The organism is Mobiluncus sp., assembly GCF_034180645.1.
Lineage (GTDB): Bacteria > Actinomycetota > Actinomycetes > Actinomycetales > Actinomycetaceae > Mobiluncus.
Genome location: NZ_JAXFNY010000003.1, coordinates 1 through 161,833 on the forward strand (window position 1 = coordinate 1; position 161,833 = coordinate 161,833).

General features: G+C 58.7%; 122 protein-coding genes, 7 tRNA genes and 2 pseudogenes. 91 read left to right on the forward strand and 40 right to left on the reverse strand.

The genetic code is table 11. The features are described from left to right. On the reverse strand, positions 1-116 hold a 116-nt coding region (locus SPI05_RS00420; RefSeq protein WP_321075342.1), incomplete at its 3' end, for an NAD-dependent epimerase/dehydratase family protein. A 204-nt stretch (positions 117-320) separates the two neighbouring features. On the opposite strand from SPI05_RS00420, the gene rfbB reads away from it, so the two are divergent. Continuing rightward, positions 321-1,313 carry a dTDP-glucose 4,6-dehydratase gene (gene rfbB / locus SPI05_RS00425; RefSeq protein WP_321075120.1) on the forward strand — a complete coding sequence of 331 codons (993 nt, stop codon included), beginning with the start codon at positions 321-323 and terminating at the stop codon, positions 1,311-1,313. A gap of 98 nt (positions 1,314-1,411) precedes the next feature. Here rfbB and rfbA read toward each other — a convergent pair whose 3' ends face one another. After that, positions 1,412-2,275, reverse strand: a complete 864-nt coding sequence (gene rfbA, locus SPI05_RS00430; RefSeq protein WP_321075121.1) for a glucose-1-phosphate thymidylyltransferase RfbA — start codon at positions 2,273-2,275, stop codon at positions 1,412-1,414. Between the two features lie 95 nt (positions 2,276-2,370). Here rfbA and manA point away from each other — a divergent pair, with 95 nt between their 5' ends. From manA to SPI05_RS00450, 4 genes are all read left to right on the forward strand, one after another. Next, positions 2,371-3,582 carry a mannose-6-phosphate isomerase, class I gene (gene manA, locus SPI05_RS00435; RefSeq protein ID WP_321075122.1) on the forward strand — a complete coding sequence of 404 codons (1,212 nt, stop codon included), beginning with the start codon at positions 2,371-2,373 and terminating at the stop codon, positions 3,580-3,582. Between the two features lie 256 nt (positions 3,583-3,838). Beyond that, positions 3,839-4,132: a WhiB family transcriptional regulator gene (locus SPI05_RS00440; protein ID WP_321075124.1), complete on the forward strand. Its 294-nt coding sequence runs from the start codon at positions 3,839-3,841 to the stop codon at positions 4,130-4,132. A gap of 30 nt (positions 4,133-4,162) precedes the next feature. After that, positions 4,163-7,495: a glycosyltransferase family 2 protein gene (locus SPI05_RS00445; protein WP_321075125.1), complete on the forward strand. Its 3,333-nt coding sequence runs from the start codon at positions 4,163-4,165 to the stop codon at positions 7,493-7,495. Next, the gene (locus SPI05_RS00450; protein WP_321075126.1) at positions 7,492-9,147 is read left to right on the forward strand and encodes a DUF5719 family protein; all 1,656 of its coding nucleotides are present in this window, start codon (positions 7,492-7,494) and stop codon (positions 9,145-9,147) included. Before SPI05_RS00445 ends, SPI05_RS00450 begins: the two co-directional genes overlap by 4 nt. A gap of 84 nt (positions 9,148-9,231) precedes the next feature. On the opposite strand, the gene SPI05_RS00455 is transcribed toward SPI05_RS00450, so the two are convergent. Beyond that, positions 9,232-10,089 carry an RDD family protein gene (locus SPI05_RS00455; protein WP_321075128.1) on the reverse strand — a complete coding sequence of 286 codons (858 nt, stop codon included), beginning with the start codon at positions 10,087-10,089 and terminating at the stop codon, positions 9,232-9,234. Positions 10,090-10,107: 18 nt separating this feature from the next. Between SPI05_RS00455 and SPI05_RS00460 the strand changes: the two genes are divergently transcribed. Then, positions 10,108-11,091: a stage II sporulation protein M gene (locus tag SPI05_RS00460; protein WP_321075130.1), complete on the forward strand. Its 984-nt coding sequence runs from the start codon at positions 10,108-10,110 to the stop codon at positions 11,089-11,091. Here the strand turns inward: SPI05_RS00460 and SPI05_RS00465 are convergent. Continuing rightward, positions 11,088-12,077 (reverse strand): L,D-transpeptidase, encoded by a 990-nt coding sequence (locus SPI05_RS00465; RefSeq protein WP_321075132.1) that lies wholly within the window; start codon positions 12,075-12,077, stop codon positions 11,088-11,090. The two genes, SPI05_RS00460 and SPI05_RS00465, sit on opposite strands and share 4 nt — an antisense overlap. A gap of 20 nt (positions 12,078-12,097) precedes the next feature. Further along, positions 12,098-13,576 carry a L,D-transpeptidase gene (locus SPI05_RS00470; protein WP_321075134.1) on the reverse strand — a complete coding sequence of 493 codons (1,479 nt, stop codon included), beginning with the start codon at positions 13,574-13,576 and terminating at the stop codon, positions 12,098-12,100. A gap of 1,429 nt (positions 13,577-15,005) precedes the next feature. Between SPI05_RS00470 and rpmE the strand changes: the two are divergent. The 29 genes and pseudogenes from rpmE to nucS all read left to right on the forward strand — a co-directional run. Then, positions 15,006-15,206, forward strand: a pseudogene (rpmE, locus tag SPI05_RS08970) (50S ribosomal protein L31); the annotation flags it as partial. Between the two features lie 215 nt (positions 15,207-15,421). After that, positions 15,422-16,525 (forward strand): peptide chain release factor 1, encoded by a 1,104-nt coding sequence (prfA, locus tag SPI05_RS00480; RefSeq protein WP_321075138.1) that lies wholly within the window; start codon positions 15,422-15,424, stop codon positions 16,523-16,525. Positions 16,526-16,563: 38 nt separating this feature from the next. Next, positions 16,564-17,436: a peptide chain release factor N(5)-glutamine methyltransferase gene (locus SPI05_RS00485; protein ID WP_321075140.1), complete on the forward strand. Its 873-nt coding sequence runs from the start codon at positions 16,564-16,566 to the stop codon at positions 17,434-17,436. Between the two features lie 278 nt (positions 17,437-17,714). Further along, positions 17,715-19,802 (forward strand): biotin/lipoyl-binding protein, encoded by a 2,088-nt coding sequence (locus SPI05_RS00490; RefSeq protein ID WP_321075141.1) that lies wholly within the window; start codon positions 17,715-17,717, stop codon positions 19,800-19,802. 1 nt (position 19,803) lies between these two features. Beyond that, positions 19,804-20,610, forward strand: coding sequence for an ABC transporter ATP-binding protein (locus tag SPI05_RS00495; RefSeq protein WP_414601943.1), 807 nt, complete (start codon positions 19,804-19,806; stop codon positions 20,608-20,610). Further along, entirely contained in the window at positions 20,607-21,977 is a 1,371-nt protein-coding gene (locus SPI05_RS00500; protein ID WP_321075145.1) for an ABC transporter permease, read from the forward strand. The genes SPI05_RS00495 and SPI05_RS00500 overlap by 4 nt, the downstream gene beginning before the upstream one ends. Positions 21,978-22,124: 147 nt before the next feature. Further along, positions 22,125-23,663, forward strand: coding sequence for an ATP-binding protein (locus tag SPI05_RS00505; protein ID WP_321075147.1), 1,539 nt, complete (start codon positions 22,125-22,127; stop codon positions 23,661-23,663). 127 nt (positions 23,664-23,790) lie between these two features. Further along, complete coding sequence (locus tag SPI05_RS00510; RefSeq protein WP_308534913.1) at positions 23,791-24,279, forward strand: response regulator; 489 nt, start codon at positions 23,791-23,793, stop codon at positions 24,277-24,279. Between the two features lie 180 nt (positions 24,280-24,459). Continuing rightward, positions 24,460-25,911: an SLC13 family permease gene (locus SPI05_RS00515; RefSeq protein ID WP_414601944.1), complete on the forward strand. Its 1,452-nt coding sequence runs from the start codon at positions 24,460-24,462 to the stop codon at positions 25,909-25,911. A gap of 123 nt (positions 25,912-26,034) precedes the next feature. Further along, entirely contained in the window at positions 26,035-26,682 is a 648-nt protein-coding gene (locus SPI05_RS00520; RefSeq protein ID WP_321075152.1) for an L-threonylcarbamoyladenylate synthase, read from the forward strand. Between the two features lie 128 nt (positions 26,683-26,810). Further along, positions 26,811-28,007 (forward strand): MraY family glycosyltransferase, encoded by a 1,197-nt coding sequence (locus SPI05_RS00525; protein WP_321075153.1) that lies wholly within the window; start codon positions 26,811-26,813, stop codon positions 28,005-28,007. A gap of 110 nt (positions 28,008-28,117) precedes the next feature. Beyond that, positions 28,118-28,621, forward strand: coding sequence for a cytochrome c nitrite reductase small subunit (nrfH, locus tag SPI05_RS00530; RefSeq protein WP_321075154.1), 504 nt, complete (start codon positions 28,118-28,120; stop codon positions 28,619-28,621). Between the two features lie 6 nt (positions 28,622-28,627). Further along, positions 28,628-30,124 (forward strand): ammonia-forming cytochrome c nitrite reductase subunit c552, encoded by a 1,497-nt coding sequence (locus SPI05_RS00535; protein WP_321075156.1) that lies wholly within the window; start codon positions 28,628-28,630, stop codon positions 30,122-30,124. A gap of 33 nt (positions 30,125-30,157) precedes the next feature. After that, a complete protein-coding gene (locus SPI05_RS00540; protein ID WP_321075158.1) occupies positions 30,158-30,952 on the forward strand; it encodes a tetratricopeptide repeat protein in 795 nt (264 codons plus the stop codon). Positions 30,953-30,957: 5 nt separating this feature from the next. Continuing rightward, entirely contained in the window at positions 30,958-31,698 is a 741-nt protein-coding gene (locus tag SPI05_RS00545) for a cytochrome c biogenesis CcdA family protein (protein WP_321075343.1), read from the forward strand. A 61-nt stretch (positions 31,699-31,759) separates the two neighbouring features. Then, positions 31,760-33,253: a cytochrome c biogenesis protein ResB gene (locus SPI05_RS00550; RefSeq protein ID WP_321075160.1), complete on the forward strand. Its 1,494-nt coding sequence runs from the start codon at positions 31,760-31,762 to the stop codon at positions 33,251-33,253. 1 nt (position 33,254) lies between these two features. Then, positions 33,255-34,187 carry a c-type cytochrome biogenesis protein CcsB gene (gene ccsB / locus SPI05_RS00555; RefSeq protein WP_321075162.1) on the forward strand — a complete coding sequence of 311 codons (933 nt, stop codon included), beginning with the start codon at positions 33,255-33,257 and terminating at the stop codon, positions 34,185-34,187. Next, the gene (locus SPI05_RS00560) at positions 34,180-34,854 is read left to right on the forward strand and encodes a TlpA disulfide reductase family protein (RefSeq protein ID WP_321075164.1); all 675 of its coding nucleotides are present in this window, start codon (positions 34,180-34,182) and stop codon (positions 34,852-34,854) included. Before ccsB ends, SPI05_RS00560 begins: the two co-directional genes overlap by 8 nt. A gap of 70 nt (positions 34,855-34,924) precedes the next feature. After that, positions 34,925-35,410 (forward strand): hypothetical protein, encoded by a 486-nt coding sequence (locus SPI05_RS00565; protein ID WP_321075166.1) that lies wholly within the window; start codon positions 34,925-34,927, stop codon positions 35,408-35,410. A gap of 110 nt (positions 35,411-35,520) precedes the next feature. Continuing rightward, entirely contained in the window at positions 35,521-36,345 is an 825-nt protein-coding gene (gene atpB / locus SPI05_RS00570; protein WP_321075169.1) for a F0F1 ATP synthase subunit A, read from the forward strand. A gap of 61 nt (positions 36,346-36,406) precedes the next feature. Next, positions 36,407-36,622: an ATP synthase F0 subunit C gene (gene atpE, locus SPI05_RS00575; RefSeq protein ID WP_004007339.1), complete on the forward strand. Its 216-nt coding sequence runs from the start codon at positions 36,407-36,409 to the stop codon at positions 36,620-36,622. 9 nt (positions 36,623-36,631) lie between these two features. Then, entirely contained in the window at positions 36,632-37,180 is a 549-nt protein-coding gene (locus SPI05_RS00580) for a F0F1 ATP synthase subunit B (RefSeq protein WP_321075177.1), read from the forward strand. 24 nt (positions 37,181-37,204) lie between these two features. Next, positions 37,205-38,026 carry a F0F1 ATP synthase subunit delta gene (locus SPI05_RS00585; protein WP_321075179.1) on the forward strand — a complete coding sequence of 274 codons (822 nt, stop codon included), beginning with the start codon at positions 37,205-37,207 and terminating at the stop codon, positions 38,024-38,026. 62 nt (positions 38,027-38,088) lie between these two features. Continuing rightward, positions 38,089-39,711, forward strand: a complete 1,623-nt coding sequence (gene atpA, locus SPI05_RS00590) for a F0F1 ATP synthase subunit alpha (RefSeq protein ID WP_321075181.1) — start codon at positions 38,089-38,091, stop codon at positions 39,709-39,711. 67 nt (positions 39,712-39,778) lie between these two features. Continuing rightward, on the forward strand, positions 39,779-40,711 hold the full coding sequence (locus SPI05_RS00595; protein WP_321075183.1) for a F0F1 ATP synthase subunit gamma: 933 nt from the start codon (positions 39,779-39,781) through the stop codon (positions 40,709-40,711). A 33-nt stretch (positions 40,712-40,744) separates the two neighbouring features. Beyond that, on the forward strand, positions 40,745-42,190 hold the full coding sequence (gene atpD / locus SPI05_RS00600; protein ID WP_282921119.1) for a F0F1 ATP synthase subunit beta: 1,446 nt from the start codon (positions 40,745-40,747) through the stop codon (positions 42,188-42,190). 6 nt (positions 42,191-42,196) lie between these two features. Then, on the forward strand, positions 42,197-42,505 hold the full coding sequence (locus SPI05_RS00605; RefSeq protein ID WP_321075185.1) for a F0F1 ATP synthase subunit epsilon: 309 nt from the start codon (positions 42,197-42,199) through the stop codon (positions 42,503-42,505). Positions 42,506-42,684: 179 nt separating this feature from the next. Continuing rightward, on the forward strand, positions 42,685-43,128 hold the full coding sequence (locus tag SPI05_RS00610; protein WP_321075187.1) for a DUF2550 domain-containing protein: 444 nt from the start codon (positions 42,685-42,687) through the stop codon (positions 43,126-43,128). A gap of 36 nt (positions 43,129-43,164) precedes the next feature. Next, positions 43,165-43,857 carry an endonuclease NucS gene (gene nucS, locus SPI05_RS00615; RefSeq protein ID WP_321075189.1) on the forward strand — a complete coding sequence of 231 codons (693 nt, stop codon included), beginning with the start codon at positions 43,165-43,167 and terminating at the stop codon, positions 43,855-43,857. Positions 43,858-43,974: 117 nt separating this feature from the next. Here nucS and SPI05_RS00620 read toward each other — a convergent pair whose 3' ends face one another. Together SPI05_RS00620 and SPI05_RS00625 are read right to left on the reverse strand one after the other, a co-directional pair. Beyond that, positions 43,975-44,277, reverse strand: coding sequence for an ATP/GTP-binding protein (locus tag SPI05_RS00620; RefSeq protein WP_321075191.1), 303 nt, complete (start codon positions 44,275-44,277; stop codon positions 43,975-43,977). Between the two features lie 3 nt (positions 44,278-44,280). Next, positions 44,281-45,576 (reverse strand): N-acetylglucosamine-6-phosphate deacetylase, encoded by a 1,296-nt coding sequence (locus SPI05_RS00625; protein ID WP_321075193.1) that lies wholly within the window; start codon positions 45,574-45,576, stop codon positions 44,281-44,283. Between the two features lie 186 nt (positions 45,577-45,762). On the opposite strand from SPI05_RS00625, the gene SPI05_RS00630 reads away from it, so the two are divergent. After that, a complete protein-coding gene (locus SPI05_RS00630) occupies positions 45,763-46,539 on the forward strand; it encodes an alpha/beta hydrolase (RefSeq protein WP_321075196.1) in 777 nt (258 codons plus the stop codon). Positions 46,540-46,620: 81 nt separating this feature from the next. On the opposite strand, the gene SPI05_RS00635 is transcribed toward SPI05_RS00630, so the two are convergent. Together SPI05_RS00635 and SPI05_RS00640 are read right to left on the reverse strand one after the other, a co-directional pair. Continuing rightward, positions 46,621-47,607 carry a hypothetical protein gene (locus tag SPI05_RS00635; protein WP_321075198.1) on the reverse strand — a complete coding sequence of 329 codons (987 nt, stop codon included), beginning with the start codon at positions 47,605-47,607 and terminating at the stop codon, positions 46,621-46,623. Further along, on the reverse strand, positions 47,597-48,538 hold the full coding sequence (locus tag SPI05_RS00640) for a hypothetical protein (RefSeq protein WP_321075200.1): 942 nt from the start codon (positions 48,536-48,538) through the stop codon (positions 47,597-47,599). The genes SPI05_RS00635 and SPI05_RS00640 overlap by 11 nt, the downstream gene beginning before the upstream one ends. Positions 48,539-48,738: 200 nt before the next feature. Here SPI05_RS00640 and SPI05_RS00645 point away from each other — a divergent pair, with 200 nt between their 5' ends. The 3 genes from SPI05_RS00645 to SPI05_RS00655 all read left to right on the forward strand — a co-directional run bounded on the left by SPI05_RS00645 (position 48,739) and on the right by SPI05_RS00655 (position 53,947). Next, entirely contained in the window at positions 48,739-50,070 is a 1,332-nt protein-coding gene (locus SPI05_RS00645) for a DivIVA domain-containing protein (protein ID WP_321075202.1), read from the forward strand. 106 nt (positions 50,071-50,176) lie between these two features. Then, positions 50,177-52,798, forward strand: a complete 2,622-nt coding sequence (glgP, locus tag SPI05_RS00650) for an alpha-glucan family phosphorylase (RefSeq protein ID WP_321075205.1) — start codon at positions 50,177-50,179, stop codon at positions 52,796-52,798. A gap of 447 nt (positions 52,799-53,245) precedes the next feature. Continuing rightward, the gene (locus tag SPI05_RS00655) at positions 53,246-53,947 is read left to right on the forward strand and encodes a TetR/AcrR family transcriptional regulator (protein WP_321075207.1); all 702 of its coding nucleotides are present in this window, start codon (positions 53,246-53,248) and stop codon (positions 53,945-53,947) included. Here the strand turns inward: SPI05_RS00655 and SPI05_RS00660 are convergent. Further along, the gene (locus tag SPI05_RS00660; protein ID WP_321075208.1) at positions 53,931-54,908 is read right to left on the reverse strand and encodes a tetratricopeptide repeat protein; all 978 of its coding nucleotides are present in this window, start codon (positions 54,906-54,908) and stop codon (positions 53,931-53,933) included. The genes SPI05_RS00655 and SPI05_RS00660 overlap by 17 nt on opposite strands. Positions 54,909-55,336: 428 nt before the next feature. Here SPI05_RS00660 and SPI05_RS00665 point away from each other — a divergent pair, with 428 nt between their 5' ends. The 3 genes from SPI05_RS00665 to glgB all read left to right on the forward strand — a co-directional run bounded on the left by SPI05_RS00665 (position 55,337) and on the right by glgB (position 61,081). Next, positions 55,337-56,119, forward strand: a complete 783-nt coding sequence (locus SPI05_RS00665) for a VIT family protein (RefSeq protein ID WP_321075211.1) — start codon at positions 55,337-55,339, stop codon at positions 56,117-56,119. Between the two features lie 224 nt (positions 56,120-56,343). Further along, positions 56,344-58,818, forward strand: coding sequence for a maltotransferase domain-containing protein (locus SPI05_RS00670; RefSeq protein ID WP_321075212.1), 2,475 nt, complete (start codon positions 56,344-56,346; stop codon positions 58,816-58,818). Positions 58,819-58,858: 40 nt separating this feature from the next. Then, positions 58,859-61,081 carry a 1,4-alpha-glucan branching protein GlgB gene (glgB, locus tag SPI05_RS00675; RefSeq protein ID WP_321075214.1) on the forward strand — a complete coding sequence of 741 codons (2,223 nt, stop codon included), beginning with the start codon at positions 58,859-58,861 and terminating at the stop codon, positions 61,079-61,081. 134 nt (positions 61,082-61,215) lie between these two features. Here glgB and SPI05_RS00680 read toward each other — a convergent pair whose 3' ends face one another. Beyond that, positions 61,216-61,854 carry an NYN domain-containing protein gene (locus SPI05_RS00680; protein WP_321075216.1) on the reverse strand — a complete coding sequence of 213 codons (639 nt, stop codon included), beginning with the start codon at positions 61,852-61,854 and terminating at the stop codon, positions 61,216-61,218. A gap of 567 nt (positions 61,855-62,421) precedes the next feature. Between SPI05_RS00680 and SPI05_RS00685 the strand changes: the two genes are divergently transcribed. Further along, positions 62,422-63,321, forward strand: a complete 900-nt coding sequence (locus tag SPI05_RS00685; RefSeq protein WP_321075217.1) for a hypothetical protein — start codon at positions 62,422-62,424, stop codon at positions 63,319-63,321. A gap of 455 nt (positions 63,322-63,776) precedes the next feature. Continuing rightward, positions 63,777-65,888 carry a cell wall-binding repeat-containing protein gene (locus SPI05_RS00690; RefSeq protein ID WP_321075345.1) on the forward strand — a complete coding sequence of 704 codons (2,112 nt, stop codon included), beginning with the start codon at positions 63,777-63,779 and terminating at the stop codon, positions 65,886-65,888. Positions 65,889-65,993: 105 nt separating this feature from the next. Here SPI05_RS00690 and SPI05_RS00695 read toward each other — a convergent pair whose 3' ends face one another. Both SPI05_RS00695 and SPI05_RS00700 read right to left on the reverse strand, forming a co-directional pair. Continuing rightward, complete coding sequence (locus SPI05_RS00695) at positions 65,994-68,375, reverse strand: cell wall-binding repeat-containing protein (RefSeq protein ID WP_321075346.1); 2,382 nt, start codon at positions 68,373-68,375, stop codon at positions 65,994-65,996. A gap of 833 nt (positions 68,376-69,208) precedes the next feature. Next, the gene (locus SPI05_RS00700) at positions 69,209-70,024 is read right to left on the reverse strand and encodes a hypothetical protein (protein WP_321075219.1); all 816 of its coding nucleotides are present in this window, start codon (positions 70,022-70,024) and stop codon (positions 69,209-69,211) included. A 294-nt stretch (positions 70,025-70,318) separates the two neighbouring features. On the opposite strand from SPI05_RS00700, the gene SPI05_RS00705 reads away from it, so the two are divergent. The 3 genes from SPI05_RS00705 (at position 70,319) to SPI05_RS00715 (ending at position 79,186) form a co-directional block, all read left to right on the forward strand. Then, positions 70,319-71,152, forward strand: coding sequence for a hypothetical protein (locus SPI05_RS00705; protein WP_321075222.1), 834 nt, complete (start codon positions 70,319-70,321; stop codon positions 71,150-71,152). Between the two features lie 174 nt (positions 71,153-71,326). Further along, complete coding sequence (locus SPI05_RS00710; RefSeq protein WP_321075228.1) at positions 71,327-76,357, forward strand: 2-oxoacid:acceptor oxidoreductase family protein; 5,031 nt, start codon at positions 71,327-71,329, stop codon at positions 76,355-76,357. Between the two features lie 18 nt (positions 76,358-76,375). Next, the gene (locus tag SPI05_RS00715; RefSeq protein WP_321075230.1) at positions 76,376-79,186 is read left to right on the forward strand and encodes a sulfide/dihydroorotate dehydrogenase-like FAD/NAD-binding protein; all 2,811 of its coding nucleotides are present in this window, start codon (positions 76,376-76,378) and stop codon (positions 79,184-79,186) included. A 551-nt stretch (positions 79,187-79,737) separates the two neighbouring features. Here SPI05_RS00715 and SPI05_RS00720 read toward each other — a convergent pair. Further along, positions 79,738-79,818: transfer RNA gene (locus SPI05_RS00720), tRNA-Leu, on the reverse strand. Positions 79,819-80,591: 773 nt separating this feature from the next. Between SPI05_RS00720 and SPI05_RS00725 the strand changes: the two genes are divergently transcribed. Further along, positions 80,592-81,086, forward strand: a complete 495-nt coding sequence (locus tag SPI05_RS00725) for a hypothetical protein (RefSeq protein WP_321075232.1) — start codon at positions 80,592-80,594, stop codon at positions 81,084-81,086. A 128-nt stretch (positions 81,087-81,214) separates the two neighbouring features. Here the strand turns inward: SPI05_RS00725 and SPI05_RS00730 are convergent, their stop codons facing one another. Both SPI05_RS00730 and SPI05_RS00735 read right to left on the reverse strand, forming a co-directional pair. Next, entirely contained in the window at positions 81,215-81,829 is a 615-nt protein-coding gene (locus SPI05_RS00730; RefSeq protein WP_321075237.1) for a hypothetical protein, read from the reverse strand. 15 nt (positions 81,830-81,844) lie between these two features. Beyond that, positions 81,845-82,582 (reverse strand): vitamin K epoxide reductase family protein, encoded by a 738-nt coding sequence (locus SPI05_RS00735; RefSeq protein WP_321075238.1) that lies wholly within the window; start codon positions 82,580-82,582, stop codon positions 81,845-81,847. Between the two features lie 288 nt (positions 82,583-82,870). Between SPI05_RS00735 and SPI05_RS00740 the strand changes: the two genes are divergently transcribed. The 3 genes from SPI05_RS00740 (at position 82,871) to rpmG (ending at position 83,278) form a co-directional block, all read left to right on the forward strand. Next, positions 82,871-82,943, forward strand: a tRNA-Thr gene (locus SPI05_RS00740). Between the two features lie 37 nt (positions 82,944-82,980). Continuing rightward, positions 82,981-83,054: transfer RNA gene (locus tag SPI05_RS00745), tRNA-Met, on the forward strand. Positions 83,055-83,107: 53 nt separating this feature from the next. Then, the gene (gene rpmG / locus SPI05_RS00750; RefSeq protein WP_295028487.1) at positions 83,108-83,278 is read left to right on the forward strand and encodes a 50S ribosomal protein L33; all 171 of its coding nucleotides are present in this window, start codon (positions 83,108-83,110) and stop codon (positions 83,276-83,278) included. Positions 83,279-83,518: 240 nt separating this feature from the next. On the opposite strand, the gene SPI05_RS00755 is transcribed toward rpmG, so the two are convergent. Then, positions 83,519-85,171 carry a cell wall-binding repeat-containing protein gene (locus tag SPI05_RS00755; RefSeq protein ID WP_321075240.1) on the reverse strand — a complete coding sequence of 551 codons (1,653 nt, stop codon included), beginning with the start codon at positions 85,169-85,171 and terminating at the stop codon, positions 83,519-83,521. A gap of 195 nt (positions 85,172-85,366) precedes the next feature. Between SPI05_RS00755 and trpS the strand changes: the two genes are divergently transcribed. Both trpS and SPI05_RS00765 read left to right on the forward strand, forming a co-directional pair. Beyond that, the gene (gene trpS, locus SPI05_RS00760; protein WP_321075241.1) at positions 85,367-86,506 is read left to right on the forward strand and encodes a tryptophan--tRNA ligase; all 1,140 of its coding nucleotides are present in this window, start codon (positions 85,367-85,369) and stop codon (positions 86,504-86,506) included. Then, entirely contained in the window at positions 86,506-86,835 is a 330-nt protein-coding gene (locus tag SPI05_RS00765) for an isocitrate dehydrogenase (RefSeq protein ID WP_321075242.1), read from the forward strand. Before trpS ends, SPI05_RS00765 begins: the two co-directional genes overlap by 1 nt. Positions 86,836-86,906: 71 nt before the next feature. Here SPI05_RS00765 and SPI05_RS00770 read toward each other — a convergent pair whose 3' ends face one another. Next, the gene (locus SPI05_RS00770; protein ID WP_321075244.1) at positions 86,907-89,495 is read right to left on the reverse strand and encodes a glycogen debranching protein; all 2,589 of its coding nucleotides are present in this window, start codon (positions 89,493-89,495) and stop codon (positions 86,907-86,909) included. Between the two features lie 150 nt (positions 89,496-89,645). Then, positions 89,646-90,875 carry a tRNA 2-thiouridine(34) synthase MnmA gene (mnmA, locus tag SPI05_RS00775; RefSeq protein WP_321075348.1) on the reverse strand — a complete coding sequence of 410 codons (1,230 nt, stop codon included), beginning with the start codon at positions 90,873-90,875 and terminating at the stop codon, positions 89,646-89,648. A gap of 85 nt (positions 90,876-90,960) precedes the next feature. On the opposite strand from mnmA, the gene SPI05_RS00780 reads away from it, so the two are divergent. The 6 genes from SPI05_RS00780 to nusG all read left to right on the forward strand — a co-directional run bounded on the left by SPI05_RS00780 (position 90,961) and on the right by nusG (position 95,663). Beyond that, positions 90,961-92,106, forward strand: coding sequence for a site-specific integrase (locus SPI05_RS00780; protein WP_321075246.1), 1,146 nt, complete (start codon positions 90,961-90,963; stop codon positions 92,104-92,106). Between the two features lie 306 nt (positions 92,107-92,412). Beyond that, complete coding sequence (locus SPI05_RS00785) at positions 92,413-92,739, forward strand: hypothetical protein (protein ID WP_321075248.1); 327 nt, start codon at positions 92,413-92,415, stop codon at positions 92,737-92,739. A gap of 93 nt (positions 92,740-92,832) precedes the next feature. Further along, a complete protein-coding gene (locus SPI05_RS00790; RefSeq protein WP_295028498.1) occupies positions 92,833-94,038 on the forward strand; it encodes a pyridoxal phosphate-dependent aminotransferase in 1,206 nt (401 codons plus the stop codon). Positions 94,039-94,196: 158 nt separating this feature from the next. Continuing rightward, positions 94,197-94,272: transfer RNA gene (locus SPI05_RS00795), tRNA-Trp, on the forward strand. Positions 94,273-94,521: 249 nt separating this feature from the next. Beyond that, positions 94,522-94,782 carry a preprotein translocase subunit SecE gene (secE, locus tag SPI05_RS00800; RefSeq protein ID WP_321075249.1) on the forward strand — a complete coding sequence of 87 codons (261 nt, stop codon included), beginning with the start codon at positions 94,522-94,524 and terminating at the stop codon, positions 94,780-94,782. A gap of 47 nt (positions 94,783-94,829) precedes the next feature. Further along, positions 94,830-95,663, forward strand: coding sequence for a transcription termination/antitermination protein NusG (nusG, locus tag SPI05_RS00805; protein ID WP_321075251.1), 834 nt, complete (start codon positions 94,830-94,832; stop codon positions 95,661-95,663). Between the two features lie 150 nt (positions 95,664-95,813). Here the strand turns inward: nusG and SPI05_RS00810 are convergent, their stop codons facing one another. From SPI05_RS00810 to SPI05_RS00820, 3 genes are all read right to left on the reverse strand, one after another. Then, on the reverse strand, positions 95,814-96,677 hold the full coding sequence (locus SPI05_RS00810) for an SDR family oxidoreductase (RefSeq protein WP_321075253.1): 864 nt from the start codon (positions 96,675-96,677) through the stop codon (positions 95,814-95,816). A gap of 178 nt (positions 96,678-96,855) precedes the next feature. Then, positions 96,856-96,928 (reverse strand) — tRNA-Lys (locus SPI05_RS00815). A 131-nt stretch (positions 96,929-97,059) separates the two neighbouring features. Continuing rightward, positions 97,060-97,500: an HIT family protein gene (locus tag SPI05_RS00820; RefSeq protein ID WP_321075255.1), complete on the reverse strand. Its 441-nt coding sequence runs from the start codon at positions 97,498-97,500 to the stop codon at positions 97,060-97,062. Positions 97,501-97,647: 147 nt separating this feature from the next. On the opposite strand from SPI05_RS00820, the gene holA reads away from it, so the two are divergent. After that, positions 97,648-98,736, forward strand: coding sequence for a DNA polymerase III subunit delta (holA, locus tag SPI05_RS00825; protein WP_321075257.1), 1,089 nt, complete (start codon positions 97,648-97,650; stop codon positions 98,734-98,736). A gap of 43 nt (positions 98,737-98,779) precedes the next feature. Here holA and SPI05_RS00830 read toward each other — a convergent pair. Beyond that, positions 98,780-100,387 (reverse strand): annotated as a pseudogene (locus SPI05_RS00830) (ComEC/Rec2 family competence protein); the annotation flags it as partial. Between the two features lie 9 nt (positions 100,388-100,396). Beyond that, positions 100,397-101,404 (reverse strand): ComEA family DNA-binding protein, encoded by a 1,008-nt coding sequence (locus SPI05_RS00835; protein WP_321075259.1) that lies wholly within the window; start codon positions 101,402-101,404, stop codon positions 100,397-100,399. A 180-nt stretch (positions 101,405-101,584) separates the two neighbouring features. On the opposite strand from SPI05_RS00835, the gene SPI05_RS00840 reads away from it, so the two are divergent. After that, positions 101,585-103,060: a hypothetical protein gene (locus SPI05_RS00840; RefSeq protein WP_321075261.1), complete on the forward strand. Its 1,476-nt coding sequence runs from the start codon at positions 101,585-101,587 to the stop codon at positions 103,058-103,060. 9 nt (positions 103,061-103,069) lie between these two features. Here SPI05_RS00840 and SPI05_RS00845 read toward each other — a convergent pair whose 3' ends face one another. The 5 genes from SPI05_RS00845 to SPI05_RS00865 form a co-directional block, all read right to left on the reverse strand. Next, positions 103,070-103,963: a metal ABC transporter permease gene (locus SPI05_RS00845; protein ID WP_321075263.1), complete on the reverse strand. Its 894-nt coding sequence runs from the start codon at positions 103,961-103,963 to the stop codon at positions 103,070-103,072. Further along, positions 103,960-104,766, reverse strand: a complete 807-nt coding sequence (locus tag SPI05_RS00850; RefSeq protein ID WP_321075264.1) for a metal ABC transporter ATP-binding protein — start codon at positions 104,764-104,766, stop codon at positions 103,960-103,962. Before SPI05_RS00850 ends, SPI05_RS00845 begins: the two co-directional genes overlap by 4 nt. Beyond that, positions 104,763-105,701 carry a metal ABC transporter substrate-binding protein gene (locus SPI05_RS00855; protein WP_321075266.1) on the reverse strand — a complete coding sequence of 313 codons (939 nt, stop codon included), beginning with the start codon at positions 105,699-105,701 and terminating at the stop codon, positions 104,763-104,765. The genes SPI05_RS00850 and SPI05_RS00855 overlap by 4 nt, the downstream gene beginning before the upstream one ends. A gap of 204 nt (positions 105,702-105,905) precedes the next feature. Beyond that, a complete protein-coding gene (locus tag SPI05_RS00860; RefSeq protein WP_321075268.1) occupies positions 105,906-106,151 on the reverse strand; it encodes a hypothetical protein in 246 nt (81 codons plus the stop codon). A 24-nt stretch (positions 106,152-106,175) separates the two neighbouring features. Next, on the reverse strand, positions 106,176-106,595 hold the full coding sequence (locus tag SPI05_RS00865) for a hypothetical protein (protein ID WP_321075270.1): 420 nt from the start codon (positions 106,593-106,595) through the stop codon (positions 106,176-106,178). Positions 106,596-107,347: 752 nt separating this feature from the next. On the opposite strand from SPI05_RS00865, the gene SPI05_RS00870 reads away from it, so the two are divergent. Both SPI05_RS00870 and SPI05_RS00875 read left to right on the forward strand, forming a co-directional pair. Beyond that, positions 107,348-107,581 (forward strand): response regulator transcription factor, encoded by a 234-nt coding sequence (locus SPI05_RS00870; RefSeq protein WP_321075272.1) that lies wholly within the window; start codon positions 107,348-107,350, stop codon positions 107,579-107,581. 194 nt (positions 107,582-107,775) lie between these two features. Further along, complete coding sequence (locus SPI05_RS00875) at positions 107,776-108,027, forward strand: hypothetical protein (RefSeq protein WP_321075274.1); 252 nt, start codon at positions 107,776-107,778, stop codon at positions 108,025-108,027. Positions 108,028-108,277: 250 nt separating this feature from the next. Here the strand turns inward: SPI05_RS00875 and SPI05_RS00880 are convergent, their stop codons facing one another. Next, complete coding sequence (locus SPI05_RS00880; RefSeq protein ID WP_321075276.1) at positions 108,278-111,199, reverse strand: leucine--tRNA ligase; 2,922 nt, start codon at positions 111,197-111,199, stop codon at positions 108,278-108,280. Between the two features lie 306 nt (positions 111,200-111,505). Continuing rightward, positions 111,506-111,769: a 30S ribosomal protein S20 gene (rpsT, locus tag SPI05_RS00885; RefSeq protein ID WP_321075278.1), complete on the reverse strand. Its 264-nt coding sequence runs from the start codon at positions 111,767-111,769 to the stop codon at positions 111,506-111,508. 236 nt (positions 111,770-112,005) lie between these two features. Between rpsT and lepA the strand changes: the two genes are divergently transcribed. The 4 genes from lepA (at position 112,006) to SPI05_RS00905 (ending at position 121,330) form a co-directional block, all read left to right on the forward strand. Next, positions 112,006-113,856, forward strand: a complete 1,851-nt coding sequence (gene lepA, locus SPI05_RS00890) for a translation elongation factor 4 (protein WP_321075280.1) — start codon at positions 112,006-112,008, stop codon at positions 113,854-113,856. After that, the gene (trmB, locus tag SPI05_RS00895; protein ID WP_321075281.1) at positions 113,856-114,803 is read left to right on the forward strand and encodes a tRNA (guanosine(46)-N7)-methyltransferase TrmB; all 948 of its coding nucleotides are present in this window, start codon (positions 113,856-113,858) and stop codon (positions 114,801-114,803) included. The genes lepA and trmB overlap by 1 nt, the downstream gene beginning before the upstream one ends. After that, positions 114,803-116,230 (forward strand): radical SAM family heme chaperone HemW, encoded by a 1,428-nt coding sequence (hemW, locus tag SPI05_RS00900; RefSeq protein ID WP_321075282.1) that lies wholly within the window; start codon positions 114,803-114,805, stop codon positions 116,228-116,230. The genes trmB and hemW overlap by 1 nt, the downstream gene beginning before the upstream one ends. 555 nt (positions 116,231-116,785) lie before the next feature. Next, positions 116,786-121,330 (forward strand): cell wall-binding repeat-containing protein, encoded by a 4,545-nt coding sequence (locus tag SPI05_RS00905; protein WP_321075284.1) that lies wholly within the window; start codon positions 116,786-116,788, stop codon positions 121,328-121,330. A gap of 157 nt (positions 121,331-121,487) precedes the next feature. Here the strand turns inward: SPI05_RS00905 and SPI05_RS00910 are convergent, their stop codons facing one another. Together SPI05_RS00910 and SPI05_RS00915 are read right to left on the reverse strand one after the other, a co-directional pair. Further along, the gene (locus SPI05_RS00910; protein ID WP_321075286.1) at positions 121,488-122,639 is read right to left on the reverse strand and encodes a hypothetical protein; all 1,152 of its coding nucleotides are present in this window, start codon (positions 122,637-122,639) and stop codon (positions 121,488-121,490) included. Further along, a complete protein-coding gene (locus tag SPI05_RS00915; protein ID WP_321075288.1) occupies positions 122,636-123,541 on the reverse strand; it encodes a hypothetical protein in 906 nt (301 codons plus the stop codon). Before SPI05_RS00915 ends, SPI05_RS00910 begins: the two co-directional genes overlap by 4 nt. A 201-nt stretch (positions 123,542-123,742) precedes the next feature. Here SPI05_RS00915 and hrcA point away from each other — a divergent pair, with 201 nt between their 5' ends. The 7 genes from hrcA (at position 123,743) to era (ending at position 130,669) form a co-directional block, all read left to right on the forward strand. Continuing rightward, the gene (gene hrcA / locus SPI05_RS00920; protein ID WP_321075290.1) at positions 123,743-124,780 is read left to right on the forward strand and encodes a heat-inducible transcriptional repressor HrcA; all 1,038 of its coding nucleotides are present in this window, start codon (positions 123,743-123,745) and stop codon (positions 124,778-124,780) included. A 70-nt stretch (positions 124,781-124,850) separates the two neighbouring features. Next, a complete protein-coding gene (gene dnaJ / locus SPI05_RS00925) occupies positions 124,851-125,972 on the forward strand; it encodes a molecular chaperone DnaJ (protein ID WP_321075291.1) in 1,122 nt (373 codons plus the stop codon). Next, on the forward strand, positions 125,969-126,865 hold the full coding sequence (locus tag SPI05_RS00930; protein WP_321075293.1) for an RsmE family RNA methyltransferase: 897 nt from the start codon (positions 125,969-125,971) through the stop codon (positions 126,863-126,865). Before dnaJ ends, SPI05_RS00930 begins: the two co-directional genes overlap by 4 nt. A gap of 2 nt (positions 126,866-126,867) precedes the next feature. Next, positions 126,868-127,878, forward strand: coding sequence for a PhoH family protein (locus tag SPI05_RS00935; protein ID WP_321075295.1), 1,011 nt, complete (start codon positions 126,868-126,870; stop codon positions 127,876-127,878). Between the two features lie 2 nt (positions 127,879-127,880). Continuing rightward, the gene (gene ybeY / locus SPI05_RS00940; protein ID WP_321075297.1) at positions 127,881-128,333 is read left to right on the forward strand and encodes an rRNA maturation RNase YbeY; all 453 of its coding nucleotides are present in this window, start codon (positions 127,881-127,883) and stop codon (positions 128,331-128,333) included. 8 nt (positions 128,334-128,341) lie between these two features. Continuing rightward, entirely contained in the window at positions 128,342-129,622 is a 1,281-nt protein-coding gene (locus tag SPI05_RS00945; protein WP_321075298.1) for a hemolysin family protein, read from the forward strand. Between the two features lie 42 nt (positions 129,623-129,664). Then, positions 129,665-130,669 (forward strand): GTPase Era, encoded by a 1,005-nt coding sequence (gene era, locus SPI05_RS00950; protein ID WP_321075300.1) that lies wholly within the window; start codon positions 129,665-129,667, stop codon positions 130,667-130,669. Positions 130,670-131,103: 434 nt separating this feature from the next. Here era and SPI05_RS00955 read toward each other — a convergent pair whose 3' ends face one another. Then, positions 131,104-132,882, reverse strand: a complete 1,779-nt coding sequence (locus SPI05_RS00955) for a methyl-accepting chemotaxis protein (protein ID WP_321075302.1) — start codon at positions 132,880-132,882, stop codon at positions 131,104-131,106. Continuing rightward, on the reverse strand, positions 132,879-134,447 hold the full coding sequence (locus SPI05_RS00960; RefSeq protein WP_321075351.1) for a methyl-accepting chemotaxis protein: 1,569 nt from the start codon (positions 134,445-134,447) through the stop codon (positions 132,879-132,881). Before SPI05_RS00960 ends, SPI05_RS00955 begins: the two co-directional genes overlap by 4 nt. 318 nt (positions 134,448-134,765) lie before the next feature. Here SPI05_RS00960 and ilvD point away from each other — a divergent pair, with 318 nt between their 5' ends. Continuing rightward, positions 134,766-136,646: a dihydroxy-acid dehydratase gene (gene ilvD / locus SPI05_RS00965; protein ID WP_321075304.1), complete on the forward strand. Its 1,881-nt coding sequence runs from the start codon at positions 134,766-134,768 to the stop codon at positions 136,644-136,646. A gap of 22 nt (positions 136,647-136,668) precedes the next feature. On the opposite strand, the gene SPI05_RS00970 is transcribed toward ilvD, so the two are convergent. Together SPI05_RS00970 and SPI05_RS00975 are read right to left on the reverse strand one after the other, a co-directional pair. Further along, entirely contained in the window at positions 136,669-137,733 is a 1,065-nt protein-coding gene (locus tag SPI05_RS00970; protein ID WP_321075306.1) for a hypothetical protein, read from the reverse strand. Between the two features lie 15 nt (positions 137,734-137,748). Then, on the reverse strand, positions 137,749-140,583 hold the full coding sequence (locus SPI05_RS00975) for a DivIVA domain-containing protein (RefSeq protein ID WP_321075308.1): 2,835 nt from the start codon (positions 140,581-140,583) through the stop codon (positions 137,749-137,751). Positions 140,584-140,821: 238 nt separating this feature from the next. On the opposite strand from SPI05_RS00975, the gene SPI05_RS00980 reads away from it, so the two are divergent. Next, entirely contained in the window at positions 140,822-141,271 is a 450-nt protein-coding gene (locus SPI05_RS00980; protein WP_321075310.1) for a ribose-5-phosphate isomerase, read from the forward strand. An 81-nt stretch (positions 141,272-141,352) separates the two neighbouring features. On the opposite strand, the gene SPI05_RS00985 is transcribed toward SPI05_RS00980, so the two are convergent. Together SPI05_RS00985 and SPI05_RS00990 are read right to left on the reverse strand one after the other, a co-directional pair. Continuing rightward, on the reverse strand, positions 141,353-144,142 hold the full coding sequence (locus SPI05_RS00985) for a DEAD/DEAH box helicase (protein WP_321075312.1): 2,790 nt from the start codon (positions 144,140-144,142) through the stop codon (positions 141,353-141,355). Next, positions 144,142-144,924 carry a fumarylacetoacetate hydrolase family protein gene (locus SPI05_RS00990; protein WP_321075314.1) on the reverse strand — a complete coding sequence of 261 codons (783 nt, stop codon included), beginning with the start codon at positions 144,922-144,924 and terminating at the stop codon, positions 144,142-144,144. Before SPI05_RS00990 ends, SPI05_RS00985 begins: the two co-directional genes overlap by 1 nt. 322 nt (positions 144,925-145,246) lie before the next feature. Here SPI05_RS00990 and gltX point away from each other — a divergent pair, with 322 nt between their 5' ends. The 5 genes from gltX (at position 145,247) to SPI05_RS01015 (ending at position 150,496) form a co-directional block, all read left to right on the forward strand. Continuing rightward, the gene (gene gltX / locus SPI05_RS00995) at positions 145,247-146,800 is read left to right on the forward strand and encodes a glutamate--tRNA ligase (RefSeq protein ID WP_321075316.1); all 1,554 of its coding nucleotides are present in this window, start codon (positions 145,247-145,249) and stop codon (positions 146,798-146,800) included. A gap of 111 nt (positions 146,801-146,911) precedes the next feature. Further along, positions 146,912-148,537, forward strand: coding sequence for a methyl-accepting chemotaxis protein (locus SPI05_RS01000; protein WP_321075318.1), 1,626 nt, complete (start codon positions 146,912-146,914; stop codon positions 148,535-148,537). A gap of 62 nt (positions 148,538-148,599) precedes the next feature. Beyond that, positions 148,600-150,285, forward strand: a complete 1,686-nt coding sequence (locus SPI05_RS01005) for a methyl-accepting chemotaxis protein (protein ID WP_321075319.1) — start codon at positions 148,600-148,602, stop codon at positions 150,283-150,285. Positions 150,286-150,348: 63 nt separating this feature from the next. Next, positions 150,349-150,419: transfer RNA gene (locus SPI05_RS01010), tRNA-Gln, on the forward strand. 1 nt (position 150,420) lies between these two features. Beyond that, a tRNA-Glu gene (locus tag SPI05_RS01015) sits at positions 150,421-150,496 on the forward strand. Positions 150,497-150,707: 211 nt separating this feature from the next. On the opposite strand, the gene SPI05_RS01020 is transcribed toward SPI05_RS01015, so the two are convergent. Beyond that, the gene (locus SPI05_RS01020; RefSeq protein WP_321075320.1) at positions 150,708-151,436 is read right to left on the reverse strand and encodes an IclR family transcriptional regulator; all 729 of its coding nucleotides are present in this window, start codon (positions 151,434-151,436) and stop codon (positions 150,708-150,710) included. A 143-nt stretch (positions 151,437-151,579) separates the two neighbouring features. Between SPI05_RS01020 and leuC the strand changes: the two genes are divergently transcribed. The 10 genes from leuC to dhaM form a co-directional block, all read left to right on the forward strand. Then, positions 151,580-152,980 carry a 3-isopropylmalate dehydratase large subunit gene (gene leuC, locus SPI05_RS01025; RefSeq protein ID WP_321075321.1) on the forward strand — a complete coding sequence of 467 codons (1,401 nt, stop codon included), beginning with the start codon at positions 151,580-151,582 and terminating at the stop codon, positions 152,978-152,980. 25 nt (positions 152,981-153,005) lie between these two features. Beyond that, on the forward strand, positions 153,006-153,644 hold the full coding sequence (leuD, locus tag SPI05_RS01030; RefSeq protein ID WP_321075322.1) for a 3-isopropylmalate dehydratase small subunit: 639 nt from the start codon (positions 153,006-153,008) through the stop codon (positions 153,642-153,644). A gap of 83 nt (positions 153,645-153,727) precedes the next feature. Next, positions 153,728-155,047: a UDP-N-acetylglucosamine 1-carboxyvinyltransferase gene (gene murA, locus SPI05_RS01035; protein WP_321075325.1), complete on the forward strand. Its 1,320-nt coding sequence runs from the start codon at positions 153,728-153,730 to the stop codon at positions 155,045-155,047. Beyond that, positions 155,044-155,874 (forward strand): lysophospholipid acyltransferase family protein, encoded by an 831-nt coding sequence (locus tag SPI05_RS01040; protein ID WP_321075328.1) that lies wholly within the window; start codon positions 155,044-155,046, stop codon positions 155,872-155,874. The genes murA and SPI05_RS01040 overlap by 4 nt, the downstream gene beginning before the upstream one ends. Positions 155,875-155,910: 36 nt before the next feature. Further along, positions 155,911-156,411: a DUF732 domain-containing protein gene (locus SPI05_RS01045; protein WP_321075332.1), complete on the forward strand. Its 501-nt coding sequence runs from the start codon at positions 155,911-155,913 to the stop codon at positions 156,409-156,411. A 42-nt stretch (positions 156,412-156,453) separates the two neighbouring features. Further along, positions 156,454-157,581: a D-alanine--D-alanine ligase family protein gene (locus tag SPI05_RS01050; protein WP_321075334.1), complete on the forward strand. Its 1,128-nt coding sequence runs from the start codon at positions 156,454-156,456 to the stop codon at positions 157,579-157,581. A gap of 83 nt (positions 157,582-157,664) precedes the next feature. Further along, positions 157,665-158,573 carry a glutathione synthetase gene (locus SPI05_RS01055; protein ID WP_321075336.1) on the forward strand — a complete coding sequence of 303 codons (909 nt, stop codon included), beginning with the start codon at positions 157,665-157,667 and terminating at the stop codon, positions 158,571-158,573. A 206-nt stretch (positions 158,574-158,779) separates the two neighbouring features. Next, positions 158,780-159,766, forward strand: a complete 987-nt coding sequence (gene dhaK / locus SPI05_RS01060; protein WP_321075338.1) for a dihydroxyacetone kinase subunit DhaK — start codon at positions 158,780-158,782, stop codon at positions 159,764-159,766. Then, positions 159,766-160,383 carry a dihydroxyacetone kinase subunit DhaL gene (gene dhaL, locus SPI05_RS01065; RefSeq protein WP_321075340.1) on the forward strand — a complete coding sequence of 206 codons (618 nt, stop codon included), beginning with the start codon at positions 159,766-159,768 and terminating at the stop codon, positions 160,381-160,383. The genes dhaK and dhaL overlap by 1 nt, the downstream gene beginning before the upstream one ends. 89 nt (positions 160,384-160,472) lie before the next feature. After that, positions 160,473-161,833: dihydroxyacetone kinase phosphoryl donor subunit DhaM (gene dhaM / locus SPI05_RS01070; RefSeq protein ID WP_321075341.1), on the forward strand; the 1,361-nt coding region annotated here is incomplete at its 3' end.

Here is a 161,833-nt window from a genome sequence, read left to right on the forward strand (position 1 = left end):
ACCTGAGGCTGGAGGTTGTCCAGGGCAACCACGCGGTCAAAACGTTCAGCGAGCGGCCGGGATAGTGCGCACCCGATAAACCCCGCTCCGCCCGTGACCAGGCAACCATTCGACATAACTATTTTCCCCTTGAATTTTTGAACCCACTCAGTCTAGCAAGTCATACTCCAGGCCGAGAACTTTGCGGGCTGACCCCCTCGGTAAACCGGCTAGAGATGCGCCAGAGATAACCGGGGGCGGTAGACTTTTGCACAGAGATGGTTTTAAAACCCACCCTGGCCAAGGTAGGCTGGAAAGCGTCGAAATAAAGGAGGAACTTCATGCACGTTTTGGTCACCGGCGGAGCCGGTTTCATTGGCGCTAACTTTGTCCACACGACTGTGGAGGATTACCCGGATGCCACCGTGACGGCGTTGGATAAGCTGGGCTATGCCGGTAACCCGGACTCGATTGCGGGGCTGGATTGGGTGAACCTGGTGGTCGGTGACCTGGCCGACCGCGACCTGGTGGACTCCCTTGTGAAGGACGCTGACCTGGTGGTTCATTTTGCTGCCGAGTCTCACAATGACAACTCGCTGGTCGATCCTTCGCCGTTTATTTATTCCAACCTGGTGGGCACCTTTCATATCCTCGAGGCCTGTCGGCGCCACCACGTGCGTCTCCACCACATCTCGACCGATGAAGTCTACGGCGACCTGGCGCTAGACGACCCCCACAAGTTCACTCCCGAAACGCCCTACTGGCCCTCCTCACCCTACTCGGCTTCAAAAGCAGGGTCCGATATGCTGGTGCGCGCCTGGGTGCGTTCCTTTGGGGTGGAAGCGACCATTTCAAACTGTTCAAACAACTATGGCCCTTATCAGCACGTGGAAAAGTTCATTCCCCGCATGATCACAAACCGCATCGACGGGGTGCGTCCGCGCCTGTACGGCGATGGCTTGAATGTGCGCGACTGGATTCATGTGCATGACCACAACACTGCTGTGTGGGCCATTATTGAGAAAGGCCGCTTGGGCGAAACCTACCTGATTGGCGCCAACGGTGAGAAAAACAACCTGGAAGTCGTGCAAACTCTGAACCGGATGATGGGATTCCCCGAGGACGACTTCGACCATGTTAAGGACCGTCCTGGCCATGACCGGCGCTACGCGATTGACAACACGAAGCTGTGTCAGGAAACTGGCTGGACACCGCAGTTTACCTCGTTTGAGGAGGGGCTGCGTGACACTATCGACTGGTACACCGTCCACGAGGACTGGTGGCGGTCAGCCAAGGCCGAAACTGAGGCGAAATACGCCAAACAGGGCCACTAGACGGAGCCGCTGTAGCTATTTTGCGATTAAATCGGGGTTGCTGGTCATATAGACCAGCAACCCCGATTTAATCCCCGATTTCTGACAACGCGGGGGCGCTAGGCTTCCAGCAGACCCAGCAGGTAGTCCCCGTAGCCGGATTTCCGCAGCGGCTCGGCGCGTTTGGCCAGCTCTGCGTCACTCAAAAATCCGCGGCGCCAAGCGGCCTCTTCGGGGCAGCCAACTTTCAGGTCTTGGCGTTTTTCTACGGTTCGCACGAAAGCGGTCGCGTCTGCCAGGGAATCAAAAGTCCCGGTGTCCAGCCAGGCCGTGCCGCGTGGCAGGACCTCGACCTGCAGTTTCCCGGCTTCGAGGTAAACCCGGTTGACGTCCGTAATCTCGTATTCCCCGCGGGCGCTGGGTTTCAAATCTCGGGCAATCCCTACCACGTCATTGTCATAGAAATACAGACCCGGCACGGCATAGTTTGACTTGGGCTGCGCGGGTTTTTCCTCAATGGAAATGGCGCGGAAGTTCTCATCGAATTCCACGACGCCGTAAGCCTTGGGGTTGTGGACGTGGTAGGCGAACACGGCTCCGCCATCTATGCCCTTAAATCGCTGCAGCTGGTCGCCCATGCCCGGACCATAGAAAATGTTGTCGCCCAGCACCAGGGCGGCTTCTTCCGAACCGATGAAGTCCGCCCCCAGCACGAACGCCTGGGCTAGGCCGTTGGGGACCTCTTGCACCTGATATTCCAGGTGAATCCCGAACTGGGAGCCGTCGCCGAGCAGACGGTGAAAAGACGGGGCATCGTGCGGGGTGGTGATGACCAGGACGTCTTGAATCCCGGCCAGAATCAAGGTCGTTAAGGGGTAGTACACCATCGGCTTGTCATAGACCGGAACCAGCTGTTTCGAGGTGCCCAAAGTAATGGGATGCAAACGAGTGCCGGATCCGCCGGCCAAAATAATTCCACGCATGAAACCAAGCCTACCAACCAAACCCCCCCGAAAGTACTAATGAACGGCGAAAACCTCCCTAAAATTAATCCCAAGCAAACGAAAGGGGAAACGCCGTGGAGCGCATCGGAGGGATTGAGAAACGTTACGCCTGGGGCTCGGATACGGCTATTCAGGAGCGCTTTGGCATCGGTACGCCCGGTCAGACGCTGGCAGAAGTGTGGTTCGGCGCCCACCAGCTGTCGCCCTCGGTCCTGCTCGACGAGTCGGGGCAGCCTGAGGAGGACCCCTTGACTTTGGGGGACTGGATTGCGGCTGACCCCGTGGGCACTCTGGGGGCTTCGGTGGTGGAGCGTTTTGGACCGCGCTTGCCCTACCTGATGAAGTTCATCGCCCCGAAACGCCCGCTGTCCCTGCAGGTCCACCCGGACCGGGAGCGTGCCGAAGCCCGCTACAAAGCTGAGGAATTGGCGGGTATCCCGCTGGATTCCCCGCAGCGGCTCTACAAGGACCCCAACTATAAACCCGAACTCATCTATGCGATTACGAAGTTCGAGGCGCTGGCGGGGTTTCGGGCGCCTCGGCGCATCATCGAGATTTTCGCTGATTTGGATACGGAGCTAGCGGTGCAAATCGTGTCTATGCTGCGGGATAATACGTCCCCTGAGGGTATCCGCACGGTGGTGGATCGGCTCTTGTCTCCGCATACGACACCACAAGCGGCCCAGGTCGAGGCCACGGTGGCGGCGATGACGGACCGTCTGCAGGCGGGGACTTCGCCGTCCGTGCGGGTGGACCGTACCGTGATGGGTTTGGCGCGTTCCTATCCTGGGGATGCCGGAGCGGTGGTGGCAGCGATGCTGAACCCAGTGACCCTGCGACCGGGGGAAGTGCTGTTTACGCCTCCCGGCGGGATTCACGCCTATCTGTCCGGGCTCGGGGTGGAGGTGATGGCCAGCTCGGATAACGTGCTGCGGGCAGGGCTGACTGAGAAGCACGTGGATTGCCAGGAGCTATTGAACTGCCTGGATTATGTCGCCGCCCCGCCGGTACGCATAGCCCCGGAGTGGGTGACGGAATCGACCCAGGTATTCTATGCCCCAGTGGACGATTTCGAGTTTTCCGTGACCCGCCTGGACGGGCGGGAACTGGCGCTGCCCGGCCACGGCGGACGGCTGATTCTGGGCCTCGAAGGCACTCCGACCTTGCGTGACGGAGCGACTGCCAGTTTGGTGCTGCACCCGGGAGAAGTCGTGTTTGTTCGGGCAGATAAGGTGCCGGTCTGCGCTGCCGGAACCGGGGTCGTGCTCCAGACCGACATCCCCTGAGACGAGCCAGCAATTAGTCCCAAACCCGTTTTTGTGGCAAACGTTCCACGGGCGTGTCGAGCCTATGTGACATATCTCACATTTGCGCTCGAACTGTGCAATTGGTGGATTTTCGCATACTTGAGCCAAACTCGGCGCCTGAAACCACTTGAACTATTGAATCACACGCGTGTAACTTAGAGGTAACGTTTTTGGTGTCCCTGAGACGCGGCGCCAAATTTACAAAAGTTGTCAGAGCGAATGAGGTGAAGGGTCCTTGTGGAATCTGTTTGGTGAAGGCGGTCTCGATTTCGCTGATGCAACCCCAGAGATAGGCGAAATTCTCAATGGACCGCTGGCCTGGCAGGCTCAGGCACTGTGTGCGCAAACCGACCCGGAGGCTTTTTTCCCGGAAAAGGGCGGTTCGACCCGTGAAGCGAAAAACGTTTGCTCTCGCTGCCCGGTTAAGGCCGAGTGTCTTCAATATGCGCTGGAAAACGACGAACGCTTTGGAATCTGGGGCGGTCTGTCCGAGCGGGAACGCCGTCGTTTGAAGCGTCGCGCGTCCTGACCTCAATAGGGACGTAATATCCTTAACTCTGTGCACACTGCAGTTACCGCCCTCATCGTCACTTCCGGGGAGACACCCTACCTGGCGGCGACCCTTTTGGCGGTGTCTCGGCAGACCCTGGCGCCACGGCAGGTGTTCGTCATCGACGTTTCCAGTTCCGGAGTGGTTCATCGCTCCGGCACGAAAGTACTGAAAACTCCCGGCGCCCCCAACTTGGGCGAGGCGCTGCGCCAAGCCAAAGCTCAGCCCGATTTCCCCACGCCCGCTCCGGGTAAACCTCACGCCCTGTGGATTTTGCATGACGACTCCGCCCCGGCTCCCTCCTGCCTGGCCGAACAGCTGAAAGTCCTAGAATCTGGCTCATCCATCAAAGTCGTCGGCGCGAAACAACGATTGTGGGACAAAGCCAATCAAATCGTGGAGGTCGGCATTCGCGCTACCATCTCCGGACGGCGCTTGCAAGAAATGGACACCGGCGAGGTCGACCAGGGTCAATATGACGGTCGCAAGGACGTGCTAGGCGTGGGCACGGCGGGAATGCTGGTGGACTGGGAAACGTTTTGCCGCCTGGACGGTTTTGACCCGCACCTGGGCCCTTTCGGCGATGGCCTGGAGTTTTCCCGGCGTGTACACCTGGCCGGGTATCGGGTCGTGGTGGCGCCGCGCGCTGTGGTGTATCACAAGATGGCGGGCTACTTTGGGCTGCGCGGTCCCGATGGGGGACGTCCCGCCCGTTCCGCCCGCAGCTTCGACCCCACCGGGCGCGACGTGGAAGCCAACGGCAAGCTGGAGTCCGATGCGAAGCGTTCCTTTACCGCCCGGCGTACCGCTCAGCTGCACAACTGGATGGTGGCGGCACCCTGGTGGCTGTTTATCTTCCTCCCGCTGATTGTTCTGGTACTCGGGCTACTGCGGTTTTTCTGGCGTATCCTCACGAAAGAGCCCAAGCTCGCGGCCGGAGAACTGCAATCCACCCTGGTGACGGTGTTCCGGCCTTTTGCCGCGTGGCAATCCCGGCTGCGGCGGGTGCGCCAAAGCAAGTTGAGTCCCCGCACTTTGCGGCCTCTTCAGGTGAAATCTTCCCAGATTCGCCAAGCCAAAACCACGGCCCGGCGTGTCGCCAAAGACCAGCGCCGCCCGCAAATCGCGGACGCGGCAGCGCGGCGCAGCTTTTATACCGAAAAGGCCGTGGATCGCACTCTCGTGTGGGTCGTTGCTGCTGCCCTAACCCTGATAGGGCTGTTGGGCTGGCGTTTTGCCATCGGCGGGGTGTCCGGCGGAGCGCTGGCGAACCTGCCGGTGAACAACCAGGATTTTTGGGCCGACCTCATTTCCGGGTGGATTCCCGCCGGTCTGGGCTACGGCTCGGCGGTCGGGGCGGTGGACCCCCTGGGTCTGGAGGTGGCGAGCCTGGGGCAAATCGCGGGTTTCGTCGGGGTAAAAGGGTCGGTGGTGCTGGCGGTTTTGCTCTTCGCAACCCTGCCGCTGGCCTGGCTTAGCGCGTGGTGGGCTGCCGGGGTTCTCACTGATTCCCGCACGCTGCGTGCCCTGGTTGCCCTCTCCTGGGCCTTTAGCCCGAACCTGCTGGTTAGTATGGGTTTGGGGCAGTTGCCGGTGTGGGTTTTAGCGGTGAGCGTGCCCCTTTTTGCCGGTTCTCTAGCCCGTGGTACCGGGATGCCGGTGTCCCGCACCGTGATGGGAGAAATCGAACCGGTCACGGTCAACGTGCATTCCGCTGCGATTATCCAGGTCGGCATCGCCGCCCTCACCGGTTTCCTGACGGTTAGTGCGTCCGTGATTATGGTCATCCCGGTGGTACTCCTGGTGGGAATGGCGATGCTGAAAGGGATCGCTAACCCGCTTTTTGCCGAGGCGCAAACTGAGGCGCCAGACCCGGGCTGGAGCCCAATTCCGGCCCGTCTGCGGCTGAAAGCCGTCCATGCCCTGATTGTGCTGGCTCCGGCTGTTTTGTTGGCGGTGCCCACGGTGGTGCGCACAGTCGGTACTCCCGCCCAATGGCCCCTGTGGCTGTCCAGTCTTTCTGTGCCGCTACCCACCCCGAGGCCGAACTGGTGGGATTTACTCGCAGCCTGGCCGGTGGACGTGGTGGCGACGTCTCTGCCTATTGCCCTGCCCGGCTGGCAACTCCTTGCTTTCCTGCCCCTGGCTTTGCTGCTGTTGACCGTGGTGGCCGGGGTGATTATTCCGGGCCATTCCACCGGGGCTCACTGGAGTCTGCTGTTCGCGTTGGGCGGCTTGGTGACGGCGTGGTTGGCGAGTTCCACCCCGGTTTCCGTCTCTGGAGCCAACGCCGTGTGCGCCTGGGGTGGGCCGGGATTGGCATTGTTTCACGCGGGATTGATTACTTCCGCCCTGTTCTCGGTGGGGCGTCTGCAGCTGACGGTGCCGGCGGAGATAGCTAACTGGAGTAACCGCAGTGTCCAGGCCGTGGTGGCTGTGGCGGTGCTGATCCCGGTTTTGGGGGCCACTCCGATGCTGGTGAACCAGATGGTTGCTCCCAGCGCGTCCGATTTCAACGCGCTGGCAACTTTTCGGGATGTGAGCCTCCCCGCCACGGTCGCCCAAGGTCAGTCCTCCCCACGCCACCTGCGGGCCCTAAACCTGGAGGTCTCCAGCGCCCCTAACCAATCCACCCTGGTGATGGCCGGTTTATGGCGGGACTGGCGCGACACGACTTTTGAGGCGTCCCCCTACCTGAAACTGAAAAACTACCGCAACGTGACCGGTTCGCGTACCCCCGATGCGGCTGACGCGGTGCTGCAGGCTACGGTGGCGTCGGTGCTGGGAGGCTCCACCCCGAAGCTGGGAGAGCAGCTCGCCCAGCTGGATGTGAACTTCATCATCGTGCCCCACAGCAAGGACGCGGCGACCACCACCCTGATTAACACGTTGGACTCGGCCGCGCCGCTGGAAAGGATTACCACCACGGAGGCCGGCACGGTGTGGCGCCTGGTCGATTCTGCTGCAGTCAGCGTGGCCCGGGTCGCCCCGGCCCAGTGGAAGGGGGGGCATCCCTCCTGGCCGACCGGCGAAGTAACGGCGCAAGCGCTCAACGTGCGGGGTGGAAAGACCCACGTCGAGGCGGGTCCGGCCGGGCGGCTGCTGGCGTTCAGCGAACGCGCTGATAGCAGCTTTACGGTGCGATTCAACGGCAAAATCATTGAACCGGTAGATTCGGGTCAGTGGAATGCGCTCTACCAGTTGCCTCCCAATCCTGGCACCGTGACCATCACCTATGCTTATCTTCCTTACCAGTTATGGGGTGCGGTGCTGCTGCTGTCCCTGCTGATTGCCCTGGCTGCGGCCATACCGCTGCGTCGGGTGTCGGAGGTGAGATTGTGAAACTGGAAACCATCGAGGATTCTCTGCCAGAGATGGAGCCTCCAGAGGTGGGGGCGGCTGGTTCTCGTTACGTGGCGGTCAGTCGCTGGGACGGGGTGCGTTGGTTCCTGGCCACCCTGCTGGTCGTTGCCGTGACGGGCCTGGTGGTCGCCGTTGGATTGACCCGACCGGCAGCCGTCCAGAAGCCTCGCTATGGTGAGCCCGTGCCGGTGCCTCCCGGCCAGATTACCCTGGCTTGTCCCCAGGTGCCGCCCACAGTTAACCCCGCGGCGGTCGATGGAGCCGGCAATCCGTTAGCCCCGCCCAAAATTGCGGGATCGATGACTTCCACTGTGCTGGCGCGCACTGACCGAGTCCCGGAAAAGGCGGTGTACCAGCCTTTGGGTTCGTTAGGCCCCGCCCCGCAGCCCGCCGCTGCGACACCGGAGGAAACGGCCTCGAGCAAAACGCATCGTGCCGGAGGGATGCACTTAGCGGCGGACGACGCCGAAGAAGTGGCGCCGCCTCCGGAAAATCCCCGCAACGACCTGGACTTGACCCCGAAATCGGCAATGCTTTACGGCAGTTTTTCCACTCCGGTCAGCGGTTTCCTCACCGCCCAGCCGTGGGATGGCAAGGTGGCCCTAGCTGGGGCGGATATCGAACAGTCAGTTTCCTCAGGAGACTACCGCGGCCTGGCCAGTGCGTCCTGCCAGCCGGCTCAGCTGGAATCTTGGCTGGTCGGCGGGTCGACCGAGGTCGGGGAATCGAGCGTCCTGCAGTTGATGAACCCCTCGGCCAATACGGTTGACGCCAAGGTAGAAGTGTGGGGCGACACCGGGAAACTCGATTTCCCCCGCGGAGACAAAATCAGCGTCCCTGCCCACCAGCTGCAGGCCATTCCTTTGGAATCCCAGGTGGGAGGAACCCAGCGCCTGGTAGTGCGGGTCACTGCGAACGGAGCTGGTCTGGCATCTTCACTGATGACACATAGTTTGCTGGGTTTGACTGCGGGGGGTGTCTCGCTGGTGCACGCCTCGACCCTGCCTCACACCACCCAGGTCATTCCTGGCGTGGCGATGGACGGGAGTCTCGGGGCGGTACGCCTGTTGAATCCCGGTGCGGATTCGGCGCGAGCCACCATTGAAGTCGTGAATGAGAACGGCCGTTTCCCGCTGCCGGGGGGCAAAGACCTGGATTTGGATCCTGGCGCAGTGCTCGATTTCACGCTGGGTGGCCTGCAGCCGGGCAACTACGCAGTCATCGTCAACGCCACCCAGCCCGTGGCGGCAGGGGCGGTGGTCTATCGGCAAGGCTCGGTTTCCGCCACCGACCCGGATAAATTCGTGCGTGACCTGGCGTGGTTGCCCGCTCTGACTACCGGAGGAGGAGTGGTGATGGGACCCGCCGCGACACAGCGCCAGTTGCTGGTGACGAACCTTAACGCCGAAAATATGGAATACCGGGTTGCCGGAGCCACTCACGTCGTCAACGCCATGACGACTGTGGTCGTGCCCCTCCAAGAGGAGCTCCCGCAACTGGTGGAGGCTCCCGACCTGTATGTAACTCAGCTGGTCACCACTAATCTGGGGGATGGCGACGGGATTGATGCCCTGGAACCGATTCCAGACCTGTCCGTATCCAGCCAAATCTACGTCCACCTCACCAGCTAACCACGCTGCTGATGGGGGGCAGGAAACCGGAAGCGACCCCGCTAAGCCAGGGCAAACGCCGCGGAAATACCGGTCAGTCCGGCTCTAAATCCCGTACCGGGAACCGGATACTGCGGAAAGTTTTTTCTCCAGTCGGGCCTGGATAGCCTTGTTCGTGCGGTATTCGGCGTCCCGGCGCAACACCAGGACCGCCGCAATGAACCGCTCCGGGTCTGTGCCGGGGGGAGGCGGCGGATACACCTGGTTCAAAAGGGCGGTGGCCAGCGTTTGCGCCGCCTGCTGTCGGTGGAGCGGGTCTATCTTGGTGGCGCTTTGCAGGAACCGGCGCGCAGTCACGGTGGTAACCCCGTCCAGCTCGCCGACATTGGCCTCGCTGGCCCACTGAGCAAGTTCCGGAGCCAGCAGCAGCGGTCGGCGGGTCAGCCCGGAAGTCTCGGAAACGGCGTAGGTTCCAGCGAAAATATCCCCGATACGTTTGCCTCTGCGGTTCGTCCACGCCGCGATAATGGCCCCGGCGCCCATCGTCGCCCACAGTTCGCCCAAACCAATCAAGGTACGCACGAACGCGTGGCGCAACGTGATAGGACCGCCGTCATCACGGACTATGCGCGTCCCCACGATGAAACGCCCTAGTGACTTTCCGCGACTCAAAGTTTCTACCGTCATCGGCACCAGGAACAGCCACAGCGCCGTGACTATCGAAACCAACGCGGCGGCATGTGCCTCATTGGAAAAATACATGAAGTCGTCACTTTCCCCGCTCAGACTCAGTATCAGGAACAGCACCTCGTAGGTGATAATCATCCCTAAAATGATGGCGATGGCATCAATAATGGCCGAAACGACACGCAAAAATAACGAAGCCGGCTGCACCAGCAAGGCGATAGCTTCGCCGGTGATGACCACGTCGGGCCGGATTTTCGTTCCGCTAAATTGTTCCATTAAGTATAAATTAGCAGCATGGACATCGATGCGTATACCGCAGGGCGAGCTGAGGACTGGTCGCGCCTGGCTCAACTGAACCGGAAACGCCGTCTGAGCGGGGCGGAAATCGATGAATTGATGGGCTTGTATCATCGAGCCAGCGCGGACTTGGCGACCATTACTTCCGTGCCGACCGACCCGGATGTCGTGCTGGATCTGACGAACCTGGTGTCCATGGCACGAGGGCGTATCGGGGGGACGCGCCGAACGTTTCGGGAGTCTGTTGGCGGGTTCTTTACCGTGACTCTGCCCCTGGCGCTGTACCGTATCGGGTCGGTTTTCCTGGTGCTCACGGCTCTGTCACTCATTACCGCCGTGTTCACCGGTTTTTGGGTCTACACCCACCCGGAGACTCTGCTGGCCCAGCAATCTGAGATGGAACTGCGCCAATACGCCGAAGATTCTTTCAAAGCCTATTATTCAAACTATCCGGCTCCGGATTTTGCCGCCCAGGTGTGGACGAACAACGCGACGATTGCCGTGCTGATGGTGGCCCTGTTCTTTACCGGCGCCTATCCGGTCTACCTGTTGCTGACGAACTTCGCCAATGTGGGAGTCGCCGGGGCCATCATGGCCAAGTACGGTGACCTAGGGATTTTCTTTGGGTTGATTACCCCCCACGGGCTGCTCGAGCTGTCCTGCATTGTCTTGGCTTGCGCCGCGGCCTTGCGGCTGTTCTGGGCGCTGTTTGTGCCCGGTGAGAATCCGCGCATGGTGTCCCTAGCGCGTGCGGGCCGCCAGTTCGGGCCGGTAGCGGTAGGTTTGATTATCCTGTTGGGGATTTCGGGCCTGGAAGAAGCGTTCTTGACGCCCTCGGCGTTGCTGACCCCCGTAAAGATTGCGGTCGCGGTAGTGGTCTATGTGGCCCTGGTAGCATGGGTGGTGTTTTTCGGTCGGCGGGCGCTGCGGGCGGGCCTGAGCGGGGACCTGGAGGAATCGGTCGCCGGCTACGTGGACTAAGTGTGAGACACGACAGTAGTGCCGATGGTTATCAGGTCATAAATCGCTTTGGCATCCGTCACGCTCAGGTTCACGCAACCGTGAGAGCCTTTTTCAGGGATATAGACGAAAGTGGAGCGCCACGGTGCCCCGTGCAGCGCAAAATCTCCCGAAAAGTATGAAATCCACGGGGCTGTCTCACTGTAGGGTCCGTCAAATCCCACCCCGGTCATGGTTTGCATTTCCAGCTTGGCGTACACTTTGTAAACCCCTTGCACCGTGGGGGCTTGGGCGTGGCCGTCCACCGCGGCCACCGGCCCGTAAATGACTTTCGTCCCGTCATAGACGGCAGTAGTGTGGTTCGTCAGGTTCACATCGACCCACCGTTCTTGTGGCTGGGGCGCGTAGGGCATCGCCGGAGCCGGAACGACGGTGTCGTCAAAACCGCCTCGGCGGGCAGACAACTTCGTGGCGACTTCTACGTTACCTGTTATTTTGTCCAGGGCCGTGGTGATGCGTGAAACCAGACTGTCCGGTTTGTCCACGACCGCACCGTCAACTGGGTCTTTGAGTAAACGTACCAGGTGGCCGGCACTGTCCACCTGCCGCTTTCCGTTCACGGCGGGTTTATCGACTTGGGCGATGCAGGAACTCACCCACTGAGTGATTGCGTCAGTGCTAAAGCGGGGTGGGGGCAGGGGTTGCGAGCTGAGCTGCTTGACCGGTTGGGGAACCGGATGTAGCCAGGAGCAAACCTGGTCAGGCTTTGCCAAAAAGCTGCTGTCGCCGAGGCGTAAAGTGACGCTGCGCTGGCATGCCGAGTCCCGCGCCGCGCTGATTTGGGCGGACTGGTCCTCATTCCAAAACGGCGTGTAGCCAAATGCGAGCCAGCCGCCCCCGGCCACCACCAGCAACGTGGCCGCAGCCGCGAGCCATCTGGGGTTGGTCGCCAACGACCGACGCCGATGTTGCGGCGTCAGATGCGTGGGGCGATAGAGGAAGCTCATTCGTAAAACCTTTCAAAAACCTAGATAACCCCAGCTCGGTGGATGACTACCGGGGTTCCTACCCGAGCCCAGTCGAACAGCTCCTTGGCTTTCGCAGGCTTCAGGTTCACACAGCCGTGCGACCCGCCGTAGTTCGTTTGCACCCAGTTCCAGCGTGTATAGGTGCCGTGTACGGCGTAGTCGCCGTGGTAGTACATGGTCCATGGGCTCCAGGTGTCGTAGGGTCCGTCCCAGGCATTATCGCTTTTCATATGGGCGTTGACCAGCTTGGTTTGGACACGAAAAATGCCCGGATAGGTCGGGGAAGGTAGCGAACCGTGCACCGCCTCGACCGGTCCCCACACGACCTTGTCCCCAGCCCATGCTGCGACAGTGTGGTTGGTCAGGTCGACGCTGATGAACTTCTCCCCAGGTTTGGCGTTGTAGGGAGGGCGGGGAAGGTTTTGGTCCACCACGGTGTCGTTGAACTTGCCTTCCTGGACTTCCATCTCAAAGACCCCGCGGTAGTTTTGTCCGGCGTTCAGCGCCGTGGTGATTTCGGCGGCAATGGTGTCATTGTTCGAGACTTTCTTTGAGTCCAGAGCCATTTTCGTCATGGTCAAGAGGTAGCCGTCTTTCGACATGGTGCGTTCGCCCGGACCGTTGTTCACGTCAATTTTTTCGTCGGTGAATGTCTTGAGCCAAGCCAATACTTTCTTTTCGCTGATGACCGGTCCGTCCTCAGTGACTTCGACCCACTGGGCTTTGTCCGCGGGGGAAATGATGTGCCCAACGCGGCGGCCAATCAGGTTCACTTTCGGGGCGATGAGCGTGTTGGCTCGCTGCGCCCAGGTTTCCAGCTGCGGATCCGCTTCGCTCGGCGTAACTTCGGTCAGTTTCACCGGGACGGATTGTTTCGTCTGAGTTTCCCAAGTTTTTTCGGCGGCCGCGATGAGGACTGTCGGGTCAACGCCTTGCCCGGCGCTGCCCGGCTGCACCGCAAAGGAGCCTTGTTCGCTGTTGAACCCCAGCTGCGGGTCGACGACGGTGTCAGGTCGCTTCGCGGTCAAAGCCCGGGCTGCCTGGGTGGCGGTGGTTTTGTCGAGGGTGAAAAGGGGGGTGACTTTGCGTTCTCTGACGGTGGAGGCCAGGACTTCGCTGAGGTTTTCATTCGCTTTCATTACGGCAGCGGCGGTGCCGGGAACGTCGCAGTCCAAACCCATCTGGCCCAGACTTAACGAGGTTTCAGGGACGTCACCGCTAAATGTGGCTTTCAGAGTCTGGCAGCGATCCGTCAAACCGCGTTTCAGTTCATCGGGAGTCTGGCCTCCGACATCGTGGTTTCCCACCATCGTGTGGGGCAGCGCCAAGTTGGAATAGTGCGTGGCGTAAGCCCAGCCGCTGCCCCCAAGGGCGAGGGCGAGAACCCCCACACTGATGCCAGTAACGATGGGCCAGCGGCGTTTTTGCTTGACGACACCACGAATCTCTAAAGTGGGGTTCAAATTGTCTGCTGTCATTGCCACCTCTCGATCCTCGTTAATCATAGCTGAAACCTGTTGTTTCCCAAGTGAATGATTGTCTGAGCATCCTGACTTTTCAAGTGGATGATTTGCGCTATTTATTTCGCTGGGATTGTTTACAGTCTGTCATCTGACTGACTGTAAGTGGATGGTCGCTGGGCATACTTAATCAAAAAATTTACCCTAGTTTTCAACGGAGAATCGCGATACAATGAAATAGCGCTGGAGGTCGGCGGCGTGTCTCGTTCAGCGCGTTATTTCTGTAACCAATTTCTTAGGTGGAAATTTGATGAAATCCCTGATTTATGTAGTGGTGAGCATTTTAGCTTTGGGCTCAGCAGCCGCTTTGCCAGCGCAAGCGGCTGAGTACCGCGAGGTCACGGATTCCCTTACGGGAGCAACCCTGAAAAATTGGAATGAGGGTAATTGCGAGTCTTTCCGTGTCAATGAGGTGGTTCGAAACGATAGAGCTCCCAGATACGCCAACGCTACCGCACCATTATCCTGGAACCATGTTGTGAATAATGCACGTTTTACCTCGATTGGAGACACTGTTGGTAGGAACGCGCGAATTAGTGCAGTTGCGGATTTTAAAACTGACTTTGTTACCTGCAGGGGTAAACCTACAACATGAGCAATTCGGCTACTTCTAATCCCAACGGCAGTTATTCAGCTGGATTTTCGCATGATTTGCGAGGCTGCATAGTTGATACGGTACACCCAGATACGAGTTATTATGCGCGCTAGAACTGCTTTTGCTCTGGTTGGGCTGGCGCTAATTGTTTGCAGTGTCATTCCCACCCCGTTTTTCTCGAACGCTTCACTGCCCTCAGTTTTCGCACATTCAGGGCTTTCCCTAGTGTATTTGTTAGGAATAGTTTTGGTCTTGCCTTTCGTTTGGCGTGTTCCGTCTTCACCCTTTCGGGGTGCAGTTCCGGTATTTGTACTCACGACGATGGTAGGACTTTACCTGATTGCTTGCGGAATCATGCTGGCAAATTTTCAAATACGTCCTGACATAGAGTTTCTACCGGCTACAGTAGTTACTCTCAGCAGTTTATTGGCAGTTTTTGTCCTGCTACTGGTGATGCTAGTGCGTTTTCGTGATCAATTGGCCAAATGGATTGTGGATTCATTTGCCTCCTCTGTTCGGCAGGGACAAACCTAGAGATGTTCACTGGATGGGTAATCACACTGCTTGCTGTCGTGGTTTTCCTGACCCAATTGGCTCACTATTGGCATACTGTCCGACGTGTTCCTCCAATTACGGTCAACGACACTATCTAGGGATTCTGGCTAACCAGCGGACTATCATCCCCACTTTTGGTGAAACGCGGTGGTTTGTGCCAGAATAGACCCTTGGTCTGTCCGGTTCACCCAAAGCCTCCGCTGCGGGACCCGGGGCCCTCGAACCCAAGGAGTAATCATGAAACAGGGAATTCACCCCGAATATGTTTTGACCGAGGTCACCTGCACCTGCGGAAATCGCTTTACGACTCGCTCCACCCTGACTTCCGGTCAGATGCGCGTGGACGTGTGCTCGGCTTGCCACCCGTTCTATACCGGCAAGCAAAAGATTCTTGACACCGGCGGTCGAGTGGCTCGTTTCGAGGCTCGCTACGCCAAGTTCAACGACGCCAAGAAGAAAGCTGCTGATAAAGCTAAGAAGGACGCCGAAAAGGCTGCCAAGCAGGCCGCAAAAGCTGAGGAAGCTAAGGCTCCCGCCGCCGCGGAATAGCGAAACTTTGACACCGGTCGGTACACGTTACCGACCGGTGTCTTTTATTTCCCAGGGTTTGCCTGGTGAACACCCAGATTTGCACATGAAATGAAAGGTCAGAAATGAGTGACTTCCCTGAAGAATTTGCCGGCGTGGAAGCCCTGCTGGAGGAGTTCCACCAGGTCGAGGCACAGATGAGCGACCCGGATTTACACTCCAACCAGGCTCATGCCCGCAAGGTTGGCCGCCGCTATGCGGAACTGAGCCGCATCAACACCGTGGTGCAAAGCTGGTTGCAGGCGCGTGACGACTTGGAAGTCGGGCGCGAAATGGCTGGTGAGGACCCGGACTTTGCCGCGGAAATCCCCGGGCTTGAGGCCGCTTTCGACCAGGCCAACGCCGATTTGATTGAGGCGCTAACTCCGCGCGACCCCGATGATGCCCGCGATGTCATCATGGAAATCAAAGCCGGCGAGGGCGGCGAGGAATCCGCCCTGTTCGCTGGCGATTTGCTGCGAATGTATCAGCATTACGCCGAAAAGATGGGCTGGACGGTGCAGGTCCTGGGCTTGACCGAATCGGACCTCGGCGGCGTCAAGGACGCCTCGATTGCATTCAAAGCGAAAGGTAACCCCACCCCGGAGGAAGGCGTGTGGGCCCACCTGAAATACGAGGGTGGGGTGCACCGGGTGCAGCGCGTTCCGGTCACCGAGTCACAAGGGCGGATCCACACTTCGGCGGCAGGCGTGCTGGTTATGCCGGAGGCTGAGGAAACCGGGGACATCGAGATTGACCCTAATGACCTGCGCATTGACGTGTACCGGTCCTCGGGGCCGGGAGGTCAGTCCGTGAACACCACCGACTCGGCGGTGCGTATCACCCACGTGCCTACGGGAATCGTGGTGTCGATGCAAAACGAAAAGTCCCAGCTACAAAACAAAGAGGCCGGTATGCGGGTGTTGCGTTCGCGCCTGATGCAGCTGGAGGCGGAAAAGCGCGAGGCGGAAGCGGCTGAGGCGCGTGCCTCCCAGGTCCGCACCGTGGACCGCTCCGAGCGAATCCGTACCTACAACTTCCCGGAAAACCGTATCGCCGATCACCGCACCGGATACAAGGCTTACAACCTGGACCAGGTGCTAAACGGCGACCTGGCCCCGGTCATCCAGTCCGCTATTGATGCCGATGAAGCCGCCCGTTTGGCGGCGGTGGGCAAGTCCGCCCACTAGTCCACATGCGTGTCGCCCGGGACGGCGGAAGGACTCCGATGCAGATACCCCAGCAAGCGGCAGCTCGCTCGGCGCTCAATGACGCGGCGTTCGTGTTGAGCGAGGCCGGAATCAACAACGCCCCCGGTGAGGCGCGTCTGCTGCTGGAGCACGTGTTGGGTCACCAGCCCGGCTACGGCGAGCGTCTGGACGGGCCGACCTGGCAGCGGTTCTTTGAGCTGGTCGGACAGCGCGCCACCCGGGTCCCGTTGCAGCACGTCATGGGGGTCATGTACTTTCGCCACCTGACCTTGCACGCCCGCCCCGGAGTGTTTGTGGTGCGTCCCGAGACGGAGTGGGTCGCACAAGGGGCCATTGACGCGGCTGCGGATTGGGTGCGGCGAGGGGTCTCTCCGCGGGTGCTGGATCTCGGCTGCGGTTCGGGGGCGCTGGGGTTGTCTATCGCCTCCGAAGTTCCCGAGTCTGTTCTGACCTGCGTGGACGTGTCAGAAGCGGCGATGGACCTGACGGCGGAAAACGCCCGGTTTACCGGGGTAGCGGCGCGAATCCTGCTCGCTGACGCTACCGACCCGCAAACGCTGCGCAACGCCCTTGTGCGCGCCGAAATCCCGCCAAAGTTCCACGTCATCGCCACCAACCCGCCTTATGTGGTCGATCCGGTGACCCAGCCTGAAGCGTCCCAGGACCCGCAGTTGGCGCTCTATGGAGGGGGCGACGATGGTTTAGAGCGCCCGCGGGCATTTTTGGCTGCCGCCGCCGCGGTCGCAGCCCCCGGTGCCACCATCGTGATGGAACACGCCGAGACTCAAGGTGCCGCCCTGGTGAAAGCGGCCCAAGCGCTGGGGCTGAGGGACGCGCAAACCCGATGCGACCTGGCCGGTCGCCCCCGATTCTTACAAGCTCTAGCCTGACCGTCGCCGGCCTGTCGAAATAGCACCGGCCTGGCGACTCCGGGGGGATGCCGCGGGGCTCGTCAGGGTTAAATCAGGGGTAACCCTGATGGCGGCTGGGTGGGGAGGCAAGATAATCTGGGACTGTCTCCTCCTGAAGGGTGAGAGCGGCATGTCCGGGGCGTGACGAAGCCTCCTACTTCGGACTGATTCTCCTGGATTTTCCGCTCTCAACAGGGTAAAAGCACCTTCGGGAGTTTATAGTTTTTCAAGTGCGTTTTTGAAATAAGGAGTAATTTGTGAGCGACGAACCTGTGTTCACTCCCCTCGAGGACCCGACCGTCACCCCCGCCGCGGCTGGGGACAGTGCGGAAAAGCCTGCCAAAGGACTGAAGTCCCCGAAAGAACGATGGAAAGCAAAGAAAAAACCGCAGTTGGGAAACAAAAAGTCCGGGCGTAAATGGGGACGTAAAAAGAAAGTCATCATTGGAGTGAGCGCGGTAGCTGTCTTGGCTCTCGCCGGGTTTGGTATTCCCGCAGTGATGGGCCTGGGGGCTCCCAAGTACGACCCCACTGCCGTCTATCGCGGGGACGTCACCACCGTCGTCAGGGAGGACGTCACCAAAACCATTAGCATGACCGGCACGCTAAAAAGCGCCAAGACCATGACCTTGTTCTCCTCGCTGAACTCGAAAGTACAGGCTCTCAACGTGAAGGCGGGGGACCGGGTGAACCAGGGTCAGCTGCTGGCACAGTTGGACAGTTCCGAGGCAAATTCGCAACTGGCTAGCCAGCAGGCGCAGCTGAACGAAAGCCGCGTCACCCAGCAAAACAGCATTGATGAGGCTGCCCAAAACTATCAAAATGCGAAAAGCGCCCTGGATCAGGGCATGAACCAGGAAATCCGCGGAGCCCAAACCTCGTTGCGGGAAGCCGAAACAGAATACGTGAAATCTTCACGGGCCTACGAACAAATGAAGCAGGAGAGAGACAACCGCACTTTGCAAGCCTTGCTGGAACAGGAAAATGCCCTGCGCTCGGCTTATCAAGAGGTGGAAAACGCCAGGATGGAAGCGGGCCGGGCCGGAGCCGCGGTTTCCGAAGCGAACCTGCAGCGCGACATCGCCATCATTGAGCGGAATTCGGCCGCAGCGGATTTGGACCTGGCCAAGAAGGAACTGTCCCGGCTGCGGGTCGACACGGCCCTAGACCCCGCGCGTCGCGCGGAACTCATCAAGGCCACCAACCAGCGTATCGCGGAGCTGGAAGCGCAGGTCGCCACCTTGGATCAAAATGTTGATGATGGTAGCAAGGGTGCCAGGTCGGCCTGGTCCCAGCAGGCTCAGGCCAATATTTCCGTGGGCCACGCGAACGAAAACTTGGGGATGGCGCGGCGCCAATTCCAGGCTGCGTTACGCCAGATTGACACCCAGATAGCCGAGGCCGGCGAGGCGGTCGCGAAGGCGCAAGGCGCTTTGTCTGACGCCAAAATCAGCTTGGAATACGCCAAAATCCACGCAGCTCAGGAAGTGAGTTCGAATCTGCGGGCGTTGCGGGCCGCGCAAGCCTCGGCGGGTTCAGGCATGGCGGAAGGGCAAAGCGCCATCCAAAAGCTGCGGGCTGACATCAGCTCGGCGCACGTAACTTCCCCGATGTCAGGCATTGTGACCTCCGTAACCGCCAAGGTTGGCGCCACACCGGAAGGCGCCTTGATGACGGTGGAAGATGACCAAAATATGGTCATCGAAACCCAGATTAAAGAATCCGGGGTCTCCAAGCTCAGCGTGGGTAACCAGGTCACTTTCACCACTCCGGCCACCGGGGATAAGGAATTTACGGGCGTGGTGTCCTTTATTTCTCCGGCTGCGCTCGACCAGACTTCCACGCAGCCCGGACAGGGCGGCGAACAGGGTGGGGGCGGCAACGCCTCGGTCATGTTTCCGGTGCAAATCACGGTGACGGGCGATTTGCAGGGCTTGCGTCTGGGGTCTACCGCCAAAGTAAAGGCGATTGTTGCCGGTGAAAAGAACGCTCTGACCGTGCCGAAGGGTGCTTTGGTTGATGCGATGATTCCGCTTGACGACAACGACAAAGATTCGCAATCCGTGGCGGCTCCCGCTCCGGGGGACATGTCCGGGCCGGAAGTCTCTCGGGAAGATGGCCCGAAGTCCGTACTGGTGATAGACAACCCCGACTCGGAAAAGCCGAAGATTCGCGAAGTCCAGGTGGAAGTCCTGGTAGAAGGCAACGGCATGGCCGCAATCAAGGGTAAAGGCATCAAAGAAGGCACGACCGTGCTGGATAACGCCATGAACTATGTCGGCTTGTCCGGGGAAACCGGTCACTATGTCGATACTCCGCCGGTGATGGAGGGGACTGTTGAGTGACATCATGAGCCTGCCGGGGGTCTTTTCTGAGGGTCGGGCGCATTCACAAGCGTCCCCTCCCGCGCCCACCGGGCAGGGTAGCGAACAGCCGGGGGCGGCGAAGGGACAGCCGGTCATCGAGCTGAGCGACATCTATAAGGGATTCTTCCTGGGCACCGACCACGAGTTGACCGTGCTGAAAGGCGTGAACCTGGCGATTTATCCGGGAGAATTCGTGTCCATCGTAGGGTCCTCCGGTTCGGGCAAATCCACCCTGATGAACATCATCGGCTTGCTGGACCGGCCCACCTCGGGCAGTTACCTGCTGGGGGACGTGGACATTTCCGAAGCTGACGACAACGAGGCGGCGTTGATTCGCTCGCTTTCCATCGGGTTCGTGTTCCAAAACTTCAACCTGGTGGGGCGTACCGACGCGTTAAAAAACGTGGAGCTGCCCATGATGTACGCCGGCATCGGGCGTGCTCAGCGCCGGGAACGGGCACTGAAACTGTTGGAACTGGTCGAAATGAGCGAACGAATCCACCATCAGCCCAGCGAGTTGTCTGGCGGGCAAAAGCAGCGGGTGGCGATTGCGCGGGCGATGGCCAATGACCCGGACATTATTTTGGCTGACGAGCCGACCGGCGCTTTGGACACTGCCACCGGACACATGGTCATGGACCTGTTCCATCGGCTGCACCGCGAGCAGGGCAAAACCATCGTTCTGATTACCCACAACCCGGAGTTGGCTCAGCAAACCCAGCGCATCTTCACCATGGTTGACGGTGTGTTGGGCGAGGGTGTGTCGACCAAAGGAGGCGCCCAATGACTTTCGGAGAAAACGTGCGCCTGGCCCTGGCGGGATTGTGGGCGAACAAACTGCGCGCCATTTTGACCCTGCTGGGCATCATCATCGGTATCGCCTCCGTGGTGACGATTCTCACCATTTCCCGCGGTGTGACCAGCGCGGTCACCGACTCGCTCGGTTCCTTAGGGGGGCAGGATATGTACCTCTCGGTGGATACCAAGGACAATATTGCCAAAGCAAAGTCTCGCCAAGCACAGTCCGGCTCGGACGACCCCACTGATGTGGTTGGGGATTCCGAGAGTACCGAGGACGAGGACATGTCTGGGGATAGCGGGTCTGGCTCGGCTTTCGCGGACAGTAACGGGGATGACCAATACCTGACTCCGGAAATCCTGGATCAGATTCGTGAGGAATTTTCCGACCAGGTTAAAGGTATCAGCGTGCAAGGTATGGGCAGTTTCGGCACCGCTAAGGGCACGGCCGGAGATGTGGACGCGGATGTGCAAACCACCAACCAGGATTTCCTGATTGGGTCCAATATGGAAATGGTCGCCGGCCGCGGTTTTGATGCCGGTGAAATCGAAAGCGCCGACACGGTGGCGGTTATCACCGATATCCTGGCGAAAAAATTGTTCGGGGGAGCGGCACAAAACGCCGTGGGTCAGAGCTTCGAGTTTGACAGTGACGAATCCCAAATGACTTTTCAAGTCATCGGGGTTGCCCGGCAGGTGCAAATGAAAGGGGCTGCCAACGCTCTCATCAGTGGCGGCGGGCCGAGCGGGGACAGTTTCTATATCCCCTACACTTTGGAAGAGGAGATTAGCGGGGTTAAGGATCCGGGGTTCAACTGGGCGACGCTGCGCCCGATTCCCGGCACCGATGCCAAGGCTTTGAAACACGATTTGCAGGAGTTCTTGGATAAAGCCTGGGCTGACTCGGATTACGGGGTCGAGATTGATTCCATGGACTCGATGATGGATGAGATTAAGAATGTCTTTTCCACTATCTCCTTGGGACTGTCGGTCATTGCGGGACTGAGCTTGCTGGTCGGCGGCATCGGGGTGATGAACATCATGCTGGTGTCGGTCACCGAACGTACCCGAGAGATAGGTATTCGCAAGGCTCTGGGGGCGACCCAGTGGAATATCCGGATGCAGTTCCTGGTCGAGGCCATGATGGTGTGTCTGCTGGGAGGGATTCTCGGCGTGGCCCTGGGGGGCCTGGCCGGATACTTGGGGTCCAACGCGATGGGCAATCCTGCTATCCCGCCCTTGGGTGGGGTGCTGTTCTCGCTGGCGTTCTCGCTGGGTATCGGGATTTTCTTCGGCTACTATCCAGCGTCCAAAGCCGCCAAACTCGACCCCATCGAGGCACTGCGCTACGAGTAGCCCGGGGTTCCCTATCTAAAAACTATTTTTACGCCTCGGTGTGCCATATATGGCACACCGAGGCAAATTAATAGGATTAACGCCGGAAAATTATCCTCGGTTCGCAAACGTACCCGTCCACCAGCAAAATTCCGGCATGATAGTGGCATGTACGAAAGACGCTTTGTTTTTGACCTCGAACAGGACGATGAAGAAATCATCGCCGAAATCGTGTGTCGCGCCGAGGCTATCTTGGGACCCCAGGAACGGATTACCTTCCCGGTGGGAGCGCACCTAACCGAGGAAGGCCAGCCGGTTCGCAGCATTATTCTGGCGCTATCCGGCAGTATCGCGCTGGAACGCTCCTCAGAGAGCGGGGATCTGCTGATGCACCATGCTTCGACCGGGCGCATCATCGGCATGCTGTCCTCGGGGGAGGAAATCGGCGCGTTCTTTACCGCCGTGGTGACTGAAGAGGTCGTGGGGGTCAGCCTCACCCTCGACGAAATGAACATGATTATTGCCGGGGACTCCCGAGTATCGCTGCTGGTGGCAGCCTTGTTTATGCGCACTTATGATCGCCGGTTGCGTCGCGCGGAGAATCTGCACCTAGAGTCGGCGGTCCTGGCCGATCAACTGGCGCTGCAGCGGGCGAACTTGGCGAAAGCCCTGGACAAACTGCGCGAGACTCGGGAGGAAATGGCTGCACAAGCCCGGTTTGCCTCGCTCGGTGAGCTGGCGGCGGGTGTGGCCCACGAACTCAATAATCCGGTGGCGGCGATTCGCCGTGCTGCGGATTACATTCACGAGGATATGCGCATGCTGCTGTCGACCTGCCCCGACGAAACGTGGCGGAACCTGGCTCTGGAATCCCTGGAAAATGCCGAGGAGGCCCCGTTCTTGTCCACCAAGGAAACACGGGCGCGCAAACGTGAACTGTTGGAAATCCTGGGAGACGCGACCTTGGTGGAACGCCTGTCCGTGGCGGGAGTCTACAGCACCGACCTGGCCCGCAACCTCGCCAGGGACATGAAAGCCAACCCGGACACGGATCTGGGGGCCTTGGAACAGGCGGCCGCCATCGGCACCAGTCTGCGCAACCTGCGTACCGCCTCGGGACGCATCATCGACCTGGTGGCGTCCCTGCGCTCTTATGCGCGTCCCGATGGGGATCCGGTACAAAACGTCGACGTCAACACGGGCCTGCAAGACACGCTGCGCCTGTTGTCTCACCGCTTGGACAAAATCGACCTCGACGTGCATTATGGCGAACTACCGCGGATTTCTTGCCACCCCGGCCAGCTTGACGAAGTGTGGACAAACCTGATTACGAACGCGGTGGAAGCCATGTCCGGCGAGGCTTCCGCTGCCAGCGACGCGGTCGGCAAGCGCCCCACCGACCGAGACGAACTGGCGGGAATGATTGGGCAGCTAACCATTAAAACGGAAGCCTGCGGCGACCAAATCGTGGTGACGTTCCGCGATACCGGACCAGGCATTGCCCCCGATGTCATCGAACACATTTTCCAGCCGCATTTCTCTACCAAAGGCGGCGAAGTGAGGTTCGGTATGGGTATCGGCCTGGGGCTGTGTCGTTCGATTGTGGAAAACCACGGCGGAACCATCCGGCTGGAAAACGTATCCAATCCGACGGGCACCTTGGCCACCGTGGAACTACCGACCACCGGAATTCCGGTCTCGCTTTAGGGTCACAAGCCCGGTCGGGCGGTTTCGCGCGGACTGCTGGTTCTCGTTTTCTGACGTTTTCCGGCAAATTGGTCCAAATCCCGCGACAGAATGAAAGAATAGAAAAGTCCCCAATGAAGGAGAAACCATGAAACTCGCCATCCTAATCCTTGAAGACGAACCGGAAGTTCGTGCCGCTGTGACCCGTGACCTGCTGGGATTTGCGGACACTTTACGCATCGAACCGGCGGAGGATGTGCCTGACGCGTGGGAGGTCATCGATGAGATTTCAAACGATGGCGACGCCCTGGCTCTGGCACTGTGCGACCATCGGCTACCCGGCACGACCGGCATCGAGTTCATGGGCCAGATGATGTCCGACGAACGCACCCAGCTGACCCGCAAAGTCCTGGTGACCGGTCAGGCTGACCTGGCTGACACCGTGCGTGCGGTGAACGAAGCCGGGCTCGATCAGTACGTGGCGAAACCCTGGAAACCCGAAGAACTCCAAGACGTGGTGCGCACCATGTTGACCGATTATGTGGAACTGGCCGGGATTGATCCGGTGCCCTATCTCTCGGCGCTGGATCCGGCGCGGGCGATGGAGCTGACCAAAGGGCTCAGCCGCCCGGACTGACCGGTTGTCGGCACGCAGCATCGAACAGCGAGGAACAAAGGGGCAGGATCAGTGAGTAATCCAGATAATCCGCAATCCGAAAACGCTATCGAACCATCAGGTGCGGGCCGGGAAGGAAACGAACCGGCGGCAGCTCCGCCCCAGTCTCGTGCTGCCACCCCGAAACCCGCAAAACGTCCCATCCGCACTTTGCGGCCCAAACCCCCTTCTAACGTTAAGAAAACCGCCCCGCTAGGCTTGAAAGAAAAGATTGGCCTGGTGCTGGGGGCTATCGCGTTTTTCGTCCCCCTGCTGGTCGACATCCCGAATCTGGGCGTGCCTGGCGAACGCATGCTGGCGATTTTCCTGCTGGCTATCGTGTTTTGGATTACCGAGCCGATTCCCCTGACCGCCACCGCGGTGCTGGTCATCGGCCTGGAGGTCATGCTGGTGTCCACCGGGTCGCCGTTTGACCCCACCGGCGGCGACCCGTCGCAAGCCGAACACGTCGCCAAGTATTCAGAATACTTCGCGACCCTGGCAAACCCGACAATCATCCTGTTCATGGGTGGTTTTATGATTGCGGAAGGCGCTGAAAAGTTTTCGCTGGACCGCAACCTGGCGGCGGTGTTGCTCAAACCTTTCCCGGAAAAGGCGCGTCTGACGACCTTGGGACTGATGCTGATTACCGCTCTGCTGTCCATGTTTATGTCCAACACCGCCACGACCGCCACCATGTTTACCGTGGTCATCCCCATTTTGGCGGCCCTGCCAAAGGGGCGGGCGCGAGCCGGCGTGGCGCTGTCGATTCCCTTGGCCGCCAACGTGGGCGGTATCGGTACCCCGGTCGGCACCCCGCCCAATGCCATTGCGGTCGGCGCCCTGGCCGCCCAGGGCATTCACGTGTCCTTCGGGCAGTGGATGATGATGGCGGTGCCGTTTATGCTGGTGGTGCTGTTTTTGTCGTGGCTGTTCCTCAGCGCCGTGTTTATCCCGCGCGATGCCGTGATTCACATTGAAATGACTTCCCAGTGGAACAAAACCCCGAAAGCCGTGCTGTTCTACATCATCGCCGGATCCACGATTCTGTTGTGGATGACCGAGAGTCTGCACGGGATTTCCTCCAACGTGGTCGGGTTCCTGCCCGTTGTGGCGCTGCTGTGTCTCAAGGTCATGAAGGGCGAGGACATTAAGAGCATCGACTGGCCGGTTCTGTGGCTGGTGGCAGGCGGTATCGCGATGGGCGAGGGCATCGGGAACACCGGCCTGGACAAGTTCCTGGTCGACTCCGTGCCGTGGGATTCCCTGGGTGCGGTGCTGATTGTGGCGCTGCTCGGTTTTGTCGGTTTCGCTATCGCCAACGTCATCTCCCACTCGGCTTCCGCGAATCTGCTGGTGCCCCTGGCCGTGTCCCTGGCGGTATCCCTGGGTGATTCGGTCGATACGGTCACGGTCGCTTGTGCCGTAGCCATCGCCTGCTCGCTGGGCATGTCGCTGCCTATCTCGACCCCGCCGAACGCCATTGCCTATGCCACTGGGGAAATCTCGGTGAAACAGATGGCTTTGCTGGGTTTGGTGGTCGGGACCGCCGCCACTGTGGCACTGGTGTTCGCGCTGCCGCGGATGTGGGCGCTGATGGGGTTTGTCAGCTGAGACGCTGTCCGGCGTGCCTGTTTTTGGGAGCACGGTCACAAGCGCGGTGGGTCCGGGGACGCCGGTTGAGTTGGTTTATCCGGTTTATCCGGTTTAGCTGGCGTGGGGACTAAAATCAGCTCTATGAAGATTGTTGATGCCCTGACCGGGCCGATTACCCTGTCTGACCTGGCGGCGATTGACGCGGCGGTGAAACGCGATGAGCTGCTGGTCATGCCTACCGATACGGTTTATGGAATAGCCTCGGTGCCGTTTGCCCCCGCGGCGGTTGCGCGTTTGCAGCAGGCCAAAGGCCGGGGGGAGGACTTTCCCCCGCCGGTGCTGGTTTCCGGTCCGGCGGCGTTGGAGGAATTGATGGCCCCGGAACCGCAGGCTAGCGCGAGTCAGCGGCGCGCCGCCCGCGTACTTGCTGAGCGCTTTTGGCCCGGGGCCCTGACTATTATCGTGACCGCCAATCCGGCTCTGGGCTGGGATTTGGGGCAAACCCACGGGACGATTGCGCTGCGTCAGCCCAATCACCCGGTGGCGTTGGAAATCCTGGGCCACACCGGCCCGCTGGCCGTCACGTCCGCCAACCTGCACACTCGGCCTCCTGCCACCGACATTGCCGCCGCCACCCAATATTTTGGTGAGCAGGTCAGTGTTTACGTGGACGCTGGCCCTTCGCCCTCCGGGCATCCGTCCACCATCATCAGCTTGGTGGAGGGCACCCCGCGCTTGATTCGACAGGGCGATATTCCTCTGTCCGATATCCTGGCAGCTCTGGCTTGAGGCCTCGTGCGGTTATACCGGGAGATATGCCGGGTAGCTGCCAATAATGGCAGCTACCCGGCATATCTCCCCCTATATTCACATCGGAGCAAAATAACTCGCCTCTAACCGGATAAACTAAAGCCCGTATGAAGTTTTACCTGTTGATATTCCTGGTTGCGGCCGCGGTCACGTTCCTCACGGTTCCGCTGGTGCGTCAGTTTGCCCTGGCGACAGGGACTTTAGCGCCGGTGCGGGAACGTGATGTCCACGAATTTCCGACCCCGCGTCTGGGCGGAGTAGCGATGGGCGTGGGTTTCCTCGTGGCGCTGGCCATCGCCTCGCACACGCCATTTTTGGCTGATGCCGCCAGCTTTGAACACGTCAAGGGTTTGGCAGTGGGCGTCATCCTGATTGTGATTCTGGGGGTCATCGATGACATCTGGGACTTGGATTGGTACACGAAACTGGCAGGCCAAATCCTGGTGGCAGGATTGATGTCCTGGCTGGGTATCCAGCTGACATCATTCCCGATTTTCGGCCTTACCATCGGCTCATCTCGCCTGTCCTTGCTGGTCACAGTGCTGGTAGTGGTGGCTGCCATCAACGCGGTGAACTTCGTGGACGGCTTGGATGGTTTAGCTTCCGGCATGATGGCCATCAGCGCTACCGGCCTGTTCATCTATTCCTACACGCTGTCGCGCACGCTGGGTGCCGCGTCCTACGCCTCTTTGGCCTCAACGGTGGCGGCGGCTCTGGCCGGAATCTGCCTGGGATTCTTGGCACACAACTTTTCTCCCGCCTCCATTTTTATGGGCGATACCGGAGCCATGCTGCTGGGTTTACTGACGGTGGCCGCCGCCATCATTGTCACCGGTCAAATCGACCCGGCTGTGGTCTATTTCCGCCAGGCTTTTCCGTCTTTCCTGCCTATCGTTTTGCCCCTGGCGGTGCTGGCTATCCCCATTTTTGACATGGTCGCCTCCGTGATTCGCCGGCTGTATCATCACCAGTCTCCTTTCCAAGCCGATGCCGGTCACCTGCACCATCGCCTCTCCCATGCCGGACGTTCTCGGGTGCGCGCCGTGCTGGTCATGTACCTGTGGACGGCGGTGTTTTCCCTGGGGGCGGCCTCGCTGACTTTGCTGCGGATGCGCTACGTGTTGGTGTTGATGCTGGTAGCCTCCCTGCTGGCAATGGTGGCGACCATCGAGATTCTGCCCGCCTGGCGCGAAGGGGTGCGCCGCTGGTTCAACCCGGGATATCGCCAGCCCCACGGCCCGGAACACGCCCTGTACCACTCCCCCTCCCTGCCGGTCACCCCATCTGATAACTTGAGCTTGTGACGCTTTCTCAACCTGCACAACCGGTCCAGCTATAGTAATAAAACAGGACCTAATTCCCATGTGAGGCTGCGTTAATACAGATAGAATTGCCTCAACACGAGGAGGTTGCGATGGCGAAGCGTGGGTGTCTGCACCGACTCATTGCTTGGTGTTCGCGAACTTTTTCGGATGCTTTGGGTTTATGCGCCGCGGCTGCGATTGGCATCGTCGGTGGTCTGGGGATATACACTCTGGGTTATTCCGGCTTTACTAATTATCTGGGCAACGATCCCACTACCTGCGCCCAATGTCACGCCATGACAGAGCAATACGACGGGTGGCTTCGTGGAAGCCATAAAAACGTGGCTACCTGCAACGACTGCCATGCTCCGCACGACAATATCATCAGTAAGTATGCCAACAAAGCCGAGAATGGCTTTATGCATTCCCTAAAGTTCACGCTGGGTAACTATCCCGAAAACATCCAAATTCGACCACACAATCGTCAGGTGACCGAGGCAGCGTGCCTGTACTGCCATGCCGACTTGACCGACCAGATTCGCAACGATGCGAACCATCGCGGCGAAAACCTATCCTGTATAAAGTGCCATGACGGCGTAGGACACAAGAGGTGATCAGTCATGAACAGTGACAAAGAAACTTCCGACAAAGCGAAGGGGCTCCAGTCAGATTCTTCCGGCGAGACCGCCAAGAAGCGCAACCTGGCTCCCCTAGTGGTGCTTCTGGTAGCGGCGCTGGTAGCGCTGGGACTGGCATGGTTCCTCACTACGATTACCTCTCACAAGCAAGAATCCTCTCAGCCTTTCACCGCAGTAACTGAGATTACCGAGAAAACCTACGATCCGGCAGTCTGGGGTCAGAACTTCCCCCTCCAGTACGAGGGCTACAAGGCTACCTCAGAGATGCAACCTGAGGACGTGGTCCAAAATACTGAACCTAATGTCCCCGCCGACACTCGCGCTACGAAAACACACTCTAAGCTCGCCATAGAGCCGAGGCTGGTGTCCATCTGGAAAGGCTATGCCTTCTCAGTGGAGTATAACGAACCGCGCGGACACGAATATATGCTCACTGACCAGGAGTTTGTCAAGCGCATGACAGACTTCAAACAGCCCGGAGCCTGCTTGAATTGCCACGCCTCCCTGCCTCAGGTGATGGATGAACTCGGCAACGGGGATCAGGCAGCAGGCTGGGCGACCATGAACAAACTTCCCTACAAAGAAGTCGCTAAACACGCTCACGGTCCGGTAGCGTGCATAGACTGCCACACTCCAGGAACCATGAAACTGCGGGTGGTTCGCCCCGCCTTCATCGAAGGCATAAAAGCTTACAAAGCTTCTGTGGGAGTTAAAGACTTCGATGTCAACAAGGATGCCACCACCCAAGAGATGCGTACCTATGTGTGCGCCCAATGCCACGTAGAGTATTACTTCAAGGGCGATGCCAAGACCTTGACCTTCCCCTGGACTAAGGGTCTGACCGTTGATGATGCCATCGCCTACTATGACGAAGCCGGATTCAGCGACTTCACCCATAAGGACACGGGTGCGGAGGTCATCAAGGCACAGCACCCAGACTTTGAAACCTGGTCCCAGGGCATCCACGCTCAAAATGGCGTGACTTGCGCAGACTGCCACATGGCGTATAACCGTGACGGAGCCGCCAAGGTGTCGGACCACCAGGTGCGTTCCCCGATGATTAACGAAAAAACCATTAACGCTTCCTGCCTGACCTGCCACCACTCCACCGCCACTGAGATGAAAAACCGAGTGGACACGATTCAGAACCGTTACCTCGAGGCCAAGAACACGGCCTTCACCGCAGTACAGGCTCTGATTGACGATATCGTGGCCGCGAAAGCCGCCGGGAATGTTCCCGAAGAGAATTTCCAGCAGGCTTACCAGTTCCAGCGCAAGGCGCAGTTCATCGTGGACTACTCTTTCTCTGAGAACTCTCTGGGTTTCCACGCCCCGCAGTATTCCGTGAAGATTCTCAACGAGGCCACCGACTACGCCCGTTCGGGACAACTTGCCCTGCGAGGAGTGAAGGTAGAAAACCAGCGCACTCCCGACAGCTACAACATTAAACCGGTGCCGCGTCCCGGAGTGCTGGAGTAACCAGAACCCGAGCGTTTCATATAATAAGGGACTATGGATAACTCCGAAAACATCCCCGTCGGAATAGAAGCCTTCGAGGAAGAGAATGAGACTGCCGTTTCATCGGGGCCGGGAAACCAGTCGGATGGTGGTGCGGCGAGCAAAACCAGTACCGAGACGGCTGGAAAAGCACCCAAATCTGAGGGGTTCTTTACTCGCCACGCCAAGAAACTGAACCTGGTGCTGGTAGCCGCATTGGCCGTCTCGGTGACGGTGATTATTCAACAACAGGGAGCGATTCACTCGAAATCCGGGATGGAGATGCCGAAAAATCACCCTGATGTCTCCCAAATGATGTCCCCGGGGGGGCGCACGAATCCCGAAGCGGACGCATCCGAGATTCAAAAGCTTCGCAAACAGATGTCACAAAGGCCTCAAGATCCCGCCCCGGCAAAACAGTTAGGGAAGCTCTTTTTTGACCAAGGCTACTATTCTGACGCGGCTTCTACCTTTCGAGAGGCAGCTAAACGTGACAGCCGCGATATTGAAATCCAAATGATGCTGGGAGCCTCACTCTACGGCATGAGCGACTACACAGCTGCCAAACAGGCCTGGGAACAAGCCACCAACTTGGATCCAACTAAGGCAGAACCCTGGTATAACTTGGGTTTTGTCTACCTCATGAGCGAGCCTCCAGACTACGACAACACTCGCCGTGTGTGGAACAAGGTGCAGGAACTCGCTCCAGATTCGGACATGGCTCAAGAGGTTCAGCGACAGCTGGAAAATATTGGCAAACTTCCAGGTAAGCCGGCCCCGAGCACCTCTACGCAGCAGGGTGCCCGCTAGTGGAGGTGACACTTCCGCTAGCGTTCCTGGGCGGTTTGCTGTCCTTCTTTTCCCCCTGCTTTCTGCCGATAGTGCCTGCTTTTATAGGACAGCTGGTGGGAGAGCCCCGTTTCGAGGGCAAGACTCCGCGCATTAATCGCTGGATAGCAGCGGGAAACGCTCTGGGCTTTATTGCGGGATTCAGTGTGGTGTTTATGGCTCTATGGGCGACGGTCGCTTTCATGGGGAATTTCGTGGGTCAATACTCGGCGATTTTCCGCACTGTCGCGGGAATCATATTGATGTTGATGGGTCTGCACGTCGCTGGGATTATCACTATCGCCCCTCTGAACTGGATGTGGCGTGTACCGCTGCCGGGGCGGAAACACCACGACGAGCCACGCAGTTTACCTGACTCGAAACCGACTGGGCCGGGATGGGGTCGTTCTGCTCTGATGGGAGTGGTATTTGCTTCCGGGTGGACCCCCTGTATCGGACCTATCCTCAGCGGAATTTTGGCACTCACTACAGTCAGCACCACCAGTTTGCAAGGTATATCGTTGATGGCCGTCTACTGCTTGGGTTTAGGGCTGCCGATATTTCTGTTGGCAATAGGAGTCGTTGCTTCGCAAGAACACTTTGGTTGGTTTCGTCGCCATCACGTGGCAGTATCGCTGGTGAGCGGAGGTTTCTTGGTTATAATAGGTTTCATGATGGTAGCGAATCTGTGGGGTAAACTCGCTGGCGTTATCCCAGCTGCAGGTTGATGACAGGAAAACACTTTCAACAGAGCTGCAGAGCTGTAATCGTAGAGAAAGGGCGGGCATTTTGAGCGAAATCCAGCGAAAGGATGATGTCACGTACTCTGAGGCGGAGGACAGCGAGACGGCTCCAGCTCTTGAACTTGGCAAAACGGACGGTCATGAGAGTGAACACATCACCTGGAAGCGAGCTTTCGGGAGTGCCTACGCACTGTTCTACAACAAAAAGGTCGGATTGGCTCTGATTCTTGCCGCCGGATTGTTGGCGCTGCTGGGAATCATCTTTCCGCAGGCTCCAGGTGGGGTTTTCGACAATCCTGACTCTAGGTCGGCCTGGCTGGAAGGACCGCGTGAAATCTACGGGGGCTGGACTGGCATCCTCGCATTCCTCGGTTTCTTTAATATGTTCTCTTCGCCGTTGTTCCTGACGGTGTTGATATTACTGGCTTTGAGTATCTTGGCTTGTACTACCCACCGCCTACCACTACTGTGGCGCAAGGCATTTCATCCCCACGTATCCGTCACCGATGCCTTCTTTGAGCAAGCACGTTATCGAACCACCGTAGAAACTGTCCTGGATCCAGATGCAGCGTATGCTCGGGTTCAACAGACCTTGCGAAACCGACATTGGCGGGTGTTACCCAACGAGAGCTCTCCTCACAGCGCTTACGTTGACCGTTTTTACTATGGTCCGTTTGGCACCGTTTTTGCACACCTGGCATTCATCCTGATTATGGCAGGATTCCTGGTCAGCGGATTTTTCGGTTTTCGTAACGATGCCTTCAACCTGACGGTGGGTTATCCGCAACCCGTCGGCTTCGATACCGGATTGAGCGCCGAAGCCAAGTCCTTCACGGATTCGTACTACCCCGACGGTTCCCCCAAAGATTACGTCACGGACCTGGTGTTGAGCCGGGACGGCAAGACCGTCGCACGGCAACAAATTCGAGTCAACAGTCCGTTGACCTTGGATGGCATCATGTTTCATCAGGCCAGCTTCGGAGTTTCCGGGGTGGTTGCGGTGCGCGACGACTCTGGAAAGACCGTGTTTAGTGGCGGCGTCCCGATGCTCTACGAGCTCCCGGAGCAAGGCTGCGTTTATGGCATCGTGACGTTACCGGGCCAAAACCTGGAACTTTTCGTGATGATGCCCGCCTCCGGGCAAAAACCTTCGGGTATAGCGCCAGGTCAAGCCCGTTTAGAGGTCTATCCTGCGGGGAAGCAAGATATTCTCGGGGTAAAAGTACTCAACCAGGGCGAAAACGGAAAGATAGGCGACCTCACTTATGTTTTCGAACGTGAAGCGCAGTACACGGGCGTATTAGTTAAGAAAGACCCGGGGACAGTCATTGTGTGGGTGGGTTCGGGTTTCCTCATTGTCGGGACATTCATGACGATGCTGTTGCGTCACCGACGCTTCTGGCTGCGCGTGGAGAACCAGGACGGGAAAACTTTGATACGTCTAGCGTCACACGATAAATTGGAAACAACATACGAGCGACAGTTCGCCGCTGTGGCGCGCTATATTGACAGCGAACTCAATACCCCAAAGAAGGGATAATATGCTTGGTTTTTCTCAAGGCCTGCTATTCGCAGCGACTGTTCTCGTAGCCCTCGCCTGGGGCTTATATACGCTGGCGTTTATTGCCTCCTATAACGCGAAAAAGGTGCGACGAGAAATGGTCTCGGTAGCAGCGAGCCAGTCAGAATACGGTTCCGCACCCTCTCGTGTTTTGCCTAATAGTAGTGGGGATGGCGACAACGAGGCGCGTCCCGGGACGTCTCGCGGCGGGATTATCACGGTGGCGAGCGGACTGTCGTGGATGGTGCTGTTAGCTTTAACCGCTTCTGCGGTATTGCGATGGATTGGAACAGGTCATCCACCGATGGCTAACCACTACGAGTTTGCGGTGGCGTTCTGTTGGGGGATGACTTTGTTCCACTGCTACTTCCAATGGCGCTATCAGCTGCGCACCTTAGCGGTCTTTGTCCTCCCTGTTATTCTCGGAATGCTGGCCTATGCCACTACTTTGTCGTATCAGGCAAAGCCCCTCATGCCTGCCCTGCAGAACAGCCCACTGCTCACGCTACACGTGTTCACCGCAGCTCTCGCCTATGGGGCAGCGGTGGTGTCTTTTGGTGCCGCGGTGATGTACCTGCTTTCGCCTTATGTGAAGTGGCCGGGCTGGCCAAAGCCTGAAATGCTTGACGAGGTGGGTTACAAAGCCGTGTTCTTCACCTTCCCCCTGCTCACTATCATGATTGTGCTCGGAGCTATCTGGGCCAACATCGCCTGGGGTCAATACTGGAGCTGGGATCCCAAAGAAACCGCAGCGCTGGTAACCTGGCTGATTTACGGCGGCTATCTGCACGCACGTGTCATGCGTGGATGGAACGGGAATCGCGCAGCCTGGTTGTTGGTCTTAGGGTTCGTAGCGATAGTCTTTACGTATTTCGGAAATCTTTGGTTTGGGGGTATGCACGCCTATGCCTGATGCTGGCGAGTCTTCCACCAGCGCGAATTTGGCAGTGCCTGCAACTTCCACCCCTCGGCTGGAACCGAAGTGGCGCACCAAACTGAGAGAGAGCCGCTGGGCAACGCTGGGAATCTTGGGAGTTACTGCCATGGCGGTAGCTCTGGGCCTCTGGATTGCAAAACCCACACTACCGGGTAGCGCCAATCCCGATGCGAGATCCGCAACAGAAGGAAAGATTACAGCGGTAAACATCGGTGCTGCGGCGGCGCCGCAGTTGGGCCAGGCTCCTCCGGATTTTCGCCTTAACCAGGCCGCCGGTCAGCCTGTTGGTGTCGAATTCTTTTCGCAGTTGCGAGGTAAACCAGTATGGGTGGTTTTTGCCGCCACATGGTGCTCGGAGTGTCGAGTCGAGATGCCGGATATCGCTGCCGCTGCTCGCGAAGAGAACCTGCAGGTAGTGGTGGTGTATTTAGGTGAGAATGCCGAGGATGTCAATGCCTTCCAGGAACGCACCGGGCTGGATTTAGCTGCGGTGGCAGACACGGATTCCCACATCGGCGCCAGCTGGGGAGTCATGGGGATTCCCGCGCATTTCTTTCTTGACAGTGATGGCGTGCTCAAATCCACTCAAGTCGGACTCTTGAGTCCCGAAGCCATCGCCAAGAACCTAGCCAAGATTCGCTGACACGCTTTGCTCGAGACCGTTCAAAAATATCTGGGCCGAAAATACCTTCCGAGATGATAGCTTTATTACCATGCGTAGTTTGGACACTTCTGCTTTGTCGGCTCCTTTGGGTCCCCGGACTCGCCGGGCGGTGAAGTTTTCTCTGACCGCGATTTCCCTAGCGGTGGTGGTGGTGCTGTTGGTCTCGACCGGGTTAGCAGCATGGCTGGTAGGGACGGCGGGGCTGCGTTCCGTAGGTTTATGCGCCGCAGTGGGGGCGGGCTTGGTGGCGGTGACGTTTGCCACGCACCTGTTTACCTTGAATCATCACGACTTGATGATGGCGGGCATGGGTGCGGATTTCGTCCTGAAAATCATCGTCATTTTGCTGGCTCTGGGGGTGGCGCGTGCGTTGCCGGGTCTGGACGCAAAAACAATTTTTTTCACCCTGCTGGCCATGATTTTGGTGCAAGCCATCGTCTTTCCGGTGGCGTTGGCAAAAGCGCAAGTGCCCTTGTTAGACCCGGTCTCGCCCCCGACACAGCCGGAAACCGAAGGGGAAAATCCGACCCCGTAGTGAAATTTTGCATTTTTTCACCCACGCTAGTTTTTACCCGTGCAAATCCCGTTTGAAATTCATGATAACGTTGTTAGGCGAACTCATGATTTAGGACTCAAAGGAGAACAATGGGAGTGCAGTTGACGCTCATGTCGGCATTGATGCCGAATTTGGTTCCCGCTACAGATGACTCGTTCCATGCCCCCACCATTATGGACTTGTTCCCCCCGGTCGTTGCTTTCGCCGGAACTCCTTTCGCTATCGACCGTGTCATGATGATTCGTCTCATCATGACGATGCTGCTGGTGCTGTGTCTGGTGCTGTACGCCACGCGGGCCAAGCTCATCCCGGGACGCGCCCAGTACGTGATGGAGTTCGGGTTCAAATTCTGCCAGGAAAACATTGCTGAGGAAGTCATCGGCAAGGAAATCGGGCGCAAATACACGCCCATCGTGACTTCCGTATTCTTCTCGGTCTTGTTCATGAACATTGCGGGTATCATTCCGGGCTTCAACCTGGCTGGTTCCGCAAAACCGGGCTTCCCGCTGTTGTTAGCGGTGTTTGCCTGGTTCGTTTTCATTTACGCCGGAATTCGAGAGACCGGCGTGGGCCAGTTCTTTAAGTCCTCCCTGTTCCCGCCGGGGGTGCCGTGGCCGCTGTACATTCTGCTGACCCCCATTGAGGCGATTTCCACTTTTATCATTCGCCCGTTTACCCTGTTCGTCCGTTTGTTGGCCAACATGATTGCCGGTCACTTCTTGCTGGCTTTGACTCTGAGCGCCACGAACTATTTCCTCTTTGCGCATCTCTCGGCGCTGTCCCCGATAGGGATTCTGACTTTTGCGGCAGCTTTCGCGTTTACCCTGTTCGAAATCCTGGTGGCTTTCCTGCAGGCGTACATTTTCGCGATTCTGACCGCGGTGTATGTGAACCTCTCCGTACACGCACATTAGAAAAACAATAGGCTTCTCACGCCAACCGGCGTGAGAATAACAACAAATAAGGAAAGAAAACATGACTGGAAGTGCACTTGTTCTCGCAACCATCGGCTATGGTCTGGCCGCTATTGGACCTGGCATTGGCTTGGGCATTCTGATTGGTCACACTCAGGACGCTATTGCCCGCCAGCCGGAACTGTCCGGAAAGCTCACCACTAACATGTTCATCGGTATCGCCTTCGTCGAAGCCTTGGCTTTGATTGGTTTGGTAACGGGCTTCCTGTTCCGGTAAGGAGCACGTATGTTAGGCACTTTAGTATCACTAGTAGCTAAGGCGGGCGATACCCCGAACCCTATGCTGCCAGCGACTTACGACATCGTTTGGTCGGCAGTAATCTTCGTGGTCATCTTGGTGGTGGTTGTGAAGGTCGCTCTGCCGAAGTACAACGGACTGGTGCAGGAGCGTGCCGACAAGCTCCAAGAGGGCTTGAACGCCACAGCAAAGGCACAGGCGGACTCGGCGGCCGCGGCGCAGCGGATTGAATCCGAACTGCGTGACGCGAAGGAAGAAGCCGCGCAAATCCGCAACAAAGCCAACGCCCAAGCGGAGGACATCGTCTCCCGTGCCACCGAACGCGCTGATCAAGAAGCTAAGCGCATTATCGAGCAAGCTCAGCGCCAGATTGCCGCTGAGCGGGCCGCGGCAGAAGCCTCCCTGCGTCAGGATGTGGGCGATTTGGCTACCCAGCTCGCGGAAAAGATTGTGGGCGAACAGCTGAAGGATGAAGCCCTGAGCTCGCGCGTCGTGGATCGTTTCCTCGACGAACTCGAAGCTCAGCCGGTGGCTTAAAGATAGAGAAGGTAAGGGAAGTCAATGAGAGCCTCGTCGGTAAGGACCTTGGCCGCTATGGTCATGGCCGTCGATAAGACCCTGGGGAAAGACACGATGAAGACTGGCCCCGCGGTCGCCGAGGAATACTTTGCCCTGTCTGAACTGCTGGAAAACAACATCCGTCTGGCCCGCAACCTGTCCGACCCGGCGCGTACCGCCCCTGACAAGCAAGAACTGGCTCGCACCATCTTGGGTTCTAAACTTTCTGAACCGGCCCTGGCGGGAGTACTGGAACTCGCCGCCGGCCGTTGGTCCAGCGAGCTTGACCTGCAGGAAGCCTGCCGGTTGCTGGCAAACCACGTGTTGCTGAAAACCGCCCAGGACAACGGCCAGCTAGAAGACGTCGAACGTGACATCTTTGCCATGAGCCAGGTCGTCGCCAAGAACCGCGATTTGCGCAACTTCCTGACTGACAATCATCGCGCCCCCCTGGACCAGCGTCTGGAGACGTTCAACTCTCTGGTTGGTTCCGGGGTCAAGCCCCTGGCGTTGCGCCTGGTGAATGCTGTGATTGCCAAAGCGGCGCCCGGTCGTCTCGCGTCAGACCTGCGGGCTTTGCTGGATTCGGCCGCGCGGTTACGGCAGCGAGGGATGGCGACGGTTTACACCGCTACGCCTTTGAGCGACACCCAAAAGTCCCGGCTCATTCAGTTGCTGTCTGACCGCAGCGGCGAACAGGTTGAGGTCAACGTAGTCATTGACCCGAACCTGGTGGGCGGCATAAAGATTGTGCAGGGCGACACAGTGATGGATGGCGCGGTCAAGTCCCGCGCCGAGCAGTTCCGGCGCAAGCTGGCAAGCTAATACGAAACGAAAATATGACCGATAGGGCTAGGCCCTATGGAACGACAACAGAAGGAATGCTGATGGCTGAGCTATCAATAAGTCCCCAGGACATTAAGAGCGCCCTGGACAAGTTTGTGGATGCGTACGAACCATCCGCCGCGACTGCGGAGGAAATCGGCTACGTGACCGAAACTGCTGACGGCATTGCCCACATCGAGGGCTTGCCCGGCACTATGGCCAACGAGCTGCTGCGCTTCCAAGACGGTACCCTGGGTCTGGCAATGAACCTGGACGAGCGCGAGATCGGCGCTATCGTCTTGGGTGATTTCACGGGGATTGAGGAAGGTCAAGAGGTCTACCGCACGGGTGACGTGCTCTCCGTGCCGGTGGGTGATGGTTACCTGGGCCGCGTGGTTGACCCGCTGGGCAACCCGATTGACGGCCTGGGCGAAATCAAGGACTTGGGCGAGCGTCGTGCTCTGGAATTACAGGCTCCTGGCGTGATGATGCGCCGTTCCGTGTTCGAGCCGCTCCAGACCGGGCTGAAAGCCATCGACTCGATGATTCCGATTGGTCGCGGCCAGCGTGAGCTGATTATTGGTGACCGTCAGACCGGCAAGACCGCTATCGCCATTGACACGATTTTGAACCAGCGCGACAACTGGAAGTCCGGTGACCCCAACAAGCAGGTACGCTGCATCTACGTGGCGGTCGGACAAAAGGGCTCCACGATTGCCTCGGTAAAGGGTGCGTTGGAAGACGCCGGTGCGATGGAGTTCACCACCATCGTGGCTTCCCCGGCTTCGGACGCGGCCGGGTTCAAGTACCTGGCTCCCTACACCGGTTCGGCCATCGGTCAGCACTGGATGTACCAGGGCAAGCACGTGTTGATTGTGTTTGATGACCTGTCCAAGCAGGCCGAGGCCTACCGTGCGGTGTCGCTGTTGCTGCGCCGTCCGCCGGGGCGTGAAGCCTACCCTGGTGACGTGTTCTACCTGCACTCTCGCTTGCTGGAACGCTGCGCGAAACTGTCCGATGATTTGGGCGGCGGTTCGATGACCGGCTTGCCGATTATCGAAACGAAGGCAAATGACGTGTCGGCCTACATTCCGACCAACGTCATCTCCATCACGGACGGCCAAATCTTCCTCCAGTCCGACCTGTTCAACGCGAACCAGCGTCCGGCCGTGGACGTGGGCATTTCGGTGTCTCGTGTGGGTGGCGACGCTCAGATTAAGGCCATGAAGAAGGTTGCCGGTACGTTGAAGCTGACGTTGGCGCAGTACCGTTCGATGGCGGCTTTCGCCATGCTGGCTTCTGACCTGGACGCCACGACCCGCAGGCAGCTGACCCGCGGCGAGAGGCTGATGGAACTGTTGAAACAGCCCCAGTACACGCCTTACCCCGTGGAGGAACAGGTGTGCTCCATCTGGGCTGGCACGAACGGCTACCTGGACGACATCCCGACCGACAAGGTACTGCAGTTTGAAAAGGACTGGTTGGATTACCTGCGTAACGAGGGCACGATTCTCAACGAAATCAAGGAAAAGGGCGCTTGGCCCGATGAACTGGTGGCCCGTTTGGAAACTGCCGTCAAGGATTTCCGCAAGTCTTACGACTTGGTCCCTCAGGCTAACTTAGATGCCATTCAGGGCGAAGCCGAGGCTGAGCAGTCCGAGGAACAAATCGTTAAGCAGCGCTGAGGCGCTCGTGCCAGCGCTGTTGGCCAGCACCGAAAGTAACCGAACAGAAACGTAAGGGAAGGGCAAAGTGTCAGGTTCGCAAAGGGCTCTCAAGCAGAGAATCAAGTCTACTGAGACTCTGCAAAAGATTTTCCGTGCCATGGAGATGATTGCGGCCTCCCGGGTCGGCAAGGCTCGCGCCGGGGCGGAATCCATCACCACCTATGACTCGGCCATCGCGGCGGCAGTCGCGGCCGTGTCCGCCCACGCCAAACTCGATCATCCGCTGATTACGGAACGCACCGACACCAACCGCGTGGCGGTTTTGGCGGTCACCTCTGACCGCGGCATGGCCGGTGCTTATTCCGCTTCCATCTTGCGGGAAACCGAGCGTTTGCTGGAGCGTCTGCGTGACGAAGGCAAAGACCCGGTGGTGTACGTTTCGGGTCGCCGCGGCCTGTCCTACTTCAACTTCCGTGGTATGGAAGTGCGTCGGGCGTGGACCGGGGATTCGGACAAACCCAGCGAGGAACGCACCATGGAAATCGCCAAGGCGCTCTTGGCAGCGTTCCTGAAGTCGCCCGAAGATGGCGGGGTGTGCGAGCTGTACATGGTTTACACCAAGTTCCGTTCGATGGTGTCCCAAGTGCCCCAGGTGCGCAAGATGCTGCCGATTAAGGTCATTGACCCCGACGAACCGGTCCAGATTGACGGGATGGGTTTGGGCGAAGCGGACGACAAGTCCGTCATGCCGCTGTATGACTTTGAACCCAGCGCTGAGGAAGTGCTCGAGACCGTCATGCCGCTGTATGTCGAGTCGCGGATTCGCACCGCCCTGCTGCACGCGGCTGCCGCCGAGCTGGCCAGCCGTCAAAACGCCATGCACGCCGCTACCGATAACGCGTCCAACTTGATTAACACCTTGACTTTGGACATGAACAAGGCTCGTCAGGCCGACATCACCACCGAGATTACGGAAATCGTGTCCGGTGCTGACGCGCTCCAAGATTCTAAGAAATAACCGATTACCAAACGCCGATTAGAGGAAACGAAAATGAGTGAGAAAACCCCAGGAACCGGTCGTATCTCCCGGGTTATTGGCCCGGTCGTGGACGTGGAGTTCCCCCCGGATCAACTGCCTGAGATGTACAACGCTTTGACCGTGGAATACACGGGCATGGGCAGCACTGAAGCCGGTCAGACCCAGACCATGACGATGGAGGTGGCTCAGCACTTGGGCGACAACATTGTCCGGTCCATCGCCCTGAAGCCTACTGACGGTTTGGTGCGCGGAGCCAAGGTGGTCGATACCGGCTCCCCGATTTCGGTACCGGTGGGCGACATCACCAAGGGTCACGTCTTTAACGTGATTGGCGACTGCCTGAACTTGAAAGAAGGCGAAACCTTGGACGTCAAGGAGCGTTGGTCCATCCACCGCACCCCTCCGGCCTTCGACAAGCTGGAATCCAAGACTCAGATGTTCGAGACCGGCATTAAGGTCATCGACTTGCTGACCCCCTACGTGCAGGGCGGCAAGATTGGCCTGTTCGGCGGTGCCGGTGTGGGCAAGACCGTGTTGATTCAAGAGATGATTCAGCGTGTGGCTCAGGACCACGGCGGCGTGTCCGTGTTCGCCGGGGTGGGCGAACGCACTCGTGAGGGCAACGACCTGATTCACGAGATGGCTGACGCGGGAGTGTTGGACAAGACCGCGATGGTGTTCGGCCAGATGGACGAGCCGCCGGGGACGCGTCTGCGCGTGGCTCTGTCCGGTTTGACGATGGCGGAATACTTCCGTGACGTGCAAAACCAGGACGTGCTGCTGTTCATCGACAACATATTCCGTTTCACCCAGGCCGGCTCGGAGGTGTCCACCCTGCTGGGTCGGATGCCCTCCGCCGTGGGCTACCAGCCGAACCTGGCTGACGAAATGGGCCAGCTCCAGGAGCGCATTACTTCCGCGGGCGGCCACTCCATTACCTCCCTGCAGGCCATCTACGTGCCGGCGGACGACTACACCGACCCAGCTCCTGCCACGACCTTCGCGCACCTGGACGCAACCACGAACCTGTCTCGTGACATCGCGTCCCGCGGCCTGTACCCGGCGGTGGATCCGTTGGCCTCCACCTCGCGTATCCTCGACCCGCGCTATGTCGGCAAGGAACACTACGAGGTCGCGACACAGGTCAAACAGATTCTGCAAAAGAACAAGGAACTGCAGGACATCATCGCCATCCTCGGTGTGGACGAACTGTCGGAAGAGGACAAGGTCACGGTGGCGCGCGCGCGTCGTATCGAACAGTTCCTGTCCCAAAACACCTACATGGCGGAAAAGTTCACGGGCGTACCCGGCTCGACCGTGCCGATGAGTGAAACCATCGAAGCGTTCAAGCGGATTTGCGAAGGAAAGTACGACCACATTCCCGAACAGGCGTTCTTTAACATTGGCGGTATCGAGGACCTCGAAGCGGCCTGGGCGAAACTGCAAAAGGAAATGTGATAACCCATGGCAGACACGCTGAAAGTTGCGGTGGTAGACCGCTCGCGCACCCTGTATCAGGGAGAAGCGTCCCAGGTCATCATGCCTGCCGCAGACGGCGACCTGGGGGTCTTGCCGGGTCACCAGCCGTTACTGGTCGTGCTGCGGGCCGGCCAGGTGCGCGTCGACGCGCCGGGCTCGACCGGAAAAGCGGATTCGCATAACTTCCCGGTCGAAGCCGGTTTCGCTTCGGTGGATAATAACACCGTGACCGTAGTGCTGGATCGCTACTTGGCTGCCAGCTCTGCGAATCAGGCTTCCGCATCGGCAAACTAAAATAAACAACTTCCGCGAATCAGTCCGATTGGGATATGATTGCCCATAAGGCTCTTCGGTTTTTCTCCAAGGCAACTTGGGGATAGCAGTGGCGGGGTCATTGAGATGCCCGACACTTTGGGCATTGTCCCCAGAGCCGGGCTTCAATGTAGCGGCTCTAGGGAGTGAGAAGGAACATCATGGGTACGGCAACCAGTGTGATGTTTACCAGTCTGCTCCTGGTGCTGTTCCTCGTTTGCGCGCTGGCGATTTACTTCCTGGCGCGCTTGCGGTTTAAGGCCCAAAATGATGGTTCTTTCAACGTGGCGTGGCGGGCCAATACTACCGATCCGTGGCGGGCCGGGGTATGCCATTATTCCGAGGATTTTCTGAAGTGGTATCGGGTCATTTCTCTGCGTTGGGGCTCGAATCGCCGTTGGGAACGGGCGGATTTTGAGATTTTGGAATCGGCGGTAGATACCGAGCCGGGGTCGGACTATACCCTGGCTATTTTGCATTGCCGCGCGCCGCGTCAGGGTTTTTCTGAGCCGGACGATTTTTGGTTGGCGATGGATGAACATGATTATTCCGGCTTGGTCAGCTGGAAAGAGTCCTCTCCGCCACGCTCTCAGATGGTTTACTGAGTTTCTTGCCTCGCGCGGTTCGGCTAGGCTAGCAGTATGCGCCTGGTCATAGCGGATTGTGAAGTCAATTATTCGGGACGTTTGGATGCGCATTTGGCCGCGGCGAAACGCCTGTTGATGGTGAAAGCCGATGGCTCGGTGCTGATTCACAGCGATGGCGGTTCCTACAAGCCCCTGAACTGGATGAGCCCGCCCTGCCAGCTGCACATTGAGCTGGAAGATTCCGACTCCCCGCAAGGCCCGCAAACGTGGCGGGTACAGGCCAAATCCGGGGATGCCCTGCTGATTAACATCACTGCGGTCTATGAAGATGTCGTGTGTGATTTGGGGGTCGATCCGGGACTGGAAAAGGACGGGGTGGAGGCGCATCTGCAAAAGCTGCTGGCGGAACAGGTCGCACTACGGCTGGGAGAGGGCTGGACTTTGGTGCGCCGGGAATGGCCCACTCCCATTGGTCCGGTTGACCTGCTGGTTCGTGATGCACAAGGGCGTCCGGTGGCGGTGGAGGTGAAACGTCGCGGCGAAATTGACGGGGTTGAGCAGTTGACTCGCTACCTGGATTTGCTGGGTCGGCAAGCCGACCTGGAGGGCATTACCGGGATTTTTGCCGCCCAAGAGATTAAACCCCAGGCCCGCACGCTGGCGACAGACCGCGGGATTCGCTGCGTCGTGCTGGATTACGATGAAATGCGCGGCTTGGATTTCGATGCCGAAAATCGGCTGTTCTAAACCCCGTAAAACCTTTCCTGAAGCATGGTTTTACCCCGAAAGAAGGCCCGGAAAACGCCACGCACCCCGCTTGTGCCACGCATAACCTGTTCGGACTAGGGCGTCACAGAATCGGCTCTAATAGCCCCCGGTAGTGCCGGACTCCCAGCAATAGTTGTGCCAGTGGCGGCGAGCCCTCACCCCGGTGTCCACTCCAAAGGGCGCGTTCAGCGGCCAAGCCACGATATGCGGGGTATTCGCTTCGACAGCGTGCCCGCAACCGGGGCAGACGTAAGATTTCTGGCCGGCGCTGCCGGTCAGACTCTGGACGTGATATTCCTGCCCGCCACGCGTCACGACCCGCGGGACACTGGCGAGGCGCTGCATATCCAAGGGGCGATAGGGTTGACCGCGCCGTTTGGACTTTCGCTGACTGGGCACGGGCTAATCCGAAAAATTCTTTGGTACGGATGCCACCAGGGTGCCGTAGCGATACACCGAAAGCGGATAGAGATTCTCATCTGTGACCAGCAAATCCGCGCGTTTGCCCGTTGCAATTTCGCCGATGTTGGTCTGACCCAAAATACGGGCGCCCTGTACCGAGGCGCAGTACACCGCGTCAGTCAGTGGAATTCCCGCGCCTTTCCAGGCGCGGCGCACGATGTCTACCAGGTGCAAGTTTGGATCTTCCTGGACGGAGTTCGGTTCGCTCAAGGGCATGCCCGTGGCGGCGGTCGCGTTGCTGACAAACACTACTGAATCGCGTCCGACCAACTCAAACACGTTGCGCACGGCACTGAGGTCCACGTGCTCCCCGTCCGCAATCAGCTCCAGAATACAGCCGCCTCCGGCCGCGTCCGCCAGCAGCTCTAACATCGGGCCGGGGTGGCGATGGTGGAAGGGCTGCATCCCGTTAAAGAAGTGGGTCACCACGTAGCGGGGGCAACGCAGCTTTTCCGAGGGGGTCAGCCCCAGCTTTTCCCGCGTCCAGGCCGCGGCTCCACGCATAAATTCGGCGGAGGCGACCGTGTGTCCAAAGGCGGGAACCGCCCCGTTTTCAATCAAAACTTCCGCCACGGAACCGGAACCGATAGCGCGTTTGCCTTCCGGAGCCAGCGTCATCGATACCGTATGCCCGCGGGTAGTAATCATGAGTTCGCGGGTCAGGGCCGGGTTTGGCGGCTGGACTTGTGCAAAATCTTGGGACCCTAGGACGGCACGAGCCTGTTCCTCGCGTTCCTTGGCGCTGAGCCCTTCGGTCGGGAGGGAATCAGCGGGGGAGTCTCCGGGGAGCATCCCGGTCACACCCAACCGTCCCGACGCCAGGAACGGCCCTTCAAAGTGAATCCCGTCCAGTTCGCCTGCGTCACACAAATCTGCCATCATTTGGCCCTGTCGGCGCAGGTCCTCCGGGGAAGCTGTCGAGAGTGAACCGACCAGGGTGGTGGTGCCGTGTACCCGGTGCTCCCACACCGCGGTCATCATGGCTTCCACTGTGGCGGCGGTGGGGAAAGAGCTGCCCCCGCCTCCGTGGCAGTGGGTGTCGACCAGGCCCGGCAAAATGTAGCGCCCGTCAGTCGGGGAAGGTGCGGCCACGACTTCGGTACCGTAACCTGCCGCCTGCGCTTGGGGTGCTTCTCCCATCCACACTATGGAGTCCCCGTCAACAATGACAGCTCCATCAACGATTATGGAAGACGGCGTGACGATGCGCCCGCGTACTGCAAAAGGTTCACTCATGTTCCGATTATCGCATTTTTGCGCTGTTTCAAAGTAATTTTTTCGCTCCCTAGTCGTGTCGAGCATCTGCCGGGTGGCGACCGGTTCGGGCGGCTGACGCCGTGGACGCGATGCCGGCAGTGCCGGGTTGGGGGTAAAACTGTTCGGGTTTACCCGGTATTAGACGAAATCCTTTAAGATAAAACCATGCTGAACATGATTGCCCGCGACATTATCCCCGGACCGATTGGTCCTACGATGGTGCTGCTTCACGCTTTCCCGATGGATCACCGGATGTGGCTGCCTACCGCGGACCGCTTGGGTGGGGTGCCGCTGCTGATGGTGGATGCGCCCGGATTTGGCCAGACTCCGCCGATGATGGACACCCCCTCGCTGGACGCGTTTGCGGATGAAATCGTGGCAAACCTGGGCAAGTTCGGCATCGAACGCATTATTCCGGTAGGTAACTCGCTGGGCGGCTACGTGGCGCTCACCATTTTGGAACGTCACCCGGATGTCGTGGCCGGTCTGGGGCTGATTGGGACCCGGGCGGACGCGGATACGGTCAGCGAAAAAGCCGACCGGTTTGAAAACCTCATCACCATGCTGGCTGGGGACCGCGCGAGCCTGCTGACTCCTCAGATTGAATCCCAGTTCACCGCCTCGACCCGCCGGGCGCGCCCGGAAGTCGTGTCCGAGGCCGTGCAATGGTCCGAGGAAGCCTCCAACGAAGGAATTTCCTGGGCACAACGGGCTATGGCGGCGCGCCCGGACCAGATGGCGCTGCTGGAAAGTTTTGGCAAACCCGTCCTGGTCATGCGCGGTGAAGAGGACCCGGTCATTTCCCCCGAGCGTGCCGCCGCGATGGCTCAGGCCGCCCATACCGAGGTCGTGGAGGTCCACGAAACTTCGCACCTGGTGCCGATTGAAAATCCCGGTGCCGTCTCGCGCCGCCTGATGGCGCTGTACCCCCAGTGCATGTAAGCCGCGCGAAACCCCTCCAACCTGCGGCAACGCCCTTGTGAACGCTATCGGTAGCGTAACTCGAAACGCGACCGCAACGCCCTAGTCCGCGCTCATCGCCGTGACGGCATCGGAGGCGCCCAAGACCGAAATCTTTTGGTTTTGGCTGGGTTTGTTCGGCAGGTTAAATAGCACCACGACCGTGTGCGTTTCGGTCAAGGTCGAGGCCGCAGCCGTTTTCCCGGTGTAAGCCTGAGCCAGGGGGGAGAGCTGGAGTTTCCGGGGAGACTTCATGGTCAAGTCGTAGTTCAGAGCGGCCATGACCAGGGCTCCGCCGTCCGTAGTGCCCAGGGCGATACAGCCGTCAGCGCCCGGCCGCGCGGTCATAGTGACTTCCAAACCGCGGTTTTGCTGGGCGAGGGCGGAATAGTCCGTGCGCCGCTGGGCGAAAGTTGCGGCAAAAGAATCAATCGCGGTGTCAAAAACGTCCTTGGCGTTGTTGGGGTCGTTGAGGAAGTCCGCGTAAGTTTTCGCCAAGGCTCCCGGCGAAACCACAAAGTCTTTGGAATCTGCCCGGGGCGTGGGCGAGCCGACTTCGGGCTTGAAAGTCGCGGGGAAGTTGGCTTTGGGGAACAGTTTCGCGTAGCCCCACACCGCGTAGTTAGCGCGCGGCGAGGACTGGACAAAACCGAACACGTAGAGCGGCTGGCCTTCGACTGTGGGGGAAACCGTGTAGGCGTAGCGCGGCCAATCCGTAGCCTGCTGCACGACTGTGACCTGCGGATTCGCCAGTGGAAGCGCCCCCAGGTTGGCGCCGCGAGTCGTGTTCGTCATCAGGTATTCTCCGTTGCGCATACCCAGGGCCGGGTTCGTAAAACGGCTGGTCAGCTGTTGCCAGTCGCGAACGCCGTCCCCGGTTTGGGCCACGGCGTTGGCTTCGGCGGTGATTGCGGTGAAGCGTTGCTGGTCGATAGCGGGCGGTTCGTTGCCGCCGTTGGGGGAGGTCACGAGGGTGGGGGTGTAGGCGCAAGCGCTCAGGGCCAGGGCGGTCGCTCCGGCCGCAAGGAGGGTCGTCAGCTTATTCGTCATGGGAGGCCTCCGTTTCTGGGTCTGTTGCGTCGTCGCTCTCCGGTTGGTGCCGCCATTTTTTGCCACGTTTAGGCTGGTCAGATGCTTCTTCAGCCATGCGCAATGAGCGGCGTGTGGGGTGGACTGCCGGAATGACGCCGGTGTCCGTGGGGGCATCGCCGGTGACCGCGGAAGTGACCTGACTGGCGAGCTGGCGTGCCTGATCCTTTTCCAACGTATCCAAACGTTTGGCGCGCGAACGCCGTTCGGACAGCACCAGCAAGGCCAGGTAAGTCCCGATAGCTCCAGCGGCGATAATCCCCACGATGGTCATGAGGATAGCCGAGATGCTGGAGGGCTCATTTTTCAGTTTCCACTTCAGTTCCAACTGTGGTCCCGCCGCTTTGTCCGGGGGGTTGACCACGAAAGCGACCGCGCTCCATCGGTTATCGCTCAGTTGCCAGTTCAGAGAGGCGTGACCGGTGCCGCGAGCGCTTTGTTTCCAAATGTCTAAGGACGTTAGATCTGCCGCGTCGTTTTGGGCGGGGGACGCCAACTGTTGCAAACCACCCGGCAAAGTTTGTTCGCCAGGAGCAGAATTAGTTTTTTTCGCCTCGACGCTGCGGGAGGTGAGCAGATTATCGGCTTTGAAACCGGTCAGTTCCAAGTGATTGACCGATTTGGCAAAATCCATTGCATCTGTGGTCAGGGCGATTCCTAAAAAAACTTCCTGTTTTGCCGGCCCGGTAGCGCGAATCGTGACCTTTTCCCCGGTGGATTCCAACAGATTCTCTCCCGTCAGGACGATTGCCGACTTGGTCGGTTCGCTGTGAAACTCCACGTTGGCACTGGGACGCAGGAAAGTCAGGCGAGATATTCCAACAAAGGCCACCAAAAGTGAGACAATCAGCAGGGCAATGCTGAGATAGCGGGTGGTGCGATTCGATGACATGGGTCTCCTTGAGAATTTTGGAACCGGCTACCATTTACTTTAGCGAGATTGGCGGTTCACAGCGACTTAGCCATGTCATAAAGGTTCGTGTAAATGGTTAATCAGAGATTTTTTCGTTATAGACTTAGGGTATCGTTATACTAAGTTTGGCGGGGCAGGTTAATTTGCCCGTTGGTTGACGTCTTTAGGAGGACTCACAAGTGACCGAAGAGCAGACAGATTTTCCAATCGTGATGCGCGGGTACGACCGCGTTCAGGTTGACCTGCAGATTCAAACTTTAATGACGGCTTTGGCCGAGGCACGTCGTGAGGTAGAGACCCTTGACGCGCGTAACGCAACCCTGGCAGGGGATTTGGGTGAAGCTCAGCGCCGTCTAAAGGAAAGCGACAAGTCGAGTTATACCGGTCTGGGCGAACGCATCGAACAGTTGCTGCGTTCCGCTGAGGAACAGTCCACCACCGTTATTAATAAGGCGAACGCTGACGCGGAATCCTTGCTGGAAAAGACCCGTTCTAACACGCAGCGCCTGACTCAGCGCGCCGAAGCCGAAGCGGCTTCCATGCTGGCTGAGGCTCGCCGCGAAGCTGAGGAACGCACCACCCAGGCGGAAACCGAAGCGGAAACCGTGCTCACCAACGCGCAGCACCGCGCTGATGAACTGGTAGCCGCGGCGGAACGCGAAGCGGCCTCGCTGCGCGCCGAAGTGAACACTCAGGTCAACGACCTGCGCGCCACTGCTGACCGCGAAACCGAACTGCAGCGCGCCCAAGCCGAAAAGGATTACGTAGAAGCCCGGGTTAAGGCTGAACAGGAAACCACGGCTCTGCGCAACGAAGCGGCGACCGAGATTCAGGAACTGCGCGAAACCGCGACTGCCGAAGCCACCCAGGTGCGCGAACAGGCTCAGCAAATGGCTGAGAAGCTGCTGGTGGAAACCCGCGCCGAAGCCGACAAGATTATCTCCAACGCTCGCGCCGAAGCCGAGCGTCTGCGTGCCGAGTCCGAACAGGCTCGCCAAGACACCGAAACTGAGATTGCTTCCGCGCGTGCGGCCGCTCGTGAAGCCGACGCACAGGCTCACGAACAGGCTCGGGCCGAAACCTCCGCGATGGTTGCCACCGCGAAGGCGCAGGTCGCTGACGCTGAGAAGCACCTCGGCGAGACCTTGCAGCGTGCCGAGCGCCTGCTGACCGATACCGATGCCGTGGTGCGTCGCCGTCAAGAGGATGCCCGCCGTACTGCTGAGGCCACCATCTCGGCTGCGGAAGTCGAAGCGCAACAGCTGCGCGAAGCTGCTCGTGCCGAAGCTCAAGCCGAACGTGCCGCCGCCCAGCGCACGGTCGAAAAGCTGGAACGTCAGCGCGAATCCGTGGCGGCCTACCTCGACGAAATGCGTGGCCTGCTGGGGTCGCGTGCCGCCGATGCCATCTCAGGCTTGCAGGCTTTGGAAGAGGACGAAGAAACCCGCGAACCGGTAGAGTTGCCGGCCGATGTGGACGCTTACGCCCTGCCGGAAGAAGCCAGCGAATAACCTTTTTCATGACACCCCCAAGTTTTGGCGGTCCTGCGGGGCCGCCAAAACTACATTTTGCGCACATTTTTACCTAAATGCCACGACCACCACGTAGGATGGTACTGTGAAAGCAATACGACGATTTACTGTTCGCTCCGTCCTTCCCGAAAATTTGAAGCCAATTGGTACTTTGGCTCAAAATCTGCGCTGGTCCTGGCACCGGCCCTCCCGCGATTTCTTCGCGTCCTTAGATCCGCAAGTCTGGGAGGAAGTCGGCCACGACCCGGCGGCTTTCCTCGGTTCGGTTTCCGTCCAGAAACTGGACGAGCTCTCGGCAAACCAGGACATTGTGAACCAGGCTGCGGCTTTGGAACGCGACCTGGGCGATTACCTGGAAAAGCCGCAGTGGTTCCAGTCCCAGTTCAACAATGCCGACAAGCCCAGCGCGATTGGGTATTTCTCGGCTGAATTCGGCGTGACGGCCGTTTTGCCGCAGTACTCCGGCGGCCTGGGGATTTTGGCTGGCGACCACCTGAAGTCCGCCTCTGACCTGGGCGTTCCTATTATCGGCGTGGGCCTGCTCTACCAGGCTGGCTACTTCCGTCAATCCCTGACCCGCGAAGGCTGGCAGCGCGAATCCTACCCGGTCATCGACCCGGATAACATGCCGCTGACTCTGTTGCGCGAAGACGACGGCACCCCCGCGCTGGTGGAAGTGCCTTTGCCCGACCACCGCACCCTGTATGCCCAAGTGTGGGTCGCAAAAGTCGGCCGCATCGCCCTGCTGATGATGGACTCTGACGTGGCCAAGAACGATGAGGCCGCCCGCCTGGTGACCGACCGCCTTTACGGCGGGTCGAAAGATCATCGGATGGAACAGGAACTGTTGCTCGGTGTGGGCGGGGTGAAGGCCCTGCGCGCCTACAGCCGTTTGACCGGCGCGCCGACCCCCGAGGTCTATCACTGCAACGAAGGCCACGCCGGATTCATGGCGGTGGAACGTATCCGCGAGCTGATGACCGGCGAGGAACACCTCGACTTCGGCACGGCTATCGAAGCGGTGCGTTCCGGCACGCTGTTCACCACCCACACGCCGGTTCCCGCCGGTATCGACCGTTTCGACCGGTCCTTGGTGCAACGTTACCTGGCGCCAATCGAGATTCCCGGTGTGACGACCGACCAGCTGCTGGCTCTGGGTGCGGAAACGTACGAGGGTGGGGATCCCAACGTATTCAACATGGCGGTTTTGGGTTTGCGCATGGCGCGGATGGCCAACGGCGTGGCCCAGCTGCACGGCAACGTTTCGCGCGGCATGTTCCACCAGCTATGGCCTGGATTTGATGTCTCCGAGGTGCCCATCACCTCTATCACCAACGGTGTACATGGCCCGACCTGGACTGATGGTCGTTTGGCGCAGTTGGCTCGCGGTCACCAGGATCCTGGCGAGCACGTCAACACCTACCGGTGGGTGCGTCCGCCCGAGGAAGGCGGCGTCAGCGATGAGGAACTCTGGGAACTGCGCCGTGAACTGCGCGAACAGCTGGTTCTCGATGCTCGCCGGCGGGTGCGCGAATCCTGGCTGGAACGCGGGGCATCCCCGGCTGAGCTGGATTGGACGAATAAAATCCTCGACCCTGACGTCTTGACCATTGGTTTTGCCCGCCGCGTGCCGACTTACAAGCGTCTGACGCTGATGATTAATAACCCGGAGCGGATGGCGGCCATTTTGACGAATAAAGAACGTCCGGTGCAAATCATCGTGGCTGGGAAATCCCACCCGGACGATGAACAGGGCGTCAGCCTGATTCAGCGCCTGGTGGCTTTCGCTGACCAGTACGATGTGCGCGACCGCATCGCTTTCCTGCCCAACTACGACATGGACATGGCCCAAACCCTGATGCCCGGCGTGGACGTGTGGCTGAACAACCCGCTGCGTCCCTTGGAGGCCTCCGGGACTTCCGGCATGAAGTGCGCCATCAACGGCGCTTTAAACCTGTCCATCCTGGACGGCTGGTGGGACGAAATGTATGACGGCCGCAATGGCTGGGCCATCCCCACTGCTGACGGAGTCGACGACCCGGAGCGCCGCGACGCTATCGAGGCCGAAGGCCTGTACAACCTCATCGAGAACACGGTCGCCCCGCGCTTCTACGATCGAGACGCGAACGGAATTCCGCGCAACTGGATGGAAATGGTGCGCCACACGCTGGCGACCTTGGGTCCGCGTGTGCAGGCGCAGCGCATGGTTAGCGAGTACGTAGAAAACCTCTACACCCCGATTGCTGCTTCCAGCCGGGTGCTGAACAGCGCTGGTCATCAAGAGGCTCGTGAACTGGCGGCTTACAAGGCGCGGGTACGTTCGGGCTGGAATCAGGTCGCGGTGAAGCATGTCGTCTCCAAGGTTGGTGACGTGGCGACCGTGGGGGATAGCGCCTCATTCTTTGCTGATGTCCAGCTGGGGAACCTGCGTCCCGAGGATGTTGAGGTACAGCTGCTGCTGGGCCGTGTCACGACCAACGACGACCTGTCCGGCTTTGAGGTCCTGGCGATGCAGGCAGAACGCGAAGAAAACGGCGTGGTGTCCTACCGCTTGGAGACGCACCTGAACAACGCCGGTCCGCTGGGTTACCAAGTTCGCGTGGTGCCGAACCATCCGCTGATGGCCGGTTACACCGAACTGGGCCTGGTCACCAACGCCGAGCGTGCCGCCGATAACCCGGAGACGCACTACTTCTTCGGCAGCTAAGTTCGCCGGGTTTTGCCCGCTTTTTGCCCGGTCGGCTGGGATTCCCAGCCGACCGGGCTTTCTCTATGGCTGCGGGCGTTTGCGCCGCTGTTTGTTGGCGGGCTACTCGCCGGGTTGCGCCTAAAGGTGGAGAATAGCCGGGTAGCTGCCAATAATGGCAGCTACCCGGCTATTCTCCCCTTTTAATCCACTCGCGCCCCGAAACCCGGTAACAAACAGCCCCGAAATTCCTCGGATAACCCGCAATAAACCCTATTTAAACGGCTCGGTGTGCCATATATGGCACACCGAGCCAAATTAATAGGATTAACGCTCAGATTCCGGGGAATTGCGGCCAGGTGCGGGATTTTTCGCGAAAACCGGGCCAGTCGGCGCGGCAATGGAACGAACGGTCAAAAATTCGCCATACTGTCAGTTAGATGGATTGATTCGCGGAAAGGACCGGCGGTGGGGAAACCAAATCGCGTGGAAATAGTAGGGAAACTGGCGGAGCTGTTTCAGGCCCGGGGCTACACCGGCGCTGGCATGGCCGAGATTTCAGCGACGACCGGATTGGGGCGCGGCTCGCTGTACCACCTCTTTCCCGATGGTAAAGCTCAGATGATGCGCGAAGTCCTGGCGGCCGTGGAACACGACTTTCAAGCCGCCGTGGTCGCGCCGCTGGAATCGGGTGACATTGCCGGGATGTTCGCCGGAATCCTGACGTTCTTTGACCACGGCGAGAAACAGAGCATCTGGGGCAAGCTGGTCCATGATGCCGCGGCCCGCGACTTTGCCCCCGAGGTGCAGGAGCATTTCAACACGTGGCGAGCAGCACTGACGAAAGCCCTGCTCAGCCTGGGAGTGGATCGCGGCTTGGCAGCTTCTCTGTCCGAACGCACTCTGTCCGGGGTAGAGGGGACGCTCACCTTGGCGGCCGGTTTTGATGATGCGGGCGCGCTTTCCCGCGGCCTGCGCACTATGTCGGCTGAGGTCACGAATGCCATCTCTGCAGCTAGCGGGTCTGCAACCGGTTCAGCGGGGCGTCTGGCGCGCTCCCAGAAACCCACTGGGAAACCCGCCGCTGAGTCGACCGCTAAACCCGCGAACCGAGCCCCGCGAAAATCTGCCGCGAAATCTGCGTCAAAGAAGGCTAGTAAAGCAAAGTAGCCAGCTTCGAGCGCATCGCCGGAACTAGCGGATCGTCGCCCAAAATCGAGAAATATTCCACTAAACGTGTCCGGGCCGCGTCGCGGTCCTCGCCACTGGTTTCCGCCACGACACCCAGCAGCCGAGACATCGCCCCGGCGGCATCTCCCGCATTCATCTGGGCATCAGCGGCCTCGAGCTGCGCGGCTATCTCGCCGGTAGCAGCCTGAGCGCCCTGTCCAGCCTGGTCACCGGCAGGCTCCGCCGCTGAGCGTGCCTGCAACCGAACTTTCGCCAGCAGTTGCTCCACTTTGCTGGATTCGCCGGGGTTGGCTTTGAGGTAGTTCTCCAAAGTCTCGATGGCCTGGTCGTATTCGCCTTTGGCCTGAAGTTTCACCGCGGTTTCGATTTCCTCGGCTACCGCGGGCGGCGCGTCTGGGGCAGGCGTACCGGCCGCACCGGCTGCTCCGTCAGCAGCCCCAGCAGCCCCGGCCTCATCGGTCTGCACGCGACCCGTCACGCCTTCCTGCTCAGCTAACTCGATAACCTTGCTGATGACTTCCTGCACAGCCGAAGCGGGCAGAGCGCCGTTAAACAAAGGCGCGGGTTGCCCGTTCATCAGCAAGAACACGGCGGGAATGCTTTGGACTCGAAACGCTTGGCCGATGGCGGGGTTTTCGTCTATGTTGACCTTTGCTAAAGCCACTCGCCCGCCCGCCTTCGCTACGGCATTTTCCAGGACGGGACCGAGCTGGCGGCACGGGCCGCACCAGGGCGCCCACATGTCCAAAATGAACGGGACAGTCTGGGAAAGCTCCAGGAGCTGGGCAAACGTGTCGTCAGTGACGTCGCGCACCAGCGGCCCCGGAATAGTTTGCGCGGCAGCCGTCCCGCCCGCATCTGCGCCTCCAGCGAAACCGCCCGCACCAGCTTCGCTCCCTTGACCAGCGGGAATATCGTGCAGTTCTTCGGGAGCTATCATGGTGATGCCTCATCTTTCCTAAATCCGAGCGGTGCCAACAATGGCCGTATGCTGTTATTTAACCTGTTAAGTCTGGACTGTATCAAATCCAAGCGGGGAAAAATCGCCCAGCGCTTAAAACCGCCCCCGGCGCTGGCTGTGACAATTGGGGTTTGCGCGTCTGTGCCCCAGAGCCGCGACATTTGTCACAAGTGAGGGGCTTTGGTTGGGTTCGCCGCCGCGCCTGACCGGTGTGGCCCGCCTCGTCCGCTCGGCCCGGGGTCGCCCTGCCCGGCATTCCCCGTAGCCCTCGGCGCGTCCCCTCGAACCCTCCTAGACATAGCCGCGCCTAACCAAGGCAAGCCTTAGATTCGTTGAAATATAGCCGAAAACCTCGTAACTTGAAACAGTAAACTCAGCACCGAACGGGACAAGGGAGGCGACGCACCTTGAGCGAACAGTCGAGCCAAAACCCGGGCCAAGACCCAATCGAAGACCCAATCGATAACCCGATTGATAACCCGAACGAACCGGACGCAAAACACGACAAGTCGGCGGCGACTTCCTCGCGCCTAAACTGGCTTCGAGCTGCAGTCTTAGGCGCCAATGACGGCATTGTTTCGACCGCGGGCGTGGTTGTGGGCGTGGCGGCGGCGAACCCGGAAAACACGACCGCCATCGCGACCGCCGGCATCGCGGCCGTGGTCGCGGGGGCGCTGTCGATGGCGGCGGGCGAATATGTCTCGGTCTCCACCCAGCGCGACACGGAAAAAGCAGTGGTGGAAAAGGAACGCCGCCTGATTGCCGAGGACCCGGAAAAAGAATTCCAGGGCCTGGTGGAAAACTACATCGAAAAGGGCCTGACCCGCCAGACCGCAACCCTGGTCGCCCAGGAATACTCCGCCCACGATCCGGTAGAGGCCCACGTCCAGGCCCATTACGGCCTGAGTTCCGAGGAGTTCACTTCCCCCTGGGCGGCGGCGTTTTCCTCGGCGGTGTCCTTCACGGTCGGCGCGCTGGTGCCGCTGCTGGCGATTCTGCTGTTCAGCGGCTCGTGGAAAATCCAAGCCACATTCGTCATGGTGATGGTCGCGTTAGCGCTGGTCGGCTGGCTTTCGGCGTGGCGCGGCGAGGCCCCGCGGCTGCGCGCGGTCATCCGGGTCATGGTCGGGGGCGCCCTGGCGATGATTATCACCGGCGGGGTCGGCCACTTCTTGGGAGTCACTGTTTAGGGTCACAAGGGAGTGGCGGTGGGATTTTCGGTTAGCTCATGAAGTCGGTGAGTTGGGTTTTCGCCGGGTTCACAAGCGTGTTGCGCCGGGTTTCCCGGGTGATTCAGTCTCTTTGGGTGCCGGTGCGCTGGTTCGACCCGAGTGCTACCTTGGGCTTTACTAAAGCTGTAAATGCCCCACATTCAATGAATATAAATTCTGTGGTTATGCTTTAAGATTTAGACGTGAGCGAAACGACGAACTCTACGGGCAATTCCGACGCCAAGAAACCCGGGCGTCATTCCACTGCTAACACTCGTCCGGCCACGAAGCCGGCGGCGAAGCCCCCGGCTGACAAGCCGAGTAAGCCGACTGCCGCCCGCAAGACCCGGACTTCTGGCACAAAACCCGCGGCAAAGTCCTCGGGAAGCTCCGCGAAATCAACGAAGAAACCGGCTCCCGCGGCGGCCGCTAAAACCCCCGAAACCCCAGCCGCCGCAGCCAAAACTCCGGCAACCCCGGCAACCCTCGCGAACCTCTACCACCTGCCTGCGGACGCGGAACTAAACCGCGTGTCAGTCACCGAACTGCGTCCCACCGTAGAGGACGGGCTATTCCCGGCAAAAGCCGCGGTCGGCGAGCTGTTCCCAGTCCACGCCACCGTGTTTGTCGACGGGCATTCCCACTTCGGCGCCGACGCGGTGCTGCTGCGCCCCACCGACCCGAAACGCCGCGGCGAAGGGGGCTATGACCTCTATGCTCCGGCGGGCAGCCCCGAGGGCGCTCCCGACCCGGGGGATCCGGCCGCTTGGGAAGTCGTGGACCGCGCCCGGATGTATGAAATCGGCACTGGTGAAAACCAGTTTGAAGCCTGGCTCCAACCCGGCACCGTGGGACGTTACGCGTTTGCGGTCGAGTCTTGGATTGACCCTTATGGAACCTGGGTGCATGACGCCAACGTGAAAATCTCGGCGGGCATTGACGTGGAACTGACCCTGGAGGAAGGCGCCCGCCTGCTCGAACGTGCGATTGCGGGTGAGGCGAAACCGGCCTACGGTTCGGCTCGTGACACGGCCGCTCCCGCCGCCCCGCTGCCCGCGGCTGACGCGGCGGTGCTACAGGGTGCGATTGCGGGCTTGCGCGAGAAAAAGCGCCGTCCCAAGGTGCGTCTGTCGGCCGCCACAAATGAGCTGGTCGCAAACATTTTGGCGGAAAATCCGCTGCGGGATTTGGTGACGCGCACGAAACTGTGCCCGCTGCGGGTGGACCGGGCGCGTTCGGTGGCCGGAGCGTGGTACGAAATCTTCCCACGTTCCATCGGGTCCTATTACGGGTCGGACGGCCAGATCGTGCCGGGGACTTTGCGCACGGCCGCCGAGATTCTGCCCGAGGTTGCCGCTGACGGTTTCGATGTCATTTACCTCACTCCCGTCCACCCGATTGGGCATGCTTTCCGCAAAGGGCGCAACAACGCCCTTGAGGCCGGACCAAACGATCCCGGCTCGCCTTGGGCGATTGGTAACGAGGACGGCGGGCATGACGCGGTCGACCCGGCTTTGGGCGGGATTGAGGCGTTTGACGAGTTTGCGGCGGAGGCGAAACGTAATCACCTGGAGATTGCCTTGGACTTCGCCCTGCAGTGTTCCCCGGATCACCCGTGGGTAAAGTCGCACCCCGAGTGGTTTTCGGCCCGGGCTGACGGCTCGATTGCCTACGCCGAGAACCCGCCAAAGAAATACCAGGACATTTATCCCCTGAACTTTGATTACGACCCGGACGGGCTGTATACCGAAATCCGGCGGGTGATCGAGTTTTGGATTGACCACGGGGTCACGATTTTCCGCATGGATAACCCGCACACGAAGCCGGTGCGGTTCTGGCAGCGCTTGGCGGCTGACCTGCACCAAACCCATCCCGAAGTGGTCATGCTCTCCGAGGCGTTCACCGCTCCGGCGGTGATGCGCGGGCTGGCAAAAGCGGGGTTCCACCTGTCTTACACGTACTTTACGTGGCGCAACTCCAAGACCGAGCTGACCAAATACTTTGAGGAACTCGCTTATGAAACGGCCCACGTGTTGCGCCCGGCGCTGTTCCCCATGACCCCAGACATTTTGACCGACTACATGACGGCCGGGGTAGGGGCGTTCAAAGCCCGCGCCCTGCTGGCGGCCACGGCCGCTCCGACCTGGGGAATCCTCGGGGGTAGCTACGAGTTTTGCGAACACGTGCAGCGTCCCGGGGTCGAGGAAGTCATCGACAACCCGAAGTACGAGGTGAAAGTCTATGACTGGGCGGCGCGTGACAAGTACGGCATCGCCTCCCTGCTGCGCACCTTGAACGCGGCTCGATCCTCTCACCCGGCGCTGCTGCAGCTGCGCAACATCAAGTTCCACGCTGTTGAAAACGATGCCATCATCGCTTTTTCCAAGCATATTGATGCCGCGCATTCCCCGACCGGCCGGGCGGATACGGTGCTGGTCATCGTGAACCTCGACCCGCATAACACCCAAACCGGCTGGGTGCACCTGGATTTGCCGTCACTAGGGTTGTGCCCGGAGGAGTTCCCGGAGCTGGCCGCGCCCAGCGAGGGGCAGCGCCTGTTCGTGGTGCGCGATGAACTGACCGGCGGGGAATATACCTGGGGACGGGATAATTTTGTCCAGCTCAATCCCTATACCGGCCCCGGACATATTCTCAGCTTCAGCCCCATTCCCGACTGAACCCAAAACATCGCCTAGCAAAATATGAAAGAATTACCCCATGGCTAAAATCACCGTTTCCCCGGAACTTTTGAACCAGGTCGCCTACGCGAATTACTACTCCCCGCACTCGGTGCTGGGACCGCACTCGGACGGTGAGGACGTCACCATCCGCACCGTGCGTCACATGGCGCAAAGCGTCACCATCGTCACCGAGCACGGCGAATTCCCTGCTGAACACGAACAGGACGGGGTGTGGGTGGCCGTCATCCCGCACGCCGAAGTCGAAGACTACCGTGTGAAAGTGACCTACGGCGACCAAGAAGTGCTGGGGGACGACCCCTACCGCTTCCTGCCGACCTTGGGCGAAATGGACACCTACCTCATCTCCGAAGGCCGTCACGAGCGTCTGTGGGACGTTTTGGGTGCACATATTAAGGAGTACGAGGGTCCGCTCGGGGTCGTAAAGGGCGTGGCGTTCGCGGTGTGGGCGCCGAACGCACAAGCGGTGAAGGTCGTGGGGGACTTCAACTTTTGGGACGGGTCGGGGTGCGCGATGCGCAGCCTCGGCGCGTCAGGTGTGTGGGAGCTGTTCATTCCCGGTGTCGAGATTGGGGCGCGCTACAAGTACGACATCAAAGGCCCGGACGGGAACTGGCGGCAAAAGGCCGACCCGATGGCTCGCGCTACTGAAATCCCCCCCGCTACCGCCTCGGTCGTTACCGACAAATTCCACACCTGGAGCGACGACGAATGGATGGAACAGCGCGCCGCCAACGTGGAGGAACACCCGATTCACGCCCAGCCGATGAGTATCTACGAATGCCATGTCGGGTCTTGGAAAGAGGGCTACGGCTACCGTGACCTGGCCGAACACCTGGTGCCTTACGTTAAGGAAATGGGCTTTACCCACGTGGAGTTCATGCCCGTGGCGGAACACCCGTTCGGACCGTCCTGGGGGTATCAGTGCACGTCATACTTCGCTCCGACCGCCCGCTTCGGCACGCCTGACGACTTCCGCTACCTGGTCGATGTGCTGCACCAGAACGGGATTGGCGTCATTTTGGACTGGGTTCCGGCGCACTTCCCCAAGGACGACTGGGCGCTGGCCGGGTTTGATGGCACGGCCCTGTATGAGGATCCCGATCCGCAGCGCGGCCAGCACCCCGACTGGGGGACGCTGGTGTTCAACTACGGTCGGCGCGAAGTGAAGAACTTCCTGGTCGCCAACGCCCTGTACTGGATGGAGGAGTTCCATATCGACGGCCTGCGGGTGGACGCGGTGGCGTCGATGCTCTACCTGGATTATTCACGCAAAGAGGGCCAGTGGCACCCGAACCAGTATGGCGGGCGGGAAAACCTCGAGGCCATCAGCCTGCTGCAAGAAGTGACCGCGACCTGCTATCGGGTTTGCCCAGGTACCGTCATGATTGCCGAGGAATCGACCGCGTGGCCCGGCGTCACCCAGCCGACTTCCGAGGGCGGCCTGGGCTTTGGTTTCAAGTGGAACATGGGCTGGATGAACGACACTCTGCGCTACTTGGCGGAGGACCCGGTCAACCGCAAGTGGCACCACAACGAGCTGACGTTTAGCCTGGTCTACGCGTTTTCAGAAAACTTTGTCCTGCCGCTGTCCCACGATGAGGTCGTGCATGGCAAAGGCTCCCTGCTGTCAAAGATGCCCGGCGATTACTGGCGCCAGCTGGCCGGATTGCGCCTGCTGTTTGCTTACCAGTGGACGCATCCGGGCAAGCAGCTCATCTTCATGGGCTCCGAGTTTGGCCAGGGCGCGGAATGGAATTCGGGGGCGTCCCTGGATTGGTGGCACTTGGACATTCCCGAGCATCAGGGGATTCGCCAGCTGGTCACCGATTTGAACCACCTGTATGTGTCCAACCCGGCGCTGTGGTGTGATGATTATCGCGGGTTCGAGTGGATTGAGCCCAGCGATGCCGACCACAATTTGATTACCTATCTGCGCCGCTCCGTGGCGGAATCGGACCCCTCGGGGATTGATTCGGGCCATCTGTTGGCGGTAGTGGCGAACTTTAGCGGCAACCCCCACGATCCGTTCCGGGTCGGCCTGCCGTTTGCCGGCAAGTGGGACGAGGTGCTAAACACGGACGCCGAAGTTTACGGCGGTTCCGGCGTGGGCAACTTGGGCCAGGTCACGGCCGAAGAGATTCCCTGGAACAACCGGCCCTGTTCTGTGTCTTTGCGCATTCCCCCGCTGGGGGTCGTGATTCTGCGCCCCGCCGAGGATAACCCGTACCGCCCGCGCTAGGGGTTCAGTTCACAAGGGCGTTGCGGCGACCATCGTGGGAGCCGAATGATTGGAATTCCGCTCGCCCGCGGTAGGTTTTCGTTTCACGAGAGTGTTGCGCCGGGAAACTCCGTGTACACCAATGAGCGGTGTGGCTATTGATACGTCCGTGTATCGAGGGAAGCCCGGAAGTCATCTTCATTCATAGAGGTGGTCCAAATCCGGTGTTCGGTGCGGATTGACCCCTGTGTCCATTTGACTGTAGGTGAAAACCATTTGACGGTTTCTATCTTTGCCATCCCATAAGAGTACGCTTCGTCAACCGCCGGAGCTAGGTCTGTATCTCGTGAAGCGAGCACGACCACATCGTAGTTGCCGCTTCGTGCCAGTCGGCAAAGCGTGAGAGCGCACAGCACGTCTACACCTTTTTCTTGTGCTGAACTCCATATTGGCCGCTTCTTACCGTCAATGTACTCATTCTTGTATTTCAGTGGCCTTAAGGTCACTTGAACGATTCCGTTACCCTCTTGCTCCCAGTAATATTTTTGTGCCTGGTTGCGCCGATAGCCCTCTTTGGGATCTTCCCTTAGGGGCAGACCACGAAACACGTCTACACGCGCTAGTCTGACATGATCATTAGGGTCTTGCAGTGAAGCGTTTTTGACCGCAGCGAGTCGTTGTCCAAATTTCAAAGGTGAAATCAGCGCGTCCTCTTTTGGACTATTGGGAAGAAAAACATCAGCGGCCGTCATGTGGACGTTTTGGTAATCAATTACTACGGCCATAGATTTCATCTGATTCCCCTGCGATAAGAGTAAACCCCGCCAGTCCGAAGACGACGGGGAACTATACAACAAGGCTATATCAAAGTGTCAGATCCGTCAATAAAATTGGGACTTTTTGTTGAAATATGAGCGATAGCGGCGGGCCGGCGTTGTGCGTGCGCAGTGGTTGTGGGGTACTACCAGTGCGTTTGGAGCAACGTGTAAAGAATTTCCGAATTTCTTTACACGTTTTTCTGACGTGTAAAACTGTTTTACACGTCGGGCCTCCCGTTCGGTTCTCCGGGGAATGTGAAGCCTCGATTCTCGAGGTAGGTGCACGAATGACCGATTTCGCTGGGAAATTTCGATGATTGCCCGCGTGGGTTTCACCAAAGTCGCAGTTAGTAGCGATTTGCGGTCCGGGAGCCAGGTCACGAGGGCGGTGAAATCGGTCGTTTGTGCAAGCAACAGTGCAAATCGGGCGTTGCTTGCCATTGAAAGCTGCGAGGAAATCGCTAATCTGCCCATAATATAAGTTATCCACAAGTAGCAAAAACTTACTTGCATAATCTAACAATATGTACCATCATCAAATGCATGAGTGACACGGTGCAGGATTATTTGAAAGACCAGGGTGGGGTAACCACGATGGGTGCAGCAATCAAAGCCACCAGCAGGCAGAAAGTCAAACGTGCGTTAGAGTCGGAACTGGTTCTGCGCCAAGGACGCAGCACGCTATTTCTACCGTCTGTTGATTCTCGAGTCGTTGCGGCATTTGTTCATGGAGGCTGTCTGACTTGTGTGAGCGCCTTAGAAATAATGGGGGTTGGTCTTTGGGAGCATCCTGAGCATATTCACTTGGCAGTGAGTAAGGACTACCACAGTCGCCATTCCAGCAAGGTCGTGTTGCATCGCGAGAAATGGCTGAATTCCCCGCAAAGTAGATACTGGCAGGTCTTGCCGGCGGACTGCCGAGAACCCCATGCGGAAGATTGTTATTCCAGCCCGTATTTATCGAGCCCGATTCACGCGACTCTCCGAGCTTTACAATGTGTGCAAACCCATCTGGAGAGAGTGGTGCTACTGGATTCGGTTTTAAACAAACGCCTGGTAAATCGCGAGATTCTGGAAAATGCCGCCGCTCACCTTCGTCGCTCAGCGATTCAGGCAGCCCTAAAGGATTGCGATGCCGCAGCCCGGTCGCCACTGGAAACAGTCGGCCGTTTACAGTTGCGGGAGCGGCTCGACGCGGAAGTTAAAACGGGGGTGACGTTAAAAGGCATAGGTGAGGTGGATTTTTTAATCGGGAACCTAATCGTGGAATTTGATGGCTACGAATACCACTGCGGTCGTGCCGAGTTTGACAAAGATCGCGCTCGATCCCGAGAAGCATTGCTGCGCGGTTTCAACACCATGCGTTTTACGTATAACGACGTGATAAGCGGTCGGTTCTTGGAACCAATACAGCGTTACTTAGTCAGGGGGTTGCACGAATGACCGATTTCGCCTGGGATTTCGGGTGATTGCCCGCAGGGGTTTCGACAAAGTCGCAGGTAGCGGCGTTTTTCGGTCCGGGAGCCAGGTCACGTAGGCGGTGAAATTGGTCACTCGTGTCGGGTAGCCCTGCTCTGAACCCACATATGTGACCTAAATCACACTCGATTTTCGAGGTTTCGTGTAAGATTGCTCGAAGCCTTTACATATACAGGGTGTTAGCAAGGTGCCAACGTGGCTCGAGACAAACAGTCATGAGGTGCGGATGGTTCCTTGGTTCCGGGAAATCCCGGAAGCGTGAGGCTCGAAAGTGGCGTAAAAACGCGACTCAAGGCCTCTCGCATTATTGACAGAACACTTGGGTGGTGTAAACTTTTCCCGGGTGCTTCCGTCCTGGATCACCTGGGTGGTTTAAAAAATTCCACCCTTTATTACCCAGAAGAAGGGTTTTTTTGAAGATGAATTTGAAGAAGAAGTTTGTGATTGGTGCTGCTTCGGTGGCGCTGGTTGCTGGCATGGGTGGCGTAGCTGCTCCGGCGGCTGTGGCTGATACCTCTTTGCCGGGTTCCATCATGAAGTTGGAGCGTCTCGGTGGTTTGGATCGTGTTCAGACTTCGTTGAAGGTTGCTAAGGCTGAGTTTGGCACGAAGGCTCCGGAACGTTTGTACATTGTTTCCGCTGCTGATGGGAACATGGTTGACGCGGCTACGGCTGGTATGTTGACTGATGGCCCGATTGTGTTTGTTTACAATAACTCTTACGTGGCTACTGCTGTTGGTAAGGACGTCGCGGCGAATATTGCTGGGATTAAAGAGGTTGTGGCTATTGGCGGCGATGGTGTTATCTCGGATAGCACTTTGAACGCGGTCAAGGACGCGATGAAGGTTAAGAAGACTTCTCGTTTGGCTGGTAAGGATCGTTACGAGACTTCCGTGGCGATTGCTGACTACATTTACACCCAGTCCATCAAGGGTGATAAGAGCTTCGCTGACCGTACCTCTGGTTCTGGTAACTTCTTGATGAATGCTTACCTGGCTAACGGCGCTAACGAGCACGTGGTTGACTCGATGGTGGCTGGCACTCTGGACGATGGCGCTATCCTGCTGGTTCAGCCTGATGGTAAGATTCCTGAGGTCGTGGCTGAGTTCATTAAGAAGGCTTTGCCGACTCAGTTCTCTGCTCTGGGTGGTACCGGTGCTGTGAGTGACGCGACCGTGAACGAGGCCTGGGTTATCAAGGCTTTGGGTAACAAGTGGGAGACCTCTTACAGCATTCCTAACTTGCGTGAAAAGATTGACGAGCTGAACTTCCTGATTGATGGCGTGAAGGATCAGACCGGCACTAACCTGTCTGATAAGGCTACTTTCGGTGGTTTGAAGCACGTAGTTGAGGCTGCTTCGGCTAACTACGATTCTTGGGCTAACGCAGTTTCTAATGAGAAACAGCAGATTTCTAACTGGTTTGTGAACAACACGGGTAAAACCCCTGCGGAGGCTTACGCCGGAATCCAGACTAACCTGGAGAACTTGTACGGTACCGGTGTCGTTACAGATGACCCGAAGTTCTATAACCTTGATGCTAATAAGAAGGCTAAGAGCGTGAACTACGAGGCTATCGAGGCGACCCAGACTTACAAGGATGCTGTCAAGAAGGCTACCGATGAGCTGGACAAGGTTTGGGCTGATGAGAAGCATCAGGGCACTATCGCCGATGCGATTGCGGTAGCTTCCCAAAAGCACAAGACGGCTGCCTCGGGTGTGACTAATCAGTTTGCTCAGATTGCGGAAGTTGCTAAGTACACTTTGGACAATGACAAGAAGTGGTTGGACACGGTAGAAAAGCAGCGTGCGTCTCTGAAGGCTGAATGGCGTACCGAGTTCGATAAGATTGCCCCGAAGACCGTGCAGCGTTTCGGTGGTGCGGATCGTTTCGAGACCGCTCAGCTGATTGCTAACTGGTTCTCTAAGTACCATGTGGTCGAGGCGGCTTACGTGGCTAACGGTACTCGTCTGGCTGACTCCCTCGCGGCTGGTCAGCTGACTGGTGGCCCGATCCTTCTGGTGCGTAACGACACCAAGATTCCTGAGTTCACCACTAACGTGGCTACCCACCTGCTGTGCTGGAACGGTAAACCGATCAAGGTTTCCGCTATCGGTGGTGAAGGCGTAGTCTCCGACGACGTCCTGTCCACCATGGTCGACCTCATCGGCACCAAGTCCGTATGCAAGGTCAAGACCCCTGATGCTAAGACCATCGTGGGTGGTACCTGGACGGCTCAGGCTGAGGTTGCTGATTCCGCAGCATTCAGCACTGCGAATATTCAGTTCGCTGCTCCGACCGATCCGACCTCCGGCGTTACCTACGCCTTGGTCTCTAATACCCCGTCTTACACCGGTAGTGCCACTGCTGCTAACGTGACCGCCGCCATTGATAGCAATGCTGGCACGATTACTCTGACCGGCGGCAACGGCGCTGGTGCGGCTAACGCTGGTACTTACACCTGGAAGGTTAAGATGAGCGCGCCCGGTTACGCCGATAAGACCGTCGACGTTACCGTGAAGGCTAACTAACCTAACTGAAACCTTTACGGTTTCAAAGATAACTTCATAAAAGTCTGGCCCCGGTAGTTACCTACCGGGGCCAGACTTTTATGAAGTTTTACCTAACGAAACCTGTTAGGGCTTGGTAACGTCAACCTCGACCTGCTGAGTGGTCGTGCCGGAAATGGTTCCAGCCTTAGACGCGACTACAGTCACAGTCACTGCACCCTTGATTACTGCACCGGTAGTCGGAGTGGCAGGATCGCCAGTTCCTTCGGCAGCAGTAACAGTGATGGTGTCGCCGGTCTGAGCCACGGTGAAGGTCAACCCTTCGGTAGCGTGAGTACCCGTCGCATTCAAGGAAGCCGGGTACACGGTGACCGTGTAGTTTACGTCAGCATCGTAGTTATCAATCTTGATCTTCGCGGTATCCGTGGTGCCAGTCGTGATGTCCGCATCAGCGGTATCGAGACTCAGTTTGGCAGCAGTGGTAGCAATCTTGCTATCTTTGCCGACAGCGCAGTTAGCGCCGGTCACAGCCTGATCCACGATGGAGGTAAGGGCAGCGTCAGTTAGCACACCGGTGCCGCCGATACCGTACACGGACAGGTTGTGGGTCTTGTCAGACCAGCAAACCAGGTTAGAAGCCACAGCCTTGGTGAAGTCCGGCAGATCCTTGGCAGAAGCCTCGTTACCACGCACCAACAAGATCGGGCCCTGAGTCAACTGGCCAGCGGCCAGGGAGTCAGCCAGGCGAGTACCGTTAGCTACGTATGCTTCAAAGAAACGCCAATCCTTGACCTTATTTGTAGTGCCGACCCGGCTGTACAGCTGAGCGCCGTAGTTCTTGGCCCACTTGTTCGCGATCAGTTGAGCGGTCTCGAAACGATCCTTACCACCCAGACGCAGTTCGGTCTTCGGAGCAATCTTGTCCAACTCATTGTTCAACTTGCCCTGCAGTTCAGCCAACTGAGCCTGAGACTGCTTGAGCCATTCCATATCAGTGTCATAAGTGAACTTAGCCAGTTCAGCCACCATAGCCAACGGAACGGCCTTGTAAACATCTGCATCCTCGACAGAGGTAGCGTTGTCAGGACCAGCCGGATCAGACGGGGAAACCTGGGAAGCGATAGCCGCCTTGTTAGTCAACTGTGCGTGCAAGGTGGGATCCTGCTTGATAGTAGTCCACAAATCAACCAGGTCCTTCTTGGCAGGCTTCAACAGATTCTGGTAAGCCGTCGAGTTAGCAATGGCCGCCCAGTTTACATCCGTGAATTTACCGTTCGACTCGTTGTCAGCCTTTAAGAAGCCTTCCAAGTCCGCGTCAGAAATTCCATCGGGAATCACAGTCTTGCCGTAAACCTTCTGCAGATTCTGCAGCTGATCGTGCTTGAAATCAGCAGAAGTGAAAGAGTAACCCTTAGCAGCCATCCAGGTCTTAATCGGAGCCTGCGCGTTGGACAGATGCAGATTCCACTGGGCAGTCTGGGTCGAAGCCATCTTTACCACAAAGTTCAAACCGCCGAAGTTCACCTTGTCGTCCATGTCAATGGTCGGGCTCGTCTTTGCATTATCACCACCATTAACCAGCCAGTCCAGCTTCTTAACCTTCTCGTCCAGGTTAGGAATCGTAGAAGACGAATCCCACTTGTTAGCCAGAGCCTTAATCACCCAAGCGTCCTGAATGGCCTTATCCGGAACCGTGGCAGCCCCACCCAAAGCAGAGAACTGAGCCGGCAAAGTCTTCTTAATGAACTCCGCCACGACCTCAGGGATAGTCCCATCAGCATTTACCAGCACGATAACACCATCATCCAGGGTGCCAGCCACCATGGAATCAACCACGTGGTCATTCGCGCCGTTAGCGATGTACATGGTACCCAGAACACCACTGTCAGATGCGCGGTTCATGTAAACCGGGTTCTTCTTCACGACATCCTGATTGTAAATATAGTCGGCGATAGCCACGGAAGTCTCGTAACGATCCTTGCCACCCAAGCGGGAAGTCGTGGTCACCGTAGGAATCTGATCCTTTACAGCCTTCAGTGTGTTATCGCTGATAACACCCTCGCCACCGATAGCCACAACCTCCTCAATAGCATTGAAACCATTGTTCTCATGCTTCGGGTTGCTAAAGAACTGGCCAACCGCGGAAGCCACGTAAGAGTTGTTGTACACGAAAGCAATCGGGCCATCATTCAACATACCAGCCGCAGCCGCGTCAACCATGTTCGCATCCGCCGCAGACACAATGTACAAACGGGTAGGACGCTTATCATCATAGAAACGCATGGTAGACACGTCGCCAGAGTTAATCTTGCCATCACGCTTGCCGAACTCGTGCGCCGCAACTTCCAGGGAGGTAGACACACGATCCATGCCCGCCAAACGACCCAGCACGGAAATCGAGCCAGGCAAAGACGGAGCAGCCACAGCCGCCGGAGCAGCCACGCCACCCATGCCAGCAACCAGCGCCACCGAAGCAGCACCAATCACAAACTTCTTCTTCAAATTCATCTTCAAAAAAACCCTTCTTCTGGGTAATAAAGGGTGGAATTTTGGTCAGATGAGTTGAAAAGTGCCGCTGGGGCACGTTGAAAAACCTCGCAGATTCAACGATTGCGGGGCAGTATGGCGGCGTCAGTTTCAATTCTACTCGGGGCTCATTGGACGTTTTGAGGGCTCTGGGAGCAGCTTCGCGAGGGGTGTGGCCGGGACTTAAACGCGGGTATTGACCATCAGGTATGTGCCTAAAGGGGGAGAATAGCCGGGTAGCTGCCAATAATGGCAGCTACCCGGCTATTCTCCCCATATAATCCCAGATTAAAACCGTGCGTTATTGTAAATGGGTATTCTGCGGGTGATTTTTGGCCATTTTTCTAAATCTCGACGCTTCGAAACGCTGTTCCGAGGACCGGTATGACTGAAAAAATGTGGCGTATTTCCAAGGGTTGTGGCACTGTGCCGCCGCGGACGAGTAGGGCTGGAATCGAGAATTCCAGCCGCGATACCCCAAATGTCCAAAATTACACTTGTGAAGTTTCGGCTGGCACCGCTGTAAAACCCCTGGATTCCAGCTTTTTTGAAGGCTTTGCATCCTAGGGAATCCAGCGACATCGAGAAATCCCAGCTAACTTTATCGGACACCTGGTATTCCAGCTCGACCGCGCCGACTCCAGCTCGACCGCGCCTACTCGAGCGCCGATTACAGCACCGGCTCCATTGTCAACCCCACCGCCAACTCCAGAACTGACTCAGACTCCGCTCCTAGCTCCTTTGCCAGCATCAACCCAGTTGCAAGCGGTATTGCAACCCTTCGACACATTCACCTGCCAATCGCCGGGATGCCCTTAAACCTTGGGTGGAACGCGGTGTCGGCGCCTGTGCAAAATAGCGCTCAGCCTCTGTCTCGTGCTCTCCCATTCGTGCCAAATCTGGTGGTAGCTCAGCCTGGTAGTCAGATATCCAGCGGCGGTGTTCGACAAATCCCGTTCGCGGTCAACCTCAAATGCGTTGGGTTTGTCATGAAACTCCCTCCCGTCGCATTCCACTATCCACGAGTTGCCGACCAGCAAGTCTACCCATCCGGGCGCAGTCCGGTTCTGGGTATGCACGCTGACTCCGCGGCGCTGGAAAAATAACCTGACCCGAGTTTCGCTGCCAGACTGTGCCCCGCGGTCGAGGAACCGGTAGGTCGCCATTTTGTCCTTTTGTACTCGCGATGCCAGATGTTTCGCCTGGTCGTAGCCGATATGCCCCAGCTGCAGAGCCGATTCCAGCACAATCAACCCCGTTTCGGCATCGTGATGGCGCATGGCTTGGTACAGGCAGTCTTCCAAGTCAAACACGGGGGAGTGCGGGTGAGTGGCGCAGCGGTGGAATTCGGTGAATTCCGCGGCGGGCAGAGTGGCGTTGCCCGGCAAGATTACGTGTGTTTTGGCTTGGTAGGGAACCCAGAGGCCATACTTTGCGCACCCGGATAGACATCCCAGCCTACCTCCGAGTTCCAGCGCGCGGACGACATCCGGGTCGGCATCCGGCCCGGCATACCAGCCGCGCATAATTCGCCGCAGGTTTCCGGCCTTAACCAAAGCCTTAATTTGCCGCTTCGTGTACCCTGTGAGCAGCTGTTTTGCCGTGTAAACCCCATAGTTTTTCGTTTTCATAACCCCACCTTGCGGTGCGGCTGGGAACGAAATCAACGCCGATTCAGATTACCTGTGGAAAACCCTGTTTCCCACAACCCTGTGCCTAAAGGGGGAGAATAGCCGGGTAGCTGCCAGTATTGGCAGCTACCCGGCGATTCTCCCCGTATAAATCCAATTAAAAATTTACCTTGGCAAAATACTTGGCAAATCCCACCTCGTTTTCCTGTCCTTCCCTAAATCCCCAGGCCGATGCCGCCAGTCCCTCGGGGCACCGGCTTGGAAACCTCGTTTCCCGCGCGGTAGCTTGGAAAAGTGAGGCGGAAACAAAAGATTGCACTGGCATTTGTACTGGCGACCCCCATTTTTGGGGTCACCACGGCAGAGGCGCTCACCGGGGATTTCAGCGGGGTTGGAAGCATTATCACCGGGATTCTCACGTCGACGAGTTCCCCCAGCACCGGTACCGACTCGAGCGCAACAGGCTCCGATTCTTCCGGCCAAACCAGATCCACCAGTTCTCACAGTTCATCGTATTCTTACGGTTCTGACTCTTACGCTTATTCCTCCCCGAAGCCCACTTACAACATTGTCGACATGGAAACCAAGTATGACCCGGAGTTCAGCACGTTGACGGTGACGGATCCGAAAACAAAAAAAGTCGTGGATACGATTTATTTCGACGACCTGGACTTTTTGAGCAATGCCACCGCGGCCATTGACCAAGAAACCCTGACCGAATCAATCCAGGAAAAAATCGAGCCTCCGACTCCGGCGATGGAGCCGCCTTCGGCCAACGTGGCTGTGGGCAAGGATGTCTACGCCCATGTCGAGGTCGACCCCCAACAGTTCCAGGAAAACGTAGCGGGCCAGGATGTCAATATCTCAGTTGAACCCGCGAGCTTCGAGTGGGATTGGGGTGACGGCGAAACCACGGATTCCGGCGCAGATGCGGGCGCGCCCTGGCCGAACGGCACGGTCACCCACAAATATCAACATGTCGGCCGCTATGCGATTACCTGCCGGATTCACTGGCGGGGCACCTGGGCTATTGGGAAAGGCGCGCCTCAGGAAATTCCCGGCGACATCGTCACCGAAAGTACCTCCCCCGAGTTCTTTGTGAAATACCTGGTTTCCTACCTTTCCTAAATGCCAATTCACGTCAACCCTTGCATTCCGAACACTTCCGGGGCCACGGGCAAAAAATCTCTCCCCCCGAGTCGCCTCGCGGGTAAAGAGATGTTACTAAAATCGGGGTAGGATTCGAATCACTGGGCCACGGCCACGCAATCCCTAAATCACCCCATCGGAGAGGAATCTGTAATGGTAGACCAGCCGAAATATCCCGGCAAAGTGGAAGTTATCAACGGCAATGGTGCGGTTGCCCGCGTAATGAACATGGTGTGCGGGGGTGTCATCGGCTATCCCATCACGCCTTCAACGGAAATCTCAGAGACCTTCGAAGCCGCGGTGGCGGCAGGTCAAAAGAACGTGTGGGGCCAGCACCCCTTCTTCTTTGAGCCGGAGGGCGAGCACTCCGCCCAGTCCGGGGCGATGGGTGCGGCCCTGACCGGCGGTAAGTTCATCTCGAACGCCTCCAGCTCGCAAGGTATCCTCTATGGCTTGGAGTCACATTATGTCACTGTCGGCAAGCGCATCGGCGGTTTCGTGCTGCAGGTCGCGGCGCGCGTTGTCTCCCGCCACTCGCTGAACGTGATGGGCGGCCACGACGACGTATATGCCCTGCTCCCAGCCGGTTACACGGTCCTGTTTGGGGCGAACCCGGAGGAGGCCGCGAACCTGGCGCTGATTTCTTACCGCGCCTCGTCGCTGTCCTTGATTCCCGTGGCGAACTGCATGGACGGTTTCGCGACTTCCCACATGATGAGCGAAGCGCGCCTGCCGGAAGCCGACCTGGTTAAGGAATACTTGGGCGACCCCAAGGGCTACATTCCCTGCCCCACTGCCGCTCAGGAAATCTTGTTTGGTGCCAAAGGTCGGGTTTTCCAGTTTGGTCAGTTCCTGGAGAGCAAAAGGTCGGTGCTGGCGCCTGCCTCCCTCGAGGCGCTGCGGTCGTTCCTGAACTGCGCCGATAACGCCGACGCCATCGAAAATGACTGCTGCGGGGAGCTATTTGACCGAGAAATCGCGGGGCATCTGCCCGCGGCGGAAGTCGCCAAGTGGCGCCGCCAGTGGGTCAACGCTCCGGCGCGAGGCACCCGCAAACTTATCCCCTCCCTGGTGGATGTGGACAATCCGGGCTTGACCGGGCCGGTGCAAAACCAGCCGGATTTCCAAGCCGGGGTGGCCGACCACCGCACCCACTTTGTGGCGGACGTGCCGCGCCTAGTGCGTCAGGCGATGGACGAATATAACGCCCTGACCGGCAGCGATTACGCCCCGGTGAAAACCTTTAACTGCGAGGACGCCGACTTCATCATGGTCGGTGTCGGCTCGATTTGCGAGGACGTGCGGGCGGTACTGCCGTACTTGCGGGAACGGGGTCTCAAGGTCGGTCTGGTCCAGATTGTCATGTTGCAGCCGTTCCCGGAGGCCGAGTTGGTGGCGGCTCTCAAGGGCGCGAAAGCCGTGACGGTGTTGGAGCGTTCCGACCAGGCGGCCTTGACTAAGTTCGTCAACGGCGCCCTGGTGAAAGCCGGGCAAAACGCGGGGGCCGCCAAGCGTGACCTGCCCGCGCGCTACCCCAATATTCCGGCGGTGAAAACCGGGGAAATGCCCCAGCTGTCCACCGGATTCTTTGGCTTGGGTGGCCACGATGTCCAGCCGCGCCACCTCATCGCCACGTTCAAAGCGATGCAGGCCGGCGATCTGGCTCCCGAGTTCTATATCGGCTCGACCTTCTTTGCCGATGACGCAACCGGGGAACAAAAGGCGATGCAGGACCGGCTGCGCGAAGCCTACCCGGAAACCGCCAAAATGGCCCTTCACCTGGAAGAAAACCCGAAAGACCTGCTGCCCAAGGAAGCGATGCGGATTCGATTCCACTCGGTGGGCGGCTACGGCACGATTGCGACCGGCAAACTGCTGGCCGACATTTTGGCTGAAATGCTGCACTTGCACAGCAAAGCCGCCCCGAAGTACGGTTCGGAAAAATCGGGGGCGGCCACGAACTACTACATCACGTTGAGCCCGGAAACCATCAGGATTACGAACGCCGAGCTGGAGGACGTAGAGATTGTGGTCAGCCCGGATCATATGGTGTTTGCCCACACGAACCCGTTGAAGGGTCTGGCCGAGGGCGGGACGTTCATCTTGCAGTCTGACAAAACTCCCGCCGAGCTGTGGGCGAGCCTGCCGCGCCGGGCGAAACAAATCATTCGGGATCGGCACATTAACCTGTTTATCCTCGACGCGTTCGGGGTCGCGCTGAAGCACGCCCCGGATCCGGGCCTGCAAACCCGCATGATGGGCGTGGCTTTCATCGGGGCTATCGCCACCAAGGTCGACCGGATTGCTTCCGGGGCCAGCGAAGCGGATATGTTGGCCAAGATTCGCGAACAGATTGAGCACAAGTTCGGGGCGAAAGGCCCGGCGATTGTGGAAGCGAATATGGCGGTGGTCAAGGACGGGGCGGCCGCGACGCAAAAGGTCGATTGGGAACAGCTCGACGCCGACCCGGGTGTGTCTGGTGACGCGGGCGCGGCTCAGGGCGGCGAATCTGCCCAGGCTCGCCCAGTTTTGGACGCCTCCCTGTCAGCCATGATGTGCCAGCGTGGCTCCACCGGTTGCGCGCTGACTGCCGGGCTGTTTGACCGGGATTATTTCCACCGGGTCGTGGCGGAACCATTTGCCCAGGGCACCATCAGCGAAGCTCCGGTTTACCCCGGCACCGGCTACTTCCTGCCCCCGGCGTCCTCGGCTACAAAGGACAAGGGTCTGTTCCGCCGGACCATCCCGGTGTTCGAGGCGAGCTTGTGTACCGGCTGTATGGAATGTGCCCTGGCCTGCCCTGACGGGGCGATCCCTAACACGGTGTTTGGTATCGACACCTTGCTTCAGACGGCGATAGATCAGTCGGGCGAGGCCGGTGCCAGCCTGAAATCGCAGGTGGACGCCATTGCCGGGGCGATGCGTGCCGCGTTGCTGGACACGAAGGACCGCCCGGAAATCGCTGACGTCTTTACCGCGGCTGCGACCTCGCAAAACGCCGACCCCGCGGCGGTGGCGGCGGTGGCCGACACATTACGGACCTTCCCGGTGTCGCGCACCCGACCGTTCTTTGACTCCACCGAAAAACGCCAACCCGGCGCGGGAGTCCTGTTTAGCGCGACCGTAGACCCGTGGAAGTGTACCGGCTGTTTGGAATGCGTGGCGGTGTGCGGCCCGAACGCCCTGATTGGCACCGACCAGGACGACGAGGTGCTGGACAAGGCCCAGCAGCGGTTCGCATTCCTGACAAAACTGCCGAATTCTCCCGCTGAATTCAGCGACCCGAACGGCGGGCCCAGCCTGGATTTGAAGCGCATTTTCTTGGACCGCGACAACTATTACGCGACCATCGGCGGGCACGGGGCGTGCCGCGGGTGTGGCGAAGTCACGGCCGTGCGCCAAACTATGGCTTTGGCCAACGATATTAATAACGGCCGGGTTTCGCGCCACCGCCAGGAACTCGAGGAATTGGTGGCGGCCCTGGAGGAAAAGCGCCAAACCGTCACTGATGCTGAGCTGGGTGCCCTGATTGACCAGGTGCGCGGGCGTTTGGAGCAGCGTCTGTACCGTTACGAAGGGCCGGCAGGAGGGCGGGGCCCGGCGGCCGCGGTGGTCGCAAACTCGACCGGGTGTTCCTCGGTTTATGCCTCGACCGCGCCGTTCAATCCTTACCAGCAGCCGTGGGTTAACGGCCTGTTCCAAGACGCGCAGCCCCTGGCGAAAGGCATTTACGAGGGTCTGGCGGCCGATTTGTCGATGGACGTTTTGGCGCTGCGGCAAGCCCGGGCCATTTTGGCTGGCGCGACCGGCGCGGCCATTCCGAATGATGCTCCAGAATGGAAACAGTTCACGGATGAGGAACTCGCGTTGATGCCCGCGGTCATGTCCATCGGCGGCGACGGTGCGTCCTATGACATCGGCTTCGGGGCGATGAGCCGTATCCTGGCATCCGGCACCCCGGTGAAGATGCTGGTGTTGAACACGGGAGCCTACTCCAACACGGGCGGCCAAGCCTCCACGGCCTCCCTGGAAGGCCAGGACGCGGACCTGTCCCGCTACGGCAAATACTTGAAAGGCAAGTCTGAGCAGCGCAAAGAGCTGGGCCTGCTGGCGGCCATGCACCCCAACGTCCTGGTGGTGTCCACCTCCACGGCTTACCAGGGACACTTCCTTAAGAACGTGTCGCACGCCCTGGCCCAGGTCGACTACCCGGCGCTGATAGACGTGTACACGCCCTGCCAGCCCGAACACGGTATCGGGGACGACATGGCTAGTGAACACAGCCGCTTGGCGGTGAAATCGCGTGTCAGCCCGCTGTTTGTCCACGAACCGGCACACGGCGAGTTCAGCGACCGCTTCATCATTGACGGAAACCCGGATGTGAAAAAGCTGTGGTCGAGCTACAAGCTCAGCTACCATGACGCGGACGGCAACGCCCAGCTGATGGATCTGCCCTACACGCCGGCAGATTTTGCCTACTCTGAGCTGCGGTTTAAGAAACACTTTAGGCCGCTGCCGGACAGCGCCGAAAACCCGACGACGGTGGCGGACTATGTAGAGATGGACGCGGCCGCTCGTGAAACCGCTACACCGTTTATCTATACCACCGGCGCGGACGGAGGCTTGGCGAAAATCCAAGTGTCGCCCTCCATCGTGAAACTGACCGAGCAGTGCCGGGAACACTGGACTTTCCTGCAATACCTGGCCGGACAAGACCTGGCGGAGGCCCGCAAGGCGCACACCGACCTGGAAAAGGAGCTGACCGAAGCTCGTGACGCCGCCGCGAAGTCGCAGGAAGAAACCATTGAACTCATCGCGAAAGCGATGGCAGAAGTCGCCGCGACCGGCACGACCACGACGCCGCTACCGTTCTTGGGCGGATTCGGCGGGGGAGCGAGCACGGCAGGGGGCACCTCCGGGGCAACCGCGACTGATGCCGCCCCGGCAGACTCGGGCGCGCCCTTTCGCTACGACATAGCGACAATCGCCCAGTGCACGGACTGCAAGACCTGCTACCAAGAGATTCCTGAGTACTTCGAGGCGTCCACGGAAATCATTGACGGCAAACCCACCCCGGTGGCGCGGCTCATTCCCGGCTCGCTGGAAAGCGTGGAAGTGACTGACGAACTGCGCGCCCGGATTGCGAAAGTTGTCGCGAACTGTGACGCGGAAATCATCTTGTAACCAGGGAGGGGGAAAACGATGCTTGACACGACGAACACGGTCCAGCTAAACATTTTGGAACGCCGGTTTAACGCCGACCCGAAACTGTTTCAATCCATGTTTGTGGCCGAGGGCCTGGCTCAGTTGCACGCGGCTTTTGACGCCGGGGAACTGCCCGAGGCCATGACCTTGAAAATTTGGGAGCTGCTGGAACGCGAGGACACGGTGGGGCGCATCATGATGCGTTTCTTGTGGAATCTGCCGCTGGGCAAGAAACGGGTGTTTATCCGCGCGATTGACACCTGGCTGTCCGAGCGCTACCCGATGTTTGCGGGGCTGAGCGAAAACTGGCCCGCCGCTAACCATGTCGCCCCCTACGTGCGGCCGGCCTCCCAGCGGGTACACGACTTTGACCTGGTCACGCAAGGGTATTTGGGGTATCTGAACCAGGGCTATTCCCAGCGCGAGGTCGATTTGTTTGTCTGGCTCGAGGCCGTGCGCGACAAGCACTGCGCCGACCGGCCGTGCGAGCTGGGCGAGTTCCTGAAGAACAAGAAGGTCGGCGGCTGCCCGGTTCAGATCCACATCCCCGACGTCATGCAGGCCATCGCGGAGGGCGATTTTGACCGGGCGCTGCGCATCGTAGAGGAGTCGAACCCGCTGCCGAACGTGACCGGGCGGGTTTGTCCCCAGGAGCTGCAGTGTCAAGGGGTGTGTGTGCACAAGGCGCGCCCGATCGAGATTGGTCAGTTGGAGTGGTTTTTGCCCCAGCGAGAGAAAATCGTGCATGGCAACGAGGCGATTCTCAAGCGTTTCGAGGGCCGTCCCGACCCGTGGCAGACCGCGGAAAAGCCCCCGATTGCTATCGTCGGTTCGGGTCCTTCCGGGTTGATTAACGCGTTCTTGCTGGCGAACCAGGGTTTCCCGGTCACCGTGTTCGAGGCGTTCCACACCCTGGGCGGGGTGTTGAAGTACGGGATTCCCGAGTTCCGCCTGCCCAACGAGCTGGTCGACGACGTGGTGGACAAGATTCGCCTGCTGGGAGGGCGTTTCGTGACGAACTTTGTGGTGGGCAAGACCGCGACCTTAGACGACCTGAAAGCGGCCGGTTTTTGGCGTATTTTCGTCGGTACGGGCGCGGGGCTGCCGAAGTTCATGAACGTGCCCGGCGAGCACCTCAACGGGGTCATGAGCGCCAACGAGTTCCTGACCCGCGTAAACCTGATGCACGCGAACCTGCCCGACTATGACACGCCCCTACCCGAAGTCGCCGGGAAAGAAATCCTGGTCATTGGCGGAGGAAACACGGCGATGGACGCGGCACGCACCGCCCGGCGCTTGGGCGGTCACGTCACTATCGTGTACCGGCGCACCAAGGCCGAGATGCCGGCCCGTGTGGAGGAACTGCATCACGCTTTGGAAGAGGGCATTGTCGTGGCTGAGCTGCGCTCGCCCACCGAGTTCCACGAGGACGAAAACCACCATGTCGCGGGAGCGAGCGTGGGGGTGATGGAGCTGGGGGAGCCTGACGAGTCCGGGCGGCGCCGGCCTCAGCCGACCGGGGAAATCCTGGAAATGGACGCTGACCTGGTGATTATGGCGCTCGGTAACAGTTCCAACCCGATTATTCGTGATTCGCAGCCTGACCTAGCGGTGCAGCAGTGGGGCGCTATCAAGGTCGGGAAAGAGGCTGCCGGCGGTGCTGGTACGGACGCGTCTGGAGCGGATGGTGGTGATGGGGCGGGCGAAACCCCCTCGCAAGCCACTAATCTGGAGGGGATTTACTCCGGCGGAGACGCTTCTCGTGGTGGCTCGACCGCGATTAAGGCAGCCGGAGACGGCCAAGCGGCCGCCCGCCAGATGGGGGACCTGGCCGTGCACCTGGAACCGGAGGAAGTCCGCCAGCGGGTGCAACGCGCTTTGGAATACACGCAAAGCGCCGCCTCGGCCTACCGAATCTTGGAGAAACGCCAACTGTCGGAACGGACTTGGGAAATGAAACTGCACGCCCCGGCGGTCGCCCGCGCGGTGCAGCCCGGACAGTTCGCCCGGTTCATGACCCACGAAAAAGGCGAGCTGATTCCCCTGACCGTAGCCGATTTCGACCGGGAGCAAGGCTGGATTTCTATAGTGGTGCAAGCGGTGGGCAAATCGACCCAGATTATGTGCGCGATGGAAGTTGGCCAGGCGTTTTACGGGATTGCCGGGCCGCTGGGCTTGGCGTCAAAGATGGAACATTTCGACCCGGCCACCCAAAGCGTGTGCTTCGTGGCTGGTGGAGTCGGATTAGCGCCCGCCTATCCGATTGTGCGTAAGCACTTGGAGCTTGGTAATCACGTGACTCTGGTGCTGGGGGCGCGTAATCGCGACCTGCTGTTCTGGACTGACCCGGACGGGGACCCGACCGGGGATAGCCCGGAGCGGGTCGAAGTGCTGCGTCGCCAGTACCCGGATTTGCTAGATGTGGTGCTGACCTCGGACGATGGGTCGTTTGGGCGTCAGGGCGTGGTGACGTTGCCGCTGGAAGAGATGCTGCGGGACGGCCGCGGCGACGGGCGCCAGATTGCGGAAATCACCACTATCGGCCCGCCGATTATGATGAAGTTTGTCTGCCTGCTGACCGCGAAGTACGGCGTGCCCACCGTGGCGTCGCTGAACTCGATTATGGTTGATGCGACCGGGATGTGCGGAGCCTGCATGGTGCCTTTCAACGACCCGGAAACCGGCAAGCTGGTGCGCAAACACGCCTGTATTGACGGCCCCGAGCTGGACGGACACGCCATCGATTGGGATAAATTCTTGCCCCGATTCAATCAGTTCAAGACCCAAGAAAAAGCCGCCCTCAGGTAAGCATTTCCCTGCGGGTATCTGGCGGGTATCGCGTCGTGCGTGGATTATATTATCCGCACCCCAGCGTGTAGCCCAGTATCCTTTCGTCCGTCTGTTCCCGGATTTTGCCGGCATTTACGTACTTGCTCAGATACGCGAGGGCGGTGGAGGGCTTTGAAGGAGCATATGGGTACTTGCAATCTCTGCGAGATTGCGTCCCTTGGCTCGCTCGTCCTGATACGCGAGCAAGCTCGCTTGCGCCGCCAAAGTCCAGAAAGCGGTACAGCGCAGCATTCCAAGTATTTCTGCGACTCAGAGCCCCCGAACGCCGCCAGACCTCGCGGGCATCCCGGATGTCACAAAAGCGGCAGGTAACAAACAGTAGTGGGCGAGAGGGGACTCCGCGTTTTTGCGGTGCAAAACCGCGTCACGCTCGCATCGTAGATGCTCGCGCTAGGGCTGAAAACGCTCGCGCGTTTTCTTAACGCCCTAGCCCTCACGGGGTTCGAGTCGCTCTGCTGACTGTATGTTTACGCATGGGCGCCACTTGGGCGCCCCTGCGAAAACAAAAGTGGGCGAGAGGGGACTCGAACCCCCACGTCAAAGACACAGGAACCTAAATCCTGCGCGTCTACCAATTCCGCCACTCGCCCAGGCGCCTATCTAGTGTAACGGATTTTCTATCCGGCTTAGATATCGATAGTAATGCGTCATCTCGATACGACAGAAAAACCCTTGTCCCTCGGAAAAACGCGTGGTAGGATTAAATGTACCGATAGCACTGTCAAAGGAGACATCATGTCATCACATTCCACCTAGCTACTGGCCGCGGCTGTCACGTCCCTAGCTCTTAGTGTTACTTTCAATCCGGCATATGCTGATGAGACCAGCCTTGACTCAACCCAGCCTCTCTCATGTGCAACTCTCGGATTGAATGATTGCCTGGAAATTGTTAATTATAATCCCGAGCCAATAGTGGTAAACGGGAAAGTATTCACAGTTCAGGATGGTTTGGAAAAGCACCGGGTTTCAGGGTATTTCAGTCATGTTATTTCCCAGCCTCAACTGCAAGGGTGGATGCCATATTATGATACGTATGTTAATTGGGGCATCAGCTGGGTGAGAAATCAAGAAATCGGTTACTTACACTACAGAGGCACGACTCAGGCAGGCGGAAACGTCTATAATGGAAAGCGTATTATCCAAACATCTCTTACGTATAAGAGAGATACCAACGTACAAACTGCAGTTTCTAATGCGGTGTTTAAGAATAATACGTGGAAACCTGGAGAAGTCGGTACAGTCTGGATGACAGATACTCCCAATCCGAGTGCCCCAAAAACGCAGTTCACTTACGATTATTACAGCGTTGATCCCGGTCTGGTCGGATAACCGGAGATAATTCTTACAACGATGGAGAAAAACCATGAGCAAGATTCAAAAAGCGTTGATTGTTTTCAGTGTTTTGTCCATTCCGGGATTGCTTGTCTCGATGTTGACATTGTGGGTCAGCGTCAGCGATATGTATGACCGCTGGGGTGAGGGTCTGCATTACAAGTCGGTGCTGGCTTTAGCTATGGCGGCCCAGCCTGCTCCGCTTATCGCCGTGCTGATTGGAGTGATAGTTTTCGTATTAAAACGCAATTTAGATGGGTTATTGCGCTTCGCATTCATCACTGCATGGGTTCAAGCCGGGTTTTGCCTGGCTATACCGGTGTTGCTCGCGGTACTCGAAAACGAGTTGAATTTTCCCACTATTGTCCTGCCAAGTATGTGTGCCTGTATTGCTGGTGCTTTCGCCTGCTTCTGTGCATTGATACGAGAAAAAATCGCGACATCGCCATCCGCACCTGATGTGTCTCATGCAGCAGCGTCCGCCTCAGAAGTGCCGGTAGAGACAAAGTCTGCCTCCGCGCTTTGAATGATGCCGAGGCGTGTCGGCGTTACCTAAACGAGTCGGCGCCACTTCCTAGAGAGAGCAAATCACCAGTCACTGCGGTTTTCAGCGGTTCCGCCACTCGCCCGGGCGCCCCTATAGTGCAGCGGATTTCAAGCTAAATCCGTGAGTGCGATATCAGTTAGGCGCGGGGTCGGCAAGGCTTGGGGGAAATCCGGGGTCGCCTTCTTGGCGGCAGAAATCAAATCCTCCAGCGGTTTGTCGTTACGAATCCAACCCTCGGGCGAGGGCGAATCGGCTTGCGGACCGGGCTGATCCGAACCAGCCGCAGCCTTTGCCAACAGCGCGTTCGGCGCGAAACACCACTTGGCCCGGTCAAAATCATTCAAGCCGCGCGACTCCAAAATATCCAAAATCGGCGGTAGCATCCGCACGCAGTTCGCGTAAGCCTGGGGCGAGGAAAACTGCCAGGTCGGGTAAACCCACTTCCGGTCCAAAGTCCGAAACCCCAACAAGCGCCCGTCCCGCACCGCTTTCATAATCGCTTGGCGAGACACCCCCAGCCAGTCGCAAACGTTACCGGTCCGACAAACGGGTCCCACCAGCGTGTTTAGCGACGTCGGTGCCGCCAGGAAAGCCTGGGCAAAACGCGCCAGCCGATGCATATTTTCCCTGCTGGCATCGGCGGATGCGCGCGGCCGCGCCAAGAGCATCGTGCGGATGGTCTCTAGAAATTGTTCCTCTTCGTCGGTCAGTTCTCTCCGCACCGCTTCGCCTTTCGGTCAGAATAAGTAAACAAGTTTGTCTGATAGCGTCACTGCTACCATCAAGACTATCAAAAGCAAGATAATCGCGGTAATAAGCCAGCGCTGCGCCGCCCAAATGTGGGCAAATCCGGTGTCGGGAAACAGCCATCCGAGCCGCATTAGCGTTGCCCCGAGCTGCACCCACAGGACAATCGTGCACGTCCAGACGATAAAACAGAACGGGCACAGCTTCGTGAACTCGAAAATGGATTGGTGCAGGAAAAACACAATCAGCACCATCCCTGCGGTCAGACCCGCCTCAATCAGCAGTACCAGCCAGCGCGACACCCGCCCGCCGCACCAAGCCAGGAACACGCCGGCCAAACCGGCGAACAAACCGACTCCGACCAGCGCGTTCGGGATGCCAAACAGCAGGTGAGCCTGCCAGGTCGTCAGCGAAGTCGAACAGCCAATCAGCGGGTTCAAATCGCATCCGAGATGCGCCGTGGGCTGTTTCAGTGTCTGAATTTCGGACAGTACCAGCTCCGCGCTCGCCGCCATCGCGATGGCCGCCAGCACAATCAGCAGCACGAGGGTGGGGACGCCGGGACGGGTGTCGCGGGCTTCCGGGGTTTCCAAATCGGCCGGGGTTTCCGGGTCTGCCGAGGTCACAAGGGAGGTCGGGGTCGCCGCGCCTGCCGGTTCTAGCTGTTCTGCTGGGCTCGGCGAGCGGGGGGAATCCGGGGACGTCGCCTCATCGGGTTCTTGCTTCATGAGGATTATTCTAACTTTTATGTCCGCTCACCGGACCTAGTGTTCCTGAACAGCGCTGAAATAGGGCAGCAACAATGGCGCCTACAACACCGCCCGGGAAATGTCGCGGCCCTAACCACACACCTGGAACCGCCACAAAAGCGCCGAAACTCCCACAACTCACTTGTGCGCCCGAACCCAACGAACTCATGACGGGTTTAGCCGACAACCCCACCAAAATCCGGGTCGAGACGTTTGCCGAGTTCAGTTTGTCACGGGCGCCAGAATCCTGTAAACTAAACTTTCGTTGCCCCGGTAGCTCAGTCGGCAGAGCGTCTCCATGGTAAGGAGAAGGTCCAGAGTTCGATTCTCTGCCGGGGCTCGCTTCACGCTTGACGGTTCGCGCCGCTGAGCAGCGAGGCGGGGTAGCTCAGTTGGTGAGAGCGCACGACTCATAATCGTGAGGTCGAGGGTTCGAATCCCTCCCCCGCTACGAACCCGAAACGGGTAACCGCAGGGGATAAGCGATTAGAAAGAAGTAAAACAGTGGCTGCAAAATCGAAAGACATTCGCCCGAAGATTACGTTGGCGTGCTCTGAATGTAAGGAGCGCAACTACATCACCAAGAAGAACCGGCGCAACACCCCGGATCGCTTGGAGCTGAACAAGTACTGCCCGCGTTGCAAGAAATCCACGTCGCATAAGGAAACCCGCTAAGCGGTTTTTCATAGGTTTCCCGGCGTCGCCATTACGGTGACGCCGGTTTTTCGTGTCTCACGAGCGGGGTCACGAGCCTGGGACGTTGCTATTTGGCGTTTAAATCGGGGTTGGTGGTTATATGGGCCAGCTACCCCGATTAAATCGCGGATTTCGATTGCTTTGGGAGCCATCGAGGTTCGAGACGGGGATAAAAAGGGGGGGGCGGCCGCAGCCGCCCCCCAAACTTCTCAGAAGAACTTACTTCAGCAAGTCCTTGAATTGGTCAACCAGGGAATCAGAGACTACGCCGAAGCCGCCCAGTCCCTTGAACTTGCCTGCCAGAGCCGCATTCGCAGCGCGAGCCGCCTTGGCATAATCGGTCACTGCCGCGGGAGCGGAACCGGCCTGAACCAGCAGAACCGGGCCAGCCAACTCGGCCTTGTTGTCGAGGAAACCAGCCACGGTGGCATCAGCGGAGGCCGTGCCGTTAGCGGCGTAGAGAGCCTTAGCTTTAGCGCCGTTCGGGTACTGCGCCTTGGCGATTTCCAGGGCGGTCTGGTAGCGATCCGCACCAGCGATACGGGAGGCCTTGGCGCCCGCTCCACCCAAGTAAGTCTGGATGGCAGCATCGGTCGGACCAGCATTGAGGAGGTTTTGAGCCTTAACCAAATCCGCGTTGAGCTGAGCAAGCATTTCATTAACCTTAGCCTCGGTTAGGGTCAGACCATCCATGGCTTTGGTGGCATCATCAACGGCGGTTTTCGCAGCAGTCTTTTGTGCCTCAGTAGCGTCCGCTGGCAGGTCCTTTTGATCCTTAACTTTAGCGTCCCGGGTGCTAGCCAGGCCCTGCACTGCGGTCAAACCTTTGTAGGTCATCACGAGCTTGCCGTCGGTGCCGGTTTCGATGGCCTTGGCTTTCGCATCAGCTGCAGCCTTGTTAGACGGGGTATTTTCACCATCAACCTTCAGCAGGTTGCAGGCATTATCAGACAAAACCTCGTCGGGTAGCACGCGCGGGAATGTGGCGCTCATAGCTGCTTTTTTGGCGGCTCTTTTCGCATCGTCTGCGGGAAGAGCAACCCCACACTTGTTGGCTGCATTCAAGAAATCATCCAAGGTCTTACCGTCAGCAACGGTGTACCAGCCGTGTTGCTTCATCTCAATGTCGCGCACAGCTTTATCCAAATCCGCCTGAGCCTTAGCCTTCGCCTGATCCGGGGTTAATCCAGAGCCGCCGCCAGCACCGTTGGCGCTAGCCGCCGCGCTCAATTCTGCGGGCAGAACAGCACCTTCGCCACCCAGAGCAACGACCTCGGAGGGCTTCAACCGCTTGATTTCTCTTAGGGTCGCGGCGGGCAGGGTACCGGAACCGTCGGTCAACAGAATCGGAGCGCCATCGGTCATGGTGCCACCGACCAGGGCATCAACCAAGGTCATGCCGTTAGCCAGGTACACCTTGGCGCTGGTCTTGCCCGAGGGGAACAAGTTCTTGGAAATTTCTGCTGCCGTCTCGAAACGGTTTGCGCCCGCTAGACGAGTGACCAGGGCATTGCCAGCTACCGCCTTTACCGCCGCATCGCTGACCGCGCCGGTGCCACCCAACACCACGACCTTGGTGGCCTTCAACTTGGTGATAGCTTCGGCAACGTTCTTTTGCACAGTGGGCGAATCGTTGACCAGCAACAGGGGACCGCCGGGCAGTTTACCGCCGGCGACCGCGTCAGCTTGGGAGTCGCCGCGGGAGAGGTAAACCACGTCAGAGGTGCCAAAAGCGCTGGCCACCGAAATGGCGGTGTTATAGCGATCCGAACCGGCGTAACGGTCAGCTTCCGTCGCCGCCACCGCGCTCATCGGCACGGTCATGGCAAAAGCAGCCGCGGCCGCGCTCAGAGTCAAAACAGACTTCTTCATGTTTGTATTTCCTAACTTGTTGGTCGGATGAATTCCGTACTCATCCTATTGATAACTTCGATATCTCGCAGGGGATGGTAAGCCTCCCACACCCTTTAGACGTTTCAGAATCCCAGTTTCTGACAGGCGTCATTAACGGTATCACGTCTGGTTTTTGAAACAGGTCAACCGGCTGCGGTGGGTTAGACTTAAACGGTGAGTGAAGAAACGACGAAAGACGAAAACCTGGCAGCCGGCGAGACGGAAATCCGCGCCACCTTGAAAGCTGCTCAGGAAACCTCGAAAGCGATTGAGGCCGACATCGCGGCGGGAAACGTAGGAAAGTACCGCATTCTGACGGGGGACCGGCCCACCGGATTCTTGCACATCGGGCACTATTTCGGCACCTTGAAAACCCGGGTGGACCTGCAAAACCTCGGCATTGACACGACCGTGCTCATCGCGGACTATCAGGTCATCACCGACCGGGACAACCTCGGCAACGTGCGCGAATACGTATTAAACCTGGTGGCGGATTACTTGGCGGCGGGGATTGACCCCGAAAAATCCACGATTTTCTGCCATTCTCAGATTCCGGCCATTCACGAAATGTTGGTCATTTTCCTGTCCCTGGTGACCGAAGCGGAGCTGCACCGCAATCCAACCGTGAAGGCCGAGCTGGAAGCCGCCGCGCGTCCCATGTCCGGGCTGCTGCTGACCTACCCGGTGCATCAGGCCGCGGATATCCTGTGTGCCAAGGCGAATCTGGTGCCCGTCGGTCAAGACCAGCTGCCGCACCTGGAGCAAACCCGCGTGGTGGCCAAGCGGTTCAACAAACGTTATCCCCAGCGCGACCCCCAGACCGGCAAAAAGACCGGGCGCGGCGTGCTGCCGATGGCGCAGGGCCTGCTGGGGCAGGGCGCAATGATCCTCGGCACTGATGGCCAAAAGATGAGCAAGTCGCGGCACAACACGGTGGAGCTGCGCGCCAGCGAGGACGACACCGCAAAAATCCTGAAAAAGGCCGTGACCGATTCGGATCGCCAGATTACTTTCGATCCCGTGCACCGTCCCGAAGTGTCGAACCTGCTGCTCATTGCCTCGCTTTGTACCGGGCAGGCGCCCGAGGACATCGCCGCGGAAATCGGAGCGGGCGGCGGCGGGGCGCTGAAATCCCTGGTGACTCAGGCGCTGAACGAACACTTGCGCCCGCTGCGCCAGCGGCGCGCCGAACTGATGCAAGACGAAGGCTACTTGTGGAGCGTGTTGGCTCGCGGTAACGAAAAAGTCCGCGACGAAGCCAGCGATGTGCTGCGCGAAATGAAGGCCGCTATGGGAATGAACTACGGGGTGTGATGGAACAGGACGACAAGAAGCCAGAGGATTTGATTCGGCGCCGCGACCATGCTCAGGCCGTGGCGGATCGGATGGTGGAACGTGCCCTGTGGATTATCAACTTGGATAATCAAGACGCGTCAGTGAGCCCGGAAACCCGCGATGAGCTGGTGGATGAGACGACGGATATGCTGCTGGAATGGGCTTATGAGGTCGGGGAAGATTCTTTCCGCGCCGGGGAGTTCAAAGGGCGTCCCGGGGCGGCAGGGGAGAACAAGCCCTATCCGTCCTCGCCCGCGAAGGCCAATCCCAAAAGTCTGGGGCGCCGCGACTATTTGTTAGACGAGTAGGCGCGTTCACTAGCGCGGGTCGCGAGCGCGTTCGGCGGCTTGCCGTACACGCCACACCCCGACGCAACGCCCTAGTGCTTTTGGACTTTGCGCAAGGTGTTCAGCAAATCGATTTTCTCGTCCCCGGAGGGATTGTCCGGCACTTCGGCAAAGAAAATCCGCATCGAGAACGGCGCCATCTTGGACCTCATGCCGCGCACCGTCACGGGCATCTCGGAAATGACTTCCGCCAAACGGATTCCCGAACCGGGGGTGACCCCGACTTCCTCGGCAAACTGCGCGACCGGGTCGTTCGTGTCTTGATGCCGGGCAGAGGGTGTAGCGGAGTTTAAACCGGTCAACAGCTGCAGCTTTTCCCCCGCGCTGCCTTCGCGAGCGCTCGGATCGGGCCAGGTGGAGTCCCACACCAGCCGAAACACGCGGGAACGCGCCCGTGGGGGGTTAATTTGGACTTCGTCATTGGTCCCGTTAATCATGACCAGCAAATCCACGTCGTCCCAGGGCGCTCCGGAACGTAGCATCTGGAGCACGCGGTTGGCGGGATCGTGCCAGGCTCCGGGGGTCAAATGTTCGCCTTCGCGGTTGTACCACGACAGGTCTTGGAGTTTATCCCCGGCCTGGGGCATCCCGGAGGCGAATTCATCGGGGCGCATGACCGGGTGTTCGGCGCGCAGATGCAGCAGGTAGCGGGCAGTTTCAAACAGTCCCTTTTGCCAGGGTTGCCAGCGCCAATCCAACCAGGAAATCGGCCCGTCCTGACAATAGGCGTTATTGTTGCCGTTCTGTGAGTTCCCGAACTCGTCCCCCGCCAAGATCATGGGGGTGCCGGAGCTAATCGCCAGGGTTCCCCACAAGTTTCGCAAGGTTTTCAGCCGGTTTGTGGCGACTTTGACCATCTTGGTGCGGTTCAGCGGGTCGCCGTGGAAAGGCGTGGTGGGATCCATGCGGCTAAACCGGCGGGAGAAACCTTCACCAGACTGCGGGTCGGGGCCGATTTCCGCGGCAGCGCTGGGTAGGTCCTCGTCCCCCAGTGCCTTGCCGCTCAGCACGTGGCCTTCGTGACCGTGATTCCACGAGTTATTGTTATTCGTCCCGTCCCGGTTGCCTTCCAGGTTTGCTTCGTTGTGTTTGTGGTCGAAAGTTACCAGGTCAGCCAGGGTAAAGCCGTCGTGGGCCGCGACAAAGTTGATGGACGCTCCCGGACCGCGGTTGTATTCGGCGATGTTGGAACCGTACAGGTCAGCCGACCCGGAGACGCGTGTCGCCAGCTCGTGCGGGCCGTGGGCGTGACGACCGTGGGCCAGCGCCGCCGCATCGGTGAGCCAAAAACCCCTGATGCCGTCGCGGTAGCGGTCGTTCCAGTCCGCAAAAGGCGAGGGGAAGTTCCCGGTTTGCCACCCGTTCGGACCCATGTCCCACGGCTCGGCAATGAGTTTGCAGCCAGCCAGAACCGGGTCGGTCGCCATGCCCACAAAAGAAGGATGGCGCAGGGCGTACTGTTCCCGGTTGCGCCCCAGCGTTACCCCCAAGTCGAAACGGAAACCGTCCACCCCGACTTCTCCGGCCCAATACCGTAAGGAATCCAACAGCAGCGCCACCGACTCGGTAGACGTGAAATCGACCGTGTTACCACAGCCGGTATAGTCCACCATTTCGTTGGGGTAGTTATGATTCCAAACGTAGTAGCGTTGCGGATCCAAGCCGCGCAAACTGAGGGAGGGCCCCAGGGTGCCGCCTTCGGCGGTATGGTTATAAACCACGTCCAACAGAATCTCGATACCGGCTTGGTGCAGCAGCGAAACCATGCCGCGGACCTCATCCAGGACGGCCTGGGGACCTTGGCGCTGAGCAGCTTCGGTTGCGTAGGTCGGTTCGGGGGCGAAATAGCTCAGAGTCGAGTAGCCCCAATAGTTGTTCAGGTTTCGTTCCGCCAGGAATGGTTCGGGCATCTTGGCGTGAATCGGCAGCAGCTCGATAGCGGTCACGCCCAAGTTTTTCAGGTAATCAATGGTGACCGGGTTTGCCAAGCCGGCGTAGGTACCCTGCAATTCCGGGGGAATTCCGGGCAGTTGCCGGGTCAAACCTTTGACATGCGCTTCATAAATGACGGTGCGTCGCCAAGACGTGCGCGGCCGATCCGCCACCGGGAAAGAATGCGTGTTCACCACGACCGACAGCGCGTTGTAGTCCGCGGAATCCAGCGGATCCATAGTGAGTTCGCGGGTCACGGGCTTCAGCTCAGCATCGACCTGATGGGCGTAAAGCTGCGGGCTGAGAACGGGGGGCTGCGTAATCGCTTTCGCGTAGGGGTCGAGCAGAACCTTTTGCGGGTTATAGAACACTCCCGCGTCAGGATCCCACGGCCCATAAACCCGATAACCGTACACTTGGCCGGGGCGTACGCCGCGAATGTTGCCGTGCCAAATCCCGCGGAACGGTCCGCGCAGCCGAATTCGCCGTTCGGACTGGTAGCGCCCGTTTTCGTCCGGAGAGTCGAACAGGCACACCTCTACCGCCGTGGCTTGGTGGGAATAAACGGAAAAGGCGACCCCGGATTCTGTAATAGTGGGTCCCAAGTGGTGTGGGTCGAGTTTTGGTTCCTCCGCGACCACGTCAGTGGGGGCAAATGTCGGTGTCGTCCCCTTCTTCTCGACAGTCATAGGTTCGACATTAGCGGGAAAACGTCTCGCGCGGGGGGCTTTGTGAGCTTGGCCTAACTTGTGGCGGGTAATTCTGGCTTTTTCCGGTCGCGAGTTCTCCGCCGTCGCCCGATTTCAGTCACTGAGGTTTTTCGTAAATGAGTTCCGGGGTCACAAGTGTGGTCCGCTGTCTGTAGCGGTGATGGTCGCTTGGGCGATGACGCGGTTCCCCGGGGGACTGTCCTGGTAAAGCACCAGGGATTGACCTGGCGCTACTCCGGTAACCCCATCGGCGGGCTGTAGCGCCACCCGCAGTTCGATTCCGCCATCCCCGGTTTCCAGATACACCCCCTGCGGGGTGACGGGTTTGCCGTGGGCACGGAACTGGATAGTCAACCCGGCCGGGTCCAACTCGCCCTCACCCGTTGCGCCGAGCCCCAGGCTGGTGGGGTCCACCAGCCAGTTCACCGCCGGCCCGGCGTGAATTTCCGTGACCGTGAGCGCCTGGCGGGGAGCTACGAACACCGTGTTCGTTTCCGGATCCGTACCCTGTACGTAGCGGGGAGCGCCGTCTGCGTGAGGCCGGGGAATGTGCAGGCCACGGCGCTGCCCAACCGTGTATTGGAAAGCGCCGTCATGCGAGCCCACCACCGCTCCGTCCTCGTCCACAATGGGACCCGGCGCCGCCCCGATACAGCCCCGCAAAAAGCCGCGCGTATCCCCGTCCGGGAGGAAACAAATGTCGAAAGAATCCCGCTTGCCCGCCACCGGAATCCCCAGTGCCTGAGCTTCAGCGCGGGTGGCGGCCTTGTCCGTCACGTCCCCCAGCGGGAACACGGCTCGTGCCAACGCTGCGGCTCGTGCCCCTGCCAAAACGTAACTTTGGTCCTTGCCCATTGCCGACCCGCGTAGCAGGGCGAAGTCCGGGAACGCGCCGTGAGCACCGGGCTGGGGAACTTCGGCCGGAATCAACCCTGCCTGACCGGGCCGCCACAGTCGGGCATAGTGGCCGGTCGCGACATAATCGAAACCTTCCCGCAGGGCGCGTTCGACGACGTAACCGAACTTGATGAAACGATTGCAATGCACGCATGGATTGGGGGTCAGCCCCTCGCGATAAGCCCGCACAAACGAATCCATCACGACCCGGTTGAACCGCTCGGCCAAGTCCCACACCTGCAGTTCAATCCCCAGGAAATCCGCGACTCGGCGCGCATCAGCCAGGGCATCCACCGGCTCGCCAGAAGCGACAGGACGCGACCACGGGCGGGAGGGGGACTCCAACTGCATAAAGAACCCTGAAACTTCGTGACCGGCTGCTTGCAAGCGTGCGGTCGCCACGGCCGAATCCACCCCGCCGGATAATCCCACTAATATTTTCGCCAAGTTATTCCTCCTCAGTGACCTCACATTCTACCGTTTCCCATTGTGCTGGCTCACGCCAGCCCCGAGACCTCGGGAATTTGCCTACTTGAAAGGAAACACAATGGAAGAACTGACAACCACCGACTCACGCGCTGACTTCGGACCGCGGACTTTCGCCGATTTTGGCCGGATTTGGCTGGAAAGCCGGGTCGACCTCAAGCCGACCACTCGGGCAAGTTATCGTTCGATGCTTAACACGGTCAACCTGGAATTTGGGGGTCAGGATCCGAAACAGGTCAGTTATCTGCAGGTCGTCTCCTGGGTCGCGAAACTCGCGGAACGGGGCGTCAGTTCCACCGGAGTGCGTCAGGCCTATCAAATCGTGGGGCAGGTACTGGCGTTGGCCAACCGGTTGGGGGCGATAGAGAGCAACGTTGCGGCCGGGGTGCCGCTGCCGACTGTGTGCCACACCGGACGCCACCGCTACTTGACTGTGCTGCAGCTGGAATCCCTGGCTTTAGAGATTGGGTGGTGGCGGTTGACCCGCGAACCCTCGGGGGTTATTTTGCCCAGCGGTTTGGGACAGAATGTGGTGTTTTTGCGCAAGAAAGGTCGCGGCGGGTACCTGACTCGGCGCAAGTCCCGGGCGGGGTCGATAGACGCGGGGTTGGCCTCGCTGGCTCGGGCGCGCGGTGGGCAAGCCCCTGCGCCGGACGGCAACCAACTGGAAATTTTGGTGCGTTTGCTGGGGTACACCGGTTTACGCATCGGGGAAGCCCTGGCGTTGACCCCCGCTGTGGTCGACTTGGAACGCCGCGTGATTCGGATTGAACGGGCGGTGTCGGAGGTGTCGGGGCGGCAAGTATTCGGTACTCCCAAGAACGGGCGCACCCGGGTCGTGCCGATACCGGATTTCTTGCGCCGCGACTTGCGGGTATTGACTCGGGCGGCGTGCGGAGGCGACGATTTCCTGTTCGCCACGAAACACGGCACCCCCCTGCGAGCCTCCAACCTGCGCTTACACTTCGACATGGCGGCGCTCGCGGTCGGACAGGCCGGACTGCACATACACGACCTGCGCCACACCGCCGCCACTTTGGCTGTGTCGGCGGGGGCTAACGTGAAAGCGGTGCAGCGCATGCTGGGGCATTCCTCGGCTTCGCTGACCCTTGATGTCTATGCGGACTTGTTTGAACCGGACTTGGGCGATGTCGCCGGGGCGTTGAGCCGGATGCGGCAAACGACTCTGCGCCGGGCTGCCGCCTAGTGCGAACGAGTTATACACATGCCCTGTGGAAAAAATGTGGATGAAGGAGTTTCCGGCGGAAAAGTGCAGGTAAACTCCAGGTTAATAAAGGGGTGAAAAAATGGCGTAATATCAGGTGAATTGCTGCAAATACCCAGTTCAGAACCCTGAAGGCGGTGACGGGTTTGTTAATACAAACCGATGCGCGATTTCCCCAGTAAACTCTGCAAAACTGTCCCCAACACCTGTGGATAACTTGTGGAAACTGTGCGCAGGGGGACGGGTTTTCGTCCCGTTTACCTAGGCTGGCTTTGATAGGCTGAAGACATGAACGAACCTTTGGCGGGCACCAGCGGGCTGCCTGATGATCAGCCGGTGACCGGAGAGTGTCCCGAGCATGGCGCGGGTAGCCCGCCGGGGCGGCCCTCTACCAGCAGTGAAGAATACAACCGTGTCGTTTTCCTGGCGCGGGTCGTGTTGGGATTCACGGTAGTGGCGGCGGCGACGCTGATAGTCATTGCTCTCACGGCGCACCGGGACTATCCCTCCATCGTGGTCAGCATCGTGATGGTGGCGGCGGCTGTGTTCTATTACGTCAGGACGACCCGAGCGGTGAAGCGGGATCTCGATGCCGGCCCTGAACCGGGGGAATAGGGTTTTTCGCGGTCGCGGCCGTCCCATGGCTCACCTAGGCTGGACCCCGCGAAAACGGTGCGCTGCCCTGGCGAAAAGTGCAAGAATGGGGGTATGAGTAAAAATCGTGTTTCTGCGCGCCTTGCCGCCATTGCCCCGTCCGCGACCCTCGCTGTCGATAGTAAAGCGAAAGAACTGAAAGCTGCCGGAAAGCCTGTCATCGGCTTCGGCGCTGGTGAACCGGATTTCCCGACCCCCGATTACATAGTGGAAGCCGCCGTGGCGGCCTGTAAAGACCCCGCGAACCACCACTACACCCAAGGCAAAGGGATGCTGGTCACCCGCGAAGCCATCGCCGCCAAGACCTTGCGCGACTCCGGCTACGAAATCGACCCGAACAACGTCATCGTCACCAACGGCGGGAAACAATCCGTGTTCCAGGCTTTTGCCGCCACCGTCGACCCCGGCGACGAAGTGCTGCTGCCCGCGCCCTATTGGACTACCTACCCCGAGGCGATTCGCCTGGCTGGCGGCGTTCCGGTGGAAGTTTTCGCCGGTGCTGACCGGGACTACAAAGTCACCCCGGAGGACTTGGAAGCGAAACGCAGCGAGCGGACCAAAGTCCTGCTGATGTGTTCGCCGTCCAACCCGACCGGCACGGTCTACACCCCCGAGGAGCTGACCGCCATCGGCCAGTGGGCTGTGGAAAAGGGCGTGTGGGTCATCAGTGATGAAATCTATGAACACCTGCTTTACGACGATGCTAAGCCTGCCCACATTTTGAAGCTGGTTCCGGAACTGGCGGATACCTGCGTCATTGTCAACGGCGTGGCGAAGTCCTACGCCATGACCGGGTGGCGTTTGGGCTGGATGAACGGACCGACTGACGTCATCAAGGCCGCCACGAACTTCCAGTCCCACCTGACTTCCAACGTGTGCAACATTGCCCAGCGGGCCGCCATCGCGGCTTTGAACGGGCCGTTGGACGCGGTGGAACAGATGCGTCAAGCCTTTGACCAGCGCCGTCAGACCATCGTGCGGATGTTGCGTGAGATTGACGGTTTGCAGGTACCGGTGCCACGCGGCGCGTTCTATGTATATCCCGACGTCACGGGCTTGTTTGGGCGTAGCTTGGACGGGGAGCGCATCGAGTCCTCCTCCCAGCTGGCGGCCATGATTTTGGATAAGGCCGAAGTCGCGGTCGTTCCCGGCGAAGCCTTCGGTCCCAGCGGCTTTATCCGCATGTCCTACGCCCTGTCCGATGCTGACCTGGTCGAAGGAGTTAGCCGGGTGCAGGATTTGCTGGCAAAAGTGAAGTAGATTTTGGATTTCACCGGGGGCGGCGCGTGGGTGCGTTGCCCCCGGTGAAATGTTTTGATTCGGCTCGGTATTAGCGCGCTTGAAAGTTATGGCGGATTTGCCTTATCATTGAGGACGCTGCGTTTTTCGTTTCCGCCCGGCGGGGCGTGCGCAAAACTAGGGAAGTGGCGCAATTGGTAGCGCAACGGTCTCCAAAACCGTAGGTTGCAGGTTCGAGTCCTGTCTTCCCTGCCAGTGGATAAACCGAGTCGATTCAGTCGATAATCCGAGTTGCGCCAACTCATCCCCCTATATAAATCCCCAGAGCTGTACGGGATGCCTGATTCGCGAGTCTCGGTGGGTGGTGAACACGTGATGAGCCACAGTTCTCGATTGGATATAGGCTCCCGTTTAGGCTATGATTTGACACATCCCCCCGTTAATTTGTTTAGGGTGAAGTGTGCCCGCGGCGGGGAAATAAATTGCCTACAGGAGGAACAAATAATGGCAGAAACCGAAGGTGCCATTCAGCCGGCGAAAAAAGCCGAAGCTACCCCTAGCGCTGATCAAGACCTTGGCTTTTTCGCGCGTATCGCGCAGTTTTTCCGCCAAGTCGTGGATGAGATGAAAAAAGTCGTCTATCCCACCAGAGAAGAACTGTGGCGCTACTTCTTGGTCGTGATTGTTTTCGTTGCTATCATCATGACCGCGGTCGGGTTGATGGATTTGGGCTTCGGAGCCCTGACCGACCTTATCTTTAGCTAGACCTGTTTGGTCTTTTCAACATCATTGCCCCACGAGGAATATCAGTAATGTCAGACGAGAACGAATTGCAAGAAAACGCTGCTGTGGCTGAGGAAGCCCAGCTGGAGCCTAACCAAGCCGCCGAGGCCGCCCAGCCCGCCGAGGACGCTTCTACGGCTGAACCGGACCTAGAGGAAATCCCCGCGAACGTGGACCCCGCAACTGGTGAAATCATCGAGGACACCGCGGATGCTGCGGAAACCGAGACTGAGGAACTCGACCCGAAGCAGGCCCTCGAAGTCGAGCTGCGCGCGTTGCCAGGCCGGTGGTACGTGGTACACACGTACTCTTCTTACGAAAAACGTGTGAAACAGAACATTGAACAGCGCGTGGCGAATAATCCCGGCATGGAAGATTATGTCTACCAGGTCGAGATTCCGATGGAAGAACATGTCGAAGTCAAGGCCAAGAGCCGCAAGGTCGTGCAGCGTCCGCGCATTCCCGGGTATGTCTTGGTACGCATGGACATGGATGAGAACTCGTGGCGTCTGGTTAAGGACACCCCGGCCGTGACTGGTTTTGTGGGCAACCAGCAGGATCCCGTGCCGCTGACGTTGGCAGAAGTGGTCAATATGCTGGCCCCGACCGCCAAGGAGGCCGCGAAAGTGGCGGTGGAAGACGGTCAAGTCGAGATTTTACAAGCGACACAGCGGACTGCTCCGGTGGCGACGGATTTCGAGGTGGGTCAGTCGGTGACTATTACCTCCGGTCCTTTTGAGACGCTTTCCGCGACGATTGCCGAGGTCAATGCCGAAACTCAGAAGCTGACCGTTTTGGTCACGATCTTTGAGCGCGAGACCCCGGTCGAGTTGAACTTTAACCAAGTCACCAAAATCGACTGATTTTTCAGGCTTGATTGCGGGCGCGGAACTTTGATTCCGCGCCCGCTTTCGTTTCTAGCCTTCGTGCTCCTCGTGACCACCCTGCCCATCCTGACCCAGATGGTGGTCAGGACGTGTGAGACTGACCGCGATAATCAGGGGTTGAGGCAGCTACTTTCCGTCTCTTTGCCGACGGAATTCTTGGTACTCCTGGTAGCGCTCTTGGTAATGAGCCATCTGTTCGGGAGCTAGCGGCAGCGGGAAATCGTTAGCTCGGAACCAGGCATCCGTGCCGCCATCCATGAAGATAACCGATCCGCATAAAAAGTTTGCTGCTGGTGAGAGCATGAACAATACCCATTGAGCGATATCTGCCGGGTCGCCGAATCCTCCCAAAGGTACGGGGTAGGATTTGATTTTTTCGGCGTATTCGGGGATATCTAACTGTTTTTGAATCATGGGGGTGCGAATGGCTCCGGGAGCGATGGCATTCATGCGAATACCGGCGCCTGCCCAGTCTAGAGACGTTGCAGTTTGGCGAACCCAGTGAGCCAGTGAAGTTTTTGAACCGGCATAAACTGACGTGGCTGGAGCCTCGCTCTGGTTGGCAATCTCTAGAACCGTGTCGATATCGCGATCCCAAAAAGCTTTCACAATCTCGGGGGTAACGCCTGGGGCGGTAGTGGTGGAGTTGGAGGAAAAGATAACGACTTTGGACTCGTTTCCATTGGCCAGCAAATCACGAACGCCTTCGGCGAGCTCTACAGTTCCTAAATAGTTGACTTTGGCGATGAGCTCCTCTTTGCCGGGAACTGGCCCCAGTCCGGCAGCGAAAACTGCGCCCTCCAGACGACCGCCACTTTGCTCATGGACTTCGTCAATAGCCTTTTGCCGTCCCTCTACAGTGGACAAATCAGCGCAGATGTCAGCGTGGTGAATGTCGATACCAATGACCCTATGACCGCGCCAGCGCAGTTCATTAGCCGTGGCCTTTCCCATACCGGAAGCGACGCCTGTGACAACATAAACACCCATTAGATAATCCTCCTCGATATGATTGGTGCTAATACTTTTACCCTAACACAATTCGTTGTGGTAAAATATCGGCTCAATTCCAGCAACATCGGGGAACTATCCACTCATAATCGGGACAGGGACGGGAGCGTATCTAGGCTGATTGCCTGCTCTAATGGTTTCCTTCGGGATTTATCAGTACACCACCAGGGACTCGAACCCTGAACCCACTGATTAAGAGTCAGTTGCTCTGCCAATTGAGCTAGTGGTGCATGCGCTCTAGGCGCGGTTAACTATGCTAACGCTATGGGCGGAGATTGACAAATTGAATGTGTCCCAACCCGGGGTTTAGCTTACACAGATTTGGCGCGCTGACGCCAGTCCGCTTTCCCGTGCGGCCCGACTATCCCAGGGAGTCCAAAGATTCCGGGACGTTCGCGCCAAAGCCTAGTTCAATCAGAGCGCCGCGCAGTTTGTCGCAGCTGGCTTTGATAGTGTCCGCAGAGCCCGCCGTTTTGGCATCGGGATGCAGCACCCGCATGGAATCGGTCGGAATGACATGAATATGCAGGTGGGGCACATCAAAACCGGCGACGACAATCAAGGCACGCGACACATTGAACGCATCGCGCCCGGCTTGTCCAATAATCTGAGCCACCTGGGACAGGTGCGCAATCAAAGCCGGGTCGGCGTCCAGATAGTTGTCGACTTCCTCACGCGGCACCACCAGCATATGACCGTCACTGCGTGGTTCGATGGTGGCGAAAACGACACACTGCTCATCTTGCCAGACAAAGTTTCCGGGGATTTCGCCGTTGATAATTTTCGTAAATACGCTGGCCATGAGGTGTTCCTTTCGTTCGCAGAAGTCCGGTCGGGCGGATTTTGTGTTGAGTGAGCGCATCAGGTGGGGGCGGATAACCCTCCCGGTGTCGCTCCGCTTTTATAGTAGGGGAATTTTTGTCTCTCCGGGGGCATGTAGAGTTAAAGCGTGGCAACAAAGAAGAATGCTCAGAGAGGCTCCCGGGCTGGTTTCGAGCCGTGGTCGCGCGCGGAGCTGGCTCCGGTGGTGCTGCTGCTGGGTAAACAACGGGTTTTCGCCCAGCGCGCCATAGCCAGCTTGCGCGCTGCGGCCCTGGACGCGGCAGAAAAAGCCGGGGCGATGGAACCCCCGGAAATCACCGAGGTCAACGCCCGGACTTATGAATCGTCCAGCCTGAGCCAACTGACTTCCCCCTCCCTTTTCGGGGGAATGCCGCTGGTCATCGTTCCCGGACTGGAACAGGCTAACGCCGAGTTGCTCCAGGATTTGGAAACCTACCTGGTAAACCCTTCCTCGGACGCCTACCTGGTGCTGTGGCATGCGGGGGGAAACCACGGGAAAAAGGTCTTGGACCTGTGCAAGGGGGGAACCGCAAAGGTTTATGCCTGCGATGAGCTGCGCTGGCCGGATGAGAAAGCCCAGTTCCTTCAGGCCGAGGCTGGCCGGTTAGGGCGTCCTATCAGCCAGGACGCAGTAGCGGCGCTGGTGGCGGCGCTGGGCGACGAATTCGAGGAATTACTCTCTGTGACGATCCAGCTGTTGCAAACTGTAGGGGATCCCGCTCAGCCGTTGAGCTTGGCTGAGGTCGATCAGTACCTGCAAGGGCGGGTGGAGGCCACTGGGTTTAATGTCGCCGATGCGGCTGTGACCGGCAACGTTGGCGAAGCGTTGCGCCTGTTGCGCCACGCTTTGGCCACCGGGGTAGCGCCGGTGTTGATTGTTTCGGCGATGGCCACGAAACTCCGCCAGATTTTGACCTCGTTTTCCCCCCAGTTACCCCCCGCGGTGGCGCAGATGGATCTGGTGGACCCGCCTAAGCCTCTGTTCGGACGGATTGCCCAGGGAATCCGCGCCGTTGCGCCGCGCTGGGACGATGAGCGGCTGGGCTTAGCCATCCTGGCGGTTGCCCGCGCGGACGAAGCGGTAAAAGGGGCTTCGCGGGATCCCGAATACGCCCTGGAAGCCATGGTTTTGGACGTGTGCCGATACGCCAGCGGCGTGCGCAAGCCAGTTGGGAGGCCACCCACGCGAAACTGAGCGCAACAATCAAAAGCCCGGTCACGCCCGCCGCTGGGTTTTCCAACCAGTCGACTTCCGCTCCCGGTCGACTAGCAAAGAACCTGGCCACGCCGGCAATCCACGCGGCAGCCCACCCGGTGACGTGCGCCGTGCCCTGTTCCAATAACCGCACCGGCATCGCAATAGCGGCAAATGATGCCACCGGGAGCCTCGCCACGGCCGCTAGTGCGACCAGCCCCAGACCTCCCACGGTCACTATGGAGGACACCGCCCCGGTCAACAGGTTCGCCGGCAGGGAGTAAACTTGCAACTTCCCCCGCATGACCAGCATTAACGGCGCACAAGCCAGCTGCGCACTGAGGGAAACAGCCAGCGGCAGAGCAATCAGGCGCGGCAAAAATCGCGCACACCAGGCAGCCAAGTATGGCCCGCCGGTCACGATGGCGCCGGTCGCTACTACCGACAGGGCAAAGCCCCAGGAAGTCGCCTGGAATGGCTGCACCAGCAGCATTCCGATGATGGCCGCGGACAGGGAGGACACCGAGCGGGAGGGGCGGGCTATCCCCAGCCCTACCAGCGTCAACGCCCCCATTGCCGCCGCGCGGGTGACGGAGGCGGAGCCTTCCAGCATGGCCAGGAAAATCCCCATAATCCCCGCCGCCGCCATGACTTGCACCCCGCGGCGTTTCCGAGCGGTCAGTCCCAGCGCCACGGCCAGTACAACGCTGAGATGCATTCCAGACACGGCAGTCAGGTGTGATAGTCCCGCCACCTGCATAGATTCGCGGTCCAGGGGGTCTTGGACGGCAGTCAGCCCCAGGCTCATCGCCATAATCATTCCCGCCGTTGATTCCGAAAGCTCCGCCGTGGCCTCGCGCAGGCGCTGGCGCACCGCATTGACAAACACAAAACGCCCGGTCGGAGGCCCAATAATTTCAGGAGCGGTCGGAGATTTCGCATAGCCCAGGTATTGAGTGGACAGGTCCCGACTGGCCAGGCCACTGCGCAGACGTACCCACGAACCGAGGGGGATACCTTCCCAGCCAGCCCCCTTGACCTGCAACAGGGCGCGAGTGGGGTAGGTTGAGCCGTGCCAAGTCAGGCGGGTCGCTCTCAAGTCAACGCGGTAACTGTCCCCCCAGCTCTGTTTCGGAGTCGAGACGACCTGGGCTTTCACGTCGAAGCGGGCGGTTGGGTGAGCGCCAATCACGGCCAGAGCATCGCGCGAACCGAGTTCCAGACGTAGCGCCAGCGTCCCAAAAACGATGGCAATGACCAGGGCGGTAATCAGCAGCGTAGCCAGCCCGGATCCACGCGGAAACAGACGATGGCGTCGGCGGGCGGGCATTTCCGGGTAGCGATTTAGCGCGCAACCAGGCATTTCAACGTCGCGTTTCCCCACGTGGACGGGCGTGAGCGTGCTACGCCTGTCCCCACGGGCTTGTGACCGGTACAACCACCCCAGCACTCCCCCCGCTACGGCCGCGACCAGGGCGAACCCGACGCACACCACCAGCGCGACACGCTCCCCGCGGCTTCCCGCCACCAACAGCGCCCCCCACAGACTCACCGCCGGAATCGCCAAGCGCAAATCCAGCGGGGCGGGGCGATAGTCCCGGTCGGTACGCAGCCGCCGGACAATGAACGCTGTTTCGCCCTGTGCAGTCATCACGAATCCTCACACGCACACGTGGTCGCGCAGGCGCGCCATCAGCGCCGGGCCAATCCCGCTAACTTCGTCCAGCTGATCCACCGAAGCGAAACGCCCGTTGGACTCGCGGTAATCCACAATGCGTTGGGCCAGGGCCGGGCCGATGCCGGACAAGGTCTGTAGAGTTCCCAAGTCCGCGGTGTTCAGGTTCACTTTTTCGCCATCAGTTCCCGCTGACTTTGTGCCCAAGCCCGGTGCGTTGCCAGTGCTTCCACCCGCGCTCGGCGGGGGAGTTTCCCCGGGTCGAGCCACATAAATCATTTCTCCGTCCGTGAGAGGACGGGCTAGGTTCAGGGTGCTCAGATCCCCCTCGGGAAGGGCTCCGCCCGCCGCCTCCAAAGCGTCGGCCACGCGAGACGGGTCCGCCAGGTGAACCACTCCGGGGTGGCTCACCGCTCCGGCCACGTGAACTATGACTTCGGCGCCGTTTGCACCGGGCAGAAACAGGCGCGGGGCGGCATCCGGCGAGGGCGAAGCACCGGCCTGACCCGCCGCGGTATTGCCGGCTTTCCCCTCAGCGGCTGCCAGCGCGGCACCCGGACCTGCGGAACTGCCCGTTTTGGAATCCGTTTTCCCCGTGGCGTCTCCGGACAGCACCCCGTCTGGAGGTGGTGTGGGTGGGGCGGCAAACACCTGCCAACCCACCACCAAAAGCCCGCTCACCAGCATGAACGCCGCAATTAGAGTCGCTACCCGCGGGCTGGGCGCCAGGCGCAACCGCTGCTCGCGCTCGGCGACGGGCCTGACCTGGAGACTGCTTTCAAAGCCCTGAACCAGGTCCTCAGCCCGCCCAGCCAGGTTACCGCGAGTCGGCGGGTTCCCATCCGCGCCAAAATCGGGGGGCAGCGCAGGATGGCGCGCGGTTCGGTAATCCGGCTCGGCATCGTCCAGATAGCCCACCCCCGCGGCTCTGGCCCGCTCAAAAACACTGGCAGTGAGCCGGTCGTGGTCCGTTTGTCCAAACTTATTTAGCATCCTAGCTGCCTCCTCTATCGTGCCGGGAACTGTCCTCCCCCTGCTTGTGAAACTAATCGCGACCCACCGGTGCGGAAAGTCGAAAATGTTTTACCTGTGGAAAACCCGGAATTGCCCTCCCCTGTGGAAAACTTCTCGAAAGGCAGTTTTTCGTTGCTATAGCCGGGATAAACTGAAGCAGTGAAAAAACAGAAACCGGTTTTAAGCGATTCTGCGGCCGCGGTGCGCCAACCCCGCTTGGTCGAACGCATCATTGGCGCCATCATTCTGGCCCTGGCGGTGGTGGTGTTGGCGACTGCCACGACACAGTGGGTTGGTGATACCGCCCGGATTCGCAGCAACGCGGAAGTGAAGAAAATCACCACGGTCGCCCCGTTGAAAGAAGCCTGGACCCTGGCAATGCCCGCGAAGATGAAGGATCCGCGCACGGTGCAGGTGTGGGATTACGCCGATTCCCAAGACTCTTTGGCGGCCCAGGACGCCGCTACCGGCGTGACCGCTAAACTGGCCGAAAACGAGCAGCTCGTGCTGGTCAAAGGCACTGATGGCAAGGCTCAAACCCAGGCTATTGCGCTGATAGACGAAACGACTGGCACCGAGAAATGGTCGAAAACCTACGATGACCTGCCCCTGGACTATTGCCTGAAACAGCTGTGGCAGAGCTCGATTACCTGCGAATCGGATGCCGCGAAAAAGGTGGTGCGGATCGATCCCAGCGGCAATGTTGCGGTGGGGGACTTGCCGCAGGGTATTTGGGATTTAGCGACCGGCGAGCACGTTTTGGGAGCCATTTTTGACCAGTTCCTGGTGGTTCCTATCGCGGTTGCGGAAGGAAATTCGGCTGGAGTACAGGCGGTGTACGTCACGCCGGACTTTGCGTGGAAAGGCAAGTTTCCGCTCATGGTGCCAAACGCCCAGGCTGCCCAGCCTCTATCGGTGCAAACTCGGGGGTCAGTGACTTTGCTGGGAGTGACGACTTCCAATCAAGACGGGTCTAACCGGCAAAATACCTGGAGCTATTCCCAAATTATCAACATGAAAATCGGTTCTCTCGACACCTCGAAACTGGGGTCTGCCCCCCAGATTTCCATGTTGGAAGCCGGTTTTTTTGCTTCCGCTGACTCGCAGAGCGCCGCTGAGGTTCATTGGCAAATTCACGGTTCTGACGGTGGTGTAGTGGGGGAGGGCCAGTGTCCCTCGCTAGCCGCCCAAGCTCTGCACGACCAACTGCGCGCCGGGCTGCGGCTGGATACTGACAGTGCTCTGGCCGCCTTGAAATCCGGGAAAGTTCCCGTGATTATGCCCGACCGGACGTATTTCCTGGGTGCGACCGGGGAAACCTGTGCGTCCTGGCCTGGTTGTGCGGCCAAAACTTGGACTACCGGGGAGGGCGTCACCATCAATCTGAAAGCTCCGGGGGCTCCGCTGGCCTCTGACGGGACAAAAGCCGTGTTCACCGAGGGTAACGGCGGGCTTTTGAGCTACGGAGTCGTCGACGGAAAATTCCTCTGGGAAGGCGTCGCCCCACCCTTGAAAGACGCTACCACCAGCGGGGATATGTTTGTTTTTGGGTCTGGGTTGGGTCAGTTGGCACAGCTGGGCGACCTCGACAAGGGCAGCGCCAAGGCCGTGTTGCGTTACCTCACTCTACCGTAGGGGGTTGCCTCAAGAAGCAACCTGTTGAGGTTCCGGGTCGGGGCCGGGGGTGACAGACTGCGCGCCGTGATAGCGCTGCAGACGCTGTTGCCGAAGAAAATCCACCAGCCAAACGATCAGGAACAATACGCCTTCAAGCAGCACGACCGTGGCTCCTGACGCTGTATCGAACCAGTAGGAAATATAGGCTCCCAGCACGACGCAGAATACGGAAAACAAAGGAGCTATCCATAGCATAGCGTTGAACCGGTTTGTGAGCAGCCGAGCGGTTGCGCCAGGGGTAATCACCAGTGCCACGATGAGGATTGCGCCCACTGCCTGCATCGCCACCACGACTGTCAAAGAGAGAGCTACCAGCAACAGAGTCGCCAACCAGGTTGTAGAGATGCCGATAGTGTGGGCATGAGTCTTGTCGAAGGCATACAGCACCAAATCCCGCTTTTTGTATAACAACAGCACCAGAGCGAGTGGGCTCAATATCAAGACCTGCCACATATCGGCTCTGGTGATACCGAGCATGTCGCCAAACAAAATATGGTGCAAATCGATATGACTGGGGAACAGGCTGATTAAGACCAGACCGGAGGCAAACATTGTCGTGAATACCACGCCAATAGCTGTGTCTTCTTTGACCCGTCCGCGCCCCCGCACTGCGCCAATCAATCCCACCACCAGCAAAGCTGCCACGAGGGCTCCTATTGCGAAGGGCGTTCCCAAAAGGTAGGACACGACGATTCCGGGAAGAATTGCGTGGGACAGGGCATCGCCTAACAATGACCAGCCAATTAAAACCAGCCAGCAGGACAACACGGCACAAACTGCCGCCGCGACTCCGGTGACGATGATGCCGCGGAGCATAAACTGCTGTGTCCACATTTCGATGAAGGCTTCATAAAAATTCACTTTCCACCTCCTGACGCGGCGGGATTTAATCCAAACGCTTTCGCGAGGTTCTGCGGGTCTAAGGCGCCAGCGGGATTACCTTGATAAACTACGCGGCGATACAGCAAAACTACTTCATCGCAGAGCTTTTCCAAAGAAGCCAAATCGTGGGTTGAAACCACCACCGTGGTGCCTTTTGCCGAGATTTTGCGCAGCAAATCGACGATATTGGTTTCGGAGTATTTGTCTACTCCGGCAAACGGTTCATCGAGGAGCAGGAGCGGTGCACCTTGGGCAATCGCGCGGGCGATAAACACCCTTTTCTTTTGGCCGCCACTCAACGCCCCAACTTGGCGCTGCTGCAAATCTTGCAATTCCACCATTTCTAACGCGGCTTGCACTGCTGCCACGTCTGCAGATTTGGGATGACGGGTAGGTCCCATGAATCCATACCGCCCCATCATGACGACTTGGTTTACGTTAACCGGGAAGTCCCAATCGATTTCCTCGTTTTGTGCAACGTAACCAATCAGTCGCTGTTTCCGGGCTTGATTCGCGTCAATTCCGGCAACTTTAATGCTGCCCTTTTGATACGAAACGCTGTTGGTGATGGATTTGAACAGCGTTGTTTTTCCCGATCCGTTCATCCCTACCAGACCACATATTTGACCGCGCGGCACGGTTAAACTGGCACCTTCCAGTGCCACATTAGCTCCGTAACGAACATGCAAATCTGAGACTTCTAATATAGGCGGGGCTGAATTTGGGCTGGGTTCAGCTTCAACCCCGCCTGGCTCTATGCGGTTGTCGAGAGCATCACTCATTTCTGAGTCAATCCTCGGGTAATCAAATCTGCGTCGTAGCGCAACAGATCCAGATAGGTTGGAACGTCTCCATCTGCGTCTGTCAAGGAATCAACATACAATTCCCCACCAAATTTCGCCCCTGTGGCTTCCACAACGGGTCGCATTTTGTCTCCCACGGTGGATTCGCAGAAAACTGCGGGAACGTGGTTTTGCTTCACGTAGTCTTCCACTTCCGCTACGCGAGAGGGAGTGAGGGCTCCTTCGGCATTTACGCCCCACAGGAATTTCTCGTTGAGGTTATAGTCACGAGTCAGATACGAGAATGCTCCCTCACAGCTGACCAAAGTACGTTGTGACGGGTCGAGCTGAGAAAGTGTGGAAGTGATGTCCTCGCCGACTTTTTCAATCTTGGCGCCATACTGTTTGGCATTTTCCTGGTACTCGGAGCAGTTCTTTGCATCTAAATCGCAGAAGGCTTTTGCCATATTTTTCACGTAGAGGGCGCCATTTTTCGGGCTCATCCAAGCGTGGGGATTGGGCTTACTCTTGTAGTCACCTTCGGTAATCGGAATAGGCTCTACGCCCTGCGAAACATTGACCTTTTTGGCATCCAGATTGGCGGTAAACTTCGTGAACCAGCGTTCCAAATCTAGCCCGTTATTTAAAAACAGTTTCGCTTTCTGCGCCGACTTTAAGTCCGAGGGTGTGGGTTGGTAATCGTGAATTTCCGCCCCAGGTTTGGTGATAGAGCGGACTTCCAGGTGGTCTCCGGCGACGTTTTGAGCCATGTCCTGCAACACGGTAAATGTGGTGAGGACCAGGGGCTTGCCTGGTGCGGCTGAATCCGAGCTGGAGCTGGGAGTCCCGCTGCACGCGCTGAGAGAGGCTCCCAGGCACAAAAGCGCAGCTACGGTCAAGGTTTCTTTAATTTGCTTGTTTTTAACTCTCTTCATGGATATATCCTAAGTTAGGCATACCTAAGTTTGCAAGCCCGAAACCGTTGAAATCCCGTAATTTAGCGAATTTTTTGTACTGACAAATCCTACAAAACCAAGGACACGAGCTTTGGAGCGCGTACGATAATCCGTTTCGGCTCGCGTCGCCGCTAGCTGTGAATCAGAGCTATCCGGAGGGGAAGGCTCCAAGGCAGAGATACGCTACTTCACTGTACCAGAAACTAAGTCGATGGTCTGGTCAGATTTTTCGAGAACAACTTTCGTTGCATCAGTTGCATCCCGATTTACCTTCATCAGGTTTCCCTGTTTGTCAACGGCCCAGTAGCCCAAATCTGGGGTCAAAAGCGTGAAAGTGTCGTTAGGTTGCTCGCTAAGAACCAAGATGAAGGCCTTTGTATTGGTGTCCTCGATTACTTCTGGTACTGAAGCGGTGTCGGATTCTAGCATTATTATTCCGTCTGAGCTTTTTCCTCAGGTCTGAGAAAGAACAAATGAATCACCGGCTTTGAGGTTGCCTTTGAACGTTTGCGTAACCGACATGGTAGACAAGGTGACGGGTACGCCAGCAGCTTCCAACGATTCCTTGCTGACTTCCGTTCCTGAAAGTGGATTAGTTGTGTCACCGGGAACTGGGGACTCAGGAAGGAGTAAGGAGTCCTTCGATGATTCAAAAGTGGCCTCAACAACTAAATCAGCCTTGTCTACTAGGGTCCCGAGACTTGGATAACTTGGATAATCGGCCTTGAAAAGGCGGACTTTTTTTACATCGTTGCTGCCTGTAGAGGGTAACTCCGAGGCGGATTTGGCATCATTGCCGGTGCTCGCAGAGCAGGCTGTAAGTGCGATGGAGAGGGCAGCTAGTGTGGCTGTTAATCGGAATTTCTTATTCATGATTGTTCCCTATATTTTATTTGTTTATTTGTTTATTTGTTTAGTAACAATATCGTACATTAGCAACATCATAAGATTGCGGTCTGAAAACTTGAGATCTGTTTCGAGACCAATCCATCAAGGTCAGGAATGAAACTTGATTTTTATCTGTTAGACGGAGGGCGTGACCAAGTTCATGTGTCGCTGTGCTTTTAGCCCATGTCCAAAACTGGCCTGAAGGAGCGTTACTGCTGAGCAGCTGACCATTTATCTTAATGTTGAAAGAGCTGATAGCGGGATTCCAGGTGTAAAGTCCGTACCAATTTGTGTTGTAATTTCCGGCTTCCATTACCGCGCTAGATCCTGGCGTAGTTCCAATTGAGGTTCCAGCGCCTGAGGCGTTCCAGTAGCTGCGGGCTGAGTCCATGACGTTTGTCCATTGCGGGCTCAATGAGGCATATCGGACATTGAACTGGCGCGTTGGCCTGGCGTCGTATTGACACTCATAAGCATTCGCAACTCCAATTGTGCCAAGCGTGAGGACCAAAGAAGTGACTATTGCGGAGAAAATTGTACGTTTAACATGCATGTTAACTTCCTTTTTAGATGCTGTAGAACCCCTCAACCTCAAATTATCATTGAGAGCGAAGGTATAGAAGACCCTATTTTTAGGGGGTTCCACAGATGCAATGATGCGGATAGACTATGCAAATTGTAGCGGCTGGGATTTTTATGTGTACATCAGTTTCACCACTGAAGGGGGAGGAGGCGATGTGGGTGATGCCCAAACCAAGGTTCGCGTAATCCTTGCTGATGACGATGCTGTGTATTTGAATGCTATGGCGGATTTGCTAGGTCGGCTAGGAACTATCGAAGTGGTTGGGACGGCAACAAGAGGCTTGGAAGTTATCGAAATGGTGCAACAAGTTGGGCATGATGTTTTACTTTTAGATGTGCAGATGCCCGGCCTTGACAGTATCGATACGATAAAGGCAGTCCTGAAGTAAATCCCGATGAAAAAATTGTCGTACTAACTGCATTTGAACAACCAACCAGCCTGCGTGATTCGCTGTCTGCTGGAGCAAAAGGTTTCCTGACCAAGGAAACGGATTTCCGTGAAGTTGCTAGCGCGATTCAGAATGTACACGAGGGCCGCAATGCTCTTGACGATAAACTTTTATCCATGGTTATGGATTCTTTTGTGACCAAGAATGAGGATTCTGGAGACAAACAACGGGCGGCAGAGATTGCTGCCTTGCCTCCTCATCTGCGTCAAATTGTTAACTATATCGGCATGGCCTACTCGAACAAGGAGATTGTAGCTGCAAGTGGGCTGAAGCCCCATACCGTAAACTCCTATATTAAAGAAGCTTTGAATTTGTTAGGCCACCGGCGTGGAGAGCTTCTGATGGAAATGGTTAAGCTTGGCCTTGCCGACGGCAACGTGGAGTGAATCCCAGAAAGCCGAAGAAACCGCAGAAAGTTTTTGCTAGCCAAGCGGAAACGTAAGCATATCGAAAACGTAACCAGGGAAACTATTGAAGGGAATCACAGAACCAGCGAAACTAGCTTGGGTGCGCGGGCGGTAGCGCGAAGCGTGTGAGCTGCCTCGACAGACGGCGAAGCCGATTATGTGACAGCAACGATTTGCTGTCGCGACGTAGCGCCTCTAGGGCGCTTACGCCCCGAAAAAGTTGGACCGATTACAAAACCAGGGACACGAGCTTTGGGGCGCGCACGATAATCCGCTTCGGTTCGCGCCCGTCCAGCAACTTCACCACGGCCGGTTCCGCCAGGACTTTCGCCTGCAAATCCGCCTCGGAAATCTCGGGGTCCACCGAAACTTTCGCGCGCACCTTACCCGCCACCTGCACCACGCAAGTGACCTCCTCAGCCGCCAACAGCGACTCATCGGTCACGACCGGGAACGCGGCCCGGGCGATACCACCCTGGTGACCTAAACGTTCCCACAGTTCCTCCGCAATGTGCGGAGCGATGGGGGCGACCATCACGACCAGCGCTTCTGCGGCCTCACGCGGCACCTGGGGCAACCCGGTCAAGTGATTATTCAGCACAATCATCTTGGCGATAGCCGTGTTCACGCGCAGATTGTCATACTCCACGGTGACATCGTGAATGGTGCGAGCCAGCACTTTTGCGGTCGCCAAGTCCGGGGCATCGTCGCTGACGGTGAGCTTACCAGTGTTTTCATCGACGATATTGCGCCACAGCCGCTGCAGGAAACGCTGAGAGCCGACCACCGCGCGAGTGTCCCACGGACGGGACATATCCAGCGGCCCCATTGACATTTCGTAGACCCGGAATGTGTCCGCGCCGTAATCTGCACACATCTGATCAGGGGTGACGATGTTCTTTAGCGACTTGCCCATCTTGCCGAACTCGCGGTTGACGGGCTGGCCCTGCCAGGTAAAGCCGTCATCTTCGCTACCCTCCACCTCGTCAGCCGGAACGTATTGCCCGCGCGAATCCGTGTAGGCGTAGGCCTCAATCATGCCCTGGTTGAACAGGCGATGGAACGGCTCGGAACTGGACACATATCCCAAGTCATAGAGCACCTTGTGCCAAAAACGCGCGTACAGCAGGTGCAGCACCGCGTGTTCCACGCCGCCCACGTACAAATCCGTGCCGCCGCTGAGGTTGCCCGCTTCGGGACGTGGGCCCATCCAGTAGGCTTCGTTGTCGGGGCTGGCAAAAGCCGTGGGGTTGTCCGGGTCCGTGTAGCGCAGCTCGTACCAGCACGAGCCCGCCCAGTTCGGCATGGTGTTTTGGTCACGAGTGTAGGTCTGCTTGCCTTCGCCCAGGTCCAGCTCGACGGTCATCCAGTCCGTAGCGCGGCCCAGCGGGGACTCCGGGGTGGAGTGGCCGTCGTCGGGGTCAAAAGTCCGGGGCCGGAAGTCCGACACTTCGGGCAGTTCCAGGGGCAGCATCTCTTCCGGCAGGGCGTGAACCCGCCCGTCAGAGCCGTAAACCACGGGGAAAGGCTCGCCCCAGTAGCGTTGCCGGGAAAACAGCCAGTCACGCAGGCGGTAGGTCACGGTCTTTTCGCCCCGCCCGGTCTGAGCCAGCCAGTCGCTGATTTTCGCGATAGCCTCGGCTTTGCCCAGGCCGTTCAGGCTGATTTCACTGTTGGCGGAGTTTTCGATGACACCGTCGCCGGTCCAAGGTTCCGTCTGTACATCCAGGCCGTCCGGGCCGGAAATAGTTTGGATAATATCCAGGTTGAACTTCCGAGCAAAGGCGTGATCGCGCTCGTCGTGGGCGGGCACAGCCATAATCGCGCCGGTGCCGTACCCCATCAAAACGTAATCCGCCACGAAAATCGGCACCAGGGAACTATTGACCGGATTCGTCCCAAAAATGCCGGTAAACACGCCGGTCTTTTCGGTGAAGTCGGTTTCCGCAGTCCGTTCGCTGTCGCTCTTTGCGCTGGCTTGCGCCCGGTAGGCCGCCACCGCTGCGCGCGGGGTCGCGTAACCGCCGGTCCACTCCGGGCGGGTCCCCTCCGGCCAAGCGTCCGGCACCTGCAACTCCGCGTCCGCACAGTCCTCGGCACCCACCAGCGGATGCTCCGGGGAAATGACCATGAAAGTCGCGCCGAATAGGGTGTCGGGCCGGGTCGTGAAGACCTGCAAAGTTTGCGGCTGTGGCCCTTGACCGGCCTCGACCTGGAAGTTTACGGTGGCGCCAAAGGACTTGCCAATCCAGTTGTGCTGCATGGTGCGGACCTTATCGGGCCAGTCAATCGTGGCCAGGTCCGCGTCCAGCCGGTCCGCGTAGCGGGTGATGCGCATCATCCACTGGCGCAGTTTCGTCTTAAACACGGGGAAGTTGCCGCGTTCGGAACGTCCCTCGGCGGTGACTTCTTCATCCGCCAGCACCGTGCCTAAGCCCGGTGCCCAGTTCACCGGCGCGTATGCCACGTAAGCCAGGCGCTCGGCATCAATGAGTTCCGCCTGTTCCACTGCGGAAAGTTCGGCCCAAGCCCGCCCGTCCGGAGTGGGGCGGGTGCCGTCCTCGTACTGCTTCACAAGGGTGGTAATCGGCCGGGCCGCGCCCTTTCCGGAGCCGTCGCGGCGCGGAGCTTCGGGGTCATACCAGGAGTTGAAAATTTGCAGGAAAATCCACTGGGTCCACTTGAAATAGTCCGGGTCGGTCGTGGCGAAAGAGCGCCGCCGGTCGTGGGACAAGCCAATGCGGGCCAGCTGTTTGCTCATGTTGGCGATATTGTCGTGCGTGGTGATGGCCGGATGCTGGCCGGTTTGCAGGGCGTATTGCTCGGCGGGCAGGCCAAACGCATCGTAACCCATGGTGTAGAGCACGTTTTTGCCCTGGGCGCGCTGGTAGCGGGCCACTACGTCGGTGGCGATATAGCCCAGCGGGTGTCCCACGTGCAGACCTTTGCCGGAGGGGTAGGGGAACATGTCGAGGATGAAGTATTTTTCGTGTTTTGCCAGGTCACCAGCCAGGGAGCCGCTGGGGTTATCAGCGTTAAATGCGCCGGTTTCGTCCCAAATCCGTTGCCACTTCGCTTCCAGGTCCCCCGCCATCTCAGCCGTGTAGCGGTATTGCGGGGTGTCTGGGGTTTCCGGGGTGTTTTCAGCCATTATTCCTCTTCTTTCCGACAATCAATGTACCTAGTTTAGACCAGAATGATATACGCGACTTAAACCGATTAGTTTGCGCGCTGTGTTGGGTGCGAACTAACGCGTTTGCAGCATTTTTGTGGCGGGGTTCCGGGGCGCGCGTGGATTATAAGGGGAGAAGAGCCGGGTAGCTGCCATTATGGGCAGCTACCCGGCTATTCTCCCCCGTTATTTGCAACCCAGCGGGTATCCCCTGACTTGTGGGAGCGGGCAAAAAGAAAACGTCCACCAAAAGGTGGACGTTTTCAAATAGCTTAGAGAAACCGATTACTGCATAGCAGCAACGCGGGTGGCCAGCTTGGACTTGCGCTGAGCCGCCTGGTTCTTGTGGATGACACCCTTGGAAGCTGCCACGTCGAGGCGGCGGGTGGCCACCTTCAAGTTGGCCTCGGCCGCGGCCTTATCCCCGGCCTCGATAGCCTCGCGGGTCTTGCGCACCAGGGTCTTTAGCTCGGAGCGCACGGCCAAGTTGCGCTGGCGCGCCTTTTCGTTGGTGCGAATCCGCTTTATCTGAGACTTAATATTTGCCAATGTTCTTCCCTCAAAAGTATTGATTTTCGCCGGTTTTGGCGACACACAAGGAAATATCCTACGCCATTTTGCGCCTCATCCGCAAATCGGCGGTTGCAGCGTCAGCATTACGGACACCTCACCCCAGCCGGCAGCCTTGAGCCTAACAGGCTTGGCACCATGAGTAATAAAGTAGATTGGGCAAACGGGGGAAAAATGACAAAATGGAATGTCTAGCGAGAGAAATAAGGAAGTCCATGCCCATTCCTGATGATGCCCTGTTACAGTCGATTGCGCCCGCCGCCACCGACCCGTCCCTGATTCGTAACTTTTCGATTATCGCCCACATCGACCACGGCAAGTCGACGCTGGCGGATCGAATGCTGCAGCTAACCGGGGTCGTCTCGGACCGTGAGATGCGTGCCCAATACCTGGACCGGATGGACATTGAACGCGAACGCGGCATCACCATTAAATCCCAAGCCGTGCGGATGCCCTGGCAGGTTGGCGACAAAGCCTACGCTCTGAACATGATTGACACCCCTGGTCACGTGGACTTCACCTATGAAGTCTCACGTTCCCTGGCGGCTTGTGAAGGGGCGGTCCTGCTGGTGGACGCCTCCCAAGGCATCGAGGCGCAAACCCTGGCGAACCTCTACCTCGCCTTGGAGGGGGACTTGACCATTATCCCGGTGCTGAACAAGATTGACCTGCCCGGCGCGATGCCGGAAAAGCACGCTGAAGAACTGGCGAACCTCATCGGGTGCCAGCCCGAGGACTGCTTGCGAGTTTCAGGCAAGACCGGTCAGGGCGTACAGGCCCTGCTGGATGAAATCGTCTCCCAGGTGCCGCCGCCCTCCGGACAGCCCGACGCCCCGACCCGCGCACTTATTTTTGACTCGGTTTATGACACGTATCGCGGGGTCGTGACCTACGTGCGCGTCATGGACGGAACGCTCAATGCCCGCCAGCGAATCAACATGATGTCCACCGGCACTACCCACGAACTTCTGGAACTCGGTGTCATCAGCCCCGAACCGAACCCCACGAAAGGTATCGGGGCGGGCGAAGTCGGCTACCTCATTACCGGGGTGAAGGACGTGCGCCAATCCCGCGTGGGCGATACCGTCACTTCTGCGGAAAAGGGCGCTCGCGAACCTTTGCCGGGCTACCGCGACCCGATGCCGATGGTGTTTTCGGGACTGTACCCGATTGACGGGACCGATTTTCCGGTGTTGCGTGACGCGCTGGACAAGCTGAAGCTCAATGATGCGTCACTGACTTTTGAACCGGAATCGTCAGCCGCCCTGGGGTCGGGTTTCCGTTGCGGTTTCTTGGGTTTGCTGCACCTCGAGATTATTCGCGAGCGTCTGGAGCGCGAGTTTGACCTGGTGCTGATTTCCACTGCCCCGAACGTGGAATACGTGGTGATGGCGGAGGACGGCACGGAAACTCACGTCATGAACCCTTCTGAGTTCCCCGATGGCAAGGTCAAGGAAGTGCGCGAGCCGGTAGTGGCCGCGACCATCCTGACCCCCTCGGACTTTGTCGGTCCGGTTATGGAGCTGTGCCAGAATCGGCGCGGCGCCATGAAGAACATGGAGTACCTGAGCTCGGACCGGGTAGAACTGCACTACACCCTGCCCTTGGGCGAGATCGTTTACGACTTCTTTGATCAGCTGAAGTCCCGCACCAAAGGCTACGCCTCGCTGGACTACCACCTGGACGGGATGGCTCCGGCCGACCTGGTGCGGGTGGACATTTTGCTGAACGGGGAACAGGTTGACGCGTTTTCCGCCATCGTTCACAAGGACAATGCCTACAGTTACGGGACGGCGATGGCGACGAAGCTGCGCAAACTCATTCCGCGCCAACAGTTCGAGGTGCCTATCCAGGCCGCTATTGGCACTCGCATCATCGCCCGGGAAAATATCCGGGCGCTGCGCAAGGATATGCTCGCCAAGTGCTACGGCGGCGACATCAGCCGGAAACGCAAACTGCTGGAAAAGCAAAAGGCCGGCAAGAAACGCATGAAAGCCATCGGGCGCGTTGAGGTTCCCCAGGAGGCTTTCATCGCCGCGCTTTCCAACGAGGAGCCGAAAAAGTAATGGGCAAAACGATTCGAGCCGACGCCCAGTCCGGCGGGGACGATGAAACCCCTGACCGCCAGCGCCCTTACCCGCGGGTCAGAACTTTTGCCCGGCGCGGGGACCGCATGGGCCAAACTCTGGAAAAGACGTTTGAAAAGTACAAAGACGCCTACCTGTTGGACGTGAAACGCGGGGCGGGGCCGACGATGGCGGCCGAGGGGGAGCGCTTGGACCCCCGCGTCGTGTTTGGCCGCGAGGCTCCGCTCATTGTCGAGGTTGGCTGCGGTAACGGCGAGCAAATCACTCACGCTGCCGCGCTGCACCCGGAAAATAATTACTTGGGATTTGAAGTGTGGCTGCCGGGGGTGGCGAAAATCGTGTCCTCCGCCGTGCGTAACTACGACGGCTTGCCCAACCTGAAAGTCGCGGACGTCGACGCCCTGCAAGCCCTACCCATTCTGCTCGGTGAGGCGACGGTACACGAGATGTGGACGTTTTTCGCTGATCCATGGCCGAAAACTCGCCATCACAAGCGGCGTCTGGTGGCGCCGGAGTTTGCGGCCATTGTCGCCCGGCTGCTGGAAGACGGGGGGCGGTGGCGCCTGGCGACCGATTGGGACGACTACGCTTGGCAGCAACGTGACGTGGTTGAGTCCACCCTCGGATTGTCTAACCCGCACGTTGGCCAGCGTCCCGATGTCAACGATCCACAAGGGCAGCGCGGCGGTTTTGCGCCGCGTTTCGACGGTCGGGTGGTGACGGCGTTCGAGCGTCGGGCCGCCCGAGAAGGCCGTGACGTCCATGATTTGTGCGCGGTGCGCCTGGCGCGCGGGTCGTCAGAAGAACGTGAACAGGCGGCGTCGTTCCAGGTAACGGCCCGTTTAGGGCGGGTTAGCGCCACCGAGAAGCCCGCCGAGTCCGGGTTTACGCCCAGCGAGCCGTGGTACGGGGCGGGCGAAGCCTGATGGGTTCGCCGCGCACGCTCTGTGCTTACGTGCATGTGCCGTACTGCCTGCGGCGTTGCGGCTACTGCGATTTCAATACGTACTCGAATTTGTTGCTGGGGCCCGGCGTGGGGGGATACGCGGCGGCGTTACTCCAGGAAGTCGGCCTGTATGCGCCGGTTTTTTCCGGCGCTGATGCGGCGTGCCAGGGCGGCGGTCACAAGGTCGGTGCTGTTCACGAGGGCGGTGCCGGTGGCGTTGGTGCTGGTCATGCTGGTGCTGGTTGCCAGGACTGTCGCGCCTTGGCCAGCGTGTTCTTTGGCGGGGGAACCCCGACAGTCTTACCGGCGGCCGATTTGGTGCGAGTCTTGCGCGGCCTGAGCGAAACTTTCGGGCTGGTGCCGGGCGCGGAAGTAACGACCGAGGCAAACCCCGACACAGTGACGCCGCAGTATTTGGAAGCCCTGGCGGCGGGCGGTTTTACGCGGGTGTCCTTTGGAATGCAGTCGGCCATTCCCGCCGTGTTAGCGACTTTGGACCGGACGCATCAGCAAAAGCACCTGGTGGCAGGCGTGCGGGCAGCGCGCGCGCAGGGACTGGAGGTCAGCGTGGACCTCATCTATGGCACGCCGACAGAGAGCTTGGCGGATTGGCGGTCCTCCCTGAATGCCGCGCTGGAACTTGGGGTAGACCACGTGTCCTGCTACGCCCTGGTCATCGAGCCGGGCACCGCGCTGGGACGCGCCCTCGCGCAGGGTGAAATCCCCCCGGTGGATCCCGACGACCAGGCGGATAAATACGAGCTGGCTGATGAGACGCTCAGCGCGGCGGGTCTGGAATGGTACGAGATTTCCAACTGGGCGCGCCCGGGCCACGAATGCCGTCACAACCTGGCCTATTGGCAAAACCAAGATTGGTACGGTTTCGGGCCTGGCGCCCACTCTCACCTGGGCAGCACGCGCTATTGGAACCTGCGCCACCCCGCGAAGTGGGCGCAGTCCCTGCAGGCGGGCCACCGGCCTGTTGACGACCAGGAATTCATCACCGGTGAAAGCGCCCGCCTGGAAAAACTCCTGCTGAATCTGCGTCTGCGTCAGGGTTTGGATTTGGGTGAATATGCCCGAGAGTTCGGGGTTGACGCGGCGGCTTTGCTTTGTGAGGCGCACGAGTTGGCTGGGGAGGGCTTGCTGGACGGCGCGCTGCTACCCGGTGGTGACTCGCTGCCGGACTGCGAGTTGATGCAAAAGGGCGGTTCACTGCCGGTCGGACAGCTTTCACAGGTGGGCGAGCTGCCGCAGGCGGACGGGCTGCCCCGGGGGGACGAGCTTTTGCATCAGGACGGGTCGGCACCCGACGCTCTGACCAGCGGCGCGGGTCGAGCGGTGCTGACCCGGCGCGGACGCCTGCTGGCTGACACGGTCATTCAACGCCTGGCGGGGGTGTCATAGAAGTGTCCGGGCTGCGAACGTTCGCGACACACCGCAGCCGAACTTCCCACCTACTTCCCACTTAACTTCCCCAAGTGTTAAGTTAAGTGGGAAGTTCGGGTTAAGTACCAGGCGCAAAGGGGCGCGGTCGGCAGAACGTCCTCACAGTGTTCGGCGAAAAACTCTGTATAAAACTGGCGAAAAACTCTGTATGGCTAGGTCACGTACACCCGGGCGAACGGGGTGATGGTCGTTCCGCTTTCGGCTCTGCGAAACTAAGCCCCGCTTGGTGGAGAGCGGGGCAGCGGGGAGGATTGTTCGGACATGGTGGTCAAGATTTGGTAAAGCAAAAAAAAGATTTGCTCGTTAGCGGCCCTGTGACCAGCGCTTTGAGGCACTGACCTGCAATTATGGAAAATCACTGGAATGTATGCGAGGTTTCGCTGAAATGAAGCCAAAAGGCTCAGAATTGGACGTGTGTAGCCGAACAAATTACTTGAGTGTTCGGAACACTGTGCTGACCCCGTCCGGAAGGGGCAGTGCGCGAATCCATGGATGGTATTCGAGGAGGATAAAGTGGAGACATACAGCCACGTTGTAGTGAAGAAGATGCGCCGCGCGGGCATTGTGAGTCTGTTCGCGGTTGGTTTAGCTTTTACGGGTGTCGCCCCGGCCAATGCTATTAGTGGGGGGAACTTTCAAACCCAGGATTTGGGTCAAAATGGTCAGGCGGTGGCCTTGCTGCAGGTACCTATCCCCGGTTCTCCTGTGTTGGCGTATCGGAGCTGTGCAGGCGTGTTGACGAAGCCTGACGAAGTGCTGACTTCGAACGACTGTTTCTCGTTCTCGAATGACCCGTACAAGGACGTGTTTAATCGCAAAAACTCTACTATGGAGGCATTAGCTCAACGGACCGCGCGCATCACCTTCGGTAAGGATGCCGTGAGCAATACGAATGCGGATAAGCGCGTGTATTTCTCCGTGCGTGTCGAACCGTTCAACCCCACCACTCTGGGCTTGGCAGTGGTACAGCTGGATCGTCCAGTAGAGGGAATCACTCCGGTGACGAAAGCTGAGGGAATGGCCAAAGATGGCGACGGCTTGAACATGGTGGGTTGGGAATCGACCGACTTTGTGCCCCATCCCGGTTCGTTCACCAAGAACATCACCAGTTCTGATTTGCGCATTGCCTACCATCCCGGTGGTGGGAAGAGCTACTACAGTTCTCCCCAGTCGTGGCAGACTTTCTTGGATCAAAACATGACTATCCCGAAACTGGATATGCCCGGAGTTAACGATAAAAACGGGGTGGTTCCGGCTTTTGCCCTAGCGGGATGGCGTCCGGCAAAAGAAGTCAATAAGGAACTCGGTACGCCTGTACTGACGGGGGACGGTAAACTCCGGGGTATCCTGGTGGGCTACGATGTCGCAGGCGACGCGGTGTTCCTGGATGCCGGCGAACCGAGCATTGCGGATCAGATTTTCCGCGACCACACCCCGCCTGTTTTGGTCAATGCGAAGGATGCTGAAACCGAGTCGGCTTTGGCGACTCAATACAAGAATTTGCGGGATATGCTGTGTTCCGCTCCCGCCAACGATGTAGAGACCGCTGTTTACGACGCTGCTAAGGCCGATTTTGACGAAGCTGTAGAAAAATATTTAGCGCCCGATGGTGCCAAAGCAAAGTACGACAAAGAGAAGCCAACTTATGACACGGCCAAAGCGAAGTATGAGGCAGCCAAAGCAACACATGACGCAGCTGCGTTAGTTTGGCAAAAAGCTGAGGAAGATTGGGCTAAAGCTCAGAAAGACTTTGACGATGGCTTAATCGACGAAACTGCAAAGCAGGCCGCGTTGGCCGCCTATAGCGCGGCTCGGACTGTGTGGAAGCAGGCGGAAGACACTTTCAAGACAGAGAAAGCTGCTTGGGGTAGGGCTGAGTCGAATTTCAAACCTCTTAAAGAGGCTTATGAGGCAGCCGAGAAAGACTATGAAGCTGCCCAAAATGCTTGGCAAAAAGCAGAAAATGAATATAATTCCACCGGGAAGAGAACCCCTATTCTGGATAAGTTGGACAAGCGCTCGGCTGAAGCAGCCACCGACACGGCAAATTTGGTCAAAAGCTACAATGAGGCGGTGAAAAACGACGCATCCTGGATTTACACCATTCCGTCAACGCTTGACCCCATGCATGCGCCGGTTTACAGCCTTACGACTGTAGACGATCCCCTGTATTTCCCGAATATGGCCACTGACCCAATCACATGGTCACAATACTGCCAGTCAACAGAAGGTGTCGATACCCTGGATATGTCGATGCTGTTCAAGCGTTCCGTGGCTGACCGGGCGGCATATCAGGCCGAAAAGGACAAGATTACCCAGCGTGTCAAGCAAGCTGAGCAGGAAAAGAACTTGGCCGACCAGGAATTAGATAAGGCTAAAAAACTGGAAGAAAAGAAACGTCAGCTCTTCAATGTTGATATTGCTGATCAACAGGCCAAGAAAGAGTACGAAGATGCGCAGGCTGCCACGAAGGTAGCCAAGCAGGAAGCTGACGCAAAGACTTCGGCTTGGGAAGTGCTGAAAGACCTAGAAGACCAGATTGTCAAGGGTCTCGATCCGGTGATTTTGGATGCCGAGAACGCTACCAAGAATGGCCTGGCAAATACGGCCAGCATGGTTAAAGCTGCTCAGGACAAGTGGATTGGTGAGGACACTGCGAAGCAGAAAGCGTTCGCTGATGCCCTGGACAAATACCTTCAGGCCAAGAAAAAGCTGTATGAATATGAACAGGCCAAAGCTGCCAACGCTGACATAGACGCTGAGAATGCCACACATTGTCACCCCAATCCCACCCAGCCTACCCAGATGATTTGCGATGCGCCAGGCTATCCCAAGGCCAGAGTGCCGGAGAACAAGCTGAGCGCTGCAGAGGAGGAAATCCTCAAGATAGATCCGAAGGACTCCTACCTTAAACCCGGTGCCGCTGATTCCGAGATGAAACGTGACCTGGCGGGGATTAAGGATTACCTGAACAAGTCAGTACCCATCATGCTGGAGTCGCGTTACCAAATCTGGAATATGAAGCGCATGACAGAAATGCTGCAGAAAGGCGAAAGCCTGAACGATGCCGACAAACAGCAGATGCAGCAGGAAATCATCGATATCCTGAAGAAACAGACTGACCTGGGAACCAAGATTCGTAGCCAGCACGGCAAGATGCAAGAGTCGTGGAACGAATTGGAAAAGCTCTATGCGTCCCTGCCTCAGGAAGTTAAAATCCAAATGGACAAGAAGGGCTACAAAGAGGCTGTCAAGAAGTACAACGACGCCAAGCTGTCCTATGGGGGTGCCGAATCCGATTTGGCTAACCTGGCTGAAGTTCAAAATGACTTGGCTGACGCAAATACCGCCGCCAAGATGGAGTCCCTGTTAAAGAAGGCCAGCAACGCTTACGCTAATTTGACCGACATTCTGCGTTCCTTGGAAGATGCCACGAATGCGCTGGACAAGATTAATAACTACGGTCAAGCTGTGGTGGATGGCAACGTGCCAAAGGATAAAGATCCCGACCCGACTTGGGGCATGACCGAGACACAAAAGAAGGCCTACGAGGAGGCTTTGGCGAAGCAGAAGGCCGCTGAAGAAAAGGCTGCCGCCTTAGAGAAGGCAGAAGCCGATAAGAAGAAGGCCGCCGAAGAAGCCAAGAAGAAGGCTGAAGAAAAAGACAAGTCCGAAAAGGACAAGAAGAAGGACGAACAGGACAAGGAGCGTCTGGCTCGGGCGTTGTCCAAGAACACGTTGCGTGCCGATGGTTCCGACCGGGTGCTGACGGCTATTGCCGCTTGGAAGATGGGTAATTTCCCCGGCGACTCGGTAGTCCTGGTGGATGGCAACGTTCATGCTGACGGCTTGTCCGCCACCCCGTTGGCCGCGGCTCTGCACGCCCCGGTCCTGTTGACCACGTGGAAGACCGGCCTGGAACCGGCGCTGCTGGATCAGCTGAAGGTCTCTGGCAAGAAGAACATCTATCTGGTCGGCGGTCAGGTGCCGATGAACCCCTACGACGAGTTCGAACTGAACGAGGCGGGGATGACGGTACACCGCATTGCCGGGCCGGATCGATTCAGCACCGCTGTGACTGTAAACCAGATGACCGAACCGCTGGTGGGAGCGGCTCCGCAGAAGCCGTTGAACCTGTACATCGCTGACGGTGTCGGTTTCCCGGATGCTTTGGTTGCCGGGGCGGCTGCCGGACGCACCGGTTCCCTGATGCTGTTGAGCAAGGGTAACACTTTGGACCCGAACATCTTCGGCTATATCTCGGCGTTGGGTCAGACCCGCCCGTTGACGATTACGGCGGTTGGTGGTCCGGCGGTGCACGCCGTCCAGAACACCCCGTGGCCTACGACCATGTCGGTGAATATTAAACCGATTATGGGCAAGGATCGTTACGAAACAGCTGCTATGACTGCGGGTACGCAGGCGGGAACCACCGCGGCGGTGCTGGTCACCGGCCAGGACTTCCCGGATGCTTTGTCCGGCGGTGCTTTGGCCGTGGATCAAAATGCGGCTTTGGTGTTGACCAAGACCGAAGAACTGCCTCCGTCCTCCTACCAGGCGTTGCAGCGCTACGGCTCCAATAAGACCATCGTGGTCGGTGGTCCGGGAGCGGTCAGTGCGAAGGTGGCCGAACTGGTTAACGGCGCGGCTCTGGAAAACCCGGATTCCGTCAACGTGACCGGAACACTGAAGGAACGCGAGGAAGTGAAGGCGGCTGCGGCGGCGAAACTGGCCGAGTTGCAAGAACGGAAACTCGAAGCCATTAAGAAGGGCGATTGGGACGCTCTGGCCGAAATAGAGAAGGAGAACCAGAAGGCTCAAAGCGTTTTGAGTCGCTACAGCACTCCGAGCCGGGCGGCCGGTGGGATGCGCACTCCGGCCAGTGCTGGAACGAACAACTCTCTGGATTATGTCCAGAGCCTGCTGAGGTCCGGAAACTCGATGCAGGACGTGTTCAACAAGATGGGCGTGAGTTCCATCAGCCAGTTGGCGCACCTGATAAGCACGGGTTCTCCAACCTCGGCGAGCATGCCGTATCCTAATCCGACATTCTCCTGATGAGACAGATTATCCGGCCGGGTGGGCAACCATCCGGCCGGATTGCATTTGCCATCATTAGGGGTCACAAGACCGGAATGCTGGTAGTTGGTTCGCTCCCGGTTTCGTGTGGTAGCCGAGCGTGCGCTGTAGACGAGTACGCGTTGTAGCCGAGCGTTTAGTCCTTGGTGAGGGGAGAGGGAGTGAGTGGGAACGGCGAGTTGTGAGGCGGCAAAATGCGGGCCAGAATCCCGCCCAGGATGGCCGTGGCCACCAACAGGGAAGTCAGGATGGCGGAGGCCGTTCGCATAGCCGCGTCCGCATCAAAAGCCACCAGCAGGAATGGCGCCGTCACCCCTACAGCCAGGGTCGCCCCCGCTTCGGAACCAATGATTTCCCCGGCCACTATGGACAGGACCAGGGTAAAAGCCAGCAGTATCATCATGGAGGCCCCGCCTCCGGCCAGGAAGTTGCGGGGAGCCGGCAGGGCGACTTTCAGGAATCCCGCCAGCCACCAGGCTCCGGCTACGGTCGAAGCCACGTAAGCGACAATCAGCAGCGTCCGCACTCCGGCGTCCTGTAGCCAGTGCGGACGAGGCGCGCTCAGAAAGGCCGCGACCAGTACTGCAACCCAGACCACAGCGCCCAGCTCCACGATTCCCCACGGCGAAATCAGCAGCAGCAAGAAAGTAACCACAACCATCACAATCGGAAATATGAGTTGACGCAAGGATTGGGCGCGTGAGGACGAACGGCGGGTAGAGCCGTCCTCCGAGACCTCCGCGGTCGCTTTGGCGGTCGTCTTCCAGGATTCCCCGTCCGTGGAACGCATTTTCTTAAGGGTCATCTGGCTGATTTTTGGAGCTGAGAATACCGCCGCGCTCCCGGCCAGCAACGCCGTCGGTATCAGCACCAACAGCATCTGGAACAACAGGAAATGGTTGTCAGCATAGACGATAGTTCCGGCCGTAATCAGCAGAGCCACCGTAGTCATCGGCAGTCCTTGAATCGAGTTGCGCCAAGCCTCGCGCCGAGCCTGGGTGACTTGGCGTCCGCAGACGATGTGCAGGGCGGTGAAATACTTCTCCATCAGCCCGGACTCTATGAGAGTTCCGGCCACGCCGCCCCAGATGATGAGGCCCACAAAATTGAAGTTAGCGAAGGGCGTGACCACGCTCAAACTGGCCGAAAGCAGTGAGTCAGGGCTTGCGGTAACGATGAGGGTGCCGACCAGAGACGGCAGGCCAAGGGCAAAAATGACGGGCACCCGGGCCAGCAGCAGGACCGCAGCCAGGATGATGACAATCAGGGCGGCAATAGTTCCGGTCATTTGGTGCCTCCTTTCCGCGGGGTTTTCCCTTTGGGGACGATAGTGGGCTTTCCGGTAGTCCCCGGTTTCACGGAGGTGACTTTCAAGCGCTGCGGGGCAGGTTGCGTGCCGCGGGAAGCTCCCGCGTTTTTCGCCGCGGTCTTTGCTGCAGATTTTGCCGCAGTCCGTGCCGAAGGTTTTGGTTTCGTGGTGGTTCGGGTTGTCTGGCTGGGTCGAGTGCTCATTACCGGCCGAGGTGAAGGCAAGCTGACGGAATCATCGGAAAGTGCCTTCAGCAGGAGGACTAGCGAACGAATCCCCAAGACCAATAAAGTTATACCTAAAATCAGTATTGGAATGAATTGAATAGCCAGGGGAATCCCGACAATCATCAGCGGCTGCCCACCCGACACAAAGCAGGCGTAACCGCCGAGGAATAGGATGACCAGGGAAAACAGTATCGTGGCCAGCGATTCCAGGAGCACACTGAATCGGGGCTGCGCGCCCGAAAAAGCCAGGTGGGGCAATCCCCAGGCCAGATAAGCCCCAATAATTGCGGCCACAGCCGCCCATACCGCCAGCACCGCCGCGTACTGTTCCACCGCCAACATGAGCTTTAAAGCCGGCGAATTCTGATGGTTCAACCAGGTTTCCGGAGCAGCCAGAAACAGCCCGCCCTTTCCCAAATGGGCCCAGCGGGTCACGCCGTGAATAATGGCCAAAACTGCAGCCAGCGCCGACAGAACCATCATGGCCAGCCCGGTGTAGTTCAACCAGACGTTTTGCGATGAGGTCGCGGCATCAGCGGAACTGACAGCAGGAGAACTGGCCGAAGGGGTCTCGTTCGCTTCGTTCTGTTGGCTTGCTGCGGGACGGGACGCACTCGGTATAGGACGTGAGGAAGATGAAAAATCTGGGCTCATGTTTAGATTTTACAAGGACAAAGGGGGGCAAGTGTGGACAAGCGCGGGGAAAACCGCGAGGCTTGCCGGTCTTTTGGGGCGTGCGGTGGGAGTTTTGCGCCGAAGCGGGGTAAGATTAGCAATCGGAGGTTGTGAGTGCTAACGCGGGTTAGCCGGGAAGCTAACGGTTGGGCAATCTCAGGGATAGGAACAGGAGGAACGATGGCAGACAAGGCGGCGAATCGACGTCTCGGGGTGCTGCGGGCCATCGTTTCCGACTATGTCGAAACCCAAGAACCGGTCGGCTCAATGTCCCTGGTAGAGCGGCACTCGCTGGGAGTTTCCGCGGCGACTATCCGCAACGACATGGCCCAGCTGGAGGAAGAAGGACTGATTCGCCAGCCCCACACATCGGCCGGACGTATCCCCACCGACAAGGGATACCGCTACTTCGTGGACCAAATTGAGGCTATCAAGCCGCTTTCCGCCCCGGAGAGAAAGGCCATTACCGAATTCTTTACCTCTGCGGTGGGGCTGGAGGACGTGATGGAACGCACCGTGCGCCTCTTGGCCCAGATGACGCACCAGACGGCAGTGGTGGAGTTCCCGGCGTTCAACCCCTCCGGGCTGCGGCACCTGGAACTGGTGCGGTTGGGGGCGGGGCCGGACTGCAAAGTGCTGGCCATCATTATTTCCGAAACCGGGCGGGTGGATCAGATTCTGGTGAGTCTGCCCCACGAGGTCAGCGAGTCAGATCTCAGTTCTATCGGCACCCCGCTCACCGCGGTGTTTTCCCAGTCAGATATTCCTGCGCAACGGGCGGCTTTGCAGGAATGGCTGGCGACCGTGGGCAATCAAGCCCTGCGGGAAAACGCCACCATCTTGGCGCAAAACATTGCCGCCGCCCTGGAACAAGGCGCGGCCGAGACGCGGATTGTGATGGCGGGAATGGCGAACCTGTCGCGTTCCGGGGCGTTTACCGAAACCCTGACCGCCCTGGTGGAAGCGTTGGAAGAACAGGTCGTGCTGCTGAAACTATTCGGTGAAATGCGCGAAGCCGAGCCGGTAAACGTCATTATCGGTGAGGAATCCGGCCACGAGGTGCTGAAAGAAACCGCCATCGTATCCTCCAGCTACGCTCCGGCCGGTGCCGGTCAAGCCCATGTGGGAGTCATCGGACCCACCCGTATGGACTATCCCGGCTCGATGAGTTCGGTGCGGGCGGTGGCGAGGTACCTGTCACGAATCTTAAACCAGTAAATCCAGAGCCACCCGGGGAAACGACCGGGAGACTCGGCCAGACAAATGAGACAAATAGGAAAGAAAAACCTTGAGCGACTACTATGAAACCCTCGGTGTGAGCCGTAACGCTACGCAGGACGAAATTAAGAACGCCTACCGCAAGTTGGCGCGCAAATTGCACCCTGACGTGGCTGGTCCCGAACACGAGGAAGAATTCAAAGAAGTCAGTGCCGCCTATGACGTGCTGGGTAACCCGGAGAAACGCCAACAATACGACCTGGGCGGTTCCGGGTTCGGCTCGGGCGGCTTCAGCGGATTCAACGGGGCGAACGCCGCCGGATTTGGTTTTGCCGATATTCTCAACGAATTCTTTAGCGCCGCATCATCAACCAGCGGCCCCACGCCGCGCGGCGGACGCGGCCAAGACATCTTGACCACGATTGACGTGGAGCTGAAAGACGTCACGTTCGGCACCGAGCGGGAAATAAAGATTAACACCTTCGTGAAGTGCAAGACCTGCAAAGGCAGCTGCTGTGCGGTCGGGACTCGCCCGAAAACCTGTTCTACCTGCGGCGGGACCGGTTCCGTGCAACGCATGGCGCGGTCTTTCCTGGGCCAGGTCATGACGACCGCCCCGTGCGGGACCTGCAAGGGCCACGGCACCATCATCGAGCGCCCTTGTACGGATTGCTCCGGGGAAGGCCGGGTGCGCGCCACGCGTAACATCAAGGTGGAAATCCCCCCCGGGGTAGAAAACGGAACCCGAATTCGCTTGTCCGGCGAGGGCGAGGCGGGACCTGCCGGGGGCGCGGCGGGCGACTTGTATGTCGAGATTCACGAGCTACCCCACGAAGTTCTGCAGCGTCGCGGCGACGACCTGCACACTTCCTTGCGAATTCCTATGACCGCGGCGGCGCTGGGGATGGAGTTTTCCCTGGAAACCCTCGATGGAACCAAGAAAATCAATGTCGATGCCGGCTCTCAGCCCGAGTCGGTCATCGTCATGAAGGGTCTGGGGGTCGGTCGGCTGCGCCGCCAGGGTCGCGGCGACCTGTATGTACACCTCAATGTCGAAGTTCCCACCGGCCTGGACCAGCGTCAGCGCGAGCTGCTCCGCGAACTGGCGCGGCTGCGCGGCGAGGAATCCCCGGCTCCCACCGAGAGCTCGTCTGGCAACACTGGCGGAGCACACCGTAAGGGTCGGCAATGACCCGGCAAGTGTTTTGGTTTTCCGGTGAAACCGCTGGGGAAACTGGCGGTTCGCTGGCCGCGAATTTTACGGGTTTGGACGGTTATCGCGAGGGCGAGGAAGTTTCCATAGGCGGCGCGGAGGCGCATCATGCCACGGTCAAGCGGCTGCGGTTGGGTGAGGTTGTTGATGTCGTCGACGGGTTGGGCCGGTGTGCCGGGGCGGAAGTCATCGCGGCGGCGAACTCGGGGTTGCAGTTGCGGCTCATTGAGGACGCGGTTTCGGATCCGGAACCGGCTCTGCGCATCACCCTGATTCAGGCGTTAGCCAAGGAAAAACGCGATATGCAGGCGCTGGAATCGGCGGTTGAAATGGGGGCATGGCGAGTCATCCCCTGGGGAGCCACGCGTTCGGTCTCCCGCTGGGATACCGTGCCAAAACGTGCCAAAGGGCGGGAAAAGTGGCGAAACCTAGCGGTTTCTGCGATGAAGCAGTCGCGTCAGGCGAGGCTGGCGGAAGTGTCGGAGTACCTGGAAAGCGGCGTGGATATTTCCCCGGGACAGCACGGGTCAGAAGCGCGGTGGGCTCGTCCTGTGGTGAAAACGGTTTTCTCTGAGGTTGAGGCGATGGTGCGCGGTGGGGCCGCGGTTTTCGTCCTGCACGAGGTCGCCGAGGAACATCTGGCTGATATGCTGGTTCCCTTGGCACAGCCGGGACAAACCCCCGGTGAAATCGTGGTGATTGTGGGGCCAGAAGGCGGGATTACGGGACCCGAGCTGGCGGCTTTCGTAGAAGCGGGGGCGCGTCCGGCGTTGCTAGGTCCGACTGTGTTGCGCTGTTCTTCCGCCGGTCCCGCCGCGCTGGCCGTCATTCAATCCTGGTTGGGCTCTTGGCGGGATACGGAGAGTAGGTGACCATGTCCCAGAAACGCGCTGCTGTTGAGGTCCCTGACGAAATCCCGATGATTGAAGTCCTCGGGGTCAACGATGCCAACCTGCACCGATGGGAAAATGACTTCCCCACTCTCAACTTTTGGGTGTCCGGGAACCAGATTTTCATTCAAGGCCCTGACACGGACCTGGAGCCTGCTGCCCGAGCCGTACAGGCGCTGTTCACGAAGCCGCACCCCAAAAAACAAAATATATCGGATTATGGTTTACGAACGAACCGGCATGCCCCCGGCCCTCGCGCGCTGGTGGAACCGCCCACCCGGGCTGCTGACTCCCGGTATCGGGCCGTGTTCGTCAGCCGCGAAAAAGTCATTCGTCCCCAAACGGAGGGCCAAGCCCGCTACGTTAACGACATCAACTCCCACACCATCACTTTTGCAATCGGACCGGCCGGAACCGGCAAAACCTACCTCGCGATGGCTCGTGCCGTAAAAGCGTTGCTAGAAGGGGAAGTGACCCGACTCATCTTGACCCGTCCGGCCGTTGAAGCGGGAGAAACCCTGGGATTTCTGCCCGGCACCTTAACGGATAAAATCGACCCCTACCTGCGCCCGCTCTATGACGCCCTGCGGGAGATGCTGGATACCGGCACCATTAGCCGCATGATGAGCGACGGCACCATCGAGGTCGCCGCCCTGGCGTATATGCGTGGACGCACCTTGAACGGCAGTTTCATCATCCTGGACGAGGCACAAAACACGACCAGCGAACAGATGAAGATGTTCCTGACCCGCTTGGGCTTTGGCTCCAAGATGGTCGTGACCGGCGACATCACTCAGATAGACCTGCCGTCCCGGCAGCCCTCTGGGCTGAAACAAGTCAGCGAAATCCTCAGCGATGTTCCCGACATAGCGTTCAGCTATTTGAGTGCGGCAGATGTGGTGCGTCACTCGCTGGTCGGAGAAATTATCAACGCTTATGATTCCTACGAAAGCCAAACCGTATCGCGCCGCCCCCAGAGCTATGGAAGGGAATAACCATGAGTGTGGAAATCAATAACGAAACCGAGTGGGAACTGGAGATGAGCGAGTTCGTCGACCTGGTGTCCTATTGCCTGGAACAGCTCTATGTATCTCCCGCCGCCGAGGTCAACATAATGTTCGTGGATATTAAAACCATGACTGACCTGCACGTAAAGTGGATGGATTTGCCAGGACCCACCGACGTCTTGAGCTTTCCGATGGACGAGTTGACACCGGGACGCGAGGGGATGCCTAGCGAAGCCGGGGTGCTGGGGGATATCGTGCTGTGCCCTGACATTGCCGCTGAACAGGCCCGCGATGCCGGACATGCCCCTATTGAAGAAATGCTGCTGCTGACGGTACACGGACTGTTGCACCTGCTGGGATTCGATCACGCTGAACCGGAAGAAGAAAAAGCCATGTTTACCTTGCAGCGCAAATTGCTGCTGAATTTCCTGGCGAATCGATAGGGGTACGCATGCAGTTTTCCGACGTGGCTGGTGCGGTCCTCACGCTCATCGCGACAGTGTCTTTCGGGCTGGCGGTACCGCTGAGCCTGGGAGAAGGCGCCGTGTCGCGGCTGAGTGTCGCCTCGGCGGAAGACTTAGCCGAAGAAGGCGCGAAACATGCCCGCAAAATTTCTCAGTTAGCCGAGAATCGGCGTTTGGTACTCGCGAGCTTGCGCGCCTGCCGTACTTTCGTGACGACCGCGGCGGTGGGGTGCGGGGCGCTGCTGGGGTCGCAGCTACCTCTCAGCTGGTGGCTAGTGGCGATTCTGGTCGTCGCTGTAGGGACGTTTTTGCTGGTGGTATTGACTTTGCCGTGGAACCGTTTGGGGCGGCGCTACCCGAACACGACGGTGCGTTACCTGGCACCGTTCCTGATGACGGCCTGGAATGCGGGCAAACCGTTCGGGATGCTGCTGCGCACCGCGCGGGGGCCATCGAGCCAGACTGACCAGGAAGCTCGCGATGAAGTCGCCGAGGACCTGCGTGAAATGGTGGACCAGATGGGAGAGCCGGACACCATCGAGGACGCGGACCGCGAGATGATTTGGTCCGTTTTTGAAATGGGGCGAACCTTGGTACGCGAAGTCATGGTGCCGCGCGTAGATATGGTCACGATTGAGTCCGAAAAGACCCTGGACAAGGCGTTGACTTTATTCGTCCGTTCCAGCTATTCCCGGGTGCCGGTCATAGGCGAAGATGCCGACGACATCCGCGGAATCCTATACCTTAAAGATGTATTACGGCGCGTCAACTCCGATCCTGCCGCGCGCCAGATGACCGCGGAACAGGCCATGCGAGAAGCCAAGTTCATCCCGGAGATGAACCTGGTCGACGACACCTTGCGGGATATGCAACAGAACAGCTACCACATGGCAGTACTGGTGGACGAGTATGGCCTCATCGCCGGGCTGGTTACCCTGGAGGACCTGGTCGAGCAGGTTATCGGGGAAGTCTCGGATGAACACGACCACGCCGAGAAAGAGCCTGAGTTGCAGCCCGATGGCAGTTGGATCGTTCCGGCGCGGTTTCCTCTGGTCGACCTCAACGATTTGCTGGACACCGAGATTGACGATGAGGACGTGGATACCGTGGGTGGCCTGTTGACGAAAGCAGTCGGGGTGGTGCCGCTGGTGGGGGCTTTTGCATCGGTGGACGGACTGGAACTGCGAGCGGTAGAGGCAGAAGGGCGCCGCCGCCAGGTTTCGGCCATCTCGGTCCGGGTGGTTCCGCCGGTGTTAGATGAGGATTAGCGGTCACGGACAGAACACTCGAAATACAGTAGGATTTACACAATGGAGAGCGTGAATTTTCCGGATATGGATGCGTTGGATGCTGCGGGCGACGAGGGGTCGCCAGACTTGGCGGCGGGGTCGGCGGGGCTGTTCACCCGCGATTGGCCCGAGGACTTTCGTGCCGGGTTCGCCGCCGTCATAGGGCGGCCCAACGTGGGGAAATCCACGCTGATAAACGCCATGGTTGGCCGCAAAATCGCCATCACATCCGCCCGACCGGAAACCACGCGTCGCGTGGTGCGCGGCATCGTGCACCGTCCGGATTTTCAACTGGTTTTGGTTGACACCCCCGGCATTCACCGACCGCGCACCCTACTGGGGCAGCGGCTGAACGACATGGTGGAGGACGCGTTTTCCGAAGTCGACGTGGCGGTTTTCTGTGTCCCCGCCGACCAACCTATTGGGCCCGGCGACCGGCGCATTGTCGAAACCCAACTGAAAAACGCGCACTACCCCACTATTGCGGTCGTCACGAAAACCGACGCCGCCAGCCGGGAACAAACCGCCGCGCAACTGTTGGCCGTTTCCGAGCTGTACGATTTCGCCGACATCATCCCGGTCAGCGCGGCCAAGAACAAACAGGTCGAGGAACTTATCGACCTGCTGGGCGAGCTGATGCCGGAATCCCCGCCGCTGTATCCGCGGGATCAGGACACGGACGAAGACGACACGGCCATGATGGCCGAGCTGATTCGTGAGGCCGCGCTGGAGGGATTGGGTCAGGAACTGCCGCATTCCCTGGCGGTTCAGGTCGAGGAAATCATCAAGAAACCGGGCAAAAACGGCCAAGAGACCTGGCACATCCACGTCAATATGTTTGTCGAACGCGACAGCCAAAAATCCATCGTGATTGGTAAGAAAGGCGCCCGCCTGAAGGACATCGGCATGCGCGCCCGCCCTCAAATCGAGGAGCTGATCGGCCACCACGTCTTCCTGGACCTGCACGTGCGCACGGCCAAGGAATGGCAAAAAGACCCGAAGATGCTCAACCGCCTCGGGCTCTAGTTGCCAAACAAATCGCCGCAAAGCCCACACCGAAATAAGTCCACGGCGTCTCAGCCTGAGGCTTTTGCATACGCTATCCCGCCATCTGCGCCCCACCCGGGAACGCAACTTTACCTGTGCGCAAGGGCGGGCTGAGCGAAGGCGGGGATGCTCAGAAAAAGACTAGGGGGTGTGCGTTTCGTTCCTTTAGGAACGAAACGTGAGGGGGGCTCTGCCCCCCTAGGTCTTTGTGCGCGATGGCAGCGCGAAAGCGCGTGAGCCATCGCGTAAACGGCGAAGGCGGCGCAAAGGCGATGCCCTGTGGGCATCGCGCCGCCGGAGCGCCAAACAGAATACCCCGCGAGCGATGCCCGCCCGACCAAAGAAGACTATTGAATTAAAAGCGAATCCCGGGCGGGACGAACCCACCCGGGATTGCGCTTAGTCAATAAGCCTCAGAAGCTGAAGCGGTGGACGGACGCCTGCATCTTGGACGTCTCATCCCTCACAATCTGAGTCCTATCGCTGATCTTGCTGACGTTCTCGCGGATTTCCTCAGCCATCTGCTCGAACTCGCCAACGGTGGCGGCAATCGAGTTGGCGCCTTCCGCTGCCTCTTGGACGGAGTGCGACATCTCGTTCGTCGTCGCGGATTGCTCCTCGACGGCGGCGGCGATGGTGGACTGGTAATCATTAATCTGATTAATGATGTCCGTGATCCGCTCGATAGCCGCGACCGCGCCGGCAGTGTCTTCCTGAATGGCCGAGATCTTGGTCGAAATCTCGTCCGTGGCCTTGCCGGTTTCGCCCGCCAAGTCCTTGACCTCGCCGGCCACAACCGCGAAGCCCTTACCGGCGTCACCCGCGCGGGCGGCCTCGATGGTCGCATTCAAAGCCAACAGGTTCGTCTGCTCGGAAATCCCGGTGATGGTCTTGACGACTTCTCCAATCTCACGCGACGATACCGCCAAGGCGGACACGGTTTCCTTCGTGCGAGCCGCTGTCTGGGTGGCTTCCTGAGCCACGCGGGACGCTTCGTTCGCGTTCGAGGAAATCTCGCGGATGGAGGCGCCCATTTCCTCGGCGCCCGCCGCCACGGTCTGGATCGAGGAGGACACATCGCCTGCCGCGCCGGACACGACCGAAGTCTGAGCCACCAGCTCGTTGATGCTATCCAGGGCCGCAACGGTGGCGCCAACCACCATCTTGGTGTTTTCCTCCAGCTCGTCAGCGGTCTTGCCGAAGCCAACGAAGTGCTCTTGGCCGGTATCCTGGGCGTTGTTCAGGGCTTGCGCCAGCTGACCCAGCTCATCGCGGGAGGTAACTTCGGCGCGCGCCCTCCAGTCACCCTGCGACGACTTCAGCATCGTGGAGGTAATCGAGTTCACGCGCTTCTTGGTCTTGCCAATCAGGCGGAAGGCCACGAACAGCATGAGTGCCACAACAACCAGGAACTCGATAATCGTCAGCACAGGTATTGTTTTCATGACCTTGTCAGCCATATCGCCCTTTTCGTTCATGACCTGGCGCGAGGCCTCCAGCAGCTTATTAGCTTCCGTATCCACGGTCACGAAGGACTCCATAATGCCCGGCAGCATCGCATCCGCCCCGGCCATGTCGCCCTTGACAATCAGCTCATTGGCGGCAGCCATATCGTCCAAGGTCTTTTGCGCGATTTCCTTCAGGTTTGTGGAAATCGGCGTCAAAGCAGGATCGGTCACGTTGTCCAGATCGTTCACACGCTTTTGGGCTTTCTTGCCACCCATCTGAGCCGTAACGCCGTCGGCGAGCTGCTGAATCAGGGCGGGATCAGCGCCATTGTGAGCCTGCAACGCCAGGTTCAATTCCAGCGAATGCATGTAGTTGAAGTTGTAACGCAAGGACCAAGCCGCGTTCACGTTGACCTTATCCGTGTCGTAAGTTTCCTGATAAGAGTCGAATACCCTCACTCCGATCAGGAACATGAACAGCATCAAAACCATACCCAGGCCCGACACCAGGGAAATGAGGCTCACCTGGAAATGGAAGGTCGGCTTCGGCTTCGCATCCAAATCCACGTTGGTCAAGGCACCCTTTACAGCCGGTGCTGCCGTTGTTTCCTTCAATAGGTTCCCCTGGTCGCCTTCCGGGGCCGGTGCCGCTGGTGCGGGTGTCGGAGCCGGTGTCGTTTCTTCCATCACGGTTTCCTCCACGGGGGTCATTTCTTCGGGGGTTTCTTTCATGTTTTCACTCATTGGGCCACCTCCTGTTTCCCGCGGGACTCTCTGAGCTTCATGCTGTCAAAGTCTCCCAGCAGCTCGTTGATGGATGCGCCCATGCCGCGTACAACCTGGCCACCCTGTTCGTAAATCTCGCTCAGGTCGCGGGTTTTGCGGGCAATGTCGTTGACGTTCTCGGCAATGGTGGTCGAGCCGTCAGAGGCCTCCTGGACGGAACGCGCCATCTCGGCCGTGGTCGCGGTCTGTTCCTCCACAGCCGCGGCAATGGTCGTCTGGTAGTCGTTGATGGAAGCAATGATGCCGCTGATTTCCTCAATGGCCGCCACGGCTTCCTCGGTGTCCTTTTGGATCTGTTCGATGCGCGCGGCCACGTCTTGGGTCGCCGTCGACGTTTCGGCCGCCAGGTCTTTCACCTCGCTGGCCACGACCGCGAAACCACGACCGGCCTCGCCAGCGCGGGCGGCCTCGATGGTCGCGTTCAAAGCCAGCAGGTTCGTCTGTTCAGCCACGGCCGTAATCGTCTCGATCACCGCGCCGATTTCCTGGGACGATTCACCCAGCTTGGCAACGGTCTCGTTCGTGCGGGCCGCCACCTCGGTCGCCTCGGCCGCAATCTTGGCAGCCTCGTTGGCGTTCGAGGAAATCTCGCGGATGGAGGCACCCATTTCCTCGGCGCCCGCCGCCACAGTCGAAATGTTCGAGGACACCTGTTCGGCGGCCGCAGCACCGTTGTTGATGAAGTCAAGACCCTTGCCGACCATCGCTTCACCAGCCTGTGCGGTAGCCAGCACTTCTGTAATCGCGTCCGCGCCATTCTTAAGGTTGTACTTGATGTCATGCAAGGACTTCGACACGTTGGCAAACGCGATTTCCAGGTCCTCGGCCATGTCGCCAATCTCGTCATTGGATTGACGCTTGATTCGCTTCAAGAAGTTCAAGCTTTGGTAATCGCCCACATCTGCCTGCATGGACTTCAACCCGCGAGCGATTGGCTTGGCCACCGGACCGGGCACGATAATCAGGATAATCGAGGACAGCGCGGTAAAGATGATGCCGATAATCAGCGCCTTATTGGCCTGACTATCCAGGTCGGTAATATCCGTGGCCGCCATCGCCGTGTAGCCTTCCAACATCAAGCGGGTCTGACCCAGGAACTTGTCCTCGCCTTCGCCGCTTTCCACGACTGCATAGTCAATGAACGGCAAGGCAATGGCTGTCTGCTGATCGGCCGGTGCCGCCTCAACCTCGGCCACGAAGGCATCAAACTTGGGACGGAATGCGGTGTAGCTGGCATCCAGCTGCTTCAGCAAGTCCGTTTCCACATAGGTCTTACCTTCGTCACCGTTGATGGTCTCGCTCGGCAAATCCATCGACTTCAGAGTGTCGATGTCTCCCTTGACCTTATCCAGGTTCGCCGTAGCGGATTCCAAGCTGGGGGCAATTCCTTTGTCCATCATGCCGGTAATATCGGCCAGAGCCAAAGCCCAGTCCATGCGGGCTTCCTGTACAGTTTTACGTTGTTCCGTGTCGACTTTTTGCTGGACCACCGTTGAGCTCAGGCCAAACATTGCAAGTAGCATATAAACCAAAAGGATTACCGCAATAACTGCCGCGACGGTCGAGACGACGCCCACTTTCAAGCCGATACCTGACAATTTTCGTGTTGCCAAAGTTCAAACTCCTTAATCTAAGAAACTGACGGATATAAATCCATTGTTACAATTTACGGGGATATCAGGGAGTTTGTGTGGAATTTATAGGGCTTTTTTCAATTTTTACCTATTCAATAGGCTCCCCTACCGGACCGGGAACGTGAGCTCACCTTTCCACGGTTGGGGGAACCTATTGAAAGGGAATTAGAATGGGTCAAACGGGACCGACCCGTGAAGGAGAGACCAATGACACGCAAACTTATCAGTGCAACGTCCACTACCGGGCGGAATATGGCGGGGGCGCGGTCCCTGTGGCGGGCGACCGGCATGACCGACGAGGATTTCGGCAAGCCGATTATCGCCATCGCCAACTCGTTCACGGAATTTGTGCCCGGGCACATTCACCTGCGGGAAGTCGGCAAAGTCGTCTCCGACGCGGTCCGGGCGGCCGGGGGTGTGCCGCGCGAATTCAACACGATCGCCATCGACGACGGCATCGCGATGGGGCACGGGGGCATGCTGTATTCGCTGCCCAGCCGTGAAATCATTACCGACTCGGTGGAATACATGGTGCGCGCCCACACCGCTGATGCCCTGGTGTGCATCTCTAACTGCGACAAAATCACTCCTGGAATGCTCAACGCCGCGTTGAAACTCAACATTCCCACCGTGTTTGTCTCGGGCGGCCCGATGGAAGCCGGCAAAGGCATTCCGGCCGAGGACATTGTCGGGCCGTCACAAGGCGGGCGGGGCAACCTCATTACGGTTATGAACGCTACCGCCAACGACGACATTGACGACGCGGAACTGCAGCGAGTCGAGGAACTGTCCTGTCCGACCTGCGGATCTTGTTCGGGAATGTTCACCGCGAACTCGATGAACTGCCTGACCGAAGCGCTGGGCCTGGCACTCCCGGGCAACGGTTCCACCCTGGCGACCCACGTGGCGCGGCGCGGACTTTTTGCGCGAGCCGGCCAGCTGGTAGTGGCTCTGGCAAAGCGTTACTACGATGACGAGGATGACTCCGTGCTGCCGCGCGCCATTGCGACCCGGGAGGCTTTCGCCAACGCAATGAGCCTGGATATGGCGATGGGCGGTTCCTCGAACACGGTGCTGCACCTGCTGGCGGCCGCCCAAGCTGCCGAACTCGACTTTACGTTGGCCGACATCGCCCAGATTGGACGCACCGTGCCGACCCTGGCAAAAGTCGCACCTAACCACAACGACTATCACATGGAGGACGTCCACCGGGCCGGGGGAGTACCGGCGCTGCTGGGCGAACTCGACCGCGCCGGACTGCTGAACAGAAACGTGCACTCCGTGTGCTATCCCGACCTGGCTACCTGGCTGGCGGACTGGGACGTGCGCGGCGGCGCACCCAGTACGGAGGCTCTCGACCTGTTCCACGCCGCGCCCGGCAACCAGCGCACCATTCACGCCTTTTCCGCCACTGCCCGCTTTGACACGCTGGACACGGACGCGGCGGCGGGCTGTATCCGTGACGTGGCCCACGCCTACGTGGCGAAAGGCGGGCTGACCGTGCTGCGCGGAAACCTGGCTCCTGACGGCGCCATCGTAAAAGCGGCGGGCATTGACCCCGAACTGTTCCACTTTGAAGGCCGCGCTATCGTGATGGAATCTCAGGAAGAAGCGGTGGAAAAAATCCTCGACAAGACCGTGCAGGCCGGGGACGTGGTCGTGATCCGCTACGAAGGACCCGCGGGCGGACCGGGAATGCAAGAGATGCTCTATCCCACGTCTTTCCTGAAAGGCCGAGGCTTGGGCAAAACCTGCGCGCTAATTACTGATGGACGATTCTCCGGTGGTACTTCCGGGATTTCTATCGGTCACATTTCCCCCGAAGCGGCCGCGGGCGGGCTGATTGGCCTGATTGAGGACGGGGACAAAATCATCATCGATGTAAACCGCGAGGAAATCACCCTGGATGTGCCGGATGATGAAATCGCGCGGCGCCGCCAGGCGATGGAGGCAAGCCCACACCCCTGGCAGCCGCACCGCGACCGTGAAGTCTCCGATGCCCTGAAACTCTACGGCGCCACCGCCCTATCAGCCGACAAAGGGGCAGCTCGTGACGTGAAAAGCCTCCTGGAAAAACTTGGGCTCTGAACGCAGGTTTCGAACTGAAAATCTAGCCTAGGGTGGCGATAAGCTGGTTCAATACACCGATACCGCCGTCAAAAGAGCCGGCTTGGGCGGCTATAGCTAGAGGCACCCGTTTGCCTTCACTGTTTTGATACCAGCCCATTTGACGCACCAGGTAGCCTCCACTCACGCCCGGCCCCCAACCGCCCTTGAACGTGGCGCCGGGTAGACTGCCCATTCCCCAGCGTTGGCCGCCGCTGACTTGTCCCATATTGGACACCACCGGACCTGAACCTGCTAAACAGGGCAGTTTCATCATGAACCCCACTTGGGACGCGGTAGTCCAAGGAGTTTGTCCGAAAACTGTGAACCCGGAACGCAGCCGCACAGACGGGACTGTCGTCGAGTTATCCCCAGCCTGACGTAAAACTTGGGTGACGGCCTGGGCTCGAGCGGCATCACTTGTGCCCAAGGACTGCCACAGCGCTTCGGCGGCAGCGTTATCCGACTGGCGCAAAGCCGCCGACATGGAGCCAGCCATAGCCCCCGCCTTCCCGGCCTGGGAAATCGCCACAGAAACCGGAACCTTTGACGTCGACCACGCCACCCAGGCTTGCCCAGACCCGGCGGTTTCAATCTTGGAGCTGACCGGATCAAACCAGGCAACGGAAATAGTGGCCCCTGTGTCTCGGCCGACTTTTTCAAATGTCGCACGTAATTCCTGGCTGCTGAGCTGTCCGGCGGCGGGAGATGTCAGCGCCGTGCCGTCACAGCCCTGCACTTGGGCAGCAGCAGGAGCCTGGGGGGTGGGAGAATCGCTCGGTCTCGTAGCCTGGTTGGAAGGCGAAACGGAACTGTCGGGAGTAGCTGTCGGAGACTTCGCGTTCGTACCGGCAGAATCCCCCGTCCGTTGCGAGGTGAGGGAAGGACTGGGCGAGGCGCTCACCAGAGGCTGGCGAGCCGGCTGGGTAATGCCTACGGCTACCGCCCCCGCTACCAGGCCTCCCGCCAGCAGGGTTACCCCTAGAGCCACCAAGCCGCGCCGCACCCGGCGGTGCTTCTCACCAGCGGCATCATAGTAGGGATTGTTATGTTTCGGAGTGTAAGACATCAGACTGGCAAACTCTCAAATTTTTGGAATGGTCAAATGAACACCGTCAAAGTCAGAGGAAGCCGAGGTCACCGGGACTTCACGCCCGTCCGGAAGACATACGAATACCTGATCGTCGGCACCTAGCGGCCGTGACGTGGCTACTGTCACCAGGTATCCCGTGGTAATCGACTTACGGTGCTGCTGGGCTTCGAGTTTCGCAATCGAAGCCGGTTTCACCCGCGAGCCACTCTCATCGAGAGCCCCGTACACGGAAGTGAAGGTATCCAAATTCGAACGGTATCCAGCCAAGAAATGCGGGATGAAACGCCCGTCCGGATCGACCTCAGCCAAAGGCTCCTCGCCCTGCAGCATGGGCCGCGGGTTGGAATCCTCCGGGAAAATCGGAGCCGGCTGACCTTTCGCAGCTTCACCGTCTGCGGACTGGGTATCAACCATCGGAGCGTCCGGCGTGGTATCGGGAACGGACGCGGTATTCTGAGCCGCCAGTTCCTCCAGCTGTGTCGCCGAAAGATGCTCTGAAGCAGTGTCTGGCTGGGTCGGCTCGCTCGGCGTGGCCGGGGTGGGAGTCTCGGGGGGCGGGAAATCCGCGTTACTACGGGTCGGCGTCATCAGCACACTCGGCAAATCAGCCAGCTTTGGCTCGGATTCTGCCGGGGAGACCGCCTGTGCGTGTTCGAGTTTTTCGCGAATTTGGCCCAAATCCATCCCCACTCCGGGAGTCGGCAGCGGGGGAGCCACTACGTCAGTCAGCGGAGCTTTTCGGTATTCACCAGGGATGCCGTAGTTAGTTGCGGCGCTGCCCAAATCGTTGACTTCTGCGGGGGCCGGCTCGGTCTGACCCAGTTCCACCGTCTCCAGCTTTGGCATCTGGAAAGTCGACGGGCTAGGCTCGGCAGGTTCCGCCGGGGTAGCGGAAACGTCGCTCATCGGCTGAGGCTGTTCTGTTGCGGGTTCTATCGGGGTTTCAGGGCGAGGAGTCGAAAAGTCCGGTACAGGTTCGTATTCCGAAAAGTCCGGGGTGACGGGCTGATCTGCCGGGGGGACTGCCGGCGGTTCGGCAGATAGCGATGCCGGTGTGCCGCCCCAATCGTTTGGTGCCAAGCCCTCTGGCTGGTAGGGGTTTGGTGTCTGCCAGGAGTCGGCTGCGGGTTGCTCTGGCATTCCATAAGGTAGCGGGGCGGCCGCGGGTGATTCCGGGAACGCATAAGGGGGTTGCGGGAAGTCGGCGTAGGACTGAGGCGTCGACTCGGGGACAGATTCCGGGGAATAGTATCCGCCAGGTTCTGTTGAATCGGGGTAGGCTGGAGCTTCTTCCGGGGCAGTGGGAGCGTAAAAATCCTCCTGCAAGGCCGCGGAATCAGCCTGGGCATCGGTCGTCTCAACCGGTAGTTCAGGGGTGTCGTCCAGATTGATTTCGTCTGGATAATCATCGCCCAGAGAATCTTCCAGGTCGTAGGACTTTTCCTGGTCAGCGTCAAAGGTCGAGTCGTAATCCGGAGTTGCCTCAGTTGGGGAAGCCTCGTAACCTTGCGGGTATCCTGCCTGTTCATAGCCCTGAACGTACTCGGAGGGGGTTTCATCGGGACTCTGGGTGTCCATCGGTGCGGCAGGAGTGACCGGCATGACCATCGTGGTGTCTTCGGGAATAAACGACTGGTTTTCGCCCTCAGTCTCAGGCACATAGCCGTAGCCCTCCGGCATCTCCATGCCGTAGGGCGAGGCGTATCCGGCCTCGGCGGGATAACCCGGATATTGCTCAGCATTTCCCTGACTTTCCGCCGGATTTACGGTCATCGGCTGGCCATAAGCGTCATAACCATAGGGCTGGTAAGGGTCATATCCGGCCTCAGGATGCGGCTGAGCGGCGGTCGAATCCGTACCTTCCGGCAGCTGTGCGTCTACGGGATATTGCGGGACTTCGCCCCATTCATCGCTCAGTCCCGCAGCGGCTTCGGCCGCGGCAGATTCGATACCAGGCTCGGCGACCGGTTCTGCCGGAGTCTCGACACCCGGTAACGCCTCACTGGCAAAGGTCTGAGCAGCACCGCCCTCAATCGGGGACGAATCCGTCTCCGGAGTCTGGGACACGGGGGACACCGGCGAGTTGAGCGGAGGAAAACTGGGGGAAACGAGAGAACTATCCCCGCTTAAATCACCGTTATGAGGCGAACCATCCCCATAATCGGTGAACACCGCTTGTTCAAAGGAAACGGGTTGAACAGCGGGAATCGACCCGGTGGGAGTGCCTAAAACGGAAGAACGCACCTCAGATTCAGTGGCGGGTTCGGGCTCGCCAGCGGAAGGAACAGACGGCGCGGAATCAGCGGTTTCCGGCGCGTTTTCCACAGCGGGAGCCTCAAACTGAGCCTCTGACGAAAGGTCAATCGGGGTTACGGTTTCCTCGCCAGCGGGCTCGGGGTTGCTGGGCAACTCGCCGGAGGCAGCGGCTTGTTCGGCGGCCTCGGCTTCCAGCGCTGCCCCGTCCACCTGCAATACCTGGTAGCGCTGGTCGGAAGGGGGGATGCCGTACAGCTTTTCGTAAGCCTCCAAAGTGGCGGCGACCTGGTCCAAGTAGTCGTCCACGGCGTCTTGGTCGTAGCCCACCCGCATTCGGGTGTAATCGAATTCGACCTCGCGCACGTCCCGGCCGCGGACTGTAATATATGCCAAATCCACCTCGGCCTCGGGCGAAGCATTCAGCGCTTCGTAATATGAGAGGACGCGAACCACTTCATCAAGGTAGTCGTCTATCTGATTCTGGTCGTACCCATCGCGGAACTTTGTCGCAGGGAACTGAGCCGAAAAGATGTCTTCACTGGTCAGCAATTGCGTGGCGTCCTCGCTCATGTGCCGGTCCTTTCCATTCTTCGTCGTCAGCAGCGCGGCCGGCTGCTTTCAAGCAGAGTCGGGTTTTGCGCATACACACTTCAACAGACAATTTTACCTGGAGTTGTAGGAAAACGTTGTCGATTAGGGGGTTTGTGGACGAATTGAGCCTATTTATGCCGCGCCCAGAGAATCTCGCTAGGATATAAATGTTCTTGGCTGTGCCCGGGCGGGCCAGATTCGACACGAAAGGAAGATCATGCGTGTTCACATCGGTACAGACCATGCCGGCTTCGAATTGAAACAGCATTTGGTAACTTGGCTGCGGGACCGCGGCTATGAAGTCGTTGACCACGGACCTGCTGCCTATGACCCAAATGACGACTACCCGGGCTTTTGCATTGCCTGCGCTCAGGGCGTGATGGAGGACGCGGGTTCTTTGGGCATCGTGCTGGGCGGCTCGGGCAACGGCGAGCAAATCGCCGCCAACAAGGTGCGCGGAATTCGCGCGGCACTGGTGTGGAACGAAGAAATCGCGAGCCTCGCCCGTCTGCACAACAATGCCAACGTGATTTCCATAGGTGCTCGCCAGCACTCCGTTGAGGAATGCGAACGTTTCGTGGAAGTGTTCCTGACCACGGACTTTTCTGGTGAAGAACGCCATCAGCGCCGCATCGGTCAGCTCAGTGAGTACGACAACAAGCGGTAGTTCGCGGCGTTAGTTCCGCGCTTTCCCCTGAGTCCGGCACTTTTCTAGGGCGGGTTTGGCGCTTACGGCGCTATCAACCGTTCAGAGCCGTTCACACAGCCCCAGTGGCGTCCAGATGGGGTGAAACGCCTCGTTGGAGGCTTCGGGGTCCAACAGCGCATAAAAACCAAAGTCCAGGTCGCCATCTCCGTCAACGATGGTCAGCTCTGCCAGCCACAGATTTTCCGAGATAGCCTCGGGCGAGATGCCGATACTAGCCGGCAGGTCGGCCTCGGTGGGCTGCGTGATGACGCGGAAATTGCGCTGGTGGCGGGCCTCTCCGACCGTTTCCATGAAGTCGTGGGCGTCCCAGTAGGCGCCGAGTTGTTTGTCCCAGCCGGATTCCGTAATCGGGGGGATTTCCGCCAGAGGCCGGGACACTCCGCCCTGGTCAGAGCGCAGTTTTGTTTCCATTGCGCTGAGCCGCTCGAACTCGTCCCCGCCCAGCATATCGAGCCAGCTGAACAACTCCCGGTGCAGTTCGGTGCCAAGTTTGGCGGGGTTGAGGCGGTAGTCAAAAGTTCCGTCCGGGCGCTCGCCGAAAGCCAGTTCCGTTTCGTCCGGCCCGCCAGCTGAGGTGGTGCCGTCCAAGTTCGCCGTTTTGCGCAGTTCCGGATTCTCCAGGAACTTCCATTCATCCAGCAGGGACGAGTCAACCTTGTCGATAGTGTCGTTGAGCCAATCCAGCACCTCGATAAACCGTTCAGTTTTCAACGGTTCGGGCACAATCTGGGTCAGTGCGCGCCACGCATCGGACAGGTAGCGCAGCAAAACCCCCTCGGAAAACTCAATCTTCAGGCTGGCCTCAAAAGCCTGGAAAGTCTGACCCGTTTCCACCATCTCACGAATGATGGATTTCGGGGAAATGAAGTATCCGCGCGCCCACGGGTTCGCTTTGATGTAGGTCTCAAAAGCGGCCTCCAGCTCCTGGCTCAAGGGTTTGGGGTAAGTAGTCCGTTCCAAGGCGGTTTGCCGTTCGTCATAGTCCGCCCCGCTCGCTTTCAGTTCCGCAAATACCCGGTCTTTCGCGGCGCGTTCCTGGGCGCGCAAGATAGCGTTGGGGTCGTCCAAAACGGACTCCACCACGGAAATAACATCGAGAGTGTCCCCGAACGCGCCCCCGGCAGCGGGCGCCTCCGCGCTGGGGGAGTCCGCGTGGTCCGTAAAGGCCTGCAAATAATCCAAGGCAAACGGCGCCAAGTCTTGATTTAGGGCGAAAGTCTCGGGCAGGTCCGCTGTCAAAGTCCAGTGCCCGCCCTGCGGGCGCCCCTTATCGCCAGCGGAGTCGGAACCGGCGCTGTCACCCCGACCGGGCTGCCTCCCGGAAATGACCCCGGAATCCTCTAGGGATTCCAAGATGTGCTGCAGGGTATCGGCAAAGGGATTGTGGTCCTTCGCCGGTCCGGTGGCGCGTAGCACGTTGTGGTTGCGGTAGACCAAAGTGTTGAGGTTTTCCGCCTGGTTGCCGGGCCTTTGCAGGGTGTTCAGCACCATCGCGTGCGTAATCTTCCACCGTGGCACCATTGCTTCGGGGGCGCTTTGTGCCAGACGGTTGAACGTCCCTTCTGTCCAGGACGTGCGGCCTTCCGGAGCTTTCTTTTTCTTGATTTTCTCAAGCTGTTTCGCATTCCCGTCCGCTCGGGCGATGGCGATAGCGTTGTCGATTTCCCACTCCGGGGCTTGAGCCACCACGTATCCCACGGTGTCAAACCCGGCACGCCCCGCACGCCCGGCAACCTGGTGGAATTCGCGAGAATTCAGGTGACGTTCCTTGTTCCCATCGAACTTCACCAGGGAGGTCATGACGACGGTGCGGATGGGAACGTTAATGCCGACCCCGAGGGTGTCGGTCCCGGAAATGACCCGGAGCAGACCCGCTTGAGCGAGTTTTTCAACCAGCCTGCGGTAGCGGGGCAGCATACCCGCGTGGTGAATCCCGATGCCCTTCAGCAGCAGCGGCTTCAAGGTTTTCCCAAAAGAGGAACGAAACTGTACGGTGTTTACCTGGTCTTTTAGCTGGGCGGCAGTGTCGGGGTCCAGTCCCAGACGCAAATCCAGGCTGGCGATTCGCTCGGCTTCTTCCACCGCGGCGCGTTGACTGGGATGAACCACGTAGGCCGGCAGTCGGTCTTGATTAGCCAGTCCCTGCAGGATTTTCTCCAGAGGTTCGGCCGCGTAGGACATTTCTAGCGGCACGGGACGTTTCGCGGAATCGAGGACCGCGACTTCACGCCCGGTGACTTCCCACAGGTTCTTTGCAAACCACGAGGTATCCCCCAAAGTGGCGCTCATCAGCACAAACCGAGTTTTCGTCAGAGTCAGCAGGGGAGCCTGCCACGCCCAGCCGCGCTCCGGGTCAGCATAGTAGTGAAACTCGTCCATCACCACGGTATCGACGTTGAGGTCATCTCCCCAGCGCAGCGCCTGATTCGCGAGGATTTCCGCCGTAGCGCAGATAATCGGCGCATCGGCGTTGACCGAACCATCGCCCGTAACCATACCCACGTTAGCGGCGCCAAACAGGTCCACCAGGTCAAAGAACTTCTCGCTGACCAGCGCCTTTAAAGGTGCGGTGTAGTAGGAAACGCCACCCCGGGCTAGTGACCACAAAATCGCGGCCACCCCAATCAGGGACTTGCCCGAACCGGTGGGGGTGGGAGCGATGAGGTGCTTATCCTCCAGAATCAGGCGCTCGGCAGCCTCCTGCTGGTGCGGATAAAGCGGGCGGCCGGTTGATTCGGCCCATTCCTGAAACGCGAGCAGGACCTCGACAGGGTCCGTGAGCGCGCCGCGATCTTCCAGGTCGTCCAGCAGTTGATTGAGAGCCTCCATCAGCGGCGCACCGGGTTGCTCAGTTGCCCCAAGCCCTCGATTTCGCAGGTCACAGTGCAGCCTGCGGTGAGCGGGCCGACACCGGCGGGGGTGCCGGTGAGGATGACGTCGCCGGGTAGCAGGGTCATGGCTTGGGAAATGTAGGTCACCAGTTCGCCCACCGGGTGCATCATATTGGCGGTCGTGTCGTCTTGGCGGGCCTCGCCGTCCACTTCGCTGCGGATGCGCAGGTTTTGCACATCGAGGTCAGGGTTCACGGTAATCCACGGCCCGAGCGGGCAAGCAGTGTCAAAACCTTTGGCACGCGTCCACTGTTTGTCGGCTTTCTGGGCGTCACGAGCGGAGACGTCATTGCCGATGGTGTAGCCAAACACATAGTCTTTCCAGTTTTCGGGGTTAATGTCCTTCGTGACGTGCTTGATGACCACGCCGAGTTCGACTTCATGATCGACATGGTTGGACCACTTCGGCAGGACGATAGGCGCGCCAGGGCCAATGACCGAAGTGTTGGGTTTGATGAACAGAATCGGGGCATCAGGCACGGCCGAGCCGAATTCGCGGATATGTTCCAGGTAGTTCTTTCCCACGCACACGACTTTCGAGGCGGGAATGACCGGGGCGACCAGGCGCACGTCCTCCAGCTGCAGGATTTGCCCGGTCGGAGTGATTTTGTCAGGGCTGTACAGGGGGTTTTCCGCCAAGACCGTAATCCGGTCCGTGTCGTCCTCCATCACGCCAAAACCGTAGGTATCGTCGCCTTTATCAAAACGTATAACTCGCATGGGGTCAGTTTATCAACCGCGGAACAGCGCGTCCCATCCGGTGAATGCGCGAGTACTGGTGGGGTTCGGGCTGGTGTTGTTGCTATTTGGTGATTAAAACGGGGTTGCTGGTCTATATGGTCACGTACCCGTGTTGAATCACCGATTTCGATTACGAACTGTTGGGTAGCGAGGTTTGGCGGTGTTCGGGGGCCTCTCAGTCGCAGAAGTACTTGGAATGCTGCGCTGTGCCGCTTCGGGGACTTTGGTAGCGCAAGCGAGCTTGCGCTACCAAAGTCTGCGGCGTGGGCGCAGTGCTGAAAAAGCGTTGAGGCGGGGATATATGATTGACTCTGTGATACATACCGAATTGCCTGAAGTCTCTGCAATACCTGTGCCGCCCGCGGACGGTCCAAAAACCCGTGTGCGGTTCTGTCCTTCCCCGACCGGTACTCCCCACGTCGGCATGGTGCGCACTTGCCTGTTCAACTGGGCTTATGCGCGTTCCCAGGGGGGAACTTTCGTGTTCCGCATTGAGGACACCGACTCGGCGCGCGACTCCGAAGAATCGTTTAACCAGATTCTGGAATCGCTGGACTGGCTGGGCTTGGATTGGGACGAAGGCATCAACGTGGGCGGTCCGCACGGCCCCTATCGCCAATCAGAGCGTATGGATATCTATCGCGAAGTGGCTGGTCAGCTCCTGGAAGCCGGCTATGCTTACGAATCTTTCTCGACCCCCGAGGAAGTGGAAGCGCGTCACCGGGAACGCGGCGAGGACCCGAAGCTGGGCTACGACGGCTTTGACCGTGACCTCACTGCCGCTCAGCGCGAGGCCTATATAAAGGAAGGCCGTAAACCTGTGCTGCGTCTGCGAATGCCGGACGAGGACATCACTTTTACCGACCTGGTGCGCGGCGACATTACCTTTAAGGCCGGTTCTGTACCCGACTACGTCATCGTGCGCGCCAACGGCGAGCCGCTTTACACCCTGGTGAATCCGGTGGACGATGCGCTGATGGAAATTACCCACGTCCTGCGCGGCGAGGACCTGCTGTCCTCCACCCCGCGCCAAATCGTACTTTACCGGGCGCTTTACGCCCTGGGGGTGGCGAAGTTCATGCCCTATTTCGGACATCTGCCTTACGTGATGGGCGAAGGGAACAAAAAGCTCTCCAAGCGTGATCCGGAATCGAACTTGCTGCTGCATAAACAGCACGGCATTATTCCCGAAGGCCTGGTCAACTACCTGGCGCTGCTGGGTTGGGCCTACGCCGCGGACAACGATATTTTCAGCCGCGAACAAATGGCTCAGGCTTTCGACATTCGCGCGGTAAACCCGAATCCGGCCCGGTTTGACCTTAAGAAATGCAACGCGATCAATGCCGAGCATATCCGCTTACTGGACGCGTCCGATTTTACCCATCGGACTGTGCCTTTCCTGGCGGCAGCCGGTTTTGTCGAGGCGAAGGAATACGATTCCCTGAGCCCCACGCAACGCGCCGTACTGGATCAGGCGGCACCGTTGGCGCAAACCCGCGTCCAGCAACTGGATCAGCTCCCGGGACTGATTGGGTTCCTGTTCCGTGATGACGTGGAATATGACGAAAAGGCCGTCGCGAAGCTGAAAGGTGAGCCCGCCGCGATTCTTGAGGCGGCCGCCAAGGCGCTGGAAACCGCTGGTGACCAGGCGTTTGCTGAAACTGAGGCGATTCACGAGGTCTTGAACGCGGCGCTCATTGACGGTTTGGGAGTCAAACCGCGCGTAGCTTTTGCGCCGCTGTTCGTGGCCGTTACCGGGACGAACGTATCCATCCCGGTTTTTGATTCCATGCGTATCCTAGGGAAGGAAGAAACCCTGCGGAGAATAAAGAAATTTATCGAATTCTTAGGGTAACTTTCCCTGCAGGGGGAGTTTTTCTTGATAATTTTCCAAAAAGCCCTATTTTTCCTTGATATTTTAATATAATTAACTCCGATAGTCCGACACAATTCGATTGACACAGATGTGAATAATCAGGAGTTACAAGTGAAAACGAAGAAGCTTTCTGTCGCTATGAAGACCCACATTATAGTGCTGCTCGTGGCAGTACTGTTGGGTCTGATGCTAATCTACATGATTATATCGTTACAGGCGTACCGAGGAATATTCCAAACAGAGGTTGCCAGTTTCGATGAAGTAGAAATGGTGGAAGATGCCAGGATTGACTGGTCTAACCTCCGTTCCCAGGACATTATGCTGCTCACCCAGCTGCAATCTGGAAAGATTGGAAACCTGAACAGCTCGGGCGATGCAGTCAACGAGGTTAATGAGCTGCTGGGGAAAGTTAGTGATGGTCTCAGTAACTTGGAAAAAGCCCCTCTGAGCAGTGAACAAAAAGCCTTGGTTGCGGATATGCGCGCCGCTCATGACAGCTATTCCGCCGCTTGGGGTGAGTTCACCCAGAACGCAGCGGGGAACAACGCCCGGGCTTTGGAGGCTTCAAACGTCTTTGGTCAGTTCGAGGAAGAAAACGGTTTCGTTTTTGCGGACAAGTCCCGCGCCCTGCTGGACACTTACGACGTTGAACGCGAAGCTGCCGCACATGCCCGCGCGACAACCGAAGGCACGACCATCATTATTTCAATCGTTATTCTCGTTATCGCGGCAGTGTTGGTTTTCCTGATTGTTAGTCTGTTGGTAGCGCCCATGATCAAGTCGGTCCGCGCCCTTTCCGCGGGGATGGACAAACTCACGGAAGGCGACCTTACCGCTGAGGTGCAGCGTCACAGCAGAGATGAGGTCGGCGATATGGGCGACCACTTCAACGATGCTATGGGTGGCTTACGTCAAAGCCTCGCCGAAACCATCGGCGCGGCAGAGAACGTCGGCAAGATTACCGCAGGAATTGGGGAAGGCTCTCGCGAAGCAGTAGGCGCCACCCAGAAAGCTACCGACTACATCAACAGCGGGGCGGCGGCAGCCGAGCAAGTTTCTCGCTCTATTCAAACCGTCGCTGCTGGTGCGGAGGAAATGAGCGTCTCGATTAAAGAGATTTCTTCCAACGCTAACGCGGCCGCTGGAGTGGCCAAGGAAGCCTCGGAAGTCGCCCAGCAAACGAACGAAACCGTGGCTAAACTTGGCGAGTCTTCCCGCGAGGTTGGTGAAGTCATCGAGACGATTACGGCGGTAGCGGAACAGACGAACCTGCTGGCCCTGAACGCGACTATTGAAGCCGCACGGGCGGGAGATGCCGGACGAGGTTTTGCCGTGGTTGCTAGCGAGGTCAAGGACTTGGCGGCGGAGACGGGACGCGCTACTGAGGAAGTCGCTGTCAAGGTCGAACAGATCCAGACCGATACGGAGGCCGCAGTTGCTGCCATCGAAGAAATATCCAACATCATCGCCTCCATCAACGATTACCAGACCACTATTGCGGCCGCGGTTGAGGAACAGACCGCCACGACCAACGAAATGAGCCGGTCGGTTTCGGAGGCTGCTGATGGTTCTACCACCATCGCGGAAAATGTGGCTGATATTGCTCGTAACACCACAAACTTGGCTGAGAGATTTGCTGATGTGGATCAAAAGATGGGCGTACTGGCTACAGAGTCGAACGACCTGGTTACCCGCCTCAATGAGTTCAAGTACTAGGGAGGACGATCGTGACTACGGATTTACAAAGTACAGTGAGCGCGAATACTGGAGAAAAGACAATGAGTGATGCGGCGGCGAAGAATGCTGGTAAAGCGCGGGTTAACGCCAAAGGCAAGAAGATGCGGCGGCTGCCCCTGGTAGTTCAGATAGGCGCCATCGGGGCTGCCGGTGTTGTCGGTCTGCTGGTGATGCTGCTGCTATTCGTGGTGGGTGTACGCATCTATGGCAACTCCACGGAGAGTTATGAAGTTGAACAGAGTCAGGTCGAGGCGGCTCAGGCCATGCACTATGACATGACACGTTTGATTGCCTCGGAAAGCGAGCTCAAACGGATTGGCACGTCCCAGACCATCAGTTCTGAAGCTCATGATGCCTCGATGAAGGTGGCCACCGAGAATGTTAAGCACTTCATAGAGCTGACGAATCAGCGCTTGGAGGAAATGTCAAAGATTGACGATCAGACTATCGCGCCGCTAGTGGCTCAGGCTACAGATGTGATGAAGAAGTTTGAAGCTGAAGTCAACCAGATTACCGAACTGGTCAACCAGGGCAAGGGCGAAGAAGCCGCGGCTATCGACGTCCTAGACTTGGCTAATCAGCTCAGCGACCTGGTCCCGCAGATTGTCAACGCGTTGGAATCCAAGATGGACGCGGCAACCGAGCAGTCTGAAGCGGTGTCAACGATTGTCATGATTGTTATGTGCGTCGTTTACCTGGTGGTGCTGATTCTCGCTCTGCTCATTGGTTTCTTTGTGCGTCGTGTGCTGCGCAAGACCGTGGCGAACACAGGCGATTCCATCGAGTCGCTGTCTAAGGGTGACATGACAGATGAAGCCGAGATGCTAATGAACGATGAGCTGGGCGACGTGGCGATGAAGCTCAACGAGAGTTTGGCAACCCTGCGTCAAGTTGTTGGTTCAGCTGCCACAACGGCACGAAAGGTTAATTCCGTGGCAAAGGAGGTCGGGGACGGCATCGATGAGGGTTACAAGGAAACTGAGGAAGTTATCGCCCAGACTCAGGTTGTGGCTGGCGCGGCCGGCGATGTGACGCAGTCGATTCAGACCGTGGCTGCTGGTGCGGAAGAAATGGGCGCCTCGATTCGCGAGATTTCTTCCAACGCTAACGAAGCTGCCAGGGTGGCTGGGGAGGCTACCGAAGTTGCGCAGCGAACCAGTGAAACTGTTTCTAAGCTGGGGGTTTCCTCGCGCGAAATTGGCGATGTGGTCAACACCATTACCGCTATTGCCGAGCAAACCAACTTGCTGGCCCTGAACGCCACCATTGAGGCGGCTCGTGCCGGGGATGCCGGTAAAGGCTTCGCGGTGGTGGCTGGTGAGGTCAAGGACCTGGCTCAGGAAACCGGTAAAGCAACCGATGACATCACTGCCAAGATTACGGCTATCCAAGCTGATACGGATGGCGCGGTGGCAGCAATCGAAAAGATTTCTGACATCATCAACCAGATCAACAACTACCAGACCACTATTGCGGCGGCCGTGGAGGAACAGACCGCTACGACCAACGAGATGAGCCGTTCTGTGGCTGAAGCGGCGACCGGTTCGGCTTCGATTGCGGAAACCATTTCTCAATATCGAGAGATTGCCCAGGAAGCCGGCAAGGGTGTGGAAACTCTCCAGCATGCCTCGGACGAATTGGTCGAGGCCTCGAAAGAGATGTTTGATAATATCTCGATGCTGGTTTACGAAAAGAAAGGCAACTCTGAAAACTTGCCAAATGCCTAGCTATTAGGGTAGCCTTGACACTCGGTGCGAAAATCTCGTCAGTGATTTTTGCGCCGAGTGTTATGGGGTATGGTGTAACGGCAGCACTAGTGATTCTGGTTCACTCAGTCTAGGTTCGAATCCTGGTACCCCAGCGCCCCTATCGTCTAGCGGCCTAGGACATCGCCCTCTCACGGCGGTAACACCGGTTCAAATCCGGTTGGGGGTACCACCTCTAGAAAGAGGTCTTCAAACTTCATGTATGTTTGCCAAGCTGCGCGGTTCTCGCGCAGTTTTTTGGTTACTTCCCTCCGGCTGCCCCAGATGCTGGAACCGGAAAAATGGTTGAAAACTATAAATTCGTACCGGCGTGCCGTATCCGAATCGACAAAAGATAATCGGATTGTGACGGGATCGCAAGGGTGTAGGGTAGACCGGCCGGGTTACTCCTCGTCGCGGCGCAGGAATTCGCTCAAGCGGTTGGCGGCGGCGACGACGGCGGTACCGTGGGCGCGGCCGGGCTGGCGTCCCAAGCGTTCGATTGGTCCCGAGACAGATACGGCAGCGACCACACGGCCGGTCGCGCCGCGGACCGGGGCGGACACGGAGGCGACGCCGGGTTCGCGCTCCCCAACTGATTGTGCCCAACCGCGCCGACGCACTTCTGAAAGCATAGTGGCGTTGAAGGCCGCCCCGCGTAGCCCCCGGTGCAGGCGTTCTGGTTCCTCCCACGCGAGCAGGATTTGGGCGGCAGATCCGGCATGCATAGTCAGGGTCGCCCCCACTGGAATCGAATCGCGCAAACCGATGGGTCGTTCGGCGGTAGCCACACAAATCCGCTGGTCGCCTTGACGGCGATACAGTTGGCAAGACTCGTGAGTATGGTCGCGCAGGGCAGCCAGCACCGGCGCGGCGACACTCAAAAGTCTGTCGTCCCCGGCTGCTCCGGCCAGTTCCGCTAGGCGGGGCCCCAACGTGAAGCGACCTTGGGAGTCCCGGGTCAGGAAACGATGATGTTCCAAAGCCACCGCTAGGCGGTAAATGGTGGGTCGGGCCAAATGTGTGGTGTCCACCAGTTGAGCCAGGGTCGCGGGACCGGCCTCCAAGGTCGAGAGAATCAGTACGGCTTTGTCGAGTACCCCTACACCGGAATTTGCGCTAGACTTGTCCATAACTTGATATTGCCATCTCACAATGTGAAATGCAAGTTGGCTGGTAATATCGGGTAAACATTGATAACAACAGGAAAACCCGCGGAACTCCGCACCGTCCCCAACGGGCGAACGTTCCGACTGCGCAATGAAAAGAGGCAAAAATGGGCCAGACGCTTGCAGAAAAAGTATGGCGCGACCACGTGGTGAAAAAAGGGGAAAACGGAGCACCGGATTTGCTCTATATCGACCTGCAGCTGTGCCACGAAGTGACCAGTCCGCAAGCCTTTGACGGGCTGCGCCAAGCCGGGCGGAAGGTGCGCCGCCCCGAACTGACGCTGGCTACAGAGGACCACAACACCCCGACAACAGACATTGACCGTCCCATCGCCGACCCGACCTCTGCGCTACAGATTGAAACTCTGCGAAAAAATGCCGCGGACTTCGGACTCCGACTCCACTCCCTGGGCGACGCCGACCAGGGCATCGTCCACGTGGTCGGGCCGCAGCTGGGGCTGACCCAACCAGGAATGACCGTCGTCTGCGGCGACTCGCACACGTCTACCCACGGGGCTTTTGGGGCGCTGGCCTTCGGAATTGGCACTTCGGAAGTCGAACACGTGTTGGCGACCCAAACCCTGCCGCTGGCTCCTTTCAAAACGATGGCAATCAACGTTTCTGGGCATTTGAAACCGGGCGTGACCTCGAAAGACCTGATTTTGGCGATTATTGCGAAAATCGGCACCAACGGCGGGCAAGGTTACGTCCTGGAATACCGCGGCTCAGCCGTTGAGGACTTGTCGATGGAAGCGCGGATGACGATTTGCAATATGTCCATCGAGGCCGGAGCGCGCGCCGGCATGATTGCCCCGGACGACACGACCTTTGCGTACTTAAAAGGCCGTCCGCACGCGCCCGAGGGAGCGGATTGGGACGCCGCCGTGGCGTACTGGCGAACCCTGCCAACCGACGCTGACGCTGTCTACGATGCTGAGGTCGATATCGATGCCGATGCCCTGGAACCATTCGTGACCTGGGGTACCAACCCGGGCATGGGGGTGGCGTTGAGTGGTGAAGTGCCCGATCCCACCACGCTCAGCGATGAAACCGCACGCCTGACTGCAGAGAAAGCCCTGGCATACATGGATTTGCAGCCGGGCACAAAAATGCGTGACATAAAAGTGGACACGGTGTTTATTGGCTCGTGTACGAACGGGCGTTTGGAGGATCTGCGTGCCGCCGCCGAGGTCGTGAAGGGCCGTCACAAGAGTCCGGACGTGCGAGTTCTGGTGGTGCCGGGGTCCGCGCGGGTGCGTTTGGCAGCGGAACGGGAAGGCCTCGATCAGATTTTCCGCGATTTCGGTGCCGAGTGGCGCAACGCCGGGTGTTCCATGTGCCTGGCGATGAACCCGGACAAACTCGCTCCCGGCGAGCGTTCAGCTTCGACGTCCAACCGCAATTTTGAGGGTCGTCAGGGCAAGGGCGGGCGCACCCACCTGGTCAGTCCGCTGGTCGCCGCCGCAACGGCGATTCGCGGCACCCTCAGCAGTCCCAATGACCTATAGATTCAGCTTAAGAAAAGGAAAACAAATGGAAAAGTTTACGAAACACACCGGCGTGGGGGTTCCGCTGCAGGTCACGAACGTGGATACCGACCAGATTATCCCCGCGGTTTATTTGAAACGCGTGACAAAGACCGGGTTCGATGACGCGTTGTTTGCCGCTTGGCGCACGGACCCGAAGTTCGTACTAAATCAAGAGGCTTACCGGTCGGGTACCGTTTTGGTGGCGGGTAAGGACTTTGGCACCGGATCGAGTCGTGAACACGCGGTGTGGGCGTTGCGCGACTACGGTTTCAAAGTCATTCTCTCGCCGAAATTCGCCGACATTTTCCGGGGTAACGCCGGGAAACAGGGCTTGGTGACCGGGGTCATCAGCCAGGCCGACTGTGACCGACTCTGGGAGATTCTGCAGGCTCACCCGGGGGCACAAGTTTGCGTGGATTTGGAGGCGCGGACCGCCAGTGTAGGGGATTTCACCTGCAGTTTTGCCATCGATGATTACACGCGCTGGCGTTTAATGGAAGGGTTGGACGATATTTCGTTGACCCTGCGCGATGAGGAGGCCATCGCCGCCTACGAAGCTCGCCGCCCATCTTTCAAACCGAAGACGCTACCGGCCAGACACTTGCCGCCCCAGCCGGTTCAATCCGCTCGTCCCGTGAACTAGAGCCGGGCGCGGCGACCCTACGCGGTGGGCGAGCGCCACGGGGTAGAATGGGAGGAACCTATTGAGTTGACGGAAGGAAGCCGATGTCGGTTTTGCAGGTGAATGGCGGGCGACCGCTGCAGGGCGAGATAACCGTGCGGGGAGCCAAGAACCTTGTCCCCAAAGCCATGGTGGCGTCGTTGCTTTCCCCGGAAACATCCCAGCTGGCGTCCGTGCCGGACATACGCGATGTTGAAGTGGTCACGAAACTGTTGAACCTGCACGGGGTCGAGGTCGATTTCGACAAAACCGAGGGCGTGCTGACGATGAACCCCGCCAAGGTTGCGGCGGCTGCGGTGCAAGACGTCGACCGACACGCCGGCTCGTCGCGTATTCCCATCCTGCTGTGCGGGCCGCTGCTACACCGGTTGGGTCAGGCGATCATTCCGAATCTGGGCGGCTGCAATATTGGCGGGCGGCCCATCGATTTTCACCTCAATACTTTGCGGGCTTTCGGCGCGGAAGTCGACAAACTCCCCAATGGCATCCATATTTCCGCACCAAACGGGCTGGAAGGCACCAAAGTTGAACTGCCGTATCCGAGCGTGGGAGCCACGGAACAAACCCTGCTGACCGCGGTACGGGCGCGGGGCATCACCGAGCTGCGCGGGGCTGCAGTGGAACCCGAAATCATGGATTTGGTCGCTATCCTGCAAAAGATGGGCGCGATTATTTCCGTGGACACCGACCGGGTGATTCGGATTGAAGGTGTCGATGAACTGCGCGGATTTACCCATACCGCCCTGCCGGATCGGATTGAGGCGGCATCGTGGGCTTCGGCGGCGCTGGTGACCGGCGGGGATATCACGGTCAAGGGCGCTCGTCAGGCTGACATGATGACGTTCCTCAACACGTTCCGCAAGGTCGGCGGGGATTTCGACATCACCGAGGACTCGATTCGGTTCCGGCGCGGCACTCAGGGCGATTTGAAATCGATTGTGCTGGAAACCAATGTTCACCCCGGTTTTATGACCGACTGGCAGCAGCCCCTGGTGGTGGCGTTGACGCAGGCTCAAGGCTTGTCGATTGTGCACGAGACCGTGTACGAAAATCGTTTCGGTTTCACTGAGGCCCTGCGCCGGATGGGGGCGCATATTCAGGTTTATCGCGAGTGCTTGGGCGGACTGCGGTGCCGTTTCGGGGCGCGGAACTTTTATCATTCCGCAGTCGTTTCCGGGCCGACCCCGCTGCACGGTACGGACATCGAGGTTCCGGATTTGCGCGGCGGTTTTTCGCACCTCATCGCGGCTTTGGCGGCGCAGGGCGTATCGAACGTTTCCGGAGTGGACATCATCAACCGCGGCTATGAAAACTTCATGAACAAGCTAAAGGCTTTGGATGCGCAGGTGGAGCTGCACTCATGACGACATTTTCTGGTCCTGACCGTACCAGGCTGGTCGCGCAGTTTTCCCGTCCCTTTCGGTTGAACCGGGCGGGACGTCCCGCGATGGGCGGGGTATATTTCTGGGCTTCGCTACCGGTGCGCGCGGTGCTAATCGCGCTGGTGAAGCGGCATTATTCTGGAGTGGAACACCTGCCTGAAAGCGGCGGATTCATCGCCGTGTCCAATCATGTTACGGAACTGGATTCGGTCACGTTTACTCACTTCCTGATATCTAACCACTATTCCCCGCGAATGCTCATGAAAGAAGAAATGATGCACTGGCCGGTGGTGGGTTTCTGTGCGCGGCGCTCGCGAATGATTCCGGTGTTTCGGGAGACCACACACGCGGCCGATTCCCTGATTGTCGCCAAAGCCGCCCTGAAAGTCGGGGAGTGCGTGGGAATGTTTCCGGAAGGGACCCTCACTCGTGACCCCGACCTGTGGCCGATGAAAGCCCACACCGGCGCGGCACGATTGGCGTTGGAAACCCAGGTTCCGGTGATACCCGTCGCCCAGTGGGGAGCCCACAAAACCTTGCCACCCTACGGAAAACTGCACTGGCCGCCTCGTGGTCGGGTTTCGCTGGTGGCCGGTCCCCCCGTCGACTTGAGTGACCTCTATGGGAAACAGGACGATCACGAGGCCGTGACGGAGGCAACCCGGCGGATTATGGCTGACCTGACCAAACTTTTGCGGGGTCTGCGACCTGGTGAAGAACCCCCCGCGAAAGTGTGGGACATGAAAGTCGATGGCGACCGCTACGGACGCCAGCGGAAGCGTCCCAACAGCGGTGAGAAACCACGCTAGACCTGAGAAATACCCAGAACAGAAAGGGGGCGAGCGTTGCGAGACTTCGACGATGATGCCGAAGACACCGGCATCTGGGACAAGAGAACCAAAAAAACCGTGATTGGCGCTTTCATTTTCTTTGCTGCCGGATTGTTCCTGGCGTGGGAATTTGGCAATATCAACGGTAATAATCCGGAGCAGCGTCCCGCCGACGCGACCGCTCGCGAGGAAACCTATTGGAAACAGATTACTTTCCTGAACCCCGGTTTCCCCGCTGAACTGCGCAAAGAAGTCACCAAAATGGGATGGCGGGCGTGTGGAAAGCTGGAATCCGGCTGGGATCCCACTCGGGTGCTGGCATTCATTGCCGAAAGCGACAATGGCTCGGGGTCAGACAAGTTGCCGATGCCGGCCACCCAGGTGCAATTCTGGATTGGGGTGGAGCAATCCGCAGCGATGTCTCTGTGTCCCGAACAGGAATCGAAACTGGATGGATGGCTGGAAAACTTTGCCCCCAAACCGGCTCCTACGCCTACGGTAACCGAGCCAGCCTAAAGGAATTCAAGAAAAACCCCCGAAAGGACTAAAGTTTTACCCATGAGTGAAGGCGAACAAAAGACCCGGGTAGCGGTTATTTTCGGCGGGCGCAGTGGGGAACACTCGATTTCTTGCGCCACGGCAGCGGGTGTGCTCGACCATATCGACCGCACGCGTTTTGAACCGATACCAATCGGAATCACCAAGGCCGGAGCGTGGGTGCTGATGCCTGACGAGTCCGATTCGCTGCGTCTCCAGGACGGCCAGGGTGCCGAGATTGAGGATAACGGGACTTTCGTGGCGTTGGTGCCGCAAAACCAGCATTTATTCTTTTGGGATTCCCGCACCCCAAGCGCTCCGATCAAGGACCTGGGCCGTGTGGACGTGGTGATGCCGCTGCTGCACGGACCTTACGGAGAGGACGGGACGATACAGGGTCTGTGTGAGATGGTTGGCGTGCCCTATACCGGTTGCGGGGTGGGCGCTTCCTCTAACGGTATGGACAAGGGGTGTGCGAAAGTTCTGTTGGAACACGGGGGGATTCCCGTGGGACGCTACCACGTCATTACGGACTTCGATTGGCGCCACCGCGCGGACGAAGTTCCGGCTCCGATTCTGGCGTGGGGTTTGCCGGTCTTTGTGAAACCGGCGCGTGCCGGGTCATCCCTCGGTGTCACCAGAGTGGATTCGTGGCAGGACTTTGAGGCTGCGGTCGTCGCCGCTCGCCGCCACGACCCGAAAGTTATCGTGGAGGCCGCGGTGCAGGGCGCTCGTGAAATCGAGTGTGCAGTTTTGGAGGGCCGCGCCGGGGGAGCCCCCCGAACCACCCCGCCGGGAGAAGTCGTGATGGTTTCCACCCCCGGAATGTACGATTTCCAATCCAAATATTTTGCTAACGAGGCTGTGCGATTGCAGATTCCAGCCCAGATTCCCGCCGGTGTCGCAACGCAGATTCAAAACTATGCGCGCCAGGCTTTCCAGCTTTTAGGTGGGGAGGGCCTGAGCCGAGTGGACTTTTTCTATGTGCCCGATACCGGGGAAATCATCCTCAACGAGGTCAACACCATGCCCGGAATGACGCCCTATTCCCTGTATCCGGGAATGTGGGAGAACGTGGGACTGTCCTACACCGACCTGGTTACCGAACTCATTGAGCTGGCTTTGGCTCACCCGCAAGGGTTACGGTGAAGCGGACGCAGCTATCGTCCCGCCCGGAGCGGACCCGTCAGCCGAAACTACAGATAGAATGAATGTGAATCGAAAGGACAACGATGTCAGATAATAAAGTCATTTTGGTGATGAGCTCCGAAACTCCGCAAGGATTGGTAGGTGACCAGGACTTATGTGATGCTTTGCGCGACCACGGAATCGAACCGGTCATGCGCAGCTGGGACGACCCCAGCGTGGATTGGTCGGAGGGTCGTTTTGCGGTGTTGCGTTCGACTCCGAACTATTCTCACCGCTACCAGGAATTCATGAAGTGGGCTCATTCCGTGCCAAAGTTGCTCAATACTCCCGAAATCTTGGAATGGAACATAGATAAACACTATCTGCGCGAGCTGCAAAAGCTAGGAATGCCCATCATTCCGACGACTTGGCTGGAACCTGAACGGAATCTCACTAAACACCAGGTCCACTCCCGTTTCCCCGCCTTTGGCGACTTCGTGGTAAAGCCGACCATCTCTAGCGGGGGGCGCGGCGTGGGGCGCTACACTTCGACCTCCGCCGATTCCCGACGTGAAGCTATCGAACACGCTATGGACCTGTTGGCGAGCGGTTCGGGTGTGATGATTCAGCGCTACTTGGAGGAAGTCGATACGCAAGGCGAAGTCTCTCTGGTGTACTACAACGGAGTCATTTCCCACACGGTGCAAAAGACCGCTATGCTGCACGCCGCCTGCGAGGGCCCGGAGCCGGAACAAATCGTCACCGCGCGTTATCCCAGCCAGCAAGAGTGGGGTTGGGGCGAACGGGTACGCAGTTACATTCACGACTACATTAAGCAGGTCTCAGTTCATGATACCCAGGTACTTTATGGCCGGGTTGACCTGGTGGCTGACGGCAAAGGCTCGTACTATGTCATGGAAATATCGCTGGTAGAAGGCAACCTGTACCTGGATTCCTCCCGGGAGGCGGTGGACCACTTCGCGGACGCCATTATCCAGCGTTTCTATTGGTGATTACGGCGCGGTTTTCGCGGCCATTTTTTCAGTGCAATAGTCGACCCTTCCGGGCTTTCCGGGAGGGTCGCGTTTTTTGGTTTTTCACTGCGCTGACAGGTTGGGAAGGGGTCGATAGACTTGGATTGTTGGGTGGCTTACCCAACTTGTTGGGTGCGAGCCCGGCACAGGAATTGTTCATTTTCTAGCTCTAAGAGGGGGGCACGGTGAAGAAACTCATTAACGCTGTTGACGATGCTGTTAGCGACGCTTTGAAAGGTGTTGAAGCCGCCGATCCGCGGGTCAGTGTGGACCACGATCAGAAGGTTGTTTACCGCAAGAATATGAAGCCGGGCAAGGTGGGCCTGGTGTCCGGTGGTGGTTCGGGTCACGAGCCGCTGCACGGTGGCTATGTGGGGTATGGCATGTTGGATGCGGCTGCCGCCGGCGAGGTCTTTACCTCCCCGACGCCCGAACAGGTTCTGCGCGCTACCGAGCTGGCCAACCAGGGCGCTGGCGTGTTGCACATTGTTAAGAACTACACCGGCGACGTGATGAACTTCGAGATGGCGGCCGAGATGGCCGACGGTGTCGAAGTGAAGGCCGTGGTGGTGGCTGACGACGTGGCCGTCCAGGATTCGCTGTACACGGCGGGACGTCGCGGCGTGGGCTTGACGGTTTTGGTTGAAAAGATCGTCGGTGCCGCCGCCGAAGAGGGCCGCGACCTGGCCGGTTGTGAGGCGCTGGCTCAAAAGGTGTGCGACCGCGGGCGTTCCATGGGTATGGCCTTGACGTCTTGTACCGTGCCGGCTGTGGGTCACCCGACCTTCGACCTGCCCGAGGATGAGATGGAAATCGGTATCGGCATCCACGGTGAGCCCGGGCGTGAACGTTTCAAGATCGAAAGCGCTGCTTCCATTGCGAAGCGCCTGGTTGAGCCGATCTTGGAGGATCGTGATTTCACCGGCGACCCGGTCATCGTGATGATGAACGGTATGGGTGGCACGCCGCTGTCCGAGCTGTACCTGATCTACGCCGACGTTAAGGCTTTGCTGGATGCGCGCGGGGTCAAGGTCGCTCGCGTGATGGTCGGCAACTACATCACCTCGCTGGATATGGCTGGCTGCTCCGTGACCTTGTTGGCGGCCGACGATGAACTGTTGAAGCTGTTTGATGCGCCGGTGGACACGGCCGGACTGCGCTGGGGTATGTGATGTTTACACTTGATAACGCGAAAGCCTGGATGCAGGAATATTCCCGGATTGTCGGGGAAAACAAGGAATACCTGACCGAGTTGGATTCCCCGATTGGAGACGCCGACCACGGGACGAACATGGCCCGCGGCATGGCGGCCGCGGTCGAACCCGAGGCGCTGGATCAGCCTGACTTGGGCGCCCTGTTCAAGAAGGTCGGCATGACCTTGGTGTCCAAGGTCGGCGGTACCTCCGGCCCGCTGTACGGCACGTTCTTTATGCGCGCCGGGAAAGAGGCGGGTGCTTCGACTGAGATCGAGGACGCCGCTTTCGGCGCGGTTTTGCGTGCCGGGCTGCAGGGCGTGATCGAGCGCGGCAAGGCCGAGTTGGAGGATAAGACCATGGTCGATGCCTTGACTCCGGCTCTGGATGCGTTCGACGCGGCGGTCGGCGGCGGTTTGGCTGGGGCTGCTGCGGCGGCGGCCGAGGCGGCCGAGAAGGGCGCCGACGCGACCGTGGACATGCTGGCTAAGAAGGGGCGGGCTTCCTACCTGGGCGAACGCTCCATCGGTCACCGTGACCCGGGTGCGACATCTTCGCAATATTTACTGCAAGCCTTGGCTGCGGTTATTAAGTGATTCCCTTTGTGGTTGGGCACCCGGGCGGTATTGCGCCGCCCGGGTCGCCTGCTTTTGTGCGGGTTTTTTCGAAGTGAGGAGTTTTTAGGATGAGTGTTGGTTTGGTGGTGGTGTCGCATTCGCGGCCGTTGGCTGAAGCGGCGGTGGAGCTGGCATTGATTATGGTTCATGGGGATCGGCCTCCGATTGAGATCGCGGCCGGGACGGATGACGGGGGTTTTGGCACCGACGCGGTGGCGGTCATGGAAGCCATTATGAGCGCGAACGATGGCGACGGGGTAGTGGTCTTCGTTGACCTGGGTTCGGCGATTACTTCGACGGATATGGCTGTTGAAATGCTTGCTGACAAGGGGGAAGAGATTGACGTTCGGGTGCTGTCGGCGCCCTTTGTCGAGGGGCTCAATGCGGCGGTGGTGCTGGCGGCGGCGGGCGCCGGTATTGACGCGATTGTGGGCGAGGCCAACGGGAGTTTGGCGCCGAAGCTGGAGTTGGTGGGGGGTGACGGGGAGGTCGGCGACGGTGCGGCTGCGGGCGATTTGGGCGCCGGGGCTGACGCGGCTATTGGCGGCGCTGGCCCGGACTCGACCGAGAACGCGACCGCCGACTGGGACGCGGCGGATTCGACCGTGGTCATCAACAAGGTTGGGCTCCACGCTCGCCCGGCCGCGACGATTGCCGAGGTCGCGGGCGGTTTCGCCGAAGCCGAGGTGGTTTTGGAAAAGGCCGGGCGCCAGGTCAACGCGAAGAGCCCGGTGGAGATTGCAACCCTGAGCGCCTCGGCAGGGGATACCGTGTGGGTCCGGGCTCGCGGCGAGGGTGCCGCGGAGGTGGTCGAAGCGATTGTGGCGCTGATTGATTCGGGTTTTGGGGAGGAGCTTGCGCCGGGGGTTGCCGGTGTGGGCGCTGGTGCCGGTGCGGTTCCCGGGGCGGCTGGTGCTCCCGGGGGCGCGGACGGGGTCAATACTCAGATCGCCGGACTTGGTTCGACAGCTGCGGATGGCGGTGGGTCGGGTTCTTCATCCCAGCCCGACCGCGGCCAAGCAGGGCCGCGGCACCTGGGCGTAAGCCCCGGCCGGGCGGTGGGTGTCGTCCGAAAGTTGGCGCCGGTGGCCGTGAAGCCAGATGCAGTAACGATACAGGCCAGTGCCGTCGAGGACGAAGTCGCCCGTTTGGATGCTGCCTTGAGTAAGACCGCCGCGGCTTATAAGCAACAAGCCGCAGCTGCCAGCGGCCAAGTGCGCGAAATTCTTAACGCTACGGCGGCTTTTGCCGCCGATCCGACGCTGCGCAGTGGAGCCGAGCGCCGCGTCCGCAAGCAGCTTGCGGACGCGGCCTCGGCCGTGTGGGAATCAGCCGGTGAGATGGCGGCCCAGCTGCGGGCGGCCGGTGGCTTATTTGCTGAACGTGTCAGTGATGTTGAAGACGTGCGGAACCGGGTTGTGGCGCGGCT

What these genes read in the sequence shown, in the direction of transcription:
- SPI05_RS00735 (WP_321075238.1), bottom strand. Translation starts at nt 82,582, where the DNA reads ATGAAGCAAGAACCCGATGAGGCGACGTCCCCGGATTCCCCCCGCTCG.
- atpA (WP_321075181.1), top strand. Translation starts at nt 38,089, where the DNA reads ATGGCTGAGCTATCAATAAGTCCCCAGGACATTAAGAGCGCCCTGGAC.
- SPI05_RS00820 (WP_321075255.1), bottom strand. Translation starts at nt 97,500, where the DNA reads ATGGCCAGCGTATTTACGAAAATTATCAACGGCGAAATCCCCGGAAAC.
- SPI05_RS00540 (WP_321075158.1), top strand. Translation starts at nt 30,158, where the DNA reads ATGGATAACTCCGAAAACATCCCCGTCGGAATAGAAGCCTTCGAGGAA.
- lepA (WP_321075280.1), top strand. Translation starts at nt 112,006, where the DNA reads ATGCCCATTCCTGATGATGCCCTGTTACAGTCGATTGCGCCCGCCGCC.
- SPI05_RS00865 (WP_321075270.1), bottom strand. Translation starts at nt 106,595, where the DNA reads ATGAATAAGAAATTCCGATTAACAGCCACACTAGCTGCCCTCTCCATC.
- glgB (WP_321075214.1), top strand. Translation starts at nt 58,859, where the DNA reads ATGGCTAAAATCACCGTTTCCCCGGAACTTTTGAACCAGGTCGCCTAC.
- SPI05_RS00470 (WP_321075134.1), bottom strand. Translation starts at nt 13,576, where the DNA reads ATGACAGCAGACAATTTGAACCCCACTTTAGAGATTCGTGGTGTCGTC.
- SPI05_RS00560 (WP_321075164.1), top strand. Translation starts at nt 34,180, where the DNA reads ATGCCTGATGCTGGCGAGTCTTCCACCAGCGCGAATTTGGCAGTGCCT.
- rfbA (WP_321075121.1), bottom strand. Translation starts at nt 2,275, where the DNA reads ATGCGTGGAATTATTTTGGCCGGCGGATCCGGCACTCGTTTGCATCCC.
- era (WP_321075300.1), top strand. Translation starts at nt 129,665, where the DNA reads ATGGAGAGCGTGAATTTTCCGGATATGGATGCGTTGGATGCTGCGGGC.
- SPI05_RS00945 (WP_321075298.1), top strand. Translation starts at nt 128,342, where the DNA reads ATGCAGTTTTCCGACGTGGCTGGTGCGGTCCTCACGCTCATCGCGACA.
- atpB (WP_321075169.1), top strand. Translation starts at nt 35,521, where the DNA reads ATGGGAGTGCAGTTGACGCTCATGTCGGCATTGATGCCGAATTTGGTT.
- secE (WP_321075249.1), top strand. Translation starts at nt 94,522, where the DNA reads ATGGCAGAAACCGAAGGTGCCATTCAGCCGGCGAAAAAAGCCGAAGCT.
- SPI05_RS01050 (WP_321075334.1), top strand. Translation starts at nt 156,454, where the DNA reads ATGAGTGAAGGCGAACAAAAGACCCGGGTAGCGGTTATTTTCGGCGGG.
- nusG (WP_321075251.1), top strand. Translation starts at nt 94,830, where the DNA reads ATGTCAGACGAGAACGAATTGCAAGAAAACGCTGCTGTGGCTGAGGAA.
- SPI05_RS00785 (WP_321075248.1), top strand. Translation starts at nt 92,413, where the DNA reads ATGAACGAACCTTTGGCGGGCACCAGCGGGCTGCCTGATGATCAGCCG.
- SPI05_RS00860 (WP_321075268.1), bottom strand. Translation starts at nt 106,151, where the DNA reads ATGCTAGAATCCGACACCGCTTCAGTACCAGAAGTAATCGAGGACACC.
- SPI05_RS00460 (WP_321075130.1), top strand. Translation starts at nt 10,108, where the DNA reads ATGGACATCGATGCGTATACCGCAGGGCGAGCTGAGGACTGGTCGCGC.
- SPI05_RS00610 (WP_321075187.1), top strand. Translation starts at nt 42,685, where the DNA reads ATGGGTACGGCAACCAGTGTGATGTTTACCAGTCTGCTCCTGGTGCTG.
- SPI05_RS00975 (WP_321075308.1), bottom strand. Translation starts at nt 140,583, where the DNA reads ATGAGCGAGGACGCCACGCAATTGCTGACCAGTGAAGACATCTTTTCG.
- SPI05_RS01055 (WP_321075336.1), top strand. Translation starts at nt 157,665, where the DNA reads ATGTCAGATAATAAAGTCATTTTGGTGATGAGCTCCGAAACTCCGCAA.
- ilvD (WP_321075304.1), top strand. Translation starts at nt 134,766, where the DNA reads ATGACACGCAAACTTATCAGTGCAACGTCCACTACCGGGCGGAATATG.
- SPI05_RS00500 (WP_321075145.1), top strand. Translation starts at nt 20,607, where the DNA reads ATGACTTTCGGAGAAAACGTGCGCCTGGCCCTGGCGGGATTGTGGGCG.
- SPI05_RS00970 (WP_321075306.1), bottom strand. Translation starts at nt 137,733, where the DNA reads ATGTCTTACACTCCGAAACATAACAATCCCTACTATGATGCCGCTGGT.
- SPI05_RS00835 (WP_321075259.1), bottom strand. Translation starts at nt 101,404, where the DNA reads ATGCTAAATAAGTTTGGACAAACGGACCACGACCGGCTCACTGCCAGT.
- SPI05_RS00990 (WP_321075314.1), bottom strand. Translation starts at nt 144,924, where the DNA reads ATGCGAGTTATACGTTTTGATAAAGGCGACGATACCTACGGTTTTGGC.
- SPI05_RS00710 (WP_321075228.1), top strand. Translation starts at nt 71,327, where the DNA reads ATGGTAGACCAGCCGAAATATCCCGGCAAAGTGGAAGTTATCAACGGC.
- leuD (WP_321075322.1), top strand. Translation starts at nt 153,006, where the DNA reads ATGGAAAAGTTTACGAAACACACCGGCGTGGGGGTTCCGCTGCAGGTC.
- SPI05_RS00525 (WP_321075153.1), top strand. Translation starts at nt 26,811, where the DNA reads ATGAAGTTTTACCTGTTGATATTCCTGGTTGCGGCCGCGGTCACGTTC.
- SPI05_RS00715 (WP_321075230.1), top strand. Translation starts at nt 76,376, where the DNA reads ATGCTTGACACGACGAACACGGTCCAGCTAAACATTTTGGAACGCCGG.
- SPI05_RS00685 (WP_321075217.1), top strand. Translation starts at nt 62,422, where the DNA reads ATGAGTGACACGGTGCAGGATTATTTGAAAGACCAGGGTGGGGTAACC.
- atpD (WP_282921119.1), top strand. Translation starts at nt 40,745, where the DNA reads ATGAGTGAGAAAACCCCAGGAACCGGTCGTATCTCCCGGGTTATTGGC.
- SPI05_RS00510 (WP_308534913.1), top strand. Translation starts at nt 23,791, where the DNA reads ATGAAACTCGCCATCCTAATCCTTGAAGACGAACCGGAAGTTCGTGCC.
- rfbB (WP_321075120.1), top strand. Translation starts at nt 321, where the DNA reads ATGCACGTTTTGGTCACCGGCGGAGCCGGTTTCATTGGCGCTAACTTT.
- SPI05_RS00855 (WP_321075266.1), bottom strand. Translation starts at nt 105,701, where the DNA reads ATGAAGAGAGTTAAAAACAAGCAAATTAAAGAAACCTTGACCGTAGCT.
- SPI05_RS00755 (WP_321075240.1), bottom strand. Translation starts at nt 85,171, where the DNA reads ATGAAGAAGTCTGTTTTGACTCTGAGCGCGGCCGCGGCTGCTTTTGCC.
- SPI05_RS00680 (WP_321075216.1), bottom strand. Translation starts at nt 61,854, where the DNA reads ATGAAATCTATGGCCGTAGTAATTGATTACCAAAACGTCCACATGACG.
- SPI05_RS00700 (WP_321075219.1), bottom strand. Translation starts at nt 70,024, where the DNA reads ATGAAAACGAAAAACTATGGGGTTTACACGGCAAAACAGCTGCTCACA.
- SPI05_RS00765 (WP_321075242.1), top strand. Translation starts at nt 86,506, where the DNA reads ATGGAACAGGACGACAAGAAGCCAGAGGATTTGATTCGGCGCCGCGAC.
- SPI05_RS01005 (WP_321075319.1), top strand. Translation starts at nt 148,600, where the DNA reads ATGAGTGATGCGGCGGCGAAGAATGCTGGTAAAGCGCGGGTTAACGCC.
- nrfH (WP_321075154.1), top strand. Translation starts at nt 28,118, where the DNA reads ATGGCGAAGCGTGGGTGTCTGCACCGACTCATTGCTTGGTGTTCGCGA.
- SPI05_RS00980 (WP_321075310.1), top strand. Translation starts at nt 140,822, where the DNA reads ATGCGTGTTCACATCGGTACAGACCATGCCGGCTTCGAATTGAAACAG.
- SPI05_RS00580 (WP_321075177.1), top strand. Translation starts at nt 36,632, where the DNA reads ATGTTAGGCACTTTAGTATCACTAGTAGCTAAGGCGGGCGATACCCCG.
- SPI05_RS00605 (WP_321075185.1), top strand. Translation starts at nt 42,197, where the DNA reads ATGGCAGACACGCTGAAAGTTGCGGTGGTAGACCGCTCGCGCACCCTG.
- atpE (WP_004007339.1), top strand. Translation starts at nt 36,407, where the DNA reads ATGACTGGAAGTGCACTTGTTCTCGCAACCATCGGCTATGGTCTGGCC.
- SPI05_RS00880 (WP_321075276.1), bottom strand. Translation starts at nt 111,199, where the DNA reads ATGGCTGAAAACACCCCGGAAACCCCAGACACCCCGCAATACCGCTAC.
- SPI05_RS00690 (WP_321075345.1), top strand. Translation starts at nt 63,777, where the DNA reads ATGAATTTGAAGAAGAAGTTTGTGATTGGTGCTGCTTCGGTGGCGCTG.
- SPI05_RS00625 (WP_321075193.1), bottom strand. Translation starts at nt 45,576, where the DNA reads ATGAGTGAACCTTTTGCAGTACGCGGGCGCATCGTCACGCCGTCTTCC.
- hemW (WP_321075282.1), top strand. Translation starts at nt 114,803, where the DNA reads ATGGGTTCGCCGCGCACGCTCTGTGCTTACGTGCATGTGCCGTACTGC.
- ybeY (WP_321075297.1), top strand. Translation starts at nt 127,881, where the DNA reads ATGAGTGTGGAAATCAATAACGAAACCGAGTGGGAACTGGAGATGAGC.
- SPI05_RS00930 (WP_321075293.1), top strand. Translation starts at nt 125,969, where the DNA reads ATGACCCGGCAAGTGTTTTGGTTTTCCGGTGAAACCGCTGGGGAAACT.
- SPI05_RS00520 (WP_321075152.1), top strand. Translation starts at nt 26,035, where the DNA reads ATGAAGATTGTTGATGCCCTGACCGGGCCGATTACCCTGTCTGACCTG.
- SPI05_RS00955 (WP_321075302.1), bottom strand. Translation starts at nt 132,882, where the DNA reads ATGAGTGAAAACATGAAAGAAACCCCCGAAGAAATGACCCCCGTGGAG.
- SPI05_RS01040 (WP_321075328.1), top strand. Translation starts at nt 155,044, where the DNA reads ATGACGACATTTTCTGGTCCTGACCGTACCAGGCTGGTCGCGCAGTTT.
- leuC (WP_321075321.1), top strand. Translation starts at nt 151,580, where the DNA reads ATGGGCCAGACGCTTGCAGAAAAAGTATGGCGCGACCACGTGGTGAAA.
- SPI05_RS00695 (WP_321075346.1), bottom strand. Translation starts at nt 68,375, where the DNA reads ATGAATTTGAAGAAGAAGTTTGTGATTGGTGCTGCTTCGGTGGCGCTG.
- SPI05_RS00915 (WP_321075288.1), bottom strand. Translation starts at nt 123,541, where the DNA reads ATGAGCCCAGATTTTTCATCTTCCTCACGTCCTATACCGAGTGCGTCC.
- SPI05_RS00455 (WP_321075128.1), bottom strand. Translation starts at nt 10,089, where the DNA reads ATGGAACAATTTAGCGGAACGAAAATCCGGCCCGACGTGGTCATCACC.
- trmB (WP_321075281.1), top strand. Translation starts at nt 113,856, where the DNA reads ATGGGCAAAACGATTCGAGCCGACGCCCAGTCCGGCGGGGACGATGAA.
- SPI05_RS00850 (WP_321075264.1), bottom strand. Translation starts at nt 104,766, where the DNA reads ATGAGTGATGCTCTCGACAACCGCATAGAGCCAGGCGGGGTTGAAGCT.
- SPI05_RS00780 (WP_321075246.1), top strand. Translation starts at nt 90,961, where the DNA reads ATGGAAGAACTGACAACCACCGACTCACGCGCTGACTTCGGACCGCGG.
- gltX (WP_321075316.1), top strand. Translation starts at nt 145,247, where the DNA reads ATGATTGACTCTGTGATACATACCGAATTGCCTGAAGTCTCTGCAATA.
- SPI05_RS00535 (WP_321075156.1), top strand. Translation starts at nt 28,628, where the DNA reads ATGAACAGTGACAAAGAAACTTCCGACAAAGCGAAGGGGCTCCAGTCA.
- SPI05_RS00960 (WP_321075351.1), bottom strand. Translation starts at nt 134,447, where the DNA reads ATGCTACTTGCAATGTTTGGCCTGAGCTCAACGGTGGTCCAGCAAAAA.
- SPI05_RS00790 (WP_295028498.1), top strand. Translation starts at nt 92,833, where the DNA reads ATGAGTAAAAATCGTGTTTCTGCGCGCCTTGCCGCCATTGCCCCGTCC.
- SPI05_RS00810 (WP_321075253.1), bottom strand. Translation starts at nt 96,677, where the DNA reads ATGGGTGTTTATGTTGTCACAGGCGTCGCTTCCGGTATGGGAAAGGCC.
- SPI05_RS00910 (WP_321075286.1), bottom strand. Translation starts at nt 122,639, where the DNA reads ATGACCGGAACTATTGCCGCCCTGATTGTCATCATCCTGGCTGCGGTC.
- SPI05_RS00565 (WP_321075166.1), top strand. Translation starts at nt 34,925, where the DNA reads ATGCGTAGTTTGGACACTTCTGCTTTGTCGGCTCCTTTGGGTCCCCGG.
- SPI05_RS00635 (WP_321075198.1), bottom strand. Translation starts at nt 47,607, where the DNA reads ATGACGAATAAGCTGACGACCCTCCTTGCGGCCGGAGCGACCGCCCTG.
- prfA (WP_321075138.1), top strand. Translation starts at nt 15,422, where the DNA reads ATGAGTGACTTCCCTGAAGAATTTGCCGGCGTGGAAGCCCTGCTGGAG.
- nucS (WP_321075189.1), top strand. Translation starts at nt 43,165, where the DNA reads ATGCGCCTGGTCATAGCGGATTGTGAAGTCAATTATTCGGGACGTTTG.
- ccsB (WP_321075162.1), top strand. Translation starts at nt 33,255, where the DNA reads ATGCTTGGTTTTTCTCAAGGCCTGCTATTCGCAGCGACTGTTCTCGTA.
- SPI05_RS00465 (WP_321075132.1), bottom strand. Translation starts at nt 12,077, where the DNA reads ATGAGCTTCCTCTATCGCCCCACGCATCTGACGCCGCAACATCGGCGT.
- hrcA (WP_321075290.1), top strand. Translation starts at nt 123,743, where the DNA reads ATGGCAGACAAGGCGGCGAATCGACGTCTCGGGGTGCTGCGGGCCATC.
- SPI05_RS01020 (WP_321075320.1), bottom strand. Translation starts at nt 151,436, where the DNA reads ATGGACAAGTCTAGCGCAAATTCCGGTGTAGGGGTACTCGACAAAGCC.
- SPI05_RS00585 (WP_321075179.1), top strand. Translation starts at nt 37,205, where the DNA reads ATGAGAGCCTCGTCGGTAAGGACCTTGGCCGCTATGGTCATGGCCGTC.
- SPI05_RS00485 (WP_321075140.1), top strand. Translation starts at nt 16,564, where the DNA reads ATGCAGATACCCCAGCAAGCGGCAGCTCGCTCGGCGCTCAATGACGCG.
- SPI05_RS00725 (WP_321075232.1), top strand. Translation starts at nt 80,592, where the DNA reads ATGAGCAAGATTCAAAAAGCGTTGATTGTTTTCAGTGTTTTGTCCATT.
- murA (WP_321075325.1), top strand. Translation starts at nt 153,728, where the DNA reads ATGTCGGTTTTGCAGGTGAATGGCGGGCGACCGCTGCAGGGCGAGATA.
- SPI05_RS00935 (WP_321075295.1), top strand. Translation starts at nt 126,868, where the DNA reads ATGTCCCAGAAACGCGCTGCTGTTGAGGTCCCTGACGAAATCCCGATG.
- SPI05_RS00770 (WP_321075244.1), bottom strand. Translation starts at nt 89,495, where the DNA reads ATGACTGTCGAGAAGAAGGGGACGACACCGACATTTGCCCCCACTGAC.
- SPI05_RS00505 (WP_321075147.1), top strand. Translation starts at nt 22,125, where the DNA reads ATGTACGAAAGACGCTTTGTTTTTGACCTCGAACAGGACGATGAAGAA.
- SPI05_RS00985 (WP_321075312.1), bottom strand. Translation starts at nt 144,142, where the DNA reads ATGGAGGCTCTCAATCAACTGCTGGACGACCTGGAAGATCGCGGCGCG.
- dhaL (WP_321075340.1), top strand. Translation starts at nt 159,766, where the DNA reads ATGTTTACACTTGATAACGCGAAAGCCTGGATGCAGGAATATTCCCGG.
- SPI05_RS00660 (WP_321075208.1), bottom strand. Translation starts at nt 54,908, where the DNA reads ATGATAGCTCCCGAAGAACTGCACGATATTCCCGCTGGTCAAGGGAGC.
- SPI05_RS00640 (WP_321075200.1), bottom strand. Translation starts at nt 48,538, where the DNA reads ATGTCATCGAATCGCACCACCCGCTATCTCAGCATTGCCCTGCTGATT.
- SPI05_RS00630 (WP_321075196.1), top strand. Translation starts at nt 45,763, where the DNA reads ATGCTGAACATGATTGCCCGCGACATTATCCCCGGACCGATTGGTCCT.